The organism is Aestuariivirga sp., assembly GCF_047600585.1.
Lineage (GTDB): Bacteria > Pseudomonadota > Alphaproteobacteria > Rhizobiales > Aestuariivirgaceae > Aestuariivirga.
In genome coordinates this window covers 115,344-346,029 of record NZ_JASGKP010000001.1, presented here as the reverse complement: position 1 = coordinate 346,029, position 230,686 = coordinate 115,344, and the positions used below count along the sequence as shown (strand labels likewise).

The 230,686-nt window shown below is 61.7% G+C and carries 206 protein-coding genes, 1 tRNA gene and 1 pseudogene (2 of these 208 only partly in view); 78 read left to right on the top strand and 130 right to left on the bottom strand.

Annotated features, from left to right (window positions below; all coding sequences use genetic code 11):
* The 7 genes from QM801_RS01520 to QM801_RS01490 all read right to left on the bottom strand — a co-directional run.
* Nucleotides 1-3,004: the 5' portion of an error-prone DNA polymerase gene (locus QM801_RS01520; RefSeq protein ID WP_415017448.1), read on the bottom strand. 206 nt of this gene lie to the left of the window's left edge; 3,004 of the gene's 3,210 nt are visible here — the first part of the coding sequence; it begins with the start codon at nt 3,002-3,004; its stop codon lies beyond the left edge, outside the window.
* An 11-nt stretch (nt 3,005-3,015) separates the two neighbouring features.
* Nucleotides 3,016-4,533 (bottom strand): Y-family DNA polymerase, encoded by a 1,518-nt coding sequence (locus QM801_RS01515; protein WP_415017447.1) that lies wholly within the window; start codon nt 4,531-4,533, stop codon nt 3,016-3,018.
* Nucleotides 4,418-5,398 (bottom strand): ImuA family protein, encoded by a 981-nt coding sequence (locus QM801_RS01510; RefSeq protein WP_415017446.1) that lies wholly within the window; start codon nt 5,396-5,398, stop codon nt 4,418-4,420. Before QM801_RS01510 ends, QM801_RS01515 begins: the two co-directional genes overlap by 116 nt.
* Nucleotides 5,399-5,750: 352 nt before the next feature.
* Nucleotides 5,751-6,209, bottom strand: a complete 459-nt coding sequence (locus QM801_RS01505; protein ID WP_415017445.1) for a TspO/MBR family protein — start codon at nt 6,207-6,209, stop codon at nt 5,751-5,753.
* A gap of 12 nt (nt 6,210-6,221) precedes the next feature.
* Nucleotides 6,222-7,376 carry a nickel/cobalt transporter gene (locus QM801_RS01500; RefSeq protein WP_415017444.1) on the bottom strand — a complete coding sequence of 385 codons (1,155 nt, stop codon included), beginning with the start codon at nt 7,374-7,376 and terminating at the stop codon, nt 6,222-6,224.
* Nucleotides 7,364-8,020, bottom strand: coding sequence for a DUF1007 family protein (locus tag QM801_RS01495; protein ID WP_415017443.1), 657 nt, complete (start codon nt 8,018-8,020; stop codon nt 7,364-7,366). Before QM801_RS01495 ends, QM801_RS01500 begins: the two co-directional genes overlap by 13 nt.
* Nucleotides 8,021-8,086: 66 nt before the next feature.
* Nucleotides 8,087-9,022: a zinc ABC transporter substrate-binding protein gene (locus tag QM801_RS01490; protein WP_415017442.1), complete on the bottom strand. Its 936-nt coding sequence runs from the start codon at nt 9,020-9,022 to the stop codon at nt 8,087-8,089.
* 151 nt (nt 9,023-9,173) lie between these two features.
* Here QM801_RS01490 and QM801_RS01485 point away from each other — a divergent pair, with 151 nt between their 5' ends.
* Together QM801_RS01485 and QM801_RS01480 are read left to right on the top strand one after the other, a co-directional pair.
* Nucleotides 9,174-9,917 (top strand): cytochrome c biogenesis CcdA family protein, encoded by a 744-nt coding sequence (locus QM801_RS01485; RefSeq protein WP_415017441.1) that lies wholly within the window; start codon nt 9,174-9,176, stop codon nt 9,915-9,917.
* 17 nt (nt 9,918-9,934) lie between these two features.
* Nucleotides 9,935-10,621, top strand: coding sequence for a haloacid dehalogenase type II (locus QM801_RS01480; RefSeq protein ID WP_415017440.1), 687 nt, complete (start codon nt 9,935-9,937; stop codon nt 10,619-10,621).
* On the opposite strand, the gene QM801_RS01475 is transcribed toward QM801_RS01480, so the two are convergent.
* Complete coding sequence (locus QM801_RS01475) at nt 10,618-11,271, bottom strand: class I SAM-dependent DNA methyltransferase (RefSeq protein ID WP_415017439.1); 654 nt, start codon at nt 11,269-11,271, stop codon at nt 10,618-10,620. The two genes, QM801_RS01480 and QM801_RS01475, sit on opposite strands and share 4 nt — an antisense overlap.
* A 43-nt stretch (nt 11,272-11,314) precedes the next feature.
* Here QM801_RS01475 and QM801_RS01470 point away from each other — a divergent pair, with 43 nt between their 5' ends.
* A complete protein-coding gene (locus QM801_RS01470) occupies nt 11,315-12,217 on the top strand; it encodes a phosphotransferase (RefSeq protein WP_415017438.1) in 903 nt (300 codons plus the stop codon).
* On the opposite strand, the gene QM801_RS01465 is transcribed toward QM801_RS01470, so the two are convergent.
* Entirely contained in the window at nt 12,218-13,321 is a 1,104-nt protein-coding gene (locus tag QM801_RS01465) for a WD40/YVTN/BNR-like repeat-containing protein (RefSeq protein WP_415017437.1), read from the bottom strand.
* Between the two features lie 3 nt (nt 13,322-13,324).
* Nucleotides 13,325-13,630 (bottom strand): MoaD/ThiS family protein, encoded by a 306-nt coding sequence (locus QM801_RS01460; RefSeq protein ID WP_415017436.1) that lies wholly within the window; start codon nt 13,628-13,630, stop codon nt 13,325-13,327.
* Nucleotides 13,631-13,672: 42 nt separating this feature from the next.
* Here QM801_RS01460 and QM801_RS01455 point away from each other — a divergent pair, with 42 nt between their 5' ends.
* From QM801_RS01455 to QM801_RS01430, 6 genes are all read left to right on the top strand, one after another.
* Nucleotides 13,673-14,110 (top strand): copper chaperone PCu(A)C, encoded by a 438-nt coding sequence (locus QM801_RS01455; protein WP_415017435.1) that lies wholly within the window; start codon nt 13,673-13,675, stop codon nt 14,108-14,110.
* Nucleotides 14,111-14,132: 22 nt separating this feature from the next.
* Nucleotides 14,133-14,549 (top strand): OsmC family protein, encoded by a 417-nt coding sequence (locus tag QM801_RS01450; RefSeq protein ID WP_415017434.1) that lies wholly within the window; start codon nt 14,133-14,135, stop codon nt 14,547-14,549.
* Nucleotides 14,528-14,986 carry a hypothetical protein gene (locus QM801_RS01445; protein ID WP_415017433.1) on the top strand — a complete coding sequence of 153 codons (459 nt, stop codon included), beginning with the start codon at nt 14,528-14,530 and terminating at the stop codon, nt 14,984-14,986. Before QM801_RS01450 ends, QM801_RS01445 begins: the two co-directional genes overlap by 22 nt.
* A gap of 40 nt (nt 14,987-15,026) precedes the next feature.
* Entirely contained in the window at nt 15,027-15,815 is a 789-nt protein-coding gene (locus QM801_RS01440) for a 2-keto-4-pentenoate hydratase (protein WP_415017432.1), read from the top strand.
* A 116-nt stretch (nt 15,816-15,931) separates the two neighbouring features.
* Nucleotides 15,932-16,624: a class II aldolase/adducin family protein gene (locus QM801_RS01435; RefSeq protein ID WP_415017431.1), complete on the top strand. Its 693-nt coding sequence runs from the start codon at nt 15,932-15,934 to the stop codon at nt 16,622-16,624.
* A gap of 115 nt (nt 16,625-16,739) precedes the next feature.
* On the top strand, nt 16,740-17,972 hold the full coding sequence (locus QM801_RS01430) for a vWA domain-containing protein (RefSeq protein ID WP_415017430.1): 1,233 nt from the start codon (nt 16,740-16,742) through the stop codon (nt 17,970-17,972).
* On the opposite strand, the gene QM801_RS01425 is transcribed toward QM801_RS01430, so the two are convergent.
* From QM801_RS01425 to QM801_RS01380, 10 genes are all read right to left on the bottom strand, one after another.
* Nucleotides 17,969-18,976 carry a dimethylarginine dimethylaminohydrolase family protein gene (locus QM801_RS01425; RefSeq protein ID WP_415017429.1) on the bottom strand — a complete coding sequence of 336 codons (1,008 nt, stop codon included), beginning with the start codon at nt 18,974-18,976 and terminating at the stop codon, nt 17,969-17,971. The two genes, QM801_RS01430 and QM801_RS01425, sit on opposite strands and share 4 nt — an antisense overlap.
* A gap of 27 nt (nt 18,977-19,003) precedes the next feature.
* Entirely contained in the window at nt 19,004-20,101 is a 1,098-nt protein-coding gene (mtnA, locus tag QM801_RS01420) for an S-methyl-5-thioribose-1-phosphate isomerase (RefSeq protein WP_415017428.1), read from the bottom strand.
* Nucleotides 20,102-20,126: 25 nt separating this feature from the next.
* Entirely contained in the window at nt 20,127-22,577 is a 2,451-nt protein-coding gene (locus QM801_RS01415) for a GcvT family protein (RefSeq protein ID WP_415017427.1), read from the bottom strand.
* A gap of 113 nt (nt 22,578-22,690) precedes the next feature.
* Nucleotides 22,691-23,470 (bottom strand): ATP-binding cassette domain-containing protein, encoded by a 780-nt coding sequence (locus QM801_RS01410; protein WP_415017426.1) that lies wholly within the window; start codon nt 23,468-23,470, stop codon nt 22,691-22,693.
* Nucleotides 23,470-24,612 (bottom strand): ABC transporter permease, encoded by a 1,143-nt coding sequence (locus QM801_RS01405; RefSeq protein WP_415017425.1) that lies wholly within the window; start codon nt 24,610-24,612, stop codon nt 23,470-23,472. The genes QM801_RS01410 and QM801_RS01405 overlap by 1 nt, the downstream gene beginning before the upstream one ends.
* A 26-nt stretch (nt 24,613-24,638) precedes the next feature.
* Nucleotides 24,639-25,625, bottom strand: a complete 987-nt coding sequence (locus QM801_RS01400; protein ID WP_415017424.1) for a sugar ABC transporter substrate-binding protein — start codon at nt 25,623-25,625, stop codon at nt 24,639-24,641.
* A 59-nt stretch (nt 25,626-25,684) separates the two neighbouring features.
* Complete coding sequence (locus QM801_RS01395) at nt 25,685-26,512, bottom strand: polysaccharide deacetylase family protein (RefSeq protein WP_415017423.1); 828 nt, start codon at nt 26,510-26,512, stop codon at nt 25,685-25,687.
* A 1-nt stretch (nt 26,513) separates the two neighbouring features.
* The gene (locus QM801_RS01390; protein ID WP_415017422.1) at nt 26,514-26,711 is read right to left on the bottom strand and encodes a hypothetical protein; all 198 of its coding nucleotides are present in this window, start codon (nt 26,709-26,711) and stop codon (nt 26,514-26,516) included.
* The gene (locus tag QM801_RS01385) at nt 26,701-27,423 is read right to left on the bottom strand and encodes a TIM barrel protein (protein WP_415017421.1); all 723 of its coding nucleotides are present in this window, start codon (nt 27,421-27,423) and stop codon (nt 26,701-26,703) included. Before QM801_RS01385 ends, QM801_RS01390 begins: the two co-directional genes overlap by 11 nt.
* Before the next feature lie 11 nt (nt 27,424-27,434).
* Entirely contained in the window at nt 27,435-28,568 is a 1,134-nt protein-coding gene (locus tag QM801_RS01380; protein ID WP_415017420.1) for a Gfo/Idh/MocA family protein, read from the bottom strand.
* 94 nt (nt 28,569-28,662) lie between these two features.
* Between QM801_RS01380 and QM801_RS01375 the strand changes: the two genes are divergently transcribed.
* Together QM801_RS01375 and QM801_RS01370 are read left to right on the top strand one after the other, a co-directional pair.
* The gene (locus QM801_RS01375; RefSeq protein WP_415017419.1) at nt 28,663-30,144 is read left to right on the top strand and encodes a PLP-dependent aminotransferase family protein; all 1,482 of its coding nucleotides are present in this window, start codon (nt 28,663-28,665) and stop codon (nt 30,142-30,144) included.
* A gap of 15 nt (nt 30,145-30,159) precedes the next feature.
* A complete protein-coding gene (locus QM801_RS01370; RefSeq protein WP_415017418.1) occupies nt 30,160-31,257 on the top strand; it encodes a Gfo/Idh/MocA family protein in 1,098 nt (365 codons plus the stop codon).
* Here QM801_RS01370 and QM801_RS01365 read toward each other — a convergent pair.
* The gene (locus tag QM801_RS01365) at nt 31,254-32,255 is read right to left on the bottom strand and encodes a LacI family DNA-binding transcriptional regulator (protein ID WP_415017417.1); all 1,002 of its coding nucleotides are present in this window, start codon (nt 32,253-32,255) and stop codon (nt 31,254-31,256) included. The two genes, QM801_RS01370 and QM801_RS01365, sit on opposite strands and share 4 nt — an antisense overlap.
* Before the next feature lie 267 nt (nt 32,256-32,522).
* Between QM801_RS01365 and QM801_RS01360 the strand changes: the two genes are divergently transcribed.
* The 5 genes from QM801_RS01360 (at nt 32,523) to QM801_RS01340 (ending at nt 38,062) form a co-directional block, all read left to right on the top strand.
* On the top strand, nt 32,523-33,602 hold the full coding sequence (locus QM801_RS01360) for a sugar ABC transporter substrate-binding protein (protein ID WP_415020874.1): 1,080 nt from the start codon (nt 32,523-32,525) through the stop codon (nt 33,600-33,602).
* 84 nt (nt 33,603-33,686) lie between these two features.
* On the top strand, nt 33,687-35,225 hold the full coding sequence (locus tag QM801_RS01355; protein ID WP_415017416.1) for a sugar ABC transporter ATP-binding protein: 1,539 nt from the start codon (nt 33,687-33,689) through the stop codon (nt 35,223-35,225).
* A complete protein-coding gene (locus QM801_RS01350; protein WP_415017415.1) occupies nt 35,222-36,199 on the top strand; it encodes an ABC transporter permease in 978 nt (325 codons plus the stop codon). Before QM801_RS01355 ends, QM801_RS01350 begins: the two co-directional genes overlap by 4 nt.
* Complete coding sequence (locus QM801_RS01345; RefSeq protein ID WP_415017414.1) at nt 36,199-37,179, top strand: ABC transporter permease; 981 nt, start codon at nt 36,199-36,201, stop codon at nt 37,177-37,179. The genes QM801_RS01350 and QM801_RS01345 overlap by 1 nt, the downstream gene beginning before the upstream one ends.
* A 10-nt stretch (nt 37,180-37,189) precedes the next feature.
* Nucleotides 37,190-38,062 (top strand): DMT family transporter, encoded by an 873-nt coding sequence (locus QM801_RS01340; protein ID WP_415017413.1) that lies wholly within the window; start codon nt 37,190-37,192, stop codon nt 38,060-38,062.
* Here QM801_RS01340 and QM801_RS01335 read toward each other — a convergent pair.
* The 5 genes from QM801_RS01335 to QM801_RS01315 form a co-directional block, all read right to left on the bottom strand.
* A complete protein-coding gene (locus QM801_RS01335; RefSeq protein ID WP_415017412.1) occupies nt 38,059-39,114 on the bottom strand; it encodes an ABC transporter permease in 1,056 nt (351 codons plus the stop codon). The two genes, QM801_RS01340 and QM801_RS01335, sit on opposite strands and share 4 nt — an antisense overlap.
* A gap of 16 nt (nt 39,115-39,130) precedes the next feature.
* Complete coding sequence (locus QM801_RS01330) at nt 39,131-40,651, bottom strand: sugar ABC transporter ATP-binding protein (RefSeq protein WP_415017411.1); 1,521 nt, start codon at nt 40,649-40,651, stop codon at nt 39,131-39,133.
* A 23-nt stretch (nt 40,652-40,674) separates the two neighbouring features.
* The gene (locus tag QM801_RS01325) at nt 40,675-41,730 is read right to left on the bottom strand and encodes a sugar ABC transporter substrate-binding protein (protein ID WP_415017410.1); all 1,056 of its coding nucleotides are present in this window, start codon (nt 41,728-41,730) and stop codon (nt 40,675-40,677) included.
* 209 nt (nt 41,731-41,939) lie between these two features.
* The gene (gene mtnK / locus QM801_RS01320; protein WP_415017409.1) at nt 41,940-43,205 is read right to left on the bottom strand and encodes an S-methyl-5-thioribose kinase; all 1,266 of its coding nucleotides are present in this window, start codon (nt 43,203-43,205) and stop codon (nt 41,940-41,942) included.
* Between the two features lie 71 nt (nt 43,206-43,276).
* Nucleotides 43,277-45,460: a heavy metal translocating P-type ATPase gene (locus QM801_RS01315; RefSeq protein WP_415017408.1), complete on the bottom strand. Its 2,184-nt coding sequence runs from the start codon at nt 45,458-45,460 to the stop codon at nt 43,277-43,279.
* Between the two features lie 90 nt (nt 45,461-45,550).
* Here QM801_RS01315 and QM801_RS01310 point away from each other — a divergent pair, with 90 nt between their 5' ends.
* The 3 genes from QM801_RS01310 (at nt 45,551) to QM801_RS01300 (ending at nt 48,019) form a co-directional block, all read left to right on the top strand.
* A complete protein-coding gene (locus tag QM801_RS01310; RefSeq protein ID WP_415017407.1) occupies nt 45,551-45,970 on the top strand; it encodes a MerR family transcriptional regulator in 420 nt (139 codons plus the stop codon).
* A gap of 53 nt (nt 45,971-46,023) precedes the next feature.
* Nucleotides 46,024-46,575: a hypothetical protein gene (locus QM801_RS01305; RefSeq protein WP_415017406.1), complete on the top strand. Its 552-nt coding sequence runs from the start codon at nt 46,024-46,026 to the stop codon at nt 46,573-46,575.
* A 73-nt stretch (nt 46,576-46,648) separates the two neighbouring features.
* Complete coding sequence (locus tag QM801_RS01300; protein ID WP_415017405.1) at nt 46,649-48,019, top strand: MFS transporter; 1,371 nt, start codon at nt 46,649-46,651, stop codon at nt 48,017-48,019.
* Here the strand turns inward: QM801_RS01300 and QM801_RS01295 are convergent.
* From QM801_RS01295 to QM801_RS01240, 12 genes are all read right to left on the bottom strand, one after another.
* Nucleotides 48,016-49,356 carry an HlyD family type I secretion periplasmic adaptor subunit gene (locus QM801_RS01295; RefSeq protein ID WP_415017404.1) on the bottom strand — a complete coding sequence of 447 codons (1,341 nt, stop codon included), beginning with the start codon at nt 49,354-49,356 and terminating at the stop codon, nt 48,016-48,018. The two genes, QM801_RS01300 and QM801_RS01295, sit on opposite strands and share 4 nt — an antisense overlap.
* A gap of 15 nt (nt 49,357-49,371) precedes the next feature.
* Nucleotides 49,372-51,168, bottom strand: coding sequence for a cadherin-like domain-containing protein (locus QM801_RS01290; protein ID WP_415017403.1), 1,797 nt, complete (start codon nt 51,166-51,168; stop codon nt 49,372-49,374).
* An 11-nt stretch (nt 51,169-51,179) separates the two neighbouring features.
* Nucleotides 51,180-52,946 carry a type I secretion system permease/ATPase gene (locus tag QM801_RS01285; RefSeq protein WP_415020873.1) on the bottom strand — a complete coding sequence of 589 codons (1,767 nt, stop codon included), beginning with the start codon at nt 52,944-52,946 and terminating at the stop codon, nt 51,180-51,182.
* Nucleotides 52,947-53,028: 82 nt separating this feature from the next.
* Entirely contained in the window at nt 53,029-60,963 is a 7,935-nt protein-coding gene (locus QM801_RS01280; protein ID WP_415017402.1) for a peroxidase family protein, read from the bottom strand.
* Between the two features lie 500 nt (nt 60,964-61,463).
* Nucleotides 61,464-62,474 carry a GlxA family transcriptional regulator gene (locus QM801_RS01275; protein WP_415017401.1) on the bottom strand — a complete coding sequence of 337 codons (1,011 nt, stop codon included), beginning with the start codon at nt 62,472-62,474 and terminating at the stop codon, nt 61,464-61,466.
* Between the two features lie 28 nt (nt 62,475-62,502).
* A complete protein-coding gene (locus tag QM801_RS01270; protein WP_415017400.1) occupies nt 62,503-63,903 on the bottom strand; it encodes an aminotransferase in 1,401 nt (466 codons plus the stop codon).
* A gap of 112 nt (nt 63,904-64,015) precedes the next feature.
* The gene (locus tag QM801_RS01265; protein ID WP_415017399.1) at nt 64,016-64,549 is read right to left on the bottom strand and encodes a hypothetical protein; all 534 of its coding nucleotides are present in this window, start codon (nt 64,547-64,549) and stop codon (nt 64,016-64,018) included.
* Between the two features lie 136 nt (nt 64,550-64,685).
* On the bottom strand, nt 64,686-65,438 hold the full coding sequence (locus QM801_RS01260; RefSeq protein ID WP_415017398.1) for an MBL fold metallo-hydrolase: 753 nt from the start codon (nt 65,436-65,438) through the stop codon (nt 64,686-64,688).
* Nucleotides 65,439-65,440: 2 nt separating this feature from the next.
* The gene (locus QM801_RS01255) at nt 65,441-66,469 is read right to left on the bottom strand and encodes an ABC transporter ATP-binding protein (protein WP_415017397.1); all 1,029 of its coding nucleotides are present in this window, start codon (nt 66,467-66,469) and stop codon (nt 65,441-65,443) included.
* Nucleotides 66,466-67,236, bottom strand: coding sequence for an ABC transporter permease (locus tag QM801_RS01250; RefSeq protein ID WP_415017396.1), 771 nt, complete (start codon nt 67,234-67,236; stop codon nt 66,466-66,468). Before QM801_RS01250 ends, QM801_RS01255 begins: the two co-directional genes overlap by 4 nt.
* A gap of 1 nt (nt 67,237) precedes the next feature.
* On the bottom strand, nt 67,238-68,092 hold the full coding sequence (locus tag QM801_RS01245; protein WP_415017395.1) for an ABC transporter permease: 855 nt from the start codon (nt 68,090-68,092) through the stop codon (nt 67,238-67,240).
* Nucleotides 68,089-69,120, bottom strand: a complete 1,032-nt coding sequence (locus QM801_RS01240) for a spermidine/putrescine ABC transporter substrate-binding protein (protein WP_415020872.1) — start codon at nt 69,118-69,120, stop codon at nt 68,089-68,091. Before QM801_RS01240 ends, QM801_RS01245 begins: the two co-directional genes overlap by 4 nt.
* A gap of 109 nt (nt 69,121-69,229) precedes the next feature.
* Here QM801_RS01240 and QM801_RS01235 point away from each other — a divergent pair, with 109 nt between their 5' ends.
* Both QM801_RS01235 and QM801_RS01230 read left to right on the top strand, forming a co-directional pair.
* Nucleotides 69,230-69,856: a TetR/AcrR family transcriptional regulator gene (locus tag QM801_RS01235; protein WP_415017394.1), complete on the top strand. Its 627-nt coding sequence runs from the start codon at nt 69,230-69,232 to the stop codon at nt 69,854-69,856.
* 124 nt (nt 69,857-69,980) lie between these two features.
* A complete protein-coding gene (locus tag QM801_RS01230) occupies nt 69,981-70,334 on the top strand; it encodes a hypothetical protein (protein WP_415017393.1) in 354 nt (117 codons plus the stop codon).
* Between the two features lie 82 nt (nt 70,335-70,416).
* Here QM801_RS01230 and QM801_RS01225 read toward each other — a convergent pair whose 3' ends face one another.
* Together QM801_RS01225 and QM801_RS01220 are read right to left on the bottom strand one after the other, a co-directional pair.
* The gene (locus tag QM801_RS01225) at nt 70,417-70,863 is read right to left on the bottom strand and encodes a DUF411 domain-containing protein (RefSeq protein WP_415017392.1); all 447 of its coding nucleotides are present in this window, start codon (nt 70,861-70,863) and stop codon (nt 70,417-70,419) included.
* Nucleotides 70,864-71,104: 241 nt separating this feature from the next.
* Entirely contained in the window at nt 71,105-71,863 is a 759-nt protein-coding gene (locus tag QM801_RS01220) for an SDR family NAD(P)-dependent oxidoreductase (protein ID WP_415017391.1), read from the bottom strand.
* 295 nt (nt 71,864-72,158) lie between these two features.
* Here QM801_RS01220 and QM801_RS01215 point away from each other — a divergent pair, with 295 nt between their 5' ends.
* The 3 genes from QM801_RS01215 to QM801_RS01205 are packed head-to-tail and all read left to right on the top strand — an operon-like array spanning nt 72,159 to nt 75,921.
* On the top strand, nt 72,159-72,665 hold the full coding sequence (locus QM801_RS01215; protein ID WP_415017390.1) for a molybdopterin-dependent oxidoreductase: 507 nt from the start codon (nt 72,159-72,161) through the stop codon (nt 72,663-72,665).
* A 29-nt stretch (nt 72,666-72,694) separates the two neighbouring features.
* Nucleotides 72,695-74,848, top strand: a complete 2,154-nt coding sequence (locus QM801_RS01210) for an ATP-binding protein (RefSeq protein WP_415017389.1) — start codon at nt 72,695-72,697, stop codon at nt 74,846-74,848.
* An 11-nt stretch (nt 74,849-74,859) separates the two neighbouring features.
* On the top strand, nt 74,860-75,921 hold the full coding sequence (locus QM801_RS01205) for an HD-GYP domain-containing protein (RefSeq protein ID WP_415017388.1): 1,062 nt from the start codon (nt 74,860-74,862) through the stop codon (nt 75,919-75,921).
* Between the two features lie 146 nt (nt 75,922-76,067).
* Here the strand turns inward: QM801_RS01205 and QM801_RS01200 are convergent, their stop codons facing one another.
* The 5 genes from QM801_RS01200 to QM801_RS01180 form a co-directional block, all read right to left on the bottom strand.
* A complete protein-coding gene (locus QM801_RS01200) occupies nt 76,068-76,367 on the bottom strand; it encodes a hypothetical protein (protein ID WP_415017387.1) in 300 nt (99 codons plus the stop codon).
* A gap of 194 nt (nt 76,368-76,561) precedes the next feature.
* Nucleotides 76,562-77,800: a clostripain-related cysteine peptidase gene (locus QM801_RS01195; RefSeq protein ID WP_415017386.1), complete on the bottom strand. Its 1,239-nt coding sequence runs from the start codon at nt 77,798-77,800 to the stop codon at nt 76,562-76,564.
* Entirely contained in the window at nt 77,797-78,462 is a 666-nt protein-coding gene (locus QM801_RS01190; protein WP_415017385.1) for a TfuA-like protein, read from the bottom strand. Before QM801_RS01190 ends, QM801_RS01195 begins: the two co-directional genes overlap by 4 nt.
* A 101-nt stretch (nt 78,463-78,563) precedes the next feature.
* On the bottom strand, nt 78,564-79,688 hold the full coding sequence (locus QM801_RS01185) for a YcaO-like family protein (RefSeq protein WP_415017384.1): 1,125 nt from the start codon (nt 79,686-79,688) through the stop codon (nt 78,564-78,566).
* A gap of 51 nt (nt 79,689-79,739) precedes the next feature.
* A complete protein-coding gene (locus tag QM801_RS01180; protein ID WP_415017383.1) occupies nt 79,740-80,390 on the bottom strand; it encodes a hypothetical protein in 651 nt (216 codons plus the stop codon).
* Between the two features lie 141 nt (nt 80,391-80,531).
* Between QM801_RS01180 and QM801_RS01175 the strand changes: the two genes are divergently transcribed.
* The gene (locus QM801_RS01175; protein ID WP_415017382.1) at nt 80,532-82,217 is read left to right on the top strand and encodes a hypothetical protein; all 1,686 of its coding nucleotides are present in this window, start codon (nt 80,532-80,534) and stop codon (nt 82,215-82,217) included.
* A 131-nt stretch (nt 82,218-82,348) separates the two neighbouring features.
* Nucleotides 82,349-83,056: a Crp/Fnr family transcriptional regulator gene (locus tag QM801_RS01170; protein WP_415017381.1), complete on the top strand. Its 708-nt coding sequence runs from the start codon at nt 82,349-82,351 to the stop codon at nt 83,054-83,056.
* Here the strand turns inward: QM801_RS01170 and QM801_RS01165 are convergent.
* The 3 genes from QM801_RS01165 to QM801_RS01155 form a co-directional block, all read right to left on the bottom strand.
* Entirely contained in the window at nt 82,984-83,253 is a 270-nt protein-coding gene (locus QM801_RS01165; RefSeq protein ID WP_415017380.1) for a hypothetical protein, read from the bottom strand. The two genes, QM801_RS01170 and QM801_RS01165, sit on opposite strands and share 73 nt — an antisense overlap.
* Nucleotides 83,250-84,260, bottom strand: coding sequence for a DMT family transporter (locus tag QM801_RS01160; RefSeq protein WP_415017379.1), 1,011 nt, complete (start codon nt 84,258-84,260; stop codon nt 83,250-83,252). Before QM801_RS01160 ends, QM801_RS01165 begins: the two co-directional genes overlap by 4 nt.
* A gap of 111 nt (nt 84,261-84,371) precedes the next feature.
* Entirely contained in the window at nt 84,372-85,283 is a 912-nt protein-coding gene (locus QM801_RS01155) for a DMT family transporter (protein WP_415017378.1), read from the bottom strand.
* 321 nt (nt 85,284-85,604) lie between these two features.
* Here QM801_RS01155 and QM801_RS01150 point away from each other — a divergent pair, with 321 nt between their 5' ends.
* The 4 genes from QM801_RS01150 to QM801_RS01135 are packed head-to-tail and all read left to right on the top strand — an operon-like array spanning nt 85,605 to nt 89,932.
* The gene (locus QM801_RS01150; protein ID WP_415017377.1) at nt 85,605-86,615 is read left to right on the top strand and encodes an ABC transporter substrate-binding protein; all 1,011 of its coding nucleotides are present in this window, start codon (nt 85,605-85,607) and stop codon (nt 86,613-86,615) included.
* Entirely contained in the window at nt 86,587-88,059 is a 1,473-nt protein-coding gene (locus tag QM801_RS01145; protein ID WP_415017376.1) for a sugar ABC transporter ATP-binding protein, read from the top strand. The genes QM801_RS01150 and QM801_RS01145 overlap by 29 nt, the downstream gene beginning before the upstream one ends.
* On the top strand, nt 88,056-88,985 hold the full coding sequence (locus QM801_RS01140; RefSeq protein WP_415017375.1) for an ABC transporter permease: 930 nt from the start codon (nt 88,056-88,058) through the stop codon (nt 88,983-88,985). Before QM801_RS01145 ends, QM801_RS01140 begins: the two co-directional genes overlap by 4 nt.
* Nucleotides 88,982-89,932: an ABC transporter permease gene (locus tag QM801_RS01135; protein WP_415017374.1), complete on the top strand. Its 951-nt coding sequence runs from the start codon at nt 88,982-88,984 to the stop codon at nt 89,930-89,932. Before QM801_RS01140 ends, QM801_RS01135 begins: the two co-directional genes overlap by 4 nt.
* A 1-nt stretch (nt 89,933) precedes the next feature.
* Here the strand turns inward: QM801_RS01135 and QM801_RS01130 are convergent, their stop codons facing one another.
* The 9 genes from QM801_RS01130 to QM801_RS01090 all read right to left on the bottom strand — a co-directional run bounded on the left by QM801_RS01130 (nt 89,934) and on the right by QM801_RS01090 (nt 101,021).
* On the bottom strand, nt 89,934-91,706 hold the full coding sequence (locus tag QM801_RS01130) for an SLC13 family permease (RefSeq protein WP_415017373.1): 1,773 nt from the start codon (nt 91,704-91,706) through the stop codon (nt 89,934-89,936).
* A gap of 39 nt (nt 91,707-91,745) precedes the next feature.
* Nucleotides 91,746-92,330 carry a pyridoxamine 5'-phosphate oxidase family protein gene (locus tag QM801_RS01125; RefSeq protein WP_415017372.1) on the bottom strand — a complete coding sequence of 195 codons (585 nt, stop codon included), beginning with the start codon at nt 92,328-92,330 and terminating at the stop codon, nt 91,746-91,748.
* A gap of 145 nt (nt 92,331-92,475) precedes the next feature.
* On the bottom strand, nt 92,476-93,669 hold the full coding sequence (locus QM801_RS01120) for an ABC transporter substrate-binding protein (protein ID WP_415017371.1): 1,194 nt from the start codon (nt 93,667-93,669) through the stop codon (nt 92,476-92,478).
* Between the two features lie 35 nt (nt 93,670-93,704).
* Complete coding sequence (locus tag QM801_RS01115) at nt 93,705-94,769, bottom strand: branched-chain amino acid ABC transporter permease (RefSeq protein ID WP_415017370.1); 1,065 nt, start codon at nt 94,767-94,769, stop codon at nt 93,705-93,707.
* Nucleotides 94,770-94,772: 3 nt separating this feature from the next.
* Nucleotides 94,773-95,687 (bottom strand): branched-chain amino acid ABC transporter permease, encoded by a 915-nt coding sequence (locus tag QM801_RS01110; protein ID WP_415017369.1) that lies wholly within the window; start codon nt 95,685-95,687, stop codon nt 94,773-94,775.
* A 1-nt stretch (nt 95,688) separates the two neighbouring features.
* Nucleotides 95,689-96,411, bottom strand: coding sequence for an ABC transporter ATP-binding protein (locus QM801_RS01105; protein WP_415017368.1), 723 nt, complete (start codon nt 96,409-96,411; stop codon nt 95,689-95,691).
* Nucleotides 96,408-97,151, bottom strand: a complete 744-nt coding sequence (locus tag QM801_RS01100) for an ABC transporter ATP-binding protein (protein ID WP_415017367.1) — start codon at nt 97,149-97,151, stop codon at nt 96,408-96,410. The genes QM801_RS01105 and QM801_RS01100 overlap by 4 nt, the downstream gene beginning before the upstream one ends.
* Nucleotides 97,152-97,161: 10 nt before the next feature.
* Nucleotides 97,162-99,240 carry a hydantoinase/oxoprolinase family protein gene (locus QM801_RS01095; protein ID WP_415017366.1) on the bottom strand — a complete coding sequence of 693 codons (2,079 nt, stop codon included), beginning with the start codon at nt 99,238-99,240 and terminating at the stop codon, nt 97,162-97,164.
* Between the two features lie 14 nt (nt 99,241-99,254).
* Nucleotides 99,255-101,021, bottom strand: a complete 1,767-nt coding sequence (locus QM801_RS01090) for a hydantoinase B/oxoprolinase family protein (RefSeq protein WP_415017365.1) — start codon at nt 101,019-101,021, stop codon at nt 99,255-99,257.
* A gap of 254 nt (nt 101,022-101,275) precedes the next feature.
* On the opposite strand from QM801_RS01090, the gene QM801_RS01085 reads away from it, so the two are divergent.
* Nucleotides 101,276-102,253, top strand: a complete 978-nt coding sequence (locus QM801_RS01085) for a helix-turn-helix domain-containing protein (protein WP_415017364.1) — start codon at nt 101,276-101,278, stop codon at nt 102,251-102,253.
* On the opposite strand, the gene QM801_RS01080 is transcribed toward QM801_RS01085, so the two are convergent.
* Genes QM801_RS01080 through QM801_RS01055 form a run of 6 tightly spaced genes read right to left on the bottom strand, consistent with a single transcriptional unit; the run spans nt 102,250 to nt 107,025 of the window.
* Nucleotides 102,250-102,813 carry a biotin transporter BioY gene (locus tag QM801_RS01080; protein ID WP_415017363.1) on the bottom strand — a complete coding sequence of 188 codons (564 nt, stop codon included), beginning with the start codon at nt 102,811-102,813 and terminating at the stop codon, nt 102,250-102,252. The two genes, QM801_RS01085 and QM801_RS01080, sit on opposite strands and share 4 nt — an antisense overlap.
* A gap of 10 nt (nt 102,814-102,823) precedes the next feature.
* A complete protein-coding gene (locus QM801_RS01075) occupies nt 102,824-103,792 on the bottom strand; it encodes a biotin-dependent carboxyltransferase family protein (protein WP_415017362.1) in 969 nt (322 codons plus the stop codon).
* The gene (locus tag QM801_RS01070; protein ID WP_415017361.1) at nt 103,782-104,657 is read right to left on the bottom strand and encodes a 5-oxoprolinase subunit B family protein; all 876 of its coding nucleotides are present in this window, start codon (nt 104,655-104,657) and stop codon (nt 103,782-103,784) included. The genes QM801_RS01075 and QM801_RS01070 overlap by 11 nt, the downstream gene beginning before the upstream one ends.
* 16 nt (nt 104,658-104,673) lie before the next feature.
* Entirely contained in the window at nt 104,674-106,041 is a 1,368-nt protein-coding gene (locus QM801_RS01065) for an acetyl-CoA carboxylase biotin carboxylase subunit (protein ID WP_415017360.1), read from the bottom strand.
* Between the two features lie 5 nt (nt 106,042-106,046).
* Nucleotides 106,047-106,283: an acetyl-CoA carboxylase gene (locus QM801_RS01060; protein WP_415017359.1), complete on the bottom strand. Its 237-nt coding sequence runs from the start codon at nt 106,281-106,283 to the stop codon at nt 106,047-106,049.
* Between the two features lie 16 nt (nt 106,284-106,299).
* Nucleotides 106,300-107,025 (bottom strand): LamB/YcsF family protein, encoded by a 726-nt coding sequence (locus QM801_RS01055; protein ID WP_415017358.1) that lies wholly within the window; start codon nt 107,023-107,025, stop codon nt 106,300-106,302.
* A gap of 123 nt (nt 107,026-107,148) precedes the next feature.
* On the opposite strand from QM801_RS01055, the gene QM801_RS01050 reads away from it, so the two are divergent.
* A complete protein-coding gene (locus QM801_RS01050; RefSeq protein ID WP_415017357.1) occupies nt 107,149-108,057 on the top strand; it encodes a LysR family transcriptional regulator in 909 nt (302 codons plus the stop codon).
* 3 nt (nt 108,058-108,060) lie between these two features.
* Here QM801_RS01050 and QM801_RS01045 read toward each other — a convergent pair whose 3' ends face one another.
* Complete coding sequence (locus QM801_RS01045; RefSeq protein WP_415017356.1) at nt 108,061-108,363, bottom strand: cupin domain-containing protein; 303 nt, start codon at nt 108,361-108,363, stop codon at nt 108,061-108,063.
* A 142-nt stretch (nt 108,364-108,505) separates the two neighbouring features.
* On the opposite strand from QM801_RS01045, the gene QM801_RS01040 reads away from it, so the two are divergent.
* Nucleotides 108,506-108,700 carry a DUF2892 domain-containing protein gene (locus tag QM801_RS01040; protein ID WP_415017355.1) on the top strand — a complete coding sequence of 65 codons (195 nt, stop codon included), beginning with the start codon at nt 108,506-108,508 and terminating at the stop codon, nt 108,698-108,700.
* A 4-nt stretch (nt 108,701-108,704) separates the two neighbouring features.
* Here the strand turns inward: QM801_RS01040 and QM801_RS01035 are convergent, their stop codons facing one another.
* From QM801_RS01035 to QM801_RS01000, 8 genes are all read right to left on the bottom strand, one after another.
* The gene (locus QM801_RS01035) at nt 108,705-110,357 is read right to left on the bottom strand and encodes an ABC transporter ATP-binding protein (RefSeq protein WP_415017354.1); all 1,653 of its coding nucleotides are present in this window, start codon (nt 110,355-110,357) and stop codon (nt 108,705-108,707) included.
* Nucleotides 110,357-111,301 carry an acetamidase/formamidase family protein gene (locus QM801_RS01030; RefSeq protein ID WP_415017353.1) on the bottom strand — a complete coding sequence of 315 codons (945 nt, stop codon included), beginning with the start codon at nt 111,299-111,301 and terminating at the stop codon, nt 110,357-110,359. The genes QM801_RS01035 and QM801_RS01030 overlap by 1 nt, the downstream gene beginning before the upstream one ends.
* A gap of 62 nt (nt 111,302-111,363) precedes the next feature.
* On the bottom strand, nt 111,364-112,932 hold the full coding sequence (locus tag QM801_RS01025) for an ABC transporter substrate-binding protein (protein ID WP_415020871.1): 1,569 nt from the start codon (nt 112,930-112,932) through the stop codon (nt 111,364-111,366).
* Between the two features lie 68 nt (nt 112,933-113,000).
* Complete coding sequence (locus QM801_RS01020; protein ID WP_415017352.1) at nt 113,001-113,921, bottom strand: ABC transporter permease; 921 nt, start codon at nt 113,919-113,921, stop codon at nt 113,001-113,003.
* Nucleotides 113,921-114,769, bottom strand: coding sequence for an ABC transporter permease (locus tag QM801_RS01015; protein ID WP_415017351.1), 849 nt, complete (start codon nt 114,767-114,769; stop codon nt 113,921-113,923). Before QM801_RS01015 ends, QM801_RS01020 begins: the two co-directional genes overlap by 1 nt.
* On the bottom strand, nt 114,769-115,353 hold the full coding sequence (locus QM801_RS01010) for an ANTAR domain-containing response regulator (protein WP_415017350.1): 585 nt from the start codon (nt 115,351-115,353) through the stop codon (nt 114,769-114,771). Before QM801_RS01010 ends, QM801_RS01015 begins: the two co-directional genes overlap by 1 nt.
* Nucleotides 115,350-116,486: a transporter substrate-binding protein gene (locus QM801_RS01005; RefSeq protein WP_415017349.1), complete on the bottom strand. Its 1,137-nt coding sequence runs from the start codon at nt 116,484-116,486 to the stop codon at nt 115,350-115,352. The genes QM801_RS01010 and QM801_RS01005 overlap by 4 nt, the downstream gene beginning before the upstream one ends.
* Before the next feature lie 278 nt (nt 116,487-116,764).
* The gene (locus QM801_RS01000) at nt 116,765-117,934 is read right to left on the bottom strand and encodes an amidohydrolase (protein ID WP_415017348.1); all 1,170 of its coding nucleotides are present in this window, start codon (nt 117,932-117,934) and stop codon (nt 116,765-116,767) included.
* A 167-nt stretch (nt 117,935-118,101) separates the two neighbouring features.
* On the opposite strand from QM801_RS01000, the gene QM801_RS00995 reads away from it, so the two are divergent.
* The gene (locus QM801_RS00995; RefSeq protein ID WP_415017347.1) at nt 118,102-119,385 is read left to right on the top strand and encodes an imelysin family protein; all 1,284 of its coding nucleotides are present in this window, start codon (nt 118,102-118,104) and stop codon (nt 119,383-119,385) included.
* Nucleotides 119,386-119,387: 2 nt separating this feature from the next.
* Here QM801_RS00995 and QM801_RS00990 read toward each other — a convergent pair whose 3' ends face one another.
* The 4 genes from QM801_RS00990 to QM801_RS00975 are packed head-to-tail and all read right to left on the bottom strand — an operon-like array spanning nt 119,388 to nt 127,606.
* Nucleotides 119,388-120,380 carry a UDP-glucuronic acid decarboxylase family protein gene (locus QM801_RS00990; RefSeq protein ID WP_415017346.1) on the bottom strand — a complete coding sequence of 331 codons (993 nt, stop codon included), beginning with the start codon at nt 120,378-120,380 and terminating at the stop codon, nt 119,388-119,390.
* The gene (locus QM801_RS00985) at nt 120,265-121,707 is read right to left on the bottom strand and encodes a UDP-glucose dehydrogenase family protein (RefSeq protein ID WP_415020870.1); all 1,443 of its coding nucleotides are present in this window, start codon (nt 121,705-121,707) and stop codon (nt 120,265-120,267) included. The genes QM801_RS00990 and QM801_RS00985 overlap by 116 nt, the downstream gene beginning before the upstream one ends.
* A 5-nt stretch (nt 121,708-121,712) precedes the next feature.
* A complete protein-coding gene (locus tag QM801_RS00980; RefSeq protein ID WP_415017345.1) occupies nt 121,713-123,755 on the bottom strand; it encodes a glycosyl transferase in 2,043 nt (680 codons plus the stop codon).
* Nucleotides 123,756-123,763: 8 nt separating this feature from the next.
* Nucleotides 123,764-127,606, bottom strand: a complete 3,843-nt coding sequence (locus tag QM801_RS00975; protein WP_415017344.1) for a beta strand repeat-containing protein — start codon at nt 127,604-127,606, stop codon at nt 123,764-123,766.
* A gap of 256 nt (nt 127,607-127,862) precedes the next feature.
* Between QM801_RS00975 and QM801_RS00970 the strand changes: the two genes are divergently transcribed.
* Nucleotides 127,863-128,888: a LacI family DNA-binding transcriptional regulator gene (locus QM801_RS00970; RefSeq protein ID WP_415017343.1), complete on the top strand. Its 1,026-nt coding sequence runs from the start codon at nt 127,863-127,865 to the stop codon at nt 128,886-128,888.
* Here QM801_RS00970 and QM801_RS00965 read toward each other — a convergent pair.
* Genes QM801_RS00965 through QM801_RS00955 form a run of 3 tightly spaced genes read right to left on the bottom strand, consistent with a single transcriptional unit; the run spans nt 128,885 to nt 132,064 of the window.
* The gene (locus tag QM801_RS00965; protein ID WP_415017342.1) at nt 128,885-130,045 is read right to left on the bottom strand and encodes a Gfo/Idh/MocA family protein; all 1,161 of its coding nucleotides are present in this window, start codon (nt 130,043-130,045) and stop codon (nt 128,885-128,887) included. The genes QM801_RS00970 and QM801_RS00965 overlap by 4 nt on opposite strands.
* A 15-nt stretch (nt 130,046-130,060) precedes the next feature.
* Nucleotides 130,061-130,951, bottom strand: a complete 891-nt coding sequence (locus tag QM801_RS00960) for a sugar phosphate isomerase/epimerase family protein (RefSeq protein ID WP_415017341.1) — start codon at nt 130,949-130,951, stop codon at nt 130,061-130,063.
* A gap of 9 nt (nt 130,952-130,960) precedes the next feature.
* Nucleotides 130,961-132,064 (bottom strand): Gfo/Idh/MocA family protein, encoded by a 1,104-nt coding sequence (locus QM801_RS00955; RefSeq protein WP_415017340.1) that lies wholly within the window; start codon nt 132,062-132,064, stop codon nt 130,961-130,963.
* 88 nt (nt 132,065-132,152) lie between these two features.
* Here QM801_RS00955 and iolD point away from each other — a divergent pair, with 88 nt between their 5' ends.
* From iolD to QM801_RS00930, 5 genes are all read left to right on the top strand, one after another.
* The gene (gene iolD / locus QM801_RS00950; protein WP_415017339.1) at nt 132,153-134,042 is read left to right on the top strand and encodes a 3D-(3,5/4)-trihydroxycyclohexane-1,2-dione acylhydrolase (decyclizing); all 1,890 of its coding nucleotides are present in this window, start codon (nt 132,153-132,155) and stop codon (nt 134,040-134,042) included.
* Nucleotides 134,043-134,077: 35 nt separating this feature from the next.
* Complete coding sequence (locus QM801_RS00945; RefSeq protein WP_415017338.1) at nt 134,078-135,004, top strand: PfkB family carbohydrate kinase; 927 nt, start codon at nt 134,078-134,080, stop codon at nt 135,002-135,004.
* Nucleotides 135,005-135,013: 9 nt separating this feature from the next.
* Complete coding sequence (locus QM801_RS00940; RefSeq protein WP_415017337.1) at nt 135,014-135,856, top strand: 5-deoxy-glucuronate isomerase; 843 nt, start codon at nt 135,014-135,016, stop codon at nt 135,854-135,856.
* Nucleotides 135,853-136,692: a class II fructose-bisphosphate aldolase gene (locus QM801_RS00935; protein WP_415017336.1), complete on the top strand. Its 840-nt coding sequence runs from the start codon at nt 135,853-135,855 to the stop codon at nt 136,690-136,692. The genes QM801_RS00940 and QM801_RS00935 overlap by 4 nt, the downstream gene beginning before the upstream one ends.
* A 95-nt stretch (nt 136,693-136,787) precedes the next feature.
* A complete protein-coding gene (locus tag QM801_RS00930) occupies nt 136,788-137,474 on the top strand; it encodes an aspartate/glutamate racemase family protein (RefSeq protein ID WP_415017335.1) in 687 nt (228 codons plus the stop codon).
* Here QM801_RS00930 and QM801_RS00925 read toward each other — a convergent pair.
* The 3 genes from QM801_RS00925 to QM801_RS00915 all read right to left on the bottom strand — a co-directional run bounded on the left by QM801_RS00925 (nt 137,441) and on the right by QM801_RS00915 (nt 141,662).
* Nucleotides 137,441-138,913, bottom strand: a complete 1,473-nt coding sequence (locus QM801_RS00925; protein ID WP_415017334.1) for a UdgX family uracil-DNA binding protein — start codon at nt 138,911-138,913, stop codon at nt 137,441-137,443. The two genes, QM801_RS00930 and QM801_RS00925, sit on opposite strands and share 34 nt — an antisense overlap.
* Nucleotides 138,913-140,139 carry a putative DNA modification/repair radical SAM protein gene (locus tag QM801_RS00920; protein ID WP_415020869.1) on the bottom strand — a complete coding sequence of 409 codons (1,227 nt, stop codon included), beginning with the start codon at nt 140,137-140,139 and terminating at the stop codon, nt 138,913-138,915. Before QM801_RS00920 ends, QM801_RS00925 begins: the two co-directional genes overlap by 1 nt.
* A gap of 140 nt (nt 140,140-140,279) precedes the next feature.
* Entirely contained in the window at nt 140,280-141,662 is a 1,383-nt protein-coding gene (locus QM801_RS00915; protein ID WP_415017333.1) for a phospholipase D-like domain-containing protein, read from the bottom strand.
* Between the two features lie 107 nt (nt 141,663-141,769).
* On the opposite strand from QM801_RS00915, the gene QM801_RS00910 reads away from it, so the two are divergent.
* Both QM801_RS00910 and QM801_RS00905 read left to right on the top strand, forming a co-directional pair.
* The gene (locus tag QM801_RS00910; RefSeq protein WP_415017332.1) at nt 141,770-142,591 is read left to right on the top strand and encodes an endonuclease/exonuclease/phosphatase family protein; all 822 of its coding nucleotides are present in this window, start codon (nt 141,770-141,772) and stop codon (nt 142,589-142,591) included.
* A 40-nt stretch (nt 142,592-142,631) separates the two neighbouring features.
* The gene (locus QM801_RS00905) at nt 142,632-144,494 is read left to right on the top strand and encodes an AI-2E family transporter (protein WP_415017331.1); all 1,863 of its coding nucleotides are present in this window, start codon (nt 142,632-142,634) and stop codon (nt 144,492-144,494) included.
* Here the strand turns inward: QM801_RS00905 and QM801_RS00900 are convergent.
* Nucleotides 144,491-145,927, bottom strand: a complete 1,437-nt coding sequence (locus QM801_RS00900; RefSeq protein ID WP_415017330.1) for an aromatic amino acid lyase — start codon at nt 145,925-145,927, stop codon at nt 144,491-144,493. The genes QM801_RS00905 and QM801_RS00900 overlap by 4 nt on opposite strands.
* A 133-nt stretch (nt 145,928-146,060) precedes the next feature.
* On the opposite strand from QM801_RS00900, the gene QM801_RS00895 reads away from it, so the two are divergent.
* Nucleotides 146,061-147,635, top strand: a complete 1,575-nt coding sequence (locus QM801_RS00895) for an FAD/NAD(P)-binding protein (RefSeq protein ID WP_415017329.1) — start codon at nt 146,061-146,063, stop codon at nt 147,633-147,635.
* Here QM801_RS00895 and QM801_RS00890 read toward each other — a convergent pair.
* Together QM801_RS00890 and QM801_RS00885 are read right to left on the bottom strand one after the other, a co-directional pair.
* Nucleotides 147,632-148,033, bottom strand: a complete 402-nt coding sequence (locus tag QM801_RS00890; protein WP_415017328.1) for a nuclear transport factor 2 family protein — start codon at nt 148,031-148,033, stop codon at nt 147,632-147,634. The genes QM801_RS00895 and QM801_RS00890 overlap by 4 nt on opposite strands.
* Before the next feature lie 263 nt (nt 148,034-148,296).
* Nucleotides 148,297-148,515: pseudogene (locus QM801_RS00885) on the bottom strand (IS3 family transposase); the annotation flags it as partial.
* 687 nt (nt 148,516-149,202) lie between these two features.
* On the opposite strand from QM801_RS00885, the gene QM801_RS00880 reads away from it, so the two are divergent.
* Complete coding sequence (locus QM801_RS00880) at nt 149,203-150,747, top strand: pyridoxal-phosphate dependent enzyme (protein ID WP_415017327.1); 1,545 nt, start codon at nt 149,203-149,205, stop codon at nt 150,745-150,747.
* Between the two features lie 172 nt (nt 150,748-150,919).
* The gene (locus QM801_RS00875; protein WP_415017326.1) at nt 150,920-152,173 is read left to right on the top strand and encodes an MFS transporter; all 1,254 of its coding nucleotides are present in this window, start codon (nt 150,920-150,922) and stop codon (nt 152,171-152,173) included.
* Nucleotides 152,174-152,294: 121 nt separating this feature from the next.
* Here the strand turns inward: QM801_RS00875 and QM801_RS00870 are convergent, their stop codons facing one another.
* From QM801_RS00870 to QM801_RS00845, 6 genes are all read right to left on the bottom strand, one after another.
* Entirely contained in the window at nt 152,295-153,857 is a 1,563-nt protein-coding gene (locus tag QM801_RS00870) for an alkaline phosphatase family protein (protein WP_415017325.1), read from the bottom strand.
* Nucleotides 153,854-154,876, bottom strand: coding sequence for an ABC transporter ATP-binding protein (locus QM801_RS00865; RefSeq protein ID WP_415017324.1), 1,023 nt, complete (start codon nt 154,874-154,876; stop codon nt 153,854-153,856). Before QM801_RS00865 ends, QM801_RS00870 begins: the two co-directional genes overlap by 4 nt.
* Nucleotides 154,873-155,664, bottom strand: coding sequence for an ABC transporter permease (locus QM801_RS00860; RefSeq protein ID WP_415017323.1), 792 nt, complete (start codon nt 155,662-155,664; stop codon nt 154,873-154,875). Before QM801_RS00860 ends, QM801_RS00865 begins: the two co-directional genes overlap by 4 nt.
* Nucleotides 155,657-156,502: an ABC transporter permease gene (locus QM801_RS00855; protein WP_415017322.1), complete on the bottom strand. Its 846-nt coding sequence runs from the start codon at nt 156,500-156,502 to the stop codon at nt 155,657-155,659. Before QM801_RS00855 ends, QM801_RS00860 begins: the two co-directional genes overlap by 8 nt.
* A 63-nt stretch (nt 156,503-156,565) precedes the next feature.
* On the bottom strand, nt 156,566-157,621 hold the full coding sequence (locus QM801_RS00850; RefSeq protein WP_415017321.1) for an ABC transporter substrate-binding protein: 1,056 nt from the start codon (nt 157,619-157,621) through the stop codon (nt 156,566-156,568).
* 276 nt (nt 157,622-157,897) lie between these two features.
* A complete protein-coding gene (locus tag QM801_RS00845) occupies nt 157,898-158,689 on the bottom strand; it encodes a DeoR/GlpR family DNA-binding transcription regulator (protein WP_415017320.1) in 792 nt (263 codons plus the stop codon).
* 182 nt (nt 158,690-158,871) lie between these two features.
* Between QM801_RS00845 and QM801_RS00840 the strand changes: the two genes are divergently transcribed.
* The 3 genes from QM801_RS00840 to QM801_RS00830 are packed head-to-tail and all read left to right on the top strand — an operon-like array spanning nt 158,872 to nt 162,375.
* On the top strand, nt 158,872-160,170 hold the full coding sequence (locus QM801_RS00840) for a sn-glycerol-1-phosphate dehydrogenase (protein WP_415017319.1): 1,299 nt from the start codon (nt 158,872-158,874) through the stop codon (nt 160,168-160,170).
* 10 nt (nt 160,171-160,180) lie between these two features.
* Nucleotides 160,181-160,867: a 4-hydroxythreonine-4-phosphate dehydrogenase gene (locus tag QM801_RS00835; RefSeq protein ID WP_415017318.1), complete on the top strand. Its 687-nt coding sequence runs from the start codon at nt 160,181-160,183 to the stop codon at nt 160,865-160,867.
* Between the two features lie 47 nt (nt 160,868-160,914).
* Entirely contained in the window at nt 160,915-162,375 is a 1,461-nt protein-coding gene (locus QM801_RS00830; protein WP_415017317.1) for a xylulokinase, read from the top strand.
* 7 nt (nt 162,376-162,382) lie between these two features.
* On the opposite strand, the gene QM801_RS00825 is transcribed toward QM801_RS00830, so the two are convergent.
* From QM801_RS00825 to QM801_RS00810, 4 genes are read right to left on the bottom strand one after another with little or no spacing between them, the layout of a single operon-like run.
* A complete protein-coding gene (locus tag QM801_RS00825) occupies nt 162,383-163,204 on the bottom strand; it encodes an ABC transporter permease (protein WP_415017316.1) in 822 nt (273 codons plus the stop codon).
* Nucleotides 163,201-164,103, bottom strand: a complete 903-nt coding sequence (locus QM801_RS00820) for an ABC transporter permease (protein WP_415017315.1) — start codon at nt 164,101-164,103, stop codon at nt 163,201-163,203. Before QM801_RS00820 ends, QM801_RS00825 begins: the two co-directional genes overlap by 4 nt.
* Nucleotides 164,090-165,223, bottom strand: coding sequence for an ABC transporter ATP-binding protein (locus QM801_RS00815; RefSeq protein ID WP_415017314.1), 1,134 nt, complete (start codon nt 165,221-165,223; stop codon nt 164,090-164,092). Before QM801_RS00815 ends, QM801_RS00820 begins: the two co-directional genes overlap by 14 nt.
* Before the next feature lie 21 nt (nt 165,224-165,244).
* Entirely contained in the window at nt 165,245-166,429 is a 1,185-nt protein-coding gene (locus QM801_RS00810; RefSeq protein ID WP_415017313.1) for an ABC transporter substrate-binding protein, read from the bottom strand.
* Between the two features lie 136 nt (nt 166,430-166,565).
* Between QM801_RS00810 and QM801_RS00805 the strand changes: the two genes are divergently transcribed.
* Both QM801_RS00805 and QM801_RS00800 read left to right on the top strand, forming a co-directional pair.
* Nucleotides 166,566-167,336 (top strand): DeoR/GlpR family DNA-binding transcription regulator, encoded by a 771-nt coding sequence (locus tag QM801_RS00805; protein WP_415017312.1) that lies wholly within the window; start codon nt 166,566-166,568, stop codon nt 167,334-167,336.
* 27 nt (nt 167,337-167,363) lie between these two features.
* The gene (locus tag QM801_RS00800; protein WP_415017311.1) at nt 167,364-168,029 is read left to right on the top strand and encodes a class II aldolase/adducin family protein; all 666 of its coding nucleotides are present in this window, start codon (nt 167,364-167,366) and stop codon (nt 168,027-168,029) included.
* Between the two features lie 762 nt (nt 168,030-168,791).
* Here QM801_RS00800 and hutX read toward each other — a convergent pair.
* From hutX to QM801_RS00765, 7 genes are read right to left on the bottom strand one after another with little or no spacing between them, the layout of a single operon-like run.
* A complete protein-coding gene (hutX, locus tag QM801_RS00795; RefSeq protein WP_415017310.1) occupies nt 168,792-169,289 on the bottom strand; it encodes a heme utilization cystosolic carrier protein HutX in 498 nt (165 codons plus the stop codon).
* Nucleotides 169,289-169,627 carry an antibiotic biosynthesis monooxygenase family protein gene (locus QM801_RS00790; RefSeq protein ID WP_415017309.1) on the bottom strand — a complete coding sequence of 113 codons (339 nt, stop codon included), beginning with the start codon at nt 169,625-169,627 and terminating at the stop codon, nt 169,289-169,291. The genes hutX and QM801_RS00790 overlap by 1 nt, the downstream gene beginning before the upstream one ends.
* A 12-nt stretch (nt 169,628-169,639) precedes the next feature.
* On the bottom strand, nt 169,640-170,569 hold the full coding sequence (locus tag QM801_RS00785) for a TonB family protein (RefSeq protein ID WP_415017308.1): 930 nt from the start codon (nt 170,567-170,569) through the stop codon (nt 169,640-169,642).
* Entirely contained in the window at nt 170,566-170,787 is a 222-nt protein-coding gene (locus QM801_RS00780; RefSeq protein ID WP_415017307.1) for an ExbD/TolR family protein, read from the bottom strand. The genes QM801_RS00785 and QM801_RS00780 overlap by 4 nt, the downstream gene beginning before the upstream one ends.
* Nucleotides 170,765-171,022: a biopolymer transporter ExbD gene (locus QM801_RS00775; RefSeq protein WP_415017306.1), complete on the bottom strand. Its 258-nt coding sequence runs from the start codon at nt 171,020-171,022 to the stop codon at nt 170,765-170,767. Before QM801_RS00775 ends, QM801_RS00780 begins: the two co-directional genes overlap by 23 nt.
* Nucleotides 171,019-171,687, bottom strand: a complete 669-nt coding sequence (locus QM801_RS00770; RefSeq protein WP_415017305.1) for a MotA/TolQ/ExbB proton channel family protein — start codon at nt 171,685-171,687, stop codon at nt 171,019-171,021. Before QM801_RS00770 ends, QM801_RS00775 begins: the two co-directional genes overlap by 4 nt.
* Nucleotides 171,687-173,630, bottom strand: coding sequence for a TonB-dependent hemoglobin/transferrin/lactoferrin family receptor (locus tag QM801_RS00765; RefSeq protein WP_415017304.1), 1,944 nt, complete (start codon nt 173,628-173,630; stop codon nt 171,687-171,689). The genes QM801_RS00770 and QM801_RS00765 overlap by 1 nt, the downstream gene beginning before the upstream one ends.
* A 296-nt stretch (nt 173,631-173,926) precedes the next feature.
* Here QM801_RS00765 and QM801_RS00760 point away from each other — a divergent pair, with 296 nt between their 5' ends.
* Genes QM801_RS00760 through QM801_RS00750 form a run of 3 tightly spaced genes read left to right on the top strand, consistent with a single transcriptional unit; the run spans nt 173,927 to nt 176,700 of the window.
* Complete coding sequence (locus QM801_RS00760; RefSeq protein ID WP_415017303.1) at nt 173,927-174,832, top strand: heme/hemin ABC transporter substrate-binding protein; 906 nt, start codon at nt 173,927-173,929, stop codon at nt 174,830-174,832.
* Nucleotides 174,833-174,839: 7 nt separating this feature from the next.
* Nucleotides 174,840-175,898 carry a FecCD family ABC transporter permease gene (locus tag QM801_RS00755; protein WP_415017302.1) on the top strand — a complete coding sequence of 353 codons (1,059 nt, stop codon included), beginning with the start codon at nt 174,840-174,842 and terminating at the stop codon, nt 175,896-175,898.
* Between the two features lies 1 nt (nt 175,899).
* Complete coding sequence (locus QM801_RS00750; RefSeq protein WP_415017301.1) at nt 175,900-176,700, top strand: heme ABC transporter ATP-binding protein; 801 nt, start codon at nt 175,900-175,902, stop codon at nt 176,698-176,700.
* 573 nt (nt 176,701-177,273) lie between these two features.
* Here QM801_RS00750 and QM801_RS00745 read toward each other — a convergent pair.
* Together QM801_RS00745 and QM801_RS00740 are read right to left on the bottom strand one after the other, a co-directional pair.
* A complete protein-coding gene (locus QM801_RS00745; protein ID WP_415017300.1) occupies nt 177,274-177,753 on the bottom strand; it encodes a hypothetical protein in 480 nt (159 codons plus the stop codon).
* A 72-nt stretch (nt 177,754-177,825) separates the two neighbouring features.
* The gene (locus tag QM801_RS00740) at nt 177,826-178,347 is read right to left on the bottom strand and encodes a DUF3990 domain-containing protein (protein ID WP_415020868.1); all 522 of its coding nucleotides are present in this window, start codon (nt 178,345-178,347) and stop codon (nt 177,826-177,828) included.
* Nucleotides 178,348-178,897: 550 nt separating this feature from the next.
* On the opposite strand from QM801_RS00740, the gene QM801_RS00735 reads away from it, so the two are divergent.
* The 4 genes from QM801_RS00735 to QM801_RS00720 all read left to right on the top strand — a co-directional run bounded on the left by QM801_RS00735 (nt 178,898) and on the right by QM801_RS00720 (nt 182,903).
* A complete protein-coding gene (locus tag QM801_RS00735; RefSeq protein WP_415017299.1) occupies nt 178,898-179,548 on the top strand; it encodes a hypothetical protein in 651 nt (216 codons plus the stop codon).
* Nucleotides 179,548-180,156 carry a hypothetical protein gene (locus QM801_RS00730; protein ID WP_415017298.1) on the top strand — a complete coding sequence of 203 codons (609 nt, stop codon included), beginning with the start codon at nt 179,548-179,550 and terminating at the stop codon, nt 180,154-180,156. Before QM801_RS00735 ends, QM801_RS00730 begins: the two co-directional genes overlap by 1 nt.
* A 62-nt stretch (nt 180,157-180,218) precedes the next feature.
* The gene (locus QM801_RS00725; protein WP_415017297.1) at nt 180,219-182,558 is read left to right on the top strand and encodes a hypothetical protein; all 2,340 of its coding nucleotides are present in this window, start codon (nt 180,219-180,221) and stop codon (nt 182,556-182,558) included.
* Nucleotides 182,559-182,699: 141 nt separating this feature from the next.
* Nucleotides 182,700-182,903 carry a hypothetical protein gene (locus QM801_RS00720; protein ID WP_415017296.1) on the top strand — a complete coding sequence of 68 codons (204 nt, stop codon included), beginning with the start codon at nt 182,700-182,702 and terminating at the stop codon, nt 182,901-182,903.
* Nucleotides 182,904-183,475: 572 nt separating this feature from the next.
* Here the strand turns inward: QM801_RS00720 and QM801_RS00715 are convergent.
* From QM801_RS00715 to QM801_RS00695, 5 genes are all read right to left on the bottom strand, one after another.
* Complete coding sequence (locus QM801_RS00715) at nt 183,476-185,674, bottom strand: helix-hairpin-helix domain-containing protein (RefSeq protein WP_415017295.1); 2,199 nt, start codon at nt 185,672-185,674, stop codon at nt 183,476-183,478.
* Nucleotides 185,671-186,426 (bottom strand): PP2C family serine/threonine-protein phosphatase, encoded by a 756-nt coding sequence (locus QM801_RS00710; RefSeq protein WP_415017294.1) that lies wholly within the window; start codon nt 186,424-186,426, stop codon nt 185,671-185,673. Before QM801_RS00710 ends, QM801_RS00715 begins: the two co-directional genes overlap by 4 nt.
* On the bottom strand, nt 186,426-187,106 hold the full coding sequence (locus QM801_RS00705; protein ID WP_415017293.1) for a vWA domain-containing protein: 681 nt from the start codon (nt 187,104-187,106) through the stop codon (nt 186,426-186,428). Before QM801_RS00705 ends, QM801_RS00710 begins: the two co-directional genes overlap by 1 nt.
* A 32-nt stretch (nt 187,107-187,138) precedes the next feature.
* On the bottom strand, nt 187,139-187,441 hold the full coding sequence (locus tag QM801_RS00700; RefSeq protein ID WP_415017292.1) for a DUF4236 domain-containing protein: 303 nt from the start codon (nt 187,439-187,441) through the stop codon (nt 187,139-187,141).
* 83 nt (nt 187,442-187,524) lie between these two features.
* Complete coding sequence (locus QM801_RS00695) at nt 187,525-187,905, bottom strand: SH3 domain-containing protein (protein ID WP_415017291.1); 381 nt, start codon at nt 187,903-187,905, stop codon at nt 187,525-187,527.
* A gap of 1,053 nt (nt 187,906-188,958) precedes the next feature.
* Between QM801_RS00695 and QM801_RS00690 the strand changes: the two genes are divergently transcribed.
* Nucleotides 188,959-189,741 carry a 2-keto-4-pentenoate hydratase gene (locus QM801_RS00690; protein ID WP_415017290.1) on the top strand — a complete coding sequence of 261 codons (783 nt, stop codon included), beginning with the start codon at nt 188,959-188,961 and terminating at the stop codon, nt 189,739-189,741.
* A 144-nt stretch (nt 189,742-189,885) separates the two neighbouring features.
* On the opposite strand, the gene QM801_RS00685 is transcribed toward QM801_RS00690, so the two are convergent.
* Nucleotides 189,886-191,832 carry a DUF2075 domain-containing protein gene (locus tag QM801_RS00685; protein ID WP_415017289.1) on the bottom strand — a complete coding sequence of 649 codons (1,947 nt, stop codon included), beginning with the start codon at nt 191,830-191,832 and terminating at the stop codon, nt 189,886-189,888.
* A 105-nt stretch (nt 191,833-191,937) separates the two neighbouring features.
* On the opposite strand from QM801_RS00685, the gene QM801_RS00680 reads away from it, so the two are divergent.
* Nucleotides 191,938-193,656 (top strand): RecQ family ATP-dependent DNA helicase, encoded by a 1,719-nt coding sequence (locus tag QM801_RS00680; RefSeq protein ID WP_415017288.1) that lies wholly within the window; start codon nt 191,938-191,940, stop codon nt 193,654-193,656.
* A 905-nt stretch (nt 193,657-194,561) separates the two neighbouring features.
* On the opposite strand, the gene QM801_RS00675 is transcribed toward QM801_RS00680, so the two are convergent.
* From QM801_RS00675 to QM801_RS00665, 3 genes are all read right to left on the bottom strand, one after another.
* Nucleotides 194,562-195,089, bottom strand: coding sequence for a DNA polymerase (locus QM801_RS00675; protein WP_415017287.1), 528 nt, complete (start codon nt 195,087-195,089; stop codon nt 194,562-194,564).
* Nucleotides 195,090-195,190: 101 nt separating this feature from the next.
* Nucleotides 195,191-196,966 (bottom strand): tyrosine-type recombinase/integrase, encoded by a 1,776-nt coding sequence (locus QM801_RS00670; protein WP_415017286.1) that lies wholly within the window; start codon nt 196,964-196,966, stop codon nt 195,191-195,193.
* 91 nt (nt 196,967-197,057) lie between these two features.
* Nucleotides 197,058-197,133: transfer RNA gene (locus tag QM801_RS00665), tRNA-Ala, on the bottom strand.
* Nucleotides 197,134-197,275: 142 nt separating this feature from the next.
* On the opposite strand from QM801_RS00665, the gene QM801_RS00660 reads away from it, so the two are divergent.
* The 4 genes from QM801_RS00660 (at nt 197,276) to QM801_RS00645 (ending at nt 198,965) form a co-directional block, all read left to right on the top strand.
* Nucleotides 197,276-197,569 (top strand): YggT family protein, encoded by a 294-nt coding sequence (locus QM801_RS00660; RefSeq protein WP_415017285.1) that lies wholly within the window; start codon nt 197,276-197,278, stop codon nt 197,567-197,569.
* Nucleotides 197,566-197,880: a DUF167 family protein gene (locus tag QM801_RS00655; RefSeq protein ID WP_415017284.1), complete on the top strand. Its 315-nt coding sequence runs from the start codon at nt 197,566-197,568 to the stop codon at nt 197,878-197,880. The genes QM801_RS00660 and QM801_RS00655 overlap by 4 nt, the downstream gene beginning before the upstream one ends.
* Nucleotides 197,881-197,888: 8 nt before the next feature.
* Nucleotides 197,889-198,476: a hypothetical protein gene (locus QM801_RS00650; RefSeq protein ID WP_415017283.1), complete on the top strand. Its 588-nt coding sequence runs from the start codon at nt 197,889-197,891 to the stop codon at nt 198,474-198,476.
* A 129-nt stretch (nt 198,477-198,605) separates the two neighbouring features.
* The gene (locus QM801_RS00645) at nt 198,606-198,965 is read left to right on the top strand and encodes a VOC family protein (RefSeq protein WP_415017282.1); all 360 of its coding nucleotides are present in this window, start codon (nt 198,606-198,608) and stop codon (nt 198,963-198,965) included.
* A gap of 7 nt (nt 198,966-198,972) precedes the next feature.
* Here QM801_RS00645 and typA read toward each other — a convergent pair whose 3' ends face one another.
* Nucleotides 198,973-200,799 (bottom strand): translational GTPase TypA, encoded by a 1,827-nt coding sequence (gene typA / locus QM801_RS00640; RefSeq protein WP_415017281.1) that lies wholly within the window; start codon nt 200,797-200,799, stop codon nt 198,973-198,975.
* Nucleotides 200,800-200,964: 165 nt separating this feature from the next.
* On the opposite strand from typA, the gene QM801_RS00635 reads away from it, so the two are divergent.
* Nucleotides 200,965-201,429: a J domain-containing protein gene (locus QM801_RS00635; protein WP_415017280.1), complete on the top strand. Its 465-nt coding sequence runs from the start codon at nt 200,965-200,967 to the stop codon at nt 201,427-201,429.
* Here QM801_RS00635 and QM801_RS00630 read toward each other — a convergent pair.
* The 4 genes from QM801_RS00630 to QM801_RS00615 form a co-directional block, all read right to left on the bottom strand.
* Entirely contained in the window at nt 201,399-202,340 is a 942-nt protein-coding gene (locus tag QM801_RS00630; RefSeq protein WP_415017279.1) for an alpha/beta fold hydrolase, read from the bottom strand. The two genes, QM801_RS00635 and QM801_RS00630, sit on opposite strands and share 31 nt — an antisense overlap.
* Before the next feature lie 44 nt (nt 202,341-202,384).
* Nucleotides 202,385-203,293 carry a hypothetical protein gene (locus QM801_RS00625; protein WP_415017278.1) on the bottom strand — a complete coding sequence of 303 codons (909 nt, stop codon included), beginning with the start codon at nt 203,291-203,293 and terminating at the stop codon, nt 202,385-202,387.
* Between the two features lie 53 nt (nt 203,294-203,346).
* Nucleotides 203,347-203,634: a hypothetical protein gene (locus QM801_RS00620; protein WP_415017277.1), complete on the bottom strand. Its 288-nt coding sequence runs from the start codon at nt 203,632-203,634 to the stop codon at nt 203,347-203,349.
* Nucleotides 203,635-203,811: 177 nt separating this feature from the next.
* The gene (locus QM801_RS00615) at nt 203,812-204,189 is read right to left on the bottom strand and encodes a hypothetical protein (RefSeq protein WP_415017276.1); all 378 of its coding nucleotides are present in this window, start codon (nt 204,187-204,189) and stop codon (nt 203,812-203,814) included.
* Between the two features lie 249 nt (nt 204,190-204,438).
* On the opposite strand from QM801_RS00615, the gene QM801_RS00610 reads away from it, so the two are divergent.
* Complete coding sequence (locus QM801_RS00610; protein WP_415017275.1) at nt 204,439-204,888, top strand: Hsp20 family protein; 450 nt, start codon at nt 204,439-204,441, stop codon at nt 204,886-204,888.
* Between the two features lie 59 nt (nt 204,889-204,947).
* On the opposite strand, the gene QM801_RS00605 is transcribed toward QM801_RS00610, so the two are convergent.
* The 5 genes from QM801_RS00605 to QM801_RS00585 are packed head-to-tail and all read right to left on the bottom strand — an operon-like array spanning nt 204,948 to nt 209,691.
* Nucleotides 204,948-206,096 (bottom strand): MFS transporter, encoded by a 1,149-nt coding sequence (locus QM801_RS00605; RefSeq protein ID WP_415017274.1) that lies wholly within the window; start codon nt 206,094-206,096, stop codon nt 204,948-204,950.
* Nucleotides 206,097-206,098: 2 nt separating this feature from the next.
* Nucleotides 206,099-206,842 (bottom strand): SDR family oxidoreductase, encoded by a 744-nt coding sequence (locus QM801_RS00600; protein ID WP_415017273.1) that lies wholly within the window; start codon nt 206,840-206,842, stop codon nt 206,099-206,101.
* Between the two features lie 31 nt (nt 206,843-206,873).
* Entirely contained in the window at nt 206,874-207,767 is an 894-nt protein-coding gene (locus QM801_RS00595; RefSeq protein WP_415017272.1) for a 2-dehydro-3-deoxygalactonokinase, read from the bottom strand.
* 10 nt (nt 207,768-207,777) lie between these two features.
* Complete coding sequence (gene araD1 / locus QM801_RS00590; RefSeq protein ID WP_415017271.1) at nt 207,778-208,773, bottom strand: AraD1 family protein; 996 nt, start codon at nt 208,771-208,773, stop codon at nt 207,778-207,780.
* Nucleotides 208,774-208,785: 12 nt separating this feature from the next.
* Entirely contained in the window at nt 208,786-209,691 is a 906-nt protein-coding gene (locus QM801_RS00585; protein ID WP_415017270.1) for an SMP-30/gluconolactonase/LRE family protein, read from the bottom strand.
* A gap of 197 nt (nt 209,692-209,888) precedes the next feature.
* Here QM801_RS00585 and QM801_RS00580 point away from each other — a divergent pair, with 197 nt between their 5' ends.
* Entirely contained in the window at nt 209,889-210,884 is a 996-nt protein-coding gene (locus QM801_RS00580; protein ID WP_415017269.1) for a TerC family protein, read from the top strand.
* Between the two features lie 42 nt (nt 210,885-210,926).
* Nucleotides 210,927-211,451 carry a TIGR00645 family protein gene (locus QM801_RS00575; RefSeq protein ID WP_415017268.1) on the top strand — a complete coding sequence of 175 codons (525 nt, stop codon included), beginning with the start codon at nt 210,927-210,929 and terminating at the stop codon, nt 211,449-211,451.
* 37 nt (nt 211,452-211,488) lie between these two features.
* Here QM801_RS00575 and QM801_RS00570 read toward each other — a convergent pair whose 3' ends face one another.
* The gene (locus QM801_RS00570) at nt 211,489-212,868 is read right to left on the bottom strand and encodes a glutamine synthetase family protein (protein ID WP_415017267.1); all 1,380 of its coding nucleotides are present in this window, start codon (nt 212,866-212,868) and stop codon (nt 211,489-211,491) included.
* Nucleotides 212,869-212,892: 24 nt separating this feature from the next.
* Nucleotides 212,893-214,248, bottom strand: coding sequence for an aspartate aminotransferase family protein (locus QM801_RS00565; RefSeq protein ID WP_415017266.1), 1,356 nt, complete (start codon nt 214,246-214,248; stop codon nt 212,893-212,895).
* A 104-nt stretch (nt 214,249-214,352) separates the two neighbouring features.
* Between QM801_RS00565 and QM801_RS00560 the strand changes: the two genes are divergently transcribed.
* Complete coding sequence (locus QM801_RS00560; RefSeq protein ID WP_415017265.1) at nt 214,353-215,198, top strand: D-amino-acid transaminase; 846 nt, start codon at nt 214,353-214,355, stop codon at nt 215,196-215,198.
* A gap of 4 nt (nt 215,199-215,202) precedes the next feature.
* On the opposite strand, the gene QM801_RS00555 is transcribed toward QM801_RS00560, so the two are convergent.
* The 4 genes from QM801_RS00555 to QM801_RS00540 all read right to left on the bottom strand — a co-directional run bounded on the left by QM801_RS00555 (nt 215,203) and on the right by QM801_RS00540 (nt 219,565).
* Entirely contained in the window at nt 215,203-215,916 is a 714-nt protein-coding gene (locus QM801_RS00555; RefSeq protein ID WP_415017264.1) for a GNAT family N-acetyltransferase, read from the bottom strand.
* Entirely contained in the window at nt 215,913-217,022 is a 1,110-nt protein-coding gene (gene menC, locus QM801_RS00550) for an o-succinylbenzoate synthase (RefSeq protein ID WP_415017263.1), read from the bottom strand. Before menC ends, QM801_RS00555 begins: the two co-directional genes overlap by 4 nt.
* Entirely contained in the window at nt 217,022-217,951 is a 930-nt protein-coding gene (locus QM801_RS00545; RefSeq protein WP_415017262.1) for a 3-keto-5-aminohexanoate cleavage protein, read from the bottom strand. Before QM801_RS00545 ends, menC begins: the two co-directional genes overlap by 1 nt.
* Nucleotides 217,952-218,026: 75 nt before the next feature.
* A complete protein-coding gene (locus tag QM801_RS00540; RefSeq protein ID WP_415017261.1) occupies nt 218,027-219,565 on the bottom strand; it encodes an FGGY-family carbohydrate kinase in 1,539 nt (512 codons plus the stop codon).
* A 145-nt stretch (nt 219,566-219,710) separates the two neighbouring features.
* Here QM801_RS00540 and QM801_RS00535 point away from each other — a divergent pair, with 145 nt between their 5' ends.
* From QM801_RS00535 to QM801_RS00490, 10 genes are all read left to right on the top strand, one after another.
* The gene (locus tag QM801_RS00535; protein ID WP_415017260.1) at nt 219,711-220,466 is read left to right on the top strand and encodes an SDR family NAD(P)-dependent oxidoreductase; all 756 of its coding nucleotides are present in this window, start codon (nt 219,711-219,713) and stop codon (nt 220,464-220,466) included.
* Nucleotides 220,467-220,507: 41 nt separating this feature from the next.
* Complete coding sequence (locus QM801_RS00530) at nt 220,508-222,058, top strand: FGGY family carbohydrate kinase (protein ID WP_415017259.1); 1,551 nt, start codon at nt 220,508-220,510, stop codon at nt 222,056-222,058.
* Between the two features lie 173 nt (nt 222,059-222,231).
* On the top strand, nt 222,232-223,677 hold the full coding sequence (locus tag QM801_RS00525) for an iron-containing alcohol dehydrogenase (RefSeq protein WP_415017258.1): 1,446 nt from the start codon (nt 222,232-222,234) through the stop codon (nt 223,675-223,677).
* Nucleotides 223,674-225,185, top strand: coding sequence for a xylulokinase (locus tag QM801_RS00520; protein ID WP_415017257.1), 1,512 nt, complete (start codon nt 223,674-223,676; stop codon nt 225,183-225,185). Before QM801_RS00525 ends, QM801_RS00520 begins: the two co-directional genes overlap by 4 nt.
* The gene (locus QM801_RS00515) at nt 225,182-226,204 is read left to right on the top strand and encodes a sugar-binding transcriptional regulator (RefSeq protein WP_415017256.1); all 1,023 of its coding nucleotides are present in this window, start codon (nt 225,182-225,184) and stop codon (nt 226,202-226,204) included. The genes QM801_RS00520 and QM801_RS00515 overlap by 4 nt, the downstream gene beginning before the upstream one ends.
* Nucleotides 226,201-227,187 carry a thiamine pyrophosphate-dependent dehydrogenase E1 component subunit alpha gene (locus QM801_RS00510; RefSeq protein WP_415017255.1) on the top strand — a complete coding sequence of 329 codons (987 nt, stop codon included), beginning with the start codon at nt 226,201-226,203 and terminating at the stop codon, nt 227,185-227,187. The genes QM801_RS00515 and QM801_RS00510 overlap by 4 nt, the downstream gene beginning before the upstream one ends.
* Nucleotides 227,184-228,191, top strand: a complete 1,008-nt coding sequence (locus QM801_RS00505) for an alpha-ketoacid dehydrogenase subunit beta (RefSeq protein ID WP_415017254.1) — start codon at nt 227,184-227,186, stop codon at nt 228,189-228,191. Before QM801_RS00510 ends, QM801_RS00505 begins: the two co-directional genes overlap by 4 nt.
* Before the next feature lie 3 nt (nt 228,192-228,194).
* On the top strand, nt 228,195-228,437 hold the full coding sequence (locus QM801_RS00500) for a biotin/lipoyl-containing protein (RefSeq protein WP_415017253.1): 243 nt from the start codon (nt 228,195-228,197) through the stop codon (nt 228,435-228,437).
* 24 nt (nt 228,438-228,461) lie between these two features.
* The gene (locus tag QM801_RS00495; RefSeq protein WP_415017252.1) at nt 228,462-229,316 is read left to right on the top strand and encodes a class II fructose-bisphosphate aldolase; all 855 of its coding nucleotides are present in this window, start codon (nt 228,462-228,464) and stop codon (nt 229,314-229,316) included.
* Between the two features lie 6 nt (nt 229,317-229,322).
* Nucleotides 229,323-230,030, top strand: a complete 708-nt coding sequence (locus tag QM801_RS00490) for a lipoyl protein ligase domain-containing protein (protein WP_415017251.1) — start codon at nt 229,323-229,325, stop codon at nt 230,028-230,030.
* Nucleotides 230,031-230,034: 4 nt separating this feature from the next.
* Here QM801_RS00490 and QM801_RS00485 read toward each other — a convergent pair whose 3' ends face one another.
* A protein-coding gene (locus QM801_RS00485) for a glycerol-3-phosphate dehydrogenase/oxidase (protein WP_415017250.1) crosses the window boundary here: on the bottom strand, nt 230,035-230,686 show its end. It continues 1,043 nt past the right edge of the window; only the last 652 of its 1,695 coding nucleotides appear in the window; its start codon lies off the right edge, out of view; it ends in the stop codon at nt 230,035-230,037.

The window sequence follows — 230,686 nt, the reverse complement described above, 5'->3', positions numbered from 1 at the left end:
CACCCGCCCGCTGCACCCGCCCCCGGATCACCATCAGGCGCGCGCCCATCACGGTTGAACGGTGCGCCTCCAGCACATCAGGCCAGATCACCACGTTGCAGACCGAGAACTCGTCCTCGAGCGTGAGGAAGACGACGCCCTTGGCCGAACCCGGCCGCTGCCGCACCAGCACCACGCCCGCCACCGTTACGGCGCGTCCGTTGCGCAAGGCCTTGAGCGCGCCATTGTCAGTCACCTTCTCCGCCGCACAACGCGCCCGGAGGAAGGACATGGGATGCGCCTTCAGCGAAAGCTTCACCGTCTGGTAGTCGTTCACCACATGCTCGGAGAGCGGCATCTCCGGCAGCTTCACCGGCGGTTCGCGGCCATGCTCGCGCTCATCGGCGAAGGCAAAGAGCGGCAGCGCCTTCGTCTTGGCGAGCGCCGTCACCTCCCACAGCGCCTGGCGGCGGTCGAGACCGAGCGAGCGGAAGCAGTCGGCGGCGGCAAGCTTCTCCAGCGCCGGCACGGGCAAGGCGCGAAAATGCTCATCCGCCGTGACGAGCCGCCGCTGCGCGAGGATCGCCATATCCGACTCGCGCAGGCCATCGACCTCGCGGAAGCCGAGCCGCACCGCAGGCTGCCCTTGGCGCTCCTCCAGCACCGAATCCCACTGCGAGAAGGAGACATCGACGGGCAGCACCTGTACCCCGTGCTCGCGCGCATCGCGCACGATCTGGGCCGGCGCATAAAAGCCCATGGGCTGCGAGTTGAGGAGCGCGCAGGCAAACACCGCCGGATAGTGGCACTTGAGCCAGGCCGAGACGTAGACCAGATGGGCAAAGCTCGCGGCATGGCTTTCGGGAAAGCCGTATTCGCCAAAGCCCTTGATCTGGTTGAAGCAGCGCAGCGCGAAGTCGGCGTCATAGCCGCGCTCCACCATGCGGCTCACCATCTTCTGTTCCAGCCTGCCGATGGTGCCGCGGCGGCGGAAGGTGGCGAGCGCCTTCCGCAACTCGTTCGACTCGGCGGGCGTGAATTCCGCCGCCACCATGGCAAGCTTCATCGCCTGTTCCTGGAACAGCGGCACGCCCTTGGTGCGGCCCAGCACCTGGCGCAATTCGTCAGGCGGTCCGAAGTCCGGATGCGGAGCGGGATAATCCTCCGCCTCCAGCCCGTCACGGCGGCGGAGATAGGGATGCACCATGTCGCCCTGGATAGGACCGGGGCGGACGATCGCCACCTCGATCACCAGATCATAGAAGCGGCGCGGCTTGAGGCGCGGCAGCATGTTCATCTGGGCGCGGGATTCCACCTGGAAGACGCCGATCGAATCCGCCTTGCACAGCATGTCGTAGACTGCCGCATCCTCGCGCGGCACGGTGGCGAGCGTGAAGCGCCGCTCGTACCACGCCTCGATGAGATCAAAGCTCTTGCGGATGCAGGTGAGCATGCCGAGCGCCAGCACATCCACCTTCAGCATGCCCAGCGTATCGATGTCGTCCTTGTCCCATTCGATGAAGGTGCGGTCTTCCATCGCCGCATTGCCGATGGGCACGGTTTCATCCAGCCGCTCGCGGGTGAGGATGAAGCCGCCCACATGCTGCGAGAGATGGCGCGGGAAGCCGGCGATCTCGGTGGCGAGTTCGAGGACGCGGGTGAGATGCGGATCATCCGGATCGAGGCCGATCTCCCGCAGGCGCTTCTCCTGCAGTTCCTCCGCCATCATGCCCCAGACACTTCCGGCGAGCGCCCCGGTCACGTCTTCCGAGAGGCCCATGACCTTGCCCACCTCGCGCATGGCGGAGCGGCCACGATAGGTGATCACCGTGGCGGCCAGCCCGGCGCGGTCGCGGCCATAGCGGCGGTAGAGATACTGGATTACCTCCTCACGGCGCTCGTGCTCGAAGTCCACGTCGATGTCGGGCGGCTCCTTGCGCTCCTCCGAGATGAAGCGCTCGAAGAGGAGATCGATCTGGTTGGGATCAACCGCAGTGATGCCGATGCAGTAGCAGACGGTGGAATTGGCCGCCGAGCCCCGGCCCTGGCAGAGGATGGGCGGATCGAGGCTGCGGGCGAAGCGCACGATGTCATAGACGGTGAGGAAATAGGGCGCGTAGTCGAGCTTCTGGATGAGCGCCAGTTCCTTGCGGATGTTGTCGCCGATCTTGCGGGGAATGCCTTCAGGGTAGCGCTCCTTCGCGCCTTCCCAGGCGAGGCGTTCGAGATAGGCCTGCGGGTCATAGCCCTTGGGCACCGGCTCTTCCGGATATTCGTAGCGCAGTTCATCGAGCGAGAAGGTGCAGGCCCCGGCAATCACGATCGTGTTGGCGATGGCCTGCGGATAATCCCGGAAAAGCCGGGCCATCTCGTCTGGCGTTTTGATGTGGCGCTCGGCATTGGCCTGCAGGCGGAAGCCTGCGTCTGCGAGCGTTACCTTCTCGCGGATGCAGGTGATGACGTCCTGCAGGGGGCGGCGGGCGGGATGGTGATAGAGCACGTTGTTGACGGCCAGAAGCGGCACGCCCTGCTCGCGCGCCATTGCCGCGCTCTCAAGCATCCGGATGCGGTCGCGGCCATCGAAGCGGAAGGAGAGCGCGAGATAAAGGCGTTCGAGGCGGCCCTTCAGCATGTGAAGCCTGGCGGCATGTTCCTCCGGCAGGGCGAAGATCGTGCCTTCGGAAAATTCCGCCACGTCATCGAGCGAGATGATGCACTTGCCCTTCTCCGCCCGCTGCTGGCCGAGCGAAAGCAGGCGGCAGAGGCGGCCATAGGCCTTGCGGTCCGTGGGCCAGGCCAAGAGCGACAGCCCATCCATTTCGAGCCGCACGCCGACGATGAAGCGGAGGCCCGAATCCTTGGCCGCGCCATGGGCCCGCACCACGCCCGCAAAGGTGTTGATGTCGGTGACGGCGAGCGCTTCAAGCCCCAGGTGCTTGGCCTGCAGCACAAGTTCCTCGGCATGGGAGGCGCCGTTGAGGAAGGAGAAATTGCTGGCGCAGGAGAGCTCGGCGTAACGGGTCATGATCTGCGCTCTCAGGCCGATAGTCCGTGTACGAACCATTTGGGCGGTGGGCCGCCCTCCTCGCCGTAGAGGCCTTCGCGGAAGATCCAGTAGCGGCGGCCGCGGTCATCCTCCACCATGTAGTAGTCGCGCGGGCGCACCCCCGTCTCGCCCCGCCACCATTCGGGCGCGATGCGTTCGGGGCCGGCATGGCGCAGGATGCGCCGCGTCACCCGCCGCCAGGTGAGCGACATGGGCGGGCCATCGGGCACGGCGGCGATGACGCTGGCCGGCTGCGGCGGCGTGAAGATCATCAGCGGGCGCTCGGTGACGGGACGCTGCCCGGTGAGCACGGCAGGGCGCGGATCGCCGAGGGCACGGGCCTCCTCCGAACGTTCGGGGATATGGCTTTCGACAGCGGAGAGCTGCATCAGGCTCTGCTCCTGGCGGCTCATCACCCGGTCGTTCAGCTGCGCCAGCGAGGTGCTGGTGTCGTCTTCCATGAAGCCGTGCTGCCGCGCCACGGCGGAGCCCGCCTCGCGCACCTCGAGGGTCATGGCATCGATGCCGAAGCCCGCATCCAGCGTTTCCAGACGTGGCGAGAGGAGACGAAAAAGATGGCCTGCATCATGCGATGGCGCGGTGAGCCCGACCGGCACCTGCACCCGCCCGCCATCGCTGCGAAAGAGCTTGAGGATGAGGCGGAGCGCCCCTTCCCCCTTGATCTCGAGGGCGCGGGCCACCTCGCCGGTGAGGAGCCGGAGCATGCTCACCAGACCTTCGTGGGTGATCACCGGCTCCATGAAGCCGCGATGGGCCATGACCGAGGTGGCGGGGTTGATGGCGTTCAGTGGCTCGGCCCGCTGGCCCAGCAACTCATCTAGCCGCAGCAGCACGTTTTCATGAATGCTCTCGCCGCGGAACCGCCGTGCGAGGCTGGCCCGCGGCAGGCCGGTGAGGGCGCCGATGGTCTTGAGGCCCAGCCGTCGCAGGGTGCGGGCGGCGTCGGCATCGATGCGCAGCGCCTCGACGGGAAGACCCTGCAGGTCTTCGCTGCTCCCTTCACTGCCATAGCGGGCCAGCGCCCAGGCGGCACCGATCGTTCCGGCACAGGCCATGCGGGCGGTGAAGCCGTAGCCGGCAAGCCGTGCCTTCATCCCCGCCATCATGGCGGCCTCGCCGCCGAAGAGATGCGGGATGCCCGTCACCTCCATCAGGATTCCGTCCGGCAGGTCGGGGGCGACCCAGGGGCTGTAGCGCTCCATCCAGCGGCAGAGGCCGAGCAGGCTCGCGGTGTCCTGCTCCGGCTCGTGGGCCTCGCTCAGCAGGTCCGGCACGGCGGCGCGCGCATCCGCCAGCCGCTGCCCGCGCATGAGTCCGAACTCCCGCGCCGCGGCATTCACGGCAGCGAGGCGCAGGCCCTTGGCCCCCCGCTCAACCAGCGCGAAGGGAAGGCTGGGCGGGGGCACGGGCGCCCGCTTCTTCCGCCGCGCCCGGATGAAGCGCTCCACCGGAAAAGCCGGGAACCAGAGTGAAACGAGACGACGCATGATCCTTTTGCCAGTTGAGCAGCCATGACCCGGGGCGGCCGCCCCGGATGCGGGTGAGGGAGACGGCCCAGGCGGGCGGGCCGGGGGCGCGGGAATCCGGCGCCGCAGGGAGTGGCATCGAACGCGATGCTGCAACGCACCATCGGCTGACGCTGGCGGTCGATCCAGGATAGTTTCGAGTCAACACAGCAATGCCGGAGCTCTTTCCCACCTGACCGGCGAGCGACAGCCGGCGGGTGGCCGTGAGATCTGCATATTGCACCGCAACATCCGCCAGAACGACTGACAAACAGCCGGATTTCAGTGCCTCTTCAAAGGTCCACAGCAGGGCCATGGGCTGACGCAGGCTGAGGGTGAGGAAGCGGGCCCGCGGCAGACCCAGCCCGGCAATGCCGTGACCGAAACAGGATCCATACTCCCGCTGCTCTGTTTCGAGCCGACACCAGAGTACTGGACGGCGCTCCCGCGAATCCCCCAGGCGCCGCACCGCCAGCGCCAGGGCAAAGCCACAGGCGGCGGGGAAGTCACCATAGGCCTCGGGCGCCACATCATGGAGGCCGGACGCCGCCAGCCCCTCGGCCGGCAGGAAGCGGTCGACCTCCGGCAGGCCCAGGGTCCAGGGATGCGCCTCGGCCCGGCGGCGCGAACGCGAGGACGGAAGGTGAGGAGCCGGATCCTCCCCCTCCCCCGCCCGGCGGGCGAGATGCTCCCGCAGGCGGGCAATGAGGGCGCGCGCCTCCGCCCGCTCCGGCGGCACCCTGGCAAGGGCGGGCGCGGTGGGCGGGGTCGCGGACGGGGCGGAAGGGACGGCGTGCAGACGTGCAGACGCCACCGCCGCCCGAGGAGGCATCGGGTTGGTACGCATGACAGGGTTCCAGAGTGTTCTGTATTTGTTCTTTCATATGCGCACATAAGAGTCAAGACAGAGCCTGTGCATTGATTCTTAACGGGGGAATTTAAGGATTCACGATGGAACCAAATGCAATCGAGGAAAGCTCCTGGACTTCCCTCATTTGCTGAAAAGCGAAGCTGCAGCTACGCAAGAGACAACACACAAAAAGCAGGCCTCGTAAATCATACATCAAGAACGTAAGTGGCTCTCGTGAAAGCGATCCACGTCTAAGACCCCACCAGGGGCCGCCATGGCAAGCGGCGAGTGCAAGCTGCGCCATGGCGAAGATCAAAGCCCCGCGAGAGCGGGGCTTTTGCTTGTGCACTCAATTCATCATGTAGATCGCCGCGTTGAGCGCCGTCGCGAAACTCACCCACGCGAGGTACGGCACCATCAGGAAGGCCGCCACGCGGCTGTGGAAGGAGAAGGCGAAGATCGTCGCCGCCACGGCAAGCCAGAGCGGCACGATGTCGATGAGGCCGAGCCCCGGCGAGCGCGCCCCGAAGAACAGGAACGACCAGGCGAGATTGAGGGCAAGCTGTGCGAAGAACAGGACAAGCGCCGTCTTCGCATTGCCGCTGCGCCAGACGAGCCACGCCGCCACCGCCATCATGATGTAGAGCACCGTCCACACCGGCCCGAAGACCCAGGACGGCGGCGTCCACGTGGGCTTCGCGAGCGTGGGATACCATTCCAGAACCGGCTTCATGGTGACGAAGCCACCCAGCGAGCCAATGGCAAGACAGCCCACCACAAAGGCGGCGAGCACCAGATAATTTCGCATCAATCCTTCCGATCACATCATCATGTTGACGCTGCCCAGCGAAGCCCAGAAGAGGAGCCCGCCCAGACCCGCAATCGCGAGTCCCACAGCCAAACGCACAGCTACTACGATCCGTTCCACCGTCCGGTTTCCAAGCCGCGCATAGCGGACCGCCGCCGACTTGGCAAAGACGGCAAGGGCCGCAATCACCGAGATGGTGATGAAGACGCCGACCCCCATGGCCAGCGCCGAGAGAATGCCGGCCCAGAAGACACCGATGCCCCAGGCGAACATCAGCATCAGCAGGGCGCCGGAACAGGGCCGGAGACCGATGGCGAGCGCGAGCGTGAAGGCCTTGCTCCACGACCAGTCGCCGCGCACCTCAGCGGCATCCGGGAGATGGGCATGGCCGCAGCCGCAGTCGGGGCCATGGACATGATCGGCGGGAAGCGGCTCGCGCGGTGTCACGGGCGCGAAGGTGAAGCCCTCGTGCACGCGGGTCATGACGCCGGCCGGCATTCCCGCCGGCGCCGCTGCGACAGGCACAGGTGCAGGCGCAAGCGGCCCTGTGGCAAATGACGCCCGCGCGGCGGCGAAGGCTGTCCACATCAGATAGAGGCCGACACCGGCGATCATCAGATAGCTGGCGCTTTCCAGAAAGCCCGCCACATCCTTCGCCAGACTGGCGGCACTGCTGACGAACAACAGCAGCCCACTCACGATCACGATCGCGGTCAGGGCCTGGAAGAAGGAACTCATGGCGGCAATGATGATGCCGCGGCGGAGATCGTTTCGCGTTGCGAGCAGCCAGCCCGAGATCACCGCCTTGCCGTGGCCGGGGCCTGCCGCATGGAAGACACCGTAAAGGAAACTGATGGCCACGAGCGTCCAGCCGGCCTTGAGCGGCGAGCCTGTGGCGATGCCTTTCAGCGCACCCGAGAGCTTTGCATAGAAGTTCATCTGCTTGTCGCGGGCCCAGCGCACCGGATCCTCGGTGAAGGGCGTCTCCATGAACGAGCCGTCGGGATTCTTCGGCGGCACGAGCAGCTTGCGCTTGTCGATCACCACCTTGGGCTTGGGCGCTTCGCTTGCCTGGGGCTGAACGTCCGTCGTCTGCGCCAGCACCGGTGCGGAAAGGCCGGAGAAAGCCAGCAGCATCAGCAACAGAAGCCGGATCACGACTTGCATGTGACCACCACGGGCCGGGCAAAGAGCGAGCCGAAATCCTCGCCTGTCTGGTTCACCCAGTCGACGGGCTGCTGGGCGAGGAAGTTGCGCTTCGCCTCAAGCTCCTCGTCGGTCATCATCGGCTTCAGTTCCCAGGAACATCCTGCGGGAAGCGTGCCTTCCAGCTCGACGGGATCATCCTTCACGTAACCGAAGTCGATGAAGTAGTCGGGATCATAGACCTTGTAGTCGAACACGCCCTTGCGCGGATCAACCGGTGTCTCGAGCGGAAAGACGAAGGCAAGCGTCAGCCTGTTGTTCTCGTAGATCTGGGTGTAGTCCGTCACCTTGCCGTGCTTCAGCACGCGCTCGTTCTGGCGCATGAAGCCGAAGTAATCGGACTCGGCAAGGTTGGCGATGTTCTCGTCGGTGAGCGGCTTGATCTCGTCGGGCTCGTAGGTGCCGTCGCCATTGGTGTCGAGGCCATCAAGGGCAAAGGTCGTGTAGCCTTCATCGAAGGTCCACTCCATGCGGACGCCGGTGATCATGCCGTCGGGGCTGGTCATGATGCTGGTGCGGATGTCAGCCCAGACATGTGGGTGCGCCGACGCTGCAGAAGCGCCCACGCACAGCACCAGAATGACTCCGAAAAAACGCCGTATCATCACATCCTTGGTCCCGAATCTGAGGAGACCAATGATCCGGGAATACGGCAGCAAAGTGAAGAAGAATCAAGGCGAGAGGCAGCTCTTCAGGTTCTGGGCAATATTGCGCAAAAGCGCGGAATAAGCCTGTTTTCCGGGCTCAAGTGAGGCCCCGATGGGATCGAGCACGCCTTCCCTGGCGCCCGTTCCCTCGATCACGACCATTACAGCTTTGTCAGAAAACTGCGGTTCCCGGAAAGCGCATGCGGCATTGGCCGACTTCACCTTGTCGCGCACCTCCTTCAGGCGCTCGGCCGAAGGCTCGGTTGCGGCAAAATCGGAAATGCTGCCCGATGCCCTCAGGCCGAAGCGCTTCTCGAAATACTGGTAGGCATCGTGGAAGACGACGAAGGACTTGTCCTTCACAGGCGCCACATCGGCGGCGATCTCCGCAGTGACGCCATCAAGCTCCTTCACCAGCGCGGCCTCGTTCGCGGCATAGCGCGATGCATTGTCCGGATCGGCCTTCTCAAGCGTATCGGCAATGAGCGCGGCCATGGCCTTGGCGTTTTGCGGATCAAGCCAGAGATGCGGGTCGAAGGAGGCCGTGCCGCTGGCAAAGTTTTCGCCCGCGTCCTCGTCCTTCTCGAAGGTGCCGCCCTCGCGGATGGGAAGCTTCATGAGGCCGGGCGCACTGCTCATCTGCACGAAGGTGCGGCCGTTCACCGCCTCGCTGCCGCTCAGTTCGGTGAGCTTGAGTTCAAGTCCCTCACCCATGATGAAGACGATGTCGGCCTTGCCCAATTGCTCGATCTGTGCGGGCGAATAGCTGGCCTGATGTTCGCTGTTCTGGCCGCGGAGCAGAAGCTCCGGCTCGCCCACGCCATCCATGACCGATGAGACGAGCGAATGCAGCGGCACGATGGAGGCGATTACCTTGGGGGCCGCGGCGGCCGGCAACGCCAAGAGGCCGCAAAGAGCAGTGGCGAAGGCAACACGGGTCACGGAACGGCACAGGGACATCAGAACACTCCATCAGATACGTTATAACATAACATATCATCTTCCCCCGTCAAGCACCACCTTCACACCCAATCGTGAGCGGGGTGCGCGGCCGGGGCGCTTGCGGAACGGCCTCTCCCCTGCCACAGAGCGCACGCAAGGACTCGTGACGATGGATCTCAATGTTTCGGTCGGTGCCGCACTCCTCGCAGGCGCGCTCAGCTTCCTGAGCCCCTGCGTGCTGCCCCTGGTGCCGCCCTATCTCTGCTACATCAGCGGCGTCTCGCTCGACGACCTCGCGGGCGAAGAGGTGAAGGTAAAGACCCATCACCGCATGCGGGTGATGCTGGCCGCCCTCTGCTTCGTGCTCGGCTTCACCACCGTCTTCGTGCTGCTCGGCGCCACGGCATCCGCCGCGGGGCAACTGCTCCGCCAGTATCTTCCCCTCCTCACCCAACTGGCCGGGGCCGCCATCATCATCATGGGGCTCAACTTCCTGGGCCTCTTCCGGCTTGGCTTCCTGGCCCAGGAAAAGCGCTACCATCACGAGGCCGAAGGGGTGACGCTGATCGGCGCCTATGGCATCGGCCTTGCCTTCGCCTTCGGCTGGACGCCCTGCATCGGGCCGGTTCTCGCCGCCATTCTTTCGATCGCAGGTTCGACCGACAGCGTCAGCAAGGGCATGAGCCTGCTCGCCATCTATTCCCTCGGGCTTGGCATTCCCTTCCTCATTGCCGCCTTCAGCCTCGACAGCTTCCTCGGCTTCTTCCGCTCCTTCCGCCGGCACATGCCGCTCGTCGAGAAGATCATGGGGCTCCTTCTCGTCATCACAGGCATCATGTTCCTCACCGGATCGATGCAGACCCTGTCTTACTGGTTGATTGAGTGGTTCCCCGGTCTTGCATCCATCGGCTGATGGAGTAGGGTCCGCCCATGGCAGCGGCGGGTAAACTGGAAGGCATACAGGCCTGCGTCTTCGACGCGTATGGCACGCTCTTCAACGTTGCCTCTCCGGTTGAAAAGCTGGCCGGCGAAATCGGCGACAAGGCGGCAGACCTTGCGCCCCTGTGGCGGCAGAAGCAGCTCGAATACACCTGGCTCCGCAGCCTCATGGGCGTGCATGTGGATTTCTGGCATGTGACGCGCGAGGCGCTGGACTATGCCCTCAAGCGGCTGGAGATCAACGAAACCGGCCTCGCCGACGAGCTGATGACGCTCTACCTCAAGCTCGACGCCTATCCCGATGCGGTGGAAGGCCTGAATGCCGTGCGCAAGAAGGGCCGGCGCACCGCCATTCTCTCCAACGGGTCGCCGTCGATGCTCGATGCCATCGTCCGTCATGCCGGGCTCGACAAGCTGTTCGAACAGGTGCTCTCGGTGGAAGATGTCGGCATCTACAAGCCGAGCCGCCGCGTCTACCGTCTCGCCATGCAGAAGCTTTCGATCGCTGATGCGCCGTCCATCTGCTTCGTCTCGGCGAACACCTGGGATGCACAGGCCGCCGCGCAGTTCGGCTTCCAGGTGGTGCGCATTGCCCGTACGCCAACGATCGACGACAACATTCCGGGAATGCCAGCCCGCGTCATCGACAGCCTGACTGCGCTGGTTGATCTGGTTTAGCGCACACGAAGGACGAGGCCGCGGCTTGGTGTCGTTCCGGTTTCGCCGGGCATCGACACATATGGCTCGGTTTCCTCGGAGCGGGCGACAAGGCCCTTCGATTCCAGTTCGGCGACGCGCGCGGCGAAACCTGAATCCCACAGCGTGCCCTTCACCGTGAGCACGATGACGCCACCCGGCCTCGTGATGCGGATCAGTTCATCGAGGCCTTCGGCCCCCACATGACCCGAGGTGAAGACGCCCGCCGAAATCACGCCACCGAAGCTGTGGGTCTTGAACGGCAAGGCGCCACCCAGCGCCAGAACATGGAAGGCGGAGTAACAGTTCTTCCGCGCCGCGACCTTCAGCATCCCTTCCGAGATGTCGAGCGCTTCCACCGTGGGATAGCCCATGATCTTCAGCCACTCGCCGATCAAACCGGTGCCGGCGCCGGCATCGAGCAGCGGGGCCGTGCCCTTCGGCAGATGGCGGGCCAGAAGCGCGAGGCAGATGCTGGGATGGCGGTATCCGGACTGGGCCATTTCGGCGTCATAGGTCTCGGCCCACTTGTCATAGAGAGCCGCCACATCGGCTGTGGATTTCGAGTCATAGACGGCGCCAAGAAAGCCATCGTGCCCGCCGGTTTTGCTTGTGCCTTCGCCCTCTGCCATGGTCCCTTCCCAAGATTGTTTTCACCATGTTAGCCTTTCGCGCATGACGCCCGAAGAAGAAAAAGCAGCCCGAGACGCCCTCCACGCCATTCCTGCCCTCTCTGGTTATTCAGGTCCGGTCGAGCGGTTGGGCGGCCTCACCAACAAGGTCTACCGGGTGGGCGACCACGTGCTCCGCATTCCGGGCCAGGGCACCGAGGAATACATCAACCGCGAGAACGAAGCCGTTTCCGCACGGGTGGCGGCGGAGGCAGGCGTCAGCCCGGCCGTGATCCACGCCGATCCGAAGACGGGCGTGATGGTGACGGTGCTGGTGCCGGATGCCGTCACGATGTCGCCCGACGGCTTCCGCAGCCGCAAGGGCTCGCCCGCCCGCGCCGGACAGGTCTTCCGCAAGCTTCACACCTCGGGCGGCACCTTTCCCTTCCGCTTCGAACTCTTCGCCATGATCGACGACTACCTCAAGGTTCTCGCCACCAAGGATGTGGAGTTGCCCGACGGGTATCACGATGTGGTGCGCGAGGCGGATGCGGTGCGCGCGGCCCTTGCCCGCGCCCCTCTTCCGCTCGTGCCCTGCCATTGCGATCCGCTCTGCGAGAATTTCATCGACGACGGCACGCGCATGTGGGTGGTCGACTGGGAATACTCCGGCATGAACGATCCCATGTGGGACCTGGGCGATCTCTCCGTCGAGGGCGGCTTCGACGATGCGCAGGATCTCGAGATGCTGGTCGCCTATTTCGGCGGCGCGCCCTCGCCGTCCGATCACGGACGCATGGTGATCTACAAGGCGATGTGCGACCTGCTGTGGACGCTGTGGGGCCTGATCCAGCATGCCAACAAGAATCCGGCTGATGATTTCGCGGCCTATGCGCTCAACCGCTTCAACCGCTGCAAGGCGCTGATGGCCAAGCCCGCCTTCGCCAGGCACCTGGCCGCGATCTGATCAGCACCAGCGCACCGCATAGACCTGCGGAAGATTGCTGCTGACGAGCTTCCAGGCCTCGCCACCGTTTTCACTGATCCAGAGATTGCCGGTGGTCGACCCCATCACCAGGCGCTTGCCGGTGTCGTCAACGGCGAGGCCGTGGCGGAAGACCACGTCATAGGCGTGCTTCTGCGGCAGGCCCTTGGTGAGGCTCCTGAAGGTCTTGCCGCCGTCCGTGGTGCGCGTCACGACCAGTGCTCCCGCCACCGGAATGCGTTTCTCGTCCTTGATGCCGGGCACGAACCACGCCGTATCAGGATCCTTCGGGTGAACCGCCACGGCAAACCCAAAGGACGACGGTTTCGCCTTCACCTCGCTCCACGTCACGCCATCGTTGATCGATTTCCAGATGCCGCAGTGATGCTGCACCCAGAAGGCGGACGGGTCGGAGGCACATTGCACCATCATGTGCGGATCCTGCACATCGGGATTGCCGGCCTCTTCGGCCGGGCCGTTGTCGAAGCGCATGCCATGGGCCGACTGCACCCAGGTTTCGCCTGCATCCTTCGTCACCCACACACCGCCGCAGGAGACGGCGACGCGGATCGTATCCGGCGCGCGCGGGTCAACACAGATGGAATGAATGCCGGGAATGTCGGCGCCGCCGCCCAGCCACTTGTTGCGGGCGGGATGGCGCCACAGGCTTTCCATCAGTTCCCACGTCTCGCCGCGGTCGATGGAACGGAAGAGACCACCCGGCATGGTGCCGGCCCAGAGCGTGCCCTTCTGGTTGGGGCCGCCCGTTTCCAGGGCCCAGATCAATTGCGTGCTCCAGTTCACGGGCTTGCCCCAGCCGTCGAGATCGACCAGCGTCTCCGGCTTCTTCGGATAGGCGGGTGTGGTGATTTCCTTCCAGGTCCTGCGGCCCTTGTCGCGCCTGTGCAGCTTGATGCCGAAGTGCCCGTGATTGAGGGCCGCGTAGTCGGCACCGTCGCGCGGATCGTGCAGGCTGAGGGTGACGTTGTCGCCGAGGAAATGCCCTTCCTTCACAGCCCAGCCGCGGCTTCCCTTCGCCACTTCGAACAGACCCTTGCGGGTTGAAACCAGGACCGAGGGCGCCATCCGCTATCCTCCCGAGAGGGCCTGCATCACCCAGATCTGCGATGTCGGCGTCACGATGTCGGAGAGGTGATGACGGTCGCTGATCGCCTCGCCGTCGATGAGGATGCGCATGTGCTTGCGGAGCGCACCCTGGTCGTCAAGGATGTAGTGGCGGAGCTGCGGATTGGCGGCGAAGGCGCCTTCGAGAACGGACTTCACCGTGCCGCCCGTGCTTTCCACGCGCGGGCAATCCACATGGCGCCGCAGGTTCGAGGTGAAGTGCACCGTAGCCATGGCAAAATCGTACCACGGCAGAATGGCTTTGACCAACACCTGCCGCCTCCCTATCTCATGGCCACCTGTGGTTGCCTGATGCCAAGATTTCACCCGCGCCGCTCTGTTCTTGCTGCCCTCGCTCTGTGGCCGCTGCCCGCCCTTGCCCACTCGGCGCGGGCGGGCGACATCAAGATCGGCCATGCCTGGGCGCTTCCCGCACCGGTGGGAGACGGCCAGGTCTTCGTGCCGCTGCTCAACGTGGGCGCCACAGAAGATGCCCTTGTGGCCGCACGGAGCGACAGCGCCGCGATCATCGAGCTTCGCCGCAACGCCCGCTACGACGACCCCGCCGAACAGGCGTTTCCGCTGCCGCCGGGCCAGCCCTTTGCCATGCGGCCGCAAGGCCGGCACCTGCGCCTGATCGGGCTTGCAGCCCCGCTCGTCATCGGGCAACGCTTTCCGCTCATTCTCGATTTCCTCAACGCCGGGGAGGCGGAGATCGAGGTCCATGTCGAACGGACCCCCGGCACGTGATTTGCCTGATGGAACACCTCTCATGAAAGCCAAAGTCACCTGGATCAACGGCCGCGCCTTCCTGGGTGAGTCCGGGTCGGGCCATGGCATCGTCATGGATGGCGCTCCGGAAGCAGGCGGCCGGAACATCGGCGTACGCCCCATGGAGATGATGCTGCTCGGCCTTGGCGGCTGCACCGCCTTCGACGTCGTCATGATCCTCGAGAAGGCCCGTGAGAAAATTACCGGCTGCGAGGTCGAACTCGAAAGCGAGCGCGCCAGCGAAGACCCCAAGGTCTTCACCAAGGTGAAGATGATCTACACCTTCAAGGGCCAGGGCCTGAAGCCTGCCATGGTGGAACGTGCCGTCAAACTTTCGGCGGAAAAATACTGCTCTGCTTCCAAGATGTTCGAGAAGACCGCGGAGATTTCCCACGAATGGAAAATCATCGAAGCCTGACGGCGGGCGCAACACTGCTCTCGGCGCCGCTGGCACTGCTGCTGCTGGCGACGGCCCAGACCGCGCCGCCCCAGCCCAAGCTGCTCAAGGGCCCGGAGATCATCACCGCCTTCGAGGGGAAGACGGTGTCGGGCGCCTATCACGATGGCCTCGCCTTCCGTGAAACCTATTTCAACGGCGGCAAGATCGACTACTGGGATCCGCGCGCGGCGAGTGCCGGAAACTGGTCGGTGGTCAACAATCTCTTCTGCACCTTCTACACCACCATGGCGGGCGGCTGCTTCAGCATCGTTCAGGTGAGCGCCAACTGCTTCGACTTCTATGCCGCCGCCGACAGCGAGCAGCAGGCGCTGGAGGGCGTCACCCGCGCCGACTACACGGCGCGCGGTGCCGTGCAGGGAGCAGCCTCCACCTGCCCCGACGACCTGCAGGTGTGATCCCCTTGCGCTTCCGCTGGGCCTCGCACATTCTCGCGCCATGTACACGCTCGACCAGGCCGCAGCCGCCGCACGGCTGCTGATCAGCAACGACGAACAGGGCACGCGCATCCAGACCCTGCCGCGCGACATCGCGCCCTCCTCCCGCGCCGAGGCCTATCGCGCGCAGGCCCATTGGCTGGCGCGGTCGGCGAAGCCACAGGCCGGCTGGAAGATTGCCGCCACCAGTGTGGCCGGGCAGAAGCACATCGGCGTCGACGGGCCGCTTGCCGGCATCTACATCGCCGAGCGCGTGGTGAAGTCGGGCGGCGCCATACCCTTCGGCAACAATCACATGAAGGTGGCCGAAGTGGAGTTCGCCTTCGTGCTGGGACGCGACCTGCCGCCGCGTGACACGCCCTACTCGGAGGACGAGGTTTTTGACGCCGTGTCAGCGCTGCATCCGGCCATCGAGATTCCCGACAGCCGCTATGACCGCTTCGAAACCGTGGGCGCGGCCGCCCTCATCGCCGACAATGCCTGTGCGAGCTGGATGTGCCTGGGCGACGCCATGCCCGAGACCTGGCGGCAGACGGACCTTGCCGCCTTCCAGCCGGTGGGCCGTATTGCCGGAAAGCCCGATGCGCCCGGAAAAGGATCGAACGTGCTGGGCTCGCCCCGCATCGCCATGGTCTGGCTCGTCAATGAACTCTCCGCCCATGGCATCCGCGTGCGCGCCGGGGAATTCGTCACGACCGGCACCTGTGTCGTGCCCATGCCCATCGTGAAGGGCGACCACGTGAGCGGTGATTTCGGTGCGCTGGGCAAGGTCTCGGTATCGCTCATCTGAGTGAGCGCCGCCTTGCTGTCCTCGCATGGCAAATGCGCCACTTCCCCCCTTGCGGCAGGCCCGTCACAATGGAAAGAAGCGGCACGCAATTCTGATCTTGACGGAGTGAACCGGACATGCCGAAGACCACCCACCTGGCCGAGCGCAAAGCGATGGTCGAAACCTGCCGCAAGATGAATGCCAGCGGCATCAACCAGGGCACGGCCGGTAACCTCTCGCTCCGCATCGGCGACAGCTTCCTGATCACGCCCTCGTCGCTGCCCTATGACACGATGAAGCCCGAGGATATCGTGGAGATGGCCTTCGACGGTACATACGTGGGCCGCCGTCCTTCCTCCGAGTGGCGCTTCCACCGCGATATCCTCAAGCACCGGACCGACATCGACGTCGTTCTTCATTGCCATTCGGTTTACGCCACCACTTTGGCCGTTCACCATAAAACCATTCCTTCATTTCACTACATGACCGGCGTGGCCGGCGGAACGACGATCCGCTGCGCCCGCTATGCCACCTTCGGCACGCAGGCGCTTTCGGATGCGGCCATCGAGGCGCTGGAAGGCCGGCTTGCCTGCCTGCTCGGCCAGCACGGCCAGATCTCGCTCGGCAAGACGCTTGAAGGCGCGCTCTGGCTGGCAACGGAAGTTGAAACAATCTCAAGACTTTACGTTCAGGCCCTCACCCTGGGTGAGCCACCGATCCTGCCGGACGATGAGATGGAGCGTGTCATCGCCCAGATGAAGCGCATGAGCTACGGTCACGGACCTGAACCGGAGGGCTCCAACGACGTGGCCCGCCCGCGCGGAAAGTGATGCCGCGGGCGTTTCCGCATTAAGTAAAATTTGACGCAATCTGTTACGGAAGCATTGCAAGTCTCGCGGGTAATTTCCCCTTGAATTCGGGGAATACGGTCGAAGGGACAGCAACATGCTTTCGCGCATCAGGTCATTTGTATCCAACACATCGGGCAGCACTGGAACGCTGTTCGGTCTCATTGCCGTACCGTTGCTGCTCGCCGCCGGTGCCGCGATCGACTACGTGCGCCTTGCCGACCGGCAGACGGAACTGGCGTCCGCGCTGGATGGTGCGGCCCTTGCCGCAGCGACCGCGAAGGATGCAAGCGAGACCCAGCGCATCCAGATCCTCAAGACCTATTTCGACGAGAACCTGAAGTCGTCGTCGCGCAGCGTGCTGATCGATGCCAAGCTGACCGGCACCTCCATCGTCGCCTCCGCCAAGGAGCCGGTGCCGACGCTGCTGATGCGGCTTGGCGGTATTTCCTCCATGCTCGCCGAAGCCGACACCGAAGTGATGCTGCCCACCGCCGGCAAGGCCGAGGTGGTGATGGTGCTCGACTATTCCGGTTCGATGATGGACTCGAACAAGTATTCGCGCATGGCCGCCGCCGCCAAGGACATGGTGACGAAGCTCGCCTCCGCCACTGAAGCCGGCAATCTCAAGGTCGGCCTCGTGCCCTTCTCCGCCATGGTGCGCACCTCCATGCCAGCCGCCTATGTCACGCAGTCAAGCAAGACCGCGACGTGGACGGGCTGCACCCAGGATCGCGTCAATCCCTACACGACCGGCCTTGCCACGCCCGGCGCATCCGCCGACAGCAAGTGGGGTTACTTCGACAACACATACGAGAACCAGGGCAACTACGATTGCAATGCCTATGCCACGAAGAAGCTCGACATCCTTCCGCTGACGACCGACTTCAAGGCGGTGACGCAGAAGCTCGACGCCATGCGCCCGCTCGGCAACACCAACATCCAGCTCGGCGCCGAGTTCGGCTGGAACCTGCTCGACAACGCCGCTCCGTTCACGGAAGGCGCGCCCTATACCGACACCAAGAACCGCAAGTACCTCGTGCTGCTGACCGACGGCGTGCAGACCTCGAACGGCTGGGGCCCCGGCAAGAGCCGCAACGTGGCCCAGGCCCAGAAGAACCTTCTGTCGATCTGCTCTGCCATGCGCGCCGAGAGCATCACGGTCTTCACCATCGCCTATGACGTGACCGACCCGAAGGTGACCTCGCTGCTGAAGCAGTGCGCCCCGGGCAAGTACTTCGAGCCTGACGTGGGCGGCAACTCGATCAACCTGGTGTTCAGCGAGATCACCTCGCAGATCAGCAACGAACTCGTCCGCCTCGTCCGCTAAACGCTGTCGCGTCGGAGCGGCGTGGTGGAACAGTGGATGCCGCCGCCGTTCTTGTGCATGGCGGCGTAAGGCACCGTGACCCACGACACGCCGTGCTGGGCCAGCCTGTCCAGCGTGCGGTTCGTGGCGCCCGCCGGCATCACCATTTTGCCGGGCGCAATCGCCAGCGAATTGACGATCCATGAATCATCGGCGGGATCGATCTCGATCGTCCGGATGCCGCGCGCCTTCAACTCCTCAAGGAAGGAATAGGGCAGTCCGAAGGGATTGATGAGGGCCAGATCCTTGTCGATCATCAGGAACGAGACATCGAGATGGATGTCGTAGCCCGGCAGGTCGACGATCAGCAGTTCGACGCCCTGGCGCTTCAGCACCTCGCCTACCTGCTCCGCCCCGTCGCGGTTGACGCGCACGCCCACGCCGATGGCGCAGGTCTTGCTGTTGAGCCAGGCGAAGCTGCCGCCTTCCATGATGCCGGTGCCGGAGATGGTGCGGAGAATGGGGATGCCGATCTTCGCCAGCGTGCGGGTGATCGCCAGTTCCTCGCCCCGGCGGATGCGCGCCCCCATGCGGCAGACGATGGCGCCGCCCTTCACCATGATCAGCGGATCGCGGGTGTAGCACGACTTGAGGCGCGTGTTGTCGACGCCCTCCACGTGATAGACCTCAATCCCGGCGGCCTCGAAGGCCTTCACCATGGCATCGTGCTGCGACTGCATGGCGGGAATGTCGGGCGGCGTATCGCTCTGGAAGTACCAACCCTTCTCCACGTCACCGAAGGAACCGATCTCGGCGATGCGCTTCTTCGAATCGACGATCTGCATCTCCGGTCCCGGGCGGTGCACGAGGATGGAGCGCACCTGGCCCACGTCATTGTCGATGCCCCAGACCTTGCCCCAGGTGCGGGAGAGTTCCGTCTCGGCTTCGAAGGGCGGTGAGGCATCGGCCGCGAACATCTTGATGGTCTGGTTGTAGATCCAGTGGGGATTGCTCTCGGAGGTCATTGCGGTCCTGCTGTGTGAAGTGAAGGGTCAGGGCTTGGCGTCGGGAAAGAGTTTGCGGAGGCCCTCGCGCGAGGCGGGCGCCACGCCGCGCTCGGTGATGAGGCCGGTCACCAGCCGCGCCGGGGTGACGTCGAAGCCGTAATTGATGGCCTTGCTGCCGGTGGGCGTGAGCTGCACGGTTTCGACCGTGCCGTGGCGGGTGAGGCCGCTGATGTGCGTGACTTCGCGCTCGGAGCGGGTCTCGATGGGAATCTCGCGCACCCCGTCAGACATGCTCCAGTCGATGGTCGAAGACGGCAGCGCCACATAGAAGGGCACGTTGTTGTCGTGGGCGGCAAGAGCCTTGAGATAGGTGCCGATCTTGTTGGCGACATCGCCGCTTGCCGTGGTGCGGTCGGTGCCGACGATGCAGAGGTCGACGAGGCCGTGCTGCATGAGATGGCCGCCGGCATTGTCGACGATCACGGTGTGCGGAACGCCTTCGCGGTTCAGTTCGAAGGCGGTGAGGCTGGCGCCCTGGTTGCGGGGGCGCGTTTCATCCACGTAGACGTGGACGGGAATGCCCTTGCGCACCGCCTTGTAGATGGGTGCTGTCGCCGTGCCCCAGTCCACCGTGGCGAGCCAGCCGGCATTGCAATGGGTGAGCACGTTCACGGGGCGCGCCTTGCCGTTCCTGATCCAGTGCTGTTCGATGAGGGCGAGGCCATGTTCGCCGATGCTGGAGCAGATTTCCACGTCCTCATCAGCGATCCGCGCCGCTTCGGCATAGGCTGCGGCGACACGGGAGGCGGCGGGCACGGGCGCGAGCACCTGCTGCATCCGGTCCAGCGCCCATTTCAGGTTCACGGCGGTGGGCCGCGTCTTCACCAGCACATCATGGGCGCGTTGCAGGTTGCGGTCGGTCGCATCTTCCGTCATCGCCAGCGCCATGCCGTAGGCACCAGTCGCGCCGATCAGCGGTGCGCCACGCACCAGCATGTCGGAGATGGCAGTGGCCGCATCATCCATGCTGCGGAGGGTCGTGATCTCCAGGAGATGCGGCAGCTTGGTCTGGTCGATGATCTCCACACCCCTGCCGTCGCCCGCGAGCCAGATCGTGCGAAAGTCCTTGCCGTCAATCTTCATGGGCGAACATTTCCCTTTTCTGCCGTCATTTCAGCCGCTCGCCCTTGGGGTCATACCACGGGCGCAATTGCACCTCGACAGGATAACGCTTCCACGCCACCTCCACCTCCCATGTGCCGCTCGCGAGCCAGGCCTCGCTGACGCCCGCCTCATGGCTCACATAGCCGAGGCCCAGTGACGCGCCAACGCGATGTCCCCAGGCACCTGATGTGACCGAGCCGACGATGGCGCCATCGCGCAGGATGGGCTCGTTGTGGTGGAGCATCGGCGCCTCGCTGCCCGGCACGCGCAGTTGCACCATGCGCCGCGTGACAGGGCCTGCCGCCTTCTGCTGCAGCAGCGCCTCGCGGCCGATGAAGCCGCCGGCCTTGTTCAGCACCACGGCAAAGCCGAGACCGGCGTGATAGGGCGTATCCTCCTCGCCGATGTCGTGGCTCCAGTGACGGTAGCCCTTCTCCATGCGCAGCGAATTGATGGCGAAAAATCCGCCCATGCGAAGACCGAAGGCCTTGCCCGCCGCGACGATCTCGTCGAACACGTGACCGGCGAATTCCGTCGGCATGTAAAGCTCGAAACCCTGCTCGCCCACGAAGGTGAGGCGCGAGGCCCGCACCCGGGCGTAGCCGAGGTCGATCTCCCGCGACGTGCCGAAGGGGAAGGCGGCATCGGAGAAATCTGTCGGCGAAAGTGTTGAGAGCATAGCCCGCGCCTTCGGTCCCATGAGCGCCAGCATCGGCATGGCCGAGGTTACGTCACGCACGAAGACATGGGCATCATCCGGAATGTGCCGCTTCAGCCAGGCGATATCGCGGCGCTGCGAGATGGCGATCGTCACAACCAGGAAGGACGTGTCCGAGAGGCGCGTGACCGTGACATCGGCCTCGATGCCGCCCTTGGCGTTGAGCCACTGGGTATAGACCACCTTGCTAATGGGAACGTCGATCTCGTTGGCGCAGACGCTGTTCAAAACGCGAAGCGCATCGCGGCCCTCCACCTCATACTTGATGAAGCAGCTGTGATCGAAGAGCGTCACGTTCTCCATGGTGTTGCGGCATTCATCGCGCACGTTCGTGAACCAGCTGGGCTTGCCGTAGGAATACTGCACCGTCGGCATCGTGCCCGGCGTGCCGAAGAAGCCCGGGCGTTCCCAGCCTGCCGCTTCCGTCATCCAGGCCCCCATGGCGAGAAGCTTGTCGTGGAAGGGGCTGCGGCGAACGCCGCGCGCGGTTTCGAACTGGCGCGAGGGCCAGTGCATGTCGAAGAGCAGGCCCAGCGTTTCTGTGGTGCGCTCCTCGAGATACTTGCGGTTCACCTGGAAGCTCTGCATGCGGCGCACGTCCACATCCATGAGTTCCATGGGCGGGTGGCCATCCCTGATCCAGTCGGCGAGCGCCTTGCCGACGCCACCCGACGAGAGAATGCCGATGGAATTGAAGCCCGTGGCGCAGAAGAGGCCGCGCACCTCCGGCGTTTCACCCAGCAGATAGCGGTCGTCGGGCGTGAAGCTCTCGGGGCCGTTGAAGAAAAGCTGTATGCCCGTCTTCTGCAGCACGGGCACGCGGCGCGTGGCCTGTTCCAGATAGGGCGCGATGTGTTCCACATCCTCGGGCAGCGAGTCGAAGGAGAAGCTGTCCGGTATGCCTTTCTGGCCCCAGGGCTTGGCATTGGGTTCGAAGAAGCCGACAAGAAGCTTGCCCGCATCTTCCTTGTAGTAGGTCCATTCATCACCGAGGAAGAGAACAGGCAGATTGCGCGGCAGGCCTTCCACCGGTTCGGTGACGATGTAGAAATGTTCCGCCGCATGAAGGGGCAGCGCCACGCCTGCCGTGGCCGCGAGATCGCGCGACCACATGCCGCCGCAGATCACCACCTTCTTGGCGCGGATCTCGCCCTTTTCCGTCATCACGCCCGCCGCACGGCCCTGCTCCACGATGATCTGCGTGACGGCGGTATGTTCGAGAATGCGGGCGCCCCGCGTGCGCGCACCCTTGGCATAGGCCATGGTCACATCGGCGGGGTTCACCTGCCCGTCGTGCGGGAACCAGAAACCGCCGACGATGCCATCGGTGCTGATGGGGCCCCAGCGCTCCTTGATCTCGCCCGGTGACACGGGCTCGACCGGAAGCCCGAAGTTGCGCCCCATGGAGGCGCCGCGCGCAAGCTCTTCATAGCGGCCGGGCGTGTTCGCCACGCGCAGCGAGCCGTTGCGCTTGAAGCCTGTGGCCTGCCCCGTTTCCGCTTCCAGCGTGCCGAAAAGCTCGCCGGTATACTTGGCAAGCTCGGTCATGCGCCGCGTGGCGCGAAGCTGGGTGACAAGGCCTGCCGCATGCCAGGTGGTGCCGCAGGTGAGCTGCTTCCGCTCGCAGAGCACGACGTCGGTGATGCCGATCTTGGTGAGGTGGTAGGCAATCGAGGCGCCGGCCACGCCGCCACCCACAATGACGACGTCCGCCCGTGAAGGAAATTCAGAACTCACCCGCTCATACTCCGTGCCTGACCGTTTGCACGGAGGAACCTACACCAGCGGCCTTGCAGCGGGCAATCAATACGCTCTGTCGCATCCCTTTCGGGGGATATCGGGAGGCGGCCTCAGGTGCTCATGATGCCTGCCGCTTCCAGCGCCTTCAGTTCGCGGCGTCCGGCCATGATGTCCAGCACTTCCATCTCGCTGATCTCGGCCTTCCTGTAGGTGCCGACCGACTTGCCGCGGTTGAGCAGCGTGAACTTGTCGCCCACCGGATAGGCATGATGGATGTTGTGGGTGATGAAGATCACGCCAAGGCCGCTAGCCCGCGCCTGCGCCACGTAGCGCAGCACGATCGAGGCCTGGTGCACGCCCAGCGCCGAAGTGGGCTCATCGAGGATCAGCACGCGGGCGCCGTGATACACGGCCCGCGCAATCGCCACGCATTGCCGCTCGCCGCCCGAGAGCGTGCCCACCGCCTGTTGCGGGTCACGCACGTTGATGCCGATCCGCGCCAGTTCCTGCATGACGATGGCATCCGCCTTCTGCATGTCGATGCGCTGGGTGAGCCACCTGCCCCGCACCGGCTCGCGGCCGAGGAAGAAGTTGCGGGTGATGCTCATGAGCGGGATCATGGCGAGGTCCTGGAACACCGTGGCGATGCCCCGGTCCAGTGCCTCGCGCGGCGAGGAGAGGATGACCGGCGTGCCATCGATCAGCACCTGTCCGGTCGAGGGCTGGTAAACGCCCGAGAGGATCTTGATGAGCGTGGACTTGCCCGCGCCGTTGTCGCCGAGGAGACAGTGCACTTCCCCCGGTTCCACCGCGATGTTGATGCCGGAGAGGGCCGTGACCGAGCCGAAGCTCTTGCTGACGTCGCGAAGCTCGATGATGGGCGCAGGCATCAGCGGGCCTCCGTCGCCTTGCGGCGCACCACGTTGTTCACCAACACCGCAATCAGCACCATGACGCCGAGGAAGACGTTGAACCAGTCAGAGTCGATGCCGGTGAAGAAGATGCCCATCTGCACCGTGCCGAAGATGAGCGCGCCGAAGACGGCACCGATCGCCGAGCCATAGCCGCCGGTGAGGAGGCAGCCGCCGATCACCGCAGCGATGATAGCCTGGAATTCCTTCTGCGTGCCGCGCAGCGTATCGGCGGAACCTGTTTCCAGAACCTGGATGGTGGCCAGCAGCGTTGCCGCACAGGCCGTGAAGATGAAGAGCATGATCTTCACGCGGTTGACCGGAACGCCGACGTTGCGCGCGGCGTTGGCATCACCGCCTGCCGCGAAGATCCAGTTGCCGAAGCGCGTCTTGATGAGAAGCCAGGTGGCGAGAACGGCAAGCACCATCCACCACGCCACCGACATGGAGAGACCGGGCACGACCGGCAGGCCGTCGTCACGCGCCTCCACCCAACCGAGGCTGGCGAGCCAGTGATAGAACCCGCCCAGGAACTTGCCGCCGAAGAGCCAGACGACGAAGGAGTCTTCCTGGCCATCGGTGATGTAGGGAATCTGCGTGCGGCCGGTAACTGCGCGGGTGATGGCGAGCGTGAGGCCGCGCAGCACGAATAGGCCTGCAAGTGTGACGATGAACGAGGGCAATCCGGTGCGGACGACGAGGATGCCGTTCAGGAAGCCCACGATGATGGCGAAGCCGAAGGCGATCAGCACTGCAAGCCAGATGGGCAGACCGAACTGCGCCACGCAGAGGCCGATGGTGACGCTGGCGAACCCTAGCATGGAACCGAGCGAAAGATCGAACTCGCCGCCGATCATGAGCAGCGCCACGGGGATGGCGAGAATGCCGAGTTCCGCCGAGACCTGCAGGAAGTTGGCAATGCCGAGCGACGAAAAGAGCCCGGAATTTCCGGCGAAGATGCCGAACAGGGCAAAGACGAGAACGGTGCCCGTGAGGGCGCCAAATTCCGGCCGCCGGAGCAGCCGGATCAGGGTGTAGCGGACACCGCCCGGACGCACCGGCAGGGCCGGTGCGGGAGGAGGCTTGAGATTGCCGGGCGGTACCGCATTCGCAGATGTCATTCCTTCGCCTCCCCTGCTGACGGGCCTTACCGGAAGCCGGCCTTGCTCAGGTCACGCACCGCGGCTGCATCACCCTTGGTGATGAAGGCCGGGCCCGTGCGCACGGTTTCCGTCGGGAAGGTCGCATACTGCGCCTTGGAGGCGAGGAAGACCACCGGCAGGTAACCCATGAGGAACTGCTGGTTGTCGATGCCGAACATCATCTTGCCCTTGTCAACCGCATCCAGCACTTCAGCCGAGAGGTCGAAGGTGCCCATTTTCACCTTGTCGATCAAGCCGCGCTCTTCCAGCATCTTGAGGATGGGAGAGGCAACCGTCGGGCCAAGGGTGAGGATGCCGGTCGTTCCGGCATTGGCCTTGAGGAAGGCTTCAAGGCGGCGGGTGGCGTCGGTCGGGTCCATGGTGATGGCGAGCACCTGCGACTTGCCGCCCGATTCACCGAGGCCCTTCTCGAAGCCTTCGCAGCGCTTGTCGAGCGAGACGTTGCCGACTTCGTGGTTGAGGCAGACGCCTTCCTTCACGCCGGCCTTGCCCATGATGCGGCCGGCATTCACGCCGTTGTCGTATTCGGAACCGCCGCCCACGAAGAGATCAAGGCCCCAGGGGCCCACCTGCTCTTCGCCCGTGTCGATGACGACGACGGGAATGCCCGCGGCCTTCGCAGCCTTCACAGGCGCTTCAAGTGCGGCGGCATCGGGGATCGAGATCACCAAGCCATCGGGCTTCGAGGCCACGGCGGCTTCCAGCATCTGGCGCATGCGCACCACGTCCCAGGTTTCAGGCGCCTGGTAATTCACGGTCACGCCGAGCTGCTTGGCGGCGGCCAGCATGCCGTTCTTCACGACCGTCCAGTACACATCGTTCGCCTGCCCGTGGGTGACGAATTCGATGCGGATGTCCTTCATTTCCTTCACCTGGGCGAGTGCGCCCGTGGCGGTGGCCGTGACGAGCGCCGCAGCACCCGCAACCAACCCGAAAATGTTCCGCCGGGTGATGTTCAAGATCGACTTCATGACGAGGCTCCTCCGTTTGCGACAGTGGTTTCACGCCACTGCTGTTTTGTGTTCGGTGATCAGGCCGGTATGCATGTCCGCCTGAAGGCTTGTTTCTCCAGCCACTGCCCGAACGTTGCACTGGCCAGAAAGTCGAATTCCTGAATGCGCACCTGGGCCGAGTCCTCGATCACCTCGATCTCGCCCGGTGCGTTTGCATGCAATGCGTAGAAGTTGAAGCCCTCCGCCGTCTGGCTGAAGAGCTCGGTGTAGCGCTGCTCGACCGTGCCCCGGAGGTGCCACGGCGTTTCCAGAACCCGCGCCGCTGGCGTCTTGCCCTTCGAACGGAGAACCGCAGCACGCGTTGTGTAGAATGTATCGTCGAGAGGCCCGAGATTGTGCTTGGGTCCATAGCTTTCCATGGAGGCAGGATAGAGGGAGGGGATGCCATACTCCTCCGCCAGCCGGAGATAGATGTCGTAGAACTCGGGCGCGAGGATCGCGCCCATGTGGCCATCCATATGCGTTGCCTTGAGGCCGGAGGCCTTGAAGGCTTCGATCTGTGTACGGAGTTCTTCCTCCACCGCATTGGGATGGGCGTTGCGCCGCAGTTCTGGCACGTTCCGCCACATGAAGCCATCGCCATCGACAAGGCCCGAGGCTTTGCTCGCCTTGCTCATGGGCCGCCAGCGGTAATAGGTCTTCTCGGAATTGAGCGTGAGATGGATGCCGACGTTCAGGTCCGGATTGGCCTTCGCCAAATCCACCATCTCGAGATACCACGGACAGGGCACCATCAGCGAACCGGAGTCCACGCGGCCCGCCTTCGACAGGGCCACGAAGGCGACGTTGGCGCCGTGGCACATGCCGATGTCGTCGATGTTGATGCAGACGGTTGTTTCACTCATCTCACGGCCTCACGGGGTCAACAGTGAATCCGGCGTCCTTCGCCATGCGTGTCAGGTTCTTGCAGCCCATGGTCGCATAGGTGAGCGGATGGGCCTTCTTCGGGTCCTGCTCCGCCTCGACGACAAGCCAGCCGGCAAAGCCCGCACCTTTCAGCTTCTTCAAGAGCGGCACATAATCGATGCTGCCGTCACCGGGCACGGTAAAGAATCCCTTCCAGCACCGCATCCATGAAGCTCATGTCGGTGGCGCGGGCCTTCTTGAGGATGTCGGGGCGCGTGTCCTTGCAGTGGAAGTGGACGATGCGGCCCAGGTGCCGTTCCAACAAGCTTTGGGGATCGCCACCGGAGAAAGCGCAATGGCCCGTATCGAACAGGAGACCAACGGCGGGGCCGGTGTGCTTCATCAGCGCATCCACTTCGGCGTCCGTCTCGACGATTGTTCCCATGTGATGATGGAAGGCCATGGCAACACCGAAGTCGCGCATCTTCTCGGCGAGCGCCGTGAGCTTGCGGCCGTAGGCGGTCCATTCATCCACGGGCAGGATGGGGCGCTGCGAGATCGGCCCCCAGATGGCGCCATGGCGGCCCAGCGACGTATCGGCATAGACGACGTGCTTCGCGCCGCAGTCCCTGAGCAGGGTGAGATGTGGCAATACCGCCGCGAATTCCTCATCGACGCTGCGCTCCGCCATGCGGCCATCATACCAGCCGGAGACCAGATCGAGCTTGTGCGCGGCAAGAACGCCGGCCAGCGCCTTGCTTTCGCGGGGGAATTTTCCGCCAAGCTCAGTGCCGTGGTAGCCCGCCGCGCGGGTTTCCGCGAGGCAGGTTTCGAGCGGCGTGTCGCCGCCCAGTTCCGGCACGTCATCGTTTGTCCAGGTGATGGGATTGATGCCGATGCGGACGCTCATTGTACTGTGCCTCAAACGTAATGAAAGGCTTCCGGATCGTCGATCCAGCGCCGGGTTTCGGAAGACGAGACGATGGCTTCGCAGAGCGAGGAGATGCGCGCTGCTTCGCCGAGGTCAGGATAGGATGACTGACCCGCCGCGATGCCGCGCAGGAAGCCGGCAAGCTCGATGGTCTTGAGATCGTTGAAGCCGAGGCCATGGCCCGGTGCGGGCAGGAAGGCCGCGTAATCCGGATGGGAAGGATTGATAAGCACCTTGCGAAAGCCGTCATCGCCCGCCGCATAGACATCGAGTTCGTTCAAACGCTCGGCGTGGAGGCTGATGCTTCCACGCTCGCAGGTGACTTCGAAGGCGAGGTCCATCTTGCGGCCATGGGCGATGCGGCTCGTCTCGATCACGCCCGTGATGCCGCTTGCGAAGCGGACCACGGCGGAGGCGACGTCTTCATTCTCGACCTTGCGCAGCGGGGAGCCGGCACCGCCCGTCCGCCGTTCCGCATGGACGAGCGCGATGTTACCGCTGAGCGATGCGATGGGGCCGCACAAGGCGCGCGCAATCGAAATGATGTGGCAGCCGAGATCGCCAAGCGCACCGCAACGGCCGGCGAAGGTGCGGTCGAGACGCCAGGAGAAGGGCGCATCCGGCGAGGCAAGATAATCCTCGAAGTGGCGGCCATAGAAATGCACGGGCTTGCCAAGCTTGCCGCTGGCAATGATGTTCCGCGCCTCCGCCACCATGGGGGCGCGGAGATAGGTGAAGCCTGCCGCCGTGACGACACCGGCCGCCTTCGCCTCTTTTGCAAGCGCCGACGCTTCCGCCGCCGAGAGTCCGACCGGCTTCTCGCACAGCACCGGCTTCTTCAGGGAAAAGGCGTAACGCGCAATCGCTGCGTGATCACGGCTGGGCACGGCGATGATGACGGCATCCGCCATTTCCACCGCCTTCTTCCAATCCGATGTGGAGGTGGCAAAGCCCATGGCTTCGGCCTGGGTCGCGGCCTTCGCGCCATCGGCATCACAGAGGACATGCGCAACCGCGCGCGCCGGAAGATCCGCAAAGGTGGCGTTGACGGCATTGATGGCAAGACCGTGGGCGCGGCCAATAAAGCCGGCACCGATCAAGCCGATCTTGACGACGGGCTTCACGTCAGTTCCCTCCGGGGCACACGCCGTTTGCGGCGTTTGTTCTTGTCTTGCGGAAACACTAGACCTAAGTTGGCTCCCTTCAAGAACCAGAATTATGCGAAATCAGAGAACCAGAAATGTTGCGGCACAAGCCACGCTTGACGGCATCGCACTCGATGCCGCGGCGGCGATGCCCTTGCCGCAACAGCTCTATCGCCATCTCAAGAGCATGATCCTGGAAGGGCACCTGAAGGCGGAGACGGCACTCCCCTCCTCGCGCCAGCTTGCAAGTGACCTTGGCATCGGCCGCAACACCGTGATCGCCGCCTACGAGCAGCTTGCAAGCGAAGGTTACATCGACAGCCACGAACGCGCGCGGAGCTTTGTGGCGAAGCTCGCGCTTCAGCCGCAGGACAGCAAGCGGCCGCCGCCTGCTGTCACTACAGGTTCCCTGTCGCGGCGTGGTTCGATCATGGCAAAGGAGCCGCGGCAGCAGGGCTTCCCCGGCATCCGCGCCTTTCACCCCGGCCTGCCGGACGTGTCGCTCTTTCCCTTCGACAAGTGGCGGCGTGTGCTCTCGAACCGGCTGCGCCCCAGCGGCGAAGACCTGTTCGGCTACCATCACATCGCAGGCTATCCGGGGCTTCGCACCTCGATTGCGAATTATCTCCAGACCTCGCGCAACGTGAAATGCGATGAACAGCAGATTGCCGTCACCACGGGCGCGCAGGCGGCTCTCGATATTCTGGCGCGGCTGCTGATCGATCCGGGTGATGACGTGTGGCTCGAAGAACCGGGCTATCTCGGCGCGCAGAGCGCCTTCCTTGCGGCAGGCGCCAACATCATGCCGCTGCATGTCACGCAGGACGGATGGGACCTCTCGCGCATGCCGACGCGGCCGCCGAAGGTGATCTATCTCACGCCATCCTGCCAGTCACCGCTCGGCGTCACCATGCGCATGGAGCAGCGTCTCACCTTTCTGGAACTTGCCAGCAAGTGGGGCGCCTGGGTGATCGAGGATGATTTCGACAGCGAGTACCGCTTCACCGGACAGCCCATCCCTGCCATGCAGGGCACCGACCGCTATGGCCGCACCATCTACGTGGGCACCTTCGCCAAGACTTTGATGCCCGCGCTGCGGCTCGGCTTCGTGGTTCTGCCGCCGGGATTCCAGGAAGCGTTCCAGAGCGCCATCAACCTCACCGGACAATATCCGCCGCTCGCCCTGCAGGCCGCCCTTGCGGACTTCATGGACCGCGGCTTCTTTGCCCAGCACCTGCGGCGCACCAGGCGGCTTTATGCCAAGCGGCGCGATGCCTTCGTCGGACTCTGCAACACCATGCTGGGGAAGTGGCTGACGCACGATCTCTCCGACACCGGCCTGCAGATCGTCTGGGAGTTCCGCAAACCGGTCGACGACAAGCGGATCGCTGGCGAGGGGCTGGAGGCCAAGCTCAACCTTGCACCGCTCTCGCAGTATTACCGCCATGGTCGCGGCCAATCCGGCCTCGTCATGGGCTTCGCCGCCATCAACGAGCGCGAAATGCGGAACGGCCTGCAGCGCCTGCGCACCATCCTGACACGACATGCTCCATAGAATGAGGACAAAGACATGAAGAGACTTCGCATCGGCGTCATCGGCGCTGGCACCATCGCACAGGTGGAGCACATTCCCAATCTGGTACGCCTGAAGGATCACTTCGAGGTGGTGGGTGTGGCAGATCCCTCCAAGATCTCCCGCGACTTCGTGGCCGGAAAATACGGCGTCAGAACATTCGAGGATGCCAATGCCCTGCTGGCAGAGAAGCTCGACGCGGTGGTGATCGCCTCGCCCGACATGCTGCACCACGAGCAGGTGATGGCGGCCCTCGCACGTGGCCTGCACGTCTTCTGCGAGAAGCCGCTCTGCTATTCGCCGGCCGAGATCGCAGAGATCGCGGCGGCGCGCGACAAGGCGGGCAAGGTGGTGCAGGTCGGCTACATGAAGCGCTTCGATCCCAACTACCAGCTGGCGCTTCAGCATCTTCCCGGCAAGGCGAAGACGCTGCGCTACATCTCCGTTGAGGTGAACGACCCCGATGCCTGGCCCTTCATCCGCCATCACGACCACAACCGCGGCAGCGACATTCCACGCGACCTCATCGACAAGGCCGTGGCGAAGCAGAAGGCGCAAGTCGCAAAGGCCCTGGGCGGCGAGCCCGATGCCCTCACCCACAGGGGCTTCACCTCGGCACTGTCATCGGCGCTTGTGCATGATGTGAACGCCGTGCACGGCATTCTCGAAAAACTCGGCATCGGCGATGGCGAGATCGTCGGCGGGCAGATCTTCGCGGGCGGCGACGGCGCGCAGGGCGCGGTGCGCCTGCTCGATGGCCAGGCCCTGTGGAACATGGTGCACCTCACCGTGCCGCAACTGGCCGACTACAAGGAACGCATCGCCCTCTACTTCGACGATGCCATGATCGAGATCGTCTTCCCCTCGCCTTATCTCAATCACCAGCCGACGACCGTGACAGTGGCCAAGTCCGACGGACATGTTCTGCACAGGACGGAACTGCGCGGCGGATATGAGGAAGCCTTCATCGAGGAAATGAAGGGTTTCTGGCGCGCCATCGTGGAAGGCGAACCGGTGCGCAACACGCCGGAACATGCGGCCCGCGACATGAGGCTGCTGATCGGCCTCGCCCACCACCACGCGAAGGGCCGCTAGGCTTTCGCCTCCGGAATTGAAATCGCAGGCGTACTCTGTCGGCAGACGAGTTCGTAGCCGATGTCGATCACGTCCTGCCCCGTGCCGGCACCACGGTTGAGAAGCCGTAGTGTCTGCTCGGCAGCAAGCTTGCCCATGTCATAGCGGTGGGTTGCAATCGATGACAGTGTTGGCGAGGCGAAGGCCGCGAACTCGAGATCGTGGAAGCCGAGGATGGCGATGTCATCTGGAACCTTGAGGCCGAGACGCATGCACTCCTGCATGGCGCCAAGTGCGAGGTTGTCGTCGATGCAGAACACCGCTTCCGGAAATCCGCCCTGCTTGAACTGCGCCATCACGCGCGCGCCGAGCGCAATGGAGCTGGCCTGTTGCTGCGACTTCATCAGCGACGGCGAGGCAAGCCCGGCTTCCTGCATGGCCTTCTGGTAACCGCTGTAGCGTTCGGTGGCGCGCTCGTCCTTGTTGCCCATGAGGAAGCCGACGCGGCGATAGCCGGCCTGCAGCAGCGAGCATGTGGCGTCATAGCCAGCCTGCACCTGATCGAGCCCGATGTTGATGCCGATGGGATCGGGCGAGATCTGGAAGGTCTCGATCACAGGGATGCGCGACTGCTGCAACAGGCGGCGCGTGAGGTCGGTGTGGTTGACGCCGACCACGATGATCGCCTCGACGCGCTGGCCGAGAAGGGTGCGCACCGCATTCTCTTCTTCCTCGAGCGAGTAGCGGCTGTTCACCACCACAACCTGGAATCCCACCGGCAGAAACACTTCGTGGAGGGCTTGCAGGTATTCCGAGAAGATCACGTTGTAGAGCGTGGGCACGATCACGCCGATCGCGTGGCTTCTGGCCGAGGCCAGCCTGCTGGCCGCGATGTTGGGTACATAGCCCAGCTTTTTGACAGCGTTATCAATACGGGAGCGCAACTCTTCGGAGACGATCTGGGGATTTCGCAACGCCCGCGAGACGGTGATTGGGCTGACCCGAGCCAGCCTGGCCACGTCATCCAATGTGATTTTCCGGCTCAAAATCGATTTTCCCCAACCAAAAGTATCCGTTTAGCGCAAGCCAAAGGGCTTTGACGAGACCCGTGTTCGTCATACAATTGACAGCGCTATCATATCTGGTAAGGTTTTTCCATGGCACCGGCAGCCCCCTGCCGTGCCCAACAATCAGAACCTAAGCAGCAAATCGTTCAGGGAGGAACTGAAATGCCTATCCGGAAAAATCTCGCCCGCCTGTCGGGACTGGCCGCAACCGCGGCATTCATGGCTGCCTTTGCCGGGGCAGCGATGTCGGCAGAGACCGTGAGCGGCCCCGCCACGGATCCCACCTGCATGGTGCCGTGGTCGGCCGACACGAAGTTCTACCAGTTCCCGAAGAAGGAGGGCCCCTACCGCATCGCGCTCGCCAACGGCTACATCGCCAATACCTGGCGCATCCAGATGATCCAGACGGCGAAGGCCTATGCAGCGCAGCCCGACGTGGCGGCGAAGCTGAAGGAGTTCAAGGTGGTCTCCACCGGTGAGGACGTACCGGCCCAGATTTCCGCCATCAACAACTTCATCGACGCGGGCTATGACGCCATCGTCGTCAACGCCCAGAACCCCACCGCCTTCGGCCCGGTGATCAAGCGCGCCAAGGAAGCGGGCGTTGTGCTCGTCGCCTTCGACAACATTCTCGACACCCAGGATGCAATCAACGTCAACGTCGACCAGAAGGGCCTCGGCGTGCTCTGGGCGAACTGGCTGATCAAGCATCTGCCCAACGGCGGCAAGGTGCTGGAAGTACGCGGCGTGGCCGGCACCTCGGTTGATACCGACCGCCACAACGGCATTCACGAAACCCTCGACGGCTCCGGCAAGACCTGGAACGTGACGGAAGTCGTGGGCAAGTGGGATGACGGCGTGGCCCAGAAGGTGGCAGCGGATGCGATCGCCACCAACGGACCCTTCGACGGCATCACCGCACAGGGTGGCGACACCGGCGTGGTGCAGGCGATGATGGATGCGAAGCACCCCTTCGTGCCCTTCGGCGGTGAAACCGAGAACGGCTTCCGCAAGTTCTGTGCGAAGTATGCAGGTGAAGGCCTGAAGTGCTCGTCGGCTGGCACGGGCCCTGCCCAGGTTGCCGTTGCCATCAAGGTGGCGATTGCCGCCCTTGAGGGCCAGGTCGTTCCGCAATCGGTGAAGCTGCCCACGGCCATCGTGGAAGACCCCGACTTCAAGGAAGGCCAGGACTTCTATCCCGACCAGTCCGACAATTTCTTCGTCGGCAACTCCTTCCCCACCTGCGGCATCAACTTCACGGCCCAGGAAATCATGGGTCAGTCGAAGGAAAACCAGTAAGGTCACTCCCTGGGGGGCGTATTGCGGGGCGGAAGTCCCGTGGTACGCCCTTTCAGGCCGCCTGATGAGACCCGGACTGGGAGCATGACGGATACAACGCCTTTGCACACGATGCCCATCCTCACCATGAAGGGCATCACCAAGCGCTATGGCGGAGTCGTGGCCTTGCGCGACGCCGACCTCGAGATCATGCCCGGCCGCATCCATGCGGTGCTGGGCGAAAACGGCGCGGGCAAATCCACGCTGATCAAGATCATGTCGGGCGCAGTCACGCCCGATGAGGGCGAGATGACGCTGGATGGCCAGCCCATCCGCTTCGCATCGCCTGCGGCGGCGAATGCGGCGGGGATCGTCTGCGTCTTCCAGGAACTTTCCCTCATTCCCGATCTGCCGGTGGCGGACAACATCGTGATCAGCAGCCCGCCCACAAGGGCCGGCATGATCGACCGCCGGGCCCAGCGAAAGATTGCCGAACAGGCACTCTCCGATGCCGGCGCCAGCGACATTCACCCCTCAGCCCTGGTCAAGGACCTGCCGCTGTCCCGCCGCCAGATGGTGGAGATCGCCAAGGCGCTGGCCCGCAAGCCCAAGGTACTGATCCTCGACGAAGCGACCTCGGCACTCACCGCGGCGGACGTGCAGCAGGTGTTCTCGGTGATCAAGCGGCTGCGCCAGAGCGGTACCGCGATCATCTACATCTCGCACCGCATGCACGAGATTGCCGAGCTGGCCGATGACTGCACGGTTTTCCGCAACGGCCGAAAAATTGCCACCTACAAGGCGGGCAGCAAGACCGACACGGAAGTGGTCGAGCTGATGATCGGCCGCGAATACAAGAACGTCTTCCCGCCCAAGGGCAACCCTGTGCGCAGCGGCGATGCCGCGATTTCCTGCACGGGACTGTCCTGGGCCGGGCGGCTCAACGGCATTTCACTCGCCATCCATCCGGGCGAGGTGATCGGCCTCGGTGGGCTCGACGGACAGGGCCAGCGCGAACTTCTGCTCGCCCTCTTCGGCGTGCTGCGCGGCGTGACAGGCGAAGTGCGGATCAACGGCAAGCTCTCCGCCATGAGCGACCCATCAGATGCACGGCTCCCCGAATTCGGCATGGCGCTCATCCCTGAGGACCGCAAGACCGAGGGCCTGATGCTGCCCATGAGCATTGCCGACAACCTCTGTATGGCCGCCCTCGACCGCATCTCGTCTCGCGGCATCATCGACCAGAAGGCAGCGGAGGCCCGCATTGCCGAGATGATCGAGCTGCTGCAGATCAAGGTGGCCAGCGCCGAGCTGCCGGTCTCGTCGCTGTCGGGCGGCAACCAGCAAAAGGTGGTGATCGCCAAGTGGCTGATGAACAAGCCCCGCATCGTCCTCCTCAACGATCCCACCCGCGGCATCGACGTCGGCACCAAGCAGGAAATCTACCTGCTGCTCCGCAAGCTGGCCGACCAGGGTGTCGCCATCCTTTTCTATTCCACTGACTACGATGAGCTGATCGGCTGCTGCGACCGGGTGCTGGTGATGTATGGCGGCGCCATCGTGCGCGAGCTGGAAGGCGCCGCCATCACCGAACACGCCCTTGTCTCCAGCGCACTCAACATCGGCGAGGCCGCACACGCATGACCGAATGGCGCTACTGGTTTGCCGAAAACAAGAACACTTTGATGGCGGTGGTGCTCTTCGTCATCATGTTCGCAATCTATGCCTCGAACCATCCCGCGGGCTTCACCGCCAACGTGGTGCAGACAGCGGCGAACAAGGCCACCCTGCTGGCCTTTGTTGCCATGGCGCAGTCCCTCGTCATCATCACCGCGGGGATCGACCTCTCGGTGGGGATGATCCTTGTGCTCGCAAACTGCCTCGCCTCGTGGATCGTGGTGGGCACGGCGCTTGAGACAAGCCTCGGCATCATCGCCGTGCTGGTGAGCGGCGCCCTCTGCGGTGCTGTGAACGGCCTCATCGTGATCTTCGGCCGCCTGCAGCCCATCGTCACCACCATTGCCACCGGCGCGATGTTCTATGGCCTCGCCCTCTTCCTGCGGCCCTTCCCGGGCGGCGCGGTGAACGAGACCTTGGCAGATTTCATGACCAGCAAGGCTTTCGGCTTTTTCCCCATGAGCTTCGTGGCGCTTGCCGCCGTGGTGCTGGTGGTGTGGGTGCCGTACAGCCGCTCGGTGATCGGGCGGGCGTCTTACGCCGCAGGCTCGTCGGAACACGCCGCCTACATGTCCGGCATGCCGGTGAAGATGGCGAAGTTCACGGCTTACGTACTCTCGGGCCTTCTCTCGGCCATCGGTGGGCTTTACCTCACCTTCTTCTCCTATACGGGTGAAGCGGCCTATGCGAGCGGCAACACCTACACGCTCTTCTCCATTGCGGCGGTGGTGCTCGGCGGCGTTTCGCTCATGGGCGGGCGCGGCAGCGCCATCGGCGCGATCTTCGGGGCACTTGCCTTCCGGACGATCGGCGACCTGCTCTTCGTCTTCGATTTCGATCCGCTCTGGCAGCCGCTCTTCCAGGGTGTCGTGCTCCTCCTTGCGGTGAGCATCAGCGCCTTCGGCCTGTTCCGCGTGCGCAACAAGCTGGAGTGGTTCTGATGACGAGCGAAACGACCGTTCTCGAACGCCTGCTGCCGCAGCCTCTGCGGCGCTTCGACCCCGCGGTGGTGATCGCCTTCTGCTGCATCATCGTGCTGCTGCTGGTGGGCGCGCTCTATTCCTCGAGCTTCCTCTCGCCCACCTACCTCCTGCAGCAATTGAAGGTGGCGTCCTTCCTCGGCGTCATCGCCACCGGCATGATGCTGGTGATCCTGCTCGGTCAGATCGACCTCTCGGTGCCCTGGGTGGTGACGACGGGCGCGATGATGGCCTGCGCCGCCGCAAGTTTCGGCCCCATGGGATCAGCATTCGCCATTCCCTTCGGCATTTTCTGCGGCGCCCTCATCGGCCTCGCCAACGGCTTTGCCACGGCCTATCTCCGCATCCCCTCGATGATCATCACGCTTGCCACCAATGCGGTCGCGCAGGGGCTGATGGTGGTCTACACCGGCGGCTTCTCACCCCAGGATTCCGCCACGCCGGCGATGCGCTGGCTGGCAACGGGTGAACTGATCCCTGCGGTGCCGAACGGCGTGCTCGTGTGGCTTGCAGTCGGCGCGGGCGCCGTGTTCCTCTTCAACCGCACGACCTTCGGCCGCGCCGTCTATGGCATCGGCAACCGCGAGCGGGCCGCCTTCCTCTCCGGCATCAACACCCGGCGCATCGTCATGCTCTCCTTCGTGATCTCAGGGGCACTCAGCGCCTTCGGTGGCGTGCTGCTGGCGGGCTATGCCTCCAAGGCAGCGCAATCCATGGGCGACGCCTATCTGCTGCCCGCCATTGCCGCCGTGGTGCTGGGCGGCACGCATGTGCTGGGCGGGCGCGGCAGCTATGGCGGCACGGTGGCGGGCGTCATCCTCATCACGCTACTGCAATCCATCCTCTCGGTCATGCAGATCGAGGAAGCCGGACGGCAGTTGATCTTTGGCGCCGTCATCATCATCATGCTGCTCATGTACGGACGACAGAAAGCAGCCTGATTCCCGCCTCATGCCCCGGCAAGCCGCAAATCTCCTGGTCCTCTTTGCGGCCTTCCTCTGGGGGCTGTCCTTCTATTTCCAGAAGGAGGCCATGAGCCATGTGGGCCCCCTGCTCTTCACCGGGCTGCGCGGCGCCATTGCGGCCCTCGCCCTCCTGCCCTTCGTCTGGCGCGAATACCGGGCGAGCACAGGCGCGGCCACCGGCATCATCCGCTATGGCCTCCTGGGCGGGCTGATCTTCGTGATGGCGGGTGGCCTGCAACAGGCCGGCATGATCACCGCCACGCTCACCAACACCGCCTTCCTCACCGCGCTCTATGTCGTCGTGACACCCTTCCTGCTCTGGCTCATCCGCGGTGAGCAACCAGGGGTGATCGTGTGGGGTGCGGCCGGCGTGGCCTTTCTCGGCATCTGGCTTCTTGGCGGCGGCACGCTCGGCGCCTTCTCCACCGGCGACATGCTGATTGCAGCCTCAAGCCTGTTCTGGTCGCTCTTCATGGTGGTGACGAGTGCGGCGGGCAAACTCGGCAAGCCACTGCAATACACCTTCGTGCAGTTCGTGACGGTGGCGCTGGTCTCCCTGCCGCTGGCTGCGGGGTTCGAGCAGATCAGCGGCACTGCGATCGTGGCTGCAGCGCCATCGCTGCTCTTTGTCGGCGCCATCGCCAGCGCCCTCACCTATGCCCTGATGGCCAACGTGGTGCGCTACATCGAGGCCTCGCGTGCAGCGATCCTGCTCTCGACGGAAGTGCTGTTTGCCGCAGCCCTCGGCTACGTGCTGCTGGGTGAGCGCCTGGGCGCGCTCAACTGGCTGGGCGCGGCGGTGCTCTTTGCCGCCGTGCTCATGATCCAGTTGGCCAAGCCGAAAGCAAAAGCCGATTAGGCGCGTTCCCTGAACTTCTCGACGTAGACGTTGATCACCAGTGCGGCGAGCAGGATGAGGCCGCGAATGAGGATCTTCTGGAAGCTATCCATCTGGATGTGATCAAGGCCGTTGTTGACCACGCCCAGCACCAGAAGCCCAATGATGGTATTGGGAATGCCGCCCTTGCCACCGAAGAGGCTGGTGCCGCCCACCACCACGGCGGCGATGGCATCAAGCAGATAGGTATCAAACTGGTTCTGCTGGGCCGAGCCGAAGTAAGCGACACCAAGCATGCCGGCAATGCCGGAGCAGAGGGCGCTGATCACCATCACCGAACCGATGATGAGCTTGACGTTGACGCCCGAATACTCCGCCGCCTCGCGGTTGCCGCCCACCATGTACACATAGCGGCCGAAGCGCGTGTAGGTGAGGACGAGGTGGCCGACGATGAAGAAGATCAGGCAGACGATGATCGTCCAGCCCACCGGAATGAACAGCGCCTTCCCCGCCGCGTCGACCCCCAACGGAATCTGGAACGCCGTCTTCGAGCCCAGCGTGGTGATGAGGTCGGGGTACTGGTAGGCAATCTGGCCGCGCACCAGAAGCGCCGACACGCCATTGGCGATCTGCATGATGGCGAGCGTCATGATGAAGGAGGGAATGCCGATCTTGGTCATGCCGAAGGCGGTGACGAGGCCGAAGGCGAGCGCCGACATGAGCGTGAGGATGATCGCGATCCAGCCGTTGAGCGGGATGTTGTTGATGTTCACGTAATCCGGCTGGATGGTGAAATAGGCAACCGTGATGCCGATGGCGTTGGCGACCGCGGCCACGGAAAGATCGATCTCCGCCGTGAGGATGACGAAGGTGAGCCCCACCGCGATGATGCCGGTGATCGACATCTGCCGCACGATGTTCACGGCATTGTCCATGGTGGCGAAGGTCGTTGTGGTGGACGAGAAGAAGATGACGAGGGCCACCAGGGTGAGCAGCGGCGCGATCGTCCGCAGCTTGTCGGCAAAGAGCTGCCGGGGGTTGATGCCTTTGTCGGCGAGGGGTGCGCTGCTCACGGTCGTCTGGCCTTTCTCACGCTGCTGCCAACAGGTCGGACTTTGTGACCGTACCCGAATTCATTTCACTCACCACGGCACCGCGCTTCACCACATAGATCTTGTCGGCAAGCGTCAGGATGGTTTCCGGCTCGGTGGAGAGAACGAGGATCGAAACGCCCTTGTCCCGCAGGGTCTTGATGATGCGGATCACGTCTTCCTTGGCGCCCACGTCCATGCCGCGGGTGGGCTCGGAGAGGATCAGGATCTTGGGCATGTTGGTGAGCCACTTGGCAAGCGCCACCTTCTGCTGGTTGCCGCCCGAGAGCGCGCCGAGATTGATGTCGGTGAGCGGCGGCCTGATCTGCAGGTCCTTGATGTGATGCTTGGCCACTTCGCGTTCTTCCTGCGGCTTCAGGAACAGCCTGTGGATGCGGTCGAGCATGGCGATGCTGACGTTCTTGTAGACCGGCTCCGAGCGGAACAGCATCATGCTGCGGTTTTCCGGCACGAAGGCGAGACCCGCCTTGCGGGCCGCGGCAGTCGAGCGAAAATGGGCGGGCTTCCCGTCCAGCATGATCTCGCCGCGGTTGAAGGCATGGCGGCCGAACAGGGCACGGGCGAACTCGATGAGGCCGCTGCCCATGAAGCCGTACATGCCGGTGATTTCGCCGCGCTTCAGTTCCACTGACACGCCATTGAGGCTTCGGCCATCGGCCACATCCCGCGCGGTAAGAAGCGGCTTCTCCTCGTGACGGGCATTGAGCACGGCGGTCTCGCCCATGTGCATCTCGGCCGAGCCGCGGCCGATCATGTGGCCGATGATCTTGTCCTTGTCGAGGTTGGCGCGGGGCTCGGTCGCCACGCGGCGGCTGTTGCGGAAGACGGTGATGCGGTCGGAAATCTCCAGCACGTCGTCGAGGAAGTGGGAGATGAAGATGAGGCCCCTGCCCTCGGCCCGGAGCTTGCGCAGCGCCACGAAGAGGCGCGCCACTTCCGGCGGCGAGAGGGCGGAGGTGGGTTCATCGAGAATGATGGTGCGGGCGCCGGAGAAGAGCACGCGCGAAAGTTCGATCAGCTGCTGCACGCCCACGGGCAGGCTGCCGACACGGGTGTTGGGATCGAGATCGAGGCCGAGGCTGGCGATGAGGGCGCGCGCCTGGCTCTTCATGCCGGACCAGTCGATGATGCCGCCCGCCTTCACCGGCTGCACGCCGAGGAAGACGTTCTCGGCGACCGACAGATCGGGGACGACGGACAATTCCTGGTGGACCATGCCGATCCCTGCCGCGATCGCATCGCGCGCCGAGCGGAACTGCACGGGCCTCCCCTCCACGAACATCTCGCCCTCGTAGCCCGTGTGGACCCCGGCGATGATCTTCATGAGGGTGGATTTGCCGGCCCCGTTCTCGCCCACAAGGCCATGGATCTCACCCGGCATGAGGGTGAAGTCCACGCCCTGCAGCGCCACGACGCCGCCAAATGATTTCGAGACATTCCTGAGTTCGATCAACGGCGTTTGCACGCCGTTGACCGATGCGTCTGGTGTGTCAGCCACGGAGGATCCTGCAGGCTGTCAGATCAGATCAGGAAGTTCTTCTGCAGCCAGAGGTGACCGGCAGCCGTGTCCTTGGTGATGACCGGGCCGTCGGCGAGGATGAAGTTCGGGATGTCCTTGCCCGCCTTCTCGCCACCCACGACGGCAGCAACACCGGCAGCAACGGCCCAGCCGTGGATACGGCAGGAGGGGTTGCGCACCGTGGCCACCATGGTGCCGTCGAGAACGGCGTTCACGGCAGGCGGCATGGCGTCCACACCGGCGATCAGGATGTCGGTGCGGTTCTTCGCCTTCATGACGTTGTGGGCGGCAAGCGCCATGTCGTCATTGTGGAAGAAGGCGCCCTTGATGTCCGGATATTGGGTGAGGAGCGAGTCCCAGATGCGGGTCACCTTGGTCACGTCCCAGTCAGCCGGCTGTTCGTCCAGCAACTTGATCTTGCTGTTGCCGTCGATCACCGAGTGGAAGCCCTTGGCGCGGCCCTGTGCGCCCGAGTGGCCAAGCGCGCCCTGGGTCATCACGACGTTGCCTTCACCGCCGATGGCGGCGATCAGCGCGGAGGTGACCACAGAACCCATCATCTTGTTGTCGGGGGCGATGAAAGTGTGGAGCGCAAGCTGGCCTTCCGGCGCCATCATGGTGTCCATGGCGATGACGGGCGTGCCCGCATCGATGACGCGCTGGATCGGTTCGTTGAGCGTGCCGATGCCGAAGGTCTGCAGGGCGACGAAGTCCCACTTCTGCGTGGCAAGGTTTTCAACCGTGGCGCGCTGCTTGGTGGCGGAAAGCTCACCGTCGAACCAGGTGATCTCCACGTTCATCAGCTTGCCCCAGGCTTCTGCCGCCTGCTTGCCCTGGGCGCACCACGTGGCCTGCAAACCGGCGTTGCCCATGGCAGCCTTCAGCGGCTTGCCCGAGGGCTTCAGTTCCTGTGCGATGGCGGGATCGAAGCCGGCATCCGCCAGCATCACCGCGCCAAGCGCTGCAGCACCGCCCATCGCCTTGAACAGGTCGCGGCGGGATGCATCCGCAAAGAACTTTTGGTCATCCAGAATCGATTCGGTTTTCTTGTTAGCCATGTGGGTCTCCCATGCTGACGTTCGTTTTTGTTGTCTTCGACTTCAGTAGACGCAGACCGGCAGGTTATCCTGCTCTTCGGAACTTCCAACCTCTGTGGGGGAAGCATGAACATTTTGTCATACAATTGTTTGGTTGTGTCAAGAACGATGGACGATCTCGTGTTCTCCTTTGTTGCACTGCAAATGATTGCTGTCATTTTGCATGATCTTCAAACCTTCGCGGGGCTCGCGTGTTCTTGCGCTGCAGCAGTGACATCGGCGATGCCGCTGAAGCCATGCGCCTGCAGCAGAAGCTGCCGCGCAAAAATGAGGGCCATGGTCTCCGCACGCGCACGCACGTCCGGGTCCTTGATGCTCTCCATGTCCTGCACGTGGGCCAAGCCGAGGATGCGGCGGATCATCTTGCAGCCGGCAAAGCCGAGCGCGTCGCGGAACAGCTTCTGCATGAAGACGTGACGATGCGCGGCAAGCGCAGCCGTGCTCTCAGGCGTCTCGAAAAGACCCTGGGCAAAGACTTCGCCTGAAGGTTGCTGCTCCCACAGCTTCAGGAACTGCGCTTCAAACACCGTCCACAGCATCTCGGTCTGTCCCAGCAGCCAGTCGCAATAGCTGTCCGGGCCGCCATCCTGCGATTGCCCGCGGTGGGAGAAGAAGGAGAGCAGATAATTGGCGATGATGGCGCCGACATCGAAGGCGATAGGCCCGACAAAGGCGAATTCCGGATCGATGACGCGGGTGTCGCTGTCGGTCACCATCACCGAACCGGTGTGCAGGTCGCCATGGATCAGCGCCTGCGCCTCGGTCACGAACTGCCACTTCTTCTCCTGGGCGGCCAGCTTCAGCGGATTGTCGCGCTCGAATTCGGCCTTGATCCCGTCGAGCTGCGGCGACGTCCAGCGATTGAGGGCGGCCTCGCGATAGGGATCCGTGAAGACGAGGTCCTCGGTGATCTTGCACAGCGCCGTGTTGGAGGCGAAGAGCTCGATCCGCGCCTTGTGCGCCTCGGCTGACGAGGCCAGCATGGAAGTGTTGTAAAGCGTGAGCGCCATGAACTGGGCGATAGTGGTCGCGGCCTTGGGATAGATCTTCCGCTGCATCAGCCCCTTGCGCAGGATGATGTGAGGCGAGAGATACTCCATCACGATGAGCGCCATGCGGTCATCGAAGTGATAGATCTGCGGCGTGAGCCCCGGCGCATAACGCTCCTGGATGAAGAGCGCGTTGCTTTCGAAGAACGAGCGCTTCAGCGGCAGCGGCCAGCTTTCGCCCACAAGGCGCACGTAGGGCAGCGCCTGCTTGACGACGACGGCACCCTTCCCTTCCACGATGAAGACGAGATTGAGATTGCCGTCGCCCACTTCGCGGATGCGCCAGGCCGAAGCCTCCTGCCCCAGCCGGTCCCGCGCCACCGGCAGCGCATTCAGGTAGCTGCGGATTCCGTTGATATCGAGCGGCGCATATCCGGCACTGGGCATGGGGTGACGATCCTCCGGACGTCACTAAAGACCAAAATCGCAATCCGGTGAAGCGGGTCCCGCGATCTGGCTCAAAGCTTTGTCCGCAACAGGCGCAAGGCGTTGATGGTGACGAGAACGGTGGCGCCCGTATCTGCCAGGATGGCAATCCACAGGCCCGTCACGCCAAGGAGCGTGGTGATGAGGAACACCGCCTTCAGGCCGAGGGCAAGAGCCACATTCTGCCAGATCACCGTCTTGGTGCGGCGCGACAGGCTGATCAGGGCCGCCACATCCGAGATGCGGTTGTTCAGCACGGCGGCGTCGGCCGCTTCCAGCGCCACATCGGTGCCCGAGCCCATGGCGATCCCCACGGTTGCTGCGGCAAGCGCTGGCGCATCGTTGATGCCGTCACCCACCTTGGCGATGCCGCCATCGGTTGCGCGCGCCCGGATGAAGGCGAGCTTGTCTTCCGGCAGCAGTTCGGAGCGGACTTCGATGCCGAGGGATTGCCCCACGGCCTTGGCATTTGCGCGGTTGTCGCCCGTCAGCATGATCGGGCGGAGGCCCAGCGCGATGATGCGGCGAAGGCCTTCGGCTGCATCCTCACGCGGTTCGTCGCGAAGCGCGATGAGGCCAGCGGGCACGCCGTCGATGATCACCACCGAAACGCTCTTGCCCTCCGCTTCCAGTGCTGATGCACGGCCCAGCACGGCCGTGTCACTGACGCCGAGGCGGGCGGGTGCTCCGATCACCACGCGGCGGCCGTCGACCTCCGCCGAGAGACCCTTGCCCGGCAGAACTTCGGATGCGGAAGGCGCAAAGGCAATGTTCGCGGCCTTCGCATGGGCCACGATGGCCACGGCCAGCGGATGGGACGAGCCCGCTTCCGCCGCTGCGGCGATGCGCAGGAGTTCGTTCGCAGTAAGAGTGCCGAGCGGAACGACGTCGGTCACCTTCGGCTTTCCTTCCGTCAGCGTGCCCGTCTTGTCGAAGGCGATGTGCTTGACGCCGCCGATGGCTTCCAGCACGCCGCCGCCTTTCACCAGCAAGCCCCGCCGTGCACCTGCCGCCAGCGCCGAGGCAATGGAGGCAGGCGTCGAGATCACCAGCGCACAGGGGCAACCGATGAGCAGCAGCGTGAGCGCGCGATAGATCCACACCGGCCAGGGCGCACCGGCAGCGAGCGGCGGCAGAAGGGCCGTCGCCACAGCGACGAGACAGATCGCCGGCATGTACCACTTCGCGAACTGGTCAATGAAGCGTTCGGACGGTGCCTTGCTGTCCGCCGCCTCCTCCACCAGCCTGACAACGCGGGCGATGAGATTGTCCGCCGCCGGCTTCTCGATGCGCACGCGCAGAACCGCCTCGGCATTGATCGACCCGGCAAAGACCGTATCACCCACGCATTTGGCGCGCGGAACGGATTCGCCCGTCAGCGCTGATTCATCAACGGCGGAAGCGCCTGCGATGATTACGCCATCCGCGGCCACCCTGTCACCCGGCCGCACCACGATGATGCTGCCCACGGTGATGTCGCCCACCGGCATTTCCACCGTGCCGCCATTCGTCTCGACGACTGCGGTGGCGGGCGCGATCTGCGACAGCGCCTTGATGCCGGAGCGGGCTCGGCCGGCGGCAATGCCTTCCAGCAACTCGCCGATGGCAAAGAGGAAGACGACCAGCGCCGCCTCCGCCACCTCGCCGAGCCAGAGTGCACCGATGACGGCAATCGTCATCAGCATCTCGATGGTGAAGACCGATCCTGAGCGGAGCGCCATGAAGGCGCGCCGCGCCACCGGCCACGTGCCGGCGAGGCAGGCGACGTAGAACATGAGGGGAGACGCCTTGGGCCAGATCAGACTGGTGAGATAGGCCGCGGCGATGAGAAGGCCCGTCGCCGCCACCAGAACACCCTTTGTGGAGCGCCACCACGCGCCCTCGATGGGCTGTCCGTGATCGGAGTCGCCTTCATGGTCATGATGGTCATGATCGTGATGATCATGGTCGTGAGCCTCGCCCTGCCGAACCGAAGAGCCGCCCTCTGCCCCGAGAGGCCTGATCTGGTATCCCAACGCCGTCACAGCCTTCTCGATCGTCGGGGACTGCGCAGGATCCGCCACGCCGACGGTGAGCGTTTCCGTTTGCAAGCCCACCTTCACGGCGGTCACGCCATCGAGCCGCGACACCGCGCGCTCGATCTTCGTCACGCAGGCGGCGCAGTCCATGCCCTTCACGGCAAAACGCAGTGTGTCTGGGGTCTCGGGTGTCGTCATCGCTGTTACGGTCTCACGGAACGTTCATTCGGCTTTTCTCGTTCCGCAGGCTACAATCTCCACCCACTAGAGATTCAAGAGGAAAGTGCCATGACGGGTATCCCCATCGGAAAGCTCGCTGCGGTTGCGTCCACCAAGGTGCAGACCATCCGCTACTATGAGGAGATCGGACTGGTGAAGCCCTTCCAGCGGACCGAGGGCGGGCACCGGCTCTATGACCCGAAGGACGTGCGCCGCCTGAAGTTCATCCGCCATGCCCGTGAACTGGGCTTCGGCATCGACGAGATCCGGGAACTCCTCAAGCTGTCGGACAATCCTCAGACCAGTTGCTCTGTCGCTGACCGGATTGCCAGCGCGCACCTGAAACAGGTCGAGTTGAGACTTGCCAAACTCAAAGCCCTGCGCAAGGAACTGAAGCGCATGGTGGAGGAATGCGGCCATGGCCGTGTCAGCCAGTGCCGGGTCATCGAAGTGCTGAGCGATCACGCCCATTGCCACGGAGACCATTGAGATTTGCCTCTTGTCCGCAGGCCATGCATGATTGGGCTGCAAGAGGGCACTTCATGGACAACCACGCAACGGCGGATGAACTGGCGACAGCACTGCCACACGTGCTGGCGGCACCTGCCACCGATGGGCCCGTCCATTTCCTTTGCACCCGCCCGGCCCACAACCAGCGCGTCTTTCATCGCAGCCTCACCCTCTCCCGCGAGCTTGGCGTAGCGGAAGATCTCGAGATGCGCGAGCCGTGGATGACATTGCCGGATGGCCGCCCAGACCCCCGCATCCAGGTCTCGATCCTGCCGCTCCGCGTGCTCGATCTCGTCTGGCGTGACCGCGAGACCATGGCCTTCCCGGGCGACACGGTCATTGCCGACATCAACACCAGCGAAGACAACCTGCCGGACGATTGCCTGATCCGGCTTGGCACGGCGGTGCTGCGCGTCTCCGACATCTGGAACCGCGGCTGCGCCAAGTGGCGGCGGCGCTACGGGAATGCGGCCTATGCCTGGACCAGCGCCCAGGACCACAAGATCTACCGCCTCCACGGCATCCTCTGTTCCATCGAGCAGGACGGCACCGTGGCGGTGGGCGACGTCATCAGCAAGCTCTGAGCTTTTTCGACGGGCAGGTATTCCAAGTTATGGCTTCGCCGGGGCACGCCGCTGCTGGTAGGAGGAGCCCTGCATGAATGCTCCGACCCTTCCGCCGGACGCGGCGACCGTCCCGCAGCGCAAGCCCCTCCTCGCCTTCCTCCCCATCGCCATCGCTCTCACCATGGCGGTGCTGGATGGCGCCATCGTCAACATCGCGCTTCCCTCCATTGCCCAGCAATTGAGCCTGCAGCCTGAACAGGCGATCTGGATCGTCAACATCTACAACCTCGCCATCACCATCTCGCTCCTGCCGCTCTCGTCGCTGGGCGACAGCATCGGCTACCGGCGCGTCTACTGGTGGGGCCTTTTGATCTTCACCTTCTCTTCGCTTCTCTGCGCAAACGCCGGAAATTTCTGGATCTTCATCGTGGCGCGCTTCCTGCAAGGTCTCGGTGCCGCGGGGATCATGAGCGTCAACATCGCGCTTGTCCGCTTCATCTTCCCGAAGGCGAAGCTGGGCGCCGGCATGGGTTATACGGCGCTGATCGTGGCTGTCTCGGCAGCGGCGGGGCCGAGCGTCGGCGCCGCCATTCTCTCGGTTGCCGACTGGCAGTGGCTCTTCCTCGTGAATGTGCCGAGCGGCGTCTTCGCCCTCATCCTGGCCCGCCAGCTTCTCCCGCTCACGCCCACCACGGGCACACGGATCAGCAAGACGAGCATCCTGCTTAATGCTCTCACCTTCGGGCCGCTCATCGCCGGTCTCAACGCGGTGAGCACGGCGAGCGATCACCGCCTCACCATCATTCTCCTGATCATCGCCTTCGTCGCGGGCACGGCCTTCATCGCCCGTGAGCAGCGCATGGTGCAGCCCATCCTGCCGCTCGACCTGCTGAAGCGGCCGATCTTCCGGCTCTCCTTCCTGATCTCGATCACGTCCTTCTCGGCGCAGAACATGGGCTTCGTGGCGCTGCCCTTCTATCTGGAGACGGCGCTGGGCTACTCGGCCCATCACACCGGTTTCCTGCTCACGCCATGGCCCATGGTGACCGCCCTCATCGCACCGGTGGCGGGGCGCCTTTCCGACCGCTTTCCGCCGCACTACATCGCCTCGCTCGGCCTCCTGCTCTTTGCCATCGGCTGGGCCTCGCTCGCGCTCCTTCCGGCAGGCCCGGGTGAACTTGATCTCGTGTGGCGCTTCGGCCTCTGCGGGCTCGGCTTCGGCATGATGCAGTCACCCAACAACCGGGTGATCATCGGCAGTGCGCCACCAGAACGAAGCGGTGGCGCAAGCGGATTGCAGTCGCTGGGACGCCTGCTCGGACAATCGCTGGGCGCCATCATCGTGGCCACCCTCTTCAGCGGACTGGGAACAACCGACATCAGGTGGGTGGCATGGACCGCCGCCGCGCTTGCCATCACGGCAAGCGCCGCCAGCCTCCTGCGGAAGCCCGTGCTGAGTTAGTTTTCCGTGAAAGCGCGGCTCAACTGGTCGTACACCGGACGGACAAGATAGGAGAGCGCCGTCCGGGACTCCGTCTGGATGAAGACCTCGACCGGCATGCCCGGCACCATTTTCTTGCCTTCGAGCTTGGCATACTGGTCGGCAGGAACATCGACCTGCGCCACGTAATAGGCGCGACCCGTGCTCTGCTCGACAGTGGTTGCCGGAGAAATGAAGCTGATGTGACCTTTCAACTCGGGGGTTGTCCGCGAATTGAACGCCGTGAACTTCAGCTTGGTGTCCTGACCCACATACACCTGATCGATGTCGGTTGGCTGAATGTGGGTCTCGACTTCAAGGGCCGCATCCTGCGGCACAATCGTGATGAGCTTCTGGGCAGGGGTAACAATGCCGCCTACGGTGTTGACGAAGATCTCGTTCACATAGCCCGAGATGGGCGAACGGATGACAAGCCGGCTGAGACGCGCCGTCGTTGCCGCGATACGCTGCCTGGTTTCTTCGATCCGCGGCTCGATATCCGCCAGTTCCTTCTGGGCATCGGTCCGGGCACCATCGTCGATGCCAAGGATCTGAACCTCGATCTCGTTCCGGTGCGCCTGGGCGCGCGCGGTGTTGGATTCGATCTGGTTCTTGTCGCCGAGCAGGCGGGCAAGATCGCGAGAGAAGGAGAAGACACGGCCAGTATCGGTGAGACCCTGCTTCTTGAGCGCCTCGACGCGATCATACTCCTCTTGGACCAGCTCGGTCTCCCGCAGGTTCGATTTCATCTGCGCGTCAAGGCCGCGAAGTTCCTCGTCAATCTGGGCGACGGTGAGCTTCATCTGCTCGATGCGGTGGACGCGGGTTTCCCGGTTGTTGTGGAACAGGCGAGTCTCGTTTGCGAGTTCGGCGGAGTTGGTCAGGCCCTCGGGATCGGACGCGGCGGGCTCGGGCATGGCATCTGCACCATCGCGCTCGGCCATAAGGCGCAACCGCTTCGCACTGAGTTCGACCAACTGACCCTTGGCGATCGACAGCTCGCTGGAGAGCGCCGTGTCATCAAGGGCAATGAGCACCTGGCCCTCCTTGACTTCATCGCCCTTCTTGGCTGCGATATCGCGAATGATCCCGCCATCAAGGTGCTGAACGGAACGCAGGTCCTTGTCGACCTTCACTTGGCCATGACCAATCACCGCGCCCGCAAGTTCTGACGTCGCGGCCCAGCCGCCGAAGCCGCCCACCAGTGTTGCAAGCGCGAAGGTGCCGAGAAAGATCCGGCCACGGATGCCCGAGCCCCTGACGAGATGGAGATCTTCACCGGCAACGGATTGGGATGAATTCAGGAAGCTCTTTTTCACAGCAAGGTCCACGTGTTAGGCATGAGAGTTGAGATGAAGAAGCAGGTTGTGGTGTCCATCCAGTTCCACGCTCACTTCATAGTTGTTGTCATGGTCGAAGTCCGCTTCGATCCAGGTCTTGGTGGTGGCGTCATCAACCCGGAATCTCACCGGCACGGCGCTGTCTGGTGCCGTGCCGTTGCCAAGGGCATTCATTTGGGCGAGGAAGTCCTGTGAGGTGTCACCGTCCTCGAAGATGTCATAACCTGACATCTCCACGCGATCACCGACATGAAAGTCCTCGATGACATGGCGGATGGGTGCAGACGCGGTCGCACCGGAGGTCAGGATCCTGAAGATGTCGTAACCGCCGCCGCCGACCAGGTCGGCCGCATCCTGGCCCACGATGAACGTGTCGTTTCCGCTTCCACCTTCATAAGTCTCGAAACCATGGATGGCATCATGCCCGATGCCCGCTCCCGTAGCGGTTCCGGCAACGGCATTGATGGTAACCGACGTCGTGCTGGAAGCGAACGAGATCGTGTCGGTGCCGGCGCCTCCGTCAAAGCTGTCGTCTTCTCCGTCTGCCGCCACAACGATCCTGTCGTTATCCGCACCACCCGAAACGTAATCCTGGCCCGCACCGTCGCTCAGCACGTCTTTGCCGGCATTCCCAAAGAGCGTATCGTTTCCTTCATCACCGGCAATGGTGTCGTCACCTTCGTTGCCGTAGAGGGTGTCGTTGCCCTTGCCGCCATGGACTTCATCATTGCCCAGTCCACCGAAGATGACATCGTTTCCATCATCGCCGAAGAGCTTGTCATTGCCGGCCCCGCCGATGACTAGATCATTGCCGGCCCCGCCGTGGATCAAGTCGTCACCATCATCGGCGTAAATCGTATCCATGCCGTCGCCGGCCGATACGCTGTCCGCTCCGGCCCCTACGGCGATGAGATCCGCAGAGTCGCTGCCGACGATGTTGTCGACGCTCGTGGTTCCCAGGGTTACGGCATGCTCCTTGACGTCCAGATAGGCCTGTTGCGGAATGACATGCAGGCCGTCGGTGATGTCGTAGGTGACCGACACAGGGCCGGTCACGTCTCCGATATACATGTACCCGCCATCCACCGGAATGAACTGCCCGGAAGAGGCCTGCAGGTGAACGACAGAAAGCTGGTCTTGATCCGGGTCGGTTGCACCCTTCAGGAGATCGTCGAGGGTAAACAACACAGCCATCGTGGCAAAGCCGTTCTGCAGAAACACCGGACCCTCGGCAGTCGGGCTCCGATTCTTCGTTGCCGAAGACGAACCGGATACTGCGCCGCCACGGTACGCCCGTGTGTCAGCGGCGCCATTGTCGTTCGCAAGGGCTGCCGTTCGCATCCGCGAAACGCCAAGGCCGGAAAGGAAGCGGGGAAGACCACCGGCACTGACAAACTGAAAGACCGGAACATCATCAAGGCTCCAGCCTTCGTCCGTCAGTGCCCGGCGTACCTGTTCGATGGCATCTTCACCCGGCTTCCCCTCATCCTCCTCGTTGAGATGATGAAAATTCGAATGTCTGGCGAACGGCTTCTCGTGGCTGACCTGGTCCTGGGCCTTGAAGGACTCGTTCTCCTCGGACCGGTGGCTGTCATCAGCGGACTCTGGGGGAGTCTCGGCATGGGCGCTGTAGGCCGTCTTCAGATAGAGCACAAGGGCGGCAATCGACGCTCCGACAAAGTACGGGGCGCGGCTCGGCTTGTCATGTCCGGTGCCGTTCAGATCGATCTCTTCATCCTTCTTCCTGGACGATTTTGCTTCACGAAGTGCCTGAACCTGAATGACCGACATGACGATCCCTCCTACCCCACACGAACCGGCTGCATCCGGAGATCCTGTTCCTCGTTGGCTGCCACTGGCGGCCGCATCGGCTGAACATTCCGCGCCTTGTTCGGCGAGAGAATTTCATCCTTGGTGCCGAATGCCGCGAGCTTGCCGTTCTGGATGACCGCAACAAGATCGGCAGCTGCAAGCGCACTGGGACGGTGCGCCACAACAATCGCAATGCCACCGCGGGACTTGATTCCCTGGATGGCGGCGGTCAGGGCCTGCTCACCCTCGGAGTCGAGGTTCGAATTCGGCTCATCCATGACCACGAGGAACGGATTTCCATAGAGCGCCCGGGCAAGGCCGACACGCTGTCGCTGACCGGCGGAAAGCACATGCCCGCCGGCACCAACCTGGGTCTTGTACCCGTCCGGCATACGGACAATCATCGAATGGATACCGGCAGCCTGAGCGGCCTCCACAATGGCTCTGGGGTCGGCGTCCTTCTCGAGGCGAGCGATGTTTTCTTCAATCGTGCCATCGATAAGGGACACGTCCTGGGGAAGATACCCGACGATCGACTTTACCGAAGACGCGGGCCACTGCGAGAGATCCGCGTCGTCGAGGCGGACCGAACCGCGCAACGGCGACCAAATACCTGTCAGGGCACGAACAAGGGTTGTCTTGCCGCCACCAGACGTGCCCACGACGCCCAGCGCCTGGCCTGCCTTCAGGTCGAAGCTGACCTCGGCCAACAGTACGCGGCCGGACGTCGGAGCTGCGACCGTCAGTTTCTCCACCTTGAGGTCTGACTTCGGGATGGGCAGGAGCATCTGCTTCGTGGCATTCTCGAGAGACGCCAACGACTCCTTGATGCGGGCCCATGCACCTCTGGCACCGACGATGTTCTTCCAGTTGCCGATGGCCAAATCGACGGGAGCCAGCGCACGGGACGAGGTAATGGAGGCCGCAATGATGGACCCGGCAGACATTTCGCCCTGGATCACAAGATAGGCACCGAGACCAAGCGTTGCAGACTGCATCATCATGCGGAGCGCACGGGACACGGCGCCAAGCGAACCGGAGACATCGCTTGTGCCGGTCATGAGGTCGAGATGGTCGGCATTGGCTTCCTGGTAGCGCTCAACAGCGCGACCCGTGAAGCCCATGGCATGCAGGACTTCAGCATTGCGGGCATTGGAGTCTGCCAGCGAATTACGGAGTACCATCGCCCGGTGTGCCTTGCTAGCGATCCTGCGTGTGAAGATCTCAGCCACGATGGCAAGCACCGCAAGAACCACAGCACCGCCGATCACGAGCGCACCAAGATAGGGATGCAGGAGATACACGAACACGAGATAGACAGGCATCCACGGGAGGTCAAAGAGAGCCATCGGCGCTTGGCTGGACAGGAACCCACGGATGGTGTCCACATCCCTGCTCCGCTCAAGCGCTTCGGACGGCGAGAAGCCGTGACGCGGCATGTCGATGGTGACCTTGTGGGCGAGAGGCCCCAGCTTGCGGTCCATGCTTGCGCCGACGCGCACGAGGATCTGACTGCGGATCGTCTCGAAAAGCCCCTGGAAAAGGTAAAGACCGATGGCGAGGCCAGACAAGGCCAGAAGGGTTGGAACGTTCTGGGACGGAATGGCGCGATCGTAGATCTGCATCATGTAGAATGAGCCGGTCAGCGCCAGAAGGTTAATCACGCCCGATACGACCATCAGGAAGAGAATGATGCCGCCCAGGCTTTTGGCTGCCTTTTCGGCTGCGGTTGCCACACCATTCGACTTACGCGCCATCATCTGGCCTTCCTTGCTCACAAACGTCGGTGATTTCATGGAGAGGAGTCCGAAAACTCCTCTCCTATATTGTTACTGCAAATCACATGCCAAAGTCGGTTGTGGTGAGTTTGTGATCGCCGCGGATTTCGAAGTCGAAGTGGGTACCGCCACTGGTGACGCCATGGACTTCGGTATTTCCGCTTTCATTGTCGAAGTGCCACGCCACCTCGCCGTTCTGGGCCACTTCACCTTGCACAAGGTTAATGGTGCCTCCCATGAAGGCCTTCAGGTCGATCACGTCACCCGCTTCGAAGTTGTCGATCACGTCGTCATTCGCATGAGCGGCGGTCAGGAACACAACCGTGTCATGGCCCGCACCCGTGTCGATGTAGTTGTGGGCAGTAGATGCGTAGATCGTGTCGTTACCACTGCCAGTGCGGACGTTTTCAATCGACACGAGGGTATCGACGACACTTCCGATCGTGGCAGACCCGTTCGCACCTTCCACCAGCTTGACGACAATCGAGTTGGTGACGCCGGACATATCGAGGGTATCGCTCCCTTCGCCACCATCATAGAAGTCCCTGCCGTCGCTGCCGACAGAGGTGAAGAGGTCATTGCCACCTTCTCCGTAGTACTTGTCGTTGCCGTCACCGAATGCACCCACGAAGTGGTCGTGGCCATCGCCACCCTTGGCCGTGTCGTTGCCCCGCTTGGCGTCGATGAGGTCATCATCCGCCGTACCGGCAAGGGTTTCGCGCCTGTCGGTGCCTATGACCTCATGCAGGAGCTGGGCCGGAGCATTTCCGGCGCCAACGGTATTCACCACATCCTGCGGACGCAGCGTGCCGATCACCTGGTCAGTGCTCGCAGCACCGTTGAAAACGATGCGGTGCGCCGACGTCAGACCGCCAATGTCGACCTTGTCATCCGCTCCGCCATTGATGGTGATGGTGGAGTAGTTCAGGCCGGTGTTGGTGAAGTTACCCACGATCTGGACGGTGTCGCCGTTGAAGCCACCGGTGGTGCCGCCATTCGGAACGCCGTTTCCATCGTTTGCGGACACATCGAGGGTGTTGACCGTGATTTCCTCGATATTGTTCAACTCTGCCAGGACAGTTCCGCCCGTCAGCACACCGTTGGCAAAGGTACCATTGCGGGTGATGACGATCTTCGTGTTGGCATTGAGCCCGGTGATGCCGGCATGTGCGGCGCTGCTCTGGATGCCGTTTGCCGCATTGTTGTCCCAGTCATCCGTGTTGGAGAAGATGCGGAAAGTCTCCGCACCGTTGCTGCCGTTGAGGATGAAGCGGTCACCTGCAGAGCCCTGTGCACCACCATCAATGATGTCGCGCCCGCTGGTCACGGTGCCGCCACCACCACCGCCGCCGCCACCACCAGTGGTGACAGTATAGGAGATGATGTCATCTTCCCCACCGGCGGTGACGGTGTCGTTGCCGCCATTTGTCACGATCACGTCCTTGCCAGCGCCACCGAGGAAGGTGGTGATGGCATCGGTGCCGAGCAGGATGTTGCCGCTGCTGTTGGCCGTGAGGGTCGTCAGGCTGGTCTGCTGAACCAAGTTGACGGTTGCCGTCGGGCCTGTGTTCAACGTGTAGCTGAACGCGCCGCTGCCACCGTCGACGTCCCGCACCGTAGTGGTTGCTGAACCGTTCGAGTGGCCAAGCCCTTGGCCCACAAGTGTGACACCGTTCTGAGGATTGCCGATGCTGGACACCCGGAGGATGGTGTCCACATCGCTATCGTTGGCCAGAAGGGTCCAGTCCGCAATCGCGATGTTGGTGTTGGCTGCGAAGTTGGTGACAACGGTATCGTTGTTGACAACCGAGGCGTTGTCGATCGCCGTGATGTTGACCGTGGTCGTGGCCACCGGGCTGTCGAGCAGCCGGTCGTTGACCGTCACGTCGATGTGCCGCGATGTCGACTGACCATAGTTGGTCGGGTTTGGTCCGTCGTTCGAGAAGAGGATTGATTTCAGGGCTGTTTCGAAATCAGTCATGCTCGAACCGGCAGCGCTCGTGAGCGTGATCACGCCCGTTCCAACACCACTGGCCACAATGCCGCTCGGCAGACTGCCCGACATGGTCAGATGGTCACCGGCAACCGTTTCGCGAATGACGATCTTCGCTGAGTAGATCTTGTCGGTCGCATCCGGATCCGTGATCTTCGGCGTGGTGGTGATGGCCGCGGCCGCCGACAACTCGGTGTAGCTTGCGGTATTGGACGTGGACGTGTCCGCAGTCTTCGTCACCGTGATGTTGTCAATGAAGACATTGTCGGTGGCCGCACTCATAGACGACGCGACGAAGTAGACGCGCGCATTTGCGTTGAACATGGCCGACGGGATGTTGAAGGTGTGGTTTGTCGCCGCCGAATCTGCACCCGTTTGAATGGTGTAGAGCGGTACGTCGCCGTTGCCCGGGGTGTGATCGAGAACATAGACCCTCACGGTCTCATTCCCGCCGATGCCGGTCTGCCTCACATCGAAGCTGACGGTTGCCGACTCGACACCCGTCAAGTCCACGCCACGCGAAACAGTGGCGCCATTGTAAGCGTTTCCGATGCCGCCTGTGATGTGGAGACCGAGGTTGGTTGCCACACCGGAACCGATGGCATCCACCATGATCTGGCCGCTTGCTGGACTTCCCTGACCATTGCCGTCACCCGACTCCGACCAGTTGCCCGCCCAGGCCGTGCCACGTGCGTAAACGTTGACGTTGTTACCCGAGAAGTTGTCCGTGGTCAGCGGGATCACCACGATCGGATTGAAGTTCAGATCGAGCTTGGGCGCCTTGTCGAAGTAAACCTCGGGGCTGATCGTCTGGTCGGCAAACTTCAGCTTCTCCACACCGACGACGATGTCCGTGCCCTCGTTGACGAGCGGATTGCCGTTGGCGTCAAGCAGCGGATTGCCGGCGTTGTCGATGAACTCGTTCGCCGTGCGGTTGTCGGTGATTTTGACCGCAAAGACACTGCCCCAGTTGGTGTGGGGATTGCTTACGACGTTGCCGTTGATGTCGAGCGCCACGATTGTGTAGCGCGACATGTTGCCGGTATAGACGGCGGTATCGGACGATGCCGTGTCGGCACCACCATCACCCAGAACCGCATCCTTGAACTGGTCAGAGCGGAGCATGTCGGCAAAGTGGCGCTCGAAACCCGCCCCCACGCCGGCACCACCCAGCAGGCCGCCAGAGAGCACATCGGCATAGCCCACGCGATGCGAAGCACCCTGGTAGCGGGCGTCCATCAACGCGGTGTCGCTGGTGAGACCCCAGTTGTTGTTGTTGTGATCATAAGTCGAAGCAAAACCAGTGAGGATCGGCTGACCGTTCGCACCCTTCAAGGCAATGCCGTTGGCATCATACTGGACGCCCTTGTAGGTACCGATCAGAGTATCGAGCCGGATCGATCCACCGATGATCAGGTCGTTGCCGCCCGAGCCCTGCAGCGTGTCGTTGCCGGTGCCGCCGATCAGCCAGTTCTTGCCGGCAATGCTGGCATCAGCGCCGTTTCCGGCATCTGACGAGTCACTGCCGGTAAGCGTGTCGTCAGACACGGAACCGATGACGCCGTCGATCTGGAAGGACGGAAGCTGGACCGGCGTGCCGTTGACTGTGACATTCGGGTTCTGCTGGTTGCCGACATCGAAGGTGACGCCTCCGGGCCGCGCCGTGTTGTCGCTGAAGTCGATGAGGTCGAAGCCGGTGTCATTGACATCGACACCGTCGCCGCCGAGCACTTCATCGGTTCCGATCGTGAGTGCACCGGTGGGGTCGCCAGGGCGCAGGATGTCGTCGCCGTTGTTGCCGAAGAGTTGGTCCTGGTCGGCGCCGCCGATGACGAGGTCGTCACCATTGTCACCGTAGAGGATGTCACCACCGGAATTGCCTTCGACGATGTCGTTGCCGTCATCGCCATGGGTGAAGGGATCGGTATCCTGTCCGCCGACGATGTGGTCGTCACCTGAGCCGCCCGTCAGCTTGTCGATGCCCGTGCCGCCATCGATATAGTCGTTGCCGGAGCCGCCGATAACCTGGTCGGAACCATTGATGTCCGTGCCCGACGATTCGCCGTAGAGCTTGTCGTCGCCGGCACCGCCGTCGATCAGATCCGGGTTGTCGCCACCGAAGATGGTGTCGGCTCCCGTACCGCCATAGAGGCGGTCGATGCCATAACCACCGTAAAGAATGTCGTTGCCACCGTCACCGTACACGGTGTCGTCACCGCCCTGGGCATAGATCATGTCATTGCCCTTGGTGCCGGCGATAACCTCGTTGGACTCTGCGCCGGAGTTCGGCGTGCCGTCCAGGTTCACGAAGCCGTTCTGCCCATACAGACTGTTCGGGTCGGTATCGGCCAGTCGCGTGTCCTGGATGTAGGTCTGCAGACCATCGACCGTGTTGAGGCTGATGGTGTTTCCGTCATTGGCGTTGCTGAGCCCACCATTGGAGTAGACGCCCATCGCACCTGAATCGACGGCTGTGATGTTGCCGTACTTGTGCTCGTTGCCGGTGGTCAGGGCTTCCTGGTTGGGGCCGACGACCTCCTTCTTCGCGGCAAGATCGACGTACTGATCGGCATACCCGAAGATGTTGCCGTTGAGGTGCGTCAGCCCGGTATTGCGCTCCACGATGTCCTTGAGCTGGCCGTTGGCAACTTCCTGTCCGAACTGCTGTCCGGCAAGGCGGTAAAGGTAGTAGAAGCGATCGCCGTCCATCAGCGACTCGATCTGGGTAACGAACACCTTGTCGAAGGTTTCACCCAGGATGCCGCCCGGCTGATGGATTTCGGCGAGGCCACCAAGCCAAGTGTCGATCTTGTTGAAGCCAAGGTCACCGCCGTCGAGGAAGGCGAGAGCTGCAACCGCCGTCATTCCCATCGCTGCTGCGGAACCTTCCGCAATGGAGCCATCGGCGAGGCCAACGATGGCCTTCGCCCGGTCCATGTCGCCGTCGAAGGAATAGGCCGCGATGAAGTTCGCCAGCGATGTGGGGTGCTGCATGTTCTGGCCGAAGTCGGTCCAGCTCGTGTAGCGCACGAGGCCGATGGCCTCGCGGAAATCATTGAGTGTCGGGAGCCCGATGTCGCGGCCGCGCGCAATGTTGATCGCCGCGAGGTCAAGCGGCTGACCGAGAAGGCCCTGATTAAGGGCCGGCGTCACGAATTCGTCGACCTCGTTCATCTGCTGATGGGACATGCCGAGCAGGATCGATGCCGGTCCGAGTTCGCCATACTTGCCCGGATTGAGGAAGGCATCGCGGAGCGCGTAGCCCATGATCTTGCCGGTAAGGCCCCCAGTCGGATCGATGGTGTCAATCGTTTCGCGAAGAGTTGAGTGGCCGAATCGGAACGCTCCTTGGGCGTATTCAAGGGTAACGCCGGGATCCTTGTCCGGCGAATAGCCAACGAATTCCTGGATATTGGGCGTCACGTTGCGCGCATACTGGTCAACGGCAGCATGCTGGTATTCCATTTCCACGATCAGCTTCGTGGCGTTGAACATCTTCTCGTCATCCCACGCAACGGTGACATTCGAGGCCACTGCATAACCGAGGGAATTTCCGTTGGTGCCGAAGATCTGAACGTCGGTCGGATTCACCTTCGCCTGGGTCAGGGAACCGGCAACATAGACGTAGTCGCCAAGCGAGTTCATGCGGGTCGTTGCGATCTGGAAGCCGTGCAGCTTGGTGTGGGCCGTATCATTGGTAGCCACGTCCTGGGTGTGCAGGGCTTCAATCAGGTTCTGGACCTGGAAGTTGTGTTCTTCGTGGAAGATGTGATGGACGGACGTGAGACCGAAGTTTTCGTTCACGCGGCCGTCACCGGCGATGTAGTGGTCACCCACCGACGCCATGAGGATTTCACCAACTGCGGCATGGGCAGCGGAAGAAATGCTGGCGTTGATGGTGCCTGCATGTGTCTGCATGATGCTGAAGTTGGAGAAGTCGACCCACGGATAGAGCGCGCTGGCGCCGGTCAGCGTCATCGGGCCATTCGGGCCCGGAATGCCGGACAGGGTCAGGATGCCGTTCTGGATCGAAAGGCCGGCACCGTTTCCATAGGTCGCCTTGACGTCGGCGTCGAGCGCCGCAATCGCTGCATCCACCTTTGCCACCTGGGCTGCGGTTGCGTAGCTGATTTCGTTGGCGTCCTTGACGCCGTCGCCGTCCTTGTCGTTGAAGCCGTGCAGATGACCGATGTCGAAGCGCGGATTCATGTCGAGAATGAGCGCGGAACCGCTCAGGCCGGTGGTAACGTGGCCGGCAGCGTCACGGTTGCGCAGATTCGAAATGTCTTCCCAGCTCAAGTCGTCCCGACCGGTATCGACGATGTGCTGACGCAGTTCCGCAAGGGTCGGCAGTGTGGCATTCGTCATGGTGCCGTCCGGCTTCTTCCACGCGGTTTCCAGCGTGTGGCCGTCGAACATCGACATGCCGGCATGATAACCCGTCCCGCCGTTAGCGTCCTTGACCCATTCGCGCAGCAGGGTGGTGAGCTGACTGTTCGAGCCATAGGTCTGGCTCTGGTCGATAAAGGGCGAGGTGTGGTTCACATACTGCGGCGTGCCATCGGGGCTGACCGAGTCAACGGTGGCGCGATTTATGGTGATGGAGGTTACCGGATTGCCGTCAGGACCGATCATTCCATAGAGCGGATCATCCACGGCGAGCGCGATCTGGATCGTGGATCCCTGGCCGCCCTTGTCGATGAAGTCGAGTCCGTGATCGAAGAACTGCCCGAACAGGACGAAGAAGCCATTGGACGGGGAGACGCCGGGGTTCAGGCCGCCAATGAAGTGATCATCCTGGCCGGCAGACGCGTTCAAGCGGGCCTGCGTATCAACCTGGCCAAGGCCGCCATCGGCGACGGTCTTGAGCTGACCCCAATCCAGCACCTTGGCCACGCCGGTGTTGGGATCGTAGTAGATTTCGTTGGCCATATGCTTGGAGGCATTGGCGTCGTTCTGGTGATTGGCCCAGGTGTCATATTGTACGTCAGCCGTCGTTGTGGTGCGGCTGATCATGCGCGGCGTGTAGTCCACGACGCTGTCCCACGGATTGTGATAGTCGGCTGCTGTCGTCACGCCGTTCGTGATGGTGCGATAGGTGCCTTGGGTGCCGACGGTGCCGCTCACCAGGCCCTTGAAGCTGTGCGCGAGATGATCTTTGCCGTCGGTGGCGAAGTGGATCGACGTCGTGGTGTCAAGCTCGCCACCCGAAAGCGATGTCGTGGTGGGGCCATGGGTGACGGCAGTGCTCTGAACGACCGGCGCCGTCTGGGTGATGTTGACATCTGTCGACGTTGCGGTGGGACCACCGTTGCCGATCGTCGTCACTGTCGTGACCTTGTCATAGACAAAGGTCGACGTCGTCACCGTCGTGTCGGCCGACGATTCCGTGATGGTCACTGTTTTGTGGTGACCGTCCTTCACTTGCTTGTTCAGAACGGAGGCCGTGCTGATGGTGGTGCCTGTTCCCAGCTCGTCCGTCACGTTCTTGGTGATCGTGATGCCGGCGACAGTGGAGGTGCTGGTGTTTTGCGTGTTGGACACCGAGACAAGCGAGGTCTGGTCGGTGTGCGCCAGAACTTCTGGTGCGAGTGGGGTGAACACCGTATCAGCGGGAACATTCAGCACTTCCTGCGCGTAATTGGTGAAATTGGCGGGAACCGTCCTCGGGAATTCGAAGCCGGCCTGGCCCCAATGAGCATGAATGGGCGTGAGGTTGTTGTTGAAGCCGGAGGGATCGCGAAGACCGGAAAGATCCGTGGTGTTCTGGTATGAGGTGCCCACCAGAGCAATGGCTGCGAGTGCAGCAGCATCGCCGGCGACCGTGCCGCCCGTCGCGAGGAGACGCCCGTAAGCGTTGTACACGCGGCCGGTGCCATCCCAGTTGATGATGACGTTTCCGGCAGCATCAAACAGGGGAATGAAATTGACTTGATCCAGAAGGAACTGGATGTCCGTATTGTCGATTACAAATGGCTTCAGAGACGGATCCGTGATGGTCATGACAATTCTCTCCCGTCACACGAATTGACTTCGCGCGTTCAAACGATTCTGGTTTTCAGGTAGTGCGCCCCGGCCCATGACGCCCGGTTCTGATGATCAGCGAACCGGTGCTGCCTTCCTGCTCTCCTCGGGCCTGGTGAAGGCCTGAAGCCACAAGTGCCGGATTAGCGAAACGGTAAATTCAGGGCCGCCGGCCCCAAATGCGAGTCTTAGCCAAGTCCAGTCCCCGGTTGCACGCCTCGACCCCCTCGAGGTGTTAGGTATTGCCGCTGGAGTTGAACTCATCAGCAACACCAAAGTGTACAACCAAGGTTAAACTTCGACACAATCTGTATGAGAGTCAATATCCGATTTGCATGTTTTTAAGATTTGATTAACGCAACAGACCCGCAAAAACGTGGGAAAAAACCCATCCAAGGTTGCAAAGGAATTAGTCGTAACAGGGCACACTGCTTAAGTGTGACGCGGCCCTCACGGCCGACAATGAAGTTTCGCCGGTGTCATACACTTTGGTGGGGCCCGTTGGTGCGAAGCCTGAATTCGCTGGGATTTACACCAAAATGGGCGCGGAAGATGCGGCTGAAATGGGTCTGGCTGTCATAGCCGAAGGCCACCGCAATCTGCATGATCGATTGCGATGTGTGCTCCACGAAGAGCCTCGCCTTCTCAAGGCGGATGCGCTGCAGCGCCTTGCTTGGGCCATAGCCCAGCTCCTGATTGAAGAGCCGTTCGAGCTGCCGGCTTGAGACGCCGACACGTTTTGCAATCGCTTCGACATCGCCTTTCTGATGCGCAAGCTCCTCCATCAGCAGCAAGGCGAACTTCACGCGCGCATCCTTCACCAGCGGAAGATTGAGCGGCAGCCGTGCCTGAATGTCGGAGCCGTCGCGCGGGCGTTCGATCTGGAGAATTTCCATGGCGTTCCGTGCTGCCGTTTCCCCGACGTGCTTCTTCACGATCCACGCCGCGAGATCGGCAACCGCCGTTCCCCCTGCGCAGGTGGTGATACCACCATCCTCGAGGAACAGGCGGTGCGAGACGTGTGCGATGTCGGGAAAGGCCTGTTCGAAATCCTCGCGGTGCAGCCAGCTCACGCAGGCCGTCTTGCCAGTGAGAAGCCCGGCCTCCGCCAGCACGAAGCTTCCCGTGCAGAGGCCGACGACGGGCGTTCCTTTGGCGGCCCTGGTCTTGAGAAACGTCATCAGCGCAGGGCTCAGGCGCTCTTCAACGGTGAGCCTGCCACCCACGACCACGAGATATTCATACTGCATCCGCTCATGCAGGCGGGCCGTGGGCGCAACGGGAACGCCGGAACTGGACTGGATGAGCTGCGCATCGTCGCTCACCACGTCCCAGTCCACATACTTGCGCCCCGAACGGTCGAGCTCGTCGCTGGCAAGCCGCAGCGTGTCGACAAAGAGCGCGAAGGCACTGAGGGTGAAGTTGCGGGTAAGCATGATGCCCACGCGCAGGGGCTTCACGCTTGCGCCTCTGCCGGCCTGCTTCGTCATGCCAACATCCCGTCACCGTACAGCAGCGTCAGATCGCCCCTTCCCGCACCAGCTCGTCCGTGACCTGACGGATGGCGGCACCCAACGTATCCACGACGAAGTCGACATCGCCCTTCGTGATGGTGAGGGGCGGCGAGAGAACATCGAGATGGCCGATAGGCCGCACCATCAGGCCGTTGGCCTCGCAAAGATTGGAAATGCGCTTCGAGATGTGGACATCATCGGGAAGCTTCTCGCGCGTAGTCTTGTCCTTCACGTACTCGACACACATCATCAGCCGCTTGCCGCGCACGTCCCCCACGATGGGAAGGTCGCTCAAGCCCTTCAGGCGTTCCTCGAGATAGTCACCGACGCGGGCGGCATTGCCGCACAGGTCCTCACGCTCGATGATCTCGATATTCTTGAGCGCCACCGCGGAGGCCACGGGGTGTCCGGCATAGGTATAGCCATGGGTGAACCACACATCAGGGTCCGGCGCCGAGATCAACTCATGCACCGCATCGGAATAGATGACGGCGGAGAACGGGATGTAACCGGAGGTGAGGCCCTTCGCACAGATGATGATGTCCGGCTCGATGCCGAAGACATCCTGCGAGGCAAACATGTGACCAAGGCGGCCGAAGGCCACCACCACTTCATCGGCGATGAAAAGAATGCCGTTCTTCGTGCAGAGTTCGCGCATGCGCGGCAGGTAGTTTGGCGGCGGAATGGTGACGCCGCCCGAGGCCTGCGCCGGTTCGGCGATAAAGGCCGCGATGTTTTCCGCGCCCAGCTCCTCGATCTTCTGGCGGAATTCTTCCACGAGGAAATCGGAAAACTCCTCCAGCGTCATGCCCTCGGGCCGGCGGTAGGGATAGGGCGCGGAGAGATGATGCACCAGGTCGGGCACATACTTGAAGTGTTCGGACTGGTCGCCCTCGCGGCGGCCCACCGTCATGCCGAGATAGGTGGAGCCGTGATAGGAGTTCTTGCGCGAGATGATGTAGCGGCGGCTCGGCTGCCCGCGCCGTGACTGGCAGAAATGCGCAAGGCGGATGGCGGTATCAACCGCACAGCTTCCGGAATTGGCATAGACGACATGATTGAGGGAACCGGGGGCGAGGCTTGCAAGCTTGGCGGCCAGTTCCGTGGCCGGCGGATTGGTGACGTCGACGAAGACGTTGGAATAGCAGAGCTGCATCGCCTGCTCTGCCATGGTCTCGGCAATCTCGCGGCGGCCATAGCCGACATTGACGCACCACATGCCGCCGATGCCGTCGAAATAGCGCTTGCCGTTCACATCACGCAGGAAACAGCCGTCGCCTTCCACGATGACGAGCGAACCCTCCTTCCTGAAACTGTCGAAATGGGTGAAGGGATGGAGGAAGTGGTCGTGGTCCTTCTGCCAGAGGTCCTGTGCGTTGAAGCGGTTGCTGGCGGTGTGAAGCATGATGCGAATGTCCTTTGCGTTTTCATAAACGCATGGAAGCAGGCGCAAGTCCACCCCCGCCCCGGTTGCAGGGATTTGCCAAAATGTAATCCCGAGGACGATCCTGAAAGCGCTATTGCGCGCCCTCATCGGTGAGCGACATGACCTCTGCCACGCGGCCCTTCTTCACGAGGCACTGCCACTTCGCCTTGTCAGGACCGACGCCGATTGTGACGTTGTTGTTCGCTTCGGCACTGGTGGCGGTGAGGACCACAACCGAGTTCTTGGTCTTGCGCTTCACGGCCTTGAGACAGGCCTTCTGGTCGGAGCGCGGCACGCCGCCGATGGAGCCATCGGCATTGGGTGCTGCACTGGTGCTGGTCACTTGGCAGATATCGCCCGGTGTCGTGCTCACGAAGACCTGCGCGCCATCGCGGCCCATGTCGACGGTGACGCCATTGGACACGGAGCGCCACGACGTGCTGCTCAGGGTCTGGACGGCGACACCCATGCCGTTCACCTCCACCTTGCCGCTGCCGTTCGAGGTGACGGCGAGGCCGGCGGGGCATGACGCGGTGAATTTTGGCGGAGCGGCGGCGAGGGCGGCGGATGCCGCAACGGCCAGTGCAGCTGCGGTCATTCCCGCGGCAAGGACATGTTTCTTCATGGGTTTGCTCCTGAGACTGAACATCCGTCCGAAGCAAAGCATCATCCCGCAGGCTGCGCAGGGTCAAATGAGTAAAGCTGCAGTGAATGCCCGCTAGATTGAAACCCATTCATACGAAGGACAGGCTATGCAGCCTCTACGGCGTGGCGGAGAGGTGGCACCCTGGCGCGCGGCGTCCAGCGAGATATTCATCGATCAATTGCCGGTAACGGGTGCGGCCAAAGCTCGGAAAATGCCCGCCATGCACGACCGCAACCGGGAGCGTTGCCAGCCGCTCAAGCGTCGCGGCATAGGCAGCGAGATCGGAATGATAGGTATCGTCAATGAGCGGACCATCATAGATGATGTCGCCCGAGAGAAAGATGCCGGTCTTTTTCTCGAAGAGGCCGATGCCGCCGGGTGAGTGGCCCGGCGTATGAATGACTTCGAAATGCCGGTCGCCAAGGTCGATCACGTCACCGCCGCGCAATTGCCTCTCCGGCCTAGCAGGACGCACGCGATACGTCTCCTGCGCCCAGCCCTTCGGCATGCGGTCGAACATTGCGTCGGTGGCATAGCGGTCCGCAAGCGTCCATTCATTGCGCGGGTCTGCGAGAATGGCGACCTCCGCTTCATGCACGGCGCAGTGCCCGAATTCGTGATGGCAGCCGATATGGTCAAAATGGGTGTGGCTTGCCACGCAGGTGAGCGCGCGTTCCGTCACCAGCGGCACATGATCCCGCAGGCTGAAATGCCCGAGCCCTGTATCAAACAGCAGATCACGGTCTCGGCCGCGCACGTGCCACATGTTGCAGCGGAAGAACGGCTTGATCCACGGCTCATGGATGAGGGTGACGTCATCGGAAAAACGGATCGTCTCATACCACTGTGCGGCATCCACCTGTTCCATCGTCAGTCTCCGAGCAGGACGAGACGGGCGGGATCGGCGCTGATCTTCACGGCCTGCCCTTCCCCGATGGGCGTCTCCGCGGCAAGACGGCACAGCACAACGAGGCCCGGCTCTCCGTTCACGGCAAAGCTCACGCGCTTGAAGCTGCCCTGATAGACCACGTCGCGCACGGTGGCATCGGATCCCGCTCCCAGCGTCACATGCTCGGGCCGCAGGGCAAGATGGGCTTCAGCACCTGCGGCCACGCCCTCCACAGCGAATGTTCCAAGCGCCGTCGCCACCCTGCCCGGCGTAATGCCCCGGCCAGTGAGAATGGTGCTTTCGCCCATGAAGGTGGCGGAGAAGCGCGTTGCCGGACGGGCATAGACGCGTTCCGGCGTGCCTTCGTCCTCGATCCGTCCGTTGTTCATAACGACCACATGATCGGCCAGCGCCATGGCTTCTTCCTGATCGTGGGTCACATGCACGAAGGCCGTGCCGACGCGCTTCTGGATGGCCTTGAGCTCGTCCTGCATCTGGCGGCGGAGCTTGAGATCGAGCGCGCCCAGCGGCTCGTCGAGCAACAGAACGGCAGGTTCCACCACCAGCGCACGGGCCAGCGCCACGCGCTGCCGCTGCCCGCCCGAGAGCTGATGTGGCTTCTTGTCGAAGGCCTGCTCCAGCCCCACCACGGCCAGCATCTCGCGCGCCTTCCGGTCGCGTTCGTCACGCGGCACGCCCTTCATGCGCAGACCGAAGCCGACGTTGTTGCCGATGCTCATGTGGGGAAAGAGCGCGTAATCCTGGAACACGGTTGTGGTGGGGCGCTTGGCCGGCGCAAGGGCGGTGCAATCCACGCCATTGATCTCAATGCGGCCGTCATCCGGCACAAGGAAACCACCCAGCACGGAGAGCAGCGTCGTCTTGCCCGATCCGGACGGGCCGAGCAGCACGGTGTAGCTGCCGGGATCGATCTGCATCGAGACATTGTCCAGCGCCTGATGCGTACCGAAACGGTGACTGACGCCGCGCACGGAAACGAGTGTGGTCATTGCGGACGCTTCCTGAAGGCGACGAGTTCGAAGATGATGGCCATCACGACCGAGACTCCGAAGACGAGGGAGCCCACGGCATTCGTCTTGGGATTGAGCCCGGCCCTGAGCAGGTTCCAGATTTCCACGGGCAGCGTGGTGTCGAAGCGGGTCAGGAGGAACGAGATGATGAACTCGTCCCACGAGAAGGTCATGGAGAGGAAGAAGCTGGCAAAGAGCGCGGGCCAGAGCATGGGTGCGGTCACCTGCGTCAGCACCTGCCACTCTCCTGCCCCGAGATCACGCGCGGCGCGTTCGATGTTGGCCTGATGATCGCCCATCTGGCTGTAGATGATGGCGAAGCAGAGCGGAAGATTGATCACCACGTGGCCGACGCCAGCCGCCAGCAGCGATTTCGGCACGCCCACCGCCGTGAAGGTGACGAGGAGCCCCATGCCGATGATGAGATAGCTCACGGTGAGCGGCAAGGTAATCAGACCGCGCAGCAGGGCCGAGGCCGGCAGCATGAAGCGGGCAAAGCCCCACGCCGAGAGAAAGCCGAGAAGCGTCGCGAGGGCCGAAGAGATGATGGCAACGGCAATCGAATGGGCGAGACCGGAGGTGAGGCGGCCGTCCGACAGCACAGCCTCGTACCAGCGGAGCGACGGCCCGGTGAAGGGCGGAATGGGAAAGAGGCTGCCTTGGAACGAGAACAGCACCAGCACCGCGACCGGCAGGAAGACGAAGAGATAGACGAGTGCGGCATAAACAGTGGCGGCGATACGCATCTCAGGCCCTCTCGATCTTGAGCCAGCGGGCGCAGGCGATATAGGCCACGGTGACAACCGCCATGAGCAGGATGGAGAGCGCCGAGGCCGAACCGAAATCGCCGCGCCGTCCGATCTGCATCATGATGAGCTGAGGCATGAGGAGTTCGTTGTTGCCGCCCAGGATCTGCGGCGTGATGTAATCACCGATTGCCAGCACGAAGGTGAGGAAGGCCCCCACCATGATGCCCGGAAGCGTCAACGGCAGCACCACATGGATGAAGGACTGCATCGGCCCCGCCCCGAGGTCGGCGGCGGCCTTGCGGTAATTGGGCGAGAGCTGCTTCAGGTTGGCATAGATGGTGAGGGTGAGCAGCATCACGAAGAAATGCACGAAGCCGATGACGGTGGCGGCGCGCGTGTTGGCGAGTTGCACAGGGTCGGAGAGAAGCCCTGACGCCACCAGCGCCTTGTTGATCACGCCCTGTTCGGCGAGAACGAGAAGCCAGGCATAGGAGCGAACCACGTAAGAGGTCCAGAACGGCAGCACCGCCAGCATGAGCGCCAGCCGCTGCCAGCGCTCCGGCACCACGAAGGCGAGAATCCAGGCGAAGGGATAGGCCAGCAGCACCGAAATCACGGTGACGATCGCCGTCACCTCGAGCGAGTTGGTCATCGCCCGCCAGTAGCTCGGATTGCTGAAGAACTGGCTGTAGTTGCCGAGCCCGTTGCCCGCGCCCTTCACTGAGAAGCTGATCAGCACCATGCCGAGAAAGGGAATCGCAAAGAACAGAACGGTCCACAGCAGCGCGGGCGAGACGGCAAGCCATCCCGCCCGGTTCTGTGGCCCCCGGTCTTGTCTTGCGAGGCCGCTCACTGGGACTGCAGCATCTCGGTCCAGAGATCCTGCATCTTCTTGTCGAGCGCTTCATCGGGCGCCGGATAGGGCTGCGCCCGCTTCAGGAAGTCCGGCTGCTCGGCAAAGCGCAGGATCTTCTTCTGGTCATCGCTGAGGGCGGCCTTGCTGTTGGACGGCATGCCCCAGTAGCAGGAGGAGGTGGCGAGCCGCGCCTGGCCTTCGGGGCTCAGGATGTACTGGATGAACTTCAGCGCCATCTCCTTGTTCTTGCTGTCCTTGAACATGGCAAGCGACTGCGACCAGAGAACAGCGCCTTCCTTGGGGATGGAGAAATCGAGATCGGGATTGTCCTTGGCAATGCCGGCGGTCACCCACTCGCCGCCACCCACCAGAACATCCGCCTCGCCGGTGGCAAGCGCCGTCTGGCTGGCGGCCACGTCGGTCACGGCCTTGGCGTTGGCCTTCATCTTGAGCAGCACGTCCTTGAGCGCCGGAAGATCGGCCTCCGTGAGTTCGGACGTCTTCTTGCCGATCGCCATGGCGGCCATGCCGATCACCGGCAGATAATAGTCATAGATGGCGATGCGGCCCTTGTACTTGGGATCGGTGAGGGCCGCGAGCGACTGCATGTCGTTCACGTCCACCTTGGCCTTGTTATAGCCGATGGTGTTGTAGCCGAACTTCTCGGTGATGCCGTAGCGCTTGCCGTCCACCTTGGTCTTGCCGTCCATCACCACTTCAGGGAAGAGATCGGCGAAGGGCAGCTTGTCCTCGGGCAGCGGATCGAAGAGACCCTTCTCCACGCCGCGCGGCACGTCGATCGAGTCGATCACCATCACATCCCAGTCGCCCGGCTGCGATTGGTCCACGATGGCGAAGCCTGCGCCCGTTCCTTCGAATTCCTTGACGTTGACCTTGATGCCGTTGGCATCCTCGAAGGGCTTGAGCAGGTTGGGGTCGGAGTGATCGCACCAGACGAGCGCGTTGAGGTCAGCGGCCATCGCCTGTCCGCCCAGCCAGAGTCCGGCCAGTGCAGCAGCCGACATCTTCAGAAATGCACGGAGAGTCATTCTTTCCATTCCCTGTTTGTGTTTTTTGCAAAATTGAACGAATTACAAAATTGAGTCAATTCCAAAAATGTGGCACTCTGCCCAAATGGCGGGCCTCAGAGCAAAGCAGAAAGCCGACCGGCACACACGCATTCTTGAAGCGGCAACAGAGTTGTTCCGCGAGCACGGCTATGATGCGGTGAAGATGGAAACCATCGCCGCCAACGCCGAAGTCTCGATCGGCACCATCTACAATTACTACCAGAACAAGGGCGATCTTCTCGTCGCCATCGTCGCCATGGAAGTGAACGAGGTGCTGGCCTCGGGCGAGAAGGTGATTGCGCGCCGGCCCAAGGATGCGGGCGAGGCGATCGTCAAGCTGATGGCGAATTATGTGGAGCACTCGCTCGTCTACCTGAACAAGGAGATGTGGCGCCACGCCATGGCGATCTCCACCCAGCAGCCGGAAAGTCCCTTCGGGCAAACCTTTTCCACCCTCGACATCGCGCTCGCGCGGCAGACCTGCAAGCTGGTGGAAGCCCTGCAGGCAGATGGCGCGATCCGCAAGGGTGTCGACGCCCGCGCCCTCGCCGAACTTGTGTTCAACAACACCAACATGATGTTCATCATCTTCATCAAGTCGGAGGAGATGACGGTGAAGGACCTGATGGAGCGGATCAGGAAGCAGACGCTGCCCGTGCTGCGCGCCCTCACACCCGCAGCAAGGGCCTGAAAGACCTCCGTTTCCACTTTTCAGCAGAGACTAAGGGAACCGCTCCTGCAGCAGGCGCATTGTTGGGGAGCGGCTTTGTCCGTGAGGTTGCATGCATTCAAGCGGGCACAACAAGGAGTTCACCATGACGTCCACCGATCCCAATCGTGATCCCTCCGGGCGGCCTACCATCCGGAACGTCAATTCCGGCAGCGGGGCCGGTACCATTGCACTGGTTGCGGCCGTGATTGCCGTGCTGATCATCGGCTTCCTGATCATGAACCGGAACAGCACCACGCCGACCTCGAGCACCACGACAACCACGCAGGAAAACACCACCACGCCTCCTGCCACCACAACCGAGCCGGCACCGGCGCCTGCACAGACCCAGGAGACGACCCCTGCTCCTGCAACGCCGGCTCCCGACACCACGGCTCCAGCCCAAGACAACACACAGGGCACGACCCCGGCCCCTGCAACGCCTCCCGCCAACCCGTAAGGCGGGCGGAACGGACACCTGAAATCTGGCACGCGAGGCCTGCCGTCCACCCGGACGGTGGGCCTTTCCTTTTGCGGACTGCTTAGTGGCTCTCGTAGACCGTTGGGTCCGCATTATCCGAGAGCAGAAACACGTCATAATTTCCGCTGCCCGGTGCGCCCATGCCGGGCGAGCCTGTGGGCATGCCGGGCACCGCGAGGCCCACGGCGCCGACGGGCGGACCGCTGAGGAACCGGATGACATCGGCCGAGGGAATATGCCCCACGAACGCAAAGCCATCGGCAATGGCCACGTGGCAACTGGTCATTTGCGACAGCGCCTGCGGCAGGCGGCTGTTGTAGTCGGGATCATCCATCACCGAGACTTCGAAGCCCGCGGCCTGCATGTGCTGCACCCAGGCTTCGCAGCAGCCACACCCCGGGCTGCGGTAGACATTCAGCTTGGGAAGCGTTGCAGCTTCAACCGGAGAGGGAAGGAGTGATGCAGCGGTGACACTGATCATGCTCGAGAGCAGGGAGCGGCGTTTCATGGGAGGTCGTCCTTTGCGCAGTGGCAGGGCAGAATTGCCGAGACCATCACAGGACCATACGCAGCGTCCTTGCGCCATGACGCACATCAAGCCCTCTCTCGTTGAAAGATTTTTTCACAACCACCTCAGGCTTCAAACGCGCAGAGAAAAAGCAGATTTCAACGGGGCCGCCTCCACACTTCTTCCGTGTACGGTGTAACGGCAAACGTGTCAGGGATGCAGTGCTGCGTGCATCAGCCGGTCACACCCATCCGCCATCCACGATGTAGTGCTGCGCCGTGCAGGCCGACGCTTCCTCCGAGGCGAGGAAGACGGCAAAGCGCGCAACCTCGTCCGGCATGATCTTCCGCTTCAGGCACTGGCGCGCGTCCAGTTCCTTCAGCGCCTCCGGCGTCAGCCACTTGTCGATCTGCCGCTGCGTCATGATCCAGCCGGGGGCGATCGCATTCACGCGGATGTTGTACGGGCCATAGTCGCGCGCCAGCGAGCGGGTGAGACCCAGCACGGCGGACTTCGATGCGGTGTAGGCCGCCATGCCGCCCTGCCCGATCATCCACGAGATCGAACCGAAATTGATGATCACGCCGCCACCCGCCTCCTGCATCGCAGGCAGCACAGCCTGGGCGGCGAAGAACTGATGCTTCAGGTTCACGGCAATGCGCTCGTCCCAGTATTCCGGCGTGACGTCGGGCGTGGCGTGGCGCTCATCGTGGGCGGCATTGTTGACGAGGACCTCGACGGGACCCAGCGCCTCGCTGATGCGGGCGATGGCGCTCCGGAGGGCGGCGATGTCCCTCAGGTCCGCATGCTCGTAGTGCACGGTGTGGCCCTCTCCCGTCAGTTCCTTCACCAGCGCCCTGGAGGGATCGTCCTGGATGTCGATGAAGCCCACCCTGCACTTTTGTCCGGCGAAGCGGCGCACGATCGCCTCGCCGATCCCCGAGCCTCCGCCCGTCACCAGAACCACCCGCCCCGCAAGATCACTGTAGATGGCAGCCATATTGCCTTTGCTCCTGTTTTTCCTCAGCAAAGAGCAGGCGGCTGGCACAGGCAAGGGCATTCCCTCAAGTTTTACGCAGCCCGCAAACCCTTTCTTCAGCCTTAGCAAAAACGCTTAACGGAAACGGGCCGGAATTGAGGTCTCTTAAACGAAGAGGTTGCATAGAAGCATGACGTGAGCCGCCCAAGGCGGTTCAGACTTGGCATGAGGCCAAGGCTTTCCCCGGTCCTCCCGGAATGTGCCCCACCAACGCAAAACCGCGCGGGCCCACAGAGGCCTGCAAAAGGCCAGAGTCATGCTCAGACGCATCCTGATTGCGAGCGCCATCGCGCTCCTCCTCCCCACCGCCAGCCCCTCCTTCGCACTCGACAAGCCCAAGGGCGAAGTCATCCTGCGGGTGACGGGAAATGTCGGCACTCCCAATGACGGCAAGGTTGCCGCCTTCGATCTCGACATGCTGGAGGCCCTGAAGGGCCGCAAGGCCAGCATGGAAACGCCCTGGACCAAGGGCAAGACCGAATTCCAGGGCCCGTTGATCCGCGCCATCCTCGCGGCCGCCGGTGCAGACGGAAAGGTCCTCAAGGTCAAGGCCCTCAACGACTACTCCTCCGACGTTCCGATTGCCGACGCCAAGGACCTCGACACCATCCTCGCCGTCCGCATGAACAGCAAGCTCATGTCGGTGCGCGACAAGGGTCCGCTTTTCATGATCTATCCCTTCGACACCAACCCTGAACTCTACAACGAGAAGTATTTCTCCCGCTCGGTGTGGCAGGTGATGGAAGTCGAGGTCGTCAATTGAGTGACCCCATTGCCAGAAGTCAGGATGCCGTGAGGCTTGCCAGCAGGGCCACGAAGGTGCTGCTGATCTCGTCCGCGGCCCTGCTTCTGGCACTGGCGGCCATCTTCGCCACCATCATCGCGCGCCAGGATTCGATGCGCGACAGCATCCGCGAGGACAAGCTCTGGGCCATCTATCAGCTCGACCGCGAGGCCCGCACCCTCGACAACATGCTCGATCACTACGCGCAGTCGTCTGTGCTGCCGCCGCCCGCGCCCCACGAGTTGGGCAAGCGCTTCGACATTCTCTATTCGCGTCTCACCCTGCTCAACGAAGCAAACTTCGACGACAAGCGGATTTCCTCGTCCAACACTGAAGCGGAACGCAAGGAGGCCCAGGACCTGACGCTGGGCATGCAGGATTTCTTTGACAGCCTCGCCCAGGGCAAGCAGCCCTCCGCGGCCGACATCAGCAAGACCCGCGAGCAGACCACGCGCCTGATGCAGGTGACGGGCGAACTCCTCAACAAGACCAACAGCGCCGTCTCCGAAGCCCGCACCATGGAACGCGACGACATCATGTCGCTGCAGCGCTTCTCGGCGATCATTGTCGTGGCCATCTGCTTCACCATCGGCCTTCTCATCCTGAGCCTGCTCCGCCAGGTGAAGCTCTTCCGCGTCACCAGCCAGGAACTGAGCAAGACCACGTCGACCCTGAGCCAGGCCTATGAACTGGCCGAAGCCGGCAACCGCGCCAAATCGGAATTCCTCGCCACCATCGGCCACGAGATCCGCACCCCGCTCAATGCCATCCTCGGCATGTCGGAGATGCTCTCCTATGGCAAGCTCTCGGCCCGCGAGCGCGAGAGCGTCTCCGCAATCAACAGCTCAGGCACGGCCCTGCTCGAGATCATCAACGAGATCCTCGACTTCACCAAGCTCGAGGCCGGTTCCATGAGCCGCGAGCACCTGCCTTACCAGCCCGTCGAACTGGCCCGGGAGCTGATCCGTGTCATGCGCGCCCGTGCCGACGCGCGGCACACCCGCCTCGATCTCGTGACCGATGGCGTGGAGGAAGGCGACTGGATCACGGGCGACCCCACCCATATCCGCCGCATCCTCTTCAATCTCGTCGGCAATGCCATCAAGTTCACCGACAACGGCATCATCCGCCTCAACGTCAAGAAGCTCGACGGCAAGATCCGCTTCGCCGTGGCCGACACCGGCATCGGCATTCCCGAAGAGGCCCGCCACAAGCTGTTCCAGCCCTTCAGCCAGGTCGACAGCTCGACCAGCCGCCGCTTCGGCGGCACCGGCCTCGGTCTTGCGATCTGCAAGCGCATCGTCGAGGAACTGGGCGGCAAGATCGGGGTCGAAAGCACCCCCGGCATCGGCAGCCTGTTCTGGTTCGAAGTGCCCGGCGTCTCCGCCGATGCACCGCCGCGCGAACAGGCCGTGGTCCATCTCCCGGAAAAGCAACCGCCCCTTCTCCATATCCTCGTTGCCGAGGATCACCCGATGAACCGTGAGGTTATCCGCCAGTTCCTCGAGAAGCTCGGCCAGTCCGCCGACGTCGTCTCGGATGGCGCCGAGGCGGTGGCTGCCGCCATGCGCCGGCACTACGACCTCGTCATCATGGACATGCAGATGCCCGTCATGGACGGCATCGAGGCGACGCGGAACCTGCGCAAGCTCGGTATCAATGTGCCGATCGTTGCCCTCACGGCCAATGCCAGCGACGTCGACCGCGAGGCCTGCCTCACCGCTGGCATGAACGGCTTTAAATCGAAGCCCATCTCGCTCGCAGCCCTCACCAACCTGCTGCACCGCTTCAGCGGCAGCGCCGATGCGGAAGCGGCCGCCGAACCCGCAGCCGCGCAACTGCCGGAGTCCCGCAAGATCCATCGCATTGAGGAACTGCGCAGCATCGTGGGCGAAGAAGGCGTGCAGAACCTGATCGCGGCCTTCGTGGCGGAACTGCCGCTCATGACCGAAAAGCTGCGCGCCGCCATTGCGGTAGGCAAGGAAGGCGAAGTGGACCTCGTCCTTCACACGCTCAAGGGCGCTGCCGCCAATCTCGGACTGACGGGACTTGCGGAACTGGCCCAGTCCTTCCGCAACATGTCGCCGGAAGAGATCAGCATGGACGAAATCATCAAGGAATGTGACCGGGCAACCGGGGCACTTGGCCAGCAGGCCGCGTGATGGAGGAACACGTGACACCGAAACGGAAAGTCGTCGTGGTGGATGACGACAGAACCAACCTGATGCTGATGGAAATGCTGTTCCGCAGCTTTGCCGATTGCGAGGTCCTGACGTTCACCAGTGCCGTCCAGGCGTTGACCTCGCTTGTCACCCAGGATTTCGAAGTCGCGATCGTCGACTACATGATGCCGGAGATGGACGGCGTCTCCTTCGTCAAGCAACTGCGCATGCAGGAGCGCCACGCCGACAAGCCCATCGTGATGGTGACGGCCGACAAGGAAACGGATGTGCGGCTTGCCGCCCTCGATGCGGGCGCCGTCGATTTCCTGCAGAAGCCGATCGAGCCCATCGAATTCCGCGTCCGCATGAAGAACCTGCTGCGCCTGTCGGAGGCGCAGCGCAAGCTCTCCGACCGCGCGGCATGGCTCAACACGGAAGTCGATAAGGCAACCCGCACGCTCCGTCAGCGCGAGGAGGAAATCATCCGACGCCTCTCGCGAGCGGCAGGCTACAAGGACATGGAAACGGCGCTCCACACCATCCGCATGGCGCGTTACTGCTCCGCCCTCGCGGAGCAGCTGGGCGCCAGCCCCGATTACTGCCGCGACATGCAACTTGCCGCTCCCATGCATGACATCGGCAAGGTCGGCATCCCTGATTCCATTCTCGGCAAGCCCGGCGCCCTCACCGATGAGGAACGCGAGGAGATGAAGAAGCACACGCTGATCGGGGCCGAAATCCTCGCCAACTCGAATTGCGACCTGTTGCGTTTTGCCGCTGAAATCGCCCTCAGCCATCACGAACGCTGGGATGGCCGCGGCTATCCCATGGGCAAGGCCGGCAGCGACATTCCATTGTCCGGGCGCATCGCCGCCGTGGCGGATGTCTTCGACGCTCTCACGACGGAGCGGCCCTACAAGGACGCCTGGCCGGTGGAGCGCGCCTTCCTCTATCTGCGTGAGCAGGCCGGCCGCCAGTTCGATCCGGATTGCGTTGCGGCCTTCGAGCGCTGCAGGGAAGAGATCATCGCCATCATGAACACGCAGTCGGAAGAGCAGTCCCTCGCCGCCTGAAAGCAGGGCCGCAGGACAATCCGCAGTACAAGAAGGGTCCATCCTGACCACCCGCTCCCGACGGGGGCGTTACGGGAGCACGTGGCGGAAAGTCCATCCGGCGACAGCGCATTGCCCTGCGGACTCCATCGGCAGGGAGCGCCGAACTATTTCACGATGAACCAATCCCGCGCATCTTCGACGCGGTAGCGGACGCTGCGCGGCAGCAGCGCTTCGCACAGGCCGTTGCTCTGGCACAGCATCAGCTGCGTGCGGTTCTGCATGCGGAGCTTGAAGAGAAGTCCGCGCTCGGTCATCTCGGCGCTGCACTGGGCATTCTGCGCACAGAGCGTCTGATAGGTCTTGAGTGCGTCCGGTGATGCCGTGGCGGAGGCATAGGGCGCCAGCGCACCCAAAATCACGGCCACGGAAAAGAGGAACAGGGGGATTTTGCGATTACGTTTCATTGTCGTGTTCTCCTGGGTCTTGGACCTTGCCCGCCAGCCTTGAGAAGGAGGATGAACGAGGTTGAAGCTTGTGTCTGTGAACTGCTTCACACGTCCGCCAGCTTTGGCAGCCGAGGAGCTGAACCCCACGCGCGCGACGAACCGGCGGACACACTGGCGTCTGTCCGCGTCTGACCCGGAGTTTCGAGGAAGGGCTACTTGAGCGCCGGCTTCAAGACTGTCACCGGTGGCAGACCGATGGTCGGTGATCCTGGCGGTGGTATCGGCGGGCCATCCGCAACATTGTGGAACTTGCGCCACAGACTGGCCCATCCCGCCTTGCCGCCGGCGCTCAGTTTCAAGGCGTTATAGTCGGCAGACATCTTCACGTATTTGAGCCTGCTCAAGGGTGCCCAGATGATCGGCGATTGCGATGGCTCATCTTCTCCATGGGGAATCGAGAATGCTTCCTTGGTCGCCTGGCGGAGATCGGCGATCGCTTCAAGCAGGGTAACCTGGCTCTTCGCAGGGATGACATCCGGCAACTTGTATTCAAGAAGGTCCAGCAATGTCAGGCAGAACGCATAGTCGGCTTCACCGCCTGCGCAGACAAGCGCATCGCGGATGACGCTCCTGACCGGATCGTTGGCATCTGGCGTCGCGATCAGGTTGCCGAGGATGGTGCCGAGCGCATTCAGGAGATCTGCTGCATTGGCGATCTTGCTGAGATCACACATGAGCAACTGGCGGCTGCCATCCGGATAGGTTTCCCTGTAGCGATGATTGTAGAGCTGACAGATCGCCTCGGACGTCGCATGTGGCGTGCGTGTGCTGTCGTGGTTCTTCAGGTCGGCAATGATCTCCGTGTAGGGCAATCCCTGGGAGTCAACCATGGTGCTTGAAGACAAGGCATAGAGCGCGCAGCCCCGCAGCTCGTTCATGGTCTCGAGCATTCCCATGTAACAGGAGTCGAACGCCACGATGTCGAACCGTCCTTCCGCTTCATTGTTGGCGAGCACCTTGGCAAAATCGGCAAGTCTGCCCCGCGCGATTTCCACGCTTCGAGCCTGATACTCGTCCAGCAGGACGAGGCCACCGCCATGCCCCCAGAGCACGAGAATACGCTGCCCCATCGGCTTTCCGGCAGTGTACTTCTCGAAATGGGCGTTGGCAGCCTTCAACCTGTTGCGAAACACATCCGGACTGCTCACCTCCTTGTCGATGGGGGCCAGCTTGACGGAGGCCGCAAACTGCTTTGCGCTCGCGTCCGGCGGAACCTCGTAGATCATCGTTGTTTTTTCGTATTCGGATTTTGTCTTGTCGAGCAGGATGTACAGGCAAAGGCCGGTCAGGGGCACCGACCTGGCGATCTCTCCCACATTCCGCTCGGCTGCATCCGACAGCTCGTTCTGGGCCGACATGTAGAGAAAGATATTGGTTTCTGGTGTTGTCATGATGGTCTTCCGGAAAGCCGCGGCGCGGCGCGATCGTTGAAGTGACGCAGATATGCCGTGGATTTGGCCATCGCGGCCATGGCGACCCGCTCTGCTGCAGTCGAAATTGCTTCAGGCAGATGTCTCAGGAGTTCAACGCAGTCATTCCGCTTCTGACTGACGGCATGGGCCGCAAACCAGTTCCTGATCTGCGTTTTCTCGTTATCGGGCATGTACTGCGGCTGGACACTTTCGACACTGTCGGACAGGCTGCGGTTCTTGAAATACGTGGCCTTGGCATGAGCGATCACACCGTGCGCCATGGCAGGCGAAATGATCCGCTCTTCCGCAGCCAGCGCCACCGTCGCCCTGATGTCCACCAGCGCATCCGAAAGCGGCATCCAACCTGTCTCGGCAGGTCCATGAACCACTGCTACCTCGTCGTCATCCGTCAGGCGGCGGCTTGCAAAGTCTTCAAAAATGCGCCCTGAGCCGAGCATGCCGTAGGAACACAGTTCAGCTGCGCGCAATGCGCCCATGCTGCTCGCCCCGATCACGGGCACACCCGCTCGCATGGCCAGCAGGATTTCCTTGTGCCAAACGGAAGGCCCGCTTTCGAACACGCCGTCGATGAGGATCACGGCGCTCGAACCTCCGGTCACGACGCGCGTGATGTCACCCATCGCGGCCGGGGGATGGAAATCCGCCTCGACAAGCCCAGCGGCCTGGCAGTGGTCAAGCGTTGGACCGAGGAAGATGGCAGGCGGGCGGAGTGGAGGCATGGTCAGGCCCGCCCCATGATGCGCTGCAGATGATAGTGGTTGCTATCGGGTGTGTCGCGAGCGCTGGGGATCATCACCTTCACCGCCGCCATTTCCGCATCTGGTGGTGTCAGGTCCACGGCGAGAGCCGAGGTGGCTGCATCGCCCAGCTTCAGGAGAATGGTTGAAATCGCGCCGCCCGGATCCCCGCTGCTGTCGATCCCTGCGACGGACGGATGTCTGCCCTGATGACGTATGGCAATCCCTCGCCGGTTCTCGACCACAGCCGCGAAACGTCCGTCATACTCGTCCCATCCGAGGTCGTCACGGCTTCCGGAAATGTAGGTGAGACGAACCTGCAGCGCCTCGGCGAGCGCCTTGTGAAGGGCAAGGCCGGCATTGATATGGGCGGCCGCGCCCTGCGCAAAGGGTGTTGTGGCATGGGCCGCGAAGTCCACGATCTCTACCATGTAGCAGGGCAGGCCATCGCGGCAGGTCAGGTCCCAGATGAAGACATGTAGCGCCGCGGCTTGTATTCTTGCCAGCAAGGCCCTGGTCCGCTCATCCTCGACGCGATCAGGGTCGACCAGTGTCTTGAAGCGCGCGGCGTTCTCAAGCTCATTCCAATGGACATGAGCTTCACGCTCGACAACTTCGAGAAGACCGTGCAGCACGGCAGAGGCCCGCGACGTATCGGCGGCAAGTCCGGTACCGCTGCTGCGAAACACGCACGGTTGCTTCAAGGCCTCTTCGGTGAAATCCATGGAGATCGCAGGCCAGGGCACCCACACCGGATGCCCGGAATCAATGTACCGGCCTTCCACCCACTGGAGCAGGAGCGCGCCGAGAGGACCGGAATGCGGCTCAGCCAGTCGGCTTGGATCCAGGGCCGTGCCGGGGGGCATGTCGTCAAACGCCGCAAACCGGGAAGGAACCGCGGGGGCTTCACTGAAGTTAAGCTCCGCCGCTTCCATCAGTGCCGACATCTCGGCGTGGGCAATCGTGTCCCCCTTCCCCATGCTGACCGTAAGATTGCGTGACATGGGGCGTATGGCGGCAACGACGGGATATCCGATGCGATCAAGACCAGTGAGATTTGCCAGCCGCGTGACACCAATCCGTTCAGACAAAGCAGCGGTCGCAGCCATATCCCGATCGTCCCCGGTCAATCTCCGTGTTTCACCGTATCCCTCACAGTCTCAGTAAACTGATGAGGGCTTTCCACCCTTCGACATGTCCACCAGGATTTTCTGTTCGTCCTGTGTATACGCAAAGATGATCTTTTCAGAACCGCCGGTCCGGCTCGCAGGCTTGCCTGACACCGGCTTCTTGATGCTCACCCAGATCGCCTGTTCGAGGCCATCGACAGCACGGCGTTGCCGGAGCAACGCATCAAGTTCCGCCTTCTTTTCGTCGCTCCATCCCGGATCGTTGTCGAGCGTCTTGAGTTTGCCCGAGGGGATGAAGAAGTAGACACCGTCGCGCGACGCGAGCAGACCAGCACCTTGGAAGTCCTTGATGAACGTGTCCGCGTTCAGGGCTGTGAACGCGGGCGTTGGAGCATTTTCGATCCATATCGCCTGGACGAGGCCGTCGGCGACCCAGAACTGGCTGAACAATCTGTCGAGTTCACGGTGGATCACGCCCTTCTCGTTCGGATCCACTCCGGCACCCGCATTCTGCTTCTCGAAGAATTTGGCGGCAACACCGGGAAATTCTTCCTGAAATTCTTCCGGCATCCGGCATTTCTGCAGGTCGGTGATAGGACAAAAGCTATAAGTTGAACCGCGCACAACCAGCAGCCCGGCGCCCAGTTTGGCCTTGAGTTTCTCTTGCGGAGTGTCCGGCATGTGAAGTTTTCCCAGCTCCTGTCTTGCAGCGCAATTAAGACAACAATAGATTGTTCGATGTCGGCGTTCTGTGAAATGCTTCACAGACAAGTCAGATTGGTCGGAACTGCGGGGGCAGTCAATTGGGACCGGTTTCACGTCATGGGAACCACGCAGCAGCTTTCCTTCTTGCATGCGGATGCATGCAGCTTTGCTGCCGCCATGGCCAAGACGGAGGTCAACTCGGTTGAGCGCTTGCGCGCCGGCCAGGCGCTCTTCGAGGAAGCCGCCCAAGCCTTCGGCGGGCGCGTTCTCGACAAGGTCGGCGACAGCATACTCCTCGCCTTTCCGCGTGCAGATGCCGCCTATCTTGCGGCCGAGACCGTCGCCCGGAAGACGAGCGAGGCGCAGGCGTCGGATCTCCATCCCATCCCCTTCCTGTACCGCATGGGGATCACATCAGGCCGGGCGCAGACGCGCGGCGATACGCTTTACGGGCATTGCATCAATGTCGCGGCCCGCATCAGCTCGCTTGTCGCAAAGGGCAACATCGGCATAGGCGCCATGGCATGGCCCTTCGTGCAGAAATTCGCAGCGCAACGGCCGCAACGCCATCGCCGGCTTTTCGCCAAGCCGGAAGAGCCTTTTGTCGATTTCGTCGAGATCGGCGCTGACGGCAACTCGGTCGAGAAAGCCGCAGCGCGCGATCATAATGAACCATTCGTGGCAATCTGCTTCCCAAGCGATCTGTCGCAGGCCGGAGCAAACGGCATCCTCGCGGGCTTCATCCTGGAGGCGCTGGAATGGGAATTCGCCAGTTTCTTCTCGAGCCAGGGATGGAATACGGCGACATTCCATCAGAACGGCAAGGGTGGCAGCGGACCTCCAATCAGCGCAGACTATGTCGTCAGGTGCGGGAGCGTGAGGACCGGAAGCGGCGTGCGCGTCTTCGTGTCACTCAGCTCCCCCTATCTCAGCAGCGGAGCGCAGACCTTCAGCCGCGATGCTGCCGAAACGACATCGGGCCACGAACAGGTCATGGCCCTCGTATCGCTTGTCGGTTCCGCCATTGCCGGATGCGAGCATGACCGCGCCGCGCACATGAAGTCTGCCGGGTTGCATCAGCTCATCACCGCCGCCCGCATGGAAATCGGGGCCTTCACACCCGAGCGCATGAAGCTGGCGCTGAAGTACCTGCATGCGGCAAGAGACCTCGATCCGGAGCATCCGCTTTTGCACTCAAGTCTTGCCCGGGCCCACACAATCGCCTGGCGCTTTGGCTGGTGGGACCAGAAGACCGATCATCTTTCCCAGGCACTGGACCTCGCCAGGCGCGCCTATCACCAGAAACCCGATCATCCCCTCTGCGAAGCCGACCTTGCCTTCGCGAAATTCTGGGCCAACGAAACAGAGGAGGCGGTCTGGCATTACGAGCGGGTCGTCGAGGCGCTGCCCTACCATCCGGAACTCGCAGCCGATGCCGGCATGGTCTTCGGCTATGCCCGGCGCTTCTCCCAGGCCGCAACGGTGTTGCAGCGCTCGATCGCCAACGTGCCCAACGACGCCGACTACCGGCTCTGGTCGCTCGGCGATGTCTACCACTCGATGAAGGACTACAAGCAGGCCCTCTCATGGGTCTCGCGCATGCGTGACCAGAGTCAGGCCCAGCGCCTCATGGCGGCGTGCAAGGTGCGGCTCGGGCTCGACCCTTCCCCGCACGTTGCCAAGATCCTCGAGATGCAGCCGGACTTCTCGGTGGAGAGATGGGTCAGCATCCAGCCGATGACCGACGAGTTCGAACGCATAGACTTCGAAGAAGCATTGTTCGAAGCCGGCCTGCCGCGCTGATGCGGGGTTCGACGCCGGACCCGGCTTCGTCCGGCCAAACCAACCCAAAAAACCCGCCAAAACCATACCTTGCACCGGGAAGGATTGCCTCCCGCGAGGCGCGAACTATAGTGCGGGCGAAGGGGTTCGACATGACGTCCAACATCAAGAGCGGCGCCAAGGTCAAGACGGATACGGTGGAACTGGCCCGCCTGTTCTCGCAGGTGCCGGAGGCCGTGCGGCAACGCCTCCTCGGCGTCGCGCCTCCCCTCACCCTGAAGAAGGGCGCAACCCTGTTCGAGCGCGGTGGCGAGGGCGGCACCATGTTCGTCGTCCAGGAGGGACGCCTCGAAATCTCGATCATCAATGACGCGGGCCGGAAAATTGTCCTCAACCAGATCGGCCCCGGCCACTGCGTGGGCGAGATCAGCATGATCGACAACAAGGCGCGCACCGCATCCGCCACGGCCATGGAACCGACGAAGCTTTTCTCCGTGTCGCGCAAGGCGTTTCTCGATGCGGCCGCGAGCTGCCCGCAGCTTTCGGTCAACCTCATGGACATTCTCTGCGAGCGCCTGCGCTGGGTCAGCGCTTCGGTGGAAGAATATGCCCTCCACTCTTTCGAACTCAGGCTGGCGCGCCGGCTGCTGGTGCTGAACAAGAGCTTCGGCGATGCCGAAAGAAGTATCGGCATTACCCAGACCGACCTTGCTGATTTTGCCGGAGCGACCCGGGAATCGGTCAACAAGACGTTGATGCAGTGGAAACAGGATGGCTTGGTCGACGTTCAGCGGGGAAGGATCTTCCTCAAGGAAATGCCAGTTCTCGAGCGCATCGCCTTCGGTGATCCCGCCGACTGAAGGCTCGTGGCCTTCTTGCGCACCTTGGCAGCGGCGATGTCCTCGATCTCCGCGGTCTTTGGCTGATCTGCGGGTGCAGGCTGCCTGGGTGGCTGCGGGGCCATCACCGGTTCGATCTTCTGCGGCACGAAGGTCTTGCTCACGGGATCGAAGTCGAGCCGAAAGCTGTATCCCTTGAATTCGTCGTAGTTCTTCATTCGGTCCTCCGGTGATACGAGCCAGGTTTGGCGCGCGACGGAACGGGGATGAACAGTGGGCCGTCGCCGCCGTGAAGGGTGATGCCATGGGGATGGGAGGGCGTGGCGCGCGGCATCTCGCGCGGCTTGCGGGCCATGATCTTCGACAGAAGGGCCGGCCATTCCACGAGCACGATGCCCAGGGAGATGATGACCGCGCCCAAGGCGCCTGAAGGGGTCAATATCTCATCGAGCAGGAAGTATGCGGCGATGGCACCCACCACGGCCTCGCCGCTGCCGATGATTGCCGCTTCGCTGGCGCTGGTATGCTGCTGCGCATAGATCTGCAGGAAGTAGGCACCCGCCGTGGAGAAGAGGCCGAGGAACAACAGTTCCGGCAGCGCCGCCACCACGCCGTGCGGCGTGACGGGTTCGAAGATGAAGGCGAGCGGCAGGCAGACAAGTGCGGTGAACGAGAACTGGATCAGCGTCAGTGCCGAGGCTTCGCCACCCCGCCGCGCATAATCGCTGACATAGATCATCCAGAACGAATAGCAGAGGGCAGAGGCGAAGCAGAGCGCGTCGCCGCTGCGGAAGCCATGAATGGATCCGCCAGACATGAGCACCGCGCCGCTGAAGATCAGGAGGGCTGCGATCCACGTGACCGGCGGCGGCTTCTGCCGGAGGATGAGGCACGCCAGCATCGGGGTGATCACCGTCGTGGTGTTGATGAAGAAGCCGGCGTTGGTCACCGTCGTGAGGCCGTAGCCCGCCTGCGACAGGGTGACGGCGGCAGCAAAGGCGACGGTGCTGGCAACGGCCGGCCAGCGGGCCGGGCGGGCCACCCGGGTGGTGAACCGCGAGGTCAGCGTGAGGACGGGAACGAAGACCAGTGCTGCGATAAGGCAGCGCAGCGAGATCGCGAGGAAGGGTCCGATATGCACGAGCACCGTCTGCTGCGCCACATTTCCGAGCCCCCAGAGGATGGCGGCAAGGATCATCAACCGGTTGGCCTGGCCATGTGACACGCGCGTGGTTCCCTGTCTGCACCCCCGTGCGGACCGAACTCCGGTTCCGGGGTGAGAGGGTATGTGCGGCGGATTGCAGTTTCGTGTCTGTGAGGGGCTTCACACAGAAGGTCAGACGGTGGCTTCGATGGGCTCCGCCAGTTTCGGGTTGGAGCGTGCGGCGATGAGGCAGCCCATGATGATGAGCCCCGCGCCAACAAGGGTCGTCCAGCTCACCCCTTCGCCAAAGAAATACCAACCCAGCCCAATCGCCCAGATGAATGCCGTGTACTCGGTTGGGATCAGGTATTGTGCCTCGGCGCGGGCGTAGGACCAGCTCATGAGATATTGCCCGGCGAGTGACAGCGCCGTCACACCGATGATGGGCCAGATGAGATTGAACGGAAGCGCGCTGGCAAGCCACGGGCCCGGAATCAGGAACAGGATGCTGAGCACGATGTTCTGGAAGAACATGATCTCGATGGGCGAGGCCATTTGCGCCTGCCGCCGCATCAGCACGAGATTGTAGGCATAGAAGGCGGTGGAGGCGAGGACCGCGGCGGTTCCCCACATCACGTCCTGCGAGAAATTGACGTGGGTGAATTGCCCGACAGTGATGATGATGACGCCGACAAGACCCGCGAGCGAGGCCCAGATGGCCTGCCGCTGGATTGTTTCGCCGAGCACGAGGGCAGCAAGAAAGAGCGCAATGAGCGGTGCCACGAAACTGAGCGCGATGCCGACGGCAAGCGGCAAGCGGGCAAGGCCCCAGAAGAAGGCGAGGATGATCACGCAGATGATGACCGCGCGCAGCGCATGAAGCCTGATGTTTTCCATGCTGGGCCGCTTTGGCGTGCCCGAGAACCAGGCGATGCCCGAGACCACCGCCGCGAACATGCTGCGCCACATCACCGTGTTGTAGACGCCGATCGCAATGACGAGCGACTTCATCGCCGCATCCATGCCCGAGAGGATCAGGATGGCGAACGTGCAGATGATCACCGGCACAAGCGGGCTGGCGGATTGGGGCGCGCGAAAGGACACGGCAGGGGCTCGTCTTGCTGCCGGGAACGGAGCTGTTCCCGGCTTGGGCTTTGTCCGGCTGCCCATAACAGGATTTGCTCCGGATGTGCCCACGGAACTTCGCCATAGCGCCCTGCCGGCAAAGCAACGCTCCCCACGGATCAACTTGTTCCGCACTGCAACATCATGATGCGGAATTGAAGGCAATCGCGTGTTTGCAGCGCACGTGTCCGGCTCTGACAGCGGTGTCATCGCGGTTGCCAAAGGAGCACGCTGTGATAGCATCCGCGCCGAGGGCACCTCGCAAAGAGGGCTCCGGGAAAAAATGGGAGGATCCATCCGATGTTGAAGAAGACACTCGCGGGCGCCGTGGCCGTTGTTGCCCTGCTCACCGCAGGCCAGGCTCTGGCCGACACGAAGGACAAGAAAATCGCGCTGTCCAACAACTACGCCGGCAACTCCTGGCGTCAGGCCATGCTCAAGAGCTGGGACAAGGTGACGAAGAAGGCCGTGGCCGACGGCATCGTGGCCGCCGCCGATCCCTTCACCACCTCCGAGAACCAGGTGACCGAGCAGGCCGCGCAGATCCAGAACCTCATCCTGCAGGGCTACAACGCCATCGTAATCAACGCCGCTTCGCCGGACGCCCTCAACGGCGTGGTGAAGCAGGCCTGTGACGCCGGCATCATCGTCGTCTCCTTCGACGGCATCGTGACCGAGCCCTGCGCCTGGCGCATCGCCGTGGACTTCAAGGCCATGGGTGCCTCGGAAGTGGAATATCTCGCCAAGAAGATGCCCGAAGGCGGCAACCTCCTCGAGATCCGCGGCCTTGCAGGCGTGTTCGTGGATGACGAAATCTCCAAGGGCATCAACGAAACCGTTGCCAAGAATCCGCAGTTCAAGATCGTCGGCTCCGTGCACGGCGACTGGGCCCAGGAAGTGGCCCAGAAGGCCGTGGCCGGCATCCTGCCGTCCCTGCCCGAGATCAAGGCTGTCGTGACCCAGGGTGGTGACGGCTATGGCGCCGCCCAGGCCTTCGCTGCCGCCGGCCGCCCGACGCCCACCATCATCATGGGCAACCGCCAGGACGAACTGCAGTGGTGGAAGGAACAGAAGGACGCCAACGGCTACGAGACCATGTCCGTCTCGATCGCGCCCGGCGTCTCCACCCTCGCCTTCTGGGTGGCGCAGATGATCCTCGACGGCAAGGAAGTGCCGAAGGACCTCACCGTGCCGTTCCTGCGCATCGACCAGGACACGCTTGAAGCCAATCTCGCAACCACCGAGAAGGGCGGCGTCGCCAACGTGGAATACACTGCGGAAGATGCAGCCAAGGTCGTTGCCGGCAAGTAATGCCTTGACGACTGAGACCATAAGACTGGACGGCGTCGAAAAATCTTTCGGCGCCGTCCGTGCCCTGAGGGGCGTCACACTCACCGTGGGCGCGGGCGAGTGCATCGGGCTCGTGGGCCACAACGGCGCGGGCAAGTCGACACTCATGCACATCCTCGTGGGCACGCTCCGCCCCAGTGCCGGCGTGCTGAGCATCGCAGGCCGCGAGGAGACCGAGCGCTGGACGCCGGACACCGCGCGCCTCAACGGCATCCGCTGCGTATTCCAGGAACTCTCACTCTGCCCCAATCTGAGCGTGGCCGAGAACGTGCGCATCATGCACCGCAGCCTTGCCGGATGGGGCTGGAAGTCCCGCGCCGCCGAATTGATCGCCCGCAAGCTGGATGAAATCTTCCCCGGACACGGCATCTCCGCCGGCGACGAAATCGCCGATCTTCCCATCGGCAAGCGCCAGATGGTGGAGATTGCGCGCGCCTTCACCGTGACCGACGAACCCCTGAAGCTGGTGGTTCTTGACGAACCCACCTCATCGCTAGATGCCGTGACCGCCGAACAACTCCTCGCCTTCGTCAAGGCCGAGACGGCGCGCGGCACCTCGGTGATCCTGATCTCGCACCTGCTGCGTGAAATTCTTTCGACCGCCCACCGCATCGTGGTGATGAAGGACGGAAAGACCGTTGCCGAGCGCCCGGCCAGCGGCTTCACCCGCGAGAGCCTCGTCGCCGCCATGGGCTCGGAAGCGCGCGAGAGCGGGCCGCGCTCAGCCCATTCGGCGGAGGGCCGCGCGGTTGTGTTGCGCGCCAAGCCGGATACCGGCGGCAGCAGCGAACTCATCGCCCATCAGGGCGAGGTGATCGGCCTCTCCGGCCTCGCCGGCCACGGCCAGACCCGCATGCTGCTGCAGCTTTTCTCCCGCAGGAACGCGGACGTCTCGGGCGCCATCGCCTTCATCGCCGGTGACCGCCAGTCCGACGGCATCTTCAATCTCTGGTCCATCGGCCGCAACATCACGGTGCGCTCGTTGCCCAAGCTGTGCAAGGCCTGTCTCATCGATCTCGCCGCCGAAAAGACGCTGGAACAGGACTGGCGCGAGCGCATGGCGATCCGCACGCCGGACGTCGACAACAACATCCTCACGCTGTCGGGCGGCAACCAGCAGAAGGCACTGTTCGCGCGCGCGCTGGCCTCCGATGCTACGATCGTGCTGATGGACGACCCCATGCGCGGCGTCGACATCGGCACCAAGCAGGAAGTCTACGGCATGATCCGCGCGCAGGCGGCGGCGGGCCGCACCTTCGTCTGGTACACAACCGAAATCGACGAACTGGCCCACTGCGACCGCGCGTATGTCTTCCGCGATGGCGCAATCTCGGCGGCCCTCGCGGGTGATGCCATCACCGAGGAGAATGTGCTCTCCGCCTCCTTCGCCGAGGCGGCGGCATGATCACCCGGCGGTTGTTGCGGCAGGCCCTGCCCTTCCTCTCCCTGCTCATCGTGCTCCTCGCCACCTTCTATGTGCAGCCGCGGGCCATGAGCTACTTCGGCCTCAACCTGATGCTGCAGTATGCCATCCCGATTGCGCTTGCGACCATCGCCCAGATGTTCGTGATCACGGTCAACGATCTCGATCTCTCCATCGGGCCCTTCGTCGGACTGGTGGGCTGCATCGGCGCAACGCTGCTTTACGAACAGCCGGTGCTCGGCATCCTCGTGCTGCTGTTGCTCATTGCCGTCTATGGCGCGGTGGGCGCCCTGATCCATCTCCGCAACCTGCCCTCGATCGTGGTGACGCTCGGCCTCTCCTTCGTCTGGCTCGGCATTGCCGTGCTCATCCTGCCCTCGCCCGGCGGCAAGGCGCCGGACTGGCTGAAGGCGATCATGGGGCTGCAGCTTCCTGTCGTTCCCTTCCCCATCGTCGCCGCCGTGGTGATAGGCCTCGTGGTGCATGTCGCGCTCATGACCTCGTCCTACGGCGTGATTGCGCGGGGTGCCGGCGGCAATCCCAAGGCGCTCACCCGCGCCGGGTGGAGCATGCTTCGGACCAAGGTGATGATGTACATGATGGCAGGCGTCTTCGGCGTCCTTTCGGGCCTGTCGCTCCTCGGCCTTACGACCTCGGCGGATGCGCATGTAGCTGACCGCTACACGCTCTATTCCATCGCCGGCGTGATCCTCGGCGGCGGCGAGTTCATCGGTGGGCGCGTTTCGCCCATGGGTGCGGTCGTCGGTGCCCTCACCCTGGCACTGGCCGGCGCCTTCCTCATTTTCCTCAAGATCTCGCCGGACTGGCAGATCGGTGCGCAGGGCGCGATCCTCATCATCGTGCTCGCCCTTCGTGCGCTCGTCACCTACGGGGAGAAGACCGCATGAACGCTCTTCTGAAGCGCCTCGGCAACAGCGGCTGGATCTGGTCGTTCGCGGCAGCACTGCTCGTCTGGCTCGCCACCATCGCCTACACCGGCGGACAGGGCGCGGGCGAAATCATCACCGCCGCCCTCTCCTTCGCCACCTTCACCATCATCGTCGGCCTTGGCCAGATGATGGTCATCACCACCGGCCCCGGCAACGTCGATCTCTCCATTCCCGCCACCATCACCCTTTCAGGCGTTGTCGCCATGAAGGTGATGGATACGGATTCCGCCCGCCTCCTCATCGGCGTTGTGGCGGCCCTCGGGGCGGCGCTGCTTGTCGGCGTCTTCAACTACATCCTCATCCGTTTGCTGCGCATTCCGCCCATCATCGCGACGCTGTCGTCGAGCTTCCTCGTTCTCTCCACAGCCATTTCCTATGGCCGCGGCATTCGCATCAAGCCGCCGCCGCCGCTCGCGGAACTCGCCACCATGCGGGTGATGGGCGTTCCGGTGGCGGCGATCCTCGTGCTGCTGCTCTCGCTGGTCATCGCGCTCGTCATCCGCCGCACCCTCTATGGCCGCAGCGTTCTTGCGGTGGGCCAGAACATGCGCGCCGCCTGGCTTGCGGGCCTGGCCGTGGACCGCACGCGCTTCCTCACCTATCTGCTCAGCGCCTTCCTTGCCGGTCTCTGCGGCATCCTGCTCTCGGGATTCTCGGGCGGTGCCGCCCTCAACATGGGTGAGGAATTCCTGCTCGCCTCCATTGCCGTCGTGGTGATCGGCGGAACCTCGGTGGCGGGCGGTCGCGCCAATGTGCCGGGCATCTGGGGAGCGGCGCTCTTCATGTACCTGCTCGTCACCATGCTCAACACCTTCGGCGCCAGCGCCGGCATCCGCCTCATCCTGACGGGTCTCATCATCATCGCGGTGATCGTGGTGGCGGGTGGCGAGCGCGAACAGCGCTGATCTAGCTCTGCCAGAAATAGACCAGCGCCGGAACACCCACCACGATCACCAGCAGTGACAGCGGCAGGCCGAGCCGCATGTAGTCGCCAAAACGATAACCACCCGGCCCCATCACCAGCATGTTGCACTGGTGGCCGATGGGCGTGAGAAAATCACAGCCCGCGCCAATCGCCACCGCCATGAGGAACGCCTCGGGCCTGTAGCCCAATCCTTCTGCAAATCGGGCCGCGATGGGCGCCACCACCAGCACGGTCGCGGCATTGTTGAGGAAGGGTGTGACGGCCATGGCCGTCACCATCACCAGCGCGATGGCGCCATAGGCCGGAAGCCCTACACCCGCCGCCGACAGCCACTTCGCCAGCAGGTCGGTCGTGCGCGTGGCCTGGAGGGATTCACTCACGGGGATCAGCGCTGCCAGCATGATCAGGATGGGCGCATCGACCGAGGTATAGAACTCGCGGAGCGGCAACACCCGGAACAGCGCCATGGCGGCCGCCGCGGCAAAGAAGGCGACCGCGACGGGCACAAGACCAAGCGATGTCGCCAGCATCGCCGCAAGTAGAATGGCGACGGGGACGATGGCGCGCCGGACGCTGCCGAGCAGCATCTTGCGTTCGGCGAGCGGCAGTAGCCCCATGTCACGCACCAGCACGGCAAGCCCAGTCTCACTCCCCTGCAGCATCAGGATATCGCCGGCACGGAAGCGCACGCTGCCAAGCTTCTGGCCGAGCCGCTGGTTCCTGCGGCTGACGGCGAGCAGATTGACACTGTGGGTGTGGAAAAGCCGGATGGTTTCCGCCGTTGCACCGACAAGGCCCGAATGACTTTCGACGATCGCCTCGAGATTGATGACGGCCTCGCTGGTGTCGGAGGGTGCGAGCCCGCGCTGTCCGGTCAGGTCCAGCCCGGCATCGACGACCAGCCTGTCGATCGACTCGGCCGGCCCCTCGATCAGCAGGACGTCGCCCGGTTCCAGCGTCGCATCGGGGAGCGGCCTGATCTGCAGTGATCCGCCGCGCAGGATCGAGAGGATGGTGACCTCTTCACCGGCAAGCTCCAGGAGCTTCGCAATGGTCATGCCCTCTGCCGCCGCATTGGCCGGAACCTTCGCTTCGACAAGATAGTCCTTGATCTCGATGGCCTCCTTTGCCGAGAGATCGACACGGGTGCGCCGCGGCACCAGCCAGGAGAAGCCCACCATGAACACGAGCCCCGCGCCCGTGAGCAGCAGGCCCACCGGCGCATAGTCGAGCATGGCGAAGGGCTGGCCGGTGAGTTCCTCCCGCACCCGCGACACGACAATGTTGGGCGACGTGCCCACGAGCGTGATCAGTCCTCCGAGCAGCGAGGCGAAGGACATGGGCATCAGGAACACCGACGGCGGCACATTGGAGCGCTTGGCGAATTGCAGCGCAATCGGCAGCATGATCGCCAGCGCGCCGATGTTCTTGACGAAGGCGGAGAGGAGCGCCACGGATCCAATAAGAACAGCCAGTTGCGCCCGCATGTTGAGGGACTGCGGGAGATAGCGCCGCGCCGCATGTTCCATGATGCCGGTGCGCGCAATCGCAGCACTCACGATCAGGGCGCTGCCCACGATGATGGTGATGTCATCGCTGAAGCCGGAGAACATGTCCTTGGCCGGCACCACGCCCGCCGCAACGCCGAGCAGCAGTGTTCCCACCGCAACGAGGTCGTATCGGAACCGGCCCCACACGAACATGGCCATCATGCCGGTCACAAGTGAGAGAGCGAGGATCTGCTCAGTGGTCACCGGAAGCCCCGTGGTCGATGCCCATGGGAGGGGGGCCCGTTACTTCGATCCGCGCCGGGCTTTCGCCACCTTCTTCGCAGCCTTCTTTGCGGGCGGCTTGCTTCGCGATCCTGCAGACGCGCGCTTCCGCGACGGGCGGGCGTTGAGCGTCAGCTTCTTGCTGTCGCCGGGCCGGGCCGTCTGCCGCGTGGCAATGGCCCAGGCAAACTTGACGGTGGAGAGGAGTGCATTGTCGCCCTCCCACAGTTCCGCCTGCTGCGGCGAAACCTCGATGGCGATGACATTGCGGTCTTCCGGGCCTTCTGGCCAGAAGGCCTGGGCGCCGGGGCTCCAGAGTTCCCGCACTGTTTCACGGTCGGTACGGAGTTTGGCGCGTCCACGCAGCGTGAGGAAATCGGGCTTCTGGTTGAAGAGCAGCAGAACCGCCGGGTTGCGGCTGATCTGGTTGTCCTTGAACGAGGCCTTGTCGGTGAGCATGAAGAGCTTGCCCTCCTCGGGCCGCGTGATCACACCCATGGGCCGGCCCCAGGGCTGGTTGCCATCCATCGTCACCAGCATGCAGAACCCTGCACCACCTGCGACCGACCAGACGCGGTCCTGATCTTTCCTGTCATTGTTCGCCACGCGAATGCTCCCTGTCCAGATTCCGGCAGCACAGTGCCGATCCGAATGCGAACGCCCACGAAATCCTTTGGTTCCCGCGCGCGCCACTTGAAACGCAAAACGGCCGCCCCGAAGGACGGCCGCTCGCGACATTGCTGATGCCGGATTACTTGCTGGCGAGATAGTCGACCGGAATGGCTTCCGAGATCGTCCACTCGTCGATCACCTTCGGCTTGCCGTTGTTGATCTCGGTGATCAGGTAACGGCCCTTGTTCTGGTGATGCAACTCGCTGGTGAAGGTGCGCGGACCGAACAGCGTCGGCTCATCCTTCATCTTTTCCAGCTCGGCCACCACGGCGTCGGCGTCCGTGGTCTTGGCGCGTTCAACCGCCTTGGCCCACACGTCGATCATCACGTAGCCGGGATAGACGTACTGGCTCGACGGATCCGAGCCGGTCACCTTCTTGTAGGTGGCATTGAACTCGTTCACCTTCGGATTGGGGTCGTCGCCATAGACCGAGCCCTGATCCGGAACATAGAAGTTCGAAAGATCGGGAATGGCCGACAGCCAGTATCCGCCCGACATGCCCGAACCGTTCAGGATGGGCGCCTTGATGCCCGCGGCGCGGATCTGCTTCACGGCAGACACGGCACCCGGCATCATGGTGCACAGCATGATCGCATCGGGTTCCTGCGGCAGGCTCTTGATGCGGGTGATCTGGGCGGCGATCGATGCGTCGTCGTTCTTGAAGGTGTCTTCACCCACAAGCTTCGCATCCTTCAGGCGGGGCAGCATCCAGTCGAAACCGTCGCAGATGCCCTTGTTGTATTCCGTCCAGGTGTCGAGCAGACGGTAGAAGTTGCGGGCGTTCTTCTTGGTGTAGGCCCATTCGGCCATGGTCGCGCCCTGCACGGCCGCGAGAACCGAGGCCGAGAAGGAGTGCGGACCCACGCCCTGGATACCGGCTTTCACCGATTCAGCGCAGAGGAAGAACGAGACCTTGCCGGCGCCTTCCGCCGCAAGGGCAGCAGGCGCACCGAAGTCGTAGTCGCAGGACACGACCACCAGGTCAGCGCCCTTGTCGAGCACTTCGAGGCCGGCCTTGGCGCCTTCGGCGCGGTCGGTCTTGGTGTCGGCAGCGACGATCTCGATCTGCTTGCCGAGCAGGCCGCCGGCCTTGTTGATCTCGTCGATGCGGATGCGCGCCGCATCTTCAGCAGGCTTGTCGTAAGCCTGCATGAAGCCCGACTGCGCCGTTGCAAAGCCGACGATGATCTTGTCGTCATCGGCCCGCGCCGGCAGCGCCAGCGCAAGGGCGGACAGGGCGATGCCCAGTCCGGTCTTCATCCACGTTTTCATGACTTCCTCCATGGGTTCTGTGGTTATAGTTCCGATCATCCCGTGGGCGCGCGCGAGCGCCCTGCGGGAAGCTGCTTGAAGGGCCAGTGCGGCCACAACAATTCCTTGTTTCGCGTGAGGCCCGAGGGCCTGAACATGAGAATGACGATCATCACCACGCCGATGGCGATTTCCTGCACACCCAGCGGCAGGGCGAAGGACGTTCCGCCGATGTCGACGCCCTTCTCGAACCAGCGCAGGAGCTGGATGATCGCCGAGAGAATGACCACGCCCAGCACCGCACCCGAGAGACTGTTCATGCCGCCCACCACCAGCATGGACAGGCAGACGAAGGTGAGGCCGAGGTAGAACGTATCCGGCGTCACCACGCCCACCGAGTGGGCATAGAGCGCACCGCCAAGACCCATCATGGCGCCCGAGATGACGAAGGCGATCAGGCGCTCGCGGGTGATGTCGACGCCCGAGGCAGCCGCAGCGATGGCCTCGTCACGGGCCGAACGCAGCGCGAGGCCGGAGCGGCTGATGGCATAGAAGTAGGCCACGATCACGGTGAGAACGGCGCAGGCGAAATAGGGCCAGACCGTGCGCACGATCGGAATGCCGACAACCGAGCTTTGCGCGCCGGTGACACTGTCCCAGTTGGAATAGACCTGGATGATGACGGCAAGCACGGCGAAGGTGGCGATCGAAGCCGCGATGCCGGAAAGCCGCATCAGCACCTTGCCGATGAGGTAGGCGCAGGCGCCAGCAAACAGCGTGGCGGCGAGAAGCCCCCAGCCATAGTGCAGCTTTGCATTGAGCACGATGTCGGGCAGGCCCTTCAGCTTCGATTTCTTGAGGGCGGGCAGGATGGTGAGCCACGCCGTCATGTAGGCACCGAGGCAGGTGAAGCCGATGTGGCCGAAGCTGATGACGCCGGAATTGCCGATGAAGACATAGAGTCCGACGACGAGCACGACGCGGATGAAGATTTCGATCACCGTCTGGTTGAAGGGGCCGGTGTTCACGACAGCAGCGAGGAGCGCGATGACAGCCAGGATCGCGATCAGGATCACCGGTGTCGAGAGCGTGCGCTGGAGAATGGTCTGGCTTCTCTGCATGGCTCAGACCCTCTGCTTCGCCGACTTGGAGGTGAAGAGGCCATTGGGCCGCCAGATCAGCATCACAATCACGGCGCCATAAACGAAGGCATCGCGGAAGGGGCGTGCGTCAGGGGGCAGATAAGCCTGCATGAGGGAGGAAAGTCCACCGATCAGGAAGCCGGCAAAAACGGCACCGGGCAGGCTGCCCAGGCCGCCCACCACCGTGGCGACGAAGGCGACCAGCATGAGGTTGGCACCCATCTGGATGTCGGCGGTGCCCGACTGCGTCGCGAGGATCAGGCCCACTGCCGCCGCAAGCATGCCCGACAGGGCAAAAGCCAGCATGATCACGGTGTTGGCGCGGATTCCCAACATGCGCGCCATGGTGAAGTTCTCGGCCGCCGCGCGCATCTCGAGGCCATAGCGGGTGTATTTGAGGAAGAGCACGAGGCAGAGGAGAATGACCAGCGTGACCACGATGGTGATCACCTGCAGCAGCGGAATGCGCGCCCCGAAGATTTCGAGCGGCAGGCTCACCGCCGACCACAGGTCGATGGACTTGGGCCGGCTCGAATAGAGCATCAGCAGGAAATACTTGATGACGAAGCCCAGCGCGAAGGAGGCGATCATCATCGTCGCGGGATTGGCATTGCGAAAACGGCGGAAGACGAGGATTTCCGACAGCACCGAAACACCAGCTCCCAGCAGCAGGATGATCGGGATCAGGATCCAGGCCGGCAGGTTGCCGAGGAAGACGATGGCCGCCGCATCGATCGATGGCCACAGCATGGCGAAGACGCAGAAGGCGATGTAGTCGCCATGGGCGAAGTTGACGAGCCGCATCACGCCGAAGATGAGGGCGATGCCGAGCGCCCCCAGGGCATAGAGGCTGCCGAGGCTCAACGCATCGAAGAAGACCTGCAGGAGTGCCGTCATCTCAATGCTCCTCGATTCCGAAATAGGCATTGCGGAGCGCATCGCTCTTGGCCAGTTCGCGGGCGTCGCCCTCGAGTGCCACTTCACCGGAACGCAGCAGGATCATGCGCCCGCCCGTCATCATGGCGCGGGTGGCGCTCTGCTCGACGATGAGAAGGGTGAGGCCGCGGGTGTCGCGGAGCTTGAGCAGCGCCACGTAAACGTCATCGATCACCTTGGGGGCAAGGCCGAGCGAGGGCTCGTCGATGGCGATGAGGCGGGGTGCCGCCATGAGGGCACGGCCGATCACCAGCATCTGTTGCTGTCCACCGGAGAGAAGCCCCGCGGGCTTGTCCTTGCGGTCGCGGAGAATGGGGAAGATCGTGTAGATCTGCTCGAGGTCGCGTTCGGCGGCATCCTTGTCGGCCCGCATGCCGACGCCGAGCCGGAGATTTTCCTCGATGGTGAGCGCACCGAAGACATGGCGGCCCTCGGGCACCATGGAGAAGCCCTTGCGGGCGATCACTTCCGGCGCCTTGCCGCCGATGGCATGGCCATCCAGCATGATTTCGCCCTGGCGCGGCGTCACCACGCCGGCAATCGCCTTGAGGAGCGTCGACTTGCCCGCGCCATTGGGGCCCGTGATGAACAGCGTCTCGCCTTCCGATATGGCGAAAGAGGCATCCCGCAGAGCTTTGAGCCGGCCGTAGTTGACGCTGACATGGTCGACGCTGAGCAGGCTCACAGGATATCCCCCTCTGCATCGGCTTGTGTTCCCATATAGGCATGGCGAACGCGCTCGCTGGCCTTGATGGCGGCAGGCGGCCCGTCCTCGATCACTTCGCCGGAATCGAGCACGTGGATATGGCTGCAGATCGAGAGCACGAGTCCGATGTTGTGCTCGATCAGCAGCACGCCGCAGCCCACCTCCGAGGCGATGCGGCGGATGAGCTTCACGAGATCGGCCGCTTCCTCGGCGGACATGCCGGCGGCGGGCTCATCCAGCAGGATGTATTTCGGCTCCAGCATCAGGGCACGCCCGATGGCGACACGGCGCTCGTCCGTATAGGGCAGGCCCCCGGCGGTGCGCTCGGCCAGCGACGAGATGCCGATCCAGTCCAGCATCGCCTCGGCCTTCTCCGCCGCCTCGCGCCGCGACAGGCCGAGACCGACACCCGTCACCTCCAGATTGTCGAGCACGGAGAGCTCGGCGAAGAGGCGCCCGGACTGGAAGGTGCGGGCAATGCCACGGCGTCGCATGAGATGGGGCTTGAGGTGGCCCACGTCTTCATCATCGAGCAGAACCTGCCCCGTGTCCGGCTGCTGAAAGCCCGTCAACACGTTGACAAAGGTTGTCTTGCCCGCGCCGTTCGGGCCGATGAGCCCGATCACCTCTCCGCGCGGCACGGACAGGGTGACGTTCGACAGCGCCTTCAAGCCATCGAACGAGACCGAAACCTGCTTTGCGGAGAGTGCGTTTGCCATGAACCTCCTGCTATCGCTTCTTGCGCGTGATGACGTAGGAGCCGCTGGCGTCGAGCTTCGCGGTCCAGCCCGGTTCGATGACGATGGTGGTCGTCACCTCCTCGATGATGGCGGGACCGGCAACACTCGCACCTGCCCCCAGGCGCGCGCCGTCGTAGATCGCCGTACGCGAGGCCTTGCCCGAAGCATCGAAGATCGCCTTGCGGTAGCCCTTGACGGCCTTCGCCGCGGTGCCGCCCGCCTTCAGCTTCGGCGCCTTGGGCTTGTCGATCCGGCCATAGAGGGTGGATTCGATGTTCACCACTTCAACCGCGTTGTGGCGCTCGGCGTAGGTGTAGAGCTCCTCATGGCGGCGGTGGAAGGCATCCTTCACCTTGTCGATGGTCTTGGCGTTGATCGGGAAGGTGCCGATGTCGACGGTGCATTCGTGGACCTGGCCCACGTAGCGCATGTCGAGGCTGCGCTTGATCTCGATCTGGCCCTTCTTGAATCCATCCTTCTCGAGATGCGCCACGCCCTGCTTTTCGATCGAGGTGTAAAGCTCGTCGATGCGGGAATAGGCCTTGTCATTATCGAGGCGGAGCGGTGCGGTGGCCATGTAGTTGTACTTCACGTCCGAGATGATCTGGCCGAAGGCGCAAAGACCGGAGGCAAGCTTGGGCAGGATGATGGTGTCGATCCCCATCTCGCGGGCGAGCGCGCAGATGTGCGCGGCGGTAGCACCGCCTGCCCCCACCAGCACGAAGTCGCGCGGATCATAGCCACGCTCCACCGAGACGCGGCGGATGCCGTTCACCATGTTGTTGTTGACGATGGTGTACATGCCATAGGCCGCGCGCTCGACCGAGATGCCGAGCGGATCGGCAACCTTCTTTACCGCGTCGCGGGCCTTGCCGAGATCGAGCGGCAGCTTGCCGCCGAGCAGGCCATCGGGATTGAGATAGCCGAGCACGAGGTTGGCATCCGACGTGGTGGGCTCCGTGCCGCCCTGCCCATAGCAGGCGGGGCCCGGCTCCGAACCTGCCGACTGCGGTCCCACCTGGATGATGCCGAGCGAGTCGATCCAACCGATGGAGCCACCGCCTGCCCCCAGTGTCTCGACCTGAATCATAGGCACGCCAATGCGATAGCGCAGGAAGTCGATGTTCTTGTTGAGGTTGGTCTGGCCGTCTTTGGTGAGCGTGATGTCGAAGGACGTGCCGCCCATGTCGACGGTGATCACGTTCTTCTTCTTGAACGGCGCCGAGACATAGAGACCCGCCTGCGGGGCGGACGCCGGGCCCGAATTGATGGCATAGACCGAGCGGTCGGTCATTGCCTGGCCGATGGCGAGGCCACCATTGGACTGGAAGTAACGCACGGGCTGCTTGGCGCCGAGCGAGCGGAAGTAGGCGTCGACCGCCGTCACATAACGCCGCATGACCGGCGCCAGATAGGCGTTCACCACTGCCGTCGAGGTGCGGGTGTATTCGCGCACCTGCGGATAGAGTTCCGAGCCCACCGTGAGAATGACGTTGGGCAGCATCTCGCGGACAATCTCCGCGGCGCGGCGCTCATGCGCCGTATTGAGCACCGACCAGACGAACGAGATGGCAACGGTCTCCACCCCTTCCTTCCGGAACAGCTCGCAGGCGGCGCGCACGTCCTGCTCCTCCATGACGGTGCGCACCGAACCGTCCGAAAGCACGCGCTCGCGCACGCCCTTCCGCAGGTAGCGCGGCACCAGCATGGTGGCCGCCGGATATTCCGGATCGTAGCGGTAGCCGTCTTCCTTGTGGCCGTTCCTGATCTCGATCGAATCCTCGTGGCCCGCCGTGCAGATGAGACCGGTCTTGCCGCCGCGATGGGTGATGAGAGCGTTGAGGCCCACGGTCGTGCCGTTGATGCAGAGGTCACACTCGGCCACGATCTCGGAGGCAGGCAGGCCGAGATCATCGGCGATGAGCTTGAGGCCGTTCTCGATGGCCTTGGTGGGATCAGACGGCGTGGAGAGCGCCTTGAAGAGCTTCACGTCGCCCGTCTTCTTGTTGGCGATCACGAAATCGGTGAAGGTGCCGCCGGCGTCGATGCCAAGACGAAACTGGTTCATGGTTCCGCCCTCCCTCAAGCCGCCGCACGCAGCGCCTTGGTGGCGCTCATGTCGACATCAAGTGTTTCGGGGTCGGTGATCACCACGCCATAGTCTTCGCGCGCGCCCCTGAGCGAGACGAGACCGTTCTTCACATCCCACAGCACCTTCTCGATGGGCCGCTCATAGGGATTGCCGTATCCCCCTCCTCCGGGGTTCATGTTGGTGACGGTTTCGCCGGGCTTGATCGTCTCCATGATGTTGGTGCGGACGACGTTGGTCTTGCCGCCCTTCTTCAGTTCGACGCGGCCGACCTTGGAGTCGATGTCGTGTGACTTGGCGCCCGCAGCGCCCATGGCGGGAATGCGGCGCCCTTCTCCGAAGCCGATGCAGAGCATATCCTTGTCGAGAGGCTCCACCTCCCAGGCCGTGCCGGAGCCGCCGCGGAACTTGCCGGCACCGCCCGAGTCCGTCATCAGGGCGTAGCGGTGAATGATGATCGGATAGGAGTATTCAAGCAGTTCCACGTCACCCGAGGTGAGTGCGCCGAAGCAGCATTCCGGGCCGACCGCATGCCAGCCGTCCTGCTGCGGCGTGGCACCGCCACCCGAGATGATGGTGGCGAGCACCATGGTCACGAACTCCTCGTTCGTGCGCGAGTCCCAGCCCGCCACGTTGAGGCCGTTGGCATGCCCCCACGAGGCGGCCACCTTCGATGGCATGGCCTTCTCGAATGCGAGACGCACGGCATCCGTCAATGTCTCCATCGGCGTCGTCGTGCAGTTCATATGGGGTGCGGGCTCCTGCGCGTTGCAGATCGTGCCCTTCGGCCCGAAGTCCACGCTCACGCAGCGGTAAAGGCCCTCGTTGTAGGGCGGCGGCAGGGCCGCGAACATCATCAGCCCGAGATAGACGCCCGAATGCGAGTTTCCCTCGTAGGAATTGATGAAGTAGGGAATCTGCGGCGGCGACGAGATGGCGATGTGGCAGGTGTCCTTCTTGATCGTCACCGTGGCCTTGATCTCGAAGTCGCCGAAGCCATGGCCTGCGTCTTCCAGGAGGGCGACACCCTCGTAGGTACCGTCGGGCACCGTCGCGATCAGGGTGCGCATGTGCTTGTCGGCCATGTCGAGCAGTTCGCCGATGCAGGCATCGACGGTCGCGGAACCGTATTTCTCGATCATGGCAAGGAGATTGCGCTCACCCACCTGGCAGGCGCCGATCAGGGCGTTGAAGTCACCTTCCTGGTCGCGCCGCGCCCGCATGTTGGTGAGGATCATGTTGATCACGTCATTGCGGGGCTTGCCGCGGTCCCAGATCTTCACCGGCGGAATGCGCAGGCACTCCGCGTAGATTTCCTTGGCATTGGGATTGTAGCCCGCGGGCACCGGGCCGCCGATGTCGGTGAGGTGGCCCTTGCACACCGTCCAGTAGACCAGCTTCCCCTTGTGGAAGACCGGCTTGTACATGCAGGTGTCGATGGCGTGGCTGCCGCCGAAGACCGGATCGTTGTGGAGGATGAGGTCGCCTTCGTGAATGTCGTCGCCGAAGAACTTCGCCACCGCCTTCATGGCGGGAATGAGCGAGCCCAGGTGGATCGGAATGTCCTGCCCCTGCAGGATCATCTCCGGCTTGGCATTGAAGAGCGCGGTCGAATAGTCGTGCGCGAGGTTGAACACCGAGGAGCGCGCCGTCTTTTCCAGCGACAGCGTCATCTCGCGCTGGGTGGTTTCCAGAACGCCGCGGACCACGGAAAGAGTGATCGGATCGACCTTTGTTTTCGCTTTGGATTTTGCCTTCATGATGTCCTCGCTTGCTGCTGGCATGACGGGACATGGACGGGCGAACGGCCACGCCGTGGCCGCTTGACCTCCCCCAGTCCGGCAACTTGCGTGCCAGTTAAGGAGAGGAGGCTACGGGCGGCGGGACGGCCGGGTCTTTGCTGGCGGTGAACAGGCATTTGACGCGGGGTGCACTGGAAGATGCAGCGGGCGGGCTTGCCGTTGCGCAGGGGTTGCAGACACACTATCGTTTCCGGAACGCGGGAGAGCCTGCCATGAAGACGCTGATCACGACGGCGGAGACACAGCCCAGGGAGAGGAGCCGGCATTGGCACGAAGCCATCGCCGCCACCTATTTCCCGCTCGACCTCACCTTCCGCGAGCCCGACCGCTTCTCCGGCGAAGTGACGATCTGGGACCTCGGCAACAACGTCTCGCTCTCGCGCCTCACCTCGGAAGCGCTGCGCTACCAGCGCCTGCCCCAGCATTTCCGCGCCGAACGCGACGAACATTTCCTCGTCACCGTTCCGGCGCAGTCCGAAATCTTCTTCTCCCAGTGCGGCAAGGATGTGCGCTGCAATCCCGGCGGCTTCATTCTCGAGCGCAGCCACGAGCCCTACGAGTTCAGCCATGGCGAGGCCGCCGACCTCTGGGTGCTGAAGGTGGAGGCCAAGGCACTGGGCGGCCGCATCCGCCAGCCCGACCGCTTCTGCTCGCTGCAGTTCAATGCGGCGGAAGGCGCGGGCGGCCTTTTCGCCGACATGCTGCACCTCATCCCGCCGCGCTTCGATGCCATGTCGGCCGAGACGCGGAACACCGTGGGCCTGCAACTCGTCGATCTTCTGGTGCTGGCCCTGCGTGCTGACGAACGCACGCTCACCAGCGGCACATCGAGCGTGCGTGTCGCGCATCTCACCCGCATCGAAAGCTTCGTCCGCCGCAATCTCGGCAATACCGAGCTCTCGCCCGAAGCCATCGCGCGCGGCTGCGGCATGTCCACCCGCTATCTCCACGAACTGTTCCGCGACACCAACCAGACCGTCGGAAGCTGGGTGCGCGACCAACGCCTCGAGGCCTGCCGCGAAGCATTGTCCGACCCCGCCAACACCATGACGGTGGCAGAGATTGCCTACCGCTGGGGGTTCAGCGATCAGGCGCAGTTCTCGCGGAACTTCAAGGCCCATTTCGGACTCTCGCCTAAGGATTACAGGGCCCAGACGCGGGGCAAGCCCGCGCCCGGGGAATTGATCTAGTCGCGGCGCGCGGCCGTCCAGCCCGCCGCCAGAAGCGCAGTCGCCAGCGCTGCCTTCAGCGCCTCCGCCGGAATGAAGGGCAGAAGACCCCCGGCAATGGATTTCTCCAGACCGATGAAGCCCGTGAGCCAGAGGATGCCCGGTGCGAAGATGAGGATTTCACCCAGCAGCATGAGCGCGATCACCTGCACCGGCGTGCGGCCGAAGCCCTTGTCGGTGATGACACCCATCACCACTGCGGCCAGCAGGAAGCCGAGGAGATAGCCGCCCGTCGGCCCCGCCATGTAGGCAAGCCCTGCGCCCGTGGCGAAGACGGGCAGACCGACAGCACCTGCCGCAAGGAACGACAGCAGTGTCGTGCCGGCAAGACGCGCGCCGTAGCTGGCGCCGATCAGCAGTACCACCGCCGTCTGCAGCGTCATGGGCACCGGCCAGAACGGCACCTGGATCTTCGATGAGAGCGCAAGCGCCAGCACGCCGATGGCGACGAGAGCCGCCTTCGCGGCGAGGCTGTCCCGGGCGGGTTGCCAGAGGGAAGAAGCAAGTGTGGAAGAAGCCATGTCCATGTCCTCAGAGACTGTTGCGGATCTTGTCGATGAGTTTCGCCCGGTCCTTGCGGGCCTTCAGCGCCTGCGCCACCGTCACTTCCACGAAGCGCGCCTGGCTGTGCGGCTGAAGCTGCCCGATCAGGTCCATGTCGGCGGAGATCACGGTTCCCACCATGAAGTAGCCGCCGCCCGAGACGGCATCGCGGTGAAGCACGATGGGCTCGGTTCCACCCGGCACCTGGATGGAGCCATAGGGGTAGCAGGCATCGACGATGTTGGAGGGATCGGAGCCTGCGCCGAAGGGCTGCTCGCGCGGCACGAACTCCAGCGCCTTGCCGCCACGGAAGCGGTAGCCGATGCGGTCTGCTTCGGGCGCCACCTTCCAGGTGTCCTCGAAGAAGTGCTTGCCCGCCTCTGCCGTGATGCGGTGCCAGTAGAGGCCCGGCACCATGCGCAGTTCGGCAGGCGCGCCAGGCCCGCGCCGCAGCTTTTCGGGAATGGTGCGGCCTTCCTTGGCGCCCCTGCCCTTGCCGGTGGGCAGCTTGTCGCCTGCTTCCAGCTTGCGACCCTTGAAGCCGCCAAGCGCGCCCAGCGTGTAGGTCGAGCGTGAGCCCAGCACCACCGGCACATCGATACCGCCGGAGATGGCGATATAGGCGCGCGCGCCCTTCTTCAGGAAATCGAAGCTCAGCGTCTGGCCCTTCTTCACCTTGAAGGAGGTCCACAAGGGCTTCGCTTCGCCGTCCACCTTGGGCGGCAACTCGGCACCCGTGACGGCAACCGTTGCGTCCTCAGTGAACTTCAATTCAGGGCCCATGAACACGGCTTCGAGGACAGCGGCATCTTCCTTGTTGCCCACGAGCAGGTTGGCGCAGCGCAGCGCAAGGCGGTCCATGCCACCCGAGAGCGGAATGCCGATGTGATAGTAGCCAGGACGGCCCAGATCCTGCACCGTGGTCGACAGACCGGGCTTGACGACATTAACGGCCATTGAGCGCCCCCATCAGCTTGGCATTGTAGCCATCCATGTCCTTCTTGAATTCATCGAGCGAGAAGGACACGTCCCGCATCTTCGGCATGAACTTGCCCTTGTCGACGGCAGAGACCGTCTCGTCGTACTCAGCGCGGTCAATCGGCTTCCACTTCACGATGTCTCCCGGCTTGAACAGGCACATGAAGTCGCGGAGGTACTTGATCTTCTGGTTGGGGTCGTAGATCGGCATCGGCGTGATGCCGAACATCTGGTAGCCGCCGGCGCCGCGCACCGAATAGATGCAGCCGAAGCAGCCGCCGTGGCCCACCGTCAGCTTGGGCGTGTCGGTGCGCGGGCGGAGATACTTGGGCGACTGGATCTGCCGCTGCTTGTCCACCATCTGGTAGAGGAACGGCAGGCCCGCGACGAAGCCCACCATGGAGACGAACCACGGCGCGCCGGAGTGGGCCTTGATGAAGCCGTCGACGCCATCGAGATTATTGATCCGCGCCGTGTATTCGATATCGGTCGACTTCGGGTCCTGGTGGCGCTCGCGGAAGCGCATCAGCGTCTCGTGGGTCCAGGGATCGTTGTAGAGCACCGGGATCTCGATGATGCGGGTCTTGAGCGTGTGCTTGCCCTTCGAAGCATCCTTCTCGATCGCCTTCAGTTCCTTCAGCATGTCATTGGGCTTGATGACATCCGGATTGAACTTGATCTGGAACGAGGCGTTCGCCGGGCAGATTTCCGTGACACCCTTGATCTTCGCCTTCTTCACCGCATTGGTGACGGAGAGCGACTTGAAGAAGGCTTCGAGGGACATTGCTTCGTCGCATTCAACGAAGATGTGCTCGTCACCGCCAAATGAGTACCTGCTTTTCATGTCCGGCCCGCCTCCTTCATTGGGTCAACCGATGGGCATTCTGTTCCAGCCACGGCTCCAGCCAGCGTGTGTGCACATCGCTTGCAATCACCTGCGGATCGGTGGCGAGAATCTGGTGAAGTGGTTTCGTTGTCGCGAGGCCCTTGACCTCGAGCTCCTCGAGCGCGCGGGCCATGCGCGCAATCGCGCCCTCGCGGGTGTCGTCCCAGACAATGAGCTTGCCCAGGAGCGAGTCATAGAACGGCGGCACCGTGTAGCCCGCATACAGCATGGTATCGAAGCGCGTGCCGGGACCGCCCGGCACCTTCAGGCTTTCGACCGTGCCGGGTGCCGGCATGAAGTTCTTCGCCGGGTCTTCCGCATTGATTCGGACCTCGATGGCGTGGCCACGCCGGGTCACATCAGCCTGGCTGAAGCGCAAGGGCTCGCCGGCGCAGACGCGGATCATCTCGCGGACGAGATCGATGCCGGTGATCATCTCCGTCACCGGATGCTCCACCTGGATGCGGGTGTTCATTTCGATGAAGTAGAAGGACTGCGAGGCATCGTCGTAGAGATATTCGAGCGTGCCCGCGCCGCGGTACTTCGTGTTGGCAGCAAGCGCCACCGCAGAGGTGCACAGCGCCTGCCTCACGCTTTCGGGCAGCACGGCCGACGGCGCCTCTTCCCAGACCTTCTGGCGGCGGCGCTGCAGCGAGCATTCCCGCTCGAAGCAGTGGATAGCGCGTTCGCCATCGGCGAGAATCTGCACTTCGATGTGGCGGGCCTTCTCGATCACCTTTTCGAGATAGAGCCCACCATCACCGAATGCTGCCTTTGCTTCGGCACTCGCCTGCGGCATCAATGTCTCGAATTCTTCCATCGAATGCGCAATGCGGATGCCTCTGCCGCCGCCCCCGGCCGCAGCCTTGATCATCACCGGAAAGCCGATGGACTGGGCCACGCAGCGCGCTTCGTCCGGGTCGTCGATGCGCCCTTGCGATCCCGGCACACAGGGAACACCCGCCTTCATGGCGGCAACACGGGCCGCCACCTTGTCACCCATGGTGCGGATGGCATCGCCCGAAGGACCGATGAAGGCCAGACCCGCCGCCGCGACGGCATCGGCAAAGGTGGCGTTCTCGGCGAGGAAACCATAGCCGGGGTGGACGGCGTCGGCGCCTGTCGCCCTGGCGGCATTCAGGATGGCTTCGATATTGAGGTAGGACTTCGCCGCATGGGGCGGGCCGATGTTCACGGCTTCGTCGGCCATGCGCACGGCGAGCGAATCCGCATCCGCCACGCTGTGCACCTGCACTGTCTTCAGCCCAAGCTCCCGCGCAGCCCGGATGATGCGGACCGCGATTTCGCCCCGGTTGGCGACGAGGAGCTTCTTGATTTTCATTGCGTTCAACCAACCTCCGCCAGGGGCTGGCCCGCCATCACGGGCTCCTCGTTGTCGGCGATGAACTTGACGATTTTGCCCGCCACCTCCGCCTTCACCTCGGTGAAGGACTTCATCACCTCGATGAGGCCGATCACGTCGCCCACCGCCACCGTGTCACCCTCGTTCTTGTAGGCCGGCTTGTCCGGCGCGGGGCGGCGGTAGAAGGTGCCCGGAAGGGGAGAAAGGAGTTGCTTGCTCATGGGTGGCTCCAGATGATCAGGATTTGCGGAAGGGCTTGATGGCTTCGCGCACTGCGAAGGCGATATCGACGGCGTTGGGCGTATCGGAATGCACACAGATGGTGGCAGCACCCACGGTGGCATCCTTGCCGCCCACGGTCTTCACCTTGCTTTCCTTGATGGCGCGAACGCACTTCGCCGCCGCCTCGGCCGGGTCCTTGGCGTCGTGCTCGCGGGTGATGATGAGACCACCCTCGTCGTTGTAGTCGAGGTCGGCATAGAATTCCGGAACGAAGGTGTGGCCGCGCGCCGTGTAGACCTTCTGGTGGTTGGTGTTGACCATGCCGAAGAGCGGCACCTTGAAGATGTCGGCCACGTCGCAAACCGCGTGCGCCACGTCTTCCATCCGCGCCGCCATGCCATAGAGCGAGCCATGCGGCTTGATGTGGCTGAGGCTCATGCCCTCGGCATCAAGGAAACCCTTGAGCGCACCCACCTGGTAAATCAGGCAATTGGCGAGTTCTTCCCGGCCGATCTTCATCTCGCGGCGTCCGAAGCCCTGCAGGTCCGGCAGCGAGGGATGCGCGCCAACTTTCACGCCATGTTGCTTGGCCAGCCGCACCGTTTTCCGCATGTGATTGAAATCAGAGGCATGGAAGCCGCAGGCAACATTGGCTTCGTCGATCAGGGGCATCAGGCCCTCGTCGTCGCCCATCTTGTACAAGCCGAAGGCTTCGCCCATGTCGCAGTTGATCGCTGCCATGCGTTTCTTCCCTGTTTGTACGGCTGACTTGACGCCCGCCCGTGTCATTTTTTTTCAGATTGTGACGGGGGCCGGATATTGTAAAATACGAAAAATTGCTAACGAGTATCGGAAAAACAGATAATGCCGCTTTCGCTGAAACAGATCCGCTATTTCATCGCCACGGCGGATGCAGGCCAGGTGAGCCAGGCGGCGATCGAGGTCAACGTCTCGCAATCGGCGATCACCGCTGCGGTGAAGCAGCTGGAGGAAGATCTCGGCGTCACCTTGTTCCGGCGGCACAATTCGGGCGTGTCATTGACCGCCGAGGGTACGCGCTTCCTGCAGCATGCCCGCAACATCATGGCGGCGGTGAACAGCGCCGAGAACGCCCCGCTCACCGAGGAAAAAGCCATCACCGGCACGGTGAAGGTGGGTGTTTCCTACACCGTCGCCGGCTACTTCCTGCCGCGCCACTACGCCCGCTTCAAGCGCAGCTTCCCGCGCGTCAAGGTCGACATCTACGAACTGCCGCGCAATGCCATCGAGGGCGGCCTGAAGGACGGCTCGCTCGACCTCGCCGTGATGCTGGTCTCCAACATGGCCGACCGCAACCACCTCGCCTACGAGACGCTGTTCCGCTCCCGCCGCCGCCTCTGGCTTCCGGTGGAGCATCCGCTCCTGCAAGCGGAAGTGATCACCCTCGAGGACGTGATGCCGCTCCCTTACATCATGCTGACCGTCGACGAGGCCAGCAAGACGGCCCAGCGCTATTGGCAGCCCACGGGGCTGAAGCCCAACATCGTCTTCAATACCTCGTCGGTGGAGGCGGTGCGCAGCATGGTGGCGGACGGGATCGGCGTCACCATTCTCTCGGACATGGTCTATCGCGCCTGGTCACTGGAAGGGCAGCGCATCGAACTCCGGAATATCGCCGCCGACATTCCGACGATGGACGTGGGCCTCGCCTGGAACCGCAAGCGCGTCCAGTCCGACGCCACCAAGACCCTGCATGAATTCTTCAGCCTGTCGTTCGGCGGCGCTTCCGGATAAACCTCACTTCATCTCCACTTCGATGAAGGCGCATTCGAAGTCGTTGCCGTTGATGACGTCGTGCTCCACGCCCACATTGCGGAAATAGGGAACACCGTTCTTGAGCGGCGCCACGGTGCGCTTGCCGCCCCCGAGATCGATCTCGAGCTGTCCGTCAAACATTGGTACCACCACATAGTCATAGGCATGGCGGTGCCAGCCGGTGTTGTCGCCCTTCTTCCTGAAGCGCCATTCGGTGACACGCACGCGCTCGTTGTCGATGAAGACGGTGGGAATGGCATTTCCGGCCTTGGCGCTGTCACACATGATCATTCTCCTCGCGCCAAACGAAGCCCAGCGCCCAAACTCTGTCAATGATCCAGCCTCCGGACCAGTTGTGTGACCAGGTCACAGACAGGGCCGCCCGCCGTGGCTTAAGGAAGCATCATCACAAAGAAGGAGGGTCATCATGAAGACCAATGAAGGATCAATCGACCGTGCCCTGCGCATCATCGTGGGAATTGGCGTTCTCTCGCTCGCGTTTATCGGGCCGCAAACGCCCTGGGGCTATATCGGCATCGTGCCGATCCTCACAGGCCTGATCGGCTGGTGCCCGGCCTACACGCTGCTCGGCATCAACACCTGCGCGGTCAAGAAGGCCTGAACGCTCATCCCGCCACGGCCGGAACCGGCACGGCGTCCATGAGGGCGCGGGTGTAGTCGTTTGACGGGTTCTCGAAGAGCTTTCGCCTGCTTCCCATTTCCACGATTCGGCCCGCCTTCATGACGGCGACGTGGTGGGACATGTATTCCACCACGGCCATGTCGTGGGAGATGAAGAGATAGGACAGGCCGAGCTGTTCCTGCAGTTCGAGCAGCAGGTCCAGAACCCGCGCCCGCACCGAAACGTCGAGCGCCGCCACGCTTTCATCGGCCACGATCAGCTTCGGATTGAGCGCCAGCGCCCGCGCGATGCAGATGCGCTGCCGCTGACCTCCGGAAAATTCGTGCGGGTAGCGGGCCGCCGCATCAGCCGGAAGGCCCACGCGCTGCAACAGATCAGCGACGCGCGACGTCCGCTCTCCCTCGGTACCCAAGCCATGGATCAGCAGAGGCTCGGCAATGGCCTCTCCCACCGCCATGCGGGGATCAAGCGAGGCATAAGGGTCCTGGAAGATCATCTGGGCGGAGCGGCGCACCGGCCGCATCTCGGTTGCGGAGAGCCCGGCGATCTCCTGCCCGCCGATCTTCACGCTGCCGGAGAAGGGCACGAGACCGAGCACGGCCTTGCCCGTCGTCGACTTGCCGGAGCCGCTTTCGCCCACGAGCCCCAGCGTTTCACCGGGGCGGATCGAAAAGCTCACGCCCTGCACGGTGGCCGCAACCTCGCGCCGCCGGAACCAGGATTGCGATGCCCCATAGGTGACGCTCAGGTCCTTCACCTCCAGCACAAGCGCGGCGGAGGCCGCGACGGGCGAGGACGCAGATGAGACCTTCGGCGGGCCATCGGTGCCGCTCCGTGACCCCAGCGCCAGAACCGAGGCCAGAAGACTTTTGGTATAGGCCTCCTTCGGCGCGTTGAAGATGCGCGCCACCCGATCTTCCTCCACGCAGCGGCCCTGCTGCATGATGAGCACCCGGTCGGCCATCTCAGCGACGACGCCCATGTCGTGGGTGATGAGGATGATGGAGGTGCCGAATTCCTGCTTCAGCTCCTTCATCAGCTTGAGGATCTGCGCCTGCACCGTGACATCGAGCGCTGTCGTCGGCTCGTCTGCGATCATCACCTTGGGACGGCAGGAGAGCGCCATGGCGATCATCACCCGCTGGCGCATGCCGCCCGAGAGCTCGTGCGGATATTGCGTGAGCCGCCGCGCCGGTTCGGTCATGTGAACCGCATCAAGCATGCGGAGCGCCACCGCATCGGCGGAACCGCCCTCGCCGCCGCCATGCTCGCGAATGGCTTCGGTCAATTGCGCGCCCACCGTCATGACCGGATTGAGCGAGGTCATCGGCTCCTGGAAGATCATGGCGATCTCGCCGCCCCTGATCTTGCGCATTTCGCTGTTGGGCAGCCCGACGAGTTCACGGCCCGAAAGGCGGATCGAACCTTGCGAGACACGAAGCGAGGCCTTGGGCAGCAACCCCATGATGGCAAGGGACGTCACCGACTTGCCCGAGCCCGATTCACCGGCAAGGCACAGGGTCTCCCCGGCTGCGACGCTGAATCCCACCTGCTGAAGCACGGGCTTCAGGCCGGTGGGCGTCCGCGCGTCGACACACAGGTTCGAGACGGCAAGGATCGGCGGCGTGTCCTTCATCAGGTGAAGACGATCCGCGGGAAGTAGAAGGACACCACCCAGCTCGGCATGTCGACGATTTCGCTGATGCGGAGATCGCCGCAGACCGAGCAGAGCATGTAGGCATCGACCGGATTGAGGCCATGTTCCGCGGAAAGCAGGTCGATCATCCGCGCCACGGCTTCCTTGGCGCCCGTCATGAGATCGGGGCCGATCCCTGTCGTCACCTCATAGCCTTCGGCATCGAGGTGGCGTGTGACGGGGCCCGTGGTGGTGAAGCGCGGCGAGGCGAGGTTGGCGCCCTTCACCAGATCGATGGTGGCTTCCACATCCATGCGGCTTTCGATGGCCGTGCCGCAGACTTCGCCATCACCTTGCGCGGCGTGAGTATCGCCGATCGAGAACAGCGCGCCGTCCACTTCGACCGGCAGATAGAGCGTGACGCCAGCGGTCAGGTCGCGGATGTCGAGATTGCCGCCCACCCGCCGCGGCGGCACCACGGAATGAAGGCCCGGTTCGGCGGGAGCAACACCGATCGTTCCGGCGAAGGGCTTGAGCGGCACGCGGCCCTTGGGGCCGTAGAGGGCGGGCGCCATGCTGCTGGCGTCATATGTCCAGACGTGCAGCGCGGGGTCCTTGAACTGGTCGGCGAGCAGGCCGAAACCCGGAATGTTGGCTGTCCAGCCGTGGCCCGAGGGAATGAACTTGCGCAGCGTGACCTTGAGCGCATCGCCGGGCTTTGCGCCCTCGACATAGACGGGTCCGGTCACGGGGTTGATCTTGCCGAAATCGAGCGCGGCGATGGAGGCCACCGTGGCATCGGCGCCCAGTTGACCGCCGGAGGAATCCTGGCACTCGAAATGGATCGTTTCACCCGGCTTGGCGATGATCTGCGGCTTGAAGGAATTGTCCCAGCCGAAGTGATGCTTGGCGCGGTGAATGGTGTGATTGCAGGCAACGCACATGCGTGTGAACTCCGAAAGAGGCGAGAGCCCCGCAGTGACGCGGGGCTCTCTCAAATTGTGGCTTACTTGACCCAAATGGCGTCGTAATTGATGACGCGCGTCGGATCGATGTAGATGTTGCCCTCGCCGCCCATGCGCAGCGACTTGGCGACAACGCGGCGCTCGTTGGTGACGGGCACCCACGGCGCGTCAGCCATGATGTCGGTGAAGATCTTGCCCCAGGCCGCCTGGCGTTCCGCCGCCTTGGCGGGGTCCGACATGGAGTCGGCGGCGACGGCGCGCTTGTCGATCTCCGGATTGCAGTACCACGACCAGTTCCAGCCGCCCTGCACCGCGCCGGCGCAGCCAAGGATCGGGCCGTAGAAGTTGGACGGATCCGGGAAGTCGGCAATCCACGCCATGCCGCCCGACCAGATCATCGGCGCTTCACCTTCGGTGCCTCCCGCCGCAATCACGTTCGACTGGGCCAGCGAACGCACCTCGGCCTTGATGCCGACGGCGGCAAGATCCTGCTGGATCGCCTGCGCGATACGCGGCTGCGGATCGGTGTTGGTGGAATAGAGAATGGTCTCGAAACCATCCTTGAAGCCTGCCTCGGCCAGAAGCTTCTTGGCGCCCTCCACATCATACGCGTAGCCCGTGTAGCTCTTGTCGTAGCCCGGCATCAGCGGCGGCAGCGGCTGGGTCGCGGGCGTTGCGCGGCCATTCAGGATGCGGGTGATGCGCTCCTTGTTGATGGCCATGTTCACGGCCTGACGCACCTTCACGTTGTCGAAGGGCTTCACCTTGACGTTGAGGGTGATGTAGCCCGTGTGGAGCTGCTCGCCATCGACCAGAATGTTGGCGCCGTCAGGCCCGTTCTTCACTTCCAGGAACTTGGCGGGCGGCACGCCGTCACCAGCGATGTCGACCTCACCCTTCTGCAGGCGGAGCAGCGCCACCAGCGGCTCCTGGCCGATCTCGACCGTGAAGCCGTCGATGTGCGGGGTGTCCTTGACGAAGTAGTCGGGGTTGCGGGCGAAGACCATCTTCTGGCCGATCACCCAGTCCTTGAGCACGAAGGCGCCAGAGCCCACCGGTTTCTTGCCGAAGTCGCCGCCTGCCGCTTCCACCGCTTCCTTCGGAACGACGGAGGCAAAGTTGATGGCGAGCACATGCAGGAAGGTCGCGTCGGGCCGCGACAGCTTGAAGACAACGGTGTAGTCATCCGGCGTCTCGATTCCGGAGAGGGTTTCGCTCTTGCCGCCCGAGAGATCGTCAAAGCCGGCAATGGCGCCGAAGAAGCCGGCGCCCGGGCCTTGCGTCTTCGGGTTCACGGCGCGTTCGATCGACCACTTCACGTCGGCGGCCTTCACTTCGCGGCCGTTCGAGAACTTCACGCCCTTGTGCATCTTGAAGGTATAGGTCTGGCCGTCGGGCGAGACCTCGAAGCTTTCGGCGAGCGACGGGATCAGCTCGGCAGTGCCGGGCTTGTAGTCCATCAGGCGCGAATAGAGGCTCTTGATCATGGACCAGTTGGTCCAGTCATAGCCGATCGCCGGATCGAGCGTGGCGATGTCATCCTTGTAGGTGACGACGATGTCGCCGCCCTGCTTGGGCGCGTCCTGCGTCCAGCCCGGAAGCGGCATCATCGCAAGGGCGAAGGCGAAGGCGGAGTATTTCAGCATGTTCTTCATTGGGGCTTTCCTCTCTGTTGAACTCATTGGGCTCGTATGCGGGGATCGATCAGGGGTGCGGTGACGTCGGCGATGAGATTGCCGGTGACGATGGCGAGCGCCGACACGAGCGTCACACCCATGATGATTGGAATATCGACCTGCTGGATCGCCTGCCAGGCAAGCTGGCCGATGCCGGGCCAGCCATAGACGGCCTCGACCATCACCACGCCGCCCATGAACTGGCCGATGTCGATGCCGATCATCGCGATGACCGGCAGAAGAGCATTGGGAAGGGCGTGGCGGAGCAGGATGCGCGTCGTGCTCAGCCCTTTGGCATTGGCGGTGCGGACATAGTCCTGCGCCAGCACGTCGATCATGGTTGATCGCACCATGCGGGCGTACCAGCCGGCCCCGAGCAGACCGAGTGTCGTCGCGGGCAGAACCACGTGGGCCAGCGTTCCGAAACCGCTCATCGGGAACCAGCCCAGCGTCACTGCAAAGACATAGAGCAGTAGCAGCGCCATGACGAAGTGCGGCGCCGAAACGCCCACGAACGAGGCCATCATCACGGTGCGGTCGACGAATCCGCCGCGATTGACGGCCGCAGTGATGCCGAAGACCAGGCCCAGCGCCAATTCCATGAAAATGCCCGCCGCCATCAGCACAAGCGTGGCCGGCAGGCGTGAGGCGATCAGCGTCGCCACTTCGGTCTTCTGGGCATAGGAGCGGCCGAGGTTGCCCTGCAGCAAACCCGTGAGATAGTTCCAGAATTGCGTGAAGAGCGGCAGGTCGAGCCCCAGTTCATGGCGGATGTTGGCGACCGTCTGCGCCGTGGCACTGCGGCCTGCGATCATCCGCGCCGGGTCGGCCGGCATGGCGTAGAGCAGCACGAAGGTAATCAGCGCCACGCCAAGCAGGATGAGTGCCGCCTGCAACAGGCGCCGGAGGATGAGAAGCGGCATCAGCCCCTCCCCCGCTGCGTCGGATCGAGGATGTCGCGGAGCGCGTCACCCAGCAGATTGAACGAGAGCGCCGTGAGCAGGATCACCGCGCCCGGAATGAACACCAGCCAAGGTGCCGACTGGAAATAGCTCTGGCTTTCGAAAATGATGTTGCCCCAGCTCGGTTGCGGCGGTTGCACACCGACGCCCAGGAAGGAGAGTGAGGCTTCGAGGAGCACCGTGGTGGCAATGCCGAGCGTGCCCCAGACGATCGCCACCGGCATCAGGTGGGGAAGGATGTGGTGAATGAGGATGCGGGCGTGTCCGGCGCCCAGCGAGCGCTCCGCCAGGATGAAGTCCCGCTCCACCAGCGAGCGTGTTTCCGTGAAAACGATGCGCGCCACCTGCACCCAGTTCACGAGCGCAATCACCAGCGCCACGATCCACAGGCTGGGGCGCAGCAGGGCCGCAAGGACGATGGCGAGCAGCAGCGCCGGGAAGGCCGTCATCAGGTCGGTGAAGCGCATCAGAAGGTTGCCCGGCCACCCCCTCAGGTAGCCCGCCACGGAACCGACGAAGAGGCCGATCAGTACAGCCGCACCATTCGCGACGAGGCCGATGAGCAGCGACGTGCGCGCACCAAAGAGCAGACGGGAGAAAAGATCGCGGCCCAGCGTATCGGTGCCGAGCAGGAATTGTGCCGAGGGCGGCAGAGGCGCGCCTTCGAGGCTGAGACCGTCGAACATCTGTTCGTCCGGGCTGTAGGGCGCGAGCAGCGGTGCCGCAATCGCAAGGATCACCACGGCCCCCACCACAAAAAGCCCGAACACCGCCGAAGGACGGCTCATCATCTCCCGGAGTACGCGCATCAGCCGGTCTCCGGCAGTTTCATGGTGCCCGTAGCAAGGGCGGCGGCAATGGCCTCGACCGTCTGCCGCTGCTGCATGGCGACGCTGCGCAGGGCCGCATAGGCGTCCTCTTCCGAAATGCCGCGTTTTTGCATCAGCAGTTTCACCGCCGCATGGACGACGGGGCGCAGCTTCAGCCGCTCCTCGAGATGGGCCAGCCGCTCGCGGAGCGCGATGCGCTCCTCGTGGCGGGCATGGGCCATGACGAGGGCCGGAAACACGGCGGACGGATTGATCGGCTTGGCGAGAATGGCGCCCGCACCCTGTTCCAGCGCCCAGGCAATGCGGCTCGGCGCTTCGGTGCCGAGGAGAGCCACCACCGGACAAGGCGCTTCGTCGGCGCTCTTCCAAGGCAGCAGGCCATCCCAGCCCTGGTCGGCATCGACGAGAACGATGTCGGGCGCATCGCCCACCGGCAGCGGCTCCCAGATCATCTCGACGACGAGGCCAAGCAGCTTGAGCTGGCGCACCAGCTTGTCGGTGTTGGAATCGGGCCGGTGCAGAAGCACCGCGCGGCGATGGGAGAAGTTGGGCGTGTGCCTCATGACACCACCCGCAGTCTGGGCCGCGCCGCGCTGCGCTGCGCCGTGAGATAGGGATCGGCAGCAATCGCAGGCCGCGAAGCCAGCACATCGAAACCGCGTTGGCGGTTGATGCGGCCGAGATGGAAGGGGAGTGCTGCGTGGTTCGTCGTGGCGTCGATGCGCACGGGACCCAGCACCGTCTGCGTCGTGGTGGAATAGAGGTGCTGGCGCACGGCGCGCGGCTCGTCGTCGCCGATCGCATGAATGGCTTCGAGGCAGAGCGCGGTTGCGGCATGGGTTGCGGCAAAGATCGAGGAGATGCGCCGCTCCGGCCCGAAGCTGCGAATGAAATCAGGGCGGAAGGCCTTCTCGTTTTCGCTGCCGAGCCCGTCGAAATAGCAGGCGGCGGACATCTGCCCCACCGCCATGTCGCCTTCGAACTCGCCAAGCTCGCACTCGGTGAGATCACAGCTCACGACCGGGCAGCGCTCCGGCACAAAGGCGGGATTGCGCAGCGCAAGCACGTGCATCGCCGTCAGGAAGGCATAGCTCGCAGGGCCGATCAGGTTGTTGAGGATGAAGCTCGGCTTCTCCCGCTCGATATCCGCGATCAGCAGGTCGACGGTGGTTTCCTCCAGCGGAAGATATCGCTCGCCGGCAATCTCGCCGTCGCTGGCATTGATGAGTTCACGGGCGAGCCGGTTCATCTCCCAGCCCCACACATAGTTGGCGCCGGCGAGATAGGGGCGGTTACCGAAGCGCGGCAGCAGGTAATCGAACAGCGGCAGCAGATGCTGGTTCGGGCAGGCGCCCGTATAGATCACGTTCGGGTTCGCCTCGAAGCCCTCATAGGGGCAGGTGTACCAGAGCAGGCCATCGTGCTTTTCGACGACCGGTATGATCTCCTTTCGCGCAGCAGACGTGACAGTTCCAATGATGTGGCGACATCCCCGGTCGCGGAGCATTGTGATGGCGCCTTCCACATAGCCTTTCAGGCTGGCGCCGGGATCGACATGAACAGGTTCCACGAGGCCGGGCATGACGGCGGCATATTGGGCGATGGCGAATTCGGCGGCGTCACGGCAATCCCGTCCGATGGCGGCATAGGGGCCGCTGGTCGAATACAGGATGCCGATCCGGTGCGCCTTGCGCATCTCACTCCCCAAAATACAAAACCCCAAAAATACAAAACCCCATGATGCGGGCAGCACATTGCTGAGCACCATGGGGCCACATTGCCCGGCGACCCCAAGGGGTCATGTCTTATGCCGGAAACTCCGGCTGCGCGTCATCAATGTCCGGTTTTACGCCGGAGTCAAGCTGGTTGGATTTGACCACCCGTGAAGAATTCCGTCTGCGCCGGGATTCACGGCAGGGCGCTGAAAACTTTGACTCGCCTTGCCGGATTCGCGGGCAAACCCGTGCGGTCGGGCTAGTGCAACAGCTGCCCGTCGTCCGCGATGAGCCGGCCATGTCGGACCACCCGCCGCCGTTGCGGCCGCCGCGCCAGGGCATCCCCGATGTTGAGCGCGTCGACCATCAGGAAGTCGGCCACGGCACCCACCGTGAGCCCGCGATTGTTCAAGCCGATCGCCGTGGCGGCGCGGGAGGTGGCACAAGAGAGGGCAAGCGCGAATTCCGCATCGCCGCTCCAGTCGAAGCGGAAGGCGGTGAGATAGGCGCGTTCCAGCATGTCGCCGTTGCCGAGCGGCGACCAGGCATCGCGGATGCCGTCGGAACCGCAACAGACGGTGACGCCAAGTTCGGTGAGCCGCGCCACGGGCGGTACCGCCACATCGCCCGGTGCAGATGTCATCAGCGAAATCTTGAGCGCGGCAAGGCGCTCGCCGATGGCGGTGAGTTCACTGTCGGAGATCATGCCGAGGCAGTAGGCGTGCGAGACCATCACGTGGCCCGCAAGCCCGCTCGCTTCGGTGTAGTCGGCGATGCGGCGGATCTGCCAGGCGCCGAGCGCGCCCTTGTCATGCAGGTGAATATCAATGCCGCGGTCAAACTGTTGCGCCAGATCGAAGATGCCGCGCAATTGACCGTCGGGATCGCCATCGATGCCGGCAGGATCGAGCCCGCCCATGGTTTCAACACCCAGCTTCATCGCTTCGCGCAGAAGATCGAGCGTGCCCGGCCGCGAGATCACGCCCTGCTGCGGAAAGGCAACGAGCTGAAGGTCCACGCGCGGCGCCCAGGCCTGCTTGACCTCGAGCATCGCTTCGATATGCGAGAGCCCCATGTCGGGTGCCACGTCCACATGGCTGCGGATCGCCGTTGTGCCGCAGATGAGCATCTGTTCCATGAGGCGGCCGGCGCGGACGGCAACCGGTGTCTTGCAGGCAGAGAGCACACGCCGCTCGTTTTCGATCCAGCCGCGGAGTGTCTGCGCGCCCGGCCCCTGCTGCCACGGCTCGCCCCACAGGGTCTTGTCGAGGTGGCAATGGGGCTCGACGAGCGCGGGCAGCAACAGCCGACCCTCACCCGCAACGCCCGGCGCATCGACAAGGCGAGGACCAATCTCGGCGATCAATCCGCCCTCACACCGCAGCCCAACCCGGCGTCCGTCGGTGTCTCGCAGGTTGCTGTAAATCATGGGATTTCCTCAGGAAGAGCGGTTCAGGCGCCCAGACTGGCATATCGTTCGCCCGCGTCCAAACGAGTCGTCGCAATGTTTATTCCGACTAAAATACTTGACATTGATTTTAAACCCGATCAATTCACTCAACTTAGGAAATTGAAACGGGATCAGGGAGATCGGACATGACGGAGACGTGGGCGAAATGGATTGCAGCAACGGCTCTGGGTCTCAGTGTCGCCACAGCAGCGGTGAACGCAGCGGCGCCTGCCCCCGAGGCTGTCATGACACATTATTCCGATATCGCCGAAGCGATGTTCGGCGATGCCCATGCGGCGGCGCTTGATCTGCAGAAGGCTGTCGACGCGCTGATTGCCAAGCCTTCGCCTGAGACACTCGCCGCCGCCCGCAAGGCATGGATCGATGCACGGCCCTGGTATCAGCAGAGTGAAGGCTTCCGCTTCGGCAACTCTGTCGTCGATGCATGGGAAGGCCGGGTCAATTCCTGGCCGCTTGACGAAGGCCTGATCGACTATGTGGCGACCGAAAGCTACGGCGAGGAGTCCGACGAGAACCCGTTCTACGTCGCCAATGCCATCGGCAATCCGAAACTGAAGATCGGCAATGACGAGATCGATCTCACCTCCATCACGTCCGAAAGCATCAAGGCGCTGCAGGAAGCGGGCGGCAACGAAGCCAACGTGGCGATCGGCTATCACGCCATCGAATTCCTGCTCTGGGGCCAGGACCTGAACGGCACCAAGGCCGGCGCCGGAAACCGTCCGTATACGGATTATGACACGGCCAACTGTACCAACGGCAACTGCGAACGCCGCGCCGCCTACCTGAAGGCTGTGACCGGGCTTCTCGTCGCGGACCTTGCTGAAATGGCGAACGACTGGAAGGCAGGCGGTGCCGCACGCACCGAACTCTCTGCGAAGCCTGCCCGCGACGGGCTCGGCGTCATCCTCACGGGGCTCGGCAGCCTCTCCTATGGCGAACTGGCGGGTGAGCGCATGCGCTTGGGTCTCATCCTGCACGATCCCGAGGAGGAACAGGACTGCTTCTCCGACAACACCCACAACTCGCACTACTTCGACCAGGCCGGCATGTGGGCGATCTACACCGGCACCTACACGCGCCGCGACGGCAGCACGCTGGACGGACCTGGCCTCCAGGACCTCGCCTCTGAAGAAGCGCCGGCCGAAGCCAAGGTTCTCGACACCCGGATGCAGGACACATTGGCGAAGATGCAGACGATGAAGGACCGGGCCGACAGCGGCAAGGAAGCCTATGACCAGATGATTGCTGCCGGAAACACCGAGGGCAATGCCGTGGTACAGGCGGCGATTGACGGCCTGATTGCCCAGACGCACGCCATCGAGGCCCTCGTCACGGCGATGAAGCTCTCGATCAAGGTGGAAGGCTCGGACAGCCTCGACAACCCGTCAGCCGTCAACGCCCAATAGCCTCAGGCCACGCGGCGCTCCGGTTCAAAGGCGGGCACAACCGTCTCGGTCTTCTGCAGGGCCTGCAGGGTGCGGAGCAGCCCTTCGGCGAGCGCAATCTTCGGCTCCCAGCCAAGAAGCGTGCGCGCCAGCGTGATGTCCGGGCAGCGGCGGCGCGGATCATCCTTGGGCAGCGGATGCTCGACAATGCGCGAGCCCGACTTCACCATGCCGATCACGCGTTCCGCCAGTTCGCGGACCGTGAACTCGCCGGGATTGCCGAGATTGACGGGCGTATCGGGCCCCTGCTCCAGGTCCATCAGCCGCAGGAAGCCGTCGATCAGGTCATCGACATAGCAGAATGAGCGCGTCTGCTCGCCCTTGCCATAAATGGTGAGGTCATCACCGGCCATCGCCTGGGTGATGAAGTTGGTGATGACGCGGCCATCATCGGGGCGCATGCGCGGGCCATAGGTGTTGAAGATGCGCACCATGCGGACATCCACACCGTGCTGCCGCCGCGCATCCATCAGCAGCGTTTCTGCGAAGCGCTTGCCCTCGTCGTAGCAGGAGCGCGGGCCGATGGGGTTGACGTTGCCCCAATAGCTTTCGGGCTGGGGATGAACCTCCGGATCGCCGTAGATCTCCGAGGTGGAGGCATGGAACAGCCGGGCGCCCGTCTTCTTGGCGAGCGCCAGCAGGTGCATGGCGCCCAGTGAACTGGTCAACGCCGTCTGCAACGGATCAGCCTGATAGTGGGGCGGCGAGGCCGGACAGGCGAGATTGTAAATGTCATCCACCTCGAGGGTCAGCGGATCGGTGACATCGTGATGGATGAAGGTCACTCGCCCCGCAACCAGATGATGGGCGATGTTCTCGAGACGGCCGGTGCTGAGATTGTCAGCGATGACGACCTGATAGCCGCGCGCCACCAGCCTGTCGGTGAGGTGCGAGCCCAGGAAGCCCGCTCCGCCCGCGATCAGGACGCGCCTTGAAGGGAATGATGCTGTTGTCATGACGTGTACCATCCTCTGTCCCGGAAATGCTCTTGCCAATGCCCGCAACGGTGAAACCGCTGGCCTTCAGAAGGTTCGCATCAAGGAGATTGCGGCAGTCGACGATCACCGGCTGCGTCATCCCTCTTGAGATGCGGGCATAGTCCAGCGTCTTGAATTCCGGCCATTCCGTCAGGACGACCAGAGCATCTGCTGTCTTCGTTGCAGCTTCTGCGCTGGAGAAAAATGTCACACCGGGAAGAAGCGGGCGGGCCATCTTCATGCCGGCAGGGTCGTAGGCAACGACATCGGCCCCCATCGCCTGCAGTTCCGGCAGGATGGTGAGCGAGGGCGCATCGCGCATGTCATCGGTATTGGCCTTGAAGGTGACGCCCAGCACGGCGATGCGTTTGCCGCTGACATCACCACCCATGGCGCGAGCGATGAGGCGGCTCACGGATTTCTTGCGCTCGCTGTTGGCATGCATGGTCGCTTCCACCACGTGGAGCGAAGCCCCCTGCTCGCGCGCATAGGCGGCCAGCGCTGCCGTGTCCTTGGGGAAGCAGGAGCCGCCATAGCCCGGCCCTGCGGCAAGGAAGCGGTCGCCGATCCGGGCATCAAGCCCCATGCCGGCAGTGATTTCGGCAATGTCGCCACCGCTCGTCTCGCACAGGCTGGCGAGTTCGTTGACGAAGGCGATCTTGGTCGCGAGGAATGCGTTGCTGGCGTACTTGATGAGCTCGCTGTTGCGGCGGCGCGTGAAGAGGATGGGCGCCTTTCCTGCAAAGGGCAGATAGAGTTCTTCCATCATCTGGCGGGCCATCTGGTCTTCGGCCCCGACCACAATCCGGTCCGGCGTCATGAAGTCGGAAACAGCAGCGCCCTCGCGCAGGAACTCGGGATTGGAGACAACGGCAGCCTCACCCTCCCGGGCGAAGCGGTTGACGATCTCCTGCACCTGGTCGCAGGTGCCGGGCGGAACGGTCGATTTCACCGCCACGACGGTGAAGCCGCGGATGGCGCGGCCAATCTCTTCAGCGGCGGCCGAAACATAGGAGAGGTCAGCCTTGCCGCCCGAGGCCGACTGCGGCGTGCCCACGGCGATGAACACGATGTCGGCTTCAGCAACGGCGTCTTCTGACTCGCCGGCATAGCTCAGTCGGCCGGCGGCGGCGTTCGCCACCATCAGGTCTTCAAGGCCCGGCTCATGGATGGGGCATTGTCCCCGCTTCAGTTGTGCCACGCGCTGCGGGTTCTTGTCGATGCAGGTGACGCTGTGACCCAGTTCGGCAAGGCATGTGCCCGTGACCAGACCGACATACCCCGTTCCGATGATCGCCACGCGCATGAGCGTCACGCCCTCTTGAGCCACGCCACATCGGGTGCGGCGGGAATGGTTGCCGGTGCCGGCGGCTTGCGATGCTTCGCCATCTCGACCGTCTCCGCCGCAGGCCGCTGCCAAAGGCGGTTGTCCGGCCAGATGGGGGCATGGCTGTTGATCGCGGCAAGATGGCGCTGATAGTCCGCAACACCGAAGGCCTCGCCGGCGCTGTGAATCCTGATGCCGACCTCGTGATAGAGATCGAGATTGCGGAGATCGGGAACCGGCAGGCGGCCCCCCGCGAAATCAGCCCACATGCCATCGTAAAGGGCCTCGAGGCTCTGGGCGAGCTTCCGCGTGTCGAAGAGCACCGAGGTGGCACGGTTCTGTTCCAGCCGGTTGCGCAGGCCCTCTGCAAGATCGGGGTTGTTGCCGATGGCAATCGCAGTCGCCACATAGGAGGCGAGATCGGGCGTCACCATGTCCGGGAGGCCTGCTGCCGTCACCAGCCCGCCGCAGACGCGAGCAGCAAAGGTGCGGCCTTCCATGGTGAGCACGGGGATCCCCATCCACATGGCATCCGACGCGGTGGTGTGGGCGCCATAAGGGAAAGTGTCGAGGAACAGTCCGGCAAGACGATAGCGCGCCAGGTGCTGCGGATTGGGCCGCTTCGGCGCGAAGCGCAGGCGTTCGGGGTCGATGCCGCGGGCCGCTGCAAAGGCGCGCAGGCGGTCGTTGGTGGTCGGGATGCTGTCGAGGAGCCAGAGGCAGCTTCCGGGCACGCCGGCCAGAATGCGCATCCAGGCCTCGAATATCGTGTCGGTGATCTTCTGGGTGCCGTTGAGGCAGCAGAACACGAAGCCTTCCGCCGGCAGGTTTTCAAAGGCCCGGTCCGGCGTCTGGTCGGAAACCTTCCGCTTGCGGTCATTGGGCTGGTAGCACGGCACACGCACCACTTTCTCGCTGAAGAAGATCTCGTTTTCTTCCGGCAGCACGTAAGGGTCGGCGATGATGTAGTTGTGGTAGGGCGTGCCCATGGTGCCGGGGAAGCCGTACCAGTTCACCTGGATGGGGGCCGGACGCCGCGCGAAGACGGCGGTGCGTGCATCGCGGGTAAAGCCGTTCACGTCAATGAGGATGTCGATGCCGTCATCGCGGATGCGCTGTGCCGCAGCATCGTCGCTCATCCCGTTGATGTCGGCCCAGTGATCGACCGAATTGCGGATGCGCTCCTTGGTGGCGTCTTCGCGGTTGATCCCGCAATAGTACGCATGGATCTCGTAACGTTCGCGGTCGTGAAGCTCCATCAGCTCCGAAAGGCCGAAGCCCACGGCGTGCTCGCGAAGGTCGGAGGAGACGTAGCCGATCTTCAGCTTCTGCGGACGTGGCCCCTGGCGCGACTGGTAATCCGGCGCTGCACGGGTGGGCAGAGGGATCGATTGCTTCGCGTAAGCCGCCGCGCGCGCCAACTGGAACACCGGGTCATCGAGCATGACCGCGGTGGAGAGCGGGGAAATGTTGGCATAGAGCGCAGTCTTCGGGATGAATTCCGTGGCCTCGACCGCAGGCCACTTGCACTGCCGCTGCCGGAGCGCGATCCAGTGCTGGGCCACTTCCGGCTGCTGCGGATTGATCTCCAGTGACATGCGGAGCGCATCCTCGGCCGGACCGTCGATGTGGCCGTTCTCGAGAACGCGGCCCATCTGCTGCAACGCCATCAGCTTGTGCTTGATGCCTTCGCCGTTGACCGTACCCATCTGGTTGACCAGCGCCGTCCATTGGGCAACGGCATCGCCGCCGCGGCCCACGTCTTCCAGAAGCCGCCCGAGATTGATGTAGGCGGGCTGGAAGTCCGGCTTGAGCTGGATGGCATGGCGCAGCGTGTTGATGGCGCCATACTTGTTGCCGGCCCGGCCCTCGACGACCGCATAATTGAACAGCGCGGCGTGAAGGTGCGGATCGGCAGGATGAAGAGCAACCCACGACTCATAGAGGCTGATGGCTGCCGCCGTGTCGCCCTGGGCTTCAAGGCGCGCGGCTTCGCTGAAAAGCTCCGTGATCGTCATGGATGTCATCTATGTCCTCATGCGTTGGCGGCGGCGATCAGGGCTTCGACCTGGGCGTTGCTCATCACCCCGATCTGGCCGGAGGTGAAGGCGTTGGCCTGCGTGGTTGAGAGCGCGGCGATCTGGGCCGTGGTGATGCCGGCGATGGCCGAGGTGCTCAGCGCCGGAATGCCGGTTGTCTCGCTCATGGCCGCGAAGTTCGTGGTGCTCATGGAATTGAGCTGCAGCAGCGTGAGGGCCGCAGCCTGCTGGGCCGTGAGGGCGCCCATGGCGTCGGTGGAGAGCGCGTTGAGCGCGCCGGTCTGCAGGACGCCGAACTGTGCCGCCGTCAGTGTACCGATCTGGGTATCGGTGAAGCTGCCGATGCCGGTGGCGGTGATGCCCGCAACCTGAAGGGTGGAGAGGTCGGAGGCGTTCAGAGCGTTCACCTGCGTGGTGTCGAGGGTGTTGAGCTGTGTCGTGGTCAGGCCGCGAACCTGCGTAGTGCTGAGGCTGCTGAGCTGTGTGGTGCTGAAGTCGGCGACATCGTCGGTCGAGAGACCGCCAAGCTGCGTCGCGGTGACAGCGCCAAGCTGGGATGCATCCCACGCCTGGATGTCGGTCGAGCCGAGCGCACCGAGGCTGGTTGCCGAGAGCGCGCCGATCTGGGCCGTGGACAGGGCCTGCGCCTGGGTGCTGGAGAGATTGCCGATGGCCGTGGTGTCGAGACCGGAGACCTGCACCGTGGAAAGTGTGGTGATGTCGAGGGCCTGCAGGTAATCCGAGGCCACGCCATTGAGCTGCGTGGCGGTGATGCCGCGCACCTGCGCGGAGGTGAGTTCGGAGAACTGCGTGGTGGACATGTCCTGAAGGCCGGTGGCCGTGAGGCCGGCGAGCTGACCGGAACTGAGGCTGCCGATCTGCGTCGTGTTCCAGCCGCCGATGTCGGTGGAGCTCAGCGCTTCGATGTTGGTGAAGGACATGACCGCGATCTGTGCCGCCGTCAGGGCCTGCGCCTGGGTATCCGACAGTGCATCCACCGTGGTGGAGGTCAGGCCGCGGATCTGCGAGGTGGAGAGATCGTCGACGTTCAGCGCATTGAGCTGCGTCGTGGCGAGGTTGTTGAGCTGCGAGGTCGAGAGACCCTGCACCTGGGTGGTGGTGAGGCTGCCCAACTGCGTGTCGGAGAAGTTGGCCAGCGTTGTGGTCGAGAGGGCAGAGAGCTGGCGCGTGGTGATGGCGTTGAGCTGGGTGTTGGCCCAGGCCTGCACGTCATCCGAGGCAATCGCACTGAGCGCCGTGGTTGTGAGCGCCGCCACCTGGGCGGTGGTGAGTGCGCGGGCCTGAGTGCTGGAGAGATTGCCGACGCCGGTCGAATTCAGGCCGCCGATCTGCACCGTCGAGAGGTCGGTGACGTTGAGGGCCTGAAGCTGCGTGGTATCGAGACTGTTGAGCTGCGAGGCGGTGAGACCGCGAACCTGCGTGGAGGTGAGGCTGCCCAGCTGTGTGGTGGAGAAATCGGCCAGTGCAGTGGTGGTGAGGCCGGCGATCTGCCGCGAGGTGAGCGCGCCCAGCTGATTGTTGCTCCAGCCCTGCACTTCATCGGAGCTGAGAGCCTCGACTCCTGTCGCCGACATGGCGGCGATCTGGGTGGTGGTGAGCGCCTGCGCCTGGGTGGTGGAGAGCGCATCGAAGGTGGTGGAGGTGAGGCCCTTGATCTGGGTGACCGAGAGCTTCGTCACGTCAAGCGCATTGAGCTGCGTGGTGTCGAGATTGTTGAGCTGGGTGGTGGAGAGGCCCAGCATCTGCGTGGTGGTAAGGCTGCCGAGTTGCGTATCGGTGAAGTCGGCCAGCGCTGTCGTCGACAGGCCGCCGATCTGGCGGGAGGTGAGGGCGGCAAGCTGGGTCGTATCCCAACCCTGCACTTCGTCGGAGCTGAGGGCATCAATGCCCGTTGCCGCAAGCGCGCTGATCTGCGCGGTGGTCAGCGACTGCGCCTGTGTCGTGGAAAGCGCATCGAGCGTGGTGGTGGTCAGGCCCTTCACCTGCACGACCGAGAGGTCATCCACATTGAGCGCATTGAGCTGGGTGGTGGCGAGGTTGTTGAGCTGCGAGGTCGAGAGACCCTGCACCTGCGTGGTGGTGAGGCTGCCGAGCTGCGTGTCGGAGAAATTGGCGATCGCCGTGGTCGAAAGGCCGGAGAGCTGGCGGCTGGTGATGGCGGCAAGCTGGGTCGTGTCCCAGGCCTGCAGGTCGGTCGAGGAAACGGCCCCGAGCGCGCTCGCCGACAGGGCGGCAACCTGCGATGTGGTGAAGGCCCGGGCTTGCGTGGTGTCGAGATTGCTGACGGCGGTGGAACTGAGGCCCGACACCTGCAAGGTCGAAAGATTGGTCACGTTGATGGCGTTGAGCTGAGCGGTATCGAGCCCATTCAACTGCGAGGCGGTGAGACCACGAAGCTGCGTCGAGGTCAGGTTGCCGATCTGCGTGGTCGAGAAGTCGGCGAGAGCAGCGGAGCTCAATGCCGAAAGCTGGCGGCTGGTGAGGGCAGCGAGCTGGGTGGTGTTCCAGCCCTGGATTTCATCCGAGCTGAGGGCCTCGATGCCGGACGAGGACAGCGTGGCGATCTGCGCTGCGGTGAGCGACTGCGCCTGCGTGGTCGAGAGCGCATCAAGGGTGGTGGTGCTGAGGCCCTTGATCTGCAGGCCGCTCAGTTTCGTCACGTCCAGCGCGTTCAACTGGGTCGTGGCGAGGTTGTTGAGCTGGGTGGTGGAGAGGCCCTGCACCTGGGTGGTGGTGAGCGCGCCCAACTGCGTGTCCGAGAAGTTGGCGATCGCCGTGGTCGAGAGACCGGCCAGCTGGCGGGAGGTGACGGCGCCCAGCTGCCCGTTACTCCAGGCCTGGATATCGGTCGAGGCAAGCGAGCTCAACGCCGTGGTCGAGAGCGCGGCGATCTGGAGGGTTGCGAGGCCCTGCGCCTGGGTGGACGACAGGTTGCCCGCACCCGTGGCGTTGAGGCCCGAAATCTGGATCGTCGAGAGGTCGGTAACGTTGAGGGCATTGAGCTGGGTCGTCGCGAGGTTGTTCAACTGCGCGGTGGTGAGGCCTCTCACCTGCGTGGAGGTCAGAGAGCCAAGCTGGGTCGTCTCGAAATCGGCAAGGCCGGTGGTGGTGAGGCCGGCAAGCTGGCGCGAGGTGACGGCGGCGAGCTGCGCGTTGCTCCAGCCCTGAATTTCTTCCGAACTCAGCGCTTCGAGGCCGGCAGCCGAGAGCTGGCCGATCTGGGTCGCGGTCAGCGACTGCGCCTGGGTGGTCGACAGGGCGGCGAGCGCCGTCGTGGTCATGCCCTTGATCTGGGTCGTCGACAGATCGGTGACGGTGATGGCGTTGAGCTGTGTGTCCGCCATGCTGTTGAGCTGCGTGGTGGTCAGGCCGCGAAGCTGCGTGGAGGTCAGGCTGCCGAGCTGCGTGTCGGTGAAGTCGGCAAGGGACGTTGTGGTGAGGCCGGCAAGCTGCTTGGAGGTGAGGGCCGCAAGCTGCGTCGTGCTCCAGCCCTGCACGTCGGTGGAGTTCAGTGCTTCGACCGCGCTGGTTTGCAGGTTCGAGATCTGGTTGGTGGTGAGCGCCGCCGTCTGGGTATCGGTCATGGCGATCAGCGTGTCGGCGATCAGGCCCTTGGTCGCCGTCACCGAGATGCCCTGGATCTGGGTATCGGCCATGGCCTGGAGGTCTGTCGTCTCCATGGCGTTGATCTGGGTTGCGGAAAGTGCCGCAACCTGCGTCGTGCTGAGCGCCTGGATGTCCGTTGTGGTGAGGGCCTTCACGGCCGTCGTACTCAACGCTGCAATCTGGCGGGTTGACAGGCTGGAAACGATCGACATGAGGGTTCTCCCGAGAGGTGCCGAAACCAATTCCCGCGCCGCGACTGATTCGCGGCCACGGGACCTTTGGGAGATGGCTATTGAGTCGAGCCTGTCCGAACCTTGCAAGACTAACGCTAGGTTACCGGACTGACCGATGCCGGGACATGCGGCTGAAGGGGCAGCCCTCCGATTGACTTCCCCCGGCCCAGGGGACAAATCCGGTGGAGGCCGGACCCGAACAGCACTGACCGGCGACAATTGGCAGGTCCACGGCGTGTCCACAGAGCACGGAACGGCAAAGGCGAAACGGGTGACGGCACAGCATGTGGCGATGCTCGCCGGCGTATCGATCTCGGCCGTGTCCCGCACCTATACGCCAGGGGCCAGCGTTTCCCCGGCTACTCGCAAGAAGATCCTCGCCGCGGCAGAGACACTTGGCTACCAGCCCAACGTCATGGCCCGCAGCCTGATGACGGGCCGCACCGAGCTCATCGGCCTTGTCTCAAACAACTTCGACAATCCCGCCTTCATGGAGATCTTCGATCTCTTCACCCGCAAGCTGCAGGAACATGGCCTGCGGCCGCTTCTCGTCAATCTCTCGGGCCTTCCGGGGCCGGAAGAAGCCGTCTCCATGCTTCGGCAATACAGCGTGGATGCCGTGATCGTGGCATCCTCGACTGTGTCGGCAGATTTCATCGCGGGCTGCAAGGCAGCGGGAATTCCCGTGATCCATGCCTTCGGCAAGGCGGCACGGCAGTCATCGGTGCAAGTGGTCGGTGCGGACAACCGCCAGGGCGGCAGGCTTGCCGCCGAGGTCCTGCTGTCGAGGGGCTATCGGCACATCGCCTTCCTTGGCGGGCCGCAGCAGGCCACCTCGACCATCGAGCGCCTGAAGGGCTTCGAGAGCGGCTTACAGGTGGGCGGCACGGCTGCGGTCACGAAAGTCTTTGCCGCTAGCTACTCCCACGAGGGCGGAAGGCAGATGATGGCCACGCTGCTTCAAGGCAACAAGATCGACGCCGTCTTCTGCGGCGACGACATCCTGGCGATCGGCGCGCTCGATGCCTGCAAGGAGCATGGACGGCGCGTGCCGGAGGACATCGGCATCCTCGGCTTCAACGACATCGCCATGGCCTCGTGGCCCGCCTACAATCTCTCCACCATCCGCCAGCCCATTGCAGAGATCATTGTGGCCTCCGTCGACCGCGCCATCAAGGTTGTGAGCGGTGAAGAGGGCGACACCTCCGGCAGGCCATTCCCGTGCGAGGTGGTGCTGCGCGGCACCCTGCGCGCGCGCTAGCGCTTCAGGCTGGCAGGCTCTGCCACCACCCAGGCGCCACCCGCCCGCGACGAGGCAACGGAGGCGCGGATGGCTGCAATCGACCGGAGGCCATCTTCGGCCGTGGGGAAATGCAGCGCCTCGGGTGTCGGGGCACGCCCGGCGCGGCCTGCTTCGATGACATCGGCAAGATCGGCATAGATGTTGGCAAAGGCCACCAGCATGCCCTCGGAATGGCCGGCGGCAATGCGCGTCGCCCGCTCGGCATCGGCCGAAAGACCGCCCATGCCACGCTCCATCGTTTCGGTGCGGCCATTGAGCGGCGTCCAGAAAAGCTGGTCGGGCCACTGCTGGGCCCAGCGCAAGCCGCCCTTCTCCCCGAACACGCGGATGTTGAGACCGTGGAAACTGCCCACCGCCACCGAACTGGTCCACAGGCGCACCGTGGTGCCGCCATCCATGCGCACGTTCACCATGGCATCATCCTCGAGTTCGCGGCTGGCGATGGTCGAGGCGAAATCGGCAGAGAGCATGTGGGCATTCTGGCCCGAGACGAAGCTTGCCATGTGGAGCGCATGAATGCCGCAATCGGCGAACTGTCCGGAGACGCCGGCCTGTGACGGGTCATAGCGCCAGCGCATGCGCGGATTGTCGGCCTGCGAAGCATCGGCATGGAAGCCGTGCGAGAACTCCACAACGATAAGCCTGATCTTGCCGAGATCACCGCGGGCGACCATCGCCCGCATGTGCCGCACCAGAGGATAACCGGTGTAGCCGTAGTTCACCGCACAGATGGTGCCGGTGCGCTTCGCGGTGGCGACGATTGTTTCCGCCTCCTCCACCGTCACGGTCATCGGCTTCTCGCAGAGCACGTTGATCCCCGCTTCCAGAAACGCCTTGGTGATCTCGAAGTGGGTTGCGTTCGGCGTGGCAACCGTCACGAGGTCGAGCTTGTCGCTGCGATTGCTTTCACCCGCCAGCATCTCCTGCCAGGTGCCATAGGCACGGTCCGGCGCAATGCCGAGCGACCGGGCATAGGCGCGGCCCTTCTCCGCATCCGCATCGAGCGCCGCGGCCTTGAAGTCGAAGCGCGTATCCAGCGCCGAGGCGATGCGATGCACAGGCCCGATCTGGCTGCCTTCGCCGCCCCCCACCATGCCCCAGTTCAATCGTGCCATGTTGCCGCTCCGAAATCAGAAACCGATGGATTGCAGGAAGGCGCGGTTTGCCCGCGCATCGTTGACGGGAACCGTCGTACCGGCGGGGTCGCAATCCTGCTCCACCGTGCACCAGCCGTCATAGCCGGTCTCGAGCAGGAAGCTCCGCACCGCCTTGAAATCGGTCATGCCCTTGCCCAGGTTGCAGAAGATGCCCTGCCCGCAGGCATCATAAAATCCGGTCCGCTTGGCCACCACATCGGCGCGCACTGCGGGATCGATGTCCTTGAAATGCACGTATGCCAATCGTGCCCGGTGCCGCTTCATGAACGGCAGCGGATCGAAGGCGGCGTAGTGGCTGTGGCCGGTGTCGAGACAGAGCTTGAGAAGCCTCTCGTCAATGTCGCCCAGCAGGCGTTCGGTTTCCACCTCGAAGTCCGCGAAGCCTGCGGCATGGGGATGAACCGAGACAGTGAGGCCGTACTCGTCGCTGCCCATGCGGGCGATGTCGCGGAAGCGGGAGGCGAAGCCCTTCCATTCCGCCGCCGTCATCTGTTCGGCTTCTGCTGGCCGGCCCGCGGTGAGCGCACGGCGGGGCGAGATGGAATCGATCAGCACCAGATGACGTGCGCCATGGCTGACGAGTGACTTGCAGGTGCGGATGGCGGCATCCTTGACCTCGTCCCAGCGGGCGGGATCATGAAACGGCCTGAAGACCACGCCGCCCACCAGCGTCAGGTCACGTGCCGCGAGCGCATCCGCCAGCACCGCCGGGTCTTCCGGCATGAAGCCGATGGGGCCCAGCTCGATACCGTCATATCCGGCAGCCTTGCACTCATCGAGCACCCGCTGCCACGGCGGATTGCGCGGGTCGTCGGCAAACTCCACACCCCAGGAACAGGGGGCATTTCCAATCTTGATGGTCATTTCATTCTCTCAGACATCGGATAGCTGAATCCATTGCCGCGTTTCGTGGGAGCGCCAGCTCGCCTCGATGAGCTGGTTCACGAGAACGCCGTCGTCAAATGTCGGCCAGCGCGGCTTGCCCTCGTGGATCGCCTGCAGGAAGTCGCGCGCCTCGATGATGATCTGGTCCTGATATCCGGTGCCGTGACCGGGCCCGAGGCAGAAGGGCTTGTAGTCTGGATGCAGCGGGCCTGTCAGGATCTTGGCGAAGCCCCGCCGTTCTTCGGGGCCTTCGGCTCGGTAGAGCCAGAGGGCGTTCTGGTCTTCCTGATCGAAGCGGATGGAGCCCTTGGTGCCGTAGATTTCGTAGGCGTAACCCATCTTGCGGCCGGTGGCGATGCGGCTGATGAAAAGCTGCCCCATGGCGCCACTGGCGAAGCGGCACATGATGGCGCTCTGGTCATCGTTGCCCACGGCCAGGCCGCCACGTGTCTTGTGGACCGTGGCAATGTCGGCCACGAGCGAGGTGATCGGCCCGGCGAGCGCCAGTGCTGCATTGAGAATGTGGGGCGAGAGATCACCCATGTTGCCGTTGGCGCGGCCCTGCGTCCGCCAGTCGCCGGGCATCTGCGGATCGGCAAGAAAGTCCTCGGTATGTTCAGCGCGGAGGAAGGTGATGTCACCGATCTCTCCCCGCGCGATGATCTGGCGGGCCAGTTGAGAAGCAGGCGTGCGGATGTAGTTGAAGCCCACCATGTGGATGCAGCCGCTTTTCGTCGCGGCCACCGCCATGGTGCGGGATTGTTCAAGCCCGAGACCCAGCGGCTTCTCGCAGAGCACGTGCTTGCCCTTGTCGAAGGCAGCCAGCGCAATCTCCTGATGGGTCTCCTGCGGACTCGCGATGACCACGGCCTCGACAGCAGGGTCGTCCACAAGTGTGCGCCAGTCCGCCGTGGAGCGCTTGAAGCCGAAGGCCCGCGCCTTCTCCGCCGCGCCCTGCTCGGTCGTGGTGCAGATCATCTCGAGGGAGGGCCGGTGCGCCGTATCGAACACGGCGCCCACGGCCCCCATCGCCACGGAATGGGCCTTGCCCATATAGCCGCCCCCGACGATGCCGATCCCGATCTGCCGCACGCCAGCCTCCCGACTGATTTATTGCAAGCGCTTGCAATGTGAGTACACACGACATAATCTCTTCCGTCAAGACGTCCGGGAGAGATCCATGCCGCAGCCGCCCCGCACCATCCGCCTGACCATGGCGCAGGCCCTCGTGCGCCATCTTGCCAGCCAATTCATTGAAATCGAAGGCGTGCGGCAGCGCCTCTGCGGCGGCGGCTTCGGCATCTTTGGCCATGGCAATGTCATCTGCCTGGGCGAGGCCCTGCACGAATTCCGCAAGGAGCTTCCCCTCTGGCGCGGCCAGAACGAGCAATCCATGGCACTTGCCGCCGTGGCCTATGCCAAGCAGAAGCTGCGCCGCCGCTTCATGTTCGCAACCGCCTCGGCAGGCCCCGGCACCACCAACATGGTGACCGCGGCGGCGGTTGCCCACACCAACCGCCTCCCCATCCTCTTCCTCTGCGGTGATACCTACGTGACCCGCCTGCCCGACCCCGTCCTGCAGCAGGTGGAACACTTCGGCGACCCCACCCTGAGCGTGAACGATACCTTCAAGAGTGTCTGCCGCTACTGGGACCGCATCACCCACCCCGCGCAGATCATCCAGTCGCTGCCGCGCGCCATCGCAACCATGCTGGATCCCGCCGATTGCGGCCCGGTCTTCCTCGGCCTGCCGCAGGACGTGCAGGGCTGGAGTTACGATTACCCCATCGCATTCTTCGAGGAGCGCACCCATCACATCCGCCGCCAGTCTCCCGACGCGCTTGAAGTGAAGGCGGCAGCCGATCTCCTTCGCGCAGCTCACAAACCCATCATCATTGCAGGCGGCGGCGTGCAGTATTCGGGCGCCACGGAAGACCTCGTCGCCTTCGCCGAGCGCCACAACATTCCGGTCGTCGAAACCATCGCCGGACGGGCCAACCTGCTGCACGGGCACCCGCTCAACATCGGGCCCATCGGCGTGACCGGATCGAACTCGGCCAACGCGATCGCCGCGGACGCCGACTGCGTGCTCGCCGCCGGCACGCGTTTGCAGGATTTCACCACCGGATCGTGGACAGCCTTCCACCGCGACGCGAAGATCATCACCATCAATGTCGGCCGTCACGACGCCACGAAGCACATGGCCACCGCCGTCGTCGGTGATGCCAAGCTCTCGCTCCAGCAGCTAACAGAAAATCTCGGCAGCCACCGCGCGCCACAAGCCTGGGCCGGCTTTGCAGACCAGGAGCGCCGCGCCTGGGACGGCTATGTCGACCGCAACACCTCGCCCACCACAGAGGAAGGCCGCAACCGGCCCATGTCCTATGCCCAGGTGATCGGCGCCATCAACGGCCTCTGCCATCCGCGCGACCGCGTTGTGGCCGCAGCGGGCGGTCTTCCGGCTGAGGTGGCCGCCAACTGGCGCACCCTCTCGCCCGGCACCGTCGATGTGGAGTTCGGCTATTCCTGCATGGGCTACGAGATCGCCGGCGGCTGGGGCGCGCGGATCGCCCAGATGGAATCGGAACCCGAGCGCCAGACAATCGTCTTCACCGGCGACGGCTCTTACCTGATGATGAACTCGGACATCTATTCTTCGGTGCTGAGCGGACGCAAGCTGATCATCATCGTCTGCGACAACGGTGGCTTCGCCGTCATCAACAAGCTGCAGAACAACACCGGCAACGTCTCCTTCAACAACCTCATCGCCGACTGCAACATCGAGGGCGAGCCCTTCGCCGTCGACTTCGCCACCCACGCCCGCACCATGGGTGCATCCGCCGAAGATGTGCACTCCATCGCAGAACTGAAGGAGGCCTTCGCCCGGGCGCAAGCCGCGAAGAAGACCTATGTCATCTGCCTGAAGGTCGATGCCTTCGATGGCTGGACCCAGGAAGGCCACACCTGGTGGGAAATGGGCACACCCTCCGTTTCGAAACGGCCCGAGGTGCTGAAGGCCCACGAAGATGTCGAAGCCCGCAGGCGCGAGCGCCAGCGGCAGGGCGTCTGACACAATGGAACGGTTGCGGCGGAACAGGTTTCTCGTTGTCGGCCGGGCCGGACTGGATTCTCTATGCCGATCCGCCCGGCACCGAGACCGAACACGCCACCCGCTTCACGGCGGCCCTCGGCGGCTCTGCGGCCAACATTGCCGTCGGCATCGTGCGTCAGGGCGGGCACGCAGCACTCTTCACCGCCATCTCGGACGATGCCGTGGGCCGCTACACCCTGAACGCATTGCAATCATACGGCATTGATACGCGTCACATCCATGCGGTGGGTGGTGAGGCCCGGAATTCGCTCGCCGTGGTGGAGACGAAGGCCGAGAACTGCCAGTCCGTGATCTACCGCAATGGCGCCGCCGACTTCGAAGTGACCGCCACTGCCGCTGCCGCCATCGACTACACCTCCTATGGCGCGTTGATCGTGACGGGAACGGCGCTCGCCCGAGAGCACTCGCGCAGCGCCACTCTGGAAGCCCTGAACCGGGCCCGCGCCCAAGGTCTCGTCACCATCATCGACATCGACTACCGACCCTATTCGTGGATCTCCCGTGATGAAGCCCGCGCGGTCTGCATGAAAGCTGCGAACCTCTGCGACATCATCGTCGGCAATGACGAGGAATTCGCCGTGCTTGCCGGTGGAGATGGCGGCGAGCGCCTCGCCGGGGCCATGGCGCAGGAGCACAACCGCATCGTCATCTACAAGATGGGTGCCAGCGGCTGCCGCACCTTTCACGGCAAGGAACAGTTCTTCACCGCACCCTTCCCCGTCACCGCCCTCAAGCCGACCGGTGCGGGCGACGGCTTCATGGGCGGACTGATCTCTGGCCTCGCCGCGGGTGAAAGCCTGCCCGCCGCCGTGCGCCGTGGTGCCGCCACCGCCGCCATCGTCGTCACCCGGGTGGGCTGCGCTCCCGCCATGCCGGACGCCGCCGAAGTTCACGCCTTCCTCTCCAGGTCAGCACGCTGAGGACCACCGATGCACATTCCACCCCACGACAACGGCAACCGCCCCATCATCGACACCGATGATGCGCGCGTGCCGCTGAACTACTTCAACATCGTCAAGCTCCGCGCCGGTCAATCCTTTACCTACCAAGTGCCGGGCTATGAGACGGCGATCGTCCCCGCGACCGGGCGGATCGACGTGACCGTGGAGGGAGAGTCCTTCAACGGCATCGGCCAGCGCGGCATCGATGTCTGGGATGGCGAACCGGAAGGCGTCTATGTCCCGCAGGGGGCCAAGGCCACGTTCACCTGCGTTTCGCCCGCGGCGGAAATCTTCATCGCGGGCGCGAAGTTCGATGGCGATCTTGCGCCCTTCGCGGTGCGCGCCGCCGATATCGATGTGGTGCAGTACGGCTCCGACGAGACCAAGACGCACCGCAAGATCAAGCATATTCTCGGCAGCAAGTATCACGGCAAGGTGGGACGGTTGCTGGTCTCCGAACTCTTCACCGTCGGACAGGGCGGCTGGTCCGGCTTTCCGCCCCACAAGCACGACACCGACCGTCTTCCGCTGGAGACGCGCCACGACGAGACCTACAATTTCCGCTTCCGGCCCAATCATGGTTTCGGCCTGCAACTCGTGCAGCGCGAAGACGGAAAGGTGGGCGACGCCTATCATCTGGTCGATGGCTCCACCATCATTCTCGAGCAGGGCTTTCACCCCTGTGTCGCGGCACCCGGCTACGAGATGTACTACTTCACCATTCTGGGCGGCCTCAGCCAGCGGCCGCTGGTGCAGTTCTTCCAGCCGGCCCACGCCTATCAGATCGAAACGATCCCCGGGATCAAAGACATGATCGCCAAGTTCAAATGACCGCGGCAACCCTGAGCGAGGTGCTGAAGCCGGCCATGGCGCGGGGCTACGCCGTTGCGGGCCTCGTGGTGCTCGGCTGGGAAGATGCGCTCGCCTTCACGGAAGCGGCGGAAGAAGCGGGAACGCCGGTGATCCTGCAGGCAGGCCCCGGCTGCCGCAAGCACACGCCCGTGCCGATCCTCGGCAAGATGTTCCGTCATCTCGCCGAGCAGGCGTCCGTGCCTGTGGTCTGCCACATCGATCACGCCCGCACGCTGGCGGAGTGCCAGGAGGGAATCGACAGCGGCTTCACCTCGGTAATGATCGACGGGTCGCATCTGCCGCTTGCCGAAAACATCGCCCTCACCCGCAGTGTCGTCGACATCGCCCGCCAGGTGAACGTCTCGATTGAAGGCGAGGTTGGCGTCGTGGGCTACAGCGGTGGTTCGGCCTCGAGCGCCACCTCGCCGGACGAGGCGCGCAGGTTCGAGGAAGAGACGGAAATCGACGCGCTGGCCATCTCGATCGGCAACGTCCATCTCCAGACGGAGAAACAGGCGGAGATCAATCTTGCCGCGCTCCGCGCCATACAGGCCGTCACCCACGTGCCACTGGTGCTGCATGGCGGAAGCGGCATTCCTTCCGCCACGCGCAGGCTTCTCGCCACGCAATACTGTGTGAAGAAGTTCAACATCGGAACCGAACTCCGCATGGCCTTCGGCACGGCACTGCGCGGCTTTCTTGCGGCGCAGCCGGGCGAATTCGACCGCAACGCCATCCTGAAGGCCACCATCCCGCAGGTGCGGGAAGCCGCGAAGAACATTCTGCTTGAACTGAACCCGCGCCGTCCCGGCTAGCCATCCGGTTGAGAGCGGGCCCTCGCAATGCACCTGTCGCCGTCCCGAATATCCTGTTAACAGGAAACCTTGAGCAGCTGTTGGACATCAGGGGCATGAAGACAATCGGCATTCTGGGCGGCATGTCCGCCGCCTCCACACTCGTCTACTACCGCCGACTGTGCGACCTCCACCGGGACGCGAAGGGCGGCCTCGCCTCTCCCGATCTTCTCATACGTTCGGTGGATTTCTCGGCCATCGAAGAGATGCAGCGCGCCGGCGACTGGGCCGCAGCCGGACGGTTTCTCAATCGAGCCGCGCGCGGTCTCAAGGCCGGTGGCGCGGAGATCCTGCTGCTTGCCACCAACACCATGCACAAGGTAGCGGACGCCGTGATGGAGGGTATCGACCTCCCCTTCATTCACATCGCGGATGCCACCGCCAGTGAGATCGTCAGCGCGGGTTTCAAGCGGCCCGGACTGATGGCCACCGCCTTTACGATGGAGCAGCCTTTCTACATCGAGCGCCTTGAAGCGGCCCGTCTCGCTCCAGTCATTCCATCACAGCCCGACCGTCAGACCGTTCACCGCATCATCTATGAAGAACTCTGCCGTGACGAGGTGCGGGACGACAGCAGGCTCCGCTTCCAGGAGATCGCGGAGCGGCTGGTGCAAGCCGGCGCCGACAGCCTCATTCTGGGCTGCACCGAAGTGGGCATGCTGCTCCATGCGGGCAATGTCTCCGTACCCGTCTTCGACACCGTCGACATTCACTGCCGCGCCGCGCTTGCTGCGGCGGGATGACCGGCGAGCGCCACAGCGGCCCGGATGTCCTGATGCAGCTGTGATATCAACTCGCGAGCGGCCTCTTGATCCGGATGCCGCAAGATGGCGGAGGGATGCAGGGTGGGCAGAAGCAAGCGCCCGTCTGCCGTCCTTTCGGGCTTGCCGCGCCGCGCCATGACGCGGCTGCCATCCCCGGTGAGGGACAGCAAAGCGGTCGCACCCATCGCCACAAGCAGTCCGGGCTGCACGAGTTCGATTTCCTGCGTCACCCACCACCTGCAGATTTCGATTTCACTGGTATTTGGCCGCTGGTGAATGCGGCGCTTGCCACGCGGCAGGAATTTGAAATGCTTCACCGCATTGGTGACATAAACAGCGGAGCGCGCAAGACCTGCCTGCGCCAGCGCCTCATCAAAAAGCTGCCCAGCCGGCCCGACAAAGGGGCGCCCCTCGATATCTTCGCGATCGCCCGGCTGCTCTCCGACAAACATGAGACGCACCTGTTGGGGCCCCTCCCCACACACCGTTTGCGTGGCATGGCGGCAGAGGTCGCAGCGCTGGCAATGACGGGCACTGTCGTGAAGCTCACCCAGGTTTTGAAATCCGCCTGCGGGCTCAGCCGGACGCTGGACGGCAGGCGCCTTCATCTTCTCCAGATGGGCCGGCGGCAGCGTCGGCATGGAATTGCGCATGGCCTGCGCCCGTTCGGAGGCTGTCCGGATGAGATCGGGGATCAACGCGGCCTCGGGCAGATTCTTCCAGTATTTCTTCGGCATCTCCGCCGTCATGGCTTTCACCTTGAGGCGGGCGGGATTGAAGATGCTGCCGTAGTAGGTGCGCCACAGGGTTTCGACATCATCGTGGTCCGGTGGCCGGGCTGCCTCCTCCGCAGAAAACGCCAAGGCGCCAGCGATGAAGGAGAGGCTGCCCCGCGGCGTGGCGATCAGCCAATCCATGTCTGCAAAACGGCGGGTGAAAAAGCCCGCCATGCGTTCCACGATATAATGCTCGGGCTCGAACCAGGCCGCGAAGCGCCGCCGTTCCGTGCCTTCGCCCGTCAACTCGCGGAAGCGTACGAAAGCCTTCATCTTGTGACAGTCGCGGCGGACCGATTTCGCCATGGCCTGCACCCGCGCCAGCAGCGGATCGGCCGGGTTCGACATGAGGCCCGGCTCTTTCACCACACAAAGCAGCAGCCCATAGAGCAGGTCATGCGCATCCGCGGCGGAGTGGCAGGCGGCGTCTTCCGCGAGGTCGAGGAACGACTGCGGCACGTTCAAGGCCGTGACCGATGGCGGGGGGAGTGGCGCGTCATCAACACCCGACAGCAGACTCTGCGGCGCATCATGCCGCCGCCACGATACCTCCTCGGCAGGCACGTTGCGCAGGGCAAGGTCCCGGGCCTGCGCGCGCCATACCGCGAAGGAACCGACCGTAGGAAGCCGCTGCTCACGCATCAGAGCAGAGACAGCTGTTCGGGCTGCACGAGCGACGCGCGGAGATGCTCGCCATCCAGCATGCCCCGCGGCGACCAGTCCCGCGCCACCAGAAAGGCCTTAGCCACCTTCATCTTCACCCCGAGGCGCTTGAGGTCCTCGAAGCCCAGTGTGGCATGGCAGCGGGCCGCGAGAATCCTCTTCACGGATTTCGCGCCCATGCCCGGCACACGCATGAGCAGTTCGCGGGGTGCCGCATTGACATCCACCGGGAAGGCGCCGCGGTTCCGGAGCGCAAAGGCGAGCTTGGGATCAACCGCAAGATCGAGCATGCCCTGCTCCGCTGTCGACGTCACCTCCTCCAGGGTGAAGCCGTAGAACCTCAGCAGCCAATCCGCCTGATAGAGCCGATGCTCACGCATCATGGGCGGCTTGATCAGCGGCAGAATGCGCGACGAATCGGGAATGGGACTGAAGGCCGAATAGTAGACCCGCTTCAGGCCATAACTGCCGTAAAGGGCCGTGGCCCGCGACAGGATCGCCGTGTCATCGGCGGCATCCGCCCCCACGATCATCTGCGTGCTCTGTCCCGCCGGGGCGAAGGTCTTGCTCCTCTTCGTGACCAGCGTCTTTTCCGATGACTCCGCGATGTGGCTGCGGATGCCGGCCATGGCCTTCTTGATCTCGGTCACGTCTTTCTCGGGCGCCAGCCGCGAGAAGGAGTCATCCGACGGAAATTCGATGTTCACCGAAAGCCGGTCGGCATAGCGCCCCGCTTCTTCGATCAGGGCGGGATCGGCATGCGGGATCGTCTTGAGGTGGATGTAGCCGCGGAAATCATGGGCGGTCCGCAACGTCTTCACCACGCGCACCATGTCGTTCATGGTGGCGTCCGGCGAGCGGATGATGCCGGACGAGAGGAACAGGCCCTCGATGTAGTTGCGGCGGTAGAATTCGATCGTCAGCGTCACGATCTCCTCCACCGAGAAACGGGCGCGCGGCACATTGCTGGACGCCCTGTTCACGCAGAAGGCGCAATCGTAGATGCAGAAGTTCGTCATCAGGATCTTTAGAAGTGAAATGCACCGGCCGTCCGGCGCATAGGCGTGGCAGATTCCGTGGCCCTCGGTTGATCCCAAGCCGCCGGAACTGTCGGAATGCCGTTTCGAAGTCCCGCTCGAGGCGCAGGAGGCATCGTACTTCGCCGCGTCGCTGAGGATTTCGAGCTTCTGTTGAAGGGTGAGCATTGTCATGTTCGCTTTTTGTTCTATCCAACTCCCTTGCTCCACTCAATGGCAATCTTGGCCGCAGGTTGCCGCGAAGCCCGGACGCAGCCGGAAGATGCGGTTTCCCCGCCCAATCGCCGGGGTTGAATGTCGCTTCGTGTTCAAAGCTGGCTCTCCAGCGGAAGGGCTCCGGCCACGGAGGCGATCAGACGCCGGCCCGGTCCGGCAAAGGGCTCATCACCCCGCGCGACGACCTTGCCTGCAGCATCGCTCCACACCATCACCTCATCCTGCACCGAAACGCGCAGGCAATGCGCCAGGTGCCGGTCAAGCTCGCGCCCCAGGTCTTCGCCCAAGCCTTCATCCTCGAAGAACAGTCCCATTTCCGTGTTGATCGATCTGGAGCGCGGGTCAAAGTTGAACGAGCCGAGGAACCCTTTCCCGCGATCGACCAGAATGGACTTGGTGTGGAGGCTCGCCTTGCGTGAGCCGAAGACCCTGATCTTCTCCCGCGGCAGCGTGGCGGGCTGCTCGTAGAGGTCCAGTCCTGCCGCCAGCAGGCGGCGGCGGTAACGGGCGTAGCCGCTATGGGCGATGACCACATCAGTTGCGGCCAATGAATTGGTCAGTACCTTCACGGTCACGCCGCGGGCCGCGACCCGTTCGAGCAGTTCACAACCATCCGTCCCGGGGATGAAGTAAGGCGACAGCAGCACCACCTCGCGCCGCGCCGACGCGATGAGCGCCTCGATCCGGGGGCCGACCCACTCCGGCCGTTCGCGGAGCACGGCCTTGGCGGGAGGGTCCGCCGCAATGTCCAGACGGGCAACGTCCTGCAGGGGATGCTGTCTGTCAGCATCGACAAACCGGCTGACCTCGCGGAGCAGCTCCTGCGCATCCTCACTGCTCTCCATGGCCCGCAGCTGGATGCGAAGGCGCGCGAGCTTCGCAGGGCTGCGGCCGATCAGCCGGGAGACTCGCCTGCTTGCCGTTGCGGTCCAGTAGGCATCGAAAATCGAGGCTGCTTCCGCCGCTCCCTCCCCTTCAACCTGAAGGTCGATGTCGTGGAAGTTTGTGCCACGGTCGAGGCCGAAATAGGGATCACCCAGATTGCGGCCGCCCACCACCGCATGGCGCCGGTCCACGACAAGGTTCTTGTTGTGCATGCGGTTGTTGGCCGCCACGAAGGTCGACAGGAAGTCGATCATGCGCAGGAGGCCGTTCATGCGGAAGCGCAGCGGATTGAACAGGCGGACTGCCACGTTGGGATGGGAGTCGAGCGCCGAAAAGCTGCCGTCGAGGCCTCCCGCGTTGAAGTCATCGAGGAGGATGCGAACCTTTACGCCACGGTCTGCGGCCTGTAGGACGGCCGCCATCATGATGCCGCCGGAAAGATCAGGCGCCCAATAGTAGTATTGCAGGTCGACCGATTGCACAGCCGACGCAATCAGCGCCAGCCGCACAGCCAATGCATCCTTGTCATTGCAGACGAGGCGCGTGCGGGATGACGCCCCGCCAGCGGGTGCAATCCGGACTTCCTGCAATTTTCTGTTTTCTATTGGAACAGCGACAGTCATCCTGCGTTAGTGTCTTTGCCTTCAACGCAAGTTGAACTCGCAGAAACGTGGTTGGTTCCAAGGCAGCAAGAACATTGGGCTCTGAGCATCAGCACGGCGGGCATTCGAACCTGCTCCGCGTTGCATCATACAACGTCCACAAATGCATCGGCATGGATGGCCGCTTTGATCCGCGCCGGGTGGCGGACGTCATTCAGTCCCTCGATGCCGACATCATTGCCCTTCAGGAGGCAGACGCCCGCTTCGGAAAAAAGGCAGGCCTGCTGGACCCCGGGTATCTTGAAGGACTGGGCGGCTACAAGATGGTTGCCAGCGCACCCGCGACAAGTCTCAGCCACGGCTGGCACGGCAATGTGGTGCTCTATCGCAAGGGCGAGGTGGAGCGCATCCGCCGCATCAGCCTTCCGGGACTGGAACCGCGCGGCGCCGTAGCCGTGGACTTCAAGTGGCATGGCCAGACCCTGCACTTCATCGCCACTCATTTCGGCCTTCTCCGCCTGTCACGCCAACTCCAGGCCAAGGCTATCCGGGACTATGTGCTGGAACATACCCGGGAGCACGTGGTGGCGGTGGGCGATTTCAATGAATGGCGGCAAAAGCGCCGCTCGGGCCTCACCCCCTTCGGCACCCTGCTGCGCGAGGCGACCGGTTGGCAATGCAGCTACCCCTCCGCCTATCCCGTGCTGGCGCTCGACCGCATCTTCATCAGCGACTGCATCGAGAGCGTATCGGCGCGGGTCCTCACCTCCGAACTTGCCGAGGTCGCCTCCGATCACCTCCCCATCGTGGCCGATCTCCGGCTGCTTGACGCGCCCGTGAGCACAGGTCCCGCGGCCTGGCCGGCAGGACCAAGACGCGTCCTCGAACTCATGCGCCGCCGCTGGACAGGAACCTAGTTGCGCCGTGCACGTTCCAGATGAAACGCGCAGGGGTCACGTGAAGACATTCCATTCCAATGCCGCCATGCCGGATGCGATCCGGCCTGCACCGCTGTCACAGGTGATGATGAACACCCTGCTGGCGTTCATCGCGCTCTCGGGCATTCTCTATTTCGCCCAGGATATCCTCATTCCGATCTTCATGGCGGCGCTGCTGGCCATTCTGCTCGCTCCTCTTGTGAGGCGCGTGCAGCTTGTCCTCCGCTCCAAGATTGCGGCGGTGGTGTCCGTCGTCCTCTTCACCTTCCTCATCCTCGCCACCGTCGGCGGCTTCCTCGGCGTGGCGGTCTCCAATCTCGCAGCCGAACTGCCCCAGTATGAATCGAACCTGCGCGAGAAGGCCGCGAACCTCAAGCTGCTCACCTCATCGGGTGACGCCTTCGAAAAGGCCGCCGATGTCATTGCCGGGCTGAACGAGGAGATCACGCGCAATGCCGAACGGCCGGCGGAGCCTGCGGGCGAGCCCGGCCGGAAGCCCATCCTGGTCGAAGTGCAGGAAAGCAACTACGGCGCTCTGCAGCCCTTCATCGATCTCTTCGAGCGCACCGCGCATCCCCTGGCGCAGCTCTTCATCACCTTCATCATGCTCGCCTTCATGCTGTTCAACCGGGAGGACATGCGGAACCGCTTCGTCCATCTCGCCGGCGTGCGCGACGTGAAGCAGACCACCATGGCGATCGACGATGCCACCACCCGCCTTGCCAACCTCTTCCGCACCCAGCTCATCATCAACGGCACGGCAGGCGCGGTGATCGGAACGATGCTCTTCATCCTCGGCGTTCCCGGCGCCTGGCTGTGGGGCACCATCACCGCGATGATGCGCTTTGCGCCGTATGTCGGCACGCTCATTGCCTCGGTACTGCCCATCGCCATGGCGCTGGCGGTGGGCGAAGGCTGGCTGCTCGGCGGCACGGTGGCTGTTGCCATCCTCTGCGTGGAAGTGATCGTCGGGCACCTGATCGAGCCCCTCGCCTTCGGAAAGACCACGGGTCTATCACCGCTTGCCATCGTCGTTGCCGCCATCTTCTGGACGGCGATCTGGGGCCCGATCGGACTCGTTCTCTCCACACCGCTCACCATCATGTTGCTCGTCATCGGCAAGAATATCGAAAGCCTGCGCTTTCTTGACGTGCTGCTCGGCAACGAAGCGGTGCTGCCCCCGCCCGTCGTCTTCTACCAGCGCATGCTGGCACGCGACGCCCTCGAAGCCATCGAACAGGCGGAGTCGGCCGGCACGGAAGAATCCCGGATCAGTTTCCTGGAAGATGTCGCCATTCCCGGCTTGCTGCTGGCGCGGGAGGACGAGCGCCGCGGCGTACTCGCCCGCGAACAGGCCGCATTGGTGGCCGAGACCTTCGCCGATACGCTGGACGAAGTGTTCGAGGATGATCTCGAGGCAGCGGGATCAACTGCTCCGATCACAATCGTGGCCGCCAACGGCCCGCTCAATTTCGCCGCCGCACTGGCCGTCTCGGCCTATCTGCGGGAGCGCGGCATATCCTGCCAGATGATGCCGCAAGGGTTCATCCTTGCGGGCCGTGCTGTCATCCTTCCGCCCGCGGTCACACGCGTGCTGATCTGTCATCTCGAGGCGCCGTCCCACTCCCGCGAGCGCTACCTCGAGCGGCGTATCCGCGCCCGCGCCGGCGAGGCAACGGACGTCGCGGTTCATTCGGTAGCATGGACGATGCGGCCCACGGATGCGCTGGCAGGCGATCTCCACTACCGGACGATGGCGCCGCAGGCCGTGGCCGACCTCATTCTCTCCGGGCCCAACACCCCGTCCATGGCTTCAGGGACAGAAACCGGAGCGGGGGGCCGCAGCAGACCTTTGCGATTGGACGCCGATCCGCAACCCTAAGGCTGCGCGGAATAGATGCGGGTCCTGAACGCCTCGGCAAGCCTCGCAATGTCTTCGCCCATCGGCACATTGTCGCCCTTGTCCGGAAAGTGCTTCGCAACAAGCTCTGCAATCGCCAGCACGGCTTCCGGCGCGGGGCGTCCGGTCACATCGAGCGCGCGCACCGCAATCGGTGCAAGCGTGGCCAGCGCCTGATCGAACAATTGACCGGCGCGATCCACTTTCGACCAGGCGAGGAACACCGGCGAGGCGATATCGTCCTGGCCGAAGCCGCCGCTTTCCGAGCCGGGCAACAGTGTCGGCTGCGCCAGCATCCGCATCTCCTCCTCATAGCCCACCAGCGCCATGGGCAGGCAGCCCAGATAGCTCCGCCCCTCGCCATACCCCAGGAAGGGCGGCAGCAGTGACGCAGACGTATCCTGCAGCTTCGCGGCGATGCGCCCGGCCAGCACGACAAGATTGGTGTAGGCCGCGACGAGGGCGTCCATCGCCGACACGGCCTGGATGTTGTGATAGCCACCGGTGCTGATCACCGGGTCTGCGCCCACCTGTTCGTCTTCCGGGATGACCACCGGATTGTCGGTGATTGCCATCAGCGAATGGCGGGCGATGTCTTCCGCCAACGACGCTGCGCGGAGCGCTTCGCCGAGGACGCGCGGCAGGATGCGGAGGCTCACCGGCGCCTGATAAGGCCGGCGCGGTCCGCCGTGCCCCGGGCCCATGAGGGCGCGGAGCAGCGACAGGGCCTCGGTGTCGTAAGGATTGTTCCAGTAGCCCTGCAACTCCGCAGCAAAATGCCCGTGGGGTGACTTGAACGCCTCTGCCGCCAGGGCAAAGACCTCGGCCGAGAGAGTGAGCCGTGGGCGGGCGGCCAGACTTGCATCCGCGATCAGGGCAGACGCCGCAGGCGAACCGTTCACCAGCGACAGCATGTCCTTCGGCTGCATCCGGTGCTTTTCGGAGAGCCGGAGAAAGAGATGCGAGAGCGACAGGATTTCCCCGGCCCCGCCCTGCCCGCGGGCGGGCACGGGTGGCAGGGGCGCACCATCCAGCATCGAGGCAACAGCATCCGCAAGCGCGGGCGAGGCAGCGGCATGGCCTTCAATGAAGTTGGTGAGGCGGGCGAACACGATCCCCCGCGCAACACGCTCCGGCACCGCATCACCCCATGACGCTGCGCGGTGGAAGGTCGGCTGCTCCGCATGTTTCTGGCGGGCCTCGGCATCAAGGCGACATTTCGCGTGATGGCCGTAACCCGTGTTCACGCCGTAGATGGTGATCTCGGGCCGCTCCGCGAGCCTCATCAGATAGGCGCGCGCCGCCTTCATCTTCTCCCGGGCCGCGGGCGCAATCTGGACGGGCGCTCCGCCCCAGGCCACACGTTTGTAGGTCTCCAGCGTGAAATCGGCTCTGGAGTTCAGCGTCACTGTCATGTTTCGGTCCTTGGTCATTTTCAGGGCAGTGGAGCGCAACCCCGCGCAAGGCACAATCCCTCTCGTGGGGTGCCACTCGCTGCATGCGGTGATGCCGCATGGAACTCTCGCGAGCGGCGCGCATTCTGCTGGCATGTCCCTTGAAATCGCAATCGTGGGTGGAGGTGCCACCGCTCTTTATTGTCTCAAGCACCTCTTCAGGCAGTGTGCGTTTTCAAAGCCCATTGCGGTAACACTGTACGAAAGCGGTCCGCATTTCGGCAAGGGCATGCCCTATGACGAGACGCTGAATGCCGACTACATGCTGTGCAATGCCTTCAGCCGGGAAATTCCACCCGTCACGGAAACCCTGCTGCAGTATCTGAAGGGATTGCCGCCGCGGGAGCTCACGGCCTGGGAACTGTCGGAGCATGACCTGAGCGCACGCGCCTTCTACCCCCGTGTCCTCATCGGAGAATACCTGCACAGCGAGTTCGAGAGCCTTTGCAATGCTGCCGGGCAGCTGGGCCATCGCGTGACGCTGGAACCCAAGACGCGTGTGACGGACGTCCTAAATCACGCAAACGGTGCCGTGGTCGTATCGGATGCAGGTGATGAGCGGACTTTTGACAAGGTGATCCTTGCAACGGGTCATGTCTGGCCGCGTCAGCCGCGCATCGGCCAGGCGAAGCTTCTCTCGCCATGGCCCTACACCAACATCACGTCGCTCCCCGCAACGAACATCGGCATTCTCGGATCATCCCTGTCAGCCATCGACATTGCCATGGCCCTCGCCTTCACCCACGGCACATTCGAAGAGCAGGACGGTGCACTCTCGTGGCGTGGCAACGCAGGTTCGGCGAACCTCCGGATCACCATGATCTCCAAGATGGGCGTGATGCCGGAAGGGGATTTCTACTATCCCTTTCCGTATCAGCCCCTGAAGATCCTGTCACCTGATGCTGTCGCCGCAGAGGTGAAGCGCGGGAGCGATGGTCTTCTGGAGCGGCTCTTTCGGCTGCTCCATGAGGAACTGACAGCATCGGATCCCGATTACGTTGCGTCACTTGGCGCATCGGCCGTCACGCTCGAAGGCTTCAGCGCCGCCTATTTCAAGGCCCGCAGGGAACTGGGCGGACTTGATGCGGTGAAGCGGGATTTCCGCAAGACCCGCGCCAGCATGCGTGAGCGGCGCACGATCCCCTACCGCTATGCCCTCCTCCGCGCCCACGAGAATGTCGATCTCGCCCTGCGCGCATTCACGGCAAAGGATTGGGAGATGTTTCAATCAACCCTGCTGCCGGTGTTCACGGATTGCTATGCAGCCGTGCCGCACCTGTCGCTGGCGCGGGTCATCGCGCTTCACGATGCCGGTGTTCTCCACATCCGGGAAAGCGGGGACGATGCGGTATTCCAAACCTCTCCGGAGGGCGGCGTCACGGTCGTCGCAGGCGACTCGGAATTCCACTTTGACGTGATGATCGACGCGCGCGGCCAGGCACCTGCACCCCTTGCGAAGCTGCCCTTCCCGGGGCTCGTCCGTTCGCTGAAGGATGAGACCGCGCCGTTGGTGGAGCCGTTTCGACTAGAGACGGCCGCCGGACCGTCGAACGTCTACTGCCTTTCCATGCCGCAATTGCTGGAACGTCATCCCTTCTCGCAAGGACTGGCCGAGGCGGAGAAGAACGCCCGCGTCGCCGTCGATGAGATGGTCAGCGCCGAACCCTAGGCGCCTTCCGCGCCCAGTATCGTCTCGCTGTGGGCATGACATTCCCATCCGCGTGATCCCTTGACCCACGTCGAGATGTCCGCTGCCCTGAATTTCTTCGCCGTTCCGCCGATGCGAACATCCTGCCGCACGGTATAGGCAATGATCGCGACGCCCGGTGATGGCGTGGTCACCTCCACATCCTCGAATTCATAGTTGTCGAGAATCCAGTCCCCCTCTTCGGTCATCTTCGACATCTCGCGCTTTTCAATGCGCATGATGCCCTTGGGTCCGGCCACAAGACTCGATCTCGCCGAAAGATCCGCAGTCTTGGATCCGTTCTTCGCTTTCATCGCATCCCAGTAGGATTTCTCGAGATGGACGGCTTCTTCGTATGTCAGGGGAGAAGGAGGTGCCATGATACGTCTCCTGTCGTTGGATACCGCATTAACTGGCCTGGAGGGGTTTGGTTCCGTTGGAAGCGGCGTAGCGGCAGACCAGCCAGCAGTGTTCGGGCATGAAAAACCCGCGAGGAGCGAATTCCCTGTCGCGCAAAACAGGGAATTTCTTATGCATAAGAGGGACCGAAACTGCCCCCCAACAGGAAAGCCGCCTCGACGTAAAGGCAAGCGGCAGCACTCGTTCCAAACCCGTGGAAAAGTCTCCGAAAAAGGAAGACGGCAAGGGCAGGCGGCTCACGGGCAACCCGGCTGCCGCAGAGGGACGTGTCCGGAATGGCCGCAAGACACTCGTGGGTGATGTTATCGGTCATGTTCAGGACCCCGAACCGCCTGTCATTGTCATGCACTAAGTCGAGCGACCATCTGCCATTCATCCTGGCCTCCACAAGCAGCGGAGCCCATACGCCAATGGCCCGCTTGCGGCCATTGCGCCTCCGCACCCGGACTGACGTCAACGCTGCTCCCGTAGTCGCGGGATGAGCGAACCACCTGGGAGAAGCTCAAGGCAGAGGGCCGGAACTGAATTGATAGGAAGGGCTACAAAGGCGAAAGGGTACTGCAGCAGGCACAGTGGAGCAGGTCGAGGGTTGAATGGCCACTCACTCGTGGCACGTCATGTGCCAGCATTCGTTGAATTTTGACGACCGTGCACCCAGTCCCTTGTTCATCGAAGTAGCCGCCCTTAACCGAAGCAGAAATCAGATAATGATCAGGGCGCGGTAAGGACGAGCGGCTTGGCCGGCTGCTACCGGATTCCGAGATGAGAACCCACTCGGAAAACAGCAATATGAAGTCCAACAGCTTAAACGAAGAGATTTACCGCCTTCTCTCGAAGAGAGCGGGTGGCATGGGATACATAAGTGCTGGATTCGAGCTCGGCTCGCACCTTTGTCGTCGCAACTGGCTGATCTCTCCGAGGCGCTCTCGGAGGCAGACGCCGATCATCAGGTGCGAACGAAATCACTGCTTTCCACCAATCTCTTACTATCTCACCCGGGAATCCCCCTTCGGTTGAAGAGCAGACCGATGCTGATGCTGGTCGCCGCATGGAATCCGATGACTGCAAAACGCAGAACCGGAAATGACAATCACATTTTCTTTGCAGAATTCACAACTGGACAATAGTCATGACATTAACTCAAGATACTGACGCCAACTTGGCAGCGGACATTCCCCTGCCCCGGACTTATCATTCCATACTTGATACAATCGGCAATACGCCTGTGGTCCGCCTGTCAAGTCTCGAGCCGGACGGTGTAGAGCTTTACGCGAAGCTGGAATTCTTCAACCCACTTGGTTCAATCAAGGACAGGCTGGCCCTCGGAGTCATCGAAGCTGCCGAACGTGAAGGCAAGCTGCAGCCAGGTCAGACAGTCATCGAGGCAACAAGTGGCAACACGGGCATTGGCCTTGCCATGGTCTGCGCCCGGAAAGGCTACCCTCTGGTCGTGGTGATGTCAGAAAGCTTCTCTGTGGAACGGCGACGCCTGATGCGCTTTCTGGGGGCGAAAGTCGTCCTAACGCCCGCCGCCGAGAAAGGAACGGGAATGATAGAGAAGGCGCGTGAGCTTTCAACGGCTCACGGCTGGTTCTGGACACGCCAGTTCGAGAACGACGCCAATGCTGCAATCCACCGGCAGACAACAGCGCTTGAAATCCTGCGGACCTTTGGGCCGCACGGACTTGATTATTTTGTCACCGGTTCTGGCACCGGCGGGACCCTCCAAGGTGTAGCGAGCGTCCTTCGGATCGAAAGCGGAAACACCAAAATTGTTGTGGCGGAACCTGAAAACGTTCCAATTCTCGCTAGCGGCATAAGGCAGGCGTACAACGGCGATGGTACACCCGGCGCCAGCCACCCGCACTTCCGGCCACACCCCATACAAGGCTGGACGCCCGACTTCATTCCTCGCCTGACGTCCGAAGCCTTCGGCAAAGGATTGGTGGACCTGATACAGCCGGTGAGCGGAACGGATGCACTCCATTTGACGATGGAACTCGCGCGAAAGGAAGGAATCTTCTGCGGAATCTCAGGCGGCGCCACCCTTGCGGCCGCCCTTGCCACCGCGAAATCGGCATCAAGGGGAAGCCGCATACTGTTTATGGTGCCTGATACGGGGGAACGCTACCTGTCCACGCCTCTGTTTGAAAACATTGAACAGGAGATGACAGCCGAGGAGAGGGAGATCTCCAACTCAACTCCACGAGGCCGCTTCGTTATCTCCGCTCCTCCAGCTTCCACTGGACCTGCGGCGGTCCATTCGCAAGTCAGTGAACGCGCCGAAACATTCGTGCGAACAACCATCAATGACCAACAGAATCCGCTTGTGATGTTCGCATTGGAATGGTGCGAATTCTGCTGGGCAGTCAGAAAATTCCTGCGAGCTATTGGCGTGCCATTTGTCTCCGTTGATCTCGATGGCCTGAAGTTGCAATCCGACGGCTTCAGTCAGGAGATACGAAATGCGCTGCATGCAATCACGGGTTCCCCCACGATCCCGCAGATTTTCCTGAAGGGCAGGCTCCTGGGTGGTGCGGTGGATGTTCTCAGCCTTCATGAGCAGGGAACTTTGACGCCATTGCTGGTGAAGTCCGGACTCTCGCCAACCGAGATTTCCTTCTCTGCCAGAGACTATTTGCCAAAATGGTTGGCAACACGAACTGCAGCATGATCCGTGATCAACGCGGAGTGCAGAACGAATGGGACGCCTGAAGCGCTCCAGGTCTCCTTCCACCTCCTTTCAACTCCTACGAATCCACGATTATTCCCATGTGGGTTCCCACGCCCTTTCCAACGTCTCTCTGCCAAACCCCGACTCCCGACTGTTAATACGATTAGTTTCCATGACGAAGATCCACGAGAACACTGACGCCTCCAGATTGGGTGAGACCGATCTTCCACAACTTGGGCTTCGCGGAATTTTGGCCGTCGCCGGCACGACTATTGGAATGGCGGCAGGATTCGGCGTCATGATACTTTCTTCAATCTTCCTGGACCCATTGACCAAAGAATTGGGATGGAACCGTGGAACTGTCAGCTTGGGCTATGTCTGCGCAGCTATCGGGATGGCAACGGGCGGTCTCTTGTGGGGGCGCGTCTTTGACAAGATAGATATCCGGTGGATGCTCGCTATGGGTGGCACATTTCAAGTTTTGCCACTGGCAATGCTCGCGCACGTCTCATATCCATGGCAGTTCTTTGCGGCCCATCTGATACTGGGCTTTCTTGGATTTGGTGCACTTTACGCACCTTTCGTTGCAGTGGCGAGTGATTGGGCGATCTCACGTCGCGGTCTGGTCATGGGAATTGTCACAGCCGGTGGCGCAATAGGCCAAGGGGCGCTGCCATATTGGGCACAGACTCTCATCACGGCGTATGGTTGGCGCACTGCATATTGGGCTCTAGCTCTCGCCATGCTGATCACACAGCTAACAATCTTCTCGACTGTTCGCTTCCGCATCCAACGCCGTTCCAGTCAAATTGAAGGGGAAGGTGTTCGAGTTCTATTTTCAACAAGGCTTGCGGCACTTGGGTTCGCGGCGTTCTGCTGCTGCGCCTGTATGGGAATGCCGCTCGTCCATCTCGCAGGATACATATCAATGATCTGCGGGTCTGCAAACCTCGGAGCAACAAGCCTATTGGTGGCAATGTTGAGCGGCACAGTCGGGCGTGTAGTTTTTGGCCTTCTTGCAGACCGCATTGGAAACTTTTCCGCCTATAGAGCTGCAGCTCTCAGTCAGGCGCTCTGCGTTGTGTTCTTTCCCTTTTTGAGCAGCTTCAACTCACTCATTGTCCTGTCGCTCGCTTTCGGATTTTCATTTTCGGGGAATATGACCTGTATGTTGCTTTGTATCCGTGAGGAGGCTCCTCCAGAAAGAATTGGATCAGCCGTTGGCTGCATCCTTTTTATCGCCTGGCTAGGCATGGGAATGGGCGGATATCTGGGCGGCGGACTATTCGATTTCACGGGCAGCTACAAGCTTGCCTTCTGCATTTCTGCAGTGTTCGGCTTGGCAGCTTTCGTCTTGCTCTCGACACTCGATCGGGGCCACGGAATTTCTATCTCCACATGGCCACACGCAAAGCGATCTTCGTAAACTGATTAGGATGGCCACAGCTGTTGTCCAATTCCTCTTGCTATGCATGATGCGCAACAGCTTCCGTTCATCAGCAGTCCTGCCAAGCAGTGTCTGCAGCGGGGACGTGCATCATTCGCGATTACGGAGAATGGACGTAAAGCCCCCCCTCTCCAATATGCATATTCGTAAGCACGCGCTCCTGGTTCAAGAGCCGCCAACTGAGCAGCTTCTGGGCGTATGAAAGTTCCACCGCCGCATATTCCCGGCGTCCTGCGAGATTGTTCATTTCCGTTGGATCGGTCGTCAGATCAAACAACAGGGGCGGCAAGGACGTGAAATGAATGTACTTGAACCTTGAGTCTCTCACGACTGCGTATGAGCACTCATCGGAGGAGATTCCGAGCGCCTTTTCGACACGCTGACTTCTGACGTTGCGGAAGTCATGCTCGAAGAACACTGCATCACGCCAGTGCTCCACCGCAGTGCCGTGCAGGAAATGTACAAGTGAATGTCCGTCCACGCTTCGTGGCTTCCCAGCACCAAGCCAATCGAGAATGGTGGGCATGATGTCAATGGCTTCCGTAAACCGGTCAACCCGCGTACCTCGCGTGGCATCGGCGGCTCTGGATGGATCAAAGATAACCAGCGGCAGGTGAAAGGATCCGTCGAAGTAAATCTCTTTTCCCCAGACATAGTGATCCCCAAGCATTTCGGCATGGTCGCTTGTCACAATGATAAGCGTCCGCTCAAGTTGCCCCGTGGCCTCCAGATAGCTGATGATACGGCCCAGGTGGTGATCCATCTCCTCGATGAGTCCAAAGTAGGTTGACTTCATCTGGCGGATCTCGAGGTCATCCGCCTCCACCAGATTCATGGGATTGTGTTCGTCGAAGGAATCCGTGCGCGCCACGTTGCTGATTTCGTGCGCAAGCAAGGGATGCTGCTTGCCCTCCAGTTCCGGGCTTTCCTTGCGGACCGGGAAGCTGACGTCATTCGGATGAACGGCCGCATTGTAGGGTTCGGGCGCAATAAATGGTGGATGCGGGCGGAAGAACACAAAATGGGCAAACCACGGTTTCGCCTCGCGCACCAGCAGCCACTTGAGGAACTCATCCGTTAGGAAGGCCGTCTCACTGTGCTCAGCTTTGAAAGAGGTCGGAATGAAGCGGAAGCCCCGATCGGCAGGCTTGTCGAATTGGGGGCGCGGCCTGAATACATCAGCGCGGCCACCGGGGATATCATAACCCAGAGCTTTCAGATGCGAAATCCATTTGCCCATGTCCTCCGGCAAGTGCAGCGGCGTCGAGAAGCCAGGCAACACACCCTCGTCATAGGCCTTGAGTGACGGATCATTGGGATGAAGCAGGCGCGGATCAGGAGTCGTATCCGTATAGCCAAAGAGAGACGGTTCATATCCGAGCTTGCGGGCTTCAAGAGCAAGATTGGTGTGACGGGCGTCAAGCGGAGTTCCGTTACGGCCAGAGCGATGATTCATAAGGTACATGCCGGTCAGAAGGCTGGTGCGGGACGGCCCGCAGGGTGTGCACTGTCCATAATGCCTGGTGAACGTGACCGACTTTTTCATGAGTTGATCGAGATTGTGCGTCCGGACATTCGGATGGCCCAGCGCACCAATGCAGTCACCCCGCCACTGATCCGCACAGATGAGCAAGACGTTGGGTTTGTCAGGAACAACCTTCATGATTTCATCTCATTTATGGAACCGCGCGCAATATCCAGTGTGACGTTGTCGCCAACCGCGAACTTCTGACTCTTGGGTGAGTTCAGCACGTCAACCTTCAGGAAGACGCCATTGCACAATACGTAATAGCGCAGGATGGCGACCAGCACCTGCACCGACGAGATGGTGCCCGTGAGCATGTTGCCGCCAGCGCCATTTTCCTGGGGTTTTTTCGCTGACGAGATCACAATCGATTCAGGCCGGATGGCCCACGTTGCGTCCGTCGTCTTCTTGAAGAGGCTTTTGACCTGTTCGGGTGTCAGGAGGTTGAAGTCACCGATAAAGGACGCGACGTCAAGACTGGCCGGACTATTATAGATTTCGGCGGGTGCGCCCACTTGTACGAAGCGCCCGTTCTGCATGATGGCGACGACATCGCCCAGCATCAATGCCTCTTCTTGGTCATGGGTGACAAAGATGGCGGTGAAGCCAACCTGATGCTGCAAGCGCTTCAGTTCCTCTCGCAGGCGCTTGCGGATCTGGGCGTCAAGTGCCGAAAGCGGTTCGTCAAGCAAGAGAAGTTTCGGTTCCAGGATGAGTGCGCGGGCGAGCGCGACGCGTTGCTTTTGGCCGCCCGAGAGCGCAGCTGGCTTCGCTTGGGCACGGGCCTCCAGACCCATAAGATGGATCATTCCCTCCACTTTCTGTTGGATCTCGTGTTTCGACAGCTTCTGCTGCTCCAGCCCGAATGAGAGATTCTGCTCCACCGTCATGTTCGGAAAGAGCGCATAGTGCTGGAAGACCATGCCGACACCGCGATCCTTGGGCGGAGCGCGCGTGACGTCCCGGCCGTCGATGCGGATCACCCCGCTGTCCGGCATCGTCAGGCCTGCAATGCCGCGCAGAAGTGTCGTTTTTCCGCAGCCAGAAGGTCCCACCAGTACGCAGATCTGGCCCCTCGTGACATCAAGGTCGATGTTCTGAAAAACGGAAACTCCGTCATAGCCCTTGGATAGGGCGCGGACCTCGACATAGCTCACTGTTCGTTCCTCCGTGACGCGGCCCAGACCACGATGGCTGTTGAGGCGAAGATGACAAGGAAATAGGTCGTAATGAGTACGCTAAGCTTGCGTCCGCTGCCGCCATTGAGCACGCCCATATATATCTGAAGGGTGGGGAAGTGGCCGCCGACGAGGAGATTGGCATAAACGAAGTCGCTGATCGCCAGCGTAAAGTTCATGACAAGCCCAATGATCAGGCCCTGCTTGACGCAGGGCACGACGACCCGGGTCAGGATCGTAAAGTCGGACGCGCCGAGCAGGCGTCCCGCTTCGAAGAGCTCGTTCAATCTCAGTGAGCGGAGATTGTTCTTGATCGGCACATAGTATAGAGGCGCGGCCACGGGCAAGTATCCGAAGACCAGAACCCAAGGTGTGCCGGTAAGCACGATGCCGTAGTTGCCGGAATAGATCCGCAGCAGTCCCAGCGCCAGCACGATGCCGGGCACTGCAAAGGGCAGAATGACGAGAACCGCCATCCACTTGTCGAGAAGCGGAAAATAACAGTGAGCGATCAGCACGGCGGGTACGACGATCAGGGGCGTCAGGATCAGGGAGCCGAGACTCACGAGCAGGGAGTTGTAGATTGACTGCAGAAATCTGGGGTCGGACGTGATCGCCCGGAGATGGTCCAGCGTCAATCCCTCGGGAAGGACGGTTCCTGCCCAGTCAGTGGCGAAGGCATTGAGGGCCACTGCAAGAATAGGCAGCAACTGGAAAGCTGCAACCAGCAAGACGAGAGCCCAATCCAACCATTTACGGTCACGCATCGTGATGCTGCCGCGGCTTCAGAAGGAACTGGTCTGCCAGAATGGGGATGATCAAGCTGACAACCAGCAAGATTGCGAGCGCATCGGCCAGGTTCGGATCGGAGAATACGTCGCCCGCAGTCAGTTCGCCGATGCGAATGGTGACCACGTTTGCGCTGCCACCCACCAGAGCCCAGGCCGTAGCGTAGGTGCCCATGGCATTTGCAAAAAGCAGTAGATAAGCGCTGATCAGGCTGGGCGCGAGGATCGGCAGGCCGATCCGCCGCCAGAATGACCATGTGCTGGCTCCCATGAGGAATGCCGCTTCCCTGATTTCAGTGGTAAGTGCACCCAGACCCGGCAGCAGGAGCAGGATAGCGAATAGGATCTGGAAATAAGAATATACGATGACAAGCCCCGTCGTGCCGTAGATGTTGAAGCCGTGCAGGATCCCGATGCGGGCGAAGAGCAGCGTGAAGGAACCGCTGATCCCCAGCAGGATGACAAAGGCGAAAGCGAGGGGAAAGCCGGTAAAGTTGGCGCCGATGTTGGCGCAGATCGAGATCAGTTGCTGCACTCGGCCCGGCATCCTCTTGAGCAGCACGCAGATCGGCAGGGCGACAGCGAGACCGATCAGTGCCGTTGCCGCGGAGATCAGGTAGCTGACTTTGAAGGCTCCGAGATAGAAGCGGCTGGACAGGATTTCCGCGTAATTGAACGCCGACAATTCATCCCCAGAGAAAAGGCTGTTCAGTGTCACGGCAAGGAGCGGCGCGACCTCGAACAGGAACACGACGAGGAGAAAGGGCGTCACACACAGGAAGGCGAGGATCTTGGTGCGGTTCGCTGCAGGGACCATGGACACAATCCGGATTGGAATCACGGCCGCCCCAGAAGCGGGGCGGCCGCATGCTGCAGGAGATCACATCTTCGACAGGACTTGTTCCTGCCATTGTTTGCCGAGTTGTTTGGCTGATTCCATCCATAGCTCTGCATTCACCGGCCTTGCCTTTGCATATTGTTCGGTGGGGAGAACGTTGTCCTTCAACTCCGGCGGCACGTTGATGGAATCGATCAGTATCGGGCGGGCAAAGCCTTTGGCGAAGTTCAGCTGACCGGCTTCCGTGAAGATGTATTCACGCACAACCTTGGCAATGTTCGGACGGGTGGAATAGGCATTGAGGATCGTGGTGTAGCCGGAGGTGACCGAGCCGTCAGAAGGAATCCAAACGTCAAACTTGTCCTTGCCGACGAGATTGCGGTAGTTGAGGGCATTGAAATCCCAGACGATGCCCACCTCTATTTCGCCCTTTTCCATGTTGCCGGGATTTGCGCCGATCGTGAGAAGACGCTGCTGTTCCGCCAGCTTGGAAAAGATGTCGAGCGCGGGCTGGAGGTTTTCTTCACCGCCACCTCCCGCAATGGCCGCCGCGAGGACAAGTGCGTTGGATTGAGCCGCCTTGCCCACGTCCCCCACGGCGACCTTGTAGGTGCCGTTCACAAGGTCCGCGAAAGCCTTGGGCGGATTTTCGACTTTCTTGCTGACGATGAAAGCGATTGTGCCGGTGTAACCCAACATCCAGTGACCGTCGTCATCGCGGGCCCATGTGGGGATTTTGCCCCAGTTGGTTGGCTTGTAGGGTGCGCTCGTTCCCTTGCGTTTGGCGATCGGCCCGAATTCCAGTCCGATCTCGCCGATGTCAGCGCTGGCGTTGGCTTTCTCCGCTTCGAATTTCGCCAGTTCTTCGGCACTGCTCATGTCGGTATCTGTATGGGTGACACCATACTTCGCCATGATGTCCTTCCATTGGCCGCCCCAATTCGCCCAGTCGTCAGGCAGGCCGAGACTTACGACCGTGCCTTCCTTGCGTGCGGCAGCTTCGATCTCCTCAAGCGTTTCGGCGAAGGCCTGAGCGGCGGTCAGCGTCAGCGCGGACAATGCGATGCCTGTGCTGAAGGTTCTGCGGTTCATGTTCATGGGAAGCTCCTGATTTAGCATTCAGTGCGCAGTTCTCGGTCTCGACAGTGGCAGACCACGAGCACCAGGGGTGTGGCGGGCGAAGCAGCGCGATGGAGGTTCGGGCCAAAAGATTGGCCCACCACTTCTGCCCGTCATCCCGAGGAATGCTCACCGGAGAGGAGGAGGTCCCTCGGTGTCTTTCACTATGGACGGCCGCATAGAATGACTATTCGGTCAATCTGTCAACGCAAAAAATGACCATATGGTCTTTTCTGTGGACGTGTCACGACACAGTCATGCTTCCGTGCTCGCAAATTCGGCCACCACGACATCGACACCTGCTGCGCGCAATGCGCTCTCGAGAATGGGGCCCGGCATGCGGTCGGTGACAAGGCGGTCAATTTTCTCAGGCCCGCACACCTGGAACAGCGCATTGCGCTGAAGCTTGGATGAATCCGCAACCACCGTCACCTGACGTGCCAATTCAATCATGGCACGCGTTACGAAAGCTTCGTCCGCATTGAAGTCCATCATCGCGCCGGTCTCGCCAATGCCGCTCACGCCGATCACGGCATGATCCGCCGAAATCTGCTTTATCTGTTCGACCACCTGCGGACCCAGCAGCTCGCAAGCCTCGCCGAAGTAAGAGCCGCCGAGCAGATGGATCGGTCCGCGCTGCTCGGAACCCCACAGTTCATGGGCTACAAGCGTGGAATTGGTGATCACCGTGAAGGGGCCCCGGCGCGCCAATTGTTCAGCAAAGTAGATCGTGGTGGTTCCGCAGTTGATGAGAATGCTATCGCCAGGGTTGAACAGCGCGGCAGCCGCCAATGCGATCCGCATCTTTTCATCACGGGCATTGGCACGTCTTTCGGCAAGCGGACTTTCGCGCACGGATTGTGCCGGCTGCATTGCCGTTGCGCCACCATGGATCTTCCGGAGGAGCCCCTGCTCTGACAACAGGCTCAGATCGCGCCGCACAGTCTCGTGTGAGGCGTCCAGCAGATCGGCCAGTTCATCGACCGAGACCCTCTCCTGTGCATGGACGAGCTCGACAATCCGGCGGTGACGATCAGCTGGCTTCATCGCAGTTCCTCATTGACCGTTCGGTCATTTAGTGACAGAAGATTGACTGAACGGTCATTCTGGGTTCAGGTGATGCTGACAGACTTCTCAAAACTACGCAATTCAGTCAATCCTACCTCACTTTCCACAAAGACGATGCGGCTGTCTTTGGAGGTGTGTGCCCTCCGCTTTCGGACATCCCCATGAGCAGCAGCATGATCAGTGACCTCCTGGCAGGCCGCTTCTCCGATCCGGATACCGGCAAGCTTGTGAGCGTGGGCACGCGAAGTTTGGTAATCGAGAAAACGCTCGCCGGGAACGAAGGCGATCTGGTCCACGCCCTGTCGATGGGGCGCCGTATTGCGGTCGTGAGTGATTCCAACACACACCAAGCACTCGCAGAGCGTGTGGAACGTGGCCTCGCCGGTCGCAGTTTGGTCGACAGCATTATCTTGCCGGGACATCCGCATCCCGACGATAAGACCGTGGAGCTCCTGCGGGAACAGACCAAACCGGCCGATGCCATCGTTGCCGTGGGCTCGGGCACCATCAACGATCTATGCAAATATGCCTCGGCACTCGACAGCAAACCTTATGCTGTTTTTGCGACTGCGCCGTCGATGAACGGCTACACATCTTACAATGCGGCAATCACCGTGCATGGGCACAAGCTGTCGCTGCCGGCGCAGGTACCGCAGGGAGTCTTCTTCGACCTTGAGGTGCTTGCAGCCGCCCCTGCCCGTCTCATCCGTGCAGGGCTCGGTGACAGCCTTTGCCGCTGCACGGCCCAGGCAGACTGGCTCCTCTCGCACCTGATGTTTGGCAGCGAGTACCGAACCCTGCCCTTTGTCCTGCTGTCCGAAGACGAAGCTCCTCTTTTCGACAACGCCGCCGCACTTATGGCAGGCGATCTTGAGGTCATGACCCGGCTTGTGCGCACGCTCGTGCTGGCAGGGTTCGGCACCGCAATCATTGGCCATAGCCAACCCGCAAGCCAGAGCGAGCATCTGGTCAGTCACTTCCTCGACATGTTCGAGAAACCCAAACGGCCGCTCGTCTACCATGGTGAACAGGTTGGCGTGACCACCCTGTCGATGGCGCGGCTGCAAGCGCGCATGCTGGACGCGCCACCGGTGCTTCACGCCGATACGACCAGCGAATCCGATCTTGTCAGCCGCTATGGTGAAGTGCTGGGACGCTCGTGCTGGCAGGAGTTTTCCAAGAAACGCATCACAGCGGAGAAGGCCGAAAAATTGAATGCCCGCTTGAATTCTGAGTGGAACGGGATCAGCGCGCGCCTGCGCCAGGCCATGCTTCCGCCAGAGTACCTGCAGGATGTTCTCGTCGCCGCGGGCGCGCCCATCGTCCCTGAGGACATTCACCTGGACCGCGGCGATTACGAAACGGCAATCCTCTGCTGCCGAGAAATTCGCAACCGTTTTACCATTCTTGATCTCGCGGCAAGCGCAGGGCGGCTTTCTGTTCTCACTCCAACTCTCTAAGGAGAACCCGATGGACTTCATCTTCATGCTCACCCGTCAGGACAGGACGATCAGCGATTGCCTGCGTCTCTACGACGAGATCCGCGCCGTCGGTCTGACGCATGTGGGCTTCAAGGATGTGGGAGTTGACCGGGACACGCTTGCGGCACTCACCAAGCGGATCAGGGCGGACGGCGCCACCGCCTACATGGAAGTGGTTTCGACGTCGCCCGATGACGCGCTTCGCTCGGCAAAAACGGCTGTGGAACTTGGTGTCGATAGGCTGCTGGGCGGCACCGATGTCGATGCCGTGATGGCGATCACCAAGGGAAGCGCCACCGCCTACTATCCATTCCCGGGTTTCCCGCAGGGCCATCCGACCAAGCTCGCCGGCAAGCCCGCCGACGTTACCGCGCATTGCCGCAGCTTCATGGATCGCGGTTGTGCAGGCTGCGACATTCTCGCCTACCGTGCGACCGAGGCAGAGCCTCTGGCGCTGGTGAAGGCGGCCCGCGCCGGACTGGGCAAGGGCACTCTCATCGTTGCAGGCTCGATCAACTCGCTCTCCCGCATCTCGGAGATCGCGGAGGCCGGAGCCGACGCCTTTACGATCGGCTCTGCGATCTTCGACGGGACATACAAAGGTGACGCGGGATCCATCATCACCCAGCTCGAAGCGGTGATCGCGGATTGCAAAAAGGCAGCAGGACTGCCTTGATGCGGGACACCGGGCCGCCATCTGCCCGGTGAAGAGGGTTCTGCCGCATGTATCTCGGCATCGATATTGGAAGCCAGTCCGTCAAGGCTCTTGTCGTCGACGGGAGCCTGACGCCGCGAGGCCAGGGGAGTGTGCCGCTTACCCTTTCGACGCGACCCGGCAACGTGATCGAGCAGGATCCGCAGTCATGGTTGGACGCTCTCAGGACTGTAATCGCATCAGCTCTCGGCGAAGCCGGAGTGTCCGCCGCCAATATCCATGGTCTCGGAGTGGGCGGGCAACTCGATGGCTGTGTTCCAGTCAACAGCACCGGCGCGGCGCTCCACCCCTGCCTCACCTGGATGGACCGGAGGGCCACGCGAGAAGCCGGCCTCATGCCGGAGGATGTTGTTCGCGCCCGCTGCGGGATCATCAGCGATGCCACGCACATGGCCCCGAAGATCGCCTGGCTTCGGGACAACCGGCCAGACATCACACGGGAGACAACCTGTTTCCACCAGCCTGTGAGTTTCATCGTTCAGCATCTCACGGGAGCAGCGGTGATGGACCGCGCCCTCGCTTCAACAACGATGCTATACGACTTGGCACAGAAGGATTGGGCCGATGACCTTCTTGCTCCATTCGGTGTAGATCGGACGCGTCTGCCCGCGCTGCGGGGCATGGAGGAGTGCGCGGGAGTTCTTACCCCCAGTGGTGCGGACCTGACCGGACTCCGCGAGGGCACCAGGGTAGCGGTCGGGACAGGTGACGACTTCACCAACGCCATCGGTGCTGGGCTCCTGTCCCCCGGCGCCATGCTCTGCCAGATCGGAACGGGCGAAGTGGTGGGCGCACTTCATCCCACGCAGGTGGTTGATCACCAGCGGCTTGTGGAGACACATGATTTTGGCCGTGGGCTTTTCTTTATCGAAAATCCGGGCTGGCTCAGCGGCGGGGCAATTTCATGGCTCCTGAACCTTCTGCGTCTCAGAGGCGTGGAAGAACTCAACCAGCTTGCGGCCAGTGTACCCCCGGGATGCGAAGGAGTGCTGTTCATGCCCGCGCTCACGGGGGCCATGGCGCCCGAATGGAATGCTGATGTGCATGCCTGCTTCCACCATCTGAGCGCACATCACAGTGCTGCACACCTGGCGCGGGCCGTTCTCGAGGGAACTGCTTTCGCCATGCACGATGTACAGCTTCGGCTCACCGAAATGGGAGTCTCCTTCGACAGCATCCGGCTCGCAGGCGGCGGCGCGTCAAGCAAGCTTTGGGGCCAAATCCGGGCCGATGTTGCGCAATTGCCGGTGCAGGTCTGTCATGTGAGGGATGCCTCTCCCCTCGGGGCAGCAGTGCTTGCAGCAGTGGCTGCCGGGGAACTGGAAACGATCAGCGCGGCCCAGCCCCTGCTCAACCGGGATTCATCCTGGATCACGCCCACATCGGCGCAAGCACCAATCTATCGCGAGGCCCACCGCCGCTACCGCGACCTGTTTTCCCATCTCAAGACACTGGCATCAGGCTCATGACCGTCGCTCAAGTGCCGCGATAACCGAACTTCAGAATTCCGGTGCGCATCAGCACGTACATGGCGGCAAATATGGTGAAGACCAACGCGTTGGTCATCGCCGCGATGGCGAAAAGCTCGGGCCCTAGGCCGAAGCGTAGCGATCCCCAAGCCACCGACGGCAGCGTTGGGATGGCACCAAGATTGTAGAACGAAATCTCGAGATTGTTGAATGCCAGAATAAAGCTGATGAGGAAGGCGCCGAAAATACTCGGCCAAATGGTAGGGAGTGTTACCTCCCAGAAACAACGGAGCGGGCGGGCTCCGAATACCATTGCCGCGTCGTCCATCTGCCAGTCGTAACGCACCAGTTGCGACAGGATGATGAGAAAGGAGAATGCCACGCCCTCCACCGCATTGGCAGCAATGGCCGACAGAAGGTTGCCGGACAGGCCAAGAACGCGGGCATTGAAGGCGAGAGAGGAAATCCCGATCAGGAGTTCGGCGACAAAGAGGGGGGACAGGAAGACGATGAAGAGCACAGTCCGCATCCGAGTGGGATAGCGGAGAAGGCCGATCACCGCGGCAGTGGCAATTGCCGTCGACACGATTCCGCTTCCGATGCCAATCTTGAGGCTGTTGAGAAAGGCATCGTGGTAAAGGGAATCATCGAAAACGTTGACGTAAGCCTGCAAAGTGAAATCCGGCGGGAACGGCCAGACGATATCCTTCGAGAAGGACGCATATACGACATAGGCAATCGGCGAATACAGGAACACATAAAGCAGGCAGAGCGCCACCATCATCACCCACTTCCGATAAGCCGTTCCCTCCAATGCCTTGGCTGTCATCGCCCTGGTCCCGTAAAGCCGCTGCGGCGCGGATTGACACTCATTCCCATGATGACCACCACGGCGCAGGACGCGAAGAAGAGAACGACACTCATCGCAGAACCGAGCGCCCAGGTCCCCGTCTCGCCAAACTGTTGTCCAAGACTCATGCCGAAGGATGTTGCCTTGGGCCCGCCGAGGAAGCGGGGTGTGACTGCGGAGGCCAGACACGGGATGAAGACAAGGATGAGGCCGATCGCTGTGCCAATCCAGTTCAAGGGCCACGTCACTTCAATGAAGGCGCGGAACGGTCCCGCACCATTGATCTTTGCTGTTTCGAGAAGTGCGAATTCGAAATTCACCAGAGACAGATAGATGGCCGTGACCATGAAGGGCATGAAAAGATAAACATGGCCGAGCGTTGCAGCCACCGGAGTGTACATCAGCGCCTGAATGGGGTTGAGACCCATCATCCCCAGTCCCATGTTGATCAATCCGCCAGGACCGAGGATGCCCTGAAGGGCCGCGATGCGCAGAATAACCCCGGTGAAAAAGGGGGCCGCGAGCAGCAGTACGAGCAGCAGGCGGTAGCGCCCCCCGTGGCGGGCAATGAAATAGGCGACAGGCCAGGCATAGAAAAGACAGATCACGGCGGTGACGGCAGCTCCCAAGATGGAGCGCAACAGAAAGACGCGATACGCGGGCTCACGGAAGAGCACTCGGTAGTTGTCGAGATTCCAGTCCATGTAGAGCTCGTAGCTCTCGGTTTTCCAGAAGCTGAACACGACAATCGCGAGAAGCGGCAGCAGCAACGTGCAAATGATGAACACCACACCAGGCGCGATCAACAGGACAGCAGGGGGTAACTTGACCCCTTTCGCCGCTGGAGTGGCGAGCGGAGAAATGTCAGGCGCCGTCACGGAAACACGCCCCGGCCTCGTGAGGCCATTCCGCGATCACATCCTGCCCGATCTGTGCGTCGGTCTCGCGCAGCGATCCGCTGGCCACGAGTTCGCATCCATGATCGAGCGCGAGGATGAAGTTGGCAGTCTGACCTTTGAAGATGATGTCCCGGAGTTTCCCCGCGATGAAGTTCTGCCCCTTCCGCTCAATGGGTGTCTTGCGCTGCCCCGTCACCTTCACGTCTTCGTACTTGATCGAGTAGCGCACGATGTCGCCCTTTGCGAAGGAGCCTTTGCGTGGAACGCTAAGGGTATGTCCTTGCCAGTTGATCACCAGCTTCTCGCCCTCGTCGCCCAATACTGTCGCAACGAGGTGGTTCGACTGCCCTACGAAGGATGCGACAAAGGACGTCGCCGGCCGCTGATAAACTTCGACCCGTGGCGCCACTTGCTCAAAAACCCCGTTGTGCATGACAGCGATCCTGTCGCTCATCGTAAGGGCTTCTTCCTGATTGTGGGTGACATAGATAAAGGGGATTGCGAGTTCCTTCTGATAGCGCCTGATCTCGACTTCCATCTCTGCGCGGAGTTCCCGGTCGAGATTTGCTAGCGGTTCATCGAGCAGAAGCAGGGTCGGTCGCGAGATCAGTCCCCTTGCGAGGGACACGCGTTGCTGCTGGCCGCCGGACAACTGGTTGGGATAGCGGTCTTCGAGGCCTTTCAGCTTCAGCAGCCCCAGCGCCCATGAAAGCCGCTCTCCACACTCCGTCTTTCCAAGACCCTGCATGCGCAGCGGGAAGATGATGTTTTCCGCGACGGTCTTGTGAGGGAACAGCAGAAAATTCTGGAAGACCATGCCGATGCGACGGCGGTAAGGCGGAAGCCGGGTGACATCCGTTCCACCGACCATCACCGCCCCGCGGTCAGGCAGTTCCAGCCCCGCAATGATGCGAAGCAATGTTGTCTTGCCGGATCCGCTCGGCCCAAGAAGGGAAAGGAACTCGTCCTGCCTCACTGCGAGTTCGATCCCGTCGACGGCACGCACTGGTCCAAAGTGTTTGCTCACGCCATTCAGGGAGAGCGAGACGGGCGGTTCGGCCGGTCTCACATCTCCCGCGCTCTGATCCAGACCTCTCATGTCGCCAGCCGGGCCTGCCGATCAGGACGCTTCGACATCCGACCAGATCCGCTCCCACTTCTCGGGGGAAGAGGGCTGGTCAAACATGTGGAGCTGACTTGCCTCGGCGCTTCTGTTCTGGAAGTAGAGTTCGGACTCATCAGGCGTAAGGATGGACCGCACATCGACGACTCCTCCATAACCGGTGGACCGCACGACCCTCGCATAGTTTTCCTTTTGGAGGAACAGGTTGATCCAGGCATGGGCCAGCTCTGTCCGCTCCGGATCCGCTTCCGAGCTGATCATCCAGGTGTCAACCCAACCGAGACCACCCTCCTTCGGCTTCAACACGTGCTGGACTTCGAAGGGCAGTTTTCCGTCGCGTTTCAGCACGGTGAGGTGGCGGTAAGTTTCGGCAAACTCGGGCGCCGCCCAGACGGAATTTGCGCGCATCAGACGGTCCAGGGAATCGTAGTCCTGGTAGCGCGTGAGAAGCAGCTTCTTCTGCTCGATCAGCAGCCGCTTTGTTTCTTCCAATTCTGCATCGGTGAGCTGATAGGGATTGAACGGCTTGCCGTCGGGACGTGGCTGGTCCTTGGTGCCCATACGCGTGGCGGCGAGTATGCCCATCAGCGCGATATTCTCTTCGAAGCGTGAGTTGGTGGCGAAGTGTCCGCCATACTTGGCATTGAGGAGAAGGTCGATCGAACCAACGTCTTCCGGTGCCACTGCGCTTGTATTGACAGTGATGCCATAACCACCCCAGCAGTTGGGTGCCGCGACATTGTTCTTGCCCTCCTCGTCGGCCAGCAATTTGAAGCTGCTCGGGAGGAAATCCGGAAAGACGCCACTGATATTCGGGATTTTGGTGTAGTCCACCGCTTTGGTGAGCCCTTGACGGAAATAGAGACGGGGCCAGAAGCCGTCGGCCATAACCATGTCGAAATCCTTGGTGCCACCCACCTTCAATTTATTGAAGGCCTCCGAATTTCCGTCGAAGAAGGTCGGCGCGAATTTGGCCCCGGTCGTCTTTTCGAATTCGTCGATGATCTCCTTGATTGCGTAGGGCTGCCACATAAGCAACCGCAATGTCGGGGTGGCCGCGCGAGCGGGAGCGACAAACGGTGCAAAGGGTCCGAGTGCGGTAGCACCAAGCACCGCGGCTCCAGACTTCAGGAGGTGCCGGCGATTGAGTGAATTCAAACGTCCTTTCAGTGCCTTGGGCATTTTTCAGCTCCTTCCCTTGATGATGTTCTTGTTTTCAGTTCACAACGTATACAACAATATTGCTACCAATTGCAAGAAAATGCTATAAACTGCACAATATCGCAAACACCCGACACAGGGGAGGAGAGCCGTCACCGTGCTTGCAGAAGAACGTCAAAAGCAGATTCTATCGCTGGTCCAATCCCACCGTTCGATCTCCATCACCGACATCCAGCGCAGCCTGAACGTTTCGCGGGAAACCATTCGCCGCGATCTGCTGACGCTGGCCGAGCAGCGCAAATTGCGAAAAACACATGGTGGGGCGATTTCTCTCGAAAGTACCGAGCCCGAAATGGCCGTGCGTCAGACCACGAATGTTGAAGGCAAGCGCGCCATAGGGCTGTTGGCTGCCAGCATGATTCCAGACGGAGCATCCGTAATCCTGGCAAGCGGCACGACCATGCAGAGCGCTGCTGATGCACTGCAGGGCCGGCAGTCGCTCACCATCTTCACCAACTGCATCGCCAGCGCCCTCAAGCTTTCAGGGCGCAACAGGAACAGGATTCATCTCCTTGGGGGTGAGATCCAGTCGCAGAACCAGGCCTGCCTCGGACGCGACGCGACAGAGATGCTTTCAAATTATTTTGCTGATTTTGTACTGGTCGGCGCAGGCGCAATCGCGCCCAACGGATGCATCATGGACTTCAGCCGGGAGGAAGCCGAACTCCACAGCCTCATGGTCCGATCGGCCCAAACTGTCATTGTTGCTGCTGATCATCAAAAATTTGGGCGTTACGCGCCCGTGCGGGTCGAAAGCCTCGACAAGGCGCACTACCTCGTGACCGACAGGGAACCGAACCGGGAAATGGCAGAGGTATTGTCGCCGCTTGCCGTCGACGTTCTCGTTGCAAACCCAAAATCAATCTGACTCCTCTTCCATCAACCGGAGAACACCATGAAAGACGATGAAACCATTCGTCGCGAAATCATCGCGACCTGCAACTTTATGAACGACAAGGGCATCAACCAGGGCACCTCTGGCAACATCAGTGTGAGGGTGGACGGCGGCTTCCTGATCACTCCGTCTGGCGTGCCATATGCCGAAATGCAACCTGACGACATCGTCTTCATGAAAATCGACGCATCTCACTCAGGCACGCGCAAACCGTCGACCGAATGGCGCTTTCACCGCGACATCATGGAGAAAAAGCCAGAGGTTGGCTGCACCATTCATCTCCATTCCATGTTCTGTACCACCCTGTCGATCTTGCGGCGAGAGATTCCGGCCGTCCACTACATGATAGCGGCCGTCAATGGTCCGACCATTCCCTGTGTGCCCTATGTCACGTGGGGCACACAGGAACTGGCGGATTACATTGTCGATGCGCTCAAGGACCGTCTCGCCTGTCTCCTCGCAAATCACGGCATGGTCTGCATCGGTCCCAACCTGAAGCGCGCTGCGTGGCTGGCTGTGGAGGTCGAAGCAATTGCGGCACAATACTGGCGGGCGCTGCAGATCGGCGTGCCTCACGTCTTGCCCGATGCAGAGATTGCAAATGTAATGGAGCGGTTCAAGAGTTACGGCCAGGGCGACAGCAAGCGCAATCCAAGCTGCTGCTGAGAGGAAAGACCCGCGGAATCACTGTCACTCAGCTGACCGATCTTCCCCTGCAATGGACAAAGCCAAAACACACGCTCGGACTGGCCTGATTCTCCAAACCGCACGCCAACCGCCCGACTTCCCGTCGAGTGTTGCCGATTCAGAGTGCAAAAGCGCAGCATCTACGCCCACCAGAAGGTCCGACACCACCCGATGCGAACCAGTCTCGGCGCGGTGACGAACAAGTCTCTGTTTGGCATGCCGCCGAGACCTGGAAAAAGAACTGGAGGCCCGGAAACCGGAGCTGGAATTGTCTCCTGAAGCCCGCCTGGAGACCGCTCCAGAGACCCATCAGCTGCTCCCGGACACGAAAAAGCCCGCCAACTGCGGGCCAATCTTTAAAACCGGTGGAAATCACGTCCGTCAAAGGACTGCCTGGTGGAGCGAAGGGGGAACTCGTTAGAATTTCGCCTACCACAAATAATTCAACAACTTAGAGCATCGTCCACGATCGCTTGTGTAGAAACAAAGTGTAACAAGTCAAGATAGCTGCACTGCGTCTATGGCGCAGATCCTGTTGGATGGCCACACCAGCGCACTTGGCAGCTGAAATCTGGTTCTAGAAGGAATGCTCCCGGGTTCAAAGCGAGACGTGAAACGCAAAGTCCGACGGAGCTATAGAATATTTGCAGTTACCAGTTATCAGTTGCAGAACTGAATTCTCACGATCGAGCAAAATGTCGGAGGCAGATAAAGCTGCCGGATTGCTCTTAATCGGAATTCCTATACGTCGAGCCAAAGGCTTTCAAAAGCGAGAAGCTGCTGGGGCAGAAGCGATCTATCCTTGTCGCGTCGCACGAAGACCTTGAACATGGCATTTCCGTCCTGATTGAGGAACTGCACCGAACAGGATCGGCGGCCGTGGAAGGGCCTGTCGACCAGAGCAATCGCCTTGCAGTTGGCCACCTTGATGTGGCCGCCTATCGGGCTGTCTCCGTGGATATTGAAATAGCCATGGCCATGGCTGCCTTCTGGCAACCGTCCCGTACACTCTAGAACGATGTCTGGTGTGTGGACGATGAACAGCACTTCACCCCACGCCTGCAGTACGGCCCAGATCGCGTCAAAGCGTTCGGCGGGCAGAAGCTTCACACTCTTGTCCGGCAGGCGTTCCATCACCTGCAATAGGCTTGCGCCAGCCGTATCCGCCATAACCTCAAGGACGCCATCGGGCTTTGCCGCAATGGCCGCATCGATGCGCTCGCTTGCGACGACCGGCATCAGGCAGCACTCGGCTTCTTCGAGAATTCGCTTTGCACCGCCTCGAAGCCTTCGAATTGCGGATGCCCCACGAACACGCGCTTGGAGGTATCTCCGGCCCGGGCGTGAGCTTTGCGGAAGGCATCGGACTTCGTCCACGCCAGGAAGTCCTCTTTGCTCGCCCAGACCGTATGTGAGGAGTAAAGCACGTGGTCCTCTGCTTCAGGCCCGCGCAGGAGATGGAAGGACACAAAGCCCTCCATCTCGTCGAGATAGCTTTCGCGCTTGGCCCACACGTCCTCGAAGGCAGAGCCGTTTTCCTTGGGCACCTTGAAGCGGTTCATGGCGATATAGGTCATGTGCAGTTCTCCTCAGTTGTATTGCACGGGAACAGTGAAGCTCATGCTGGTCTGCGACATTGAAGCAGGCATGGGCGGAAAGGGTGCGGCAGCGCGGACCATGGCCAACGTCGCCTGATCGAGCATGGGGTGGCCACCACTCCGGGCGATGTGAGCGGAGAGAAGGCCACCTGACTTGCTAAGGCGGAAGCTCAACATGACTCGGCCCGACGCGCCGCCCCTGGGCGAGCGTTTGGCGGCACGGAGCTTGGCAAGCACCCGCGATTTGTAGCCAGGGTCCACGGCGGTCCCGCCACTGGCAACAGCCTTTCGGCCAGACGCAGCAGCATAGGCGCGCCTTGACGCCGCCGACTTCACTTTCGTCTGTGTCTTTCTGACGACCGGCTTCGCAGCAGTGGCGCGCGCCTGCTTTTTCTTCTTCTGCATTTCCGCTTTCTGCGGTTCAGGCGTTGGTACACTCTGTCTGAGGGGTCGAACTACTGGCAGGCTATCAGTGCGTTGATCAGGTTCGCGTAGTGCCGATTGCGGAACAGACGGAACAGCCCTCACGGCGGGAATTGATGGGGCGCCTACAGGAGCTGTGATCTCCGTGGGACCCTGCAGAACGTCCGTCGAGGGCAGTGCAGGCGTCGCGATGACAGGTGTGGGAGGTGTCGCAGATGGTGCAGGCACAGCCGGAGCCGGACGCGAAGGTTCGGGCTCTGCATGGTCCTCGACGACCGGAAGGGCCCTTTTCGGATCGACGGCCATCGCCACCTGCGGCTCGGACGCCTGCGAAGGTTCGGCCACCGGCTCGGGAGGAACTTCGAGAACCACCTCGACGGCCGGCATCGCTTCTGCATCTTCAATCACCTCACGTGCCACTGGAGCAGCACTCACTACCCACCCGGCAAAGAGGGCATGAACCGTCACCGAGACAAAAAGACCGCGCGCCGAGATCATGGCGATGCGCCCTCCGGCCTGGGTGCTGCAACGAGGCCGATCCGCGTGATTCCCGCCTTGGAAAGCGCCTCAACAACCGTGATCACCTTCTCATAGGGGACCGCCACATCGGCGCGCAGCCGCACCCGTCCCTCACGCACTGCCGCGTCAAGGCTGCTCACAAGATCCACGATGGCATCGGAGGACACGGGCCTGTCAGCGAAGTAGATTCTGGCCATCCCTCTGGATGAAGACGTCGAGAGGCTTGTCCTCCGGCGGAAGCTGTTCGAGCGCCGCCTTGGGCAGGTCGATCGGCACGCCCACCGTGAGCATTGGCGCCGCCACCATGAATATGATCAGCAGGACGAGCATGACGTCGACAAAGGGCGTGACGTTGATTTCACTGTTGAGGGAAGCGGTCTCGGGCAGCAGACTGTCCCCCGTCCCCTGCCGGGAATGAGACTGCATCATCATCTTGCCGCAGCCTCCCCGGCTCGCAGGATGAGCATTTCCTGCACAAGCTCTTCAGCCGGAACGAGGGACCGACCCACCTGTGATGTCAGGCGGTTGTAGAAAACGGCCGCGGGAATGGCCGCGAAAAGCCCAATGGCGGTCGCAAGCAGCGCCTCGGCGATGCCGGGTGCCACCACATCGAGGCTGGTGTTCTTGCTTTCGGCGATGGCGGCAAAACTGTTCATGATGCCCCACACTGTTCCGAAGAGACCGATGAACGGGCCCGCAGACGCAACTGTGGCAAGCACCGACACGCCCCTTTCCCGCTCACGTTTCAAAGTGCCAAGCAGGAGCCTTGCTCGCGCTAGGAAGCGCTCGCGCACCGCATCATGCCAGCCCGCGGAAAGCGGCGCCTCGTCATCCAGCCGCCGCATGATATGGGCCGCTCCGGTGCCACGCCGCGGCGGCACCGTGCGCGACCGGAAGGCGGACAGGGTTTGCAGATCAGTGCGGCGCTGCCACCATAGCGCGAGCGACTTTTCCACCATGATGGCCCAGCAGACAAACGACGCCACCAGAAGCCCCAGCATGATGGCCTTCACCACCGGATCGGCGTGCAGGAACAAGCTGACGAAGTCGAGACCGCCGCCCGCCCGTTCTGCTGCAATGGCGGCACCTGTCTCCATCACCGGCCCAAGCGCGTCTCGACAGTGAACATCATGCTGCGACCCGACGAATCCGTACCGTCAAGATATCGGCGATAATCTTCGTTGAAGATGTTCTCCGCATTCAGGGCGAGCTTCAGGCTGTCATTGACCTGATAGGAAGCGAAGAGGTTCACGAGGTTGTAGGCATCGGCCGGAATGCCACCCGTTGGCACGCGGTCCTGCGCGGCTACAGCGAACCAGCGAGCGCCGAGCGTAGCCTTTTCGTCAAGGAAGCGGACACCAAGCGTCGAGACAACTTTGTCGGCCGGCGCCGTCAGCAACCAGTCATCGGCCGTCTTGTCCTTACCACGGATCATGCTTGCCGCCACGCTGGCAAACATGAAGCCAGCATCATAGCTGACCTCACCCTCGACGCCCCACAGCTCAGCCTTGGCAATGTTGACATACTGGTAAGTGTCATCCGCGAGATTGGCGGGCGTACCGTTGTCGAGATACTGTGCGCCAATGTAGTCATCCACGTTGTTCCTGAAGATACCCGCGCGGATCGACAGCGCATCCTCGGCGTCCAGCACATTGCTGAACTGTCCTGTGATGCCCGCTTCGAGGTTTTCCGCAATTTCGGGCTTTAGGTCGGGATTGGGCAGGAACTGGAAGGGCGCGGGCGCCGGATGGAAGCCACCGATCATTGTTTCAGTCGTCGACGGCGCTCGGTACCCCTCGGCATAGGTGCCATAGAAATGCAGCCCCTTCAGTGCGGTGTTTTCGAATGGCTTCAAAACCAGCGTTGCCTTGGGCGAGAAGTGTGACCCGTCACTGTCCACTGTTGTGCCCGTGAGGCTATAGACATCGTAACGACCGGCCACGATCACCTGCATCCACTGTGTCACATCGACCTGATCCTGGACAAAAGCGCCGCCTGCCGTCCGCTCGCCTGAGGGCGTGAAGAGATCCGCCGTGCTGATCGGATCGACCACCTTCACATCGTCATGGAAGGCATCACCACCGATTGTCAGCACGTGCTGCAACCCGCCGGTTGAGAAGCGTGATGTATTGAAGAGATCGAAACCTACCGTATCGATGTCGAATGTCCGGTGCAGGCCGATCAGCGCCGGATTGGAAGCGGTCAACCGTTCCTGATCCTGATGGGTCGATGTCCAGTAGCTGCTGGCCGTGAAATCGATCCAGTCGTTGCCAGCGGCTTCCCAATTCAGTTTCGCGGCAAGCGTCTCGGCCTTGACCTCGTTGCCGTAGCGGCTGGTCGCAGTACCGTTTTCGAAATCGTCGGTGTTGACCAGATAGGATACGTCAAGTCGCGAGTCGGCTGTGGGTGTCAGAGACAGCTTGGCAAGGCCCGCCGCCACCTCGCGGTTACTGTCGGCCACGGTGTTGCCATCACCGTCCTCGTAGTCGCCGTTGTCGCGATAGACGATATTGCCGAGAATTCCACCATAGTCGCCGAGGCGAAGGGCGCCCGTGGTGCTCGACAAGATGGACTTGCCATTGGTATTATAGGTGACCTTTTCTGAGCCTGCGATCTCCTCGTCGTCACGCAGAAAGGACAGCGCGTCGAGCGTGTCGAAGGATACGACACCGCCGATTGCACCAGAGCCATACACATTGGCGATGGGCCCGCGGGTCACCGAGACCTGCTGGAGTTGCTCGGGCTCCAGATAGAACATGCCGTCAGCATTGTGACCCGTGCGCTGGAAGTTCTGGCGAGCGCCGTCTACGGTCACCGCCACTCGGCCGAAATCCTGTAGGCCACGGATATTGATTGCGGTCGCCGGATCATTTGCACTCTGTTCTGTGGACACACCGGGTATTGGTGCGAGCACGTCCGCGACCGTGGCATTGCCATGGCGGTCCTTTTCTTCCTTGCTCACCACGCTCACACCACCTGCAACACTACTGAGCGCCTGCTTGATCTTGAGAACAGTGACTGTGATGAGATCGAGTTCCACTGGCTCTTGGGCTTGCGCCGCCGCCGGAAGTGCCAAGAGCGCAGTGCTACAAAGCAGCGCGCAGGAAAAAGTACCAGGTCGCATGACAAGCCCCGTCAAACATGAGTTTCGGATCTTTGGGCTGGCTTGCTGGTCACTGAATTCTGATCAGTGCCCGACTTGGCTGGCAGTTTTGCGGACATATTTCGTCCGTACTTGACTCACTATCGAATCCCGACGTATTTAGTCAACAATAATTTTCGCTTACTCCAACGGGACTAGCTGATTGCCACGATCCCCCATCGAAAGGCTCAGTCATGTCCGGATTTACTATCCCTTTTTCCCGCCGCCGCCTGCTCGCTTGCGCGACGGTACTGATGGCGCCAAACGGTATGGCTGCGGCTGGTGAGATCGTTGATGCCGCTGGCCATATGGCAAAGTCATCCCATCCGAAGCGCATCGTTTCGATCGGAAGTGCGGCGACCGAGATCCTGGTGGAACTTGGATTTGCCGACCGCATTGTTGCCATCGACACTACGTCACGCGGCGTCTTGCCGGAAGGTCAGGCGCCCGACATCGGCTACATGCGTGCGCTTGCGGCGGAGGGCATCCTTGCCCAAACGCCCGATCTCATCGTGGCCACGCTGGACAGCGGCCCGAAGGAAGTGATCGACAGCCTGCGCGCCTCCGGTATTCCGCTGGCACTGCTTCCCGTCGAGCCGACGGTTGATGGCATTTTGAGCAAGATTAATCTGCTTGGCACACTACTTGACGTGCGGACCAAGGCAGATGACCTCGCCAAGCGTGTCCGTGCCCAGGCTCAGGATCTTACCACCCGCGCAGCTACAACCTCGTCAAAACCGAAAGCCCTGTTTGTCCTCGGCACAGCGACAGACCGCTTCACCGTGGGGGGCGCGGGTACCGCCGCTGATTCCGTTTTGCAAATGGCAGGTGCATACAACATTGCCCACGGTATCTCGGGATACAAACAGCTGTCACCCGAGATCGTCGCGGCCGATCCTCCGGATGTTATTGTTCTGATGGTCACTGATCCTCGCCAGGCTAGCCCGGAGAGCATTTTAACCAACCCTGCCTTAGCTGCCACGCCGGCCAGCCAGAACAGGTCTGTCATTCTCGTTGATGGCGCAGCCCTGCTGAGCTTCGGGACGCGCACGCTCGTGCAGGCCGGGAAGCTGGCAGATGCGCTGCATCCGAAGACGTGAGAATGCAATGACCGGTTCGCTGACCTTGCGACAGAGCCTGCGCCACCCGGCCAGCAGGGGACATGCTGCGAAATGGGTACTCGCCTGCCTCACCTTGGCATTCGCTGCCACGGCTGTGCTCTCCATTTCGATGGGCGCCGTACCGATTGCGCTCGGCGAAGTGCTGGCCAGCCTGTCGGGCCACGGCAGCACGCGTGACGACTTGATCGTCTGGGCCATCCGCCTACCCCGCACGGCCCTTGCCGCAAGTGTCGGAGCAGCCCTCGCGCTCTCGGGCACGCTGATGCAGGGCTTGTTCCGCAATCCCCTCGCCGATCCCGGCCTCACGGGCGTTTCCGCCGGTGCTGCCCTCGCCGCAGTAACAGTCATCGTGGCGGGGCAGCAGGTGTTCGGGACAGTCGCCATGGCGTGGTTGCCGCTTGCGGCGTTTCTCGGTGGTCTCGCCGTGACGTTGACGCTTTACGCGACCGCGACGCAGGGCGGGCGAACATCCGTAACGACCATGTTGCTCGCCGGCATCGCACTTGGTGCCATTTCGGGTGCTGCGACCGGTCTTCTCATCTTCATGGCAAGTGATCAGCAGTTGCGCGAATTCACGTTCTGGACCTTGGGAAGCCTTGCTGGCGCGACATGGCAGAAGGTCGCTTTGCTCGCAGCAGCCGTAACCCTGTCCTTCCCGGTGTGGACAAGGCTGGCCCGTGGTCTCGATCAACTGGCGCTGGGCGAGGCACAGGCTGCTTTTGCAGGTCTGTCGGTGGAACGCCTGAAGCGGGTTGCAATCGTCATCACCGCGCTGCTCACCGGCGTGAGCGTGGCAGTCTCCGGCATGATCGGATTTGTCGGCCTCGTGGTCCCGCATGTCTTGCGTCTGTGCTTCGGGCCATCCCATGGCCTGCTGCTTCCGGCGGCAGCGCTTCTGGGAGCCATCCTGCTCATTCTGGCAGACACGCTGGCCAGAACGGTAGCTGCGCCCACGGAGCTTCCCATCGGCATCATTACCGCCTGTCTCGGCGGCCCAGTCTTCCTGTGGATGCTGCTGCGAGACCGCCGACTGCAGCGAGGGTGAGATGGAAAGCGCCCTCATCCAGGCCCGGTCCGTCAACCTCACGCGTGGCGGGCGTGTTGTGCTCACTGATATTGATCTTTCCATCGGCACGGGTGAATGCGTAGCCATCATCGGACCCAATGGTGCGGGCAAGTCGACCCTGCTTCATCTCCTCGCGGGCGGGATCAGGGCCGGATCAGGCACCGTGAATTACTCGGGACAGAACCTCAATGCCTGGGGGGTATCCGGTCTTGCCCTCCGCCGGGCCGTGCTGACGCAGTCCACACACATCACTTTCCCGTTTCTGGTAGGTGAAGCACTGCTTCTTTCCGTGCCGGAAAACGCACCTCACCGGGATCTGCCGCTACTCTGCAACCGCGCACTCGCGCGCGTGGGGCTGTGCGGTTTCGAAAGCCGTCAAGTAACGGAACTCTCAGGAGGCGAACAGCAACGTGTGCATCTCGCCCGCATCCTGGTGCAGCTCTGGGCAACGCAATCCGGTCAGCCGCAGACACTCTTCCTCGATGAGCCCGTCACGGGGCTCGATCTTGCGCATCAAATGAAAACGATGGAGCTTGCCCGCAGCATGGTCGGAGAGACGCTTTCGGTCGTCGCCGTTGTACACGACATGAACATAGCGCTGCATTTTGCGACCCGTATCATCTGCCTGTCCGAAGGTCGTATTGTGGGCGACGGTGATCCCAGAGAACTTCTCACCATCGGGCTGATCGAAAAAGTGTTCGGGACAAAGGTGGAAATCTATCGGAATGACGCGGGATCCCCTGTGGTCGGGCCAGCCTGGCCTGCAGGCCATGGTACCTGACCTGCCCTTTAGACTTCCTCCAGATAGACTTGGAGCAGGCCCTGAGAAGAGACGAGAATACTACCATCTCGATCCAAAGCCACTTACGACATCAAATTGAAAGATGCAGTGGGTCTTTGAGAATGAACCCGGGTTCAATTCCCGCTAGGAAAGACGGAGTGGAGGGGGAGCTCGTAGGGCGCGCCCCATACACCGCTAAATCAATAATTTAACAGTCAGTCCAATCTCGCTTGTGTAGCATTGGTGTGTAGCAGATTCAAGTTCGCTTCGCCGACTGAATTCTTACCCGACCGCTGTCGCTTGGCAGTATGCCCGAGCGTTTTGGACTTCTTTCGGACAATTGCTAAGGCCTCACGAAACTAACCTTCTTGCCGTCACCAAGCATCCACAGATCACTCACACTGATTTACCCATGTCCCGGTAGTCTTTGCTTCAAAACTTTCCTCGAAAGAGTGCCACGCTGCTCGGACTGATTGCTCTTACTCACGCCCGCCGCTGAACCTGGTGTGTTAGGTAGGCCGTTGCTCGTGATTTTGGATTTTACATGAAAAGCTTCAGTTGCAGTTCATCCAATCACTTCATCCCTGCAAAGAAATCACGCACGAGGGGTATCTGCAGAGAATTCAATATCACCAAAATCACCAATAACGTTATCACGGCGGCCAAACCTCGAGAAAAGCGACTAGGCAACTCAATTTTGAGTTTGACCTCAGCTTCTCTGTTCAAACGAATTTGTTCTGCTCGATACATCGCGTAACTCAAGCGTGCAGCACGCGACATTGACCAAATCAGTTCCCCGTGTAGGTTCTGTTGCGTCAGCTCACCACGATTTCCGTCATAGTCCTTGGCTTCTGAGGGAGCATCAGTTTCATCGTCAAAGCGCGCATCGTAAATTGACCAATGCTCCGGGAGTATTTCCGAGATATCCGCAAGATCAGCGGCAACATGCAGAGGGTGACCGTGCATGACGAGCGACGGGCCCTCATCCAATAGCTCAATGTTCCTCCAGTAGTCAGTGGCCACAGCCCGGGAGACCGAGAAAACGTTCTCCAAGGCCCATTCCACCCTACGCTGGAACTCGCGAGCACTTTCATCGTATTGGGAGGGTAGGCTTCTTGACATAAATCAGTTCAACTTTGCAGGTGATGTCACGGGCTGTATTGACTTGGACATCACTGATCTAACCATGGGCTTGGGCATCAGGCCAATTGCTCTCTGCGTATGCAGACTAAACTGATCACAACCATCGTAAACCGTATGACCAGGGAATTTTGAAAGCGGACCGAGGACTACATCGTAAGGATCATCAGTCCTCGATACCTTGTGCCAAGTATCATGTCGCCTACAACGTCGCACAAATGCGTTGAATTCATCGCTTGCGCGGACAAACCAGAGGTAATCGAGTTTGCAAAAGACTTCCAGATCAATATTGAACTCCAAAATCAAGGGCTGGTCGGCGCTCCGCGATCTAAGTGACTTTATGTTCGCCCATTTCTCTGCCTGCTCAAGACTTGTAGTCAGATAGAACCCCCGACCGAAATCTGTACGTGGCCGGCAACGGCTTAGGTCGACCCCAAAACTAGGAATAGAGTGTCCGGGACTAAGTTTGTATTGTTGGAAATGCGAATAGACACTTCCATGGTACATGACCCTTCTTCCTGAAAAACTCATGAAAAATCCCTCAGTTCGAAAGACAGCGCCTATCGAGCACTACAATTTGGATTTGTGCTCTTAAGCGAACTAAGACACGGCAAGTGATGCCCTCATTGCCAGAGCCTAACTCAACTCTGGGTGAGCCGCCCGTCAAAATTCGACGCAATCGGTGGAAGCTTGCCCTCATTTAACCCCCGGACATGGTGCCCTCGAAGCTCGCCGACAAGTTGAACCCGGGTTCAAAAATATGGAGGTAATGTCAGTGACAATATTCACAATGTTTTCAGAGGCATAGTCTAGACCCATTCAAACAGGTCATCATTCGCCGAGCCCCAGCAAAGAAACACAATAATCACAAAGAAAACAATGAGTTAATCAAAAAAAATATCCCCTCATATCCCTCTCGTGAGAAAGAAACACTACCGCAGACCATCTAGAGGAGAGATTTTGTGAAGGTCCTCTCTTCGTTGAAGAGGTGAGGCTTTGGCTGTATCATACCCATATTGGGCTGTGGATTTTGATCCGACATAGATTGGATAGCATAATGAGCACAAACAATCATCGATTCACGCAAATTCTTGACCTCACGCCGTCATGTAAGCCGTTATACAATAGGGCACTGGCAGAACTTGAAGACATGGTCGTAGTACCGACACTTGGCAGCATCGTTCCCAACTGGCTTCTTTTTGTACCCACATGGCCTTCGCTGAATTACCGAAATTGGAACACAAATACGGGGCGCGACCCATTGCTTTCGATGGAACTCTTTTGTGAACAGTTCGGGCACGATTTCGAGAAGGCAATTTGGTTTGAACATGGCGCCGCAAGCTCAGGTAGCCCAATCGGATGTGGTGTGGACTACGCTCATTTGCATCTTTTGATCGACAGTCAGATTGACTTCAGTGAATTTGCAAACGCCGCTCATTCCTTGTCAGGTGTAGAGTGGAGACCATTGGCTAACCAGCCATCCCCTTATGACGACCTTCCTTTTGAGGAAGACTACTACGTGTTTGGCCAGGGACGGTCTGCCTTTGTCGGCAACAACAATAGATCGTTGGGCAGCCAATTCTTCAGGCGCGTTGTTGCACGTCTCGTCAAACGGGACGCCGAATGGGACTACAAGTCGTATCCATTCAGCGCGAACATCGCTGCTACTTGCAACAACTTTGGCAAAGCGATCAAAGATGCAGCTTGATGACAGATGAAACGTCGGCAAATGATAAGCTCGTACCGGATAACGAAACTGGGACTGCGGACGGGCGCGCGCCTTGGCAGTGGGAGACTCGCTTTCCCGCGGTCGCTCACAGACAGATTTGGCTGGAAGCTGCTTATCTCTTAGTTTGTTTAGCGATTTTTGGCTCAACAACTGTGGCCTCTGCAACCTACGTGCCCGAACTGTTCACGCTCAATGTCTTCTGTGCGCAGGATGTTGCCGATCAGAGCAAAGTGGTTTGCAGTCAGTTTCTGCTCTCCAAAGAATGGCTGGCATGCTATTTTGCCGGCGGCCTTGGGGGCACAATACTGACCATTAAGTGGCTCATCCATTCAGTTGGAACGGGCAAATGGCATCAAGATCGAGTTCTGTGGCGTATTTTCGTGCCATGGATAGGCGGGGTTTATTCGACCATGATCCACGGTCTGGTCAGTAGTGGATTTATCGGTGGGCAGGCCAGTGGGAACGCAACCGGCATAGTCACAACGGTCTCAATCGCGTTTCTCGTTGGTCTTTTCTCGGATGGTGTTAGCGGGCTGCTAACAAATGTGGCCAATGCCGTTTTTGGCACTGTCATCGAGAAGAAATGAACTCAGGCATCATCCAATCACATCAAAGTTCACCAGTCTCTTGGTCCGAAGCCGAAACTTTGGTGGCGAAGTATGGACCAAAGGGTGCTCGTCTGCTCTGCCTGCCACGTGCATGGACGCCGCAGTTCGTATTGTGGCCCGAAGAAATCGTTGAAGCCCTTCTTGATGCAAGATCCGAACAAGAAGCAGTCGCTTGGCAGTCTATCCAGCATCTATTTAAAGACGACGCAGAGATCATCCTGCGATCGAGCATTGTCGGGGAGACCATCTGGGACAGAGGCACATATGAAAGCGTAAGATTATCTCACAAGCCCTTGGAATGGTCACATATCAAGGATGCGCTGGAGCGGATTGCACAATCCGCTCCCCAAAAGAAGGTCGCAATCATTGTTCAGAAGTTTTTGCCCCCTTCAGAAGCAGGTGAATTTGGAAATGTTCTGAGAGTTTCCAAAACACGTGATCAATGGGAACTCTCTGCCCGTGGTGAAGGCGAAGTGTACCAAACCGATCGCGTCAACACTCAGAGAGACACTCCTCCGCCCGTCGATCATCCTCTATCGGCTCGAAGCGGCATAAGTCGAGAACGTTTTTTTGGCCCTGTTGGCGCATGGGTGAACAACGAATTGGTTCGCGGGACCACACACCGGATCAACTGTGAGTGGATATTGTCTGAAGGTGTTTTCTGGATTGTTCAGCTAGATGCTGAAGACGAAGACGTCTTCGGAATTAATCCACATCAGATCACTATCGAAAAGTGGCAGCAGACAGTCGACCAAAAAACTGAGCTAATAGTCTACCCCACCAAAGACGACATACAGCGCTGGGACAAGCTTCGTGTTTTGAAGGAGCTTTATGAGGAGAAGTCACAGCATTCTCCTCGGCTGTACCTTTTGACCTGCAACACGTTGCTGAACCGAACGAACGACCCCTCATTTAGAACTAAGTTGGAACTGGAGTTTAGGACCCTTTTTGCCAATAACATTGTCATTCGAACGAGTGGTTTGGCAAATCTCGAAAAGCAGACCAACTTGCCAAGAACAGACTGTCTGACCCCCTCAGAAGCTGTAGACTGGTGTTTCAACACCCTGTCCCACCTACAGTCTGAAGGTACCGGTATTGACGGTTTGGCATTCGTAATACATAGGTTCATAGCTGCACGTGCAAGTGCGTGGGTCCGCGTTGATCCAGCCAATCCAGTTGCAGAAGTCCATGGCACATGGGGCTTGCCTGACGCCCTGCAGTACTGCCCGTATGACAACTGGGAAGTCCATGTAGATAGCCAGGACGTGACAGAATATCCAGATTACAAATCACATATATTGTTAGCCGCTGGCGATGGAAAGTGGCGCTACGAACGCGTCCGCAATGATGTAGCGAGACATCAAAGCATCGCAAAAAAGAACATACTGGACATCACAACTCGCAGCATGGAAATTGCAAAGAGGCTTGGCCGCCCTATGCATATCATGTGGTTTGTTGCTTGTTCTGATCCAAGTGATCAGGAAGTTAACATACCGTGGTATTGGACTGAGGCCCACAAGACGGAAGAACATATTGGCCGACAGAGACCACGGCTCTTCAAAGCAGCTGGATTTGACGACCTCAACCAAGTTGGGAAACTAAGAAGAAAGTACCCAAACTTGGCCATTGATCTACAGCCCAAAACCATCGAGCTATTCCGCGACAACAAATTCCTAAAGGCAGTTGCCGATGCTGCAGTTGAACACAGCGTCCCGGTGTACATGAGGGGATCGAGCCTATCCCATGCCTACTATCAACTTCAAAAGAACGGCTGCACGGTTATCCTCCTTGGTGACAAGGACCATGTGCGTGTTCGAAAGCAAGCACAGTTTGGAAAGCTTGTACGGGACGGAATACCGGGGAAAATAGCTTCCAAAAAAGAGCACGCGGTCACGATTACCGTGCCATCTTCCATCAAACAGGCCTTCCTGATCGCCAAGTTCGTCGAGGAGCTACTCGAGGTTAGAGAAGCGACCACCGATGACGAAAGGAGGTCAGAACTGGCAGATATCTACGAGGTTCTGCGGGGCCTGATAGCGGCCACGGGCAACACCCTTGCAGAGATCGCAGAAGCAGCAGATCGGAAGAGGTCGAAGCTCGGTGGCTTCGACGCTGGCGCGATACTTCTTGAAACTAGCTTGCCTTCTGCTCATAGCGGAGAAGCAGTTCTAAGCCCCTCAGACCAAGATCTAGAGCAGATAAGGATGATAGACGGTGAAACTTACGAGATACCGTTCACCTTCTTCGGGTTCTCGCCAATAGGGATGCAGAAGGTTCTGCGAGTTGAGCAGCTGGGCATCGAGATCATTGTTGTACTGAATAAGGACCACTTCAGAATTTCGCTTCACGCAACTCCGCAACAAATGAAGTTGGATCTTTAGCTGAAAACGTCCCAAATGGCTCAACGACAGTTAAACCAGTAGGCACTTAGAGATTTTCCTTCTCGACGCTCCGTCTGACCTAAGACGCGGCCTAAAGCTTGTTGCCCTCAATCTAGCCAATTGCGACAAGGCAAAACTGCCATGCTGAGCAATCTGGATATCGATAATTTCCCGACACAAGGAAAAACAAGGCCTGACGAATTCTGCGAGAAACTGATCCAAGGGCCTGCTATTGGGCGCGGCGAAGCGAGAGAGGTCTTTGAGGTGAAGAGCCACCCGGCGCTGGTTGTCAAGCGGGTACATCAACTCAACAGCGACCCAAACTACATCGAGTGGATCATTTGAAATGCACTTCGCGGAACCGCCCTAGAGCCAATTTTCGGTCAGTGTCTGGAGATTAGCCACACCGGCAGCATTTTGGTGATGGAGAAGTTGACGGACGTTAGCGAAGATGATCGTCCCAACTTTCCGAAAATACCTGAGTGGTTAAGAGACACAATGTGTGCTGGGTGCCTTGGAAAATCGGATACGGGGCACATTAAGTTTCGTGACTATGCCAATTGCGATTTGAGCTCTTTGTTGTCTGAAGCGCCGCTTATTCAAACTAGGTTTCACATCATTAAGTCCTGAACGATCTGAAAATTGCGTTAGACCACTGCTTATGATCTGCCCCTGACGATTTCCGCCAAATCAGCCTAGAGCTTTGCACCTCTTCATACTCGAATACCTTAGTAGATTTTTCGAACTTGAACCCAGGTTCAAAGTTCAATTGGTCTAGGCTCCTAGCCTCAGGATGATCTGCTCTTCCCTGAACTGCCTCAATATCAGCGCCGTCTTTTCCCCTGGGCCAGTCCATAATTCCAGCTAGAGAAAATCTTCAGCGACAAGTGAGGCCTATGGGCGTCCCCAGAAGCACTTTAAGGAAAGTTTTTTGTTCCCTTGCAACTTGGGTAAGTAGAACAACCCCAAAAAAAGTTACCGCGTCTTCGGTTCGTACGCCTCACCATGCGAGACCCGCAGTTAGGACACGAAGGCGCACTAGTGGCTGGAATTGAAGCATTGGCAGGGAATGCACCATAAAGATTGCGGCCGGTATATGAAGCTGTTGGTGTTCGAGGCAGTTTGAAAGGATTGCTGGGGAGAGTGACGCCAACCGATGCACTGCCACCCAAGAAATTTAGATCTTCGGCTGCATTCAACGCTTCTTGGTAAAGTGCTTCGAGCGCCGCACTTCGATTTGAAGTAGCTGCCTTTGCTTGGGCCGCGAGAAGCGAAAGTTCTTTGCTTGAGCTTTCAATCCGCTTCTGCAGATCAATTGCTCTGGCTTGAAACTCTGCATCAACCCTCGAGCGGTCCTGCCGTTCAGCCAATGAAACAGACGAGCTAGGTTTAAACCTAAACGACAAATCGTCCTTGTAATCAATTAGCCCTTTCGTAATCGCGTGACCTATTCCGGGCACAGCAAGGCAATCGTCCTCATTTACATCTGAGAAACTCTCAATGTTATGGGACAGCAGCGCGGCCAATTTTCCACGTCCAAAACCACGTATCTTCAAACGCCCCTTTGAAAACTCATCAGCTATGAGAAAACCTTCGAGATAGTCATCTAGCTGCCGTTCCTTGTGAATACGGGATATTTCGGCACTTCGTGCCTTGTATTCACCATTCAGACCCTTGTATTCATTCGTCCAGAGTTCAACATCATAATAGAGTTGGGCAAGGCGATCCAAATTCAAGCTTTTGTGCCAGAGAGCTAATCTGGATTGAAATTTTTCATTTGCCATTCTACTGCGCTCAGTGAACGGCTGCAGATCTACGCCTCCCCTCTCGTTGGCGAACCAACAGAGCACACCCGCACCTACGAAATACATCCAACCCTCGGGCTTAGCCAGCGTAAGTCCGATTGCCCCTAAAACTATTGCGAAACGCCTAAGCTGCAGAAGTTTTGAGCCCCCCTTAGCGTCATGGGCTTGCTTTGAAACTCTTCCCGCAAGTTGAGATAACGGCGCGTTCGCCATGCCAAGCGCGGGAACGTTCAGCGCTTCAATCTGGCGCCACAGCCGCTCCGCATCGAACGATCCACCAACAAATGCATTCTGAACAAATGTCGCCGCATCAGGAACGAATAGGACCACACCCACGTTTTGCTCGATATCGCACCATGGACAAGACCTTGCTGCGTTGGAATAAAAGTGAAGTCCATTCTGCGTACACTTGATAAGTGTGTTTTCAAAGCGCTCCAATGCACTAACCCACTGCGCAGCGGTAGGTCTCTGACTCGACATTTGTTGTCCGAAGGCATCTTCGAACATGTCGGCCAACCATGTGGGAATGTCGGATAAGTCACAAGCTGCGGGCGGAGGAGACAAGCCTGTTTTCCGCCTTCTGGAGTATGCGAACCTAAACTCGCCGATGGCCCGCTCCATTGGCATATCACCTTGACCAGTGTAGCGACCGGAGAACGGATGTTTCCCCATAAAGAGCAATTGGAATATGACAATTGCCAATCCAAAACAATCATGATTGGGGGTTCTTACGATTACATCCAGCTTCTGGCCTTGCAATTCCGGCGGCGTGTACTCTGGAACGCCAACTTTGCAGAGATGCCTTTTCGAAGCTTCTGTGATCTGAAAGCTATCTGCATCAATCAGTGCGGCCGTTGCTTGCTGCGATATCAGCACACCCGAATGATTAATGTCCCCGATCACGCAACCAGTAGCGTGCACCTGCGCAACTGCGCGAGCAACATTCGAGGCTGCACGCGCCAAAAATCGATAGTCTGCCTTAGGAAAGTGGGTTTTTCTCGATCCAGGAGCGTACAATTCATGTAAGGGCTTGCAATCCGCAACAAGTCGCATGACAAAGCCAGCAAACTTATTGCTCCTGTCAGTAACTTTTGCAGTGGGAAAAGCTACCAACTTTGATTGCTCAAACAATTTGGCACTCAACATTGCCGTGATTTTTGCCTCACGGCTTGCCAAATCTCGTATTGTGTAGAATTTGACTGCAAAGTCCTTCGAATCGACCAGCGTGTAAACCTCTCCTTCGCCGCCTTTTCCGATCCGCTTATCAAGTACGATCTGTTTTCCGTTCGAATATAGTTGGGGGCGGTTCATTTCAGTACGGCTAGTATGAGCGTCTTGTCGTCGTCGGTGCGATCGTTCACGGCGCTGCTGTCTAGATAACTGTGAAGTTTTCTCGAGAGGACTAGATCACAGCCTATCGCCGAACTTTCATCGAGAGGCTTGATCATCGCCTCAAAGAATGGAGCATGTGGGGTTCCTTGTGAAAAGGACAGAGCTAACCGCTCTATACCGTCCGAAAAAACTGCAACTGCATCAACTCCCATCTCCCGCTTTTCGATCCGCAATCGAACGGATGGCTCGTCAGTGATAAAGAATGTGGTCGACGCATACTCACCCTGCTCCGGCCAGCTCAATGTCTCCCACTTTTTGGTATCTTTGTTGCGCGCAACCGCCGCACCATCTCCTATATGGAATACAATCGTCTGATCACCAGTCGATATGATGCCCACTAGAGTTGCCGCAAAGTTCTTACGATCAGTGCCACGTCTAGTGCTGGCCACAGCCAACAAATCCCGAACTTCATCCGTCCAGAACCAGATCTCGCTATCGTGTGGCAGGGAACCTGTTCGGTTAACATATTCGGCCGCATGGCGCGCAATGTGTCTCGCAGCAACAGAGGCGCCCTCCCCCCCATGGCTGGCGCTGCCTGCACCATCACTCACGACTACAATAAGCGTCGATAGTTTAGCTACTACGCAACTGAAGGCGTCTTGTTTGCGCGTACCTTGCCTAACATGGGAGGTACCGCGGCAACTGGCTCTCGCCCAAGTCCAGCGTGACATTATCCTGCTACAGCCCACCCATCTGGACTGGTGGGGTTGGAAAGCGGAACGCTTTCACCGGGTGTTGACCGGGAGACCTGGCTCAAGGAACTCGAAAGCCAGGCGAAAAACTCTCTGAAGGCCAAGCCCTTCAACCGCAGTGGGGTCCGAACTGCGATTTGTTTCAATCGATCCATATCGGCGCCGTCACCAACCCCAACCGCATAAAACATAAACTCTTTGCGATCCTCCCCTGACTTAACAAGGGAGGTTGCGTTTGTAATTGAGTCAGTTGGTGCACCATCAGTCATGAGGAACACCCAAGGTCTATAATACGTAATGCCGTTCAGCTTGTATTGCTGTTTTCTCTCCTTCAGCAGTGCCAAACCCTGTTCTATTGCTTTCCCCGTTGGAGTGTCGCCGCCCGCTTCAAGATGCGGGGCAATAAAGTTCTGACAGGATGTGTAGTCAAGTTGGACGTTAACTGGGCCGAAGGTGATGATTCCAATCTCCACACGTTTCGCAGCGAGACTATCAGCTTGGAGTTCAGTCTGTAGTTGCTGCAAACCCTCATTTAGCTCGCGAATTGGATTCCCCCCCATAGAACCGGAAGTGTCGAGCAAAAGAAGGCAAGGACACCGTGGCTCTGTGTTCTCAGCAAATTCTACCGCTCCAAACGGCTGTTGTTCAAAATCATTCATTTTCCGCTCCAGGATTTCCACTCATGACAAAATCAATATCCATGAAATTTCCAGAAAATCAAAGCACATGCCAATACTGCTGTTAGGACGCCAAAGTACCGAATCCTATGCAGTGTTGGGCCCTTAGCGATGGTCGGGTTGGGCTTAGCTTTTTGTCGCGCATAGGTGCGATAAGACAGACCCGTCCGAGGCAATGTCCACGTTGTCGTTACACCTTTTTTGGAAATGGTCTTTCGATACCCAGGAACACCAACGCTCGCTGAAAACCCGCCCTTTGAGATTGTCACTCTAAAGAGCTTGGACAACGAGATAGATTTTGAGAACCTTATGCCCATAGACAGATATACTGGCAGATTTTTTTCTGGAGAACTAGTATTGGGATGGAAGGCTCAGCATTGAGCATGAGAAATTGACCTACTCATTCAGTCTTTTGCGAGAGATAGGACTTCTTCACCCATCCTTCCAATGTACCATTCTTTGCTTTTATCAGTATCCAGTCTTTCACTTCATTTCCGTACAGACTGACTACTTCAGAGGCCACCTCGCCTGCTAACAATTCCCCGACCTTAGCCGATGTGGGCGAGGCCTCAGCTCTGACATTTAATCGTATGGCTGTGACCACAAAATCCCTCCCCCCAGCAACCGAGTTTGGCAAAATGGGAGGACCACCACCATCTGAAATGTCCTTTAACTCTATGATTTCCGACCCGTTTTGCGATGCACCCATATCCAATATTGAAGACCTCGCTGGAGAGTGTTCATGATCAGTATCTCGAGAATTGTCTTCAGGTGCACTCACTGTACTATCTGGAAGACTAGACTGTTTTGGGCGGGCTAAAACTGGTGAATCCTCTGACCGTTCGGCAAGCGGACGATCTAGAGTTGATATTGGCGCGTGCGATATAGCGGGGCGCGCAATGGTTGTAGGGCCTGGGTCCGGTGCAGGTGCGACGGCAACGGTGTGGGATTGCGGAAGTGTCATGCCAGTTGGGGCCGCAACCTTCGCATTCGTTGGGTTCGGCCTTAGAATGACTACCGGATCGCCTTCCGGAGCTGGAATCGCCAACCTAGACAGGTTTTTTCGGCTGCTAGGTTGAGATAACCCGAAGATCACTAGAATTCCCGCTAAAACCAAAACCCCTTTTTTCATTGGCCTCTCGTGGCACCCTACTCTGGGTTCAAGCTGTTCATGAAATAGGGCGCATGACCTAGCTACGTCAACTTCGTCACCTCTGGCGACGGCTAGAATGATGTGAAGATCATCATTCAAAAATGGTGGTACTCTTGTAACCCGCCCCTCACGATCTCCAAAAAATCGGCCCAGGGCTGGTATTATTCCTCACCCACAGCGAGCTGGATCATTCTGAGTTAGAGTTTTCTGCTGTAGCTTCCCTGGTCGGTAAGAGTGAATGATGCGAGGGCACCGAATTTCACGATCACCCAGAAGCCCTTCGCTATACGGTCAGGTCCCGTTCACCAACTTGCTGCCGTCCCGCCCCATCCAACCCACTCCAACATAGGGGTCAAGGCGCGGAATGCCGGCAAAGCATGGCCTGGGTTTGTCAGTCCCGCCAGAATGATCATTTCACTCAAATAGCTTATGAGTATCGGTAATCGGCGCACTCATCAAAACACCAAACGACCACAATCTCGTTGGCTACAAGCCTGAAGCCCTATGACGGTCATACACCAATCCGTCCAAGCGACGAAGATGCCGACCATTCAATAGTCTCTCTGTTGCTTGTACAAACACCGGTCAAGCCTGATATGTATGCCGATGACAGGATGATCGACATTTGGGGTGTCGCGCTTGTGTGAATACTGAATTTGACCACCCAGCTCAGAGACGTCCATGACTCAAGGCCCATCATCCGCGCAATCTTTACGCGATCAACGGATGTCACTCTCGCCGACCTTTCTAACGGCGTCTATGCGCCCACCAAGCGAAATGGAAGGGTATGCACTGCAGCGAGAAGTCAACCACTTATTGTCAGAGCAGCTCGGTGCCGTCGCTGGACTTAAGATCGGCTGTACCACCCCTGTAACGCAAAGATTTCTTGGCATCTCAGGCCCCTGTGCTGGCGAAGTGTTCTGCTCTACGATTACCCACGAAAAAGGAACAGTACGCTCCGCGAACCATCGCAAGCTCGGCGTTGAGTGCGAGCTCGTCGCCATTCTTGGCGCCGACATCCAACCGCAGCGAGTTCCCTATACGGTTCAGTCCATCAGCCAGTACTTCGAGGCTGTTGCACCAGGAATCGAGATTGTTGATGACCGATATCTCGACTATCGAACGCTTGGTGCTCCGACGCTCATTGCTGACAATTTTTTCAACGCCGGCTGCGTGCTGGGAGTGCCCTTCAAGGCTTGGCGATCATTGGAATTGCCGCACGTTACCGCGTGGATGGAAATCAATGGTATGGAAGTTGGGCGGGGAACTGGGGCTATGGTCCTAGGGCATCCACTCGAAGCTTTGGCGTGGCTGGCGAATCTGAGGGCATCGCAAGGATTAGGATTGAAGCAGGGTCAGTTCGTCTTCCTCGGCAGCCTCATTGAGACGAAGTGGATCAGCACTGGCGATCTTGTCGTGATCGGGATCGATTTCTTGGGCAATGTAGAGCTGAGAGTTACCTAATCGTTCCGGCACCCCGATTAGGCTCCTCGCGATCTGAGACAAGAAGAAGCCACAGCGTAAGGTGGGTTGAGAGAATGACGAAAGTCCTTATGCCATCGTTTCGGACCCAGAGCGATCCGGTAGCAATCATTCCTGTTGCTCGCTTCAAAGCGTGTCCAAACCACAAAGCTGGAGGAACTTGAACGTTTCATCATAAAACTCGGGCGGGCGGGTGACATCAGATGGATCTCCTTTCGGGACGAAGATTACCATTCCTTGGCGTGCTCGCGTCAGTATCACTCGATATGCGTTCCGGAGAAATTCCTGTGCCTCCGCGGACCGAACACGCTGCCAGCGCGTACCTTTGAAATCAAAACTATCCCATTGGCCCGCCACGTAGCGGAAATCGGCGTCCCAACACACACCTGTCCAATCGAGCTCCAAACCCTGCACGTCAAACTCACTCGCCACTTCCTCACAATAGAAAGAGGAGCGCACGTCGGACTTGCCATTTAGGAACCAGACCGGTGGATCGATCTGTGCTCTAATGTGTATGCCCTCCGGACGCAGTCGCAGGGCGCCCGAAGAAGCTACTAACCCATATCGTTCGCTTCCCCTCGCCTGGGAACGCAGCCACGAACGTGCGAGGTTTATGTCTCGCGTGATCTTGATGGGGTAGCGATCTGAGATATTCGCGTAGGACCCCAGCGCCATTTTTGGTTTATTCGTTACAAGATGATCAACGAAATCAGACAGCGACTCAGCACGAAAGGAACGTATGGAGACCGCCAAATGCAAGTCAGCCTCCAAACTCGGTTTCATTTCTGGGAAGGATACTCCAGAAACAGCATCGCTATCCCCAGTGCGATCAGATGCGTAAACGCGCCAGGTTTTGAAGGAGTGTGACAAAGCGGTAAGCCACTCAGCAAATCCAGCTTCACCCGTGTTGATCTCCTGTCCTTCTCCGATCAAACAAATGACCACACACCAGTCTTCATGACGGTCCATAACTCTAATCAGGAATTCAGGCTCTGACATGGAGAAATCTGTTACTCCCCGCTTCGCCTTCATGAACTTTGCGGCCTGATCCTTTGTCCAAGCGCGCTGAGCCTCATCGAAGACAACAACTCGCTCTACTGGAGCGCTACTATCTAGTAGTGCGCTATCTCGGAAGTGGTGGATATTCTGAATGAAACTCCTGACGCGTCTTAGCGCTTCAGACTTAGATATTCCGTGACGCGCACTTTCATCACGTGCAAGTGCCTCACGTAGAACGTCAACAAGCGGCCCATTGCCCGACAAGAACACCGCATGCTCGTCTTCATGGCTTCGTGCGCGCATGGTCGCAATGTTGAGGCCGGCCAGGGTCTTACCCGCACCTGGGACGCCTGTGACAAAGCAGATCGACTTTTCTCCAGCGACTTTCGATCGCTCGATGATCCGCTCGAGAACTTTCGTCGTGGCGCCCAGGTTTTGGGCTCCAGCGTCCGATCGCGTGATGGCCTCAACATTGTGCTGTTGAAAGAGTGCCTGCGCGGCCTCCACGATAGTTGGAGTAGGCCGATATCCAGAAGCCAGCCAAACCTCGTAGTTGATATAGCCACCGGTGTTTACCGACGCGATGTTCCCCAGAACTTTTCCAAGCTGGCCCGTGCCAATGCTAATAGGCTTAGCGACGCGGTCGTGGCCCCATGAAAGATCGAATCCCGACTGGCCCGGAGCACTCGTTGAGTAGAGGATAGGGACGATTGGAGCGTTGTGGCTGCCGACATGAAAGTTCTTTAGATCCAGCGCATAATCATAGACCTGCTCAATATGAGACGCATCAAAGGATGATGCTCCCACCTTGAATTCAAGGACAAGGATTGCATTGGCCAATACGATGATTGCATCTGCACGCTTTCCCATTCGGGGAATGGCGAATTCTAAGAGCACGTGAGCGTCGCCAGACCTCGGGGCAGCTGATTTCAGCAGCTCGATCTGCTCGATCCACGCTTGTCGTTGCTGATGCTCGAGCGCAAAGCCATGTGCACGCACGAGTTCACCCAGAATGAAAGAGGCATCTGCACACCGAAATTCTTCGAAGGTGGCTTGGTAATAAGCTTTTTGCACAAGCTCAACGGTGCCAGAGGGATATAGTCATTTCAAGATTTTCCAGAAAACAATCTAATAGATTGAAAAAGCGTGAGGTTTTTCACCACGAGATCTCTCATTGCGATGTTTTTTGGTTTCAGAGAGTATCGACTAAAGAGCGAAGAACCTTGGAGCAAAGCGATTTCGGCAACTGGCAACTGGGCTTCGGTCAGACGGGGCGTCCTCGAACGAGACGGCTATGAATGCGTCGTCTGCGGCTCAAAGGTGACTGGACGTAATGCGGACGTCCACCACCTGCTGCCACGATCCCGCGGTGGTAATGATCAGCCCTCCAACCTGATAACTCTCTGCGACGGCTGTCACGCAAGCTTCCACCCCAAGCTAGCAGGCCGCTTGGCTCGCCGTTGGCTGGAAAAGGCCGCAGTCAGCCTAGCCCGTCTGTTGGATTTGCACGGCCGTGTTCCAAACTCTGTTTTCGATTTCGGAGCAGCTCTGAGACTTTTCCAGATTCCGAAGTTTCGAGAGGGTCAGCTCCCGATCATTCTGGCAGCACTTTCCGGCAAATCCATACTGGTCGTAAGTCCGACGGGTTCCGGGAAAACGCTCTGCTTCCAATTGCCAGCTGTTCTCGCTCCCGGACTGGCACTGGTGGTTTCGCCCCTGAAGGCTCTGATGACAGAGCAAACCTCAACGCTGCTGCGAAAGAAGATTCCGTCTACCTTTCTCAACAGCGACCTAAGTGCCGAAGAAAAGCGTATTCGGCTATCCTGGATTTCTCGGCGCCTCATCAAGTTTCTCTATGTCGCCCCGGAACGCTTCTTCGTGAACAATGAGTATGAGCGGCAGGTTCTCAAGCAAAGTCGGCCGAGCTTTCTTGTCGTGGACGAAGCTCACTGTGTGGATCAGTGGGGAAGAGACTTTCGTCGCGAGTATGCGCGACTAGATGAAGTTCGAACCAAACTGGGGTCCCCACCCGTCCTCGCGTTTACTGCAACGGCCGGAAAGGAGATGCAGAACCGCATCCTGGAGTCACTTGGCATACCCGACGCGAGGGTGTTTGTGCGGGACGTCGACCGTCCAAATATCGCACTGCTGAGATGGAAGTGCCCTGAATCTGGAAGGGCAAATCAAATCCAGAACTTGCTCCAACTACCTGAAGTTCGGCCAGGGCGCTGCATGATATTCGTGCCGTCCATCAAGGTTGGCGATAGACTGAAAGCAGACTTGAGTTCCTTCGGGACAGATATCCCCTTCTACCACTCGCGACTGGGTACGCCCTGGGATCGCGAACAACTCCAGAAGCGATTTTCCGGTGAGAGCAAGCCACCTCTAAATCAGATCATCTGCACCAATGCCTTCGGCATGGGACTGGATTTGCCGAACGTCCGAATGGTCATACATTGGCAACAAGCAGCTTCAATTGAAGACCAACTTCAGGAGCTGGGAAGGGCTGGCCGAGACGGTAAATCGGCAGTCTCAGTGATTTTCCATGATTCCGAAAGTCGGGACGTCGGACGGCTCCGGTACATGGCGGAAATGACAGTTCGCTCGTCTGCCCCAGAAGACCGAGCCGAACATGCATTGCAACACCGATATTTACAGATCAAGCATTTGGAAGAGCTGCTCAGAGCCGAGTCGTGTGTGCGGACGCAATTCCGGCAGTATTTTGGACAGGCCAGCGCCCCGAAACGCACCGTTTCAGAAGTCATTTTGAACTGGACCTTTGGATCGCAGGAGCGACGGTCCAAACAGTTTGGCTGTTGCGATCACTGCGATGCGAACATCATCAGGAAGCTGGGTGTTGTCGCATATGTTAGGCGACATCTGCGAACGTCGAAGTAAATTTGGGGGCCGGTCATGAGGAGGAGCTCAACTCTCCATCATGCGAACGCGGCGTATAATCTTGAGCTTTCTTGTCTGTGCCAACGGCTTTCCATCTAAACTCGATGTATGGCTCTTTGACGCTTTTGAACGCTTTCTCCGAGCTCGACGAGTCAAGATTTCAGCCAATCCGTGGCCTTCAGATATGAGTCTTATGATTGTTCGGTCCGCCAGTGTACACTCAGGATGAATAATCCTAATCCGATCCGGTACGTCAGTGATGCAAACCGCCTCACCCTCCCATTGAACGATTCGGTTGTTCCACTTATTCCTTTGGTTTTCTGCTGGCGTGACTAAGCGGACGTTCCCCTTTTGATAGTGAAGATCATTGTTCATTCGATCTATGTGCCAGTTGCTCAGGTCATGCACATCTGGGTTTTGCTCAAGCATATATTCAATGAATTCACTTCGGGTGAAGCGATTCTCGATGCCCCGCCCTCCATAGTTGGCATAATTTGCATCTAAGGGATTTTCACATCTTTGCTTGATTGAATCATACCGTTCTCCATAGACTTTTGCCCTCTTGTCTCGATATTTGCGACCCCGCTGGCACTTGCAACTAGTCGTCAGAGACCTTTCCAGACTTTCGACCAAATGATCCTTTATCGTGCCGCACGCAACACATTGTGTCTTGATCACAGATCTTGATCTCTCAATCGTCTCGATACGGTCACCATAAATTCTTAATGTACCAAGATCCCGTTCTCTCAACGATGCGAGCTGCTTTTCCTTATCTCTCCACTTGGCATGATCTTTACCACACTTAAACTGTCCATTGTTTTTTTGCATAAGAAACACTCCTCGCTTCGAGCATTCATATCCAGCGCCAGACCCCGCCATCAAGTTAGCCCAGTGCAAATTTGGAATTATTTCTTCTCGGAGTCAGACACAGCTTTCGCTTGGAAGCGTTTCATGTCGCGCACGTCTTTGGGGAGGGCCATGAAGGCGTCAATGCTGATGCCCATGATGCGGGCAGCAGTCGCCGCGTGAATGTCCGCCCCCTTCTTGTAGAGGCTAATCATGCGCCTATCTATAGCCATCCACGCCGCAATTCGGAGTTCGGCTTGGCTCAAGTCGGCTTCGATCAGGACATGCCCCGGCTTTGCGATGAAGGTAGGGCGGAAGGCTTTCACTGCTGCCTTCATGTTGCCGCGCCCACGCTTCGGTAGGTTCTGTCCGTTGGGGTCTGTAGAAGAGGAGCGCCCGGTGACAGCCCGTCCGATGTGGAAAGCTGGGTGGATTTTGCCGTTGTGAATGTACTGCCAGAACCCGGTTGCGTCTTCCTCGTTGGTGGCCGGGTGACCCACGTAAGTTGACCGCAGCTTGGTGAGCCGGGTGTAGTCCATGTAGTTCACCACCCATGGCACGTGATCGAAGTAACGGTAGGCCCGCATCTCCAGCTCGCTAGACCTCGCCACAAGTTTAGTAACGAAGCTGAAGCACGAGGTCTGTCCGCGACTAAACTCCCTCTTCTCATTGAACCCGGGTGCAATTCTCAACGATTTTTCTTAAGGTGCGTAAGATCAAGTCCAGGATAGATTACACTGTCTATCATTGGCTTTAGCTCTCTTGGGGAAAGCCCGGATCCATAAATATCTGATGTTTTGCTTGGAGCCCAGCCGCCCAGCGCGTCAACCACTTCCGAAGGCAAGCCTGATCTTCTCATCCCGTCTCTAAACGTATGTCGAAAGCTATGAAACGAGAGCTTTCGATCTTTCTTTATCCCAAAGGCCTTAAGCCGACGCGAAAACCATTTTGAGTATGGAGAAGAGTAAGTTCCGTCTTGACCCATCACAGCATCTGGAAACAGTCTTTGTTCGTTCCGAGAGCGGATGGTCTGGACATAATCTAAGAAGCCCAGCGCGACAAGCTCGCAGTGGACCGGAACTTTTCGTCGCGAGCTACTACGCTTAAGAGACTTATCTCGGGCTTTCCCACCCTCCTCATCTTCAACGTTGATATCAAAATAGATAACTTCTCCATCCTGCTTGATGTCAGCTACGTAGAGCTGAAGTATCTCACTTAGACGCAAGCCAGAGAAGAGACCGATGACGGGGGCCCAAAACTTGCTCTCTCCCAAGCCTAATAGCGCATTCGCACCAAAAATCATGCAGAGTGCCGCATCATCGAAAGCGCGCCTTTTGTCTTCTGCTGCTCCATCCTTAGCGAGGGCTACAAGGCTCCGGGCAAGATTTTTATCTACAATGTCCTCATCAACGGCCCACTGAAGTAGGCGCGAGAACTTAGACAGATAATCGCTCAGCGTCTTGACAGAAAGTGGACGAATAGAATTTGCAGCCGCATAGCTTGCCGCCTTTACAACTCCCATGCGCCTTAACTTTGTATTCTTGGTGTAGTTCGGCGGGAGCTTTTCGAGGACCTCTGCGACACGACGACAGTCCAAGCGCGTAATTGATTTGACACCCTTCTCACTGCCAATCACCTCGCTCAGGACACCAAAGAAGAATTGGTATTTTTGGAGGGATTTCTCTTTGATGTTCTTGAGACGTTTTTCCTGAAAAGCGGCGATCAGCGCACTTAGAGCAACACCTCTATCTGACCCAGTGACTTGATGATCGTGGACCTCAGACGTAGGACGCGCTGGGAAGAGTTTATCATGATGGCTGGAATAGTCGTGGTTCAGTCGATCTAGGCTCCGTCTTGAATGCTCCATATCTGCTCGCCTGAGGTACTTGGCCAAGCGGTCAACCGCGCTTGTATTTTCTGGGGAGAGATTGTCGGCTTTCAACAGATCGGCAGCCTGCTTGCGGTACCCATAGATGACAGATTCATCGTCACTGCTGAAATAAACGAGGCCACTGACTAGGTCCTCCTCGACCTCCGTCGAGGATGCTCTCACTTCAGCTGCTTTGTTTGAAAGCGGTGGATTCTCTAAGGATGCAAAATATCTCTGCGCTATGCCATCGATATCCTGCGCGGTCGCTTGCCTCAAGGCTTGAGCAGGTGCGATCCCAAACTCAGCCTGTACCATGCGGTATAACTCTTGAAGTTTGATTTGCTCCTTAAGCAACCTCTCGCGCGCTTCAGAGAGCTTCGACGTCCTCAGCGAAACAAGCAACTCTTTCCTAGGTTCACCATTCCTTCCAAGAAGCGCTGTCCATGCAGGGCGACGAACCCTCGCACGCGTTTGTTTGACCGACGCTGTCACCTTTGCGGAGAGCAGTTTTGCAATCTCCGAACTGACGCGAGCACGAAAATAGTAGACGCCTTTTCGGCGCGAAAGTTGGGTGGCTCTTGGCACGTCTTCCATGCTCCAGTGTGTAGCACATTGGTGTAGCAGACTGAACCGTAAGCTGTTGATTTCGCAGTTAATCTAGGAGTTTCAATATCCTAGAGTGCCCTGGTGGAGCGAAGGGGGATCGAACCCCTGACCTCGGCATTGCGAACGCCGCGCTCTCCCAACTGAGCTACCGCCCCTTCCAAGAAGGTGAAGGGCTTTTACGGTCGGCCCCTTGCGCCGTCAAGGCGGTGGCAAAGCCGCCAATTTCCCCGCCCGGCCCTGCACTTGCGCGCGAGCCCGCTGCCCACTACATCTGTGGCACGCAAAAACCGGTGCATCATGAATCCCTTCATCTGGCTCATTCTCACAATTCTGAACATCTACTTCTGGATCATCCTCGCCACGGTGGTGATGAGCTGGCTCGTGGCCTTCGGCATCATGAACCGCCAGAACCAGTATGTCCGCCAGATCGAATATGCCCTGCACCGCCTCACCGAACCGGTGCTCGGCCCCATCCGCCGCATCATGCCGGACCTGGGCGGGCTCGACATCTCGCCCATCATCGCGCTGATCGGCATCCAGTTCCTGCAATACCTGATCGCCTACTACGTGCCGCGCCTGATGATGATGTGACCCAGGCGCTGCGGCAGACGGCCAAGGGGCTCCACCTTTTTGTGAAGGCAACGCCGAAAGCGTCGCGCGACGAGGTGACGGGCATCGTCCCCCTCGCTGATGGCCGCGAGGCCGTGGCCATCAAGGTCACCAGTGTGCCCGAGAAGGGCAAGGCCAATGCCGCCATCGTGGGCCTCATTGCCAAATCGGCAGGCATTCCGAAATCGGCGCTGGAACAGGTGGCAGGTGAGACCGACCGCAACAAGGTCTTCCGTATTGTCTCCCACGCCGAAGCAGTCCAGACTTGGGCCGAGGGGCTCTCACGAAAATAGGACATGCCATGCGCGCGCTGCCACTTCTCCTGCTCGCATTTCTCGCCACGCCGGCCGCCGCCGGAAACGCCAGCACCTACACCGATTTCGATCTCAAGGCCTGCAAGCAACTCACGCCCGAAACATCGGGTGATGAAGGTGAAGGCAGCGGCACCTTCGAATGCAAGGGCCACGCCGGCATTCCCGTTTACTTTGCCGAGGGCGATCTCCGCTCGCTCGTCTCCTTCGGCAAAGGTGGAGACGAGGCGTGCGCCTTCCACCAGACCTTCAGCGGCTTCAACAGTGTCGGCAACAAGATCGAGTGGCGCCTGAAGAACGGCAAACCCATCGCCACCATTCTGCGCTGGACTGTTTCTTACGACTCTGAAGACTCGAGCAAGACCAAGACCTGGCTTGTCGTCACCTCGCTCCGCCCGGGCAACACCTGCCATGTGGGATATGTGGAAGGCGCCTACCCCAATGCCAATGAGGAAGCGCGCAAGCTCGCAGACACTTATGTTGCAGGTTTCGCGTGCACGACGGCAAAGCCGGTCTATATCGCAAACGCTGGCACGCCCACGGAGAACATCGCGTCGGACGACGTGTGCCGGGAGTGAGGACTATCACGCTGCCTTTTTTCTCCGTGGCCGGGCATGGAGGGTTGTAAAAGCGCTCACAACTCACCCTGCTGACAGAAGCTGACATTCCCGTCCTGTATGGCTTTGCCTGCACAGGAGAAAACGAAAATGTCAGCCAATCACACGGTTCTTTTCTACGTCACCGATCCGCAGGCCAGCGCCCGCTTCTATGAGACCGCACTCGGCCTCCAGACGCTCGAGCTCTCGCCCGGTTTCGGCATGCTGAAGCTGAACGACGCTACCATGCTGGGACTCTGGAACAGGAAGGGCGTGCTGCCCAGCCCGGAGGCCGCAGCCGGGGCCGGCGAGCTCGGCGTTCAGGTGGCCGACAGCGCCGCGGTGGATCGTCAGCACAAGGCCTGGATCGACGCCGGCATCACCATCCTCCAGCCGCCGCAGCAGATGGATTTCGGATACACCTGCACGGCGGCGGATCCCGATGGTCACAGGATCCGCGTCTTCACGTAACGGATGATTATGCAGCTGCTTCCTTGGCCCGGCTCACGCGCTTGCGCTCGTGCGGGTCAAGGATCGCCTTGCGCAGCCGGATCGACTTCGGCGTCACCTCGACGTACTCGTCCTCGCCGATGTAGGCGAGCGCCTTTTCCAGCGACATGCGGATGGGCGGCGTGAGGATCATCGCTTCGTCCTTGCCCGAGGCGCGGACGTTCGAGAGCTTCTTTTCCTTGAGCACGTTGAGTTCGAGATCATTGCCACGGGTGTGTTCACCCACGATCATGCCGGCATAGACCTTGGTGCCGGGATCGATGAACATCGGCCCGCGGTCCTGCAGGTAGAAGATGGCATAGGCCACGGCCTCGCCTTCACCGTTCGAGATGAGGGCGCCCGTATGGCGCGTGGGGATCTCGCCCATATGCGGCGCATAGGCATGGAACAGGCGATTCATGATCGCCGTGCCGCGCGTGTCCGACAGGAGTTCCGACTGGTAGCCAATGAGGCCGCGCGTCGGCGCGTGGAACACGAGACGCTGGCGGCCGGTGCCCGAGGGGCGCATGTCGCGAAGCTCGCCCTTCCGCTCGGAGACCTTTTGCACGACGACGCCGGCATAGTCCTCGTCCACGTCGATGATCACTTCTTCGACGGGCTCCAGCTTTTCGCCGGTGGCTTCATCGATCTTGAAGACGACGCGCGGACGGCCGACAGTGAGTTCGAAGCCTTCGCGGCGCATGGTTTCGATGAGAATGCCGAGCTGCAGTTCGCCGCGGCCCGCCACTTCGAAGGCGTCCGTTTCGGTTTCGGACGGCGTCACGCGGAGCGCGATGTTGCCTTCTGCTTCGCGCATCAGCCGCTCGCGGATGACGCGGGACTGAACCTTGTCGCCCTCGCGGCCAGCAAGCGGACCGTCATTGATGCGGAACGCCATGGCGAGCGTCGGCGGATCGATCGGCGTGGCGGCGATCGGTTCGGTCACAGTGGGGTCGCAGAAGGTGTCGGAAACAGTGGCCTTCACAAGCCCAGCGATGGCGACGATGTCGCCGGCGGAGGCTTCCTCCACCGGAACGCGGTCAATGCCGCGGAACGACAGCACCTTCGAGACGCGGCCGGTTTCAACGACCGAGCCGTCACGCGAGAGGATCTTGATCGCCTGGTTCGGCTTCACCGTGCCGGAACGGATGCGGCCCGTCAGAATGCGGCCGAGGAAGTTGTTGGCTTCCAGCGTCGTCGCCAGCATGCGGAACGGACCTTCCTCGACGACCGGGGGCGCCACGTGGCGCACGATCAGGTCGAAGAGCGCATTCATGTTGTCCTGCGGGCCTTCCGGCTTCTCGGCCATCCAGCCATGCTTGGCGGACCCGTAGATGATCGGGAAGTCGAGCTGCTCTTCGGTGGCATCGAGAGCGGCGAAGAGATCGAACACCTCGTTCACCACTTCAATGTGACGCTCGTCCGGGCGGTCGATCTTGTTGATGCAGACGATGGGCTTGAGGCCGATCTTGAGAGCCTTCTGCAGCACGAACTTGGTCTGCGGCATCGGGCCTTCGGCGGCGTCGACCAGCAGCACGGCGCCGTCCACCATGTTGAGGATGCGCTCCACCTCGCCGCCGAAGTCGGCGTGTCCGGGCGTATCGACGATGTTGATGCGCGTGTCCTTCCAGTTGAGGGACGTGACCTTGGCAAGAATGGTGATGCCGCGCTCACGTTCGAGGTCGTTGGAATCCATCACGCGCTCGGCCACCTTCTGGTTGTCGCGGAAGGTGCCGGATTGGGTGAGCAGCCGGTCGATGAGCGTGGTCTTGCCGTGGTCGACGTGGGCAATAATGGCGATGTTGCGCAGATTCATGGGGTTGCGCCTGACTTTCTGAAACAAGCTACGGGGAGATTGGCTGCGCCGTTAGCACATGCAGCAATGCTTTGGCAATTTTTCTCGCATAGCGTGCCAAGCAGGAAAACCGCCTGAAAACTGCCTGAAAAGCCTTAAACCGCGCCTGCGAAAGGGAAATCAACCATGTTCGAGAAAAGCGGGCCGCAACGGTCGCTGGTCCACCTCACGCTGGCCAGTGGCAAGACCATGATGGTGAGCCTGAAACTGCCCATGTCGGGCAAGCTGGCCGATGTCCTGAACAACGCCGATCGCTACCTCGATGTGCTGGGTCCGGAGGGGGAGCAGTTCTTCCTCTCAAAAGACATGGTGCACCGGGTCGCCGCCGCCGATCCGCCCAAGGCCTCGCTCAACCTCAACCGCCGCTCCTCCGACCAGTCGGGCTTCAATCCCTGGGCCGTGCTGGGTGTCACTCGCGAGGCAAGCGCCGACGACATCCGCGCGGCCTGGCTTTCCCTCGTCAAGATGTACCACCCCGACCGCTTTGCCAATCTCGAGATGCCGCAGGAAATGAAGGACTATGCGGCCGCCATGCTGGCCCGCATCAACGTCGCCCACGATCAGTTGGCGGCCTCGGTCACGCCGAAATAGCTGTCGAGCCCGGCAAGGAACTCCTGCCGGATCACGTCACGCTCCATCATGATCTCGTGGAGCGAATCCTGGATGTAGACCAGCGAGACGCCGGGCACGCGCCGCGCGAAATCCTGTGCCGCCGCATTGTCCACCACGCGCTCGCGCCCGGCGAGGATCATCAGCACCGGGCATTTCGGTCCCTTCGGCCAGTTGCTGCCGCGGATTGAGTGCACGCTGTCCATGGTGGCGTTGAGCCAGCCGAAGGTTGCACCGCCAAGGCCGAGGAACGGAAAGCGCTGCAGGGTAATCTGGTCGCGCTCCCAGCGGCGGGGCTCGAGGGTCAGGGGATTGTCCACATAGTCCCGCGCCATCATCGGTTCGCGCCGCATCCCCGGAAGCAGGATCCATGAGAAGCCTGCCCGCGTCATCACATAGCTGAGGAATCGCGCCACCGGCCGCGGCCAGAGCTGGTAGTTGAGGTCGATGAGTGGTGCGGTGAGAATGGCCTTGGAGAACCATGTCTCGCGCAGGATGCTGCGCAACAGGATGTGTCCGCCGGTCGAATGCGCCAGGGCATAATACGGGCCGGGGCAATGGGTGCGCACCAGCTGGTCCATGGCGGTGCGCAGGTCTTCGTCGAAGGCGCGGAAATTGCCGATATGGCCCCGCAAGGGATCCTTGAGAAGCCGTTCCGAACCGCCCTGCCCGCGCCAGTCGAAGCTCGCCACGCAGAAGCCGCGCGACACGAGATCGCGCATGGTTTCGAAGTAGCGTTCCATGTAGTCGCTGCGGCCGGTCAGGAGCACGATCGTTCCGCGCTCGCCCGTTCCGCATTTCATGCCGCGCAACTCGAAACCATCCGCCGTCTTCAGTGTAAAGACTTCGGCGTTCGGCGGCAGACGGTTTTCAAGGGTCGGATAAAGTTCCATGCCGGGGCCAGCTATAGCAAGCCCACGGCATTGAACAAGGCGCGTTATTTCAGCTTCTGGACGTCGGTGATTTCGCCGGTCGCGGCGGAGACCTTGATCACATAGGAATTGGCTGCGCGGCTGGCGTCGAAGCTGTAGGTGGCGCCATTGCACACCTTCGGCTTCACGCTGGTAAAGCCGTAGCCGGAGACGATTTCAGCGCCCTTGCTGCAGGCAATCGCACCCTTGGGCGTGGCACCCGTGGCGGCCGGAGACGCCGCACTGGCTACCTTGGTCGTGGCCGGAGCCGTCTTGGCGGCAGGCGTGTCCGTCACGGGCTTCGCCGCCGTCTTCAGCGGAGCGGTTGTCACGGGAGCAATCGGCGTGACCGCCTTCGGCGTCACCACCTTGGGTGCCACCGGCGTCACGGCGCTGCTTTTTGTCGAGAGCGTGGTGGTCGGCGCGGCAGGTGCTTCATCGTCGACCGCACTGTCCATGGCGCCCTTCACCTGGAAGTCCGGCAGGGACTTGCCGGAGGTCACGACGGCAGACTTGTTGGGAAGACCCGTTTCCGTGGCGGTGATGCTGGCCGTCTCGACCGGCTTCGACGTCACCGGCTTCACCTTGGGCTTGACCACGACCGAGGCCGTGGACGAATCCTTCTTCACGGGCTTCGTCGCCACCTTCTTCTTGGGCTTCACCACACGCTCCACCGGCGGATCGTAGACAGGCTCGAGGTCCTCCTCGTCGTAATAGTCCTGCACGATGTCGCGGCGGGGATGGCGGCGCTGATAGATCACCGGATCCTCGCTGTCGTCATAGTAGCCCGGGCCTGGGCCATCGAACTCGCTGATGAAGGGAATGTAGACCCGCGGCCAGATGCGGTGCCGGTGGCCTGCAAAGGCATCCGCCGCCGTTCCAGCGATGGTGAACAAGGCAAGCAGTGAGATGGCTGTTGTACGAACGATACGCATGACTTTTCCCCGTGAATTCTCTTCTCTCGTGATCCTGACGCTATCGCCCCGGATCACATCTTGCTGATCCAAAGATGCCCCGTACGGGCACTGACCGAGATGTTGTAGCGAATGCCGTTCCTGTTACCCGTAAATCGGTAGGTGGAACCAGCGCAATTCTTGGTGACGACCTTGGTGAATCCCCGCACCGCGACTTCATAGCGGGCCTGACCACAGTTCACGCGGTCTTCGAAGAAGTTGTCCCAGAAGGGGTCGCGATGACGCTGCTTGGCATCGGCAGGCATGGCCAGGGCGGATACGCCCAATGCGGCAACTATCGCCATCGCAAGAGTGGTTTTCATGGTTTTCGCCTCCGGTCCAGAAACGTGCCCGGACACATCCGGTTCCTAGGCGGCGAAAGTGGCAGAAACTTGCTGAATGTTAACCGACCAAGCCGTTCATCTGCGGTTCAGCTTGGTGGCAGAAACAAGGCAGGCCCGGAATCTCCGGGCCTGCTCAGGAACTTGTGGGAAAGACGATCAGTAGATCGCGGACACCGAGATGATGTCGCCATCGCGGCGGCTGACGCGGATGCGATACTGGTCGCCATGCTTCCAGCCGGTGAAGCTGAAGACGCGGCCCGAACAGTCCAAGGCCCTGACGTTGCGGAAGTGGGCGCTCCTCACCTGCCACTTGGCTTCGCCGCAGGACACGCCCCAGCGGCGTTCGGGATAATAGTCCGGCTCGACGTAGACCGGATAGGGTTCGTAGGCCGGATACGGCGCGTAGACCGGGTAGCCGGGGCCCCAGCCGCCGACACCGATGTCCACATGGACCTTGCCGGCCTGGGCGGAGGTGGCAGAAACGCCGGCGACAACGGCGGTCAGCGCGGCGGCGGCGATCAGTGACTTCTTCATGGTACTTCTCCTGGAAGCGGGTGGACGGCCCCGATTGGCCATCGTTGGAACTGAACCTACACGCTGCCACCTGAACATGTCCCTAAGGTGGCGTTCATCTGCCGTTCATCTTCGCCTTTTCCACCCCCCTTGAACTCCCGGCCGGGCTTCCTACCTAGGGACTGTGGCCGCCAGACGGGGCCACGAAAATCCCAATGAAACCCGGCCATTGTGGCGGGTGACGCAAACACTGCTCAAGGAGAGTGTGACATGTTCGACTATTCCCCCTTCAACCGTTCCTCCGTTGGTTTTGACCGCCTGTTCCGTTTGCTGGATGAAGCCGCAAACGTCGAGAATCAGGCCTGGCCTCCCTACAACATCGAGCGCCTCGGCGAGAACGACTACCGCATCACCATTGCCGTCGCCGGTTTCGGCCCGTCCGACATCGCGATCGAATCCAAGGGCAACACCCTCACGGTCTCCGGCAAGAAGGCCGAGAAGGCTGATCCGAGCGTCGAGGTCCTGCACCAGGGCATCGCCGGCCGCAGCTTCGAGCGCCGCTTCCAGCTCGCCGACTACGTCGAGGTGAAGGGTGCCGACATGGCGAACGGTCTCCTCCACATTGCGCTGGTCCGCGTCCTGCCTGAGGCCATGAAGCCCCGGCAGATCGCCATCAACAGCGGCGACAAGCCGAAGGCCATCGAGGCCAAGGCCGCCTAAAAGTTATCAAGACGGCGACAGGAAAGAAGGGCAGCGCGAAAGTGCTGCCCTTTTTGCGTTCAGGCGGCGCGAAGCCGATGCCCGGCGCGGGCGAAGGCGATGACGACGAGGATCAGCGCTGCCAGCGCAAAGACGGCGCAGGCCGAAAAGACCATGTGTACCGAACTCGAGGCGGCAAGCATGCCGAGCATCCACGGCAGCGTGACCCGCGGCAGGCCGCCGATCAGGGCGGTGTAGCTCATCGCCGCCGCCCGGGCATGGGGCGAGAGCCGCCCCGCCAGCGAGAAGAGGCAGGGGAAGATCAGCGCCAGGCCGACACCCACCGCCGCGAAGGCGAGCGCCGACATCCAGAAGCCGGGGGCCGCGCCCAATCCGGCAAAGCCCGCAACCGCCACCGTGAGCCCCACCGCCATGATGCGGAGGTCGCCGAAGCTGGTGCGGAGGTGATCGCCGAAGAGCCGCATGATGCCGCTGCACAGGCCGAAGAAGCACAGGCCCAAGCCCGAGATCGCCGCCATCTCTGGCGCGATCTTGGCCAGCAGCTGGCCGGACCACTGGATCGCCGCCACCTCGCACGTGACGTTGAAGCCCGCCGCAAGCCCGATGATGGTGAGAATGCCGCGCGGCATGGGCGCCTGGCTCTTGCGGATGACCGGAACGACCGGGTCCCGCTCCGGCAGGTGCTTGAGGGCGCTGAGCCAGCCCATGAAGAGCGCAACACCCGCAAGGAGCGCACCCACCCAGGGCGCGAGCAGCACCGAGGTCAGGCTGCCGAGAAGAGCAAAGCCCGCAATCGAGAGCATGGCGCAGGCGTGATAGGTGCTGAACACCGGCCGCTGCATCTCGTGTTCGACGAGCGAAGCCTCGGCATTCATGAAGATGTCGAGGGTGCCGATGCAGGCGCTGAGCACGAGGAAGCTGATGACGAAGCCCGCAACCGACGTGGTGAGCAGCGCGCCCGTCAGCACCAGGAACGCTGCCGGCAGGATATAGAGCAAGATGGTGCGCGGGCTGGCGAAGCGGTTGATGTATCCGCCCGCCGCCATGCAGCCGATGTTGATCAGCATGCCGAGACTGCCAGCGATGCCGAAGGCAGAAGGCGACATGCCGCTGCGGCTGACGAGCGTCGGGATTGCACCCGTGTGGGTGCCGACGATGGCGCCGAAGCCCACGAAGATCAGGATGATGGCGAGGTGCGTCCGCTGCAACCTCAACCCCGGCCGACGAGCGGCATCTTGGTCGCCATCACGGTCATGAACAGCACATTGGCCTCGAGCGGCAACTGCGCCATGTGAACGACCGACGAGGCGACATGCGCCACGTCCATGCGGGGTTCAGGAGCGAGACGGCCATCGGCCTGGGGCACGCCGCCCGTCATCCGCGCCGTCATGTCGGTGGCGGCGTTGCCGATGTCGATCTGCCCGCAGGCGATGTTGTACTTGCGGCCATCGAGCGAGGTCGACTTGGTGAGGCCGGTGATGGCGTGCTTGGTCGAGGTATAGGGCGCGGAGTTGGGACGGGGCGCCGTGGCCGAGATCGAGCCGTTGTTGATGATGCGCCCGCCCATGGGCGTCTGCGCCTTCATGATCTTGAAGGCTTCCTGGGTACACAGGAACGGTCCGGTGAGATTGGTGTTCATCACGGCCGACCACTGCTCGAAGGTGAGATCTTCCAGAAGCACCGTGCCGGGTGCGCCCGTGCCAGCATTGTTGAAGAGAACGTCGAGACGGCCGAAGGCCTCCACCGTCTTGGCGAAGAGCGCCTTGACGCTGGCGGGATCGGTGACGTCGGCCACGACGCAGATCGCCTTGCCCTTGATCTTCGCCTTTGTTTCCTCGAGCGCCTCGATGCGCCGCCCGGTGAGCACCACGTCATAGCCCGCTTCGGAGAGCGCGATGGCGCAGGCCCGGCCAATGCCGGTGCCGGCGCCCGTGATCAATGCAACCTTGTTCATGGCCCACTTGCCCCTGTCTGTTGAAGAACGTTCAGATGATGCCGGCGGCCCGCCCGATGGCGGTCAGTCCGGCGACGATCGCCAAGGGCTCTCCATAGCGTGCCTTGGCGCCTGCCACCTCCAACGCGGACGCATAGGCACCCCCGATCTTTGGCGAGGCAAGGATGAGGTAATCGGCGGAGGGGTCCCGGCTCATGAGGGCGTGGGCCACTTCGGCACCGACCACAAGTCCCGAGAGATAGGAGGCAATCGCCGTGCCCGGCAACTCGTTGTAGAGGCCGAGGCTGCGGGCCGAGAACAGCAGATGGGTGAGGCCCGCCGGATCGCCAAGCGAGGCTTCCACGCCCCGGCGGAAGGCGGCGGCATCGAAGTCCTCGCCGGTGATCAGGCGGCCCAGAATGCTGTGTGCCTTCAGCACCGAATAGGTTTCGCCCGTGACATAGGTGTCGAAGTGGACGATCCGCCCCTCCTCCACGTCGATCCATTTCGAATGCGTTCCGGGTGTGATGAAGTGTTTCGCGCCCGAATCGAGGGCACCGAAGACCTGCGTCTCCTCGCTCCGCATCACGTCATGGCCGAGACTGGGGCTTGCATAGTGAAGCCCGGTCGAGAAATGCACGATGCGGCCCGAGGCCAGCACGTGGCGGTGCAGCGCCTTCGCCAGCTCGGCAGGGCCTGCCGGGCAATCCACGTAGGGAAGCTCGATCCAGCCCTGGCGCGAGGTGATCATGCCCGCCGCCAGAACCGGAAGGCCCGTGTCCCAGCCGGCGAGCTTCTGTTCGAGGGCGGCCTCGAAGGCTCCGTCCTTGACGGAGAGGATGCCGCCCGCATCGGCGCGCTCGTCCACCACCTTGCCCGTGCCATCCACCTGATAGGCGCGGAACGACGTGGTGCCCCAGTCGACGGCGATGAAGCTCCTGCTCATGACGCGCCGATCACAGGCTCTTCACGCCACCCGGCTTGAAGTCGGGCTTCATCTGCTTCAGCGGATTGCGGAGCGGCGCACCGAAGGGAGCCGCCTCGATCTCGAAGATGTCGCCCTCTTCCGTGACGATGCCGTCGGCAATCGAAAGCGTTGCTGTGCCGAAATAATGGATATGCAGATCCCCCGGCTTGCGGAAGGGCTCATACTTGAAGTGATGGTACTCGAGGTTGGCCAGCGTGTGGGACATGTTGCCCTCCCCGGTGAGGAACGGCTTCTCCCAGATCACCTTGCCCTTGCGGATGATGCGGCTCTTGCCCTCGATGTTCTGCGGCAGCGCGCCGGTGATCATCTCGGGTCCGATCGCCGAATGGCGGAGCTTCGAATGGGCAAGGTAGAGATAGTTCTGCCGCTCGGTCACATGGTCGGAATATTCGTTGCCGAGCGCGAAACCGAGGCGGACGGGGCGGCCCTTGGAGTCGATCAGGTAAAGGCCCGCGATCTCCGGTTCCTCGCCGCCATCGAGCGCGAAGCTGGGCTTGGGGAGCGGCCCGCCCGGCGGCACCAGCCAGCGGCCGTCGCCCTTGTAGAACCATTCCGGCTGCACGCCGGCCTCGCCCTTGCCGGGCTTGCCGCCCTCGAGACCCATCTTGAACATCTTCAGGCTGTCGGTGAGTTCGGTTTCCTTGGTGTCGAGCTTCTTGTGCATGGAGTCACGCGCCGAAGCGGAACCCAGGTGGGTGAGACCCGTGCCGGTGATGATGCAATGGGCCGGATCGGGATGATCGACGGGCGGCAGCACGCGGCGCTCCTTGAGGGCGGCGGCATAATCCTCGCCCTTGGCGGAGGCGAGCTGCTTAGCCAGTGTGGAGAGGCTGGTGCGTTCGACAAGGGCGTGTTCCGCCATTTCCAGCGTGCTGCGCAGGCCCTTCAGCGGATGCAGCATGCCGTTCTTCACGACGGCGACCTGGCGCTTGCCCTTTTCGTTCGTGTACTGAACAATATTCATTGTCGTTGCCTTTCAACCAGCAAAAGTGAACTTGGGCGTTCCCCTGACGCCCGGATGGAAACAGAACAATCCGCCCTGCAGCGGATAGCGCGCCATGGAGGCCTGATCCAGATGGGCGCGCGACGAGGTGACATACATCGTATCCAGATTAGGCCCGCCGAAGCAGACACAGGTCGGCCGCTCCGCCGGCATGGCGATCACCCGGTCGATGCGGCCCTTGGGATCGATGCGGAGCACGCATGCCCCTTCCCAGCGGGCGCTCCAGAGGAAGCCTTCGGCATCCACCGTGGCACCATCAGGATACCCGTAGTCCTTCGTGTCGTTGAGCACCCGGCGGTTGGAAATGCGGCCCGCAGCCCCGTCAAAGTCGTAGGCGTAGGTCACCTGGTTCTTCGAATCCGAGAAATAGAAGGTGCGGCCATCGGGCGACCAGCAAGGCCCGTTGGAGACGCCCACCTTATCCTCCCATTTGACCGAGGCGCCCTTGCCGTCGACGGCATAGAGCGCGCCCGTGTCGGCCGGGATGGGCAGGTCCTCGCCCTTGGGGCCGATGTTCTGGTGCATGCTGCCGATCCAGAAGCGCCCCTGCGGATCGCAGGCCCCGTCATTGAAGCGGTTGTTGGGCCGGTCCGTCTCCGGCCGGGCGAAGGGGGAGATGGCCCCGGTCCCCGGATCGAACAGGTAAAGACCGTCCTCGCCAGCGAGAATGAGGCCGCCCGCCTGGCGCATGGCCATGGCGGTGACGGTGAGACTCGTCTGCCACATCCGGTGGGCACCGGTTGCCGGATCGAGACGGTGGATGCGGGAGGGCCGGGCAATGTCCAGCCACCAGAGGCATGCCCCCTTTTGGTCCCACATGCAGCCCTCGCCCAAGCTGTCGGCGGCGGGAACGAGGCAGGTGACAGGGAGAATTTCCATCCGAAACTCCAAAGAAGACAGGGAAATAGAGCCAGTCGGGCAACCTTACAAACGTTTAATCGATCGCCCCCTTGAATATCCGCAATTCGTCACCACGTCCGCAGTCAACCAGCGCCGGGCCCCTCTGGCAGGAGAGCACCCCTCTCCTGCGATGTCGGAGCTGGAAAAGATCAACAGCATACAAGAGAGAGCCCGGCATGGATTTCATGTTCGCCGTATTGCAGGCCGATGTCTTCGGCACCCCCGCCTATTTCTGGATGGCCTTCGCGGCAATCGTCGTGGCGCTCCTCGCCTTCGACCTCGGCGTCCTCCACAAGGACGACCACGAGATTTCCGCCAAGGAAAGCTTCATCATGTATGCGGGCTACGTGGCCATCGCGCTCGCCTTCGGCGCCTGGGTCTGGTGGTCGCGGGGTGCCCAGAGCGGCCTTGAATTCTATACCGGCTACGTGATCGAGCAATCGCTGGCGATGGACAACATCTTCGTCATCGCCACCATCTTCGGCTATTTCGCCGTGCCCCGGGCCTATCAGCACCGGGTGCTGTTCTGGGGCATTCTTGGCGCCATCGCCATGCGCGCCATCATGATCGGCCTCGGTGCCGCCCTCGTCACCCAGTTCAACTGGATCCTCTATGTCTTCGGCGCCTTCCTCGTCTTCACCGGCTACAAGATGTTCAAGGGCGGCGAGGAGCAGACCAACCTCGACAGCAATCCGGTGCTCGTCTACCTGCGCAAGCACTTCCGCATCACCAAGGAACTGCACGGCCACGACTTCACCGTGAAGCAGCCCGATCCGGCCACCGGCAAGGTGGTGACCTGGCTCACGCCGCTCGCGGTTGCCCTCATCCTCGTCGAATTCGTCGACCTGATCTTCGCGGTGGACTCGGTGCCGGCCATCTTCGCGGTGACGCTTGACCCCTTCATCGTCTACACCTCGAACATCTTCGCCATCCTCGGCCTGCGCTCGCTCTACTTTGCCCTTGCCGCGGCCATGCACCGCTTCAAGTACCTCAAGGTGGCGCTGGCCACGATCCTGGTCCTCGTCGGCATCAAGATCTTCCTCGTGCCCATGGGCATCAAGGTCGACACCCTGCTGTCGCTGGGCCTGACCATCGGCATCCTTGCGGCCGGCATCCTCTTCTCTCTGTGGAAAACCAGCCGCGACACGCCGAAGGAGACGCTTGCAAACTGAGCCTGTCCGGCTAGAGAGTTTGCACGTTGAGGGGAGTGGACCATGAAGCAGCTTGAACTCATGATCGAACGCGTCATCCTGGCCTCGCGCTGGCTGCTGGTGGTGTTCTATCTCGGCCTCACGCTCGCCCTCCTGCTCTACGGCATCTCCTTCCTGCGCAAGCTCTGGGAGTTCCTGGAGAAGATCTGGATCATCGAAGAGACCGATGCGATCCTGAAGATCTTGTCGCTGATCGACGCAAGCCTGGTGGCAAGCCTCGTGGTGATGGTGATCATCTCCGGCTACGAGAACTTCGTCAGCCGCTTCGACGAGGCCGAAAGCAAGGAGGGCGAGCTCTCCTGGCTCGGCAAGATCGATGCGGGCTCCCTCAAGATCAAGGTCGCCTCCACCATCGTGGCGATCTCTTCGATCCACCTCCTGCAGGTGTTCCTCAACGCCAACACCTATGACAGCGAGAAGATCATGTGGCTGACGATCGTGCACATGGCCTTCGTCTTCTCGGCCCTGCTGCTGGCCTATATCGACCGGCTGATGGCCTCCGGCAAAAAGTTGAAAGGCGGGGAGTGATCCCCGCCTTGTCGTTGTCCGGCAAACGCTGAACGGCTTAGACCGTCCGCAGATACCATTCGAAATCGCGCGCCACGGGTTCGGCGAAGAAGCGGTCTGCCTCCACCTCCTTGAGGGTGCAGAAGGTATCGACGAATTCCTTGCCGAAATATTCCTTCAGGATCGAGGCGCGCCAGAAGGCATCGATGGCGTCGAACCAGTTGCCGGGAATGTACTTCGCCCGCTTTTCATAGCCGTTGCCGACCACCGGATTGCCCGGGTCTTCCTTCTCGGTGATGCCGTAGTGCATGCCGGCGAGGATCGCGGCCATGACCAGATAGGGATTGGCATCGGCACCGGACGGGCGGTGCTCGATGTGGCAGGCCTTGGCCGAGCCTGCGGGAATGCGCAGGCTGACCGTGCGGTTGTTGACGCCCCAGTTGGCGGCAACCGGCGCATAGGAATTGCGGCGGAAGCGGCGGTAGGAGTTGGCGTTGGGCGCGAAGATCAGCATCGATTCCGCCATTGCCGCCTTGAGGCCGCCGATCGCATGCATCAGCAACTGGTTCTCGGCGGGATTGTCGGCAGCGAAGAGATTGTTGCCGGCCTCATCGCCCAACGACACGTGCACATGCATGCCCGAACCCGTCCACTGCGAATAGGGCTTCGCCATGAAGGTGGCGCAGAGGCCGTGCTTCTCGGCTGCCGCCTTGATCACACGCTTCAGCATGATCGCCTCGTCACAGGCCTTCAGCACGTCGGCGCGATGGCGGAGTACGATCTCCATCTGGCCCGGCGCATATTCCGAGATCAATGTCTTGGCCGGCAGGCCCTGCTGGTCGCACCAGTCGTAGAGGTCCTTGAAGAAGGGACCGAAGTCGTCGGTGTCCTGCAGGTAATAGGCCTGGTAATGCTGCGGCCGCGCCTCGTTGATGAGCGAGCGCGGAGGAATGGGCTTGCCGGCCAGGGCCGAGGCCCGGTCCATGAGGAAGAACTCGAGCTCGATGGCTCCGACCGGCGTCATGTTGAGGTCGGACTTGAAGCGGTTGGCCACCTTCTCCAGCGCATTGCGCGGATCGGCATAGGCGGGTTCGCCGTTGAGGTCGTGAATCGCCGCCACATACTGCGCCGTCTTTTCCAGCCACGGCACGCGATAGAGCGAGCCGCTCACCGGCCAGAGCAGCAGGTCGCGGTCGCCCTCGTCGAAGACAAGGCCCGTTTCCGGAACATCCTGCCCCGTGGCATCGAGCACCATGGCGGAGATCGGGAAGAAGCGGCCGTCGTTCCAGGCGGGCACCACTTCATCACGGCGCAAGACCTTGCCGCGGGCCACGCCGCAGAGGTCCGTCCAGACGATCTGGACGCTTTCGATATCGGGATTGGCGTCGAGGAAGGCTTGCGCCTCCGCACCGCGCTTCGGTGTGACATAGGTAGACATTTCGGGTCCTCCCTTGCGGGCAGTTCAACTCTTCAGGTCGGCAAGGCAGCGGTCAAGTCCGCTGATCAGGGTTTCGACATGGGCGTCGGTGGTTGCCGGGCAGATGAGCATCATGTTGTGGAACGGCGTGATCACCACGCCGCGGTTCAGAAGGAAGTGATGCACGGCCTCGTCGATCGGCCGGTGGATCACTTTCGACGCCTCGAAGCCGTTTTTCGGACGCTCCGGGCAGCACATGAATTCCACGCGGGCTCCCACGCGGGTCACGTGCCAGGGCACACCATGTTTGATGATGACATCCGCGATCCCCTTTTCGAGCCGCCGGGCGCGGTCGATGAGGGGGGCGAAAGCCTCCTCTGTGAAGAATTCCTTGAGCACGGCCTTGATCAGCGCCAGCTGGATGCGCGAACCGGAGAGCGTGGTGCCGATGCCGGAGCGGCCTTCGCCGCGCTTGCCGAGATAGTCGCGGATGCGCATGGCGACGTCAGCCGAGAAACCGTAGGCGGCGGCGGGAATGCCGCCGGCGATGGGCTTGCCGAAGACGAGGCCATCCGGGCAGAGGCCCGCAACGCGGGTGTAGCCGCCGGGGCCGGACGACAGCGTGTGGGTCTCATCAAGGATGAGCAGCGTGCCCGTCTTTTCCGTCAGTGCACGGAGCTTTTCAAGGAAGCCGGGGGCGGGAAGCACCATGCCAATGTTTGTCATCACAGGCTCGGCCAGCACGCAGGCGACGTCGCCGGGGGCAAGCGCCGCTTCCAGAGCCGCTTCGTCGTTGAACTCCACCACCTTGGTGAAGCGGGTCAGGTCACGCGGTTCGCCCACCAGGCCATCCACCATCTTCACCGCGCCGCCATCGGCGGTAACGAAGGTATCGTCCACGCAGCCGTGATAGCAGTGATTGAAGACGAGGATCTTGTGCCTGCCGGTGATGGCGCGGCACCAGCGCAGCACGGCGCGGTTGGCATCCGATGCGGTTGCCGTCACCTGCCAGAAGGGAAGGCCGAAGCGGTCTTCCAAGAGCGCCCCCACCTCGGCCGCATCGCCGGATGGCAGCATGGTTGTGAGGCCGTTGGCGCCTTCCTCCTGCAACGCCTTCACCACGGCAGGCGGCGAATGGCCGAACATGGCGCCCGTGTCGCCGAGGCAGAAATCGATGTAGCTGTGTCCGTCCGCGTCAGTGAGGTCCACGCCCTTGGCGGCGGTCACGAACAGGGGAAAGGGTGTCCCCCAGTCCACCATCCAATGCATAGGAACGCCACGGAGCCAGTTCCGGGCCGCCAGGTCGGCGAGGGCCTTGGATTTCGGATTGCGTTGGACGAAGAGGCTCTTTTCGCGCTTGAGCATGGCCTCGACGGCGGCATCCGAGATGTGTGAACGCAAGATGGACCTGGCTGTTGTTACCGTTGACCATGGCCTTAGCCGGGTTTAAGGGGCCACCTCAACCCCTCAAGTTTGCACTGCAACATTTCCCGGGAAAATCAAGCATGAGCCGCATTGTCTACGTGAATGGCGCCTTCCTTCCGGAAGCAGACGCGAAGATCTCGATTTTCGACCGCGGCTTCCTCTTCGCCGACGGCGTCTATGAGGTGACGCCGATCGTGAACGGCCGGCTCGTCGATTACGACGCCCACATGGAGCGCCTCGACCGCTCGCTCAAGGAACTGCGCATGGCCCATCCCTGCACAGCTGCCGAGATGCGCGCCATGCACGAGGAACTGGTGAAGCGGAACAGCCTGAAGGAAGGCATCATCTACATGCAGGTGACGCGCGGCGTCGCCGACCGGCAGTTCAATTTCCCGAAGGAGGCGACCTCCTCGCTCGTGGGCTTCACCCAGACCATGTCGCTGATCGACAATCCCAACGCCCGCACCGGCGTGAAGGTGGTCACCACGCCGGACATCCGCTGGCTCCGCCGCGACATCAAGTCGGTGATGCTGCTCGCCCCCGTTCTCGGCAAGCAGGAGGCCTACGAGAAGGGCGCCGCCGAAGGCTGGATGGTGGAGGATGGTTTCGTCACCGAAGGCACCTCGTCCAATGCCTACATCATCAAGGACAACACCATCATCACCCGGCCGCTCTCCAACCGCATCCTTGCGGGCTGCACACGGAAAGCGCTGTTCCGCCTCGCCCGCGAGCATGGCGTGAAGATCGAGGAGCGTGCCTTCACGCCGGAAGAAGCACTTGCCGCCGACGAAGCCTTCCTGACCTCCGCCTCGCAATTCGTGATGCCCATCGTCGAAATCGACGGCAAGCGGATTGGCGGCGGGCAGCCGGGCCCCCTCACCCGCCGCATGCGCGAATTTTTCCTCGAGGACGCGCAGAAGGCCTGAGCCCTCACGCCATCGCGCGGGCCATGAGATAGGCAGGCGTTGCCCGGTCAAAGCCGGTGATGACGTAGCCATCCCTCAGGCCTGCGCTGATCTCCGCCCGCACCCTGAGCCGTTCGGCCAGTGCCTGCTCCGGCGCAGTCGACAGCAATGCGTCGATGTCGGCCGGGATCACGACGCGCCGCGCCTCCTCCGGCGGATGAATCCGCTCGCCCCGGGCCAGCGCCGCAACGGCGGGCGCATCGAGATGCCACTCCGCCAGCAGCCGGTCCGACGGCAGACCTGCATTGATCCCCGCCATCGCCCCGTAATAGTCGGCATGATAGGTGCGCACGATCACGCCGAGCCGCGCCACATTGAGATGCGCATTGGTGACGCGCAGGGGATCGAAGGTCCAGCGCACCAGCGTGATGCCGCGGGCAAGGCACCAATCCCGCTGATAGCGCTTCAACTGCAGGGAAAGCCCGCCACCCCGCATCGTTGGCAAGACTCCAAGGCGGTGCGAATGCTGCACATGTGCTTCGCGGGTCGGAAAGCCGAAGACATAGCCCACCAGCGTGCCGTCCTCGAAGGCGCCCGCAACGAGCCCACCCTCGTGCTGGATCACCATCATCAAATCGGCAGGATCGGCAGTGTCGTCCTTGCCCCAGATCTGGCGCTGCAACTCCTCCGCGGCGAGGAATTCAGGCATGCCCGAGAGATCGCGCAGCACCAGGCTCACGCGGGAAACCTTTCACGTGACTCTGTCACGGTGTCGAGGAATTTCCAGTCCAGCGTGACGCCGATGCCGGGGCCTGTCGGCACGGGCATCAGGCCGTTTGCCGTTTCCAGCTTCTCGTTGACGATGTCCCGGGCGAAGTAACGGCTGGCGCTCGAGGTGTCGCCGGGCTTGCGGAAATTGGGAAGGGCCGAGAGATGGATGTTGTGGGCGCGGCCGATGCCCGCCTCCAGCATCCCGCCGCACCAGACGGGGCAGGACCACGCCGCACAGAGATCGTGGATGCGCCGCGACTCCAGATGCCCGCCCACGCGCCCCGCCTTGATGTTGATGACCCGCGCCGCACCCGAGGCCAGCGCCTTCCGCGCGTCCGCAGCCGTGCGGATGCATTCGTCGAGGCAGATCGCCGTCTTCATCCGCTTCTGCAGTTCTGCGTGATCGTGAATGTCATCCCAGGCGAGCGGCTGCTCGATGTAGTCGAGGCCGAAATCATCGAGCGCCAGCATCACGTCCGTGTCGGCGAGCGTATAGGCGCTGTTGGCATCGACGGTGAGATGGATGTCCGGAAACCGCTTGCGCACGGCAGCGACAATGGCGACGTCATGGCCCGGCATGATCTTCAGCTTGATGCGCCTGTAGCCCTGCGCCACGTGCTGCGCCACGCGCTCCATCAACACATCGAGAGGCGCGATTCCCAGCGACACGCCAACTTCGATCTCCGTCTTGTCGCCACCAAGCAGCGTCTTCAGCGGCAGGTTCAGGGACTTCGCCCAGAGGTCCCAGAAGGCCATCTCGATCGTCGCCCGCGTCATGGTGAAACCACGCCACGGCGAGAGATGCCGCGCCAGTGCCTCGGGGTTGTCGAAGGATTTGCCCACGATCTGCGGCAACAGCACGGCCCGCAACAGGTCCATGGCGCCCGCAAGACTCTCGTCCAGATAATCCGGATAAGGGTCCATCACGCCTTCGCCATAGCCTTCGAGACCGCCGCTCTTCAGCACCAGCAGCGGAAACAGCTTCTCGTGCATGGTGCCCGTCGCGATGGTGAAGGGCGTGAGCAAGGGTAGCCGCACCACGCGGAGTTCGGCGCTGTCGATCTTGAGCGGCATCAGAACCCGACCCGGTCCCCACCCTTGAGGGCGAGCATCTCGCGGGCCTCGGTGGGTGATGCCACCTCGAGGCCAAGCTCCTCGATGAGGCGGCGGATCTTGGCGACCTGCGAGGCATTGTCAGGGGCAAGCTGGCCCTTGCCGAGCCAGAGCGAGTCCTCGAGGCCGACGCGTACGTTGCCGCCCATCATGGCGGCCTGCGTGCAGAAGGCCATCTGGTTCTTGCCTGCGGCCAGCACCGACCAGCGGTAGCTGTTGCCGAAGAGCTTGTCGGCGGTTTCCTTCATGAACACGAGATTGCGCAAGTCGGCGCCGATGCCGCCCAGGATGCCGAAGATCATCTGCACGAAGAAGGGCGGCTTGACGAGGCCGCGGTCAACGAAGTGGGCCAGCGTGTAGAGATGGCCCACGTCATAGCATTCATGCTCGAAGCGCGTGCCGTGCGTCTCGCCCAGTTCCTTGAGGATGCGGGTGATGTCGCCGAAGGTGTTGCGGAAGATGAAGTTGTCGGTGCCCCGCAGGAAGGGCTCTTCCCAGTCGTGCTTCCAGTTCTTGTAGCGGTCGGCAAGGCCGAAGATGCCGAAGTTCATCGAGCCCATGTTGAGCGAGCACATCTCGGGCTTGGCGACGAGCGGTGCGGCCATGCGGTCATCCACAGTCATGTTGGCGCCGCCGCCCGTGGTGATGTTGATCACCGCGTCGCAGTTCTGCTTGATGCGCGGCAGGAACTCCATGAACACCTTGGGGTCCGGCGTCGGGCGGCCATCCTTGGGATCGCGGGCGTGCAGGTGGATGATCGATGCGCCCGCCTTGGCGGCGGCGATCGACTGTTCGGCAATCTCGTCCGGCGTCACCGGCAGATGCGGTGACATGGTGGGGGTGTGGATGGAGCCCGTCACTGCAACGGAGATGATGACCTTGCTTGCCATGTGTCTTGTCCTTCGGCCTGTGGTTTCAACACCCTAACCCCACTTCCCGTTCTTGTCACGGCAAGGCGGGCGCAATCAGGCGTTGGACCGCTGTTCCCGGCTGATCTGGTGCATCAGGTCGGCATTGCGGCGATAGAGTTCGAGATAGGTCGCCATGCGCCGCTCATAGACCGGGAAGTTGGCAGGATCGGGCGTCACCGTGCGGTCCATCGCGACCCAGTTGTTGATGGTGGCGGCATCCTTGATGAGCCCAGCCGCATAGGCGGCGATGAAGCAGTTGCCGTAGGAGGCGCCCATGGTCATGGAGGGAATGCGTTGCGGCACCTTGGTGATGTCAGAGACGGCCTGCAGCCAGGCCGCGTTCTTGGTGCCGCCACCGACCGAGGTCATCACATTGGCCTTGGCACCGGCCTTCGCCATCACCTGCAGTGAGTGGTTGATGGAATAGCCCACGCCCTCCATCCCGGCACGGTAGAGGTGAGCGCGGGTGTGGCCGATGTCGAGGCCGAAGATCACGCCGCGGGCATCGGCATCGTTGAGGGGCGAGCGCTCGCCCGAGAAATAGGGCAGCACCACGAGACCATCCGCCCCCGGCGCCACCTTCGCCGCCGCCTCCGAGATGACGCTGTAGGAGTCAGGCCCACCCGCCTTCTCTGCCGCCACGAGATCGGCCCCGACCATGTCGCGGAACCAGCGGGTGAGCGAGCCGCTCGTCGCCATGCCGCCATGCAGGCAGTAGGTACCGGGGAAGATATAGGGCGTGGCGAAGAGCTTCTCGTCCATCATCGGCGCGTCACTGAGGAGCGTGATCCACGCGGTCGAGCCATACATCAGCATCATGTCGCCGGGTGAGCGCACGCCGATGCTCATGGCCTCGCTCGCCACGTCACACGTGCCGATGGTGACGGCGGCGCCTTCCGCAAGACCGGTGCGCTTCGCCGCTTCTGCCGTGACATGGCCCGCAAGCTCGGTGGCCCAGCGCGGCTCCGGCAGGCGGCGGGGATCGACAATCCCTTCACACAGGTCGGGCGCCCAGGCGAGCTTGTCGGGCTCGTAGAGCGGGCCGAAGAAACCGGCCGTCAGGTGATCGATGAAAAAATTGCCGGTGAGTCGCGCCGCGATGAAGTTGGCACAGGGAAGGAAGCTGTGCGCCTTGCGGAAGACCTCAGGCTCATTCCGCTGCACCCAGAGGATCTTGGGCCCCATGGATTGCGCCGAGAGACCGTTGCCGGTGCGCTTGAAGATTTGCTCGGCCCCGAGCTTCTTGAGGATGTCTTCGATCTCGAGGACAGAGCGCGTATCGACGCCGTACATGATGCCGCCCGAGCGCAGGGGATCAGCGTTGGCATCGACCGGCACCATGGAATAGATGCCGCTGAGGCCCACGCTCTTCACGTCCTCCTTTTTCACCTTGGCCTGTTCGATCAGAAGGCGGCACAGCTCCACGAACTCACCCCACCAGACTTTTTCCACGTCCTGCTCGACGAAGCCGGGCTTGAGGAATTGCAGCTCATGCTTGATCGCCGCCTTGGCGAGGATCTTTCCGTCGAGGCCGGAGAGAACGCCCTTCGATTCATAGGATCCGATATCAATTCCGATCAGGCAGGTGGGCATCCGGTCCTCCGCAGTTTTTTCCGCATGCTGCCACAAATCAGCAAGAGGGCAAGGGTGCGGGAGCGCAGCTGCGAGACAGTGCCCTTTGCCTTTTCATCAGGTCTGCTAGCGTTCGCGTCCGTTTGAGACCCCACAGAGGAACCCCATGAGCCAGTCCCCCTTTTCCATTTCCGGCCGCACGGCCCTTGTCACCGGCGGCGCGAAGGGCATTGGCCGGACCTGCGCGGAGGCGCTTGCGGCGGCAGGCGCAAAGGTGGTCATCGCCGACATGGATGAGGCGGCAGGACAGGCAACGGCAAAGGAATTGGGCGGCAGCTTTGTGAAGCTGAACGTGACCAGAAAGAGCGAGGTCGACGCGGTTGCCGCAGAGATCACCCGGCAGCATGGCGCCCTCGACATTCTCGTCAACAATGCCGGCATCGTGCAGAACGGCCCGTCCGAAGACGTCGCGATGGAAGACTGGCAGCGCGTCATCGATGTCAATCTCAACGGCGTCTTTTATTGCGCGCAGGCCTTCGGCAAGGAGATGGTGAAGGCGGGCAAGGGATCGATCGTCTCGATCTCGTCGATCTGCGGCAGCGTCACGGTCTATCCGCAACCACAGGCCGCCTACAACGCCTCGAAGGCGGCGGTGAACCTGCTCACCAAGTCGCTCGCGGTGGAGTGGGCGAAGAGGGGCGTGCGCGTCAATGCCGTGGCGCCGGGCTACACCGCTACGGAACTGACGCTGGCGGGACGCTCGAAGCCTGAGTGGTTCGAGACCTGGATGCGCATGACCCCCATGGGCCGCCTCGGCGAACCGAAGGAGATCGCCAATGCGGTGCTCTTCCTCGCTTCCGATGCGGCAAGCTACATCACCGGCACCGTGCTGATGGTTGATGGCGGCTACACCGCCATGTAAAGCGCCCGCCCATCAGGTCACACGCGAATGAGGATAAGACGATGAAGGACGGAATTCTGATCGGCATCGATGCCGGAACCTCCGTCATCAAATCCGTGGCCTTCGCGCCCGACGGCACGCAGCTTGCGGTCGCAGCCATTCCCAACGTCTACGAGACCCATGCCGATGGCGGCGTCGAACAGGACATGGGCGTCACCTGGACCTCGGCCGCCGCCACCCTGCGGGAACTGGGCGAGAAGATTCCGGGCCTTGCTTCCCGCGTGATCGCCGTCTCCGTCACCGCACAGGGCGATGGGCTGTGGCTCATCGACAAGGCAGGCAATCCCGTTGGCCCCGCCACCCTCTGGCTCGACAACCGCGCCGCCTCGATCATCGAGGACTATGTGGTGACGCCAAACTACGACTCCCACTACAAGCGGACCGGCACCGGCCTCACCGTGGTTCAGATGAGCGGCAAGCTCGCCTGGATGCAGCGCCACCGCCCGGAGATGCTGGCCCGCGCCACGGAGGCCTTCCACTGCAAGGACTGGATCTATTTCAAGCTGACGGGTGCGCGCGTCACAGACCCTTCGGAGGCGAACTTCACCTTTGGCAATTTCCGCTCGCAGCAATACCAGCCCGACATTCTCGACCATCTCGGCGCCTCCGCGGCGAAGCGCCTGCTCACCCCCGTGCTGGAAGGCACGGAAGAGGCAGGCAAGCTCAGCGCGGCGGCGGCGCAGGAGTCCGGCTTGCGTGAAGGCACCCCCGTCTGCCTCGGTTACATCGACATCGTCTGCTCCGGCCTCGGCGGCGGGCTTTTCGATCCGTCGGGGCGGTCGGGCTGTACCATCGTGGGTTCGACCGGCATGCACCAGCGCCTCCGCACCAGCGCCGACGACGTGCAGTTGAACGACGAGCGCTCCGGCTTCACCTGCATCTTCCCGGTGCCCGGCATGGTGGCGCAGATGCAGTCCAACATGGCCTCCACCCTCAACATCGACTGGCTGCTCGATGTGGCATTGGGCATCCTCTCCGAGCACGGCACGACGAAATCCCGGAGCGACCTCCTCGCCGGCATGGACGCACGCATCATGGAGCGCGAGGCGGCGAAACTCCTCTACCACCCCTACATCTCGCGGGCGGGCGAACGCGGCCCCTTCATGGACCTGGCGGCGCGGGCGAGCTTCAACGGTCTCGATACCACCGCGACCTATCACGACATGATGCGGGCCGTCTTCGAGGGCCTCGCCTTCGCCGCCCGCGATTGCTACGCGGTGATGGGTTCGGTGCCGGAGGAGGTGCGGATCACCGGCGGGGCGGCCCGTTCCCGGGCGCTGCGCCTCATCCTCGCCAGCGCCCTCAATGCCGAGGTCCGGAGTGTCACCCGCGAGGAAGCGGGCGCCGCCGGAGCGGCGATGATGGCAGCGGTGCAGCAGAAACTTTTTCCCGACATGGCCGCCTGTGCCGCCCGCTGGATCGATCCACACCTGGGCGAGGCGGTGAAGCCCGATGCCGCCCTCGCCCGCACCTATGAGGCGGTGTTCCCCCAGTATGTGGCGGCCCGGAAGGCCATCCGGCCGGTCTGGAAGGCTCTGAGGAACAAGCCATAACCGGTTGATTTCATTGGTCTGAGGTGCTTCCCGGTCAACGCCTGAAAATTATTTTCAGATTCGCGCGGCAGTCTATTGCATAAAAATTCGGTGTATGTATAAACATGCGCAACACGGTCCGCGAGAGACCGGCTTCACCGCGACGTCACAACGAAAATGGGAACCGCAGCGTCATGACGCGACACATCAACCTGTCCGATCCGACCGATCTTGACGGCCTCCGCCTCTACCTGAAGGCCGAGGACAAGGACCAGCGCCTGCTCTCCCTCGACATGATGGGTGTCACCATCTCCTCCGACGCCCACCTTGGTGTCGGTGCTGCCGTGAAACAGGCCCTCGCCGCCGCCGGCAAGACGGGCCGCGCCAACGTCGTCGTCCTCGTGGACAAGTCCGCCATCAAGCGCGAAGGCCAAAGCCTGCGCCAGATCGTGGAAGCACAGCTCTCCCCCGATCACGCCGTCCGCACTGAGGTGCTCGACGACGGTCACGCCACCCTCCATGCCCACGAGCAGACGCTCGATGCCGCGACCGCTGCGGTCAAGGGCGCCGACCTCGTCGTCACCATCGGCTCCGGCACCATGACCGACGTGGGCAAGGTTGCCACCAACCGCAACGGCGACATTCCCCAGGTGGTGGTGCAGACCGCCGCCTCCGTCGACGGCTTCACCGACAATGTCTCGGTCGTTCTCAAGAATGGCGTGAAGCGGACGATCCCCTCGCGCTGGCCGACTTTCGTGCTGGCCGATGCCGTGACCATCGCCGATGCGCCGCTCGAACTGAACACCTCGGGCTTCGGGGAGGCGATCTCGCTCTTCACCGCGCCCGCCGACTGGTACCTCGCCAACCTCACGGGCCTCGACACCACCTTCCACCCCGCCTCCATGGCGCTGCTGAAGGCGGCTGCCGCAGAACCGCCCAGCTGGGCCGAGGGCGTCTCCAAGGGCGAGAGTGTCGCCATCCAGAACCTCACCCGCCTGCTCGCGCTCCGCGGTATCGTCTCGGGTGTCTCCAACACCACCGCCTGTCTCTCGGGCGTGGAGCATGTGATCAGCCACATGCTCGATCTTTATCACGCGGCCCATCACAAGCCGATCGGCCTCCACGGTGCGCAGGTTGGCGTCGCCACACTGGTCGCCACCCGCATCTGGCGCCGCGCCATCGATACCGACCTCATCAAGCCGGAACTCCTCAAGAAGCCCGATCCCGCCGCCATGGAGCAGCGCATCAAGGCCGCCTTCGGCCATCTCGACAAGACGGGCGCCATTGCGGCGGAATGCTGGCGCGACTGCCAGAAGAAGCTGCAACTCGTCGAGGCGAACTGGGACCGCTTCCAGTCGGTCGTCGCCAACTGGAAGGACCACGCACGCGAATTCTCGAAGATGGTGCAGCCCTCGGAAACGCTGCGCCCTGCCCTCATCGCTTCGGGCGCGCCCGCCACCTTTGAGAGCCTGGCGCCCTCGATCAATCCGGAACTCGCCCGCTGGGCCGTCGCCAATTGCCACCTCATGCGCAACCGCTTCAACCTCGTCGACCTCCTCGACATGATGGGCCTGTGGACGCCGGAGCTGATCGACTGGACCATGGCCACCACCAAGACTCCCGCAAAGGCCGTGGCATGAGCCGCGATCTCGTCATCGGTGTCGACTGCTCCACCACGGCGTCCAAGGCCGTGGTGTGGGACGTCCAGGGCAAGGCCATTGCCACGGGCCGCCGCACCTATGGCCTCGATCACGTCCGCTCCGGCTGGGTGGAACAGAATGCCCCCGACTGGTGGCAGGCCACCTCCGGCGCCATCGCCGAAGCGGTGAAGGCCGTGGGGGCTGACCGCATCGCCGCCATCGCCGTCACCCACCAGCGCGAAACCTTCGTCTGCCTCGATGCGGCGGGAAACCCGATCCGCCCCGCCATCACCTGGATGGACATTCGCGCCACCGCGGAAGTGGACGCCTACGGCACCGAAGAGGTGCACCGCATCACCGGCAAGCCGCCCAATCCCACGCCCGCCTGGTACAAGCTCCTCTGGCTCAGGAAACACGAGCCCGAGACCATCGCGCGCACCGCCCATGTGGTCGATGTGGCGGGCTACCTGATCCAGAAACTCACCGGCGAGTGGGCAACCTCCTGGGCCTGTGCCGATCCTCTGGGCCTCGTCGACCTCCAGCGCTTCGACTACGACGACAAGCTGCTGGAAAAAGCTGGTTTGGATCGATCCAAAGTGAGCAAGCTGCTGCCGCCCGGCGCTGTCGCAGGACCGGTTCTTCCGGAGATTGCAAGCGAATTGGGATTACCCCTGGGCCTCCCCGTTGTGGTGGGTGCAGGCGACGGCCAGTCCGCCGGACTGGGCTGCAACGTGACCCGCCCCGGCCGCGCATATCTCAACATCGGCACCGGCACGGTCTCCGGCGTCTATGCCGAGAGCTACAGCCACGCCATGGCCTATCGCACCATGGGCGGGCCTGTGCCCGGCACCTACATTTTCGAAACCTTCATCGGCGGCGGCACCCAGAACATCGTCTGGTTCGTGGAACAGCTCGCCGGCATCGACGCGAAGACGCTCAAGCCCGGCGAAACCCCCGAGCAGGTTCTGGAGCGCATGGCGGCGGACGTGCCGGAAGGTGCGGGCCAACTCCTCTGCCTCCCCTACTGGACCGGCGCCATGACTCCCTATTGGGACGGCCATGCCCGCGGCGCCTTCGTCGGCCTCTCGGGCCTGCACGGCAAGGGCCACATGTACCGCGCCATCCTCGAGGCAATCGCACTCGAAGAGCGGCTTCTCACCACTGGTGTCGAAAGCGCCACCGGCCGCGTCCTCGACGAGATCGTACTTCTCGGCGGCGGCGCCCGCAGCCCGCTCTGGTGCCAGATTATCGCCAACGTGCTGGGCCGCACCGTGCGCCTTGCCCGCGAACAGGAAAGCACCGCACTGGGTGCCGGCATCCACGCCGCCGCCGCGGCAGGCCTTTTCCCCGGCCTGCGCGACGCCGCCGACGCCATGACCGGCGTGAGCAAGAGCTTCACCCCCGATCCCAAATCCCACGACCGTTACAGCGGCATCTTCGAGGCCTACCGCAGCATCTATCCCGGTCTCAAAACCACCTTCCGCCTCATCTCGGAGAAGACGCCATGAAGCGTTCAACAGCAACTGCGCCCCGGGTCTCGCGCCTCGACGTGCAGCAGATGCGGCTCATCACCCGCACCGCCCGCCTGCATTACCTGCAGGGCAAGCGCCAGGCGGAAATCGCCGAGGACATGGGGATCTCGCAGGCCAGCGTCTCGCGCTTCCTCAGCATGGCCGAGGAACACGGCATCGTCCGCACCATCGTGGTGCCGCCGGAAGGGCTCTATCCCGAACTCGAGGAAAGCCTGGTCGAGAAATACGGCCTGCAATCGGCCTATGTGGTCGACATCTCCGCCCGTGAAACCGGCCTCGAAATGGCGCTGGGTGCTGCCGCTGCACAATGCCTCGCAGGCGAACTGAAGGGCGGACCTCTCCTCGGCCTCACCTCGTGGAGCACCACGCTCCGCGAAATGGCCCGCAACCTCGAACACCGCAGCAAGACCGGCATCACCCGCGTCGTCGAACTGCTGGGCGACCTGGGCTCGCCCCGCCTGCAGCATGAGGCAGCCCTTGCCACCCAGCAGGTGGCGCGCGCCTTTGATGCCGAACCCGTGTTCCTGCGCACCCCGGGCGTGATCCAGAACCCCGAGCTCCGCAAGCTCGCCATGAGCGACGCGCACACCTCCGCCGCCCTGCGGCTGATGGACGTGATCGACATTGCCTTCGTGGGCGTGGGCCCCGCCGATTTCCACGGGCCGCTCGAGGAAGGCGACAACTTCTTTACCGCCGAGCAGCTGGCCGAGGTCCGCAAGGCGGGCGCCGTGGGGCAGCTTCACCAGCGCTACATCGATGCCAACGGCAATCCCGTGAAGACCGACCTCGACGACAAGGTGATCAGCATCACCCTCAACCAGCTCCGCCGCGTGAAGCGCAAGATCGCGGTTGCCGGTGGCGCTGCCAAGCATCAGGCGCTGGCGGGTGCCCTTGCCGGAAAATGGATCGATGTCCTCGTCACCGACGTGAACACCGCGAACTATCTCATGGCCGCGCCGCGCGGCACTGACACCACCCCGAAAGGAACAGCATGACACTCGCAAACGACACGCTGCTGGAGATGCAGCGGCGGATGCTCCGCATTCGCTACTTCGACGAACGCGCCTCCAAGATGGTGAAGCGCGGCGAAATTCCGGGCACGGTTCACACCTCGATTGGCCAGGAAGCCCAGGTGGTGGGCGCCTGCATGGCGCTGTCCGAGGGCGACTACATGACCGGCAATCACCGCAGCCATGGCCATCCCATCGGCAAGGGTGCCAGGCTCGGGCCGCTGATGGCGGAACTCGTCGGCAAGGCCTGGGGCGTGTGCGAAGGCAAGGGCGGTTCCATGCATCTCGCCGACTTCAAGGTCGGAAGCCTGGGCGAATCCGGCATCGTCGGCTCCTCGATCCCGATTGCCACCGGTGCGGCTCTCTCGAGCAAGGTGCTCGGCACCAAGAAGGTGTCGCTCGCCTTCTTCGGTGACGGTGCGGCGAACCAGGGCTGCCTCTACGAAGCCATGAACCTCGCCTCGGTGTGGAAGCTCCCCATCGTCTTCCTGTGCGAGAACAACCAGTATGCCCTCTCCACGCCTGCCCACACCGTGACCGCCGGTGTCGTCGCCGAGCGCGCCCATGGCTTTGCCATGCCGGGCGTGCGCGTCGAGGACGGCCAGAGCGTGCTCACCGTGCACGATGCGGTGCGCGAGGCGGTTGACCGGGCGCGCGCCGGCAAGGGCCCGTCCCTCGTTGAAGTCGTGACCTACCGCTTCAACGAGCACTCGGAAGGCCTGCGCCTTGCCGTCGACTATCGCAACGCCGCCGAAAAGGAATCCTGGCTGAAGCGCGATCCCGTGAAGCTGTTCCGCAGCTATCTCGAGGAGCAGGGCGTCGCCGATGCGACCACGCTCTCGGCACTCGAGGCCGAGGTGATGGCGGAGGTCGATGCCGCCGTGCAGTTCGCCGAGGACAGCCCCTATCCGGAACCCTCCGTCGCATTCAAGGACATCTACACCGAACCCTTCAAGGTGATGCAATGACCGTCATGAGTTATCTGGGCGCCATCGGCGCCGCACAGCGCGAAGCCATGGAAGCGGACGAGCGCGTGATCATCTTCGGCGAAGACGTCGAAGCCAACGTCTACGGCACCATGGGCGGCAAGTCCCGCGCCGACAAGGGCGACTTCCTGCAGATGTTCGGTTCGAACCGCATCCGCAACACGCCGATCTCGGAAGAGGTGATGGTGGGAACGGCAGCCGGCGCCGCGATGACGGGTCTCCGCCCCATCGTCGACCTCTCCTACTCGACCTTCCTCTACATGGCGATGGACCAGTTCATCAACCAGGTAGCCAAGAGCCGCTACATGTTCGGCGGCCAGGCCTCGCTGCCGGTGGTCTTCCGCTCCGCCATGTTCTACGGCCTGTCGACCGCGGCGCATCACTCCGACCGCCCCTACCCCATGTTCATGAACATGCCGGGCCTGAAGATCATGGCGCCCGCCTCGCCCACCGATGCCAAGGGCCTGCTCCGCACGGCGATCGACATGGACGATCCCGTCATGTCCTTCGAGGCCTGCATGCTCTGGGGCATGAAGGAAGAGGTTGAGGACGGTTCCTTCCACATTCCCTTCGGTGTCGCCCGCACGGTGAAGACCGGCAGCGATGTCACCATCGTGGCGATCTCGTCTGCCGTTCCCGCCGCAGTCCAGGCCGCAACGAAGCTCGAGGCAGAAGGCATCTCCGTCGAGATCATCGATCCGCGCACGCTCGTTCCCTTCGACTGGGAGACGGTGCTGAACTCGGTCGCCAAGACCGGCCGTCTCGTCGTCGCCGATCCCGCCAACCGCACCTGCGGTGCCGCGGCGGAAGTCTCCGCCATGGTGGCGGAGAAGGCCTTCGATAGCCTGAAGGCGCCCATCATCCGCGTGACGACGCCCGACACCCACATCCCCTTCAGCCCCGCGCTGGAGAAGCAGCTTTACCCCAACGCCGACACCATCGCGGCCGCCGTCCGCAAGGTCACCGGTACATCGAGAAAGGCTTGAACCATGGCACGCATCAAGGTTTTGCTCCCGCAGTGGGGCATGGGCATGAGCGAAGGCACCATCGTCAAATGGCTGAAGGCCGTGGGCGACACCGTGGCCGAGGATGAGCCGCTTGCCGAAGTGGAATCGGAAAAGACGGTGGAGGTGATCGAATCTCCGGCCGCCGGCACGCTGAGCGAGATCCTCATGGAGGCCGGCACCGTGGTGCCTGTCCGCACGCCCGTCGCCATCATCGAAAAAGCCTGAACGAACTGAAGAAGGATAAGTCACATGCCCTGGGTTGATCCCCGCAAGCTCATCACCGATGCCCGCGCCGGCAAATATGCCATCGGCGCCTTCAACATGCACAATGACGAGACCACAGAAGCCCTCGTGCTCGCTGCCGAAGAGGCGGAGGCACCGGTCTTCCTGCAGGTGGGCCGCGCCATCGTTCCGCACATGGGGCTTCGCCGCGCCTTCGAGATGACCAAGCGCATCGCCGAGAACTCCAACGCCAGCTTCGTCATCCACCTCGATCACGGCCCGTGGGAGGAGTGCCTGGAAGCGATCAAGCTCGGCCTCAACTCCATCATGTATGACGGCGCGCATCTTCCCTTCGAGGACAACATCAAGACGACACGCCGCATCGTCGAGATCGCCCACGACTTCGGCATTCCCGTGGAAGCCGAACTCGGCAAGATCCCGGATGCAGGTGAAAGCGTGAACTGGGAAGACTATTACACCGACGTGGGCGAGGCGAAGCGGTTCGTGGAAGAAACCGGCGTCGACTATCTCGCCATCTCGGTGGGCATCGTCCATGGCGTCGTCCCCGGCGTGAAGCCGCAGCCGCTGGCCATCAAGCGCACGCTGGAGATCCGCGATGCCGTCGGCATTCCGCTGGTGCTGCACGGCGCCTCCGGCATTCCGGAGGATGAAGTGGAAGCGGCCAAGGCCGCCGGCGTGCACAAGTTCAATGCCGATACCGACTTGCGCCACGCCTTCCGCGCAGGCATGGAAGCGGTGTGGAGCAAGGGCGACGCCCAGCTCGAAACCGCCATGGCCGAGGGACGCAAGCGCATGATCGCAGCGACGGTGGAAAAGATGAAGCTTTATGGATGCGCCGGAAAGGCGCCTGCCAAGCGCTGAGCCACCGTGAACCCGGCGTTCGGCGCGAGCCTTCAGGTCCTCGGCGAGGTCAAGGTTGAAGAGCCTTCACCCCTCAGCCCTGCCGAAGACATGGCCCGCGTCCGCCAGACACTTTCGGGGCTGACGCAGCAGAGTGCTGCGTCGCTCCGCTTCTACCGGCCGCAAGCGACAGCGGCCTTCTCGCCCCGCGATACCAGCCATCCCGCCCATGCGGCCGTGATGGCCATGCTGGAGGCGAGAGGCTTCCGCCCGGGAGAGCGCGGCGCCGGCGGACAGCTTGCCGTCTATGATGAGTCGGCACTCGTCATCGATCTTGTGGCACCCCACCCCGAGCCCCGCGAAAATACCCGCGACCGCTACCGCCACTTCTCCGGCCTCATGGTGAAGGCCTTCTCCCAACTCGGCATCGATGCCCGCATGGGCGAGGTCGCGGGCGAATACTGCCCCGGCGACTACAGCGTGAACGCAGAGGGTCGGGTGAAACTCGCCGGGCTCGCGCAGCGGATCGGCAAGCACGGCTATCACATGGGGGCGGTCATCTCCGTCGCGCCCTCCGCTGCGGCACTGGCAGCAGTCACCGACGCCTACCGGATGATGGACATTCCCTTCACGCCTTCAACCTTCGGCGCCATCACGGATCTCGCGCCAAGCGTGTCGGTGAGCGAGGCGTGCGCACACATCGCAAACGTCATGACCGAAGGGTTGAGGGGCTGATCCTTTAGGCTGCGGCCTTCTCGGGTCGGGTGTTGCGGATGCTGCGCTTTGCCATTTCGGCTTCCGCGAAGGCGATTTCCGCCTGCTTGTGCTTTGCATCCCAACCCAATGTCTTTGCAGCAATTTCAGCCGTCTCTGAGATGACGTCCGAGGTGAGAAGGCCTTCCATCGTGATGACGGTGCGGCGAAGCACGAGATCGGCGAGGCGGCGCACCTGCTCGTTCTCGCAGATCCAGGCGATCTCGCCCACGCAATAGGAGGGAAGCGAAGCGAGCGGCGTGCTGCCCGTGCCGGAAAGCGCATCCTTGAGGGCGAGTGCGGTGGTGCCATAGCGCTCGAACAGGATCGTCGCCTGCTGCGTCGGCACGGCCAGCTCCTTCGCCAGCCTGGCGATGAAGTCCGTGCGGGCGGCATCGCCCTTCGGATAGTTGCGGCCACCACCGATCGCCATGTCTTCGGTCGAGAGCTTGCGGGGTTTGTTGAGGAGGGCCAGCACCGCATCCGCCGTCTGTTCGGAGAAGGCGCGGTGCGTGGTCCACTTGCCGCCGATCAGCGAGAGCACGGGAATGTCGGTGCCCGGCAGCTTGTTCTGGCCGATGGCATGGTCGCGGGTGACGGCGCCGATGTCCTTGCCTTCGGCGCGCGGCAGCGGGCGC

Excerpts from the sequence above, each read along its gene's own strand:
- QM801_RS01425 (WP_415017429.1), bottom strand. The coding sequence starts at position 18,976 with ATGACCTCCGAGAGCAATCCCCACTGGATCTACAACCAGACCATCAAG.
- QM801_RS01185 (WP_415017384.1), bottom strand. The coding sequence starts at position 79,688 with ATGGCTGCGACCGCTGCTTTGTCTGAACGGATTGGTGTCACGCGGCTG.
- QM801_RS00900 (WP_415017330.1), bottom strand. The coding sequence starts at position 145,927 with ATGACAGTGACGCTGAACTCCAGAGCCGATTTCACGCTGGAGACCTAC.
- QM801_RS01040 (WP_415017355.1), top strand. The coding sequence starts at position 108,506 with ATGAAGACCAATGAAGGATCAATCGACCGTGCCCTGCGCATCATCGTG.
- QM801_RS00850 (WP_415017321.1), bottom strand. The coding sequence starts at position 157,621 with ATGAACATGAACCGCAGAACCTTCAGCACAGGCATCGCATTGTCCGCG.
- QM801_RS00545 (WP_415017262.1), bottom strand. The coding sequence starts at position 217,951 with ATGGCAAGCAAGGTCATCATCTCCGTTGCAGTGACGGGCTCCATCCAC.
- QM801_RS00570 (WP_415017267.1), bottom strand. The coding sequence starts at position 212,868 with ATGTCTACCTATGTCACACCGAAGCGCGGTGCGGAGGCGCAAGCCTTC.
- QM801_RS00645 (WP_415017282.1), top strand. The coding sequence starts at position 198,606 with ATGTCAGCCAATCACACGGTTCTTTTCTACGTCACCGATCCGCAGGCC.
- QM801_RS00700 (WP_415017292.1), bottom strand. The coding sequence starts at position 187,441 with ATGGGCATAAGGTTCTCAAAATCTATCTCGTTGTCCAAGCTCTTTAGA.
- QM801_RS00965 (WP_415017342.1), bottom strand. The coding sequence starts at position 130,045 with ATGGCACGATTGAACTGGGGCATGGTGGGGGGCGGCGAAGGCAGCCAG.
- QM801_RS01495 (WP_415017443.1), bottom strand. The coding sequence starts at position 8,020 with ATGATACGGCGTTTTTTCGGAGTCATTCTGGTGCTGTGCGTGGGCGCT.
- QM801_RS01230 (WP_415017393.1), top strand. The coding sequence starts at position 69,981 with ATGACGTCCACCGATCCCAATCGTGATCCCTCCGGGCGGCCTACCATC.
- mtnA (WP_415017428.1), bottom strand. The coding sequence starts at position 20,101 with ATGAAGATTGACGGCAAGGACTTTCGCACGATCTGGCTCGCGGGCGAC.
- QM801_RS00510 (WP_415017255.1), top strand. The coding sequence starts at position 226,201 with ATGACACTCGCAAACGACACGCTGCTGGAGATGCAGCGGCGGATGCTC.
- QM801_RS01070 (WP_415017361.1), bottom strand. The coding sequence starts at position 104,657 with ATGAAAAGCAGGTACTCATTTGGCGGTGACGAGCACATCTTCGTTGAA.
- QM801_RS00775 (WP_415017306.1), bottom strand. The coding sequence starts at position 171,022 with ATGATGATGCAGTCTCATTCCCGGCAGGGGACGGGGGACAGTCTGCTG.
- QM801_RS00675 (WP_415017287.1), bottom strand. The coding sequence starts at position 195,089 with ATGCGGGCCTACCGTTACTTCGATCACGTGCCATGGGTGGTGAACTAC.
- QM801_RS01490 (WP_415017442.1), bottom strand. The coding sequence starts at position 9,022 with ATGTCCCTGTGCCGTTCCGTGACCCGTGTTGCCTTCGCCACTGCTCTT.
- QM801_RS01305 (WP_415017406.1), top strand. The coding sequence starts at position 46,024 with ATGGACAACCACGCAACGGCGGATGAACTGGCGACAGCACTGCCACAC.
- QM801_RS00540 (WP_415017261.1), bottom strand. The coding sequence starts at position 219,565 with ATGCCCACCTGCCTGATCGGAATTGATATCGGATCCTATGAATCGAAG.
- QM801_RS01370 (WP_415017418.1), top strand. The coding sequence starts at position 30,160 with ATGAAGAGACTTCGCATCGGCGTCATCGGCGCTGGCACCATCGCACAG.
- QM801_RS01325 (WP_415017410.1), bottom strand. The coding sequence starts at position 41,730 with ATGGCTAACAAGAAAACCGAATCGATTCTGGATGACCAAAAGTTCTTT.
- QM801_RS00985 (WP_415020870.1), bottom strand. The coding sequence starts at position 121,707 with ATGCGCGTGGCGATCATCGGAACGGGGTATGTCGGTCTGGTCACGGGC.
- QM801_RS00505 (WP_415017254.1), top strand. The coding sequence starts at position 227,184 with ATGACCGTCATGAGTTATCTGGGCGCCATCGGCGCCGCACAGCGCGAA.
- QM801_RS00610 (WP_415017275.1), top strand. The coding sequence starts at position 204,439 with ATGTTCGACTATTCCCCCTTCAACCGTTCCTCCGTTGGTTTTGACCGC.
- QM801_RS00535 (WP_415017260.1), top strand. The coding sequence starts at position 219,711 with ATGAGCCAGTCCCCCTTTTCCATTTCCGGCCGCACGGCCCTTGTCACC.
- QM801_RS00815 (WP_415017314.1), bottom strand. The coding sequence starts at position 165,223 with ATGAGAGGTCTGGATCAGAGCGCGGGAGATGTGAGACCGGCCGAACCG.
- QM801_RS01355 (WP_415017416.1), top strand. The coding sequence starts at position 33,687 with ATGACGGATACAACGCCTTTGCACACGATGCCCATCCTCACCATGAAG.
- QM801_RS00830 (WP_415017317.1), top strand. The coding sequence starts at position 160,915 with ATGTATCTCGGCATCGATATTGGAAGCCAGTCCGTCAAGGCTCTTGTC.
- QM801_RS01220 (WP_415017391.1), bottom strand. The coding sequence starts at position 71,863 with ATGGCTGCCATCTACAGTGATCTTGCGGGGCGGGTGGTTCTGGTGACG.
- QM801_RS01085 (WP_415017364.1), top strand. The coding sequence starts at position 101,276 with ATGAAGACGCTGATCACGACGGCGGAGACACAGCCCAGGGAGAGGAGC.
- iolD (WP_415017339.1), top strand. The coding sequence starts at position 132,153 with ATGCCGCAGCCGCCCCGCACCATCCGCCTGACCATGGCGCAGGCCCTC.
- QM801_RS01480 (WP_415017440.1), top strand. The coding sequence starts at position 9,935 with ATGGCAGCGGCGGGTAAACTGGAAGGCATACAGGCCTGCGTCTTCGAC.
- QM801_RS00710 (WP_415017294.1), bottom strand. The coding sequence starts at position 186,426 with ATGTCACGCTGGACTTGGGCGAGAGCCAGTTGCCGCGGTACCTCCCAT.
- QM801_RS01290 (WP_415017403.1), bottom strand. The coding sequence starts at position 51,168 with ATGTCGGTCATTCAGGTTCAGGCACTTCGTGAAGCAAAATCGTCCAGG.
- mtnK (WP_415017409.1), bottom strand. The coding sequence starts at position 43,205 with ATGCCCAGTGCCGGATATGCGCCGCTCGATATCAACGGAATCCGCAGC.
- QM801_RS00880 (WP_415017327.1), top strand. The coding sequence starts at position 149,203 with ATGACATTAACTCAAGATACTGACGCCAACTTGGCAGCGGACATTCCC.
- QM801_RS01000 (WP_415017348.1), bottom strand. The coding sequence starts at position 117,934 with ATGATTTACAGCAACCTGCGAGACACCGACGGACGCCGGGTTGGGCTG.
- QM801_RS00600 (WP_415017273.1), bottom strand. The coding sequence starts at position 206,842 with ATGAACAAGGTTGCATTGATCACGGGCGCCGGCACCGGCATTGGCCGG.
- QM801_RS00740 (WP_415020868.1), bottom strand. The coding sequence starts at position 178,347 with ATGTACCATGGAAGTGTCTATTCGCATTTCCAACAATACAAACTTAGT.
- QM801_RS01470 (WP_415017438.1), top strand. The coding sequence starts at position 11,315 with ATGACGCCCGAAGAAGAAAAAGCAGCCCGAGACGCCCTCCACGCCATT.
- QM801_RS00860 (WP_415017323.1), bottom strand. The coding sequence starts at position 155,664 with ATGCGTGACCGTAAATGGTTGGATTGGGCTCTCGTCTTGCTGGTTGCA.
- QM801_RS01110 (WP_415017369.1), bottom strand. The coding sequence starts at position 95,687 with ATGACGGCACTCCTGCAGGTCTTCTTCGATGCGTTGAGCCTCGGCAGC.
- QM801_RS01445 (WP_415017433.1), top strand. The coding sequence starts at position 14,528 with ATGGAAAATCATCGAAGCCTGACGGCGGGCGCAACACTGCTCTCGGCG.
- QM801_RS00495 (WP_415017252.1), top strand. The coding sequence starts at position 228,462 with ATGCCCTGGGTTGATCCCCGCAAGCTCATCACCGATGCCCGCGCCGGC.
- QM801_RS00940 (WP_415017337.1), top strand. The coding sequence starts at position 135,014 with ATGCACATTCCACCCCACGACAACGGCAACCGCCCCATCATCGACACC.
- QM801_RS01265 (WP_415017399.1), bottom strand. The coding sequence starts at position 64,549 with ATGAAGAAACATGTCCTTGCCGCGGGAATGACCGCAGCTGCACTGGCC.
- QM801_RS01385 (WP_415017421.1), bottom strand. The coding sequence starts at position 27,423 with ATGAGCGTCCGCATCGGCATCAATCCCATCACCTGGACAAACGATGAC.
- QM801_RS01170 (WP_415017381.1), top strand. The coding sequence starts at position 82,349 with ATGACGTCCAACATCAAGAGCGGCGCCAAGGTCAAGACGGATACGGTG.
- QM801_RS00875 (WP_415017326.1), top strand. The coding sequence starts at position 150,920 with ATGACGAAGATCCACGAGAACACTGACGCCTCCAGATTGGGTGAGACC.
- QM801_RS00790 (WP_415017309.1), bottom strand. The coding sequence starts at position 169,627 with ATGACCTATATCGCCATGAACCGCTTCAAGGTGCCCAAGGAAAACGGC.
- QM801_RS00680 (WP_415017288.1), top strand. The coding sequence starts at position 191,938 with ATGTTTTTTGGTTTCAGAGAGTATCGACTAAAGAGCGAAGAACCTTGG.
- QM801_RS00975 (WP_415017344.1), bottom strand. The coding sequence starts at position 127,606 with ATGTCGATCGTTTCCAGCCTGTCAACCCGCCAGATTGCAGCGTTGAGT.
- QM801_RS00595 (WP_415017272.1), bottom strand. The coding sequence starts at position 207,767 with ATGAGCAGGAGCTTCATCGCCGTCGACTGGGGCACCACGTCGTTCCGC.
- QM801_RS00615 (WP_415017276.1), bottom strand. The coding sequence starts at position 204,189 with ATGAAGAAGTCACTGATCGCCGCCGCCGCGCTGACCGCCGTTGTCGCC.
- QM801_RS01090 (WP_415017365.1), bottom strand. The coding sequence starts at position 101,021 with ATGAAGGCAAAATCCAAAGCGAAAACAAAGGTCGATCCGATCACTCTT.
- QM801_RS01095 (WP_415017366.1), bottom strand. The coding sequence starts at position 99,240 with ATGAACCAGTTTCGTCTTGGCATCGACGCCGGCGGCACCTTCACCGAT.
- QM801_RS00705 (WP_415017293.1), bottom strand. The coding sequence starts at position 187,106 with ATGAATGATTTTGAACAACAGCCGTTTGGAGCGGTAGAATTTGCTGAG.
- QM801_RS00750 (WP_415017301.1), top strand. The coding sequence starts at position 175,900 with ATGGAAAGCGCCCTCATCCAGGCCCGGTCCGTCAACCTCACGCGTGGC.
- QM801_RS01100 (WP_415017367.1), bottom strand. The coding sequence starts at position 97,151 with ATGGCAAACGCACTCTCCGCAAAGCAGGTTTCGGTCTCGTTCGATGGC.
- QM801_RS01315 (WP_415017408.1), bottom strand. The coding sequence starts at position 45,460 with ATGACGACACCCGAGACCCCAGACACACTGCGTTTTGCCGTGAAGGGC.
- QM801_RS01430 (WP_415017430.1), top strand. The coding sequence starts at position 16,740 with ATGCTTTCGCGCATCAGGTCATTTGTATCCAACACATCGGGCAGCACT.
- QM801_RS00625 (WP_415017278.1), bottom strand. The coding sequence starts at position 203,293 with ATGCGTATCGTTCGTACAACAGCCATCTCACTGCTTGCCTTGTTCACC.
- QM801_RS01075 (WP_415017362.1), bottom strand. The coding sequence starts at position 103,792 with ATGGCCGTTAATGTCGTCAAGCCCGGTCTGTCGACCACGGTGCAGGAT.
- QM801_RS01360 (WP_415020874.1), top strand. The coding sequence starts at position 32,523 with ATGGCTGCCTTTGCCGGGGCAGCGATGTCGGCAGAGACCGTGAGCGGC.
- menC (WP_415017263.1), bottom strand. The coding sequence starts at position 217,022 with ATGCCGCTCAAGATCGACAGCGCCGAACTCCGCGTGGTGCGGCTACCC.
- QM801_RS01025 (WP_415020871.1), bottom strand. The coding sequence starts at position 112,932 with ATGATGCCGCTTCCGGGCTGGACGCAGGACGCGCCCAAGCAGGGCGGC.
- QM801_RS01200 (WP_415017387.1), bottom strand. The coding sequence starts at position 76,367 with ATGAAACGTAATCGCAAAATCCCCCTGTTCCTCTTTTCCGTGGCCGTG.
- QM801_RS00935 (WP_415017336.1), top strand. The coding sequence starts at position 135,853 with ATGACCGCGGCAACCCTGAGCGAGGTGCTGAAGCCGGCCATGGCGCGG.
- QM801_RS01030 (WP_415017353.1), bottom strand. The coding sequence starts at position 111,301 with ATGTGCGTTGCCTGCAATCACACCATTCACCGCGCCAAGCATCACTTC.
- QM801_RS01080 (WP_415017363.1), bottom strand. The coding sequence starts at position 102,813 with ATGGCTTCTTCCACACTTGCTTCTTCCCTCTGGCAACCCGCCCGGGAC.
- QM801_RS01345 (WP_415017414.1), top strand. The coding sequence starts at position 36,199 with ATGACGAGCGAAACGACCGTTCTCGAACGCCTGCTGCCGCAGCCTCTG.
- QM801_RS00560 (WP_415017265.1), top strand. The coding sequence starts at position 214,353 with ATGAGCCGCATTGTCTACGTGAATGGCGCCTTCCTTCCGGAAGCAGAC.
- QM801_RS00810 (WP_415017313.1), bottom strand. The coding sequence starts at position 166,429 with ATGCCCAAGGCACTGAAAGGACGTTTGAATTCACTCAATCGCCGGCAC.
- QM801_RS00515 (WP_415017256.1), top strand. The coding sequence starts at position 225,182 with ATGAAGCGTTCAACAGCAACTGCGCCCCGGGTCTCGCGCCTCGACGTG.
- typA (WP_415017281.1), bottom strand. The coding sequence starts at position 200,799 with ATGAATCTGCGCAACATCGCCATTATTGCCCACGTCGACCACGGCAAG.
- QM801_RS01450 (WP_415017434.1), top strand. The coding sequence starts at position 14,133 with ATGAAAGCCAAAGTCACCTGGATCAACGGCCGCGCCTTCCTGGGTGAG.
- QM801_RS01175 (WP_415017382.1), top strand. The coding sequence starts at position 80,532 with ATGGGAACCACGCAGCAGCTTTCCTTCTTGCATGCGGATGCATGCAGC.
- QM801_RS01115 (WP_415017370.1), bottom strand. The coding sequence starts at position 94,769 with ATGCAGAGAAGCCAGACCATTCTCCAGCGCACGCTCTCGACACCGGTG.
- QM801_RS00960 (WP_415017341.1), bottom strand. The coding sequence starts at position 130,951 with ATGACCATCAAGATTGGAAATGCCCCCTGTTCCTGGGGTGTGGAGTTT.
- QM801_RS01410 (WP_415017426.1), bottom strand. The coding sequence starts at position 23,470 with ATGCCTGCGCCCATCATCGAGCTTCGCGACGTCAGCAAGAGCTTCGGC.
- QM801_RS00525 (WP_415017258.1), top strand. The coding sequence starts at position 222,232 with ATGACGCGACACATCAACCTGTCCGATCCGACCGATCTTGACGGCCTC.
- QM801_RS01060 (WP_415017359.1), bottom strand. The coding sequence starts at position 106,283 with ATGAGCAAGCAACTCCTTTCTCCCCTTCCGGGCACCTTCTACCGCCGC.
- QM801_RS01485 (WP_415017441.1), top strand. The coding sequence starts at position 9,174 with ATGGATCTCAATGTTTCGGTCGGTGCCGCACTCCTCGCAGGCGCGCTC.
- QM801_RS00575 (WP_415017268.1), top strand. The coding sequence starts at position 210,927 with ATGAAGCAGCTTGAACTCATGATCGAACGCGTCATCCTGGCCTCGCGC.
- QM801_RS01465 (WP_415017437.1), bottom strand. The coding sequence starts at position 13,321 with ATGGCGCCCTCGGTCCTGGTTTCAACCCGCAAGGGTCTGTTCGAAGTG.
- araD1 (WP_415017271.1), bottom strand. The coding sequence starts at position 208,773 with ATGAATATTGTTCAGTACACGAACGAAAAGGGCAAGCGCCAGGTCGCC.
- QM801_RS00660 (WP_415017285.1), top strand. The coding sequence starts at position 197,276 with ATGAATCCCTTCATCTGGCTCATTCTCACAATTCTGAACATCTACTTC.
- hutX (WP_415017310.1), bottom strand. The coding sequence starts at position 169,289 with ATGCCGGTCGTCGCAAGCGAGCGCATCGATGCGGCCATTGCGGCAAAG.
- QM801_RS01190 (WP_415017385.1), bottom strand. The coding sequence starts at position 78,462 with ATGGGTGACATCACGCGCGTCGTGACCGGAGGTTCGAGCGCCGTGATC.
- QM801_RS00895 (WP_415017329.1), top strand. The coding sequence starts at position 146,061 with ATGTCCCTTGAAATCGCAATCGTGGGTGGAGGTGCCACCGCTCTTTAT.
- QM801_RS01500 (WP_415017444.1), bottom strand. The coding sequence starts at position 7,376 with ATGCAAGTCGTGATCCGGCTTCTGTTGCTGATGCTGCTGGCTTTCTCC.
- QM801_RS00620 (WP_415017277.1), bottom strand. The coding sequence starts at position 203,634 with ATGAAAACCACTCTTGCGATGGCGATAGTTGCCGCATTGGGCGTATCC.
- QM801_RS01215 (WP_415017390.1), top strand. The coding sequence starts at position 72,159 with ATGCTCAGACGCATCCTGATTGCGAGCGCCATCGCGCTCCTCCTCCCC.
- QM801_RS00730 (WP_415017298.1), top strand. The coding sequence starts at position 179,548 with ATGACAGATGAAACGTCGGCAAATGATAAGCTCGTACCGGATAACGAA.
- QM801_RS01050 (WP_415017357.1), top strand. The coding sequence starts at position 107,149 with ATGCCGCTTTCGCTGAAACAGATCCGCTATTTCATCGCCACGGCGGAT.
- QM801_RS01260 (WP_415017398.1), bottom strand. The coding sequence starts at position 65,438 with ATGGAACAGGTGGATGCCGCACAGTGGTATGAGACGATCCGTTTTTCC.
- QM801_RS00755 (WP_415017302.1), top strand. The coding sequence starts at position 174,840 with ATGACCGGTTCGCTGACCTTGCGACAGAGCCTGCGCCACCCGGCCAGC.
- QM801_RS01275 (WP_415017401.1), bottom strand. The coding sequence starts at position 62,474 with ATGACGAAGCAGGCCGGCAGAGGCGCAAGCGTGAAGCCCCTGCGCGTG.
- QM801_RS00760 (WP_415017303.1), top strand. The coding sequence starts at position 173,927 with ATGTCCGGATTTACTATCCCTTTTTCCCGCCGCCGCCTGCTCGCTTGC.
- QM801_RS01195 (WP_415017386.1), bottom strand. The coding sequence starts at position 77,800 with ATGACAACACCAGAAACCAATATCTTTCTCTACATGTCGGCCCAGAAC.
- QM801_RS01180 (WP_415017383.1), bottom strand. The coding sequence starts at position 80,390 with ATGCCGGACACTCCGCAAGAGAAACTCAAGGCCAAACTGGGCGCCGGG.
- QM801_RS01375 (WP_415017419.1), top strand. The coding sequence starts at position 28,663 with ATGCGAAATCAGAGAACCAGAAATGTTGCGGCACAAGCCACGCTTGAC.
- QM801_RS01395 (WP_415017423.1), bottom strand. The coding sequence starts at position 26,512 with ATGAGTGAAACAACCGTCTGCATCAACATCGACGACATCGGCATGTGC.
- QM801_RS01280 (WP_415017402.1), bottom strand. The coding sequence starts at position 60,963 with ATGACCATCACGGATCCGTCTCTGAAGCCATTTGTAATCGACAATACG.
- QM801_RS00780 (WP_415017307.1), bottom strand. The coding sequence starts at position 170,787 with ATGGCCAGAATCTACTTCGCTGACAGGCCCGTGTCCTCCGATGCCATC.
- QM801_RS00630 (WP_415017279.1), bottom strand. The coding sequence starts at position 202,340 with ATGGAACTTTATCCGACCCTTGAAAACCGTCTGCCGCCGAACGCCGAA.
- QM801_RS01225 (WP_415017392.1), bottom strand. The coding sequence starts at position 70,863 with ATGAAACGCCGCTCCCTGCTCTCGAGCATGATCAGTGTCACCGCTGCA.
- QM801_RS01135 (WP_415017374.1), top strand. The coding sequence starts at position 88,982 with ATGAACGCTCTTCTGAAGCGCCTCGGCAACAGCGGCTGGATCTGGTCG.
- QM801_RS01020 (WP_415017352.1), bottom strand. The coding sequence starts at position 113,921 with ATGCCGCTTCTCATCCTCCGGCGCCTGTTGCAGGCGGCACTCATCCTG.
- QM801_RS00855 (WP_415017322.1), bottom strand. The coding sequence starts at position 156,502 with ATGGTCCCTGCAGCGAACCGCACCAAGATCCTCGCCTTCCTGTGTGTG.
- QM801_RS01120 (WP_415017371.1), bottom strand. The coding sequence starts at position 93,669 with ATGAAAACGTGGATGAAGACCGGACTGGGCATCGCCCTGTCCGCCCTT.
- QM801_RS01400 (WP_415017424.1), bottom strand. The coding sequence starts at position 25,625 with ATGAAGTCGATCTTGAACATCACCCGGCGGAACATTTTCGGGTTGGTT.
- QM801_RS00870 (WP_415017325.1), bottom strand. The coding sequence starts at position 153,857 with ATGAAGGTTGTTCCTGACAAACCCAACGTCTTGCTCATCTGTGCGGAT.
- QM801_RS00890 (WP_415017328.1), bottom strand. The coding sequence starts at position 148,033 with ATGGCACCTCCTTCTCCCCTGACATACGAAGAAGCCGTCCATCTCGAG.
- QM801_RS01035 (WP_415017354.1), bottom strand. The coding sequence starts at position 110,357 with ATGAAGGACACGCCGCCGATCCTTGCCGTCTCGAACCTGTGTGTCGAC.
- QM801_RS01165 (WP_415017380.1), bottom strand. The coding sequence starts at position 83,253 with ATGAAGAACTACGACGAATTCAAGGGATACAGCTTTCGGCTCGACTTC.
- QM801_RS01475 (WP_415017439.1), bottom strand. The coding sequence starts at position 11,271 with ATGGCAGAGGGCGAAGGCACAAGCAAAACCGGCGGGCACGATGGCTTT.
- QM801_RS00735 (WP_415017299.1), top strand. The coding sequence starts at position 178,898 with ATGAGCACAAACAATCATCGATTCACGCAAATTCTTGACCTCACGCCG.
- QM801_RS00840 (WP_415017319.1), top strand. The coding sequence starts at position 158,872 with ATGAGCAGCAGCATGATCAGTGACCTCCTGGCAGGCCGCTTCTCCGAT.
- QM801_RS01270 (WP_415017400.1), bottom strand. The coding sequence starts at position 63,903 with ATGCTTCACACCGCCAGCAACCGCTTCAACGCACAGGACCTCTGGCAG.
- QM801_RS01505 (WP_415017445.1), bottom strand. The coding sequence starts at position 6,209 with ATGCGAAATTATCTGGTGCTCGCCGCCTTTGTGGTGGGCTGTCTTGCC.
- QM801_RS01015 (WP_415017351.1), bottom strand. The coding sequence starts at position 114,769 with ATGCGCGTACTCCGGGAGATGATGAGCCGTCCTTCGGCGGTGTTCGGG.
- QM801_RS00920 (WP_415020869.1), bottom strand. The coding sequence starts at position 140,139 with ATGCTCACCCTTCAACAGAAGCTCGAAATCCTCAGCGACGCGGCGAAG.
- QM801_RS01045 (WP_415017356.1), bottom strand. The coding sequence starts at position 108,363 with ATGTGTGACAGCGCCAAGGCCGGAAATGCCATTCCCACCGTCTTCATC.
- QM801_RS00845 (WP_415017320.1), bottom strand. The coding sequence starts at position 158,689 with ATGAAGCCAGCTGATCGTCACCGCCGGATTGTCGAGCTCGTCCATGCA.
- QM801_RS00930 (WP_415017335.1), top strand. The coding sequence starts at position 136,788 with ATGAAGACAATCGGCATTCTGGGCGGCATGTCCGCCGCCTCCACACTC.
- QM801_RS01150 (WP_415017377.1), top strand. The coding sequence starts at position 85,605 with ATGTTGAAGAAGACACTCGCGGGCGCCGTGGCCGTTGTTGCCCTGCTC.
- QM801_RS00690 (WP_415017290.1), top strand. The coding sequence starts at position 188,959 with ATGACTCAAGGCCCATCATCCGCGCAATCTTTACGCGATCAACGGATG.
- QM801_RS01235 (WP_415017394.1), top strand. The coding sequence starts at position 69,230 with ATGGCGGGCCTCAGAGCAAAGCAGAAAGCCGACCGGCACACACGCATT.
- QM801_RS00990 (WP_415017346.1), bottom strand. The coding sequence starts at position 120,380 with ATGACAACAGCATCATTCCCTTCAAGGCGCGTCCTGATCGCGGGCGGA.
- QM801_RS00530 (WP_415017259.1), top strand. The coding sequence starts at position 220,508 with ATGAAGGACGGAATTCTGATCGGCATCGATGCCGGAACCTCCGTCATC.
- QM801_RS01255 (WP_415017397.1), bottom strand. The coding sequence starts at position 66,469 with ATGACCACACTCGTTTCCGTGCGCGGCGTCAGTCACCGTTTCGGTACG.
- QM801_RS01240 (WP_415020872.1), bottom strand. The coding sequence starts at position 69,120 with ATGTCGGCTGCTGCACTGGCCGGACTCTGGCTGGGCGGACAGGCGATG.
- QM801_RS01310 (WP_415017407.1), top strand. The coding sequence starts at position 45,551 with ATGACGGGTATCCCCATCGGAAAGCTCGCTGCGGTTGCGTCCACCAAG.
- QM801_RS00580 (WP_415017269.1), top strand. The coding sequence starts at position 209,889 with ATGGATTTCATGTTCGCCGTATTGCAGGCCGATGTCTTCGGCACCCCC.
- QM801_RS00500 (WP_415017253.1), top strand. The coding sequence starts at position 228,195 with ATGGCACGCATCAAGGTTTTGCTCCCGCAGTGGGGCATGGGCATGAGC.
- QM801_RS01515 (WP_415017447.1), bottom strand. The coding sequence starts at position 4,533 with ATGCGTCGTCTCGTTTCACTCTGGTTCCCGGCTTTTCCGGTGGAGCGC.
- QM801_RS00520 (WP_415017257.1), top strand. The coding sequence starts at position 223,674 with ATGAGCCGCGATCTCGTCATCGGTGTCGACTGCTCCACCACGGCGTCC.
- QM801_RS01300 (WP_415017405.1), top strand. The coding sequence starts at position 46,649 with ATGAATGCTCCGACCCTTCCGCCGGACGCGGCGACCGTCCCGCAGCGC.
- QM801_RS00670 (WP_415017286.1), bottom strand. The coding sequence starts at position 196,966 with ATGGAAGACGTGCCAAGAGCCACCCAACTTTCGCGCCGAAAAGGCGTC.
- QM801_RS01405 (WP_415017425.1), bottom strand. The coding sequence starts at position 24,612 with ATGACATCTGCGAATGCGGTACCGCCCGGCAATCTCAAGCCTCCTCCC.
- QM801_RS01440 (WP_415017432.1), top strand. The coding sequence starts at position 15,027 with ATGTACACGCTCGACCAGGCCGCAGCCGCCGCACGGCTGCTGATCAGC.
- QM801_RS01340 (WP_415017413.1), top strand. The coding sequence starts at position 37,190 with ATGCCCCGGCAAGCCGCAAATCTCCTGGTCCTCTTTGCGGCCTTCCTC.
- QM801_RS00825 (WP_415017316.1), bottom strand. The coding sequence starts at position 163,204 with ATGACAGCCAAGGCATTGGAGGGAACGGCTTATCGGAAGTGGGTGATG.
- QM801_RS00715 (WP_415017295.1), bottom strand. The coding sequence starts at position 185,674 with ATGAACCGCCCCCAACTATATTCGAACGGAAAACAGATCGTACTTGAT.
- QM801_RS01005 (WP_415017349.1), bottom strand. The coding sequence starts at position 116,486 with ATGCGCAAGGCGCACCGGATCGGCATCCTGTATTCGACCAGCGGCCCC.
- QM801_RS00800 (WP_415017311.1), top strand. The coding sequence starts at position 167,364 with ATGAAAGACGATGAAACCATTCGTCGCGAAATCATCGCGACCTGCAAC.
- QM801_RS00770 (WP_415017305.1), bottom strand. The coding sequence starts at position 171,687 with ATGGAGACAGGTGCCGCCATTGCAGCAGAACGGGCGGGCGGCGGTCTC.
- QM801_RS00980 (WP_415017345.1), bottom strand. The coding sequence starts at position 123,755 with ATGACATCCATGACGATCACGGAGCTTTTCAGCGAAGCCGCGCGCCTT.
- QM801_RS01145 (WP_415017376.1), top strand. The coding sequence starts at position 86,587 with ATGCAGCCAAGGTCGTTGCCGGCAAGTAATGCCTTGACGACTGAGACC.
- QM801_RS01510 (WP_415017446.1), bottom strand. The coding sequence starts at position 5,398 with ATGCGTACCAACCCGATGCCTCCTCGGGCGGCGGTGGCGTCTGCACGT.
- QM801_RS00785 (WP_415017308.1), bottom strand. The coding sequence starts at position 170,569 with ATGATCTCGGCGCGCGGTCTTTTTGTCTCGGTGACGGTTCATGCCCTC.
- QM801_RS00720 (WP_415017296.1), top strand. The coding sequence starts at position 182,700 with ATGCTGAGCAATCTGGATATCGATAATTTCCCGACACAAGGAAAAACA.
- QM801_RS00650 (WP_415017283.1), top strand. The coding sequence starts at position 197,889 with ATGCGCGCGCTGCCACTTCTCCTGCTCGCATTTCTCGCCACGCCGGCC.
- QM801_RS01285 (WP_415020873.1), bottom strand. The coding sequence starts at position 52,946 with ATGGCGCGTAAGTCGAATGGTGTGGCAACCGCAGCCGAAAAGGCAGCC.
- QM801_RS00925 (WP_415017334.1), bottom strand. The coding sequence starts at position 138,913 with ATGCGTGAGCAGCGGCTTCCTACGGTCGGTTCCTTCGCGGTATGGCGC.
- QM801_RS01435 (WP_415017431.1), top strand. The coding sequence starts at position 15,932 with ATGCCGAAGACCACCCACCTGGCCGAGCGCAAAGCGATGGTCGAAACC.
- QM801_RS01010 (WP_415017350.1), bottom strand. The coding sequence starts at position 115,353 with ATGAGGCACACGCCCAACTTCTCCCATCGCCGCGCGGTGCTTCTGCAC.
- QM801_RS00995 (WP_415017347.1), top strand. The coding sequence starts at position 118,102 with ATGACGGAGACGTGGGCGAAATGGATTGCAGCAACGGCTCTGGGTCTC.
- QM801_RS01455 (WP_415017435.1), top strand. The coding sequence starts at position 13,673 with ATGCCAAGATTTCACCCGCGCCGCTCTGTTCTTGCTGCCCTCGCTCTG.
- QM801_RS00635 (WP_415017280.1), top strand. The coding sequence starts at position 200,965 with ATGTTCGAGAAAAGCGGGCCGCAACGGTCGCTGGTCCACCTCACGCTG.
- QM801_RS01055 (WP_415017358.1), bottom strand. The coding sequence starts at position 107,025 with ATGGCAGCGATCAACTGCGACATGGGCGAAGCCTTCGGCTTGTACAAG.
- QM801_RS01140 (WP_415017375.1), top strand. The coding sequence starts at position 88,056 with ATGATCACCCGGCGGTTGTTGCGGCAGGCCCTGCCCTTCCTCTCCCTG.
- QM801_RS00585 (WP_415017270.1), bottom strand. The coding sequence starts at position 209,691 with ATGGAAATTCTCCCTGTCACCTGCCTCGTTCCCGCCGCCGACAGCTTG.
- QM801_RS00835 (WP_415017318.1), top strand. The coding sequence starts at position 160,181 with ATGGACTTCATCTTCATGCTCACCCGTCAGGACAGGACGATCAGCGAT.
- QM801_RS01250 (WP_415017396.1), bottom strand. The coding sequence starts at position 67,236 with ATGCGTATCGCCGCCACTGTTTATGCCGCACTCGTCTATCTCTTCGTC.
- QM801_RS01065 (WP_415017360.1), bottom strand. The coding sequence starts at position 106,041 with ATGAAAATCAAGAAGCTCCTCGTCGCCAACCGGGGCGAAATCGCGGTC.
- QM801_RS01350 (WP_415017415.1), top strand. The coding sequence starts at position 35,222 with ATGACCGAATGGCGCTACTGGTTTGCCGAAAACAAGAACACTTTGATG.